Source organism: Hymenobacter aranciens (genome assembly GCF_030580865.1).
Lineage (GTDB): Bacteria > Bacteroidota > Bacteroidia > Cytophagales > Hymenobacteraceae > Hymenobacter > Hymenobacter aranciens.
Genome location: NZ_JAUQSY010000003.1, coordinates 227,590 through 458,275 on the forward strand (window position 1 = coordinate 227,590; position 230,686 = coordinate 458,275).

Below are 230,686 nucleotides of genomic sequence, written 5' to 3' on the forward strand. Positions count from 1 at the left end.
TTCCGTACATTTGGTAGATGCCGGCATTGATACCGGTGGCATTATTGCTCAGGCACTTATTGAGCCCGGCCCGGCCGACAACTTCACCACTTACCCGCTGCTGCAGCTTATTGCCGGGCTGCCGTTATTGAAAGATGCCGTGCGGGCGGCCCTGGCAGGCACCATCCAGCTACGGCCGGCGCCCGAGGGGCAGTCACGCCTGTGGTCGCACCCCACCTGGGCCGAGTACCGCGCCAACCGCCAGCGCAACGGTACCCGCTAAATCCACGCTAAGCGGCCTCCAAGGCTCGCTGGGTAGCCCTTTCGCGCTTGGCATTCCTGGCGCTTTCCTTCGTGATGTCGTCCAGAATGTATAGGGCGGATAAGTAGAACGGAATCAGTGGTATCTTATACCGTACCAGGGTGCCGAAGTTGGAGGTGGAAACGCCCACCGAGGCCGCAAAAATCAGCGAAAAGAGAAACGACAGCGAGAGCACCGGGGTGGTGGTAATAAATCGCAGCGTTTTGAAGAAGCCAACCCTGAAAAAGATACGCAGGGTAAATACCAGGAAGTACATGGCTTCCAGCGCCGAAAGCAGCATTACCGGGTTCTTGGCTTCCCACAGAAAAGGGCGGTACAAGGAGGTAATAATGGCCATCGGTGCCAGCTTGGCCATGCCCCCGATAGTGCCGTCAAGCTCGCCCAGCTTGTAGCCTGAGCCTTCCTGCTGCACACTCACGCTGTAGATGTAATCGGCGGTGATTTTGCTGCGTTCTCCAATTTTTTCCACGTCGTAGTGGTCGTCGCCTTTGGTGAGGGTAGTGGCGGCATAAAATGCTAGGGCCCCCCCCACCGCAAAAAACAAGGGCTTCGATACCCAGCGAATCACCGAGTTTTTGATGCGGCTACTGTTTTCATTAAATACCCACAGCAGCGCGGCCGGCAAGAAGCACAGCAGGATGTACACCTTAATCAGGAAGATGGCATAAGCGGCGAAAACCCCGATAATGGCCGACTGCAGCATTCTGCGCCGCTGAATGGCGCCCCGGTAGAATGCGTAGAATACCCATCCCAGAGCCCCGATGCAGAGCGAGTCTTTTCCCAGCCCGGAACCCCAGAAAAACAAAGACGGCACGAAGAACAAAGCTATTGCCAGCTGCTTATACATGCCCGGGCGGAGCTTCACGAACGTGATATAGAATGCCCAGATACCACTGAAGCTAACGCCCGCAAACATCAGGGCAATAACGGTATAAGTGTGGTAGTTGAAAAGCCCGAAAACGGCGGATATACGCGAAATAAGGTACTCCTGTGAGCCCTCCTGGTACCAGTACATCTGCTCGTAGTACGGCGCCAGCTTAGGGTCCATCAGGCCGCCGCTGGTCATTATCAGCTTTAAGCCAACACCAAAATCAGTAGTGAGGGCGTCATAAATAACCGATGAGTGATAGAAGTAATTGTAGGTATCGCCACCCCGGTAGTAAAACTGGTAGATAACCCCAACCGCAATGGCGCCGAGAAACTTCAGACTCAAGGCAGGGATAAAATATTTTCGGGTATAGGAGTTAGTGACCCCCGGCCGGACGGCGAAGGCAATGAGGTAAAATATGAGTAGAAATAGCGGGGTCAGAAATATATCTTTAACCTCCATATAGTACGGTTATTTCGGGTGTTTCTTCAGCCAGTCTTTGGCCTCCTTGTATTGCTCCGATTTGTGGTCGGCTTTGTCTTTCACTACCGTATAGTACCGTCGGCCAGCTGTATAGTCCTTGTCCCGGTCGGCCAGCCGCGCCAGGTTCACGTTTGAGAATAAGTAGAAGCCGCCGGCCGTGTCGCCGCTGCTTTCGGCAAACACGATGCAGCGCAGGTAATAATCCTTGGCCTTGGCAATGTCGCGGTAGCGATGCTGCATGAGGTAGCCCAAGAAATAGCTGGCATAGCGCCCACTGATGGCTTCGTAGCCCGGCATACCCAGGTTAATCTTTTCCAGAATATCCCGGCTTACCCGCTCGCATTCAGTGAACTCGCCCTGGTCGTAGGTGAGCAGAGCGTAGAAACGCTGGAAATAACCGTTGTCGGGGTAGGTGGTGGCCAGGTAGCGGGCCACCGGCATGGCTTCTTCGGCGTTGTTTTCCTCGTTTTTGAGGATGCGCATCAGGAATACGCGGGCCTCGGTGCCGGTGTAGAAACCGTTGTTGGCTACGCTGCGCAGCTGCTGCAAGCCCAGCTTGGCATCGCCTTTGGGGAAGAGCAGCAGCACGGGCTTGAGCAGCGGATAATTTTCCGGAATCCAGATGGCGTAATAATTAAACAGCGCCTGCCCGAAGAGAAATTCCGGGCTCAGGCCGTTGGCTTCCTGGCTTTTTTTGAGGGCGTTGAGGGCCCGCTTGCTGCTGACGGTAGCCTTACGCCAGTTGTGACGCTCGGCATTGAGGCGGGCATCGAAACCGTAGCCGGCCGAGAGGAAAAAGCTGGCCTCGTAGTTGTTGTTGTCTTTGTCGTACATCTTCTCCGCCAGCGTGATGGTGGTGTCCATGTAGGCAAAAAAGGTGCGGTCGTACTGCTTGGTCTGGATGTTGGTGGGCATAATCTTCCACCAAGTGCTCAAACCCAGCAGAAAATAAGGCATCGGATGGTTGGGATAGCGCCGCCGCAGCGAGCGGAATTGCTTCTCGGCCTTGTCGTACTTGAAATTGTACAGATTGCGCACCGCACCTTCCAGCTCCAGCTGAATGTCTTTGTCGAGCAGCAGCCAGCCTTTGGTATCCACGGCCGACGGCGCCACGCTCACCGTATCGAGCTGCACCGTGGGCATCACGGGCACGCGCACAGTATCAGTGGGCTGCGCCTGCCCGAGCAGTGGCATCGTCAGAGCCAGCAGAAAAAAGCAAAGTAGGGAACGGAGCATAGGGAGAAAGCCTGACGCAGCCAAAGGCCACCGCCCGGCCAGCCGCACAGCACGGCAAACGGGGCTACTAAAGTACGGACTTTGCCCTAGCTTTGGCTGAAAATCCCCGCTTTTATGCAATTGCTCCATACGCTCTGCCAACTCCCTGCGCCCGCCGGCAACGAGGCGGCCCTTTCCCGTTTCGTGCTCGACTACGTGCGCCAGCACCAGGCCGAATGGCAGCACCAACCCCAGATTATCGCCGACGAGCGGTTTCAGGATTGCATTCTGCTGGTATTCGGGCAGCCGCGCACGGCCGTGTTTGCCCACCTCGACAGCATTGGCTTCACGGTGCGCTATGGGCGGCAGCTGGTGCGCATCGGCGGGCCGCGGGCTGAAGCGGGCTACCGCCTGGTAGGCAAGGATTCGCAAGGGGAAATTGACTGTACGCTGACGGTGGATGAAGAAACCGGTGAGCTGGGCTACGCGTTCCACCGCGACATCGACCGGGGCACTGAGCTGACGTTTTACTGCGACTTCCGCGAAACCGAAACCACCGTCCAAAGCTGCTATATGGACAACCGCTTGGGCGTGTGGAACGCCCTGCGCCTCTGCGAGACGCTGGAGCACGGCATCATCGCCTTCAGCTGCTGGGAAGAGCACGGCGGCGGCTCGGTAGCCTATCTGGCCAGGTTTATCCACGAAACCTACGGCGTACGCCAGGCCCTGATTTCCGACATTACCTGGGTCACCGAAGGCGTACACGCGGGCCAAGGCTGCGCCATCTCGCTGCGCGACTCGCTCATTCCGCGCCGGGCTTATGTGGACCGTATTCGGGCCATTGCCGCCGCATCGGGCATCGCCCACCAGCTGGAAGTAGAAGGCAGCGGTGGTTCCGATGCCAAGGAGCTGCAGCACGCCGCCGCCCCCTGGGACTGGTGCTTCGTGGGTGCCCCCGAAGACCACGTGCACTCGCCCGACGAGCTGGTCGACAAGCGCGACATTGCCAGTATGCTGGCGTTGTATCAGGTGCTGCTGCGGGAGTTGTAAGGATGGGCTTATCTTTACGTGTTTTATCAGCATTATAACAAATGCCGGCTACCATTTCTACTAACGTTTCTACTGCTACCGACGCGCAGCCCGTCAGACTGCTAACTTATCAGGAACTCGACATCCTGCATTGCCTGCGCGGCTTCTGTGCCTTCTACGTGGTCGTGTATCACGCTAAGTTTATCCTGTGGGCCGGTGGGCGCGAATACCTGAACGTGTTTCCCCGGGCCAGCTGGAACATCGGGCAGTACTTGGCTTTTGCGCTGGACATGCTCAGCTCGGCGGGCTACGAGATGGTGATTTTCTTTTTTGTGCTGTCGGGCTTTTTCATTCGCTACGCCCAACTGCGCAAGCACCGCGCCCCCCTGGCTTTCTACCTGAACCGGATTGTGCGGATTTATCCGCCCTACCTGTTTTCGGTGCTGCTGGCGGTAGGGGTGTTGGCAGGGCTGGCGCATTTCGTGCCGCAGATGCTTACCATTGCCAATAGCCGCGAGCTAAACAGCGCCTTGCTCGAAGCCTGGAATGCCCTCCGCCACCTCGACCTGGTAGGAGCGGGCCGGGTACTGCTATTCATGCCCGTGCAGGGGCATATATTTTTGGGTTACAACGAAGTGTATTGGTCGCTGCTGCCCGAGGCAATGTTCTATGCGCTGGTACCGCTGGCCTTCTGGCGCATCCGGGCCTATTACGTTGTCTCGTTGCTACTCTACCTGTTGGGAGCAGTAGCCATCACCCAAAACTATCCCTTAAACGACTTCACCGGCTTTTTTGCGTCTTACAACGCCTATTTTGCCCTGGGAGCGGCGTTGCACGACGTAGTAGTGCGCACCAAGTGGCTGGAACGGTTCCGGCGCGTGCCCGGCTGGCTGCTGTGGAGCAGCATGCTGGGGCTGTTTGCGGGGCTTATCGGCTTGGCTATTCTCAAAATGCGCATTCTTTCCGGCGTCGACGCCAGCTTGCTGGCCGTGCTGGCGGTATCGGCGCTGCTGGCCGGGCGAGTGTCGCCGCGCAACTGGCTGCTGCGGATTTTTCATCCCATCGGTATCTTCAGCTTCTCGCTGTATCTGTACCACTTCCCGCTGTTGCTGTTGTGTGGCGGCCTGCTGGTAGCCCTCACCGGCGACCTGGTATTCTATACCCGATACTACTGGCTGGCTATTCCGGTCGTGACCCTGGCGTGCTACGCGCTGTACTGGTGCACCGAGCGGGTATCGATTAACTTTTTTCGGAAAGTATAGGCAGTACGAGCTTTATTTGCCAGCTTTGCCGTTACGTCCTGTGCCTGCGGGGCATCGGCTTTTTGTTGGTTCTAAACTCTTTTCTTACCTCACACCAATCCCACCTGATGACCCCATACCTCTACGCGGTGCCCGCTCTGGGCCTGTTTGCCTTGATTTACACCTGGCTACGCGCCGGCTGGGTGGCCAAGCAAGACGCTGGCGATGCGCGCATGACCACCATCGCCGGCTACATTGCCGATGGGGCCATCGCCTTCCTCAAAGCCGAATACAAAGTGCTGGCGCTGTTTGGCGTCATCGCTGGCTGCTTTTTGTTCTATCTGGGCTACACGGGTGAGAAATCCAGCCCGGTTATCGTCATTGCCTTCCTCATTGGTGCGGTGTTCTCGGCCCTGGCCGGCTACATCGGGATGAAAATCGCCACCAAGGCCAACGTGCGCACCGCCCAGGCCGCCAAAACCAGCCTCAGCAAGGCCCTGAACGTGTCGTTCTCGGGCGGCTCGGTGATGGGCATGGGTGTGGCCGGCTTGGCCGTGCTGGGCCTGGGCTCGCTGTTCATCGTGTTCTACCAGATTTTTGTGCTCAACGTGGGCGGCAACGCCGCCGGCATCGACATGGAGCGCGCCCTGGAGGTACTCACCGGCTTCTCGCTCGGCGCTGAAAGCATCGCCCTCTTCGCCCGCGTGGGCGGCGGCATCTACACCAAGGCGGCCGACGTAGGGGCCGACCTCGTGGGCAAGGTAGAAGCCGGCATCCCCGAAGACGACCCCCGCAACCCTGCCACCATCGCCGATAACGTGGGCGACAACGTGGGCGACGTAGCCGGCATGGGGGCCGACTTGTTCGGCTCCTACGTCGCTACTATTCTGGCTACTATGGTACTGGGCCGCGAAATGACTTCCATCGGCGCTCCGCTGATGCGCGACAACTTTAATGGCCTTTCGGCTATTTTCCTGCCGATGGCCATTGCCGGCATGGGCATCCTGGCTTCGCTCATCGGCATCCTGTGCGTGCGGGTGAAGGAAGGCGGTAACGTACAGGGCGCCCTCAACCTGGGCAACTACATTTCGGTGGCCGTATCGGCAGTTGGGGCTTACTTGCTCATTAAGTGGATTCTGCCTGCTGGCGACTTTGAAATCCGCGGCCAGATATTCGACGGCATGCACGTCTTCTACGCCGTAGTAGTTGGCCTCATTGTAGGCACATTGATGAGTATCATCACTGAGTATTATACTGCCATGGGTAAGGGCCCGGTAATGAGCATTGTGCAGCAAAGCAGCACCGGTCATGCCACCACCGTTATCGGCGGGCTGGCCGTGGGGATGCACAGCACCGTGCTGCCCATCCTCGTGTTGGCCGCCGGTATCGTCATGAGCTTCAAGTTTGCCGGCCTCTATGGCGTAGCCATTGCCGCTGCTGGCATGATGGCCACCACCGCCATGCAGCTGGCCATCGACGCCTTCGGCCCTATTGCCGACAACGCCGGCGGCATCGCCGAAATGAGTGAGCTGCCCAAGGAAGTGCGTGAGCGTACCGACATTCTTGACGCCGTGGGCAACACCACCGCCGCCACCGGCAAAGGCTTCGCCATTGCCTCGGCGGCGTTGACTTCGCTGGCTCTGTTCGCCGCTTTCATGGGCACGGCCCACATCACCAGCATCGACATTAGCGATGCTAACGTGCTGGCGGGATTGTTCGTGGGTGCCATGATTCCGTTTGTGTTCTCAGCGCTGGCGATTTCGGCTGTGGGCCGGGCCGCCATGGCCATGGTGCAGGAAGTGCGCCGCCAGTTCCGCGAAATTCCCGGCATCATGCAAGGCACGGGCCGGCCGGAATACGAGAAGTGCGTGGCTATTTCAACCCAGGCTGCCATCCGCGAGATGATTCTGCCGGGCGCCATTGCCATCATTACGCCCATCCTCGTGGGCTTCCTATTCGGCCCCCGCGTGCTGGGCGGCCTGCTGGCCGGCGTCACGGTGAGCGGTGTGCTGATGGCCATGTTCCAGAGCAACGCCGGTGGCGCCTGGGACAACGCCAAAAAGTCCTTTGAGAAAGGCGTGATGGTGAATGGCAAAATGGAGTTCAAAGGCTCCGACGCCCACAAGGCCTCGGTAACCGGCGACACCGTTGGCGACCCCTTCAAGGACACTTCCGGCCCCAGCATGAACATCCTCATCAAGCTGATGAGCATTGTATCGCTGGTAATTGCGCCCCACATTGCCGAGCACGGTGGTGAGCGCGGCGTGGCCCCGGTGCGCTCGGAAAAACTGCGTGTAGAGTTTGCCAACCACCCCAAGGTACGCTACGCTGTGAACGTGGCTCCGACGGCCGCGAAGTTCATCTATTCGGCCCTGCGGCAGGCGCGGTAAGCCCATTGAACTGTCTTCAGTGTAGAAAAGGAGAAAAGGCTGCCAGAGATGGCAGCCTTTTTTGTGCAGTAGAGACGCAATGCTTTGTGTATCATTGTTCGCGCTACCGAGCCGATTCTGTTCAAACGAAGGTCAGCGAAGCCAACGACGAGACGCAAAATATTGCGTTTCTATATCGCATTCGATTTTTACAAACTTCCAGACCGCGTCGATAGCAGACTAAAATGCGACGAATACAACCTGTTTAATTCCGGGCTTGCGGTCTAACCCTGACCCGCTATGCCGTACCTTTGCACCCCAATCCGCTACACCCTCACGCATGGGCTCGTCCCTTATTACGCTTCACGGCAAAGATTTTCAGCCGTATCTGTCTGCCTCGCAATTGGCAGAAGCTGTTGAAAATCTGGCTGCTCGCATCAATGCGGATTATGCCGGCCGGCAGCCGCTTTTCGTGGTGGTGCTCACGGGCGGCTTCATGTTTGCCTCCGATTTGCTGAAGTACATCACGCTGCCCTGCGAGGTGGTTTTCATCCGGGTATCGTCGTACGAAGGCACCGAAAGCAGCGGCATGGTGAAAGAAGTGCTGGGCTTGCGCGAGGAAGTGCAGGGCCGCGACCTCATCGTTGTCGAAGACATCGTGGATACCGGCACTACCATGCACCACCTCGTGCCTAAGTTGCAGTCGCAGGGCCCGGCGTCGGTGGTCATTGCCACGCTGTTTTTCAAGCCCGAAAGCCTGCGCCACGAGCTTACTCTCAACTACGTAGCTAAGGAAATTCCCAACGATTTCGTAGTGGGCTACGGCCTCGACTACGACGGCCTCGGCCGCAACCTGCCCGACGTGTACGTGGCCGTGTAACCCGGTTTTGCCGTAGCCTGCTTATCTTGCCTAACGCCGCTAAAAAACTCTCCCTATTTCATGCTGAACATCGTCCTCTTCGGCCCTCCCGGCGCCGGTAAAGGCACCCAGAGCCAGAAGCTGATTGCCCGTTACAACCTCGTTCACCTGAGCACCGGCGACCTGCTGCGCGCCCAGATTGCCCAGGGCACCGACCTTGGCATCCGGGCCAAAAAGCTCATGGACGAAGGCCTGCTTGTGCCCGATGAAGTGGTAATCGGCATGATTGACAATGCCCTGCAGGACAATCCCAACGCCGGTGGCTTTATCTTCGACGGCTTCCCGCGCACGGTGCCCCAGGCCCGGAGCCTCGACGAACTGTTGGCCAAGCACGACGAGAAAATCAACTGCATGATTGCCCTCGAAGTAGGGGAGGAGGAACTGGTGAAGCGCCTGCTGGAGCGCGGCAAAACCAGCGGCCGCCCCGACGACCAGGACGAAAGCAAAATCCGCCGCCGCGTGACGGTGTACAACACCGAAACCGCCCAAGTGGCTGGCTACTACGCTGAGCAGAAGAAGTTCCACGCCCTCAACGGCATCGGTGAGATTGAAAGCATCTTCGGCCAGATTTGTGGCCTGATTGACAAGCACAAACCGGCCGCGGCTGAAACGCCCGCTGAGGCGACGAAAGAAGTAAAAGCGTAGGCTTTTAGAGTTATGAGTTTTGAATTACGAGTTATGAGTTTCGGCGAACAGGCCGGAATTCATAACTCGCTTTTTTAAGGGCCATCCTGCCAACTCATAACTCGTAATTCAAAACTCATAACTCAAAAAATGGCCTCCAATAACTTCATCGACTACGTCAAGCTCACCTGCCGCTCGGGCAAGGGCGGGGCGGGCTCGCGCCACTATTTCCGGGCCAAGGGCCTGCCCAACGGCGGCCCCGACGGCGGCGACGGCGGCCGCGGCGGCCACATCATCCTCGAAGGCAACTCGCAGCTCTGGACGCTGCTGCACCTGCAATATCAGAAGCACGTGTTTGCTAAAGACGGTGAGGGCGGCGGCGAAAACAACCGCACCGGCGCGCAGGGCGAGGATATTATCCTGCAAGTGCCGCTGGGCACCATCGCCCGCGAAGTCGAATCGGGCGAGCAGCGCCTCGAAATCACCGAACACGGCCAGCGCATCATCATGGTGCCCGGCGGGCGCGGCGGCCTCGGCAACGACCACTTCAAGTCGGCCACCAACCAGGCCCCCGACTACGCCCAGCCCGGCGAGCCCGGCATCGAGGAGCAATTGATTCTGGAGCTGAAGCTGCTGGCCGACGTGGGCCTGGTGGGCTTCCCTAACGCGGGCAAGAGCACGCTGCTTTCGGTGGTGTCGGCCGCGAAGCCGAAAATTGCCGATTACGCCTTCACTACCCTCGTGCCCAACCTGGGCGTGGTGGCCTACCGCGACTACAAATCGTTCGTGATGGCCGACATTCCCGGCATCATCGAAGGCGCGGCCGAGGGCAAAGGCCTGGGCACCCGCTTCCTGCGCCATATCGAGCGCAACTCGATGCTGCTGTTCATGATAAGCTGCGACTCGCCCGACATCGCCGCCGAGTACGGCATCCTGCTAGGCGAGCTGCAACAGTTTAACCCCGAACTGCTGGACAAGAAGCGCCTGCTGGCCATCGCCAAAACCGACATGCTGGATGAGGAGCTGGAAGCCGAGATGCGCGCTTCATTACCAGCCGATATGCCGCCCACGATTTTCATTTCCAGCCTCACGAACAAGAACATCGTGCAGCTGAAAGACATGATTTGGAAGGCGTTGCATGAGTAGACTTATTGCTCAATTCTGGAAATAAATAGTTCTGTTGTAGAGCGGCTGTAATCGTCTTTGATGTGCCCAGCTTCCTGAATTATTTGGAATGCACTGTTTTTATGTAGTTGCAGGAACTGCAAACCTGCTTCGGTCAGCCAATACTCGCTGAATTGTGACGCTCCGTCATCGTTTGTGTCTAAGAGCTCAATTTGGACAAGGTATTTGACCGAATCAAAGCTGATGATACCAAATAACCTAGACAGCCAACGAACGAGCTGGTAGCTATTAGCGGGCTCGTAGTTGTTAGCGGATTCATTATAAACTGATTCCTGATGCACTATGAGCAATACACACAGTTTTTGGGCAAGACTGATATTTGTGGCCATCCGGTAAAACTAATGGGAAAACTGCTTGTGCCAACTTGTCACCCCCGCCGCCTTTGGCCCACTCCTTGCGCCCGCGCTTTTGATAACCGGTGAAACCCCGTGAAAAACCCCTTCCGACGACTATTTACCAACATGGCTGACGAACAAAACCTGCCCCAGGACGACAACCTGTCTGCTGACTCCGCCCACACGGCTGGCGAAATGGCCGACGCCGACGGCGAAAACACCGACCCCGGCGCGGCCGCCGATGCCAGCGCCTCGGCCCAGCCCGAAGCCGCCGGCACCCGCGCCGAAGCCGAGCTGGCCGACCTGAAAGACAAATACCTGCGCCTGGCCGCCGAATTTGAGAACTACAAGCGCCGCACCACCAAGGAGCGCATCGACCTCTTCAAAACCGCCAACCAGGAGTTGATGGTGGCTCTGCTGCCCGTGCTCGACGACTTTGACCGTGCCCGCAATGCCACCGCCACCACCACCGATGCCAACGCCGTGCGCGAAAGCATCGACATCATTCAAACCAAGCTGAACAAAACTCTGCAGCAAAAGGGTTTGACGGCCATGGAAGCCAAAGGTGGCGACTTCGATGCCGAGTTGCACGAAGCCATCACCCAGATTCCGGCTCCGAGCGACGACCTGAAAGGGAAAATCGTGGACGAGGTGGAGAAGGGCTACTACTTGGGTGATAAGGTGATTCGTCACGCGAAAGTGGTGCTGGGCCAGTAGCTGTCATGCTGAGGAACGAAGCATCTACTCACGGCGGCGTTTTGACTCAGGCAAATTCCTTTTAAAAGATTAAATCAAGCAGCGCGAGCGGGATAAGTTGTTTCGCTTCGCTCAACATGACAGTTAGTTATGGCAACCGTAAAGCGCGATTATTACGAAGTATTGGGTGTGGCGAAAAATGCGGAGGGCGACGTAATTAAGTCGGCTTACCGTAAGATGGCCATTAAATACCATCCCGATAAAAACCCCGACGACCCCACGGCTGAGGACAAATTCAAGGAAGCGGCCGAGGCCTATGAGGTGCTTAGCAATGCCGACAAGCGGGCGCGCTACGACCGGTTTGGCCACCAGGCCAGTGGCGGTGGCGGCGGCCAGCCCAACATGGAGGATATTTTCTCGCAGTTCGGCGACATTTTTGGCGGCGGGGGCTTCGGTGATTTCTTCGGGGGCGGCGGGCAGCGCGGCGGCCGGCGGCAGCGCAAGGGCTCGAACCTGCGCATCAAACTGAAGCTTGATTTAGAGGAAGTTGCCAACGGCGTTGAGAAGAAAATCAAGGTGAAGCGCTACGTGGCCTGCCAGCCCTGCAGCGGCACCGGCGCCAAAAACGGCACCGAGCTCAAAACCTGCGCCACCTGCCAGGGCAGCGGCCAGACCAAGCGCGTGGTAAATACCATGCTGGGCCAGATGGTGAGCGCCAGCACCTGCCCCACCTGCAACGGCGAAGGCCAGACCGTGACCGCCACCTGCGAAGTCTGCAAAGGCGACGGCCGCCAGTTGCATGAGGAAGTAATTCCCATCAACATTCCCGCCGGCGTGGCCAACGATATGCAGCTGAGCATGAACGGCAAAGGCAACTACCCCGAGCGCGGCGGCGTGCCCGGCGACCTGCTCATCCAGATTGAGGAGGAGCCGCACGAATTCCTGAAGCGCGACGGCAACAACGTGATGTTCGAGCAGTACATCTCGTTCGTGGATGCCGCCCTGGGCGCCAGCCTGGAGGTGCCGACTATCGAGGGCAAGGTAAAAATCAAGGTGGACCCCGGCACCCAGCCGGGCAAAATTCTGCGCCTGCGCGGCAAAGGCATCAAAGACCTGAACGGCTACGGCCGGGGCGACCAGCTCATCCACCTCAACGTGTGGACGCCCAAGAACGTGAGCAGCCAGGAGCGCGAGCTGCTGGAGAAGCTGCGCAATTCGGATAATTTCACGCCGCACCCCGGCAAGAATGAGAAAGGCTTCTTCGAGAAAGTGAAGGAGTATTTCCAGTAAGAACGACGTGGTAGCACGAATTCCGCGTAGCGGTTCGTACTACCACTCTGACGTCTGTGCAATAGTAACAACGACCAAGTGGTAGTACGAACCCCTACGGGGAATTCGTACTACCACTCCGACGAAAAGCCCGCTTCACGAAAGTTGAGCGGGCTTTTTGTTGCTTTGCGGAAAGTTTCTTCCTTTTACCCTACTCCTGTGATTCTCGAAGCCATTGACGTGCGCAAGGCCTACGCCGCCCACGTTGCCCTCGACGGCGTGAGCCTCGCCATTCCCGAGCAAAGCATTTTCGGTCTGCTCGGGCCCAATGGCGCGGGCAAAACCTCGCTCATTCGCATCATCACGCAGATTACGGGCGCTGACTCGGGCGAAATCCGCTTCCGCGGGCAGCGGCTGGCGCCGGAGCACGCCACTGAAGTGGGCTATTTGCCCGAGGAGCGCGGGCTGTATAAGAAGATGAAAGTGGGCGAGCAGCTCATCTACCTGGCCCGCCTGCGCGGCCTGAGCCGGGCCGATGCCATGCTGCGCATCAAGGACTGGCTGGAGCGCTTCGACATCAAGGCTTGGGCCGAGAAAAACGTGGAAGACCTCAGCAAGGGTATGCAGCAGAAGGTGCAATTCATTGCTACCGTGCTGCACGAGCCCAAGCTGATTATTCTGGACGAGCCCTTTTCGGGCTTCGACCCGATTAATGCCAACATGCTGAAAGACGAGATTTTACGGCTGAAGCAGGAGGGTGCCACCATCATTTTCTCCACGCACCGCATGGAGTCGGTGGAGGAATTGTGCGACCACATTGCCCTAATCAACCGCTCGCGCAAGGTGCTGGATGGGCCGGTGAAGCTGATTCGCAACCAGTTCCGCTCGAACACTTACGAATTGGAAGGCCGCAGCAATAATAAGTTCATCGTGATGCATCCCGACTTCGAGGTGCTGGAACACCTGGAGCTGGAGAACGGCCATTTCCGCGACCGCATCAAGCTGCACGACGGGGTGAATTCCAACGATTTGCTGCGCTATGCCATCGGACAGGCCGAAATCCACGCCTTCCGCGAAGTCATTCCCAGCATCAACGACATCTTCATCCGACGCGTGCGCGAAACGATGCCCGAAAGCCTGCTTGAAACCGCTAACGCCCTCTTGTAAACCGCTATGGCTTCCAAATTCTTCCTCGTTGCCCAGCGCGAATACCTGACGCGGGTGCGCAAAAAAGCCTTTATTGTGCTCACGCTGGCCGTGCCGCTGCTCATCGCGGCATTCGGGTTTTTCATGGTCAAAATCGTGCAGTCGGACGACGACAACACCGACGTGGTGGAGGTGCGCGACGAAAGCGGGCTTGGGCTGGCCGCCCGGTTGGTGAGCACGCCGCAGCTGCAATTTGTGCCCAGCAATGTGCCGCTGGCGCAGGGCAAAAAAGCCTTCCAAAAAGCCGAGCACGCCGGGCTGCTGTACCTGCCCGCCGGGCTCAACCCCGATGAACCGACCGGGGTGCAGTTTTTCGGCAAGGGCAACATCAGCCTGCGCAAGCAGGTTTCGGTGGAAAGTGCTTTAAATAAGGCTTTTTCGGAGTTGAAGATGCAGAAGTCCGGCCTGACGGAAGAGCAGCTCAACCGCCTGAAAGCGAAGGTTGACTTGCAGGCCGTGAGCCTGGACGAAACCGGCAAGGAGGAAGACAGCAACGCCTTGGTTACTTCGGGTTTGTCGTACGGTTTGGCCCTGCTTATCTACTTGTTTATCTTCATCTACGGCGTGCAAATTATGCGTGGAATCGGGGAGGAGAAATCCAGCCGCATCATGGAAGTGATGCTGTCGTCAGTGAAGCCATTTGACCTGATGATGGGCAAAATCATTGGTATTGCGGCGGTAGGGCTGACGCAGTTCCTGCTGTGGGGGATTTTATCAACCGGTGCCACTTCCGTCATTTCTTCGCTCGCCACCGATACCAACAACCCCAAGACTGAGATGGCCGCTACCGCTAGCCGCTCGACCGATGCAGCGGAGCAGAATGCAGGTGAGCGTTTTGATAAGCAAATAGATAAGGTGGGCGAGCAAGCTCCCGGTGGCGCCATCTCCAAAGCCTTCGCCTCGCTGGGCAAGCTGCCGATTGGCATCATCCTGTTCGGCTTTATCGTGTACTTCCTGGGCGGCTACCTGCTCTACGGGGCGCTGTTCGGCGCTATCGGCGCGGCCGTGGACGACCAGACCGATACCCAACAATTCATGTTTCCGGTGACGGCGCCGCTGGTGCTGAGCTACATCGTGAGTATCACGGTTATTCTGCGTAATCCCGACGGGCCGCTGGCGTTCTGGATGTCGATAATTCCCTTCACCTCGCCCATTGCGATGGTGGTGCGGCTGCCGTTTGGGGTACCACTGTGGCAGCTGGGCTTGTCGATTGCGTTGCTCATTGCCGGCTTTATCGGCACGGTGTGGCTGGCAGCGCGCATCTACCGCGTGGGCATTCTCATGTACGGCAAGAAGGTGACGTACCGCGAGATGAGCAAGTGGATGTTTTACAAAGGCTAGTATTTTTGCCGGATGAAAATGCTACATCGTTTGGCGTGGCTGCTGTTGCTGGCCCTGCCTCTGCTGAGTTTAAAATGCGATGACGACGACGTTATCAAGCCGCCGCAGTTTGAGGTGACTATCCGGGTGACTGGCACCGACCTTTATGGACTGGGGGCTGAGCTGACCGTCACTTCAACGCGTAATATATTGAATCCAAGCGCTGGCCCGGCGCTAACGGAGAGTTTTCCAACCAGCATCAGCCAGACCTATCCGCTGGGCACTTTCGGCCTGCAGGATAGGGTGGAGGCCAGCGTGGCCTTCCGCAACGTGACGTGCAACAGTACTCTGCGCCCCGCCAGCAACAGCAAGCTACTGGTAGAGGTATTGGCCAACGGCCTCGTCGTAGGCCGCGCTGAGCTGACGCCGACAAGCAGCGGCAGCAGCTTCGTGTGCAGCCCCTACTGGCTAAGTACCACCGTGGGCGAGGGCGACGACTGGGATTAGTCGCGCTCCAGGCGTTGCCAGCGGCGGTATCTTCGTCTTATGTTGATGCCCCGTCAGTTCCTGCTGCTGTTTGCCTGCTACGCCCTGCTGGCCTTCGTCCCTGTCGCCGACCGGCCGGCCTACCGCCTCTTCACCGCCGCCGGCAAACCGGCCGACTACGACCAGATGCTAGCCGAGCTGGCGCAGGCCGACGTGGTTTTCTTTGGCGAGCAACACAACGACGCCCTTGGCCACTGGCTGGAATTGCAGGTGCTCAAAGACCTGACGAAGCTCAAAAAGCCCGGCCAACTGGTGCTGGGCCTCGAAATGTTTGAGCGCGACGTGCAGCCGTTGGTGGCGCAGTATGCCGCCGGCACCCTGCCCGACACAGCTTTTGAGCGCCAGGCCCGCCCCTGGCCCAACTACGCCACCGACTACAAGCCGCTGCTGCAGTTTGCCCGTGAGCAGCATATCAACATTGTCGGTACCAATACGCCACGCCCTTATGCCCGGCAGGTGGCGCGCGGCAGCCTCACCGCACTAAACCAGCTGCCTGCCGCTGAAAAAGCGCTACTGGCCCCATTGCCGCTGCAAGTGAATACCGAATGGCCCGGCTACAAGAAGATGGCTGCTATGTTCGGCACCGATGCCAGCACCCACGGCAGCGGCGCGCAGCCCATCATCCAGGCCCAGGCGCTGAAGGATGCCACCATGGCGCATTTTATCCGCAACAGTGTAGCGTCCGGTCAGACGCTGCTCCATATCAATGGCTCCTATCATTCCGATAACCACGATGGTATTGTGGGGTATTTGCGGCAAAACGCCCCGGCTTTGCGCGTGCGGACCCTAAGTGTGGTATCGCAGGAAAGCCTGAAACAGCTGGCGAAAGACAATCAGAAGCTGGCCGATTTCGTAGTGGTGATTCCGGAGGATATGGCTAAAACGTACTGATAGTGATGTTCTACGCCTTTGAAACCCCGGAGTTCGGCCTTGATGAGAATGGCTTGCACCGCTTGCGCAGCCGGTTCGCATTCGAGACAATTCCTTATCCGCACCTGCAACAAGCGGTGGTTAAACGTGGAAAATCGGTGCAAAACTGGGTTTTGCTGCTCATTGTCGGCATCTGCTGCCTGACAATTGCGGTGTTCATTGCTTACCGGATACTCGACTTTCTGTTCGGCGATGCGCCTACTAATCTGCGAATTGAAATCCACGAGGTAGCCATCCCTGTTTTTCCCGCTTTTATTGGCGTGAGTGCTATCTGGCAAGCCTTAAAAGAGACGGATATCCTGGAAGTAAAGACGGGCAGACGGCGCATTGTGCTGCCCTTGGATAAGCTCCGGCCTGTGGGCCAGCTAAGAGAATTGCAACAATACCTGCTGGCCAGAACTGGCGCTGCTACAAGCAGCCGCGGATAAAAAAACACCCCGCCATTGCGGCTGGCGCGATGACGGGGTGAATTTACCGGGTGGCGTGATAACGCCAGTAAATAATTAGGCCGAGAACGACGAGCCGCAGCCGCAGGTGCTTTTGGCCTGGGGGTTGTTGAACACGAAGCCGCGGGCGTTGAGGCCATCCTGGAAGTCGACTTCCATGCCCAACACGTACATGGCGTGCTTCTTATCCATTACCAGGGTCAGGCCGTCGAGGTCGAAGGTTTCGTCCTGCTCCTTGGCTTTGTCGAAGCCTAACAGGTAGCTCATGCCCGAGCAGCCGCCGCCCTGCACACCAATGCGCAAGCCGTAATCAGTCGGAACATTTTTTTCAGCAATGATATTTTTGACCTCTACCACGGCGCGCGGGGTGAGGCTAATGGGAGCGATTTTGGTGGCCGTTGCCATAACAGCGGGAATAAGGTGAATAATGGGGTACTACAAAGATACGGCCGCCGTTGTTGTGCGGCGGTCCGGAACCTTGGGGGCTAAACAGCGCTTGGGGGCCGGCGGTTCACGGCGTAAGTTTGCGCCCCGTGCGGCAAGACTTCGCTGGCCGCACCACTTTTCTGTTCTCTAAACGGCTAGCGGAAGCTACCCTTACCATGGATTCGAACGCCTATATTTTCGACCTGCTTAAAATCGTGCTGCCTGCTCTCGTAGTGGCCGGCGCCATCTATCTGCTCTTCCAACGCTTTCTGGAACAGGAGCAGCAGCGCCGCCTGGTCGAGCTACGCCTCAAAAATGCCGACACCACGCTGCCCCTGCGCCTGCAGGCCTACGAGCGCATCGTGCTGCTGCTGGAGCGCATTTCGCCCAACAACATCCTGGTGCGCCTGAGCAGCGCGGGCCAGACGGCTCAGGAGTACCACCGCCTGCTGCAGCACGAAATCCGGGCCGAGTTTGAGCACAACATCTCGCAGCAGCTCTACGTATCGCCCGATGCCTGGGCGGCGGTGAAAGAAGCCAAGGAAACCGTGCTGACCATGATTAACCACGCCTACCACAACCTGCAAAACCCCACCCAAACCCGGGGTACCGAGCTGGCCAAGCGCGTGCTGGAAGGCATGATGACCGACGCCGCCGACCCCGTCGATAACGCCCTGCTGGTGGTGAAGCAGGAAGCCCTACGGCTGTTTTAATTATTCCATAATTCGGCCACAGTCAACTTCAGCTGTGAGTTGCTGGTTGTAGGGGCATGACGAATAAAAAAAGACTGGCGGTCGACATGGATGAGGTTATTGCCGATTCCATCGCCCGCTTTCAGGAGTGGTACGGCCGCGACTTTCAGCTGGAGTTGAGCCGCGAATCACTCCGCGGCCGCCCCGCGGCCGATGCCGTGGCGCCCGAACATCAGGCCGCCCTGCGCGAATACCCGAACGCCGAAGGCTTTTTCCGCGACCTACCCATCATCGCCGATAGCCAGGAAGTCCTGTTCGAGCTTTCCAAAAAGTACGAGCTGTTTATCGCCACCGCCGCTATGGAGTTTCCCAACTCATTTGTGGACAAGTATAACTGGCTGCAGCAGCACTTCCCCTTCATTCACTGGCGCAACTTCGTTTTCTGCGGCGACAAGAGCATCCTCAACGCCGACTTCCTCATCGACGACAACGCCTATAATTTTGACGGCTTTCACGGTGAAGGCTTGCTCTTCGATGCGCCGCATAATGCCCACGAAACGCGCTACCGTCGCGTACATAGCTGGCGGGAGGTAGGAGAAATACTGTTATAAGTGAGTTAAAAGTTGAGAGTTAAAAGTGAAAAACCCTGACGCTTGCTTAAGGTCAGGGTTTTTCACTTTTAACTCTCAACTTTTAACTCACTTTTCCTGCAAGCTGGTTGCTACTGCCTTTTGGTAGCACTCTTCGTACAGCGGCACAATCCGGTCCACGGCAAACTCCTCGGCCCGCGCCCGCGCCGCCTCCTTGAAGCGCGGCAGGTTTTCATCGCTAAGCACGAAAAGGGAGTTTTCTACCATGTCGGCCACGTCGCCGATGTCGCTCAGCATGCCGGTTACACCGTGCGTATTCAGCTCCGGGATACCGCCGGCGTTGGTGCTCACTACCGGCACTTCGCAGGCCATAGCTTCGAGCGCGGCCAGGCCGAAGCTTTCGTTCTCGGAGGGCATTAGGAATAAGTCGCTCACGCTTAGAACTTCTTCCACCGCTTCGAGCTTGCCCAGAAAGCGAATATCGCGCTGGCAGTCGAGGTCGCGGGCCAGCTTTTCCATGCGCGAGCGGTCGGGGCCGTCGCCCACGAGCAGCAGCTTGGCTGGGATTACTTTGCGCACTCCGCAAAAGATGCGCAGCACATCTTCGACTCGCTTCACCGTGCGGAAATTGCTGGTGTGGATGAGCAGCTTCTCGCCTTCGGGCGCAATGGCGGCGCGGAAATGGCTTTTGTCCTGCTTTTTAAAGCGCTTCAGGTCGATGAAGTTCGGGATGACCTGAATGTCTTTCTCGATGGCAAAATACTCGTAGGTTTCGCGCCGCAAATCGGCCGAAACAGTCGTCACCCCGTCGCTCTGGTTGATACTGAACGTAACCACCGGCTCATAGCTGGCATCCTTGCCCACGAGGGTAATATCGGTGCCGTGCAGGGTGGTAACAACCGGAATGTTGATGCCCCGCGAGCGCAGAATCTGCTTCGCCAGGAAAGCTGCCGAGGCGTGCGGAATGGCGTAGTGAACATGCAGCACATCAAGGTTTTCATTCTGTGCAATGTCCACCATTTTGCTGGCCAGCGCCGACTCGTAGGGCGGAAACTGGAAGAGCGGGTAGGTGGGCACGTACACCTCGTGGTAGAAGAGGTTTTCGTTGAAAAAGTCGAGCCGCACCGGCTGGCTGTAGGTGATGAAGTGGACGCGGTGACCACGCTGGGCCAGGGCCTTACCCAACTCGGTGGCTACCACGCCGGAGCCGCCAAAAGTAGGGTAACAAACGATGCCGATGTTCATAAATTGACTAACGCGAAAAGCAGCTTCGCGTTGGCCTAACCGGAAAGAGGGCGGGATGTTGCGCCGGCAACGGTTTTCTCGCAATCAGCCTTTGCTGGTCGCCATTGCCTTGTAAATAACCTCGTGAATACGGGTACGGATATTATACTGCCGCAGCTTGTTATTTCCCGCATCGGGATACACCCGGTTCGAGAGGAAAATGTAGAGGATGTTGTTCTCCGGGTCCATCCACACGCAGGTGCCGGTGAAACCGGTGTGTCCGAAGGTGCTGGCCGGCGAGAGGTTGCTGGTGGGACCTTCGGGCTTGCTGGGGTCGCCGTGGTCCCAGCCGAGGCCGCGGCGACCGGCTTGGGTGCGGGCGAATTCGCTCACTACCGGGGTTTTGAAAAAGGTATTGCCGCCGTACTGGCCGTTTTGCAGGTTCATCTGCATGAGCACGGCCAAGTCGTTGGCCGTAGCGAAAAGACCCGCGTGCCCACCTACGCCGCCGACCAGTGCCGCCGTCTGGTCATGCACCGACCCTTGCAGCAATTCGCGGCGGAAGTAAGTGTCTTTTTCGGTGGGCGCGATGCAGCTTTTGGGGAAGCGCTGCAAGGGGTTATAGGTCATGCTGCCTAACCCTAGTGGACGATAGAACGTGCGGGTCAGGAAGCCATCAATAGACTCATTGAGCAGCTTCTCACTCAGGCGCTTCATGATGATAAAGCTCAGGTCGGAGTATTCTACCGGGTACTTGCCCTTGATTTTGGGCATCAGGCTGGAGCGCATCGTCCAGGCCCAGACGGAGTCGTCGGCGGCTTTGGTGCTGTATTCGCCGGGCACTACTTCGTTGGGGAAGTCATCGGAGCGAATGCTGGCGTAGAAGGTGGGCTTCAGGCCGTTGCTGGTGATGGTGCGCTCCCAGGTGGGGATGCCGGGTTTGAGCCCGGCCTGGTGCAGCAGCACGTCGCGCACGGTCATTTCGCGCTTGTTGGTGCGGGCCAACTCAGGCAGGTAGGTGGCTACTTTCTCGTCGAGGCTGAGGCGCCCCTGGTCCTTGAGCCACATCACGGCCTGCAGAGTGCCGGCTACCTTCGTTACCGAGGCCAGGTCGTATAAGGTGCTGCTGGTCACGGGCTGCGATTGGTCGTAGGTGCAGTAGCCGTAACTCTGGTCGAACACGACGGTACCGTTTTTGGCCACCAGCACCTGGCAGCCGGGAGCGGCGGCGTAGGTCTGGCTTTCGAGAGCAATATTGTCAATCTGGGCTAGCGTGCGCGAGTCCAGCCCTTGGCTTTCAGGCGCGGCGTAACGCAGGCGGTTTAGCGAGGGTGTGGCGATGCCGGTGCCGACGGGTAGCATGGGCGACACCGTGACGGGCAGCTTGCCCCGCCCCGGCAGCGCTCCAAACAGCACCTGCGGCACCACAATCTGGGCCGCGTAATGGTCTTCATAGCCACATACCAAGGTGCGGGCGCTTTCCAGGTACTTGAGGGCGTAGGCGTTGCCCATCGCCACCACTACCGTTTTGTAGCTCTTGTTGGCCTGCAGCCGTTTTAGGAAGTTCAGCGCCCCTTCGCCCAGTCCGTATTCGTGAGCCGGCGTGTTGTTCATCTGGTGTAAACTTACTACCACCACATTAGCATTGCCGAGGCGGCCCAGGATGCGGGTGAACGTGCTGTCGTCGGCGTAGCGGTTAGCTACCGCAAACGCCTGGCCCGCTTGGTATTTGCCGAAAATCGTAGCATACGGCCCCTCAGCCTGCGTACCGACGGTGACCGTAGCAATGCGCAAAGTATCAAGCCGCTGGAAGGGGAGGAGCTTGTCGTCGTTCTTCACCACCGTCACGGCGTGCTCAAAAATGCGCTGGGCCAGCACTCGCGTATTAGGCCGGTTGAGGCTGTCGCGCAAGGTGGCCAGCACGGCCGGCTTTTGCTCCGCCAACCCTGCCCAATATTTAGCGCGCAGGATTTTCTTCACTCGCAGGTCCAAATCTTCCTGCTGCAGCTTGCCCGCCGTCACAGCCTCGCGAATGCGGGTCAGCGCCGAGGGCACATCTTCTGAGAAGAGCAGCACGTCGTTGCCGGCCGCCAGGGCCATGGCGTCGAGCTCGCCGTCCTTGTAGAGCTTGCTCACGCTCTTCATGTTGAGCGCATCAGTGAAAACCAGGCCTTTAAAGCCCATTTTCTCTTTTAGCAGGCCTGTTACCAGGTTGCGCGAGAGCGTGGTGGTCTGCGCGTGGGTTGTATCAAACAGCGGCATGTAGAGGTGAGCCACCATCACGCCCATCACGCCCGCTTCGAATGACTTTTCGAAAGGAAATAAGTCCACTTTCATCAGCCGGGCCAAGTCGGTATTAATGACTGGCAGGGCGACGTGCGAATCGGTGTCAGTATCGCCGTGGCCGGGGAAGTGCTTAGCCACGGCCATGATGCGGCCGTCCTGCAAGCCCTTGATATACTGCACGCCCAATTGGGCCACTCGCTCCTGGTTTTCGCCGAACGAACGGTTGCCGATAACCGGGTTGCCGGGGTTGGAATTGACATCGATAACCGGCGCGAAGCTGATGTGCACGCCCAGGGCGCGCATTTTCTGGGCAATCTGCTGGCCCATCTGGTACACCAGCTGCGGGTCGTCCATGGCGCCCAGGGTCATCTGCTTGGCAAAGTGGGCCGAGGAGTCGAGACGCATGTCGAGGCCCCACTCGGCATCCATGGCAATGAGCAGCGGCACTTTGGCGGCGGCTTGCAGCCGGTTGGTCATCAGGGCCTGGCGCTTGGGGCCGCCCTGCAGAAACATCACGCCGCCAATACCTTGGTTACGCACCAGCCGCTCGATGCGGTCGGCGTGGGCTTTCTCCTTATTCGAATACGCCGCTACCATAAACAGCTGGCCGAGACGCTGCTCGGGCGTCATGGAGTTGAACACGCTGTCGACCCAGGCCATTTCGATGGGGGCGTGCGGCAGCGGGTCGGCCGGGAGTTTGGTGGGCTTGGAAAATGCCAGCAACAGCCCTGCTACCCCCAACAGCACGGCCCCGAGGCCAAACCGAAAATACGTGCGAATCAGCCCAGTGGGGTTGCGGAGGGAATTCAAAGGAAGAACAGGGGCCGGCAGGCCGTACTTTTGTCGTGGGTAGCAACGGAACCGCCCCGGGGGTTTGCGGGTTCCGAAAGACGACCCGCTGCCGCGAACCAAACTGAAGCCAATGCCTCAAAATTCGCCTCAACGCGCCGTCCAATCAACTACAAAAATACGGAAAAAACCGCGCGGTGGGTTGAAAATGTTGTACCTACAACGGCTGCGCCCGCAGGTTTATTGCTCAGTCAGGCAGTAGTCTCAAGTTTGTCATTCTAAAATACTTTCGCGCCCCTGGTGGCGTTTGCCTGCGTCATGCCCGACATCATCCGACTTCTGCCCGAATACCTTGCCAACCAGATTGCGGCCGGCGAAGTGGTGCAGCGCCCTGCTTCGGCGGTGAAGGAATTACTGGAAAACGCCGTTGACGCCGGAGCCACACAGGTGCAGCTGATTGTGAAGGAGGCGGGTAAGCAATTGGTGCAGGTAGTGGACAACGGCCTGGGCATGTCGCCCACCGATGCCCGCATGAGCCTGGAGCGCCACGCCACCAGCAAAATAAGCTCCACTGAAGACCTGTTTCGCATCCGCACCCTGGGCTTCCGGGGCGAGGCCCTGGCCAGCATTGCGGCCGTGGCGCAGGTCGAAATTCGCACCAAGCAGCGTGAGCAGGAGACCGGCAGCCTGCTGCTGGTGGAGGGCTCGCAGATTACCAGTCAGCAGCCCACCGCCTGCCCCGACGGCACTAGTATCAGCGTTAAGAACCTGTTTTTTAACGTGCCTGCCCGACGGAATTTTCTGAAAAGCAATGCCGTGGAAATGCGCCATATTCTGGACGAGTTTCAGCACGTGGCCCTGGCTAATCCGCAAATTGCCTTTTCGCTCTATCAGAATGATTTGGAGGTTTTCAGCCTAGCTGCTGGCAAGCTCAGCCAGCGTATCGTGTCTCTGCTGGGCAATAATTACAAGGGGCAGCTGGCTAACTGTGAGGAAGTAACACCCTTTATCACCGTGAAGGGTTTTGTGGGCAAGCCTGAGTCGGCCAAGAAAAGCCGGGGCGACCAGTTTTTCTTCGTCAATAACCGCTTCATCCGCTCGGCCTACCTCAACCACGCCGTGCTGGCGGCTTACGAAGGGCTACTGCCCCGCGACACGCATCCGTTCTACGTGCTGTTTCTGGAGCTTGACCCCAAGGCCATTGACATCAATGTGCACCCGACGAAGACGGAAATCAAGTTCGAGGATGAAAAGACGGTGTACGCCGTAGTACGCGCTGCTGTTAAGCAAAGCCTTGGCTTGCATAATATTGCTCCTTCGCTGGACTTCGACGGCGACGTGAACTTCGCGCCTATTCGTCCCTTGCGCGGTGGCAAAGCCAAAGATGAATCGCTCCCGGAAATTGCCCCCGCCGCCCGGGCCACCGGCAGCCGCTCCGATTTCCGGCCCGACGCGCTGGCTGCTGCGGCAGCCGCCCGGTCCAACTCGCCGCACTCGGGCTTCAGCAATTTCCAGCCCGACACGCGCCGCGACGGTTTCGAGCGCGGCCCCAGTGATGAAGCGCGCCGCGAGCTCGAAGCCTTCTACCGTGAGCTGGGCCAGCCGGTGCGAAGCGAGGAGCTAGACGCCGAAGCCGAACTGCTGGTGCCCGACGAAACTGCGCCAGCAACTGTCGCGCCGCCCGCGTGGCTGGGACAGGATTTCGAGCCCGCACCCCAGCTGCCGCTGCCTGAAGTCACGTCTGCGTCGCTGGGTTTGCCAGCGCGCGAGAATGGGGGAGGAGGCCGCGCCGTGCAGGTGCAGCAGCGCTTTGTGCTGGTGCCGGTGAAGTCGGGCGTGTTGCTGCTCGACCAGGAGGCGGCCCGCGAACGGATTCTCTACGAGCAGTATAGCCAGGAATTGAGCCGCAGCGCGGGCAGCTCCCAGGCGCTGCTGTTTCCACGCACCGTTACCTTCACGCCCGCCGACTTTGCGGTGTTGCGCGAACTGCACGAGCCCCTGCACGCGCTGGGTTTCCGCTACGCCGACTTTGGGCCCAATACCATTGCCATTGAAGCCATTCCGGCGGGCATGGCGGCGCAGAACGAAAAGGAGTTGCTGGAGGGCCTCGTGGAGCAATTCCGCAATGCGCCCGGCCCTTTGCGCCTTGACCGGGCCGAGGGCGTGGCCCGGGCGCTAGCTCGGCGCGTGGCCCTGGCTACCAGCGCCCCGCGCCTGCCCGAAGCCGAGCTCACGGCGCTGGCCGACCGCCTGTTTGCCTGCCAGGTGCCGGGCTACACGCCCGACGGCCGCCGCACGCTGGTAGTGCTGGACGGGCAGCAACTGGCCGAATTTTTCCGTAAGTAGGCGGGCGCTGCTGGCCGGGTCGGCTAGCTTTGCGGTTTGAACGGCCGTTGGCCGGTCCGGCTGGCATTGCGGCTTTTTGCTGGCCGGCGCTATTATTCTCGCTATGTTCAATCTGACTCCTGTTGTCCGCAACATATTGTTCATCAATATTGCGGCGTATTTTCTGCAGGCGGCTTTCCTGCCGCAGCTCCAGCAGATTGGGGCGTTGTACCCCATCGGGTCGCCCTATTTTCAGCCCTGGCAGTTCGTCACGTATATGTTTCTGCACGGTGGCTTTGGGCACATCCTTTCCAACATGTTCGGGCTGATTTCCTTTGGCCCAATGCTGGAAATGAAGTGGGGGCCGCGCCGTTTTCTGATTTTCTGGATGGTGTGCGGCATCGGCGCCGGGGTGCTCTACGAGGGCGTGCGCTTTTACGAAGGCTACCGCATGGAACAGGCTCGCCGGGAATTTGTGGCCGAGCCGACGGGTGGCGACCTGGTGGCTTTCTTCGATAAGTACGCCTCCCAATACAGTGGCTACGAGGTGCTGGCCCAGGCCCTGCAGCGTAACCCGCAGAATCAGGAATACCGCGAATCGGCCATCCAAACGGTGAACGGCGTGGTGGACGAAATAAAAAACTCACGCTTTGGCGGCATGGTCGGTGCTTCGGGCGCCCTGTTTGGCATTCTCTTCGCCTTCGCCTACCTGTTCCCGAATACCGAGCTGATGCTCTTGTTCTTCCCTTTCCCCATCAAGGCCAAATACTTTGTCGGGCTGTATGCGCTGTATGAGCTCTATGCGGGTATTCACCGCACCCCGGGCGACAATGTGGCGCACTTCGCGCACTTGGGCGGATTGTTGATAGGCTTCATCATCCTAAAAATATGGGAACAGGGCCGCGAGCGGTTCTACTAAGCCCGCTGGGCTGATTTGCGCAACCATGAGTATTACCAACGACATCAAAAACGCTTTCATTCGCCGCGACAACGCGCTCAGCCAGCTCATTGTGCTGAACGTGACGGTGTTTGTGCTGTTGATTGTGTTGCAGACGGTGTTTCACCTCTCGGGCATCGATGCCAGCTACCCGAATCTGCTGCGGCAGGTCGAGCTGTCGTCGAGCCTGCCGGTATTTCTGCGCCACCCCTGGACGCTGCTTACCTATGCCTTCACCCACCTTATTTACTATAATGGCTTCCTGGGCGGGGTAACTCACCTGGCCTTCAACATGCTGAACATGTACTGGTTCGGCCGACTTATTCGGGAGTATCTCGGCGACCGGCGACTGGTGAGCCTGTATATTCTCGGGGCTTTGGCCGGGGCGGTGGTTTTTCTGCTGAGTTACCAGCTGGCGCCTGGTTTTCAGGCCCGTATTGGGGCTACTATGGTGGGCGCTTCGGGGGCGGTGCTGGCCATCATTGTGGCGGCTGCCACGCTGCTGCCCGACTACACGTTCATGCTGTTTCTGTTTGGGCAGGTCAAAATCAAATGGATTGCTTTTGTGCTGGTAATTGTGTCGATAGTGGGCGTGAATGGGGGTAATAGCGGCGGTAACCTGGCCCATCTGGGTGGGGCGCTGCTAGGCTACATTTTTATCAAGCAACTGCAGGCCGGGCGCGATTTGGGCCGCCCGGTGCAGGCCATCGGGCAATGGCTGGGCAAGGTGTTTCACCGCACGCCCACCATGCGCGCCAGCACCAACACCACCACCCGGCGTACGTCGGCCGATGGGATGGCGGCCCGCACCCGCAACCCCGAAGCCACTCCTCTTCAGGAAGAAGTGGACATTATTCTGGACAAGATTTCGCGCTCGGGCTACGAAAGCCTGACCAAGGAAGAAAAGCAGAAGCTGTTCAAAGCCAGTCAGGAATAGAATAAGTAAAACAAAGAAAAAGCCCCGCCGAAGTTGCTTCGGCAGGGCTTTTTAGCTTTAAGCTGACTTATGCTTATGCCTCGACGCTCATTTTGTCGAGGGCGTCCATCACCTCTTTCACGTGGCCGCGCGAGGTCTCCAGCAGGGCTTTCTCGTCATCGTTGAGCTGCAGCTCGATGATGCGCTCAATGCCGTTTTTGCCGAGGATAACCGGGGCACCGAGGTACACACCGTTGATGCCGTACTCGCCCTGCAGCTCTACGCACACGGGGAACACGCGGCGCTGGTCGCGCACGATGGCCTCAACCATTTGGGCAGCAGCGGCGCCGGGAGCGTACCAGGCCGAAGTGCCCATAAGTTTCACCAGCTCGCCGCCGCCGTTTTTGGTGCGGTCCACGATGGCATTGAGGGTGGCTTCGTCGATGAGCTCCGTGACGGGGATGCCGCCCACGGTGGTGTAGCGGGGCAGGGGCACCATGGTGTCGCCGTGGCCCCCCATCAGCACGGCTTGAATGTCTTTCGGGCTCACGTTCAGGGCCTCAGCCAGGAAGGCGCGGTAGCGGGCCGTGTCGAGAATGCCAGCCATGCCGAACACTTTCTCGCGGGGCAGCTTCGAGGTGAGGTGGGCCTGGTAGGTCATCACATCGAGGGGGTTGCTTACGATGATGATGATGGCATCGGGCGAGTGCTTCACCACTTGCTCGGTCACCGATTTCACGATGCCAGCGTTGGTAGCGATAAGGTCGTCGCGGCTCATGCCGGGCTTGCGGGGCAGGCCCGAGGTGATAACTACCACGTCGGACCCGGCGGTGCGGGCGTAGTCGTTGGTGACGCCCACGGTACGGGTGTCGTAGCCGATAATCGGGGCTTTCTGCCAGATGTCGAGGGCTTTGCCTTCGGCAAAACCTTCCTTGATGTCAACCAGAACTACTTCGTTGGCAATTTCACGGGTGGCGAGTACATCGGCGCAGGTTGCGCCCACGTTGCCAGCCCCGACGACGGTAACTTTCATGCGGGTAATGAATTGGGAGGTAAGGGAAACTTGTGGGCGCAAAAGTACCGCCAAACTCCCGACTGCCGCACGACCCGGCCGAATAAGTTTGCCGCTGCACCAGGGAAAATGTGTGGTTAGCCGACTAAGAGAAGCCACTGCCAGCAGCAATTGGCGATATGAGCGCGGCAGTTCCGATTTTCTAAATCAAACTCTGCCTCCGTACGCCCACCATCTACAGTACCGTCAACGTGTGTGCCTTCACCAAAACCTTGGGCGCCGAGCAGGCCCTGGTGCTGGTGAATGTGCGCAACTCCAACCAGCAGTTTGCCTTGACCGCCGCGCTGGCTAATGTCCGTTGGACTAATGCGCTGGACGGCAGTATTGTTATTGGTAGGCACGCAGGTTTCGCTGCCCGCCTATGGCTACCTCGTGCTGAATAGATAACAAGGCCTACCCGGCTGGCCGTCGCCGCCGGTCAATCCTGACAGCCGTTTTGGCTGCCGTCCCGGGCGGTGGCCGAAACGGCTGTATTTTTGACCAGCGGGCTGCCTTTTGGCCTTTTCACTTTTGCCGACCACGACTACTTCACGCCGTTTTTCGCCGCTGCTGCTGGCTATTCTGAGTCTGCTGCTGCTGCTGTTGCCCTTTGCCCTGTTGCGGCAGCACAGCTACTTCACCATCGACGATAGCCTCGACTCCGACGTCAGCGTGTATTATCTGCTGAATAAGTTTCGGGTGGCGCTGGATTTTCGGCCCGGAATCGTAGTGCCTCCGGTGATGAATGGCTTGCCGCGTAATGCCATGCGCACGGGTATTTGCCTGACCAACATTCCGTATGCCCTGCTGCCGACCTGGGCCGCTTACATCACCAACCAAGTGCTGGTGCGGCTGGCGGGTCTGCTAGGGATGTACGGCTTGCTGGTGGGTCCCTGGCAGTTGGGCCGGCAGCGTGGGCTGGCTGCGGCGCTGGCGCTGGCCTGGGCCACGCTGCCCGCTTACACCATTTTCGGCGCCACGGTGCTGGGCCAACCAGCACTTTTGCTGGCATTTCTGGAGTTGCGGCGCGGGGCGGCCCGTTGGTGGCACTGGCTGCTGATTGTGCTGTTTGCCGGCTGGAGTACGTTTGCTTTCATTGGGCCGTTTGCGCTGTTGGCCTTGGGCGGCCTGCTGCTATGGGACTGGTGGCGCACCCGGCAACTCAACTGGCGCTTGGCCGCGGGAATAGTGGTGCTGGTGCTGGCTTCGGTAGTGGCGGAGTGGCCTATTTTCTATTCCTTGCTCATTGCCAAGCAGTTTGTACCCCATCGGCTGGAATTTGATTTCAGCCGCCTGGCGCCGCTGGGCTGGAAGGCCGGGCTGCGCGGCGTGACGCAATACTTTCTGTTTGGGCAGTATCATGCTAGCCGCTTTCTGCGGGTCAGCGCTTTGCTGGCCGTGGCGGTGGCGGTGCTGCGCATGCCAGCCGGGCAGCGAATGGTCTCATTGCAGCGCTTCGCGCCGTGGCTGCTGGTGCTGGCCGCGTTGGCCCTGATAGGCGGCCTCTATCCGCAGGTAATGGCTTGGGTGAAGCTGCATTGGCCTTCCATCAGCGTATTCAATGCGGGGCGCTTCTACTTTTTAGGTCCGCTGTTTTTTTTCCTGCTGCTGGCTTTGGCCGTGCGCGATTTGCCGCGCCGCTGGCAGCTTGCGATAGTGGGTTTGCAGCTGTTTACTGGCTTGGCAATGAACACCGAATGGGTTAATAACCTCCGCATCCTGGCCGGGCGTGCCCGGCCGCACGACCCCAGCTACGAGGCCTATGAAGCCCCGGCACTGTTTCAGGAAATCCAGCAACATATCCGCCAGCAAACCGGCCTGGTACCCAGCCAATACCGGGTGGCCTGTCTGGGCATGGCGCCCGGCGTGGCCCAGCTCAACAATTTCTATACCCTCGATTCTTATCAGAATTATTACCCGCTGACCTACAAGCGACAATTCCGCCCCATCATTGCCGGGGAGCTGGCTAAAAGCCAGGAGTTGAGTAACTACTACGATGCCTGGGGCAGCCGCTGCTATCTTTTCTCGGCTGAGCTGGGCCGGGATTTTCAGGTGGGAGCCTACCAGCAGCGGGTGGTGCAGGATTTGGCGTTCGATATGCCCGCTTTCCGGGGAATGGGGGGGCAATACGTGCTGTCGGCCGTCCGGCTGGCTACGCCGCAACGGAGTGGCTTACGGTTGGTGCGGGTTTTTGCACGGTCCGGTGCCTATTGGCGTATCTGGCTGTATGAGCTTGATAGTCAAAAAAAGTAGCCGGCCTGGGAAAGGCGTCGGCCCGCAGCTTCGTGCCTCTGCCGCCAGCAAGTGGTGGCTGGTAGCCTGCGTGCCGCCGCTATCTTTGGCTGATGATGCCTGCTGACAACACTGCCACTCCGGCGCTTTTACTATCGGTCGTAGTGCCCGTCTTCAATGAAGAAGGACTCATTGACACGCTGGTAGCGCGTTGTCTGGCAGCGTTGAGCAGCATCACGGCCGACTTCGAGCTGATTTGCGTCGATGATGGGAGCCGCGACCGCACCCTCGACCAGCTACTGGCCTGGCGCCAGCGCGACAGCCGCCTGAAAGTGCTGGCCCTCTCGCGCAACTTCGGCCACCAGGCCGCCTACACGGCCGGCCTGCACGCCGCCCGTGGCCAGTACGTAGCCATGATGGACGGCGACCTGCAGGACCCGCCCGAGCTTTTGCCGCAGATGTATGAGCAACTACGCCACGACCAGCACGACATCGCCTATGGCCAGCGCACTGACCGCGCCGAAAGCTGGGGCCGCCGCTTGCTTATCGGCGCGTTTCATCGCATCTTCCGGGGCTTCTCCCGGCTAAAGGAGGTTGACAACGTGGGTAATTTCTCGATGCTCAACCGACGGGCCCTCAATGCTTTTTTGTCGTTGCAGGAGAAAAACCGCTACCTGCCCGGGCTGCGCTCCTTTATCGGCTACCGGCAGGTGGGTGTACCTTATGCCCGCCAGCCGCGCCACGATGGCACGCTACCCAAAATGTCGCACGGCCGCCTGCTGAAGCTGGCGCTGGATGCCTTGTTTTCGTTTTCCGATTTGCCCATCAAAATCTGCCTGTATAGCGGGCTGGTGGGCATGCTGGTGTTTTTGGCGGCCGGTATTTATGTAGTGGCCAGCAAGATGCTAGGTGTTGCGCCGTTCGGCTGGTCGTCGTTGGGCTTGAGTATCTATTTCGTAGGCTCCATTCAGCTGCTGTTTCTGGGCATTCTGGGCGAGTATGTGTTTCGCATCTACCGCGAAAACCAGAATCGGCCGCTGTATTTCGTGCAGCGGTATTATGATGAGCAGTAGGGCAGTTAGCAAGACGTGCTTTTTTGCTAGTTGTTGCCCTTTACATCCGCTGCACCGTCAGCACCCGCGCCGTTTCCTCGCTCACCCGGAACCGCTCGTCGGGCCGGAAGCCGATAACCCAGGCAATTTTACCATCGCCCGATACCAGCACCTGCACCTGGCTTTTGAGGTTGAGCGGCACCTTCTGGTCGATGAGAAAGTCGCTGAGCTTCTTCTTGCCTTTCAGGCCGATAGGCATAAACCAGTCGCCCTCCTGCCAAGGTCGCACCGTGAGCGGAAACTTCAGCTTGTCGGCATCGAGCGCCGCCACGGCCTTGCCGCGCGGAATTTCCAGCCCGGCCGCCTCGTGCAGATTCAGCCGCAGGTGCAGGCCGTCGATTTTCAGCACTTCCTGCCCGGCGCTGATTTGCACGGTGCCGAATTTCTGCAGGCTGCGCGGTGTAATAACCAGCTGCTCGCGGTCCTTCACCAGCCGGTGAGTGGGCGAGTCGAAGCGCCGGCCCGGCTCGGCCCCGAAGGCGGCCACAATGTCTTTCACCATGGGGTAGCTGAAGCCGAAGGGACGCAGTAACTCGTGCAATACCAGTGCGGTGGCGGCCGTGCGCTGTAGCACGCGAGTGTCGAGGTAAGTAATTTCGGACTCGTCGCGGCGGGCCTGGGCGGCGGTGTCGGCCACGTACTGGCGCACGATTTCCTCGGCGCCGCCCACGCGCTCGGCGGTCAGGGCCATGGTGTGGTCGAGGTTGGGGTTGATTTCGCGCAGCACGGGCAGCACCTCGTGGCGCAGCAGGTTGCGCTGGTACACCGGGCTGTCGTTGCTGTCGTCTTCGCGCCAGATGAGGCGGTTTTCGACCAGGTAGTCGTGCAAATCGTCGCGCCCAACGCCTAGTAGCGGGCGCACTACGTGGCCATTTTTGGCCCGAATGCCGTGTAAACCCGCCAGCCCGGTGCCGTGCGTGAGGTTGAGCAGCATGGTTTCGGCTGCATCGCGCTGGTGGTGGGCAGTGGCCACGTAGCGCAGGCCCTCGCGCTGCCGCACCTGCTCAAACCAGCGGTAGCGCAGCAGCCGCGCCGCCATCTGCGTCGAAATACCTTCCTGCTCAGCAAATTCCTTGGTCTGGAAGAACTCGGCGAAATACGGCACGTCGTACTGCTTGGCGAGCTTGCGCACGAACTGCTCGTCGGCATCGGCATCGTCGCCACGCAGGCCGAAATGGCAGTGCGCCACGGCCAGCTGCACGCCCAGGCGGTGCAGCACATGGAGCAGCACCACCGAGTCGAGCCCGCCACTGACGGCCACCAGAATGGAGTCGGATTCCAGGGAAAAAAGGTCGTGGTCCTGAATGAACCGGCGAATAACATCGAGCATGGCAGAAGGGGAGGCCCGTAGCGGGCCCTACGGTGCAAAGATGGCGCGCCGGGGCCCTATTGCCGGATGGCTGACCGTGCTGCTGCTGCCAGCCGCTCCCGGGCAACAGCTCTTCAGGCGTTGCCCCAATCATTAGTCGCACCGATAACGAAGCCTGTTTTACAAACTCAGCAATAAAGAATATTATCTCCTCCATTGAGAATTTTTTAGCACAGCCGTAAGCCGAAAATCAACTTGGCCGGTTAGCCAAGTAGCTGACTGTGTAGCGCGAATACGGCCAGCGGGCGCCAAGCCCGTCGGCCAGCCTCCGGAAAGGTGTAGCAACCATGAAGTGGTTCGAAAAATTGTGTGCTACTTGGGAGCAATAAGCCCTTGTATTTATTGCTTTACCTTATTCCCATTTACACTTTCTCTCACTGCTTCCCCCCTATGACTAATGCTGAAATTATTACCCAAAGAGTAGCCGAAATTGCCATCAACGCCGACCAGCAGCCGGGCGTCATTGTTGTTATCAACCTGCAGACCCGGAGCGTGGAATATATGTCGCCGAGGGGTCTGCATCTGCTGGAAACCACAATGGAAGAGCTGTTCGCAATGGGCCCGGCTTACCACGAGCGGTTTTTCTGCCCCAACGAAACCGACAACTACATGCCCAAGATATGGGATGTTATGGAGCGGCGGGACTTTCGAGCCATCGTATCGTTTTTCCAGCAGGTGCGCACCAATCAATCGATGGGGTGGAGCTGGTACTTTTCCTCGGCGCGGCTGCTGGCCTGCGACGAAGCCAATCAGCCGCTGCTTCTTCTCAACTTTTCCTGCCCCGTGGATGTCGATAGCAACATCACCGCCAAGGTGCAGCGCCTGCTCGACGAAAACAACTTCCTGCGTCAGCACAGCACCATCTACGCCCGCCTCACCCCCCGCGAGCGGCTGGTACTGAAGGGCCTGGCCCTGGGCGAAACCTCGGCCGAAACGGCACAGTACCTGTTTATTTCGATGCAGACCGTGGAGACGCACCGGCGCAACCTCCGGCAGAAGCTGGGTGTGACGTCGACGTTCGAGCTGGGCCAGTATGCCCGGGCCTTCGATTTGATTTGAGCGGAAATCCAGCTCAGGGCTGGCGGGTTGGCGGGTAGGGCATGAAAAAACGAGCATCCTCGTTGAGTGCCCTACCTTTGTCCTTTCAATGCCCTTGTTCCGCGTCTTAGTTTTCTTACAACTGCTGCTCCCGCTCACGGCGTGGGCACAACAGCCTGCCGCCCGACCCAAAACGGTCAGCGCGCCGGCTATTTTGCCGAAAAACACTCCAGCTGCTGCAGCGGGCCAGCCCGGCGGCCCACCCGTTGTCAAAGGTTCGCGCATCGAGCTGCTGCCCGGCACCCGAGAGCTCGTCGGCGGGGTGTTCAACGGGGTGAAAATCCGCAAGCTACTGGGCAACGTGAGCTTCCGGCAGGACGACGCTTTTCTGTACTGCGACTCGGCCTACCAGTACCTCGAACGCAATGAGGTAGAGGCTTTCAGCAATGTGCGCATGGTGCAAAACGACACCATGACCATCACCGGCGACCATGGTTTCTACGACGGCGACCGTCGCCTGGCCCGCATGACCGGCAACGTGGTGATGCGCGACCCGCGCATGACGCTGACCACCCCCACCCTCGATTACGACCTGACCAACAAAACCGCCACCTACAATTCCGGTGGCCATCTCACCGACCCCCAGAATACCCTCGACAGCCAGCAAGGCTTCTACGATACCAATTCCAAGGTATTCGTATTCAAGAAGAACGTGCATTTGGTGACACCCGACTCGGAGCTGAACAACGACACGCTACGCTACAACACCATCACCAAAATTGCCTATTTCAACGGCCCCACGCGCATCAAGGGCAAGCAGGGCAACCTTTATGCCGAAGTTGGTAATTACAATACAATTACGCGAGTTTCCGACTTTCAGAAAAACGCCAAAATCGACACCAAGGACTATCTGCTGGGCGGCGACAAGCTGGTGTATGACGAGTTGAAGCTCTATGGCCTTGCCACCGGCCACGTCAACCTGGTTTCCAAAAAAGATAACATCACCCTGCGCGGCGACGTGGGCCGCTACTGGCGCGGTCTGGGCCGCACCAAGCTCTACGGTGGCCGCCCCGTGGTGCGCAATATCACCGATAAAGACACGCTTTACCTGGCCGCCGACACCTTGCTGAGCGTAGAAGCCCGCCCGGCGCTCAAGAAAGCCGTGGCCCAGCGCGAAGTGCTTTATGCTTGGCCCAAGGTGCAGATTTTCAGGGGTAATTTGCAAGGTCGCTGCGACTCGCTGACCTACGACCGTCAGGACAGTATCATCTACCTCAACCGCGACCCGGTGCTGTGGCAGGCCAAAAACCAGCTCACCGCCGACTCGATGGAGCTGCGCCAGAAGCGTGGCAAAGTTGACCAGATGCGCCTCTACGCCAACTCGTTCATTGTGGGGCAGGATACACTGCTGAACTTCAACCAGGTGAAGGGGCGCAATATGGTGGCCTATTTCCGCGACAACCGCATTGCGCGCGTCGATGTACTGGGCAATGCCGAAAGCATCTACTACGCTCTCGACAACGATACTGCCACCACGGGCATGAACAAGGCCGTGTCGGCCAACATGGTGATGCGCTTCGCTGAAAACAAGCTCAAAACCATTTCTTTTCTCACGAATCCCGACGCCAGCTTTATCCCGCCGCACGAACTAAAAGCGCCCGACCAACGCCTGAAAGGTTACACCTGGCGCCCCACGGAACGCCCCACCCGGCGCACTGTGTTAGGCAAACAGTTCGACGACCGGCCCAAGCCAAAGGCTAAACCTAAAGCCAAGCCGAAACCGACGAAGAAAACTACCAAAAAGAAGCCGACGCCTGCCGTCAAAAAGCCCGTCAAAACCCCGCCGAAACCCGGCACACCGCTTGCCAAACCAGGCACTCCCGCCGTGAAAACGTCGCCGCCCGTCAAAATTCCTGTGCGCACCGGGCCAAAATAGTGGCTGCAACCATTAAGCCATATTCAACGCTCCTGCCTGGGACGAGGCCAACGGACTTCGCTAGATGCTTGCCTTCACCGGCTCAATTTGTTACCTTTGCACCCCTTATGCCGATTTCCCGCCTTACGGTTCTGTTCTTGCTTGTTGGTTCGTTGCTTTTGGGCGCGTGTAGCAATGGCTACCAGCGACTTCTGAAAAGCACTGACATTAACAAGAAGTACGAGGCCGCCATCAAGTATTACGACAAGGGCGACTATTTCCGCTCCGGCACCCTGCTTGAAGAACTGATTCCGCTGCTGAAAGGCCGTCCCGAGGCCGAAAAAGCCCAGTTCTACTTCGCCAATACCAATTACAAGCAGCACAACTATATTCTGAGTGCTCACTATTTCAAGCAGTTCATCGATACGTACCCGAACTCGCCCTTCGCCGAAGAAGCCGCTTTTCTACATGCCAAGTCGCTGTTCCGTGACTCGCCGGAAGCTGAACTGGACCAGACTAACACGATTTCGGCCCTCGAATCCATCCAGGATTTTCTGAACCGCTACCCCGCCAGCACCTTCCGCCAGGAAACGGAAAATATGTCGCAGGAGCTACAGAAAAAGCTGGAAAACAAAGCCTTCAGTAGCGCCCGTCTCTACTACCAGCTTCGCTATAACCAGGCTGCAGTAGTGGCTCTGGGTAATTTCGAACAGCAGTACCCTGCCTCGGCCTTTGGTGAAGAGGCTGACTATCTGCGCGTCGTAGCCCAACACGCCTGGGCCAAGGAAAGCGTGGAAGAAAAACAGCGCGAGCGTTACCTGGAGGTGGTGGCCTTGTATCAGCACTTCATCGACGCTTTCCCCAAAAGCAAAAACATTAAAGCTGCCGAAGCCCTTTACGACGACAGCCGCGCCCATCTGGAAAAACTGAAGCCTGCAGCCGTAGCTAACTAAATTGTTGCCTGTCAGCGGCTGATTGAAAAATCAGGCCGGTACCTAACATAGAAACTCTACTTTACGCATCCCATGAAAAATACTCCCACCGGGCCTTCGAGCTCCATCATCACACGCAACGTGGTTGACCTCGCCGGCGACAACGGCAACGTGTACGAGGCTATTTCGGTTATTTCGAAGCGCGCCAACCAGCTGTCGCTGAAGCTGAAAGAAGAGCTGAACGAGCGTCTGGCCGAGTTTGCTTCCACCGTCGACAACCTCGAAGAGGTGTTCGAAAACCGCGAGCAAATCGAGGTATCGAAGCAGTACGAGCGTATGCCCAAGCCCACCAGTCTCGCCATCGAGGAGTTTATTCAGGGCAAGGTATACTTCGAAACTCCTGAGCCGGAAATCGTTCCGATTCCCCGCGACCTGTTCTAGGGTTCCTGGTTTCTAGTTGCTGGTTTTAAGTTGAATCAGAGGTTTTTCGCTAAAGGATGACTGCTAACCAGCAACTAGAAACGAGCAACCGGCAACCGCTCCACGGCCGGCGCATCCTGCTGGGGGTGTGCGGCAGCATCGCCGCCTACAAAGCCGCCGCGCTCACGCGCCTGCTGGTGAAGGCCGGGGCTGAAGTACAAGTTATTCTGACCGAGGTCGCTGCCGCTTTCGTAACGCCGCTCACCCTCGGAACCCTCTCCAAAAAGCCCGTCCTGACGGGCTTTTTGCGTGATGCAGCGGCCGGCGAGTGGCACAACCATGTGGAACTGGGTTTGTGGGCCGATGCCCTGCTCATCGCGCCCGCCAGCGCCAACACCATCGGCCAGCTGGCCAATGGGCTGTGTCCGAATCTGTTGTGTGCCGTGTACTTATCGGCCCGCTGCCCTGTATTTCTGGCGCCGGCTATGGACCTGGATATGTACGCCCATCCGGCCGTGACGCAGAATCTGGCGCGGCTGCGCTCTTTTGGCAACCACGTATTTGAGTCGCCGGCTGGCGAATTGGCCAGCGGCCTGCAAGGCCCGGGCCGCATGCTGGAGCCCGAGGATATCGTGGCTGAGTTGGAAAAATTCTTCGCCCGGTAAGCCGAAGCTTACCACACCTTTATGCACGTCCTGCTCACCGCCGGCCCCACCTACGAGCCGCTCGACCCTGTTCGCTTTCTCGGCAACCGCTCGACGGGCAAGATGGGCTACGCGCTGGCCGAAGCCTTCGCCGCCATAGGCGCCACGGTGACGCTGGTGAGTGGGCCAGTACAGCTGCCCGCTCCAACCAACCCGCTGATACGCACCGTGCGCGTGGAAACGGCCGAACAGATGTACGCCGCCGCCGCGGAGGCCGCTCCAAGCGCCGATGTGTGGGTGTTCGCCGCCGCCGTGGCCGACTATCGGCCGGCCCACGTCGCCGCCGAGAAAATCAAAAAATCGGGCGACACGCTCACGCTGGAACTGGTGAAAAACGTGGACATCGCCGCCACGCTCGGCCACACAAAGCGGGCTGAACAATTTTCGGTCGGTTTTGCGTTGGAGACTACGAACGAGCTGGCCCACGCTCAGGACAAGCTGCGCCGTAAGGGTTTCGACCTGGTGGTGCTGAATTCGCTGCGGGATGCCGGGGCCGGTTTTGGCCACGACACCAATAAAGTGACGGTGCTGGCTGCCACGGGCCAAATCGTTAACTTTGAATTGCAGTCGAAGGCCGATTTGGCTCACGACTTAGTCGGCCTGATTATGGGCCGTTTGAAACTTGCCATATGATGCGTAAAATTCTGACTATTCTGCCGTTGCTCGCTCTGCTGGCGTTTCGCCCGGCTCTGGCGCAGGAGCTGCTGGCCGACGTGAAAGTGTCGACCCAGAACGTAACCGTGTCGGACCCGACGCTCATCAACCAGATGCAGAATGACATGCAAAGCATGCTCAATACCCGCGCCTGGACCGATGAAACCTACCGGCCGGAGGAGCGCATTAAGTTCAAGATGTTCGTGGGTATCACCGAGATACCGACTAACGGCACATACAAAGCCACCATGCGCCTGGTATCGACCCGGCCCATTTACGGCACCGGCTACGAAACCAACGTTGTGAGCTTCGTGGACCGCGACTTTGTGTTCAACTACTCGCCGCAGCAGCCGCTGGATTTCTCCCGTAACAGCTTTGTTTCCAATCTGTCTTCGTTGCTGGGTTTTTATGCCTATATCGTTATCGGCATAGACCACGACACGTATTCGCGCCTCGGCGGTAGCCCGTACTACGATTTGGCCCGCAACATCGTGAATTACTCGGCCAACCAGACGACGACCAACGAGCAGGACGCCGGCTGGAAAGACGCCGGCTCCCGCAACCGATACTGGATTCTCAACAACCTGACAGACCCGCAGTTGGAAGCATTCCGCACCGGCCTCTACGGCTATTACCGGCAGGGCATGGACATATTCATCGAAAAGCCCGATGATGCCCGCGCCGCCGTGATGACGGCCCTGACCGGCGTGCAAAAAGCTGCCATTACCCGGCCCGGTACGCTGTTCGCCCGCGCCTTTTTCGATGCTAAGGCCGAAGAAATATCCAATATCTTCCGCACCAGCACCGACCAGAGCCAGAAGCAGCAGTTGGTAAGTATGCTTACGGAAGTGGACCCAACGAACTCGGCGAAGTATCAGACGGTTTTAAAATAAATTTTCGTGTCATGCTGAGCAGCGCGAAGCATCTTATCACGCTGGAACGATTGATTAACTGCATCGTTTCAACTGGATAAGATACTCCGCGCTGCTCAGCATGATAGTTTTTGATAAGATATGCTAGTTGATTTACGCATCCAGAATTACGCGCTGATTGAGCAGCTGGAATTACGCCCCTCGCCGCTACTCAATATTATTACCGGCGAAACCGGCGCGGGCAAGTCTATTATGCTGGGCGCTATCGGCCTGCTGCTGGGCAACCGGGCCGATTCGCGGATGCTCTTCGATACCGAACGCAAATGCGTGATTGAGGGGCAGTTTAATATTGCCAATTACCAGCTGCAGGATATTTTCGAGGCCGAGGATTTGGACTATGATGCGCACTGCATTCTGCGGCGCGAGATTAATCCGTCGGGCAAGTCGCGGGCTTTCGTGAACGACACGCCGGTGACGCTGGACGCGCTGCGCAAAATCGGCGCGAACCTGATGGATATTCACTCCCAGCATGATACGCTGCTGCTGGGCGATGCCGTGTTTCAACTCAACCTGCTCGACCTCTATGCCGGGCTGGTGCCGCAGCGCACGCACTACAGCAACGCCTTCCGGCAGTATCGCAAGCTGGAGGCCGACCTGAAAACCCTGGAAGACCAAGCCGCGCAAGCCAGCAAGGAGCTGGATTATAATGCCTTTCTGCTGAATGAGCTGGAAGAAGCCCGGCTCGATAACGAGGACCAGGAGGCGCTGGAGCAGGAAATCAAGCAGCTTGAGCACGCCGAGGAAATCAAGTACAAGCTGGGCCAGGCCCTGCACGGCCTGCGCGACAGCGAATACTGCGCCACCGGCAGCATGAAGGATGCCGCCCAGTTGCTGGGTCAGGTGAGTGCCTACGCTGAGAATTTCCGGGAGCTGCGCCAGCGGCTGGATAGCGTATTGATTGAGCTGCACGACATTGCCGACGAGATAGAAACCGCCGAGCGCAACACCGAAGGCGACCCCGCCCGCGCCGAGGAACTGCAAAGCCGTCTCAATGTCATTTACACCCTGCAGCGCAAGCACCAGGCCCGCGACCTTCCCGCTCTCATCGCCCTGCGCGAGGAACTGCGCCAGAAAGTAGGCTCGGTGCTGAACCTGGACAAGGAAATTGCCCGTGTGCGGCGCGATGCCGAAGCCGCGCTGACCACGGTGACCAAGCAGGCCGGCAAGCTTTCCGAAAGCCGCCGCAAGTCGTTCCCGCACTTTGAGAAAGAGCTGAGTACCTTGCTGGCCGACTTGGGGATGCCGCACGCCCGCATCGTGGTGCAGCACACCGTGGGCGCGCCGATGGTGAGTGGGACCGACGTAGTGAGCATTCTTTTCACGGCCAACAAAGGGGCGCAGCCGCAGACCTTAAGCAAGGCGGCTTCGGGTGGTGAATTCTCTCGTCTGATGCTGTGTATCAAATATATGCTCGCCGATAAAACGGCTCTGCCAACTATCGTATTCGACGAAATCGACACCGGGATTTCGGGCGAAATTGCGGTGAAAGTAGGGCGTATGATGCAGCAGATGGCGCACAAGCACCAACTGGTGGCTATTTCGCACCTGCCGCAGATGGCGGCGGCGGGCGACGTGCACTATTTCGTGTACAAGGAAGACCGGGCCGACCGGACCGTGAGCCGCATCCGCGAACTCAGCCAGGAAGAGCGGGTGAAGGAAATTGCGCACATGATTTCGGGCGCCAAGCCCAGCGAAAGCGCCTTTGCCAGCGCCCGCGAGCTGCTAGCCATGCGTGGCGAAGTGGTGGGAGCGTAGGCTTGGGGTAAGAGGGCGCGGGGGTAGGAGGGTAAGAGGGAATAGTTAACTTGCATCGATTTTTACGGGCGAGAGTGCCCTCAGACCCTCTTAGCCCCGTACCCTCACACTCTATAAACAAATGTCTTCTAACCTCCTCGCCGGCAAAGTCGGCATCATCTCCGGCGCCCTCAACGACAAGTCCATTGCTTGGAAAGTGGCCCAGAAGGCTCACGAGCAAGGCGCCCGTATCGTGCTGACCAATGCGCCGTTGGCTATGCGGATGGGCGAAATCAAGAATCTGGCGGCCGAGATTGACGCGCCTATCATTCCGGCCGACGCTACGTCGGTGGAGGAACTGGAAAAGCTGTTTGGCGAAGCCCAAGGCCATTTCGGCGGTAAGATTGACTTCCTGCTACACTCCATTGGTATGAGTGCCAACATTCGCAAGGGCAAGCACTACGGCGAGCTGGACTACAAATTTTTCCAGCAAACGCTCGACGTGTCGGCGCTGTCGCTGCACAAAATGCTGCACGTAGCCGAGAAGCAGGATGCCTTCAACGAGTGGGGCTCGGTGGTAGCGCTGAGCTACATTGCGGCCCAGCGTGCCTTCCTGGATTACACTGACATGTCGCAGGCTAAAGCGGTGCTGGAGAGCATTGCCCGCAGCTATGGCCAGCGCCTCGGCAAGCTCAAGAAAGTGCGCGTGAACACGGTAAGCCAATCGCCGACCAAAACCACGGCCGGCACCGGCATCAGCGGTTTCGATGCGTTTTACGAATACGCCCAGAAGCTCTCGCCGCTGGGCAACGCCCCGGCCGAGGCCTGCGCCGACTACTGCGTGTCGCTGTTTTCGGACCTGACGCGCTACGTGACCATGCAAAATCTGATGCACGACGGCGGCTTCAGCACCACCGGCATTTCGGATGAGATGGTGGAAGTGCTGACGAAGGCGGCGGAATAATTACCGAAAACGGTAAGAATAAGAAAGCCCGGCCATTTGGCCGGGCTTTCTTCATTAATAGCCTCTTGAAATATCCACCAGATTCTCCAGTTCCTGGCCATTTTGCAGCCGGTGCAGGTTGCGCAGAAATTGCTCCACTTTGCCTTCGTCTTCACGGGGCTGGCCGCCGGCGGTGTGCTGGGTGAGCAACACGTTGGGCATTTGCCAGAAAGGGTGGTCCGGTGGCAGGGGCTCGGTGGCCGTCACGTCGAGCACGGCGCCAGCGAGGTGGCCGCTTTGCAGGGCGGCGAGCAAGGCAGGCTCGTCGGTGGTGTTGCCGCGGCCCACGTTGGCATACACGCTGCCGGGGCGCATGGCCTGGATAAGTTCGGCGGAGAAAAAGTTGTCGGCGCTACCGGGCAGGCAATTGATGACGAGGTCGGTTTCGGGGAGGGTGGCTTTTAGCTCCTCCTTGGAGTGAAGCTGGGCGGCAGGGTTGGTGCGGGCCAGCAGCTGCACAGGGCAGCCGAAGCCGCTGAGTTGCTGCCGCACGGCCAGGGCAATGGCGCCCGCGCCGAGGATGATGGTGCGCTGGTCGCGCAGCAGCAGTAATTGCTTGCGGATGGGCGCGCCCACCCAGCGCTGTTCGGCTTGCAGGCGGGCCAGCTCGGGCAGGTGGCGGTAGTGGGCGATGAGGCCGGCCACGATGGTTTCGGCGCAGGCCCAGGCGAAGTAGTCGCCCATGTTGGCCACGGGGCAGGGCAGGCGCAGGTCGGCGTAGCGCTCGAAACCGGCGGAGTCAATTTGCCAGAATTGGAGCTGAGGCTGGGTGGGAGTGAGCCACTCGGCGGGCGGGTTGCCGAGCAGGAAATCGGCTTGCTGGAAGGCGGCCTGCTGCTGGTTGGTGGGGAGGTCGCGGCGGAAAACAGGGGTAATGTTGGACGTGAGTTGCTGGCACAGTAGGTCGCGGGCGGGAGCGTCGTAGTCGGTATAAATGAAAAGCTGCATGGACGGGAAAGGAGGGACGAGCTAAGGAAAGGGCCGGTTGAGGCGAATTGTTACGTTGCGGTCGAATTGTTTCTTATCTGCAACTGAATAAAAAATGCGTTTGGAGCATGTGGTGCAAGGCTTGAATGGTTTTTTGCGGCGTGTTGGGTAAGCGTACAAGTACCGTTTTTGGGGATAGAAAATAGTGGCGGCTTTGGTGGTACTCAGTTATTTTAGGCTCAGATTTACGGATATTCTTCCTGACCGAGCGACTTTTTTGCTCACTTTTCCCACCCGCTGTGCCGCAATTCGTCCCGATTTCGATTACCAAAACTTTTCAACTCAGCCGTTGGGCCTTGCTGGGGCTGGCGCTGCTGGCGCACCCGGCCAGCGCCCAGACGCAATGCCAGCAACTGGTGTGGTCCGACGAGTTTACCACTACCGGCGACCTGAGCAAGTGGCGCGTGTATGAGGGCGACGGCTGCGAGATGAACCTCTGCAACTTCGGCAACAACGAGCTGCAGGTGTACCGCGCCGCCAACGCCACCGTGACCGGCGGCTACCTCAACATCACGGCCCGCGCCCAGAACTCGACGCAGGGCGGCCGCAGCTACAACTACACTTCGGCCAAGCTGCTGTCGAAAACGGCGACCAACGCGCTGCAAACCTTTCGCTACGGGCGCATGGAAGCCAGCATCAAGCTGCCCTCGGCGCAAGGCGTGTGGCCGGCCTTCTGGATGCTGGCCGACCCCAACAACTGGCCCAATACCGGCGAAATCGATATCATGGAGGCCAAGCACCGCAACCCGACTTCGGTGGCGGGCACGGTGCATTACAACGCCGGCGGGGCGCGCTACACCAGTCGCGAGTACAATGGCAATGTGAACTTGTCGGTGGGCTTTCACACCTATGCCGTGGAGTGGGGCCCGAACGTAGTGCGCTGGTACATCGATAATACGCTCTACCACACGGCCACGCCGCAGACGACGCAGGGCGGCAGCTGGCCCTTCAATACGGGCAATTTCTACCTGATGCTCAACGCCGCCGTGGGCGGGCCCAATACGCCCTTCACAGGCAACCAGCCGGCCACAGCCAGCGACTACCCCACTACGATGCAGGTCGATTACGTGCGGGTGTACAGCCAGCCGGCCAGCGTGAGCGTGCAGGGCAGCAACGCCGTCAATGCCAATGACCAGGGCATAGCCTATCAGGTGGCGGCCGTGACGGGCGCCACCTACGCCTGGACTGTGCCCAACGGCGCTACCATTGCCAGTGGCCAGGGCACCAATGCCGTGCAGGTGAACTGGGGCACCACCAGCGGCCTCGTGAGCGTGGTGGTGACCGCACCCAATTGCCCGCCAATTACTTATACGCTGGATGTGACGGTGGGCCCGCCGCTGCCCATCGGTCCCAACCTGGCCTTGCGCAAGCCGGTCGTGGCCTCGTCCATTGAAGACCCGTCGCTGCCGGCCGCGCTGGCTGTGGATGGCAGCAGCACCACCCGCTGGGCCAGCGCCTTCACCGACAATGAGTGGCTGTACGTGGATTTGCAAAACACCTACGACCTCACCAACGTGGTGCTGCGCTGGGAGGCCGCCCACGCCAGCAGCTACGCCGTGCAAACCTCGCCCGACGCCAGCATCTGGACCACCCGCTACAACACCTCCACCGGCGACGGCGGCACCGACATCCTCCCGCTGACCGGCCGCGCCCGCTACGTGCGCGTGCTGGGCCAGCGCCGGGCCACGGCCTACGGCTACTCGCTATTTGAGCTGGAAGTGTACGGCACGGCCGTGCTGAGCAACGCCCGCGCCGCTGAGGCGCTGGTGCAGGTGCATCCGAACCCGGTGACGGATGTACTGACGGTGGAAAATGCCGGCGCGGCCGCTTCGCTGACGCTGACCGACGTGCAGGGCCGGGTACTGCGCCAGCAACCGGTGAAGCCAAGCGCGGCCACGCTGGACCTGCACGACCTGCCCGCCGGCCTCTACCTGCTGACCGTGCGCAGTGAGATGGGCACCGTGGTGCGGAAAGTGCTGAAAAACTAGACCACCCAGTCGGCAGCCGGTATTTTTCACCCAGCCGTCGGTGAAAGACACCTAACGGCCACTGTTTTTCACCGACGGTTCGGTGTTTTCCACCCGAGTTCCGGCGATTTTTACCGAACGGCCACTGTTTTGCACCCAACCATCGGTGAAAAACAGTGGCCGTTCGGTGTTTTTCACCGGGCCGCCAATGAAAATCACTGAATGATGGGTGAAAAACACCGGCCTCCCGGTCTTCTAGAGTCATGCTCTGAAAGACCGGGGGGCCGGACTGCTTCTGGTCGATGCTGCTTATGCCGGGCTGGGCGCGGGCTGCGGCGCACCCGAGTGGTCGCCTTCGCCCGCACCTTCCTCTTTCGCGCCGCCGTGCTCCTCGTCGGGCTTGTAGTTGGCCTCCAGCTCTTCGAGCTTCTTTTTGCCGTAGGCAAAGCGGGTGATGAGCACGTAGAGCACTGGCACGATGAAGATGGCTAGGCCGGTGGCCGAGAGCATGCCGCCGAATACCGTCCAGCCCAGGGTCTGGCGGGCCTGGGCGCCGGCGCCCGAGGCGATGATGAGCGGCACGATGCCCAGGATGAAGGCCAGCGAGGTCATGATGATGGGGCGCAGGCGCAGGCGCACGGCTTCGAGCGTGGCGTCCACGAGCGGCATGCCCTTATCCACCCGCTCCTTGGCGAATTCGATAATAAGGATGGCGTTTTTGGCCGAGAGGCCGATGAGCGTAATCATCCCAATCTGGGCGTACACATTGTTGGTGAGCTTAGGCAGAAAAAACAGCACCAGGATGGCTCCGAAGATGCCCACCGGCACCGCCAGCAACACCGAAAACGGCACCGACCAGCTTTCGTACAGCGCGGCCAGGAATAAAAACACAAACAGAATCGACAGCCCGAAGATGTACACCGTCTGGCCGCTGGCGAGTAGTTCCTCGCGGCTCAGGGCCGAGAATTCGTAGCCGTAGCCCTGGGGCAGGCTCTTCCCGGCTTCTTCCTGCAGGGCCTTGATGGCGTCGCCGGAGGAGTAGCCTGCTGCCGGTTGGCCGTTGATTTCGGCCGAGCGGAACAGGTTGTAGTGCGAAATGAGCGGGGCCGACTCGGTGCGCTTGTAGCTCGTGACGCTGCTCAGGGGCACCATCTCGCCCTGGGTGTTGCGCACGTAGTATTGGCCGAGGTTGGCAATGTCGGTGCGGTAGGAGCTGTCGGCCTGGGCCAGCACGCGGAAGTTGCGGCCGTAGAGGGTAAAGTCGTTGATGTAGGCCGAGCCTAAGTAGGTGCGCAGGGCGGTGCTGATGTCGGCGATGCTCACGCCCAGCTTCTTGGCCTTCTCGCGGTCGATGTCGAGCTGGTAGCCCGGCGTGTTGGCGGTGAAGAACGAGAAGGCGCTGGCAATTTCGGGCCGCTTGCGGATGGCCCCGAGGAAGTTTTGCAGGTTGGCGTCAAAGACCTTTACGTCGCCCTGGTTTTCGCGCTCCTGAAAGATGAACGAGAAGCCACCGGTGTTGCCGAGGCCGGGGATGGGCGGCGGCGAAAGCACTACGGTGGTAGCTTCTTTGTACTGATTAAGGCGGCCCTGCACGTTGGCAATCAGCCCTTGCAGCTGCTGCTCCTTTTCCTTGCGGTTGGCCCAGGGCTCGAGCTGGCAGAAGATGGTGCCGCTACTCGATTTGGAGGAGAAGTTGACGGCGTTCAGGCCGCCCAGGCCGGCGTAATGCTTGATGCCCTTCACCTGCGACAGCTCCTTCATCATCTTTTGCAGCGTTTCCACGGTGCGGGCGGTGGAGGTGCCTTCGGGGAGGTTGAAGGTGATAATCAAACGGCCTTCATCCTCAGTGGGCAGGAAGCCGCCGGGCTTGCTGCGGAACAGAAACACTGTGCCGATAACGATAGCCAGCAGGATAGTTACCACGAAGCCGCTGTGCTTGATGCCCCGACCGACGCCGTTGCCGTACTTCTCGGTCACGCGGTCGAACCATCTGTTGAACTTGAAGAACAGCTTGTTCAAACCCTTCGATTTCTCATCCCGCTTGCTCGGTTTCAAGAGCAAAACGCACAGCGCCGGCGTCAGCGACAAGGCCACGAAGGCCGAAATCAGCACCGAAATGGCGATGGTGATGGCAAACTGCTGGTACAGCCGCCCCGTGATGCCGGGGATGAAGCCCACCGGCACGAACACCGCCGCCAGAATGAGCGCAATGGCGATAACCGGGGCCGAAATCTCGCGCATGGCCTGCAGCGTGGCATCGAGCGGACTCATGTCGCGCTCGTTCATGTTGTGCTCCACGGCCTCCACCACCACGATGGCATCATCCACCACAATCCCGATGGCCAGCACGAAGCCGAACAACGTGAGCGTGTTAATGGTGAAGTGCAGCGGGATGAAAAACGCGAACGTGCCCACGATAGACACCGGAATAGCCAGCACGGGAATCAGCGTCGAGCGCCAGTTCTGGAGGAAGATGAACACCACCACGACCACCAGCGCCAGGGCTTCCAGCAACGTGTGCACCACTTCGTCAATCGAAACTTCTACCACCGTAGCGGCCTCGAAGGGCACGACGTGCTTCAAATCGGCCGGGAACTGCTTGGCGAGCTGCTCCATGGTTTTGTTCACGTTCTCGTAGGTTTCGAGGGCGTTGGCGCCGGGGGCCTGGTACACCAGCAGGTAGGCGGCGCGCTTGCCGTCCACGTAGGAGTTGTTGGCGTAGTTAAACTTGCCGAGCTCCAGGCGGGCCACGTCCTTGAGGTACACGATGGAGTTGTCCTGCGGCATCGTTTTCACGATGATGTTGCCGAACTCCTCGATGTTGCGCAGGCGGCCTTGCACGTTCACGATGTACTCGAAGGTCTGCCCCATCTTCTGCGGCGGCGCCCCGATGGAGCCGGCGGCAATCTGCGCGTTCTGCTCCTGGATGGCGGCGGCCACGTCGCCGGCCGTGATGCCGAGCTGCGAGAGCTTGTCGGGCTTGAGCCAGAGGCGCATCGAGAAGTCGTCGGCGCGGGTCACGATGTCGCCCACGCCCTTGGTGCGCAGCAGCGCGTCCTTGATGTAAACGTTGGCGTAGTTGTCGAGGAAGGTGGCGTTGTGAGTGCCCTTGGGGGCGTACAAAGCCACCAGCATCAGGATGCTGGGGTTCCGCTTGCGCACCGTCAGGCCGAGGCGCTGCACTTCCTGCGGCACGGTGGGCAAGGCAATGCCCACGCGGTTTTGCACGTCGAGGGCGGCAATGTTGATGTCGGTGCCTACGTCGAAGTTCACCGTCATGCTCAGCTGGCCGTTGCTGGTGCTGTTGCTTTGCAGGTAGGTCATGCCGGGGGTGCCGTTCACCTGCACTTCCACGGGGGTGGCCACGGTTTGCTCCACGGTCTGGGCGTCGGCGCCGATGTAGGTGCCCGATACCGACACCGTGGGCGGCGTGATTTCGGGGTACTGCCCCACGGGCAGGTTCAGCATGGCCAGCACGCCCACCAGCAGTATCACCAGCGAGGCGACGATGGCCGTGACGGGGCGGCGGATAAAGGTTTCTGCAATCATTGTTTTCTAGCGGAAAGAGAACGTCCTAGAAGAACGTCATCCTGAGCGCAGCGAAAGGACCTCACCCGCGCCGGTTGCGGCAGTAATCAAAATCGTTCAGAAGTTGTCGTTCAACGAAGCGGGCGAGGTCCTTTCGCTGCGCTCAGGATGACGTTCTGTTTTATTCTACTTCGGCGGCGCTGCCTTCGGCACCTCCGTCGTAATCTTGGCGCCGTCGCGCAGCTTCTGCACGCCTTCGGTCACGATTTTCTCGCCGTCTTTCACGCCGTCGAGCAGTACAATCTGGTCCTTGAGGCGCGGGCCCAGCTTCACCTTGCGCTGCTGGGCGGTGCTGCTGTCGGTGGCGGCGTACACGAAATTCTCGCCCATCTGCTCGACGATGGCCTTGTAGGGCACCACGATGCGCTGGCCCGACTGGCGGTTGAGTACCTGCACGGTACCGGTCATGCCGTCTTTCAAAGCGCGCTCGGGGTTGGTGAATTCAACCCGCACCGTGATGGTACCGGTGCCGTTGTTCACGCCCCGGTCGATGGCCCGGATTTTACCGAACTGCTTGTAGATGCTGCCGTCGGCCAATTGCAGGCGGATGGTAGAGTCAGTAGCGCCCAGCTTCACCTTTTGCAACTGGGTGAAGCGCGGAATGTCCGTCTCCGTCACCACAAAATCGGCGCCGATGGGGTCTTCGGTGGAGATGGTGTTCAGCAGCGTAGTGCCGGCGCCCACCTGCGAGCCCAGGCGCACCTGCGAGATGCCGATGCGGCCCGTGAAGGGCGCGGTGATGTTGGAAAACTCCAGGTTGGTGCGGGCGATATTGACGCCGGCCTGGGCCTCGGCCACCTGGCTTTGGGCAGTGGCCAGGGCCGTGTTGGCGTTGTCGAGCACCTGCTTGGCGATGGCGTCCTGGGCGTCGAGGCGGCGGTAGCGCTCGGCGTTGACGCGGGCGTTTTCGGCGTTGGCCTGGGTGCTGCGCAGGGCGGCCAGAGCCTGCTGGTAGGCCGCCTGGTACTGGCGCTGGTCGATTTCGTAGAGCTTCTTGCCTTTGGGCACCACTTCGCCTTCCTTGAAGAAGATGCCGGTGACGAAGCCGGTGACCTGGGCGCGCAGCTCCACGCTGTTGAGGGCCACGACGGTGGCGGGGAAGGCGTCGTAGTACACGGCTTCGGTGGTGCGGGCGGCCACCAGCGTCACGGGGGTGGCGGGGGGCGGGGCATTCTTTTTGTCCTCTTCTTTTTTGCCGCAGGCGGTTAGGAGGGAGAGGGCGGCCAGGGCCAGGTATTGCTTGTTCATTTTTTTAGCTCTAATGCAGAACGTCATCCTGAGCGCAGCGAAAGGACCTCGCCCGCGCCTCGTGCAGCAGTAATTAGTTACCATCCCAACCGGCGCGGGCGAGGTCCTTTCGCTGCGCTCAGGATGACGTTCTGTTTTTCAGTTCTAGTAATCCGTCGGCAGCTGGCCGGTGGCGCGCAGCAAATCAACCTTGCTGCCCAGCACCTGGAACAGCGCCGTGTAGTAATTCAATTGCGAGGTGCGCAGGGTGGTTTGCGCCACAATCAGGTCGATATACGCCCGGATGCCCTCGCGGTATTGCAGGTTGATGACGTCGTACACTTCCTGGGAGGCTTCGAGGTTGCGCTTGCCCAGCAGGTACTCGGTGTAGTAGCCTTTGTAGGCGGCCAGGGCGGTGGCGTACTCGGTGTTGATGACGTTGCGGGTGTTGGTGATGTCTTCGTCGAGGCGCTGGTTTTGGAGGCGGGCGCGGCGCACGTTCCAGTTGCGGCGGAAACCGGTGAAGATGGGCAAGCCCAGCTGGATGCCGGCGTAGGAGTTGGGGAAGCGGGTGCGGTACTGCTCGCTTATCTCGTTGTTCTGGAAGACGGTGTTGTAGTTGGCGAAGGCCGAGAGTGAGGGCAGGAAGCCCAGGCGGTAGTAGTCGACGTTGATGTCCTGCAGGGACTTTTCAGTTTGCAGCTGCTGGATTTCGATGCGGTTGGCTACAGTCAGGCCCATCGTGGTGTCCACCACGGCGTCCTGCTCCAGCTTGAGGGTGTCGTATTGGAGGGCGAGCTGGCGCTCGGGGGCGAGGCCCATGAGCTGCTTGAGGTAGGCCAGCTTGGCATTCACGGCTTCGAGCGACTGCTTGCGGCCGGCCAGGGAGTTGTTGAGGGAGATTTCGGCCTGGAGGTACTCGGTTTTGTCGGCGATGCCGGCTTCGTAGCGGGCGCGGGCGTCGCGGTAGTTGCGCTGGAGGCGGGCGATGTCCTGGGCGAACACTTCGAGCTGGCGCTGGGAGAGCAGCACGTCGTAGAAGGCTTTGCTGACGCCGGTGACGGTGTTGATGCGCACTTCGACGGTGTTTTGCTCGGCGGCGCGGTTGTTGAAGCGCTTGCTGCGGGCGGCCAGCAGCACATCGTTATTGAAGATGGTCTGGGTGCCGCTCAGGCCGAGGGTGGTGACGTTGCGCACGCCCAGCTGGCGGGGGGTGGGCACGCCGGTAGTGGCATCGGGGAAGATGGTGAAGGGCAGCTGGAAATAGTGCTGGCCGGTGCCGGTGAAGCCCACCTGCGGCAGCCAGGCCGCGAGGGCTACCTGGTTGGAGGCCCTGGTAATTTCCTGGTCGATGCGGGCCTGGCGCAGCTGGGGCTGGTTCACTAGCGCCACATTGAGGCACTGATTCAGAGTTAATACGTCGGAGGCAGGCGGGGCTGGGGGAGAGGCCAGGGGTTGGGCGCCGCATAGCATCGGGCCCAAAAAACACGCGAAGCAGGCCAGCCAGCGGCCCACCGCGCGTGCGGAGATAGATTCAAAGCACATGGTTTACTTAACCGGGGAGTCGCAAAAAATGTTAGGCTGACCCTGGATGTCTGGATTAAGCCGGGGTTTTTATCGGCGGAGAATGGTAAAAGCCCGGTCGGGATACGGCCGGGCTTTGTACGGAAGTAGCGCGGACTTTGTAGTCCGCGAGTCAGAAATATTTAACGAAACAGACTCGCGGACTACGAAGTCCGCGCTACTGCGCTAGCGGGCGCTTTCGTCGCCGTCGACGGGGGCGCTCTGGCTGTGCACCTGGGCGGCCACGAGGCCGTCGGGCATTACTTTGCTCATGCCCACCTGCACGTTGTTCAGGAAGCCGGCAATGTGGCGGCTTTCGCCGTTCATGAGGGCTTTGTAGCCTTCTTTGGCTACGTCGGCGGCTTCCATGCCCTGGCCGCCGGCTACGTTTTTGGCGCGGGTCATGTCGGCTTTGTTGAAGAAGTCGGTTTTGGTGACGCCGGGGAGGAGGTTGGTGAGGGTGATGTTTTTCTCGTCCTTGTTTTCTTCCTGGATGGACTCGACGAAGGAGTTGACGAAGGCCTTAGTGCCGTGGTAGACGGCCTGGAGCGGGCCGGGGAGCTCGCCGGCTACGCTGCCCACGAAGAGGATTTTGCCTTCGCCGCGGGCTTTCATCTCCTGCAAGTAAAGCTTGGCGAGGACGACGTAAGCGCCGATGTTGAGCTGGATGATGTCGAGCTCGCGGTGGATGTCGGTGGTGGCGAAGGTGCCGTACTGGCCTTGGCCGGCATCATTCACCAGGATGTCGATTTTGAGGCCTTTGGCTTTTACTTCGTCGTAGAGCTCGAAGGGGGCTTCGCGGGGGAAAAGGTCTTTCTGGATGGTGGTGACCTGCACGCCGTGCTGCTGCTGGAGCTCCTGGGCAGTTTGGGCGAGGGTGGTGGCGTCGCGGCCGACGATGACGAGGTTATGCTTGTCCTGGGCGAAGCAGTTGGCCAGCTCGCGGCCGATGCCGCTGGTGGCGCCGGTGAGGAGGACGGTTTGGGTTGCCATGATGGTATTGGGAAAGGTGGAAAAGGAGTTCGACCTAACGCAGTCACCGGCTAAGGGGTTATGGATGGGTTTGCTGCGGGAGACGCCTCCCGCTTTAGCAAGAATACTATATTAGCTGCAGATAGTGGCGCGGCTTGGAAAACCCGAGGCGGGGCTTTGGAAAGCCGAGGCGCGGCTTTGGAAACCAGTGGCGGGGCTTGGAAAACTGGTGGCGCGGCTTTGGAGATGTGTGGCGCGACGTTGAAAAGCGGAGGCGCGGCTTGGAAAACGTGTGGCGTGGGTTGGGAGGATGGGGCGGGGCTTTGAAAACCGGTGGCGCGGCTTGAGCGAGTGGTGGTGCGGCGTTGGCAAAACAGCGCGGCAGCCAGAAAAAAGCAGCTGGTTTACGGCAGTTCCCAGCCACCTGTTGGTCCTAGCACAACTGCCACCTCATTGCCCGGCGCCACTGTCCGGGTGGCGCTACGGGCGCGGATGATGATTTCGGCTAGCTGAATTTCGACTTCATAGTAGCTGCCGAAGTAGCGGATGGCCCGCACGGTGCCGGGGGCGCCGGGGCTGCCGGCGGGGGCGATGGTAAGTTGCTCGGGGCGCAGCAGCAACGAGGCGCCTTGGCCGGAGGCGGAGGGACGCAGGGCTTCGCGGTCGGGGCCGCTTACCAGGTCGTAGTCGCCGAAAAGGCCGGCGACGTACTCGCTGGCGGGCTGTTGGTAAATGGTTTCGGGCGGGCCCTGCTGCACGATGCGGCCACGGTGGAGCACCAGGATTTCGTCGGCCCAGCTGAGGGTGTCGGCGGCGTCGTGCGACACGAGCAGGCAGGTGATGCCGAGGCGGGTGCCCACGTCGGCGATGATTAGCTGCATGATGCGCTTGTGGCCGCGGTCGAGGTTGGAGAAGGGTTCGTCGAGGAGCAGCAATCTGGGGGTGCCCAGGAGCAGGCGGGCGAGGGCCACGCGCTGCTGCTCGCCGCCGGAAAGCTGGTCGGTGCGACGCGCCATGAGGGGCACGATGCGGCAGAGCTCGTACACGGCCTGAGCCTCGGCGGCGGGGCGCTTGTTGGCGTAGCGCAGCACCTGCTCGACGCGCAGCGAGTGCGGCAGGTCGGACTTCTGGGAGAGGTAGGCCACGCCGGGGTGGCCGGGCACGAGGGTATGGGCGGGGCCGCGTACGCGGCGGCCGTTGGCGGTTATCTCGCCGCTGGTGGGCTGGATGAGGCCGGAGATTAGCTGGAGCAGGGTGCTTTTGCCGGTGCCGCTTTCGCCGGCTACTGCTAGCTTTTGGCCCTCGCGCTGGCTGAAGCTGAGGGGGTGGAGGATGGTAGCGCCGTGCTCGGTGTAGGTGAGGTCGGTGACGGTGAGAATTTCGGCGTTGGCTATACTCACTAGTAGGTAACGGTGTAGTTGGATGTGGTGCCCGCCGGGATAAAGAGGGAGTCAGTGCTGACAGTGCTGACGCCATTAACGGTACGGGAGTGCTGCACTAGAATGGGCTGGTCGCCGGCTATAGGTGTCGGGTATTTAATACTATTGGGTAGCTCATCCAAGGACATGAGATAATCCCAAAATAGAATTCCAATCGTCGGGGTAGACGCGCTATTAACGCCATAGCAGCTACTAAAACTCGAACCGAATTTCCCGTGCGTGGCCGTGAGCTGGTGGGGGTTGGTAATGGAGAGGCACACATGAGCCAGACGTGGTATCGTAAAGTCGGGCAGCTGCATCAGCGTGTCGCGTTTGGCATCATCGAGGGATGCGTAATTCTGATTTTCTATCGAATAATAAGCATCATCATCTACTATGTACTCCACGAAGAATTGGGCGTATTGCGTTTGTTCACTATCGGTGATGTAGAAAGAAATCCGATAGGTGCCACTGGCGTCGGTGCGACCCTTGGCTTTCACCCTAGCTTTAGCGCCAGCGGCAAGGCCCGCCGGGTTGATGCAACGCACCAGTACAGTAGCCCCGCCGATTGGTGCCTGACCGTTGGCTGTCAACAACCGGCCCGCCACCGTGGTGCAATCAGAGGAGCAGCTTTCCAGCCCCTTTTTCTTCTGGCAAGCGGTGGTGCAAAGAGCAAGGAACAGGGCAGTGAGGGCCGGGTAGGACGAATTTCTCATGAGAACCTTGAATGAGTGGGTAGAGCTCACGCAAGATAGACAACTGCAGCTTTGGCGGTAGCACCGGACTTACGCGAGTCGCCTATCAGCCTAAAGTTATCGACTTGCCAGGTAGTTCCTGTTGATAATCGGCGATAATCTGCCGCAGAATCTGCATGTCGTGCGGGCAGGCCTGGGCGAAGGCTTCCCAGTTGGTCAGCACCACGCAGTCCGGCATTTCGACTACGGCAATGATGGCATCCCAGAAGGCGTCCCAGCTGGGGCCATACCAGTCGGGGAAGTGGAGCTCGCGCTTCATTTTCAGGTGGAAGGCGGCTTTGGTATCGATGGTGGCGAGGTCGATGGTCACGAGATTAGCCTAAAATTATCTGTTTCTCCGGAAATTCCCGGTGGTACTCGGCTATGAGTTCGCGCAGAATCTGCATGTCTCGTGGACAAGCCTGAGCAAATTCTTCCCAGTGTTCCAGAATAAGGTAGTCGGGCATTTCTATCAGCGCTGTTACGGTATCCCAGAAAGCATCCCAGTTGGCCCCATACCAATCGGGGAAAGCCAAATGTTGCTTTAACAATTTGTGAAAAGCATCGTGCGTAGTAATGCCAGTTAAATCAATTGTCATAGCGGTGGTGAAAGTTTCGAAGCAAGGTAGCCAGCAGTGGGGATGTTATAGCGCCGTATCCAGCACCTCGTCCCCGTCATCGGCCATCGTCTTCGCTAGCCGCTCGATATTAAGGCTGCGGGCTGAGGCGTCGAATATCTCGCGGTAGGTGCCGCGGCGCTCGTAGAGCTCGTCGTGGGTGCCGCTTTCCACGAGGCGGCCTTTTTTCATGACGTGGATGCAGTCGGAGTCCACAATCTGGGCCAGCGAGTGCGAGATGATGACCACCGTGCGGCCCTGCTTGATGGCGTCGAGCGAGTTCTTGATTTGCTCGGTGGCGATGGCGTCGAGGCTGGCCGTGGGCTCGTCGAGGAAGATGACGGGCGGGTTTTTGAGGAACAGCCGGGCAATGGCGATGCGCTGCTGCTGGCCGCCGCTGAGCTGCTGGGCGTCGGACTGGTAGCCCTTGGGCAGGTCCAGAATCTGGTCGTGCAGGTAGGCCTGGCGGGCGGCTTGCTCAATCTGCTCCTGGGTGGCAGTAAAGTCGCCGTAGCGGATGTTTTCCTCGATTGTGCCCTTGAAAATGTGGTTTTTCTGGAGCACGAGGCCGATTTGGCGGCGCAGGGCGTGGGTGTCGTAGGCGGCCAGGGACTGACCGTCGAGGAGCAGGTCGCCCTGGTCGGGGGCGTAGAACTTGCAGAGCAGGTTGATGATGGTGCTTTTGCCGGCCCCGCTCAGGCCCACGAGGGCGGTGGTTTTGCCGGCCTCGATGGTCAGGCTCACGTCGTGCAGGGCGGCCGTGCCGCTGGGGTAGGTGAAATCGACGTGGCGCAGCTCGAAGCGGCCCTGTACGCGGGCGGGGCGCAGCGGGCCGGTGGTTTCGACGGCATCGGCGGCGTCGAGGATGGCGAAGAAGCCCTCGGAGTAGGTGAGGGCTTCGTTCATCTCGTCGTAGATGCGGTGGAGCTGGCGGATGGGCGCCGACACGTTATTGAACAGCAGGATGTGGAACATGATGGCCCCGATGGACATCTGCCCGCCCAGCACGAGGTAGGCCGTGAGGATGATGATGAGCACCATGCCAATCTGCTCGACGAAGGTTTTGAGGCCGTCGAAGCGGAAGTTGGTTTTGCGGGTCGTGAGCTGCGCGCCGGTGAGGCGGGCCTGGGTATCGGCCTGCTTGTCGGCCTCGTAGCCCTCGCGCACGAAGCTTTTGATGACCGTGATACTGTCGATGATGGAGATGAGGCCGTGGTTTTTCTCCTCGCGCAGGCGCTGCAGGCCGCGGCGCACGCCCTGGAGTTTTTCGGCCTGGGCGTAGCTGAGCCAGAAGTAGAGCGGCAGGATGGCCAGCGCCACCAGCCCCACCCATCGGTTGGCTACGAACATGGCCACCAGCGCCACCACGGCGTTGGCAAACAGCGGCAGGATGTCGATGAAGAAGTTCTGCACCAGCTTCATCAGGCTTTCCACGCCCCGGTCGATGCGGGTCTGGAGCTTGCCGGTCTGGTTGCCCTCGTCGGAGAAAAAGCCCAGGCGGTAGCCCAGGATTTTGCCCACGGCTTCCTGCGCCAGCGTGCTACTCACGCTGATGCGGATTTTCTCGCCGTAGTATTTCTGCCCGAACTGCACGAAGGTGTTCACGATTTCCTTGCCCAGCAGCGCCGCCGAAATGCCTAGCAGCAGCCGCCAGCCCTGGGCCAGCCCCTCGCCCCGGTTGAGCATGTTCTGCACCGTATCGACGGTGTAGCGCAGCACGTAGGGGTTGACCTGGGCGGCCAGCGAGCCCACCAGCGTGAGCAGCAGCGTGGCAATGACGAGGCGGCGGTAGGGCCGCACGTAGGGCAGCAGGCGCTGGATTATCTGCCAGAGGCTCATCTGAACGGGGCTAGCGGGGTGGAGCCGGTTAGACGGGCGGGGTGGGAATGGGGTTGTTGGTCTAGTAATTTCGTCTGGCAGATTGCACATTTGTGAAATATTCGCCAGTCCTCCTTCTATTTATCCAACTTCTACATGTCACCTGAAAGTGCTTTGCTTTGCGAGATAATTCAAGCTGTTCCTGATGAGTCCTCATGGTACATCACCAGCGACTCTTGGGATAAAATTCCTGCTCTATTTGGCTCACTCATTGAACTAAGGGAATGGGAAGTAAGAATAACAGATGGAACCAGGGAGAAGGTGAAAAACATAGTAGCAGAATACGATTTAGGGGAAAAGATTGTGCACATGGACATCGTATCTAAAAACGGTGTCGCGCTATTTGTTAGCTACGATAGAATGGTCATGATACAAATTAGCACTTCCCTTGAACTGGATACGACAATCGGAGAGAAGTACCCAACATTAGAAATATATTTTGCTGAGCTACCACCTTTATGAGATAACAAGTCGAAGCAAATGGCCCAAACTCGCGGCAGCCTGCGCTACGAACCTTACGCAACTCACCTACGTTGAACAATCACTCCTGCCGCTTATCTTTGAGGCAAGTAAAAAATAAGGGAGCCCGGCCCTGGGCCGAACTCCCCTAATAACTACCGGAGTAGCAGCGAAAGCAGTAGGGCCACGAGGGCCTTTCCGATTCCGCTGGCTGCTCCTAACAAGACGGCTTTACCAGCCGCTTGTAGTAGTTTCATCACGCGTTCCTTCTTCATTCTTGTTGAGGTGAAGGGTTGTCCAATAACCCCCAACTTCTGAGGCCCCAGCCGCTCCTACGGTTTGGGGCCTCGTCTTTTTCAAGAATCTCGGTAGGGCTGGGGGCATACCCCGGCGCGACGAGGCAAATATAATGGCGTGTGCTCTGCCGTTTTCGCTACTGCTCGGGAACGTTTGCGCAACTAGCGGCGGGAAATTCGGGGGATTGGTGCCAACTTCGCTTTTTAATTCCCCACCTAAGACCCCAACATGACCAAGATTAAAGTAGCCAACCCCGTCGTGGAGCTGGATGGCGATGAGATGACGCGCATCATCTGGAAGTTCATCAAGGACAAGCTGATTACGCCCTACCTGGAGCTGGATATCAAGTATTACGACCTCGGCATCGAGCACCGCGACGAGACGAATGACCAGGTGACCGTGGACGCGGCCAATGCCATCCGGCAGTACGGCGTGGGCATTAAGTGCGCCACCATCACGCCCGACGAGGAGCGGGTGAAGGAGTTTGGGCTGAAGCAGATGTGGAAGTCGCCGAACGGCACGATTCGCAATATTCTGGACGGGACGGTATTCCGCGAGCCCATCGTGATGAGCAACGTGCCGCGCCTGGTGCCTAACTGGACGGCGCCCATCTGCATCGGCCGCCACGCGTTTGGCGACCAGTACCGGGCCACCGATTTCGTGACCAAGGGCAAGGGCAAGCTCACCATCACCTTCGAGCCGGAGGATGGCGGGGAGGTGCAGTCGTTTGAGGTGTTCGACTTCAAGAGCGACGGCGTGGCGCTGGCCATGTACAACACCGACGAGAGCATCCGGGGCTTTGCCCACGCTTGCTTCAATCAGGCGCTGATGAAGGGCTGGCCGCTGTATCTGAGCACCAAGAACACCATCCTGAAGAAGTACGACGGGCGCTTCAAGGATATCTTCCAGGAGATTTACGAGCAGGACTACCTGGCCAAGTTCAAGGAGGCGGGCATCACCTACGAGCACCGGCTGATTGACGACATGGTGGCCTCGGCGCTGAAATGGAACGGTAACTTCGTGTGGGCCTGTAAGAACTACGACGGCGACGTGCAGAGCGACACCGTGGCCCAGGGCTTCGGCTCGCTGGGACTGATGACCTCGACGCTGGTGACGCCTGACGGGAAGACGATGGAGGCCGAGGCCGCCCACGGCACCGTGACGCGCCACTACCGCGACCACCAGGCCGGCAAACCCACCTCCACGAACCCCATCGCCAGCATCTTCGCCTGGACGCGGGGGCTGGAGTTCCGCGGCATCCTGGATGGCAACCAGGAGCTGATTGACTTCTGCAAGGCGCTGGAGGCCGTGTGCATCGAAACCGTGGAGAGCGGCAAGATGACCAAGGATTTGGCGGTGTGCATCAGCGGGAACAAGGTGGAGCACGGGCGCGATTACCTCTACACGGAGGAGTTCCTGGCGGCGCTGGATGAGAATTTGAAGAAGAAGCTGGCGAAGTAGTTTTTGAGGCTGGCTTGAGAACAAAAAAGACCCTGACGGTAGCGTCAGGGTCTTTTTTGTTCTGGCGTTCAACCCCACCCCCCGGCCCCCTCCCCTTCGGGAGAGGGGGAGCCGGTCATGCGCATTCTGGAATCGTTAGGCTCCCCCTCTCCCGAAGGGGAGGGGGCCGGGGGGTGGGGTGAACCCCTAGCGCCGCTCTTCCCGCAGCTGCCGGATTTCCTGCTCCAGCTCGAGGGTGCGGAAGATGACTTTAGTTTCGAGGTCTTCGTAGGCGGCGGTGATGCGCTCAATCATGCTTTTGTACTCCGTCACGTCGGTGATGGTGCCGATGAAGCGCAGGGCCTGGGTGCGGTCGTCGTTGAAGAAGGCGCGGCCGGTGGCGCGGGCCCAGCGGGTGGGGCCGTTTTCGCGCCAGCGGGTGCGGTATTCGATGTCGTAGGTGCCGGGGCCGGCGGGGTCGAGGGCTTGCTGGACGGCGGCGTCGGAGGGGGCGCGGTCGTCGGGGTGGAGGCCTTCGAGGAAGTCGGCGTAGGTGACTTCGGCGGTGGGAGGGAGGCCGAAAATGGCCTTGCAGTGGGCCGACCAGATGAGCTCGCCGGTGGGTACGTTGAGGTCCCAGGTGCCGACGCCGGCGGCATCGACGGCCAGCTGCAGGCGCTCGAAATCGGAGGTGGTGGTGTTCATGACGGCGGCAAAATTAGGGTTGGACCAGCGACAGCTCGAGGCCGGACTGGAAGTAGAGCACCAGGGCCTGGTACTGGCCGTCGAGGGAGCGGCGCAGGCGGGTGACCAGGGCGCGGATGGCCTGCCCGGCGAGGGTGATGACGAGGTAGGGACGGCTCAGGAGCGGGTCGCGCTCGATGCGCCACTCGCCGTGGTGGGCGGCGCCGGGGGCGTCGAGGTGGCAGGTGCGGTCTTGCAGGTGCAGGTGGGTGGCGTGGGCCAGCAGCGGGTCGGGCGAGCTGGTGCGGCTGTGGGAGCGGCTTTCGATGCGCCAGGAGCCGGTGAGGTAAGGGTCGGCGACTTGCTGCAGATTTAGGTCGAGAAGCGACATGGGGAGGGGATTAAGGAATCTGCTTACGGGGCACAAACATACTGTTTGAGCGCCGATAAGGTTGCGCTTGGGAGTAGAATAACAAAACGTCGTGCTGCGCTTGTCGAAGCATCTCTATCGGGTGAGTGCAATCAGCTGCGCTGGCTGCCTCAGTCGCGTTCCAGTTCCTGCCGAACCAGGTGTAGCCACTCGCGCTCATCGTGGGCCGTTAAATCGACGTCGGGGGCGATGCCGATACTTTCGAAGTCGGTGGCGGTTTCGAAGACCATTTTCTTGGTCGTCAGTGCCAGCCAGATGTGGAGCCCGGGTAGCTCGATGGGGCGCCAGTCGCCGTAGGAGACGGCGCCGGCGGAGGGCTCGCCGAAGGTGCGGACTTTGGCCGACTGCCGGCAGGTGAGGAGCAGGCCCTCGGTGGAGCTGGCGCTGTAGCGGTCGAACAGCAGGCCGACCCGGTGGGGGAAGCCGGCGGCCAGGGCGATGGTGTCGGGGAGTTTTTCGACGGGCGAGAACCGGCCGAGGTGGGGGCGCAGGGAGGCGACGTAGGCCAGTTCGGTGGTGCTGTCTTGCCGGGTGGGGGCGTAGTCGTATTTGGTGCGGTCGTAGTAGGCGAGGTTGTCGGGGCTCACCCACACCGAGCCGTAGTAGGGCTGGGCCATGACGGGCTTATCGAGCAGCAGGGGGAGCAGGGGCTTGAAGGCATCGAAGCCGCCGCCGCCGTTGCCGCGGACATCCAGGATGAGGTAGGGGCGGGCGGCGATGCCGGCGGCATTTTTTTTCAGCGCGCTGTCGATTTTGGCAGTGTAGGTGAGGTCGAACGAGGGGATGCGGAGGTAGGAGGTGGTGGCGGAGGGGTAGGTGACGGCCAGGGCCGGGGGGAGGGCCAGGCTGCCGGGGGGCGGGGTGCTAGGCTTGCGGCGGTAGAAGGTCAGGCGTCGGCCGATTTTCATGGTCGAATCGGTGAAGGTGACTTCGTGGACCTGGGGCACCCGATTTTGCCGCCAATAGATGCACTTCGGGGTATGGTGCTCATCTTCGAAAAACTCGATTTTGACCTGGCCTTTCGGCCATTTGCGGGTGTCGTCGTGGTGCATGACGGCTACCCGCTCGCCGTGGAGGGTGGGGGCGGGCATGACGGTGACGCTGAAGCTGCCATCCTGGAAGTACCAGCGGCCGTCGTGGGGTTGGGGGGGCGCGGGGCGGCGCGGGCGGGCTTTGGGGTTGGGCGGGGGCGCGTACTGCGGGGCGTAGGCGAGGAAGGCGTGCTCGTCGCGGAAGAAGCCCAGGTACACGGCAATCAGGCCGAGGCATTGTTGCGGGGTTTGGGCCCGGGCGGCTTGCTGGTTGAGGTGGTTTTTGAATTGGGTGTAGGCAGCCGTGCGGTTCATTTCGACCACCTGATGCTGGTAGGAGGCTTGGTTGGTTTCGACTTGCTGCTGGAGGTGGGTGAGGTTTTTTGGGCAGTCGCAGGTTTGGGCGAAGGCGGTGGGGGCGACTGCCAGCAGCAGCAGGGTCGTGATGATTTTCAGGCGGCTCATCGGGCGCATGGCGGCGGTTTGAGGAAGTAGAATAGCCCAAATATAGTAGCCCGCTTTAACTACTGTTGTGTTTGTTTTCCCGGCGTCGTGCTCCAGGATTTAAGCTGCTGCCTCCTGCTGCCCTCATCCGCATTAGCTGGTAGGGGCGGCAGCAGCCAGCAGCTCCGCCAGCGCGGCGGCTTCTGTTTCCAGGGCCTCAGCCTGCAGGCGCATGAGGTGGTGGCGGGCCGTGTCGGAGGGCCGGAACCGGCGGGGCAGGGTTTCGAGCCAGGGGCGGAGGGCGTCGGCCCACTCTTTTTCGGCGGGGTCGGTGAGGGCGGCGTGGTCGGCCAGCACGGCTGGCAGCACCTGCTGCCAGCGGCTGGCATACACGGCCCGGGCGGTCAGCGGAATCAATTCGAGGCGCAGGCCGGCAGCTTTGTGCAGGCACTCCCGGCGGCGAAAATCCAGCAGCTTGGCATCCGGGGGCGGGGCCGTCGCGGGCAGCGGCTCATCATCGGGCCGCCGGATGGTGGCGGCGGGCGGCAGGTGCCGCCGCAGGGGCCACAGCCGCGCCCGCAGGGCTAGGCTAAGGTCGCGGCGGCCCGATTCGATGTGGCAGATGAATGCTTTGCCCACATCCAGAAACATGGACAACTGCTGCTGGGTAAGGCCGAAATAAAGGCGCACGGCGCCAATGGGCGTATCGGTGGAGATGAAATGGCGCATCGGAAAAGCGAGTATACTTTTTCAGGCAATTTAGGAATAAGTTTACGCACCTGGTATACTTATTCCTAAATTGCCCGAAAAAGTATACCAGTCTCTCGTTTATTTCTCGGTTCAAAGCCGTGAGCAAGGTGGTGCGGCGCGGCGGGAAGGGGCGACTATCCCTCAAAAACAGTAGAATTGCAGCAGAGACGCTATTCTACTGTTTTTGCCCTATGAGCTTCCCGCGCAGAGTAAAATGTGGACATCAGCTCGCTATAGTCCCGACCTTCTTCCCATAAGAGACCTATAAGTGCATAGCCTGAAGGCAGCCATTCCCACGGATTTGGCTCTTTGTTCCAATAGAGCCGACGGGTGGAGCCCTGTACCGCGTAGTCCAGTGTAGGACCATCTCCACCGTGAACCTCTACTTTGTCCCCATCATGCAAGGTGATTGGTGATAGGTCATGCCGGACGGGGCCACCATCGTAGCCTTTATTGCCAGGTATGTCCTTGTCTAAGCCCACGAATAGTAGCCAATTGCCCAGCTTTTCTGTTCCTTCTGTCGTTATAATGAAATGTCCACCATTAGCGAACGAAGGTATAAAATTAACGGTCAGAGACATAAGCGGTTTAGGTGTTAATGAAGCCGGACTTGCGAGGTAAATACGGAAAACTCGCCAAGATGCTAAGATTCCTGACAGTAGAGGAGAAGCAACAACATGTTGATGCTCTTTCCCCCAGCCAAAGGCAATGGCTGGACCAAATAACAAAGGAGTGGGGCGAAATCAAGTCACGCTTCGAAGCCGAAGTGGCTGCTCTTGTTGCGTGTCACGGTGGACCCGAATGTGTGAAGGTGCGGGTGCAACTCGCAGATGGCAGTTTGCACGAGCAGTGGGAGCTAGTGCCACTTCTACATCCGAATCTTGTGCCTGTGCGCTATTTAGAGCACAACGCCGGTCTTATCTAATAAGTCCTCAATGTGGCCCATACTGACCTTGCCAAATCCTTTGGCTCTCATCAGGTCCATATACTCCACACCTGCCAGGTCACCCAGAGTCAAAATTCCAATACTCTCCATTGCATTACAGGCTCTGGCAGGAAGTCCTAACTCCGATAGTTTACTGGCATAAGGGAAGCCAGCTGGCGAAACTGCTGGTGGGTCGATATTGATTTGCCTCTCGCAATCGGCAATTACGTTGTCCAGCAATTCTCCCAATGGCTGAACACTCTCTCGTAGTTTCTGGGCACGTTCCAAAATAGTTTGAATCGTTCGTCTTCTGTTGACCTCTTTGGTCGATTTCAGAGTGCGAAAACCAAACTTTAAAGCATCGACTAGTTTGCCGATGTCTTTCAAGGAAGTAGTGACTGACTCGTAGTACATAATCAACGTTGACGGCGCGAGTAAAATAAGTTTACTAAAGGTAACATAAGCAGCTAAGACTCATCTCGCATGGGTCGGGGCTTTTTTGTGTAAGCCCTGTAAACCAGTTCTCTTGTGCGACATACATCGGCTGTCGTATCTTTGTAGCTGTCCCATCAAACCCGCCTCGCCTATCGTCCGAAGCCCCCTCTAATTCTGCATTTCGTACTCAGTTGAGTCGCTGCCTGTCCGTAGTTTCCTGAACCGACCAAGTTAACAAACTAACCTCGAACAGCACAGACCAGCGCTCACGCCCAAAGAGGCGTGGGGCTGCCCTGTCGCGTGGTTACCGTTCTTGGTCGGACGGAGGAACCGGTGGGGTATGCAACGCGCCTCGACTCGTTTACGGCCGTCTCAAACCACCAATTCCTCCGTCCGACCAACATGACGCTCTTTACGCCCCTACCTGCTCCGTACTCCGGGGTGGGCCACCTCCACCGCCTTCCGGGTTTTGCCCCCTCCTGTGCTTCCGCATCTGGACGGGCTCCCTACTGCCTCCCCTCCCTTCGAGAGCCTAGGCGGTAGTCCTCCGTGTCCTTCCTGACCAGGGCCGCGCTCCGGCGTGGCCTGGGTGGTCCCCGCGCCCCCTAATCGGGCCCGGGCTGCCCTCTCGCGCCCCTTCCGGTTTGGCGTCGGACGCCGTACGTCCACGTCCGAAGGTATAGCACCTTCGATTTTTTTGAATTTTCAACTCCGATTTCTCCCGTACGACCTATGCGTACTTCTTTAACTTTCTTCTCGCTTCTTACCCTCGGCCTTCTTACGATAGGCTGTTCCTCCACCCAGACGCCGCAGGACATGTGCGACTGCCTCAATAAGAGCGCCGACGCCTACACGGCGAAGCACCCCGACCTGACCAAAGCCGAACTCGAAAGCAACGGCAACGAGGTCATGACCGAACTCATTGCGCCCTGCAAGGAAATGGGCGAGGCCATCGAGAAACGGCTCAAGGAATCTGACCCCACGGCCTACACCAAAGTGCAGGGCGAAATGCAAACCTGTCTCAACACCCTCGCCGAGAAAATGAAGGCCGGGGCGAAGGATGAGTCGCTGAGCCAAGCCGATAAGGAAGCCCAACAAGAGGCCGACGAAGACGCGGCCCAGGACGCCGCCGAGGCGAGAGCCGACGCGGCCGACGTGGATAACGACGCGGCGGGCACCAGTGACGAGGACTGGAACCAACTCATCACAACCTACGAGCAATACGCCACGCAGTACGCTGGCCTCATGGCGAAGGCCAATAAGGGCGACCTATCAGCCGGCGCTCAGGCGTCCGAACTCTACGTCAAGGTAGAGGAACTAGGCGGGCAGTTCGAGGAAGCAGAAGGCAAACTCACGCCCGCGCAGGCAGCTCGCTTTGCGAAGGTGCAGGCCCGGGTGATGCAAGCCATGATGAAAACCCAGAATTAGTGGTCTAACCACTAATCGAGCAATCGATATTTACAAATCAAGGACGCCGGAGGAAGAAATTTCTTCGGCGTCCTTTTATTTTATATCTGACAGTAAGGCTTTTATCGATTGGTGACCTACCCCCTTGGGTTCCCCCTCTATGTCTAATGACTAGAGGATACACCATCGAACACCTACTCATTCGCTATCCAGATGACGACGCTGTGCTGGAAGCCATCATGCAGAATACGGCTGATACGGACGGTCGGATGCAATGCCCGACCTGCCAAGCGCCCCGGGAATTCCGCCGCATTCATACCCGGAAGTGCTATCAGTGTACCAAGTGTGGGCACCAGCACTACCCGCTGGCGGGCACTATCATGGCCCGGACCAAACTGCCATTGACGAAATGGCTGCGAGCCGTACACTTGTTCTACACCCATCGGAGCGGGGTGAGCGCCCAGATACTACAACGCGAGATAGAGGTCACCTATAAGGTAGCCTGGCGGATGGGTCATCAAATCCGGAGCCTCATGGCCGACCCTAATCCCGACCCACTGCGGAAGATTGTGGAGGTGGATGAGACCTACGTCGGTGGCCGTAAGCGGGCGGGCAGTAAGAAGCCGATACCCAAGAAGACGGCGGTGTTCGGCACCCTCGAACGCGGTGGCCGGGTTCGCACGACCGCTGTGCAGCAGGTCAACAAGGCCACGCTCTTCACCCTTATTCAGGAGAACGTCGAACTGGGGACGACTATCTACAGTGACGAGCATTCGCTTTACACCAAACTCCCGAAGGCGGGCTACCCCCACGATAGCGTTCTGCACAAGGCACACGAATGGCGACGGGGCAACGTCACGACGAATGCGATGGAAGGCCACTGGTCGCGAGTTAAGCGCACTATCCGGGGAGCCTACGTTTGGGTAAGCCCGCAATGGCTACAATCCTACTTGGACGAATGCAGCTTCCTGCATAATCGCCGGCATTGTCCAGCGCTGGTGGTCGAAGACCTGCTCGCTCGGATGCTGCGCCCTCTCTCCAGTGGAGTGCGGAAAGGGCCGCCGGGCTTACGACAAACGCCGAGCCGGAGCCGGGCCAAATAAGGCCCGTAACCCCCGATTGGCGCGCTCTTCCCACTCTTCTTCGGGGTGTAGGAGGCCCTTGGCCTGTTGCGCCTTTATGAACTGCTCGTAGCGCTCCGGACGGGCCTTCTCAGGGGTAGGAGAAGCCTTCACGGCCTTTCGACGGGTGCTGGGGTGGGGCGACATGACAAGATTAAGGGAAGGGATGACAAATGCGTTATGCTTCGAGCGCTCATAAGGTTTTACGACTCAATTTGTATTCTCTTGTGCGACATTTTTCCGGCGTTTTTCTTTGTAAGAAAGCGCTTTATGGCAGATAATACCCAGAAATTTACCGTCTTCGACTTCTTCCGCCTCTACCCGGATGACGACACCTGCCTAGAGGCCATCTTCCAACTCCGCTACGGGCACCTGACCACCTGCCCCAACTGTGGGCGGGCCCGGAAGCGCTTCCACCGCATCAAGGCCCGGAAGTGTTACGAGTGTCGGGCCTGTCATCACCAGCTTTATCCGCTGGCCGGCACGCCCCTAGCTGGCTCCACGACTAAACTCACCGTTTGGTTCTTTGCCATTTATCTGTTTGCCACCTCTCGCAATGGAGTATCGGCGAAGGAGCTACAACGCCAGCTCGGCGTGACCTATAAGACGGCCTGGCGCATGGGCCAGCAAATCCGCGAGTTAATGGTCGCGCAGGAAGCCACCGACCTGCAGGGCGTCGTGGAGGTCGATGAGGCTCTGCTGGGCGGGGTGGCTCGAGGTGGTAAGCGGGGCTGGGGTGCGGCCAATAAGACCTGCCTACTCGGCATGATTGAGCGGGGTGGGCAGGTCTTAGTCATCCCGGTGGAGAAGCGTAACGGGGCCACGATTCTACCGCTGGTGCAGGAGCACGTCCAGCCGGGGACGGTGGTCAATACGGACGAATTCCAGATTTACGACAAGCTACCAAGCATGGGCTACGGGCACCAGACCGTCGTGCATTCCAAATACCAGTGGGCGCAGGGCGAGGCGCACACAAATTCTATCGAAGGGTATTGGTCGAACCTCAAGAAGAGCATACGGGGGACGCACACTTTTGTCAGCCCGAAGCACCTGCCGAGGTATCTGGCTGAATTCAGCTTCCGACATAATCACCGGCAGCAACCAGCGCAGATGTTTGAGAAATTACTTGAGGGATGCAGTCGGTGCCATTAAGAGTTAGCACCAGATGATTTCGCCATTTCTTAGAAAGAAGTGGCTTCGGCATCCAACAGAACGCCATACGGAGGGGGAAAAAGTCACCTTGTCTCCGGAACGCTTCTCCAAACGCCAGCATGGATGCTTAGCGGGGGAGAGCACTAATTCAATCCGCTCCTTACAACCACAGGGGCAGCTAAACCCGGCCAGCCATTCCCGGCCGGGTTTGCCTAGCAGATATACAGTGTATGATTCCCAATCCTCAGGGAAATCACGTACATGATGGTAAGTGTACACGCGTGTATGTATCCCAAACAGGGATGATACACGTTGCCACCAGCGATGCAAGTACCGCTTCATTGCGCAGCCTGCTCCTGTAAAACAATGAGTCGGGGAGAGCGTAGCGGAGGGAATATTTCTCCTAAGCCCACCAGTGAAGACAACTCCTTATCGGGTTCACCATCAGACGACTTAATGAGAAGCACTCCACTGATTGAGAACTCAATGGACGCTAGCCTCGCGTTACTATATGAGCGGAAAGGGTGCAGCCGAGCCAGTAACTCGTTCACGGCCTGACTAGCATAGAACATGTTGATGCTGATAACAGCCGGGCTATCAACCTGTGCGCCCTTTACGTAGCCCTCCTTTAGTTGGCGCTCATATTCCTGCGGGTCAGTTCTAGCAAGCCCAGCATCCGCTAGTTGCTTTGGCGTGAACCGACCGCGAGAAAGCAGGGATGAACCGCCAGGTTGTAAGTAGTCAACGCGTCCATCAACCCCATCAATACCCCCTGCACCATCCGCATTCAGGCGCACTCCCATATCGAAGTAGGCTGAGACAAAGAAGGTAGCAATACGGTTGAGTAGATAGCGCCCGTCCACAGAATCCATGCAACCGAAGACAACATCACATCCGGCAATTGCATGATAGGCTTTGAAGGAGTGTAAATCTTCATCCAAGACTTCTACTTCCACCCCGGTTCCCATGGCCTCTATCGCGGCTTTCAGCACGCGGACCTTGGGACGCTTTTCATCCGCATCTTGCAAAGTGGAATTCAAAATCCGGTTTAGGTTTTTCAGTTCTACTTTGTCTGGGTCTACCAAGACAAGCTGACCAACCCCTAACCGACCCAGTAACTCTGCAGTAATACTGCCCGTTCCAGAACAACCGACCACGCCGACTCGCAACTTACGCAATATGTTGGTAGTGCCTTCTCCAAAGGCTTGTCGAGTGCGGAGTTGAACCTCAGGGTCTGCCGACGACTCAGTACCGCGTGGCCGGCCACTGGCATCAAACGGACGGAAGAGGTACAAATCATCGCCAACGACTAGTGTATAGTCTATGTCTGTGAATTGACCACCCTCTCCAACTGCTCGGCCGAACACATGACCATCAGCGAGCATAATAGCACTTAACAAAGGCTCCTGCCGCCCTGTCCAGCCAGTCAAGGTTTCGGCCAGCTGCCAGTCTGACTCATCGTCTACTTCGGAAAACCAGGGCCAATGACCAGGATGACAGTGCACTTTTAGTAAGAACAAGCGCTCATGCCGACACCGCTCGAAAAGCGGCACCAAATCAGGTGGCGACCACATTACCCGGTCGGGACGGCGAATTAAGCACTTTTCGTGAGGGTACAGCTCCACATGATGGACACTGTAGATTTCTTCCTCGCCCTGCTGATAGCGCCCACAGAGTGCAAACGCAATAGCCTCGTTGCCATCACCTGGGAACAGGTGCTCCCGCAATTGAGCGTAATGACGCCCGTTAATTCGGAGTTTGTAGGTTTTCATCGGTTTAATTACTTACCAAGCTCCGATTTTAACCAACCAGCTACAGCCAGCATGTGCGTAATGAGGCTATCCTCGCCGGGGTGCCAATCTCCAGGATTACGATGGCGAGACCAACGTTGGAAATTCTTCCCATCGAGTGGGTGGGGGGAAAGAGCATTGATAGTACGACCGTCCACCCGGCTTAGCTCCGGATAGAAGTACATCATGTCAATTTCGGTCGTTGGGTAAGTAGGCGGAATCAGGAAGGCTACAGTAGCTTCCTTGACGTTGTAACCGCTTGGGATGACAAAGTTGTGAATGAGTACCCAGCCGCTCATTCCTTCGCTGAGAGTCTCCCAGCGATAACCCTGTTTATCGAGGTAGGCAGCGTCTGCAGGTAACAACTCGAAAGCGCGGCGCAGGGGCGGAACAATTGGGGCCGCCTCGCTGGCGGCCCCAATTCCTTCATTCGCATGTTTCGCCACCGATTGGAAGCGTTCGATACCAGGTGTCCGAAAGTCCACCTCGTCGTTGGCCTCAATCTCCACCTGACCGTGCCCTAACTGATGTAGGCGGTGTTTCTCGGGTGTTTTGCCGACCAATTGCAGCAATTCACGCCCGGTCATGGAGTGCTGCTTCACGTCGAAGGTCTTACCGTCTACCTTAATGCGGTAGTAGATGACTTCGCCGGGGTCATGCTCCGGATGGTCACATTTGCGGTTGAACAGGTCTTCGAGGTCGATGATGATTTCGCCATTAGGCGTTCTGATAATCACTTCCGGATGGTTGTGTGCAGCTCCGGTGGGCTGTATGTCGTGATTTTTTGACATTTTTGTGGTGCGTTACCGCGTATTGATGGTGAATTGGTGGTTGTTAGGTCACTTGCTGTCATTCGTAACTAACGCAGAGCTAGTCGTCTAAATGAACGAACTGCTCCTTGCTTCTGTGCCTGCCAGCTTTTACCCATTGCTACACGTGTTGGGCTGGTAGGCGCAGTTGTTTAACTGGTAATTGGTTTTCGAGAGAATGATTTTGACTGTTCGTTTAGACACCTCCTTCCACTTGACAAGTCAAAGGTACGGGGTCATTCGTAAAAAAGTGAAGAATTTTTCCGAAATGCTTCGGATTTCAATGAATTACTCTGTACCTTTGGCACTTAAATTTTATGCATCTGCAGTTCGCGGAGACCATCATGCACCACATGTACTACGATGACGGCACAATTCTTTCATTGACGTGCAGTAAAGCAACCCACAAGGAATTTTCTCACATAGTCAAGATGTTAAGGGATATGCCAAGCATCCTCTGTCTACTCAAGTGCCGCTCTTTGGACCCTATAATGGATGAGGAGAACAACTTATTATCCTTAAGGGTGGACCGTAACCATCGGCTAGAGGCTGAGTATAGCCCCGATGATGATACCCTCACTTTGACTTGTCTTTCTAAAAACTCAATGGCTTTCTCACACCTAACGCACCGTGCCGGTAATGAACAATAACTCCGAGTACGCGCCGCGAATAGCGACACATCCGGGAATAGTTCTACAGCGCGAATTGGATGCGCGTGAAATCAAACAAAGCGACTTGGCTAAGGAGCTTGGTATGTCAGCGTCTCAACTCAACGAGATTGTAAAGGGGAAGCGTCCAATCAGCCCGGAACTTGCCATCCTGCTAGAAGCTGCTCTTGAAATCGATGCTCCATTCTGGAATAATGCTCAGGCTAGCTATAATCTCGATGTCGCTCGGCAACAATCGAATGTAAGACAGCAAGCCGACATAATTACACAGTGGAGAATTATCAAGGATTTAGTACCACTGAAATTCTTTAAGAAGCAGGGTGTCGTGACTGGCTTAATCGCTGATGATGTTAGGAAAATTTTTGATATCTTCTCTATCGATTCTATAGAAGAATTGCAGCAGAGATTATCATTTGGTGGTAGCAGTAGTATTTTTTATAAGAAATCAGGCAAGCTTAAAACTCATATTGAGTATGTGAAAGCATGGGTGGCTTATATAAAATACTTATCTCAAGATGTAAAAGTAAACACCTTTGAATTCGACAGTCAAGAGGCTATCATAGCGAGCTTGCGCAAAGTATTCTTAGGTAGAAACGTCCTTGAAAACCTGAGCAAGACTCTTGCTGCTAATGGTATAAAGTTGATTATTAAGGATAAACCAGACCATGCTCCGATAGATGGCGCGGCGCTTTGGAGCAACGATAATCGCCCTATTATTGGCCTCACGCTGCGTTACAACCGAATTGACAACTTAGCTTTCACTGTCTATCACGAATTGGCTCACATATTCCTTCACTTAAGAAACAACACCAAGGTTTCTTATGTGGACAATACTGTCGAAGACGCTACGGGTATAAATTCTGACGTAGAAGAACAAGCAAACAAATTCGCGGGTGATATCTTGATTCCCAGCAAAGAGTGGCGCAGCTTCATCGATTCGAGTAGTGCTTTTGATGATGCGTCCATCAAAAAATTCGCGGCAAGAATTGGCTCTCCCGCAGCAAGCGTAAGAGGACGGTTGTGTCACGAGGGTTTACTTTCTTACGCACGGCCTACAGAGATAAATTACCACGTACTGTAATTTAATAGAGCTCACTTATTTACATTCTTCCAGTAGGTAAGCCTGCTCCGCTTCGTCTAGTTCTCGACCCAATTTCTGGGCTGTGACCCTACAAGCCCAGTCGTATAGATGCTGAGCGGCTTGTACCGCGCTGTCTGGGTGCAAGCTGTCCGCGTGAAGCCGGGAAGCTTTCATTTCGAGGTTCACCTCGTGCAGGGCAGCCTTTATTGCTTTAAGGTTTGGCGGAGTTCCTTCGGCCTTCTCGACTACGAAGCTTTCAAAAGTGGGTAACGGGGCGGGGCGAAAGGGAGCAAGCATAAGGTAAGGCTTTGAATGGAGCGCTATGTATCACCTGCTGGTCGTTACTTTGGCATCTGGGCGGCTCAAGACTTTCGATGGAGCGCGTTTAAGCCTCTAATTGCATTCCACTGTTTTTGAGGGATAGTCGCCTAAATCTTTCAGGAAGAAATATTCAGCAAACTGTTCTTTGAATTTACTCATGCCTTCAGATTTCATAAAGGCTAAAGCTTTGTTGTCTTTGGTTTTTGCCATGATAGGTGTGTGGTAACTAGTTTTTGAGATGCTATTAGCTTCTAATGCGAATGCTGCATTTGAAGTCAGACTTCGAAAGATAATACACACTATATAATAAACACCCATCAAAATCAGCCCTACACCAACTTATCCGGCGTAATCGGCAGCTCCCGCACCCGTTTCCCGGTGGCGTTGAACACGGCGTTGGCGATGGCGGGGGCCACGCCGATGGTAGCGATTTCGCCGATGCCTTTCGTGCCGAGCTGGTTGACGTGGTAATCGGGCTGGTTGACGAAGAAGACCTCGACGGCGGGGGCATCGGCCTGCACGGGCACGTGGTAGTCGGCGAAGTCCTTGGTAACGTAGCGGCCGTAGCGGTCGTCGATGACGGCGTGCTCCATCAGGGCCATGCCGATGCCGCCCACGGCGCCGCCCTTCATCTGGTTGGCGGCGGTTTTGAGGTTGATGATGGTGCCCGCGTCGGCGCAGCTCACCAGCTTGCGCACCCGCACCTCGCCGGTGAGGGCATGCACGGCCACCTCGGCGAAGTGGACCGAGAAGGAGTACATCGAGAACTTGTCTTTGTCGGCGCCGTTGGCTTTGGATTCGACGTTGACCAGGGCCGCGTCGGGCTGCTGGAGCAGGGTGGCGAAGGGCACGCGGGCGGCGTTGCCGGGGAGGGTGAGGTGGCCGTCGGTGAGGGCGACGTCTTCCTTTTTGGCGGTGGCGAAGGCGGGGGTGCCGGGGGCGGCCAGCTCGCGCAGCCGGTCTTTCAGGGCCAGGCAGGCATCCTGCACGGCCTGGCCCACGGTGTTGACGGTGGAGGAGCCGCCCTGCGAGCCCGCCTGCGGGAAGCCCGACTGGCCCAGCTCGAAGCGGATGCGCTCGGGCGGCAGGCCGAGGGTGTCGGCGGCAATCTGGGTCATGGCGGTGCCGGTGCCGGGGCCGATGTCGGTGGTGGCGCATTGCAGCAGCACGGTGCCGTCGGGCTGCAGGCGGGCGCTGACGTGAGCCGCGCCGCGGTTGGCCCCGAAGGTGCCCACGCCCATGCCGTAGCCCAGCAGCCAGTCGCCTTCGCGCAGGGTGCCGGGTTGCAGCTGGCGCTTGTTCCAGCCCACCAGCTCGGCGCCTTTGGCATAGCACTCCCTGAGGAACTTGGTGCTCCAGGGGCGGTTTTTCTCGGGGTCCTGCTCGGTGTAGTTGCGCAGGCGGAATTCCATCGGGTCGAGCTTCAGCAGGTGGGCCATTTCGTCCATCGCCGATTCGAGGGCGAAGGAGCCGGTGGCTTCGCCGGGGCCGCGCATCCAGATGGGGGTGCTCACGTCGAGGGCGGCGAGGCGGTAGCGCGTCGTCAGGTTCGGCGACTGGTACATCATGCGCGTCTGCTGCAGGGTGGATTCGGTGAACTCCTGGTAGCTGGAAGTCTGGCCGATGCTCTCGTGCGTGATGGCGGTGATACGGCCGTCGGCGGTGGCGCTCATGCCGATTTTCTGCCAGGTGTAGGGCCGGTAGCCCACCATCGTAAACATCTGCTCGCGGGTGAGCATCAGCTTCACCGGGCGGCCCGTGACCTTGGCCCCGATGATGGCGGCCGACTCGTGGGGCCAGCTGTGCAGGGCGTTGCCGAAGGCCCCGCCCACGTAGGTGGCAATGACTTTCACGTGGTCCTCGGGCAGGTTCCACTCCTTGGCGAAGTCGCGCCGGGTGCCGATGGTGCCCTGGGTTTTGTCGTAGAGCGTGAGGCGGTCGGGCGCTTCCCAGTGCGCCGTGATGGACTGCATTTCCATCGGGTGGTGGTGCTCGGTGGGGATGACGTACTCCTGCTCGATTTTCAGCGCCGCCGTTTGGTAGGCGTCGGGCTGGCCGCGCTGGTAGTCGGCCATCGGCGACTTCGGGTTTTTCTTAGCCGAGGAGGGCAGGAAGGCGTCTTTGGCCCCGGCTACCATGTTGGTCTGGTGGGTTTCGCGGGCGTACTGCGCCTGCACCAGCCGGGCTGCGTGGCGGGCGCGCTGCAGCGTATCGGCCACTACCAGGGCAATGGGCTGGTCGTTGAAGCGGATTTTATCGTCGAAAAACACCTTCAGCGGCTCGCCGCCGGTCTGAGGCTGCGAGGGCTCCTTGCCGGTGGGTTGGAAACCGGGTACTTTGGGCGAGTTGAGGTGGCTGATGACGGCCAGCACGCCGGGGGCATTCTGGGCGGCTTTGGTGTCGAGGCTGGTGATACGGCCCTTGGCGATGGTGCTGCCTACCAGCACGCCGTAGGTTAGGTTGGGTAGCTCGTACTCGGCCGAGTACTTGGCCGCGCCGGTTACTTTCAGGCGGCCGTCGACGCGGTTGAGGGAGGAGCCGATTTGTTTATCGTTGGGTTTCATATAGAAGCTGGATACTTGCACGCGTCAACCTCACCCCCTGACCCCCTCTCCAAAAGAGAGGGGGCACCGGTCTTGCGCAGTTTGAAAATCGTCAGGCTCCCCTCTCTTTTGGAGAGGGGCCGGGGGTGAGGTTCCCCGGCGGGTGGCTAAGCCGCCGCCGCTGTCTTCAGGGCCTGAATGAGGGCATTCGGCGCCAGCCGTAGCTTGTATTCATTGTGCTTAAACGCCTTTGCCCCCTGCATCGCCACCGCCGCCACCCGGCGGAAGGTTTCCTCCGTGGCGGGCTGACCCACTAGTACCTGCTCGGCGGCGGTGAGGCGCCAGGGCTTGTGGGCCACGCCGCCCAGGGCCAGGCGGGCGGCTTTGATGATGCCGTTTTCAATATCCAAGGCCACGGCGGCCGATACCAGGGCGAAGGCGTAGCTGGCCCGTTCGCGCACCTTTTGGTAGTGGACGTGCTTCGTGAAGGGGCTGTCGGGGACGTCCACGGCGGTTATCAGTTCGCCGGGCTCCAGGTTGGTGTCGCGCTCGGGGGTGGTGCCGGGCAGGCGGTGCAGGTCGGCGAAGGGGATGCTGCGGCTGCCGCGCGGGCCGCTCACCTGCACGGTGGCGTCGAGGGCGACCAGGGCCACGCTCATGTCGGAGGGATGCACGGCGATGCACTGCTCTGAGTGGCCGAAAATGGCGTGCATGCGGTTGATGCCTTCGAGGGCGCCGCATCCTGTCCCGGGCTGGCGCTTGTTGCAGGGCATCGAGAGGTCGTAGAAGTAGGTGCAGCGGGTGCGCTGGAGCATGTTGCCGCCCACGGTGGCCATGTTGCGCAGCTGCGGCGAGGCGCCGGCGTTGAGGGCCAGGGCCAGCAGCGGGTGGCGCTCGCGCACCTGGGTATCGTTGGCTACTACCGAGTTCAGGGCCAGCGCGCCGAGGCGCAGGCTGCTGCCCTGGTGCTCGATTTGCTTTAGCGGGAGGCGGTTGATGTCGACCAGCTTTTGCGGGGCGGTGATGCCGCGCTTCATTAAGTCGACGAGGTTGGTGCCGCCGGCAATGAACCGGGCGTTCGGGTCTTTGGCGACAGCCTCGATGGCCGCCTGGGCCTTGGTGGGCCGTACGTACTGGAACTGGTTCATACTTTCTTGCCTCCCGATTTAACGTCCTGAATGGCGGCCACGATGTTGGCGTAGGCCCCGCAGCGGCAGATGTTGCCGCTCATGTACTCCCGGATTTCGGCCTCGGAGCCGGCGTGGCCTTCGCGCACGCAGGCCACGGCGCTCATTATCTGGCCGGGGGTGCAGTAGCCGCACTGGAAGCCGTCGTGCTTCACGAAGGCTTCCTGCATGGGGTGCAGGTCGTCGCCGCTGGCGAGGCCTTCGATGGTAGTGATTTCCTGGCCGTCGTGCATCACCGCGAAGCTTAGGCAGCTGTTCACCCGCAGGCCATCGACGTGCACGGTGCAGGCGCCGCACTGGCCGTAGTCGCAGCCTTTTTTGGTGCCGGTGAGGTGCAGGTCTTCGCGCAGCAAATCGAGTAGGGTGGTGCGGGGCTCGACTTTCAGCTTGTGCTTCTTGCCGTTGATTTTCAGGCTCAGCGGGATTTTCTCGATGGCTTCGGCCACGCGCTCGTCCAGCTTAGATTCGGCCGCTTCTACTACCGCGCTGGGTACCAGGGCCAGCGCCGTGAGCAGCGACGACTGCTTGAGGAAGTTGCGGCGGTGTTCGTCGTGGGGGGCCGGCAGGTCCGGGTCGTGGTTGGTTGCCATAGGTCAGGAATGAGGTAGGGTTTTCCTCTTACGTAAAAGCGGCGGGTTGTTATTTGTTCTGAAACTAATAAACCCAGATTATGAGTAGCCGCGAAGCGGCGACACGTTGGTAGTTGAACTCGAAAGACGATGAGAGCAGAGCCGCAAAGCGGCGGCACTAATAACGCCAGGTGCCGCCGCTTTGCGGCTCTGGTTTACTGTTTTGTTACTACAATCTACCAACGTGTCGCCGCTTTGCGGCTGGTTTTCTGGTAGCTCTACACCGGCTCCCGCATGGCCGCCAGCACCTTGTCGGGCGTCATGGGCAGGGAACGCAGGCGGCGGCCGGTAGCGTGGAATACGGCGTTGGCCACGGCGGCGCTGGTGCCCACGATGGAGATTTCGCCGATGCCCTTCACGCCCATCGCATTCACGTAGGGGTCGTGCTCGTCAATGAATTCCACGGTCATGTCGGGAATGTCGGCATTCACGGGGATGTGGTAGCCAGCCAGGTCGGCGTTGGTGTAGCGGGCTAGGTGGGGGTCGCGCTCGGTGGTTTCCATCAGCGCCGCGCCGATGCCGAAGATGCTGCCGCCCATCACCTGCGAGCGGGCGGTTTTGGGGTTGAGAATGCGGCCGCCGGCAATCACGCTCACCCATTTGGTGACGCGCACGGTGCCCAATTCAGGGTCAACGTGCACCTCGCAGAAGTGGGCCCCGAAGGCGTGCATGGAGTGCTCGCTGGCGTGGTCCTTTTTGTTGGGGTCGGCGTTGGCAGCGGCTCGGGGGGCCTCGTAGCTACTGCCGTAGCGGCCTAGTGCGCTGCCCTCGATGTCGCTCATACCGGCGCGTTTCATCACTTCGCCGAAGGCCTCGCCTGTGTCAGGGTCGGTCCTAAACAGGAGTTGCCCTTTGACGACCATTACATCCTCAATTTTGGCCCGGTAAAGCGGCGACTTATTATCCTGCACCGCCACCTTGATGAGCCGCTGCCACACATCCTGCGCCGCCAGATAAACCGACGACGACACCCGGCCCGCCGCCGTGGAGCCGCCCGACCACTGCGTGCTCGGCAAATCCGTGTCGCCCAGCTCGAAGCGGATGTTTTCGGGCGGCAAACCCAGTGAGTCGGCGGCCACCTGCGTCATCACGGTGTAGGTGCCCGTGCCGAGGTCGGTAGCCCCGGCCTGCACCACGGCGTGGCCGTCGGCGTAGAGGCGCACGCGGGCGTTGCCCTGCGAGTTGTGTACCGGGTAGCTGGCCGTGGCCATGCCCCAGCCCACCAGGGTTTTACCGGCGCGGGTCTGGCCGTTTTTGGGGTTGCGCTGGTTCCAGCCGAACAACTCGGCGCCACGCTGGTAGCACTGCTTCAGGCTTTTGCTGCTCCAGGGGTGGCCGTTACTGGGGTCTTTGTCGGCGTAGTTCAGCAGCCGGATTTGGATGGGGTCGAGGCCCAGCTGGTAGGCCAAATCATCCATCGAACTCTCTAGGGCGAAGGCACCGGGCATGTCGCCGGGGGCGCGGGTCGCGGTCGAAGTCATCACGTTGGCGTGGGCCAGGTGGTAGGTGCCTTCGAACGCCGGCAGGGCGTAGAGCATGTTGGTAATGCGCGTGTTGGTCTCGGCGTAGTCGTCCCAGGGCGAGGTCGTGGACGATTTGTCGTGGATAAGCGCCAGCAGCTTGCCCTCCCGCGTGGCCCCGAGGCGCAGCGTCTGGGCCTGCTCTTCGCGGTGGCCCATGCTGGTAAACTGCTGCGGGCGCGTGAGCACCAGCTTCACCGGCCGGCCCACGGCCTTGGCTACCAGCGCCGCCAGGGTCGTATGCGGCCACACCCAGGCCTTGCAGCCGAAGCCGCCGCCAATGAATTTGCAGACCACCCGCACCTGCTCGGTGGCCAGCCCCAGCATGGCCGCCAGCGTCTTCTGGGTTTCCGAAACGCCCTGCGTGGAGTCGTACACCGTGAGGCGGTTGGGGCCTTCCCAGTGGGCCGTGGTGGCGCCCGGCTCCATCGGATTGTGGTGGATGGTGGCGTGCGTGTAGGTGGCCGTGAGCTGCACCGGGGCGCCGGCGAAGGCCTCTTGCGCGTCGCCGCGCTTGGTTACGCCGGGCATACCCTTCACAGTTTTGGGGGTGTAAAGCTGGGCCTTCGGGTCGAGATAGGAGGAGATGGTGGCCTCCGGTACAATGCTCACTTTCAGCAGGCTGGCTGCGTACTGGGCGCGCTCCAGCGTGTCGGCCACCACCACGGCCACCGGCTGGCCGGCGTAAAAAATCTGGTCCGATTCCATCGGGAAAAAGCCCATCGGCGAGGAGACGAAGGCCTTCCGGTCGTCGGGCGAGTTGGGCGTTTTGGCCAGTTTCGGCAGGTTCTGATGCGTGAAAATGGCCAGCACGCCCGGCGCCCGCTGCGCGGCGCTGACGTCGATACTCTGCACGCGGCCGTGCGCCACGTCGCTGGTTTTGAGCACCGCATGCACCAGACCAGGCAGGCCGCTGTACTCGGCCGAGTAGGTGGCGCGGCCCGTCACCTTGGCCCAGCCATCGACGCGGCTCATGGGCTGGCCGACCACGCCGGCGGTGGGGTTGGTTTTGGAGAAGGTTGGTTCGATATCCATAAGCTGGTTCACCCCACCCCCAGCCCCTCCCCTTCGGGAGAGGGGTGCGTTCTGGTGGTTGGCTAGTTTTAATTGTTAAAAAACGAATGACAAGGCCGCAAGCTGATGGAAGCGCAGGGCATGGAAGCCGTTTTAATTGTTAAAAAACGAATGGCACGTTACATCTGGCACCCCTCTCCCGAAGGGGAGGGGCCGGGGGTGGGGTTACGCTACTTGCTGCAAGGCCCGCACCAGCGTATTCTGCGCCAGCTCCACCTTGAAGCGGTTGTGTTCCAGCGGCTGCGCGCCCTGCAGCGCGGCAGCAGCGGCCGCCAGAAACGTAGCCTCCGTGGCCGGGGCACCAGTCAGCACTTTCTCGGCTTCGCGGGAGCGCCAGGGCTGGGCGCCCACGCCGCCCAGCGCCACCCGCGCCGTTCGGATAGTGCCGTTTTGCACGTCCAGCCCTACGGCGGCCGAGGCCAGCGCGTAGGCGTAGCTGCTGCGCTCGCGCACCTTCAGGTAGGTCGAGCGCCGGGCGTGGGCGGCGCCGGGAATGGTCACGGCCACAATCAGTTCGCCGGACTCAAGCACGTTTTCGCGCTGGGGCGTTTTGCCCGGCAGCAGGTAAAACTCCGTGATGGGCACGCGGCGCTGCTTGCCCTTCTGGTTTTCCAGGGTCAGCACGGCGTCGAAAGCGGCTAGGGCCACCGAGAGGTCGCCGGGGTAGGCGGTGGCAATGCAGCTGTCGCTCACGCCCAGGATGGCCAGGTTGTGGTGGTCGCCCGCAATGGCCGGACAGCCGGAGCCGGGCACGCGCTTGTTGCACGGAAACGCCGCGTCGCGGAAGTAGCCGCAGCGGGTGCGCTGCAGAATGTTGCCGCCGATGCTGGCCATATTGCGCAGCTGCGGCGAGGCCGCCAGCAGCAGCGCCTGCGACACCGCCGGAAATTGCTGCACCACCAGCGGGTGCTCGCCCACGGTGCTCATGCGCTCTATCGCGCCGATGCGCAGGCCGTCGGAGGTTTGCTCAATGCCTTTGAAAGGCAGTTGATTGAGGTCCACTAGCTGGGGCGGTTCCAGCAGGTTGGCCTTCATCATATCCAGCAAGGTGGTGCCGCCGGCAATGTAGGCGGCCTGGGGCTTCTCTTTTATAATGCCGGTGGCTTCTTTGGCCGAAGCGGCCTGGGTATAGCTGAAGTCGTTCACTTGTTATAAGTTATGAATTGAGAGTTATGAATTATGAGTTGAGCTTAATGAACCAGTTGTTGCCGGGTGGCAACTCATAATTCATAACTCTTAATTCATAATTCAACCCTTACTCGCCACTTCGCGCACGGCGGCCAGAATGTTGGCGTATGCCCCGCAGCGGCAGAGGTTGCCGCTCATCCACTCGCGGCATTGGTCGTCGGTTTTGGCGTGGCCTTCGCTGACGCAGGCCACGCCGCTCATTATCTGGCCGGGCGTGCAGTAGCCGCACTGGAAGCCATCGTGCTTCAGGAAAGCGGCTTGCATGGGGTGCAGCTCGTCGCCCTGGGCCAGGCCCTCGATGGTAGTGATTTCCTTGCCCTGAACCATCACGGCCAGCGTGAGGCAGGAGTTGACGCGCTGACCGTCAATGAGCACGGTGCAGGCGCCGCACTGGCCGTGGTCGCAGCCTTTTTTGGTGCCCGTCAGGTCGAGGCGCTCGCGCAGGGCGTCGAGCAGGGTCACGCGGGGCTCGGCGCGCACGGTGCGGGTCTGGCCGTTGATGCGGAGCGTAAGGTCGGTAGCGCCCTCGATGGTGCGGGAGTAGGCTGTCAGGCGTTCGGCCTGCGCCACCAGCGGCGGCGCCAGCGCCAGGCCCAGAATGCCGCCGGCCTGCTTCATAAAGGAGCGGCGCGCGTTGCTGTCGGGCTGCGGCTCACTGGTATTTTCAGGAGTTGGGAAAAGGTCGGACACCATAGAGAACAAGCAGGTTTACAAAGAGAAAAGCCGAGAGCTGCCGCCAGCATCCGGAAAATAAGCCGCCGACGGAATGCGGCCACCTGGCATTCGGTCCGGGCCGGTGAGTCCGGGCCACGACAGCTTAGGTCTTAAACGGCTGCCGTAGCCAAAGGTCTGATTTTGTACGCGCTGCTTTTTATAGTTTTCAAACAGATTCTACCACTAATCAAACAGCCTCCCGAAAAGCCGGCCGCCGGTGGCGGTGCTTCTCGGGAGGCTATTGCTGACGGGCGAACCTGTGCCCCCGCTGCGGGGCCGCAACCGGCTAGGCCTGCTTCATTATCGCCCGTTCCTGGGCGGCATGGTTGGCAGCGAACTGCGCCTGCTGCTCCGGCGTGCGTGCGGTGCCCAGGCTGGCCAGGTGCTCCCGCAGCTTGTCGGCCGGCATATCGGCCCCGTAGGACGGCGTGCCGGGCTGCTGCCGCCACGACTCGTGCAGGCTACCGTCGTCCACGGCGTCAAAGCCCAGCTCATCTACTAGCTTCATTACCGCCTGCTTGGCGGCGGCATCGTCGCCGGCCACCGGGAGAGAAATGCGGCCGGGGGTGCCAGCGGGCTGGCCGGATTTTTCGAGGTGCGAGGCGTAAATGTTGTTGAACACCTTCACCACGGGGCGGCCCAGGTGCTGCTGCACCCATTCGCTTTCGGTGAGGTCGCCGGATTCCAGCTCGGGGATTTGGCCGTCGCGCAGCAGGGGGTAGTAATTGCTCGTGTCGACGACCGGTACGCTGGCGGGCACGCCCTCGAACAAATCTTTGGGCAGGTTGGGGATGTTTTTCAGCGGGATGGTTACCACGATGAGCTCGCCGTGGCGGGCCGCGTCGCGGGCGGTGGCGGGCGTGGCGCCGGTTTTTTGGGCTACGTTCTGCAGCGTTTCGGGGCCGCGGGAGTTGGCAATAAGCACCGAGTGGCCGAGGCTGACGAGCCGCACGGCCAGGGCGCTGCCGATGTGGCCGGCGCCGATGATTCCAATGTTCATCTTAACAGAATGTTGAAGGATGGAGGCTGCCGCTACGTGCGGCTGCACAAGGCTAAACAGCGGCGGCGACGAATTGCTTTTTGCAGCCGCTGACTTGGCGGGCGCCCCGCGCTATGCTTCCTCCGCCGTCTTTAGCTGCTTTTCGCGTAGCTTGTATTCCTCCAAATCCAGAATCGTGAGGTACTTGCGGATGACTTCTTCGTTGAATTCCATCTTGTGGTTCATTTGATGCAGCAGGGTGCGCTGCTGTTCGAGTAGCGCCAGGTAGTGCCGGTGAAAGTCGTGCAGCGTGGTATTGGGTGGGCTGGCCGGGCCTTCCAGCTCGTGGGCAAAAAACGTAGTATCGAGCTGCAGGCGCGCCCGCAGGTTTTGCAGGTAGCCGTTCGGCGTCTCGCCGGGGGCCGACTGCTCATCCACGTAGCGCAACGCCTGCAATGCCAGTTTTTTCTGCAGAATCAGCTCCTGCTTTTCGTCCGAAATAGTCTGATGCCGCTCCTCGGGGTTTACCAGGCGAATCAGCCAGGGCAGCGTGAGGCCCTGAACCACCAGCGTTACCAGGATGACGATGAAGGTAACGAACAGAATCAGGTTGCGATAAGGAAATGGCTGCCCCTGCGGCGTGAGCAGCGGAATGGACAGCGCCGCCGCCAGCGACACCACCCCGCGCATGCCCGCCCAGCCCAGCAAAAACGGCCCGCGCCAGCCCGGGTTGGCATCGGCCACGGTAATGAAGCGGCTGGCCACCTTCGTAAATACCACGGCGCCAAACGAGCACAGCAGCCGCGCCACCACCAGCGTGAGCGAGACGAGCAGCCCGTAACCAATGGCCCGGCCCAGGCTGACATCGCCCAGCTCCTGCGTGATGGTGGGCAGCTCCAGCCCGATGAGCAGGAATACCAGCCCATTGAGCACGAAGCTCAGTACCGACCACACGTCAATGCTTTCGATGCGACTGCGGTAGGTGAGCATGGCGTGGCGCTTACTGGACAGCAATAGGCCCCCGCTCACCACCGCCAGCACGCCCGAATAGTGGAAATGCTCCGCCGCGTAGTACAGGCAGTAGGGCGTGAGCAGCGTGAGCACCGTGTCGATGCTGGGCGTGGTGGGCAGCCAGCGGTGAATGGCATAGAACACCATGCCCAGCCCCAGCCCGATGGCCGTGCCCAGCACAATCACCAGGAAAAAGCTGCCCGTGGCCTGCCCAAAGGAGAACTGCCCGGTGAGCACCGCCGCCAGTGCAAACCGGAAGACAATCAGCGATGAAGCGTCGTTGAGCAAACTCTCGCCCTCGATGATGCTGACCATCACGCGGGGCACTTTTACCTGCTGCATGATAGTGGTAGCCGAAATGGCATCGGGCGGCGACACGATGCCGCCCAGCAGAAAGCCCAGCGCCAGCGTGAAGCCCGGAATGAGCGCGTGCGACACCACCGCCACGATGCACGACGTGATGATGACGATGGGAAAGGCGAAGCTGGCAATCACCCGCCGCCAGCGCCAGAATTCCTTCCACGACACCTGCCAGGCGGCCTCGTAGAGCAGCGGTGGCAGAAACACCAGAAACACAATCTCCGGGTCAATCTTGATGTTGGCAAACAGCTTGGTGAAGCTGAGCGCCAGGCCGCCCAGCACCAGCACGATGGGGTAGGCTACCCGCAGCCGCTGGGCCAGCATCACCAGCGCCAGGATAATCAGAACCAGGAAGACGAACTCGAAGAACAGGTTTTGCATAGGGCCGGATATGAAAAAGCGCAAGCCCATAGCTGGGCTTGCGCAAGGTAATTCAGGACTGACGGGTTTGGGCTACCGATGCCCGACTGTGGCCGCCCCAAACACGCGGCAGAAGTTGCCACCGCCGAATTTGCCGATTTCCTCCGGCGTGAAGCCGGTTTTCAGCAGTGCATCCACTACGGCGTAGTAGAAGCCAGCCTGCTGGCCCTGCCACACCAGGTTGGTGCGCTCGCCCATGCGCTCATGTTGCGGGCCGGTGCTGCCGGGGCGGTAGGCGGGCGTCAGCTTGGTGTCGGTGCCGATGCAGACGTGGTCGATGCCGACGACTTCGACCAGCGCCCGCACATTCTGCGCATACTCCAGGGCCGAGTCGGCCAGGTGCGTCCATACGCCGATTACGCCGCCCGTATCGGCGACAATTTTCGCCTGCTCCCGGCTGAGGAGCCGGGGCTTCATCATGCGGGCGAAATTGGGGTTGTTGCCCAACTGCGTATCGAGACCGGTGTGTGAGATGAGCACGGGCTTGGTCGTTACTTTCAGCGCGGCGGCCACCGCTTCGGCATTGGCGTGTGATAAATCGACGAGGATGCCCAGCCGGTTGCACTCGCGGATGACGCTGGCGCCGAAGCTGGTGAGGCCGCCCCACTGCGCCGGGTTGGTGAACACGTCGCCGAGGGGCACGGCGGCGTCGTGGTCGTGCAGCAGGCCAAGGTGGCGCAGGCCCCGGTCGTAGGCTACTTGCAGCCGCTCCAGCTTGCCTTCCAGAAAGTGGCCGCCTTCTACCGACTGGATGACGCTGGGCTGGCGCTTTTGGTGGGCCGCCTGCAAATCAGCCAGGTTCAGGGCGCGCTTCAGCTTATTGCTTTTCAGCTGCTGGTCCAGCGCCGTCAGCCCGTTCAGGAAACGTTCGTAGGCATCGCCGGGATTTTTCAGTTCCTGATAGTCGACGGCAAACGTCATACAAATAGCTGCCAGCCCCGATTTTTTCAGCTCGCCGCGCAGGTCGAGCGCTGGCCCCGGCAACTCGGCTTTGGCGAGGGGCACATCGACGTGGTTGTGCGTATCGACGCCCATCGTGGAGGCCACGAGCGCGGCCACGCGCGGGTCCACCTCATCGATGGCCCAGGCTGAAAACGGATTAAGCAGCAGCGCGGCACTCGCGCCGGTGGCGGTGAGAAAATCCCGACGGGACCAGGTGGCAGAGGATTTCATCGATAAATAAGAAGATGGCTGACCGGAGCTGCCAAAGGAAAGGCTCAGCCCGCCACCAAGGCAAGCTGAGCCTCCATACGCCGGTATTTTATCGACTATTAGCGGTTAATCATCTTCTGCGCCGCTTCGGAGTAGCGCTCGCCCTGCACCGCAATCTGCGCGGCGGCAGCCTCAATTTCGGCCAGCGTATCAGCCGACAGCTCTAGGTCCACGGCGGCCAGGTTTTCCTCCAGGCGGTGCAGCTTGGTGGTGCCGGGGATGGGCGCAATCCAGGGCTTTTGGGCCAGCAGCCAGGCTAGGGCAATCTGGGCCGGGGTGGCGTTTTGCTCCTGTGCAATGCGGCCCAGCAAGTCCACCAGTGCTTGGTTGGCCTGGCGGTTTTCGGGGTCGAAGCGCGGCACGGTGTTGCGGAAATCTGACTTGTCGAACTCGGTGTTCTGGTCGATTTTGCCGGTCAGGAAGCCTTTGCCCAGCGGGCTGAAGGGCACGAAGCCAATACCCAATTCCTCCAGCACCGGCAGGATTTCCTGCTCCGGCTCGCGCCACCACAGCGAATACTCGCTCTGCAAGGCCGTGACGGGCTGCACCGCGTGGGCCCGGCGGATGACTTCCACGCCCGCTTCGGAAAGGCCGAAGTGCTTCACTTTGCCCTCAGCAATGAGGTCCTTCACCGCGCCCGCCACGTCCTCGATGGGCACGTTAGGGTCCACGCGGTGCTGGTAGAGCAGGTCGATGCGGTCGGTGCGCAGGCGCTTGAGCGAGCCTTCCACCACCTGCTTGATGTGGGCGGGGCGGCTGTTGAGCCCGCCCAGGTTCTGCCCGGTGGCTTGGTCGATGTCGAAGCCGAACTTGGTGGCGATGACCACCTGCTCGCGCAGGGGCGCCAGCGCCTCGCCCACTAGGTTCTCGTTGGTGAAGGGGCCGTAGACTTCAGCAGTGTCGAAGAAGGTGACGCCGCGCTCCACGGCGGCGCGTATCAGGCGTATCATTTCCTGCGGGTCGGCGGCCGGGCCCAGGCCGAAGCTCATGCCCATGCAGCCCAGCCCGAGAGCCGATACGTCGAGGCCGCTGTGGCCTAAGGTGCGCTTTTTCATAGATGTTGGTATTGGGGTGGAAAGGTTAACTAACAGAATGTCATGCAAGGCATAGCATGACGTTCTGTTAGTCGTTATTTGCGCTGCTTACGGCTTATTTGCGCTGCTTACGGCTTATTTGCGCTGCTTACGGCCCAGCTCGCCCAGCCACTTCACGATTTTCGGGTCACGATGGTCGAAGAACACGCTGGCCCCGGTATCCAGGGTCTGGACGGCGGCCATATCCTCAGTGCTCAGCTCGAAGTCGAACACCTGGAAATTCTCGGCGATGCGCTCCGGTCGCACCGATTTCGGAATCACCACCACGCCGCGCTGCGTCAGCCAGCGCAGGATAATCTGGGCCACGGTGCGCTGGTACTTGCCGGCCAGTGCCGCCAGCAACTCATTGTTGAACATGTTATTCCGACCTTCGGCAAATGGTCCCCACGACTCAATCTGTACCTTGTTCTCGGCCAGGAACTGCTGCGTCTCCACTTGCTGGTGAAAGGGATGGGTTTCAATCTGATTCACCGCCGGTGCCACCTCGTGGTGCACGATGAAGTCCATCACCCGGTCGGGCGGGAAGTTGCTGACGCCGACGGCCTTCACGCGGCCTTCGCGGTAAAGCTCTTCCATCGCCCGCCAGGCCCCGTACACGTCGCCGAAAGGCTGATGAATGAGGTACAAGTCCAGGTAGTCGAGCTGCAGCTTCTGGAGTGACAACTCAAAAGCGGGTTTGGCGTCCTCGTAGCTGGCATCTGAAACCCATAGTTTGGTGGTGATAAACAGCTCCTCGCGCGGCACGCCGCTTTTCTTAATTGCGTTGCCTACGGCCTCCTCGTTGCCATAGACAGCGGCCGTGTCAATCAGCCGGTAGCCGGCGCGCAGGGCGGCCAGCACGCTGGCTTCGCACTCGGCGGCGTCCGGAATCTGGTACACGCCGAAGCCCAGTAGGGGCATTTCGACGCCGTTGTTTAAGATGACGGTTTGCATGATGGTTTTCTGGATTGATGAATAAGCAAGGGTTGCGTTTTTAGGCGGCTGCACTTGCGGTAAGTGCTGCGGCTGCTATGCCTAGCCGTCAGCCGTTACGCGGCCGGGCGCCGGGGAGGTTCTACGCTACAAAGGTCCCCCAGTCCGAACCGCCCGGAAACAACGATTCAAACCGATACTTATAAAATTCAAACAGCTACCCGGCTGCCAGCAACGGCTGCTGGCCCCGGCGCGTACCGAAAATCCGCAGTTCAGAACTTATCCCTACTTCTATGAAGCCCCACATCATCTGCCACATGGTAACCTCGCTCGACGGCCGCATCATCACCAGCCGCTGGGGCCCGAAACCCAATACCAAAGCCTACGAAACTACTGCCGCTACCTTCGATTCACAGGCCTGGCTTTGCGGCCGGGTGACGTTCGAAAAAGACTTCACTAATGGTCTGGCGCCCGACCTGCAGCCCGGCGCCACCGTGCCCGACCGCCACGATTTCGTGGCCGATAAAGCCGCCACCTCCTTCGCCATTGCCATCGACGCGCACGGCAAGCTGGGCTGGGAGTCGGCTTACATCGACGACGACCACATCATCAGTGTGCTCTCTGAGCAAGTTGGCGACGAGTACCTGGCCTACCTGCGCCGCGTGGGCGTGTCGTATATTTTCGGAGGAATCAAGGAGCTGGATTTTAAGCTGGTGCTCGACAAGCTGGGCCGGCTGTTTCCCATCAAAACCATTCTGCTCGAAGGCGGTGGCCACGTCAATGGCTCCTTGCTCAAGGCCGGCTTAGTTGATGAATTGAGTCTGCTGCAATACCCCGTCATCGACGGAGCGGCCAGCTCGGCGGCAGTGTTTGAGCAGGGCGAGCAGCCCGGCCCGCCGGCCGCGCTCCTGTTGAAGCACGTGGAGCAGTTGCCCGACGGCCTCGTGTGGCTGCGCTACGATGTGGTGAAGTAAGACGCAAGATATTGCGTCTCTACCCCGCCTGCCGGAACGCCAGCGGCGCCAGGCCGGTGTGCTTCTTGAAGAAGCTGTTGAAGTACGTGGCGTACTCGAAGCCCAGGCTGTCGGCGATGTCGCCCACGCTCCAGTCGGTGTGGTGCAGCAGCACCTTGGCCTCGCTAATGAGCCGCTCAGCGATGTGCGTGGTAGTAGTTTTGCCGGTCACGTCCTTCACCGAGCGGTTGAGGTGATTGACGTGCACGGCCAGACGGTCGGCGTAGTCCTGGGCGTTTTTCAGGATGGGCTCGTGCAGCTGCTGCGTTATCGGAAACTGCACTTCCAGCAGCCGCAAAAACAGGTTGGTGATGCGCTCGGCCGCGTTGGTGGGCACGGCCGGCAGGGCACTGACGGGCGTCATGCGCGTGGCCTCGTGGATGATGATGGACAGCTGATTGCGCAGCAAGTCGTACTTGTGCGGGTAGTCGGTGCCGAGGTCGCGCCGCATGCGGGCAAAGCCTTCAGCGAAGTAGTTCAGCTGCTCCTCATTGAGGTAATACACCGGGTTGCCATCTACCTTATACAGCACCGAATCCTTGAGGCTGACGCCACGCATGGCCGAGTGCAGAAACGGCTCGGTGAAGCCGCAGATGTAGCCCTGCTGCTCGCCGGTGCCCTCCACGGCCTCCCAGGAGTAGGGCACCAGGCGGTTGGTAAACACCAGCGCGGGCCGGTCGATGGCGTAGCTGCGGGTGGCGTAGTGCAGCTCGTTGGCGCCCTCCACCACCAGCATCACCTTGAAATGGTCGCGTCGGTCGAATCTGGCCATGCCGCAGCGGGCTTCCTCCATCGTCACCACGTTGATTTCTTGGTGCAGAACGGGAGTAAACGGCGGAGTGGCGTTGCGCTGGAGGGTTGGGATGTTTTCGGCCATTGGGGTGTGCAGGGCCTGCAATGGCAGGCGCTTACAAGCATAACCCCTAACGGCCCGGAGCGTTCGAAAGTTAACTGATTTTATAGGCAGACGGCCCATAAACAGGAGTGGTTTTCTGCCATCCATTTTATGGAAGCAGCCTATTTATAGCTTCGGTATTCCTGGTCGGTTACGGCCCGGCCCCAGTTCACAATGCCTTTGTCGGTGTTCACATTCAGGGCAATGTGCGTCATGGCTTGCTGGGGTGAGGCGCCGTGCCAGTGCTCCACGCCCGGCTGGCATTTCACCACCTCGCCCTGGCGTAGCAGCCGCACGGGCTGGCCCTTTTCCTGGTAGTAGCCCAAGCCCTCGGTAACCAGCAGAATCTGGCCGGCGGGGTGGCGGTGCCAGTGCGAGCGGGCGCCCGGCTCAAACGTGACGCTGCCGCCAGTGCAATTGAAGGCCGGCTCGTCTTTTATCAACGGGTACAAATACACAGTGCCGGTGAAATTGGCGGCCGGGGCGCGCTCGCCCTTGGGAAAAGGGTTTTGGGTAGGTTTTGCCGGTGCTTTCGGGGCGGTCTGGGCGTAGGTAGTGAGGCCGAAGAGAATGGTAGCGACGAGGACGAAGGTTTTCATAAGGGCTAGAGAATTTTTGACAGAACAGGCTGACAGAACCATGAATAAACAGTCATGCCTTACAGCTTTTTCACCACCCGGGCCGGCACGCCCGCCACGATGCAGTTGTCGGGTACGTCTTTCGTGACCACGGCCCCGGCTGCCACCACGGCGTTTTCGCCGATGGTTACGCCCGGCATCACCGTGGCATTGGCCCCGAGCCAGGCGTGCCGTTTGATGACGATGGGCCGGGAGTAAGTGCTGCGCCGCTCGGCGGGGTCCAGCGGGTGGTTGGTGGTGATGAGGTTGACTTTGGGGCCAATCAGGGCGTTGTCTTCCAGGGTGATGCCGCCCCGGTCCATAAACGTGCAGGCGTGATTCACGAACACGTTGCGGCCCAGTTGAATGTTGTGGCCGAAATCGGTGTAAAAGGGCGGTATCAGGAAAAACGTGTCGTCCACCGGTTTGTTAATCAGCTCGCTGAATAGCTGGTTGACCTGCGCATTGTCATCCACCCGCATGGCATTCAGCTCCGAGGTGAGGCGGATGGCCTTGCGGATAATGGCGTAAATCTGCGGGTACTCGGGGTCGTCGAGTGAAATGTTTTCGCCAGCTAGTTCCCGCTCGAAAATGGTTTTGGTGGGGGCTTGCATACCTTATTTGTTTCTGGTTTCTAATGCCTTGTTCAGTGCCGCCCGGCCAGCCTCGGCTTCCTGGCGGCCGATGGCGGTTTCCTCCAGCGCCAGCAGCTGGCGCAATTGCGGCTCGGTGAGGCCGATATGCAGCCCGATGCCGAGGTGCGACTGCAGCATCGGCTCGACGCCGCCCAGGCTCACCAGGGCCGCGATGGTGGCTAGCTCACGCTCCTGGTACGTGAGCACGTCGCGCTCAAAGATGTCGGCGAAGAGGTGTTCTTTGAGGAAACGGTCGATTTCGGGGCTGAAGGCGTTGGCGCCGGTTTTGGGGTTGGGGTCGGGCCGGCCGGTGAGGGTTTCGAGGATGCGCTGGCCGCGCTCGTACTTTGGGGCGGTGCTGACGATGGGGGAGGCCTCGCGGCCCGGCACGTCTTTTTTGCCCTGGGCCCGGCGCTCGTCGCGCACTTTCAGCAGGGTGTTGAGGCCGTTGAGGCTGCGCGGGAAGCCGCAGTAGGCGTAGAGTTGCACCAGCACTTCTTTGGCCTCGTTCACGGTCAGGCCGGCGTCGAGGCCGGTGGCCAGCGCCTGCTGCAGGTGGGGCAAATCGCCCTTGGCGGTGAGGGCGGCAATGGTGACGATGGACTGCTGCCGCGGCGTGAGCGGCTGGACGGATTGGGCGGGCATGGGCGTTGAAAAGAAAAGGAGCACGGCCACCCGCGCGGCGGTGCCGAAGAGGAAGAATTTCATAGCGAAGAAGGGAACCTGCGCAGGAGCTTCAGCCCCCGCAGATACTACCATGCAAAGGTGATGCGCTCGGAAGCTGGTGGAAAACAGGAATCAAACGGCTTTTTATGAAATTCAAACAGGCGACCCGGCCCGCGGCAGCTAAATGGTAAAGTAGGAGAAGCAGCCCATTACCAGAAAATTAAAATGGGACTGCCTGAGTAAATTGCAGCATGAACGGTCCTCCTACCTCGCCCGCCGCTAGCCTGATTGAGTTGCAGCGCGGCGACGGCAGCACCTACCTCACCGTGGAGCGCAACCGCGCCGAAAACTGGATTCACGCCCGCTGGTAAGGCCCTCAGACCCTGGAATCCATCATGGACGGCGGCCTGACCTACGTGGATATGCTGCGCACCGAGCCCTGCCCCAAGCTGCTCAACGACCACCGCGAGCTCACCGGTGGTTTCACCGAGGCCAACTCTTGGATTGAGCAGGTCTGGACGCCGCTTATTCTGGACGCCGGCCTGCGTCACTTCGCGCAGGTGATGTCACCGGATATTTTCGGGCAGCTGGCCATCGGAAACCTGCAGATGCGCATCGGCGAAGTGTTTGAGATGCGTATGTTTGACCGGCTGGAGACGGCGCAGGAGTGGCTGCGCGGTCAGCCGTAGAAAGCGCGGCTTAAACGCACGCATTTGCCCTTCCGTAGAGCCGACGCTTGCCCATCCCGTCGCTTTATGAACCAACAAATTCCGCCGTCGGCCCACATCGGCCAGCCCCTGCGCCGCGTCGATGGCCACCTGAAAGTAACCGGGCAGGCCCGCTACGCCGCCGAGCATCCAGTGCCCGACTGCGCGCACGGCATATTGGTAACCAGCACCGTGGCCCGGGGCCGCATCCGGCGGCTCGATACGGCGGCAGCCGAGCGGGCGCCGGGCGTGCTGGCCATTGTGTCACATTTGAACGCGCCGAAAGTGCCGGGCTATCAAAGCGCCGAAACCAGTAAAAATCCGCGCGTGGAAGGGCAGGAGTTTCGGGTTTTCTACGACGACCAGATACATTTCAGCAACCAGCCGGTGGCCCTGGCCATTGCCGAAACGCTGGCGCAGGCTCAGCACGCGGCCAGCCTGGTACGGGTGGAATACGAGGCTGCCACCCCTCGAACCGACCTCGCCCAACACGTCACCACCGGCCGCGAACCGGCCAAAGAAAAGGACTACCACCGCGGCCAGCCGCAGGCCTGGCGTACGGCCCCGGTGCGGGTGGAGCAGGAATACCACACGCCCATCCACGTGCATAATCCGATGGAAATGCACGCCGCCATTGCCCTCTGGGAGGGCGATGCGCTGACGGTGTACAACAAAACCCAGGGCCCCAAGCTGGCCCAGGAAGATTTGATGCGCATGTGGCAGCTGCCGGCCGAGAAAGTGCGGGTGCATTCGCCTTTCGTAGGCGGGGCGTTTGGGGGCGCCTCGCGCATCTGGCCGCCGGAAATGGCGGCCATCATAGGCGCCAAAAAAGTGGGCCGGCCGGTGAAGGTGATGGCCCGCCGCGAGCAGGAATTCAACATGGTGGGCTACCGGCCGCAGTCGATTCAGAAAGTGGCCCTCGGCGCCACGGCCGACGGCACCCTGGTGGGCATTACGCACGAAGCGCACGGGCTCACTTCGCAGCACGAGCAGTTTGTGGAGCGCATCCTGCACCCCACCAAAACTTCCTACGCCGTGCCCAACCTCGACGCCACCTACCGCACCGTGGCCCTCGACCTGAGCACGCCCTGCTGGACCCGCGGCCCCGGCGAAACCACCGGCTCCTTCGCCCTCGAATCGGCGATGGACGAGCTGGCCGCGGCCCTCAAAATGGACCCGCTGGCCCTACGCCTGAAGAATTACGCCGACCGTGACCCCGAGAAAAACCAGCCCTGGAGCAGCAAGCACCTGCGCCGCTGCTACGAGCGCGGGGCCGAGCTATTCGGCTGGAAAAGCCGCCCCTTGGCACCCAATACCCTCAAAAACGGCGATTGGCAGGTAGGCTGGGGCATGGCCACCGGCATCTACAAATCGGAGCGCAACCCGGCCACCGCCCGCGCCGTGCTGCGCCCCGATGGCACCCTGCTAGTGCAAAGCGGCACCGCCGACGCCGGCCCCGGCACTGCCACCATCATGACGCAGATTGCGGCCGATGCCAGCGGCCTTGCGCCGGCCGCCATCCGCTTCGAGCTAGGCGATGCCAGCCTGCCACCGGCCCCGCTGCAGGCCGGTTCGCACACTACTACATCGGTAGGCTCGGCGGTGCACGAGGTGTGCACGGCGCTGAAAACGGAGCTGGAAAAGCTGCGCCAGGCCTTGCCTAACGCGACTGATTTGCCAGCGGGCGAAGTGCTGCAGCGCCACCACTTGCCCCAGCTGGAACTGACCCGCGAAGCCAAGCCCGGCCCCGAAGCCAAAGCCTTTTCCGGCAAATCGTTCTGTGCCAACTTCGTGGAAGTGCAGGTGCACACCCTCACCGGCGAGGTGCGCGTGAGCCGCGTGGTGGCCGTGGTGGACGCCGGCCGCGTAATGAACCAGCAAACTGCTCGCAGCCAGGTGCTGGGCTCGGTGGCCTGGGGCATCGGCATGGCCCTGATGGAAGATGCCCGCCTCGACCACCGCTACGGCCGCTTCGTGACTCGCGACTTGGCCGACTACCACCTGCCCGTCAACGCCGACCTGCCGCCCGTCGAAGTCGAGTTCATCAACGAGCCCGACTATATCATCGACCCCATCGGCGCGAAAGGCTTGGGCGAAATCGGCCTCATCGGCTTTGCCGCCGCCGTAGCCAATGCGGTATATCATGCCACCGGCCGGCGCATTCGCGAGCTGCCCATCACGCCCGATAAGCTGGTGTAGCTGTATAACTGGCGCGAGTTCAGCGACGAAGGACCGTAACTCGTGCCGGCTATCATGGGAGGCTGTGTCTCCCCCGTTAGTGCCAATGGAGCGTTCTATTGCGAGGCGCAGCCTCGCCCGAATAAAAGGCACGAGTTACGCTGCGCTAAACTCGCGCCAGTTCTAGCCAGCTCTACCTAGTTCTGCTCTTCCCGGTGCACCGTGGCCGGGCTGAATGCCGGCACGCACACCGACCAGTATTCGCACTCCTCGGCAAACGGGTTGGAATACCGCACCCGCGCGCCGCCCTTAATCAGCAGCGCCTGCCCGGCTGCCAGCTCCACCACCTCGCCGTCAATCTCGAAGCGCTTGCGCCCGCGCACCACGATGGTAAACTCGTCGAACTCCGGCGTTTGGTGCGGCTCGCTCCACTGCGGCGGGGCCACCATGTGCGCCAGGCTGTATTGCGCGTTGCCGGTGCTGGCCAGTCCCACGTGCTCTTCAATGAGCTTGTTGTCGGTCGTGGGCACCACAAAGGGCGCGGGGTTCAGGAAGTAGCGTTTGTCGGCCATCAGGTTTAGGATTTTAGCTTTTCCAGCAGTTGGAACAGCTGGGAATTATATTTCGAAACAAAGAAATAAGGCGTCTGCACCGCCCCAAACCGAGTGCGCATGCGCTCGACCCCCGGCAACATGCTGCCCTCAAAATCAAAGCAATCGAGCCCCAGCACCTCGCTGGCATAGCGAATGCACTCCCACACCAGCAGCAGCCCCGCCCCGCTGCTGCGCAGGGCCGGGTTGTCGCCCGCCAGGTGGTAATAAGCGGCCTGCTTGTCCCAGATTAAATACGCCACTGAATGCACCCGCTGCTCCGCATCCACGGCAAAAAACAACTGCCGGGCCCCGTGCGCCGCCAGCGCCGCATCGTGCCGCTGGAATTGCTCCCAACTATAAGGAATGGCCAGCTTCTGCCGCTCAAAGCTCAGCTTGTTCACCGCATAAAACTGCTCGGCTCCCATGTCGTGCACCACGCGCACCTGCCGCCGTGCTTGCCGGATATCGCGCAGCACATTGGCGCTGATGCCCGCCTCCACTTTTGCCAAATGCTGGATACCGTGCAGGCGGTAGGTGTAGTAAGTGGTCTGCTGGTAGCCCTGCCAGTAAAAAGCCAGCCAGTTGGTCAGCGTCGGGTAAAAATTCTGCTTGAAGGCCGCCAGCCGGGGCAGCCGCTCAATCAAATCGGCCAGAATAATGTGTTCCTGCCGCAAGTCGCCGCGCCACTGCGGCCCAATGTATGGCCCCAGCCACTTCACGAAGGGCGGCATGGTGGCAAAGCGAAACGGGCCTCTTTTTTTGACGAAAAACGGCATTGCCCCACGCACGTCGCCATTCTCACGGCTCAGCACGGCGCTCCACTCCAGGCCCGGGGCGGTGCAGGCGTCGAGGTACCAGGGCTGGGCAAACACCGGAATATCAGGCGTGGCCAGGCAGAAGCTGCGGTAGCCGGGATTGCTGAGCGAGGGGGGCGAAACCACGGTTGGGCTTTATTTGCCGCCGGTGCAGGGGCCGGTGGTGTAGTGCTTCACGCCAGCCCTGCCAGCTGCGCAGGGGTTGCTGTAGGTCATGCCGTCGCAGCCGCACACGGGGTTGTATTCCATAGTGCACATGGCGTCGGGATTTATTTTACTCGGGTCGATGCAATCGGCCGCCGTGTCGGCCGCCGGGCGCTGGCAGCCGGCCAGCAGGCCCGTCGTGAGCAGGAAGAGGCAGAACATTTTCATTGGAGAGGGCTGAAATGAGGAAACGAAACTACGCCCAGCTACGCAAAAATTGCCCACCTTGCCGCCCCGCGTATTTTTTTCGGCCAAGCTCAACCCCGGCCGCCGCCCCCCGTATAGCCTGCCAGACTCAGCGGTCGAATGCCCACAAAATGCGGCATTCCGATTTTGCTGACGTAAACTCGCACATCTTTCTTACCCCTTTCTCTTAAAACACCATGTCGTACAACGAAGACAGCAACGCCGGTAAAATCCTCATCGCTGCCCTGGCTGGTGCCGGCGCAGGCATCATCGCCGGCATCCTGCTGGCCCCGGACAAAGGCTCGGCCACCCGCGAAAACTGGAAGGGCGTTGCCTCCAAATACAGCGGCCAGCTCGGCGAGCAGGCTTCCAAGCTGGGCGCCGACCTTGAATCAAAATTCAAAGGCTACGTTGAGAAGCTCGAAGACCTCGGCGTAACTCTGCCCGGTAGCAGCCTCAACATCAAAGGCAACTGGGACGAAATCAAAGGCAAGCTGAAAGCCCAGTACGCCCAGCTCACCGACGAAGACCTGACCTACGCCGAAGGCAAAGGCGACGAGCTCGTGGGCAAGCTGCAGGAGAAGCTTGGCAAAGGCAAAGCCGAAATTGTGAAACTGATTAACAGCATTTAGGCTGTTAGTGCAGTATAAACGAAGCTCCGCGCCGCAAGGTGTGGGGCTTTTTTGTGCTCAACGCTTTCCGCTGCGCCTACGTACCTGCACATTCACCCTTTCATGCGCAAACCCATGCAAGACAATAAAGGCAAAGTAATTCTGTCGGTGCTGGCCGGGGCCACCGCCGGCATCGTGGCCGGCCTGCTGCTGGCCCCCGAAACCGGCGAGGAAGCCCGCGCCGGCCTGCGCCGCTCGGCCAGCAAGTGGAGCGACGGCCTCGGCAAGCTCTTCAAAACCGGCGGCCATACCAATCCCGACGCCGCCGTGAGCGAAGACAAAGCCGCCGCCGACCGCCTGCTCGAGAACTTCGGCTCCGGCGTGGCCGGCGACCCCACCGAGGTCGGTTCCGACTATGAGGGCAGTGCTACCGATGGCCGACACCGGCCTGTAGCGTAGGTCTTTATTAAAATGCCTGAAAAATAATCAAACTTTTTTCAGGCAAAGTGTAACCCCACTTCGGTGTTCCCGTTAAAGACCATACAACCGGCTTGAAAGAAGACCGAAAGTAAAGTTGACAGCAAAATTGCCCATCGTAGGAGCTTCTGCTGAGGTTTTGGTAAAACAATAATCGCAGCAGCAAAATCAGACGAAACTGGTGTAAGCTTCTGGCAATATCCTCGGTTTGAAGGGTAAGAAGGTTGTAAAAAAGGCCCCGCACGACATTTCGTGTGGGGCCTTTTGAATTTAACGGCAGTTGGTAAGTGCGTTTAGACGCCCGTAAACTTGACCGTGACGATGGGTTGGGTTTCATCGCAGCGAAGTAAATGGGGCTGGGTAGCCAGCAGCGCCGCCGAGTCTTTGTAGGCAAAGTCGAATTCCTGCAGGATGCTGCTGTCGAAGTCGTCCTGCCGGTTGAGCAGCTCCGAAAAGCGTTGCCGGTACTCATCCTTATCCGCTTTTTTGAGCGAATGCCAGAACTTGAGCGTATCGGTGCGGCTATACTGGCGGCCAGCGCCGTGGGCGCAGCTCCAGAGGGCTTTTTCGAGGGCCGTATGCCAGCGGTTAGGCTTCACAATCAGCGAACCGCGACTCATGGAAAGTGGAATGACCACTTCATTGTCGGGCAGTAGCTGCGTGCTGCCCTTGCGGTGGATTACACCGGAGTCTGTAAATTCCAACAGGTTGTGGCAGCTATCGGCGAAAGCGGGCGTGCCGGCCACCACGTAGTGGTTGCGGAGCAGGAAGTCGTAGGTTTTGCGCACAAATTCCTGACGTCGGCTGGCGGCGTAGGCCAGCACGCGGGCATACGCCCGGCGGTAGGCAGGCGTGGCCAACTCCACCGGCAGCCACTCCTGCCCCGGGTTGTGTTGCTGCAGTAGGCGGCAGTTTTCCTGATACATATACACTCCCAGGTTGCGGCTTCCGGTGTGGACGATGATGTACAGGTACTGGTCCGACAGCTCCAGCGACAGGAAGTGGTTGCCGCCGCCCAGCCCCTCGTCGGTCATGCGGTGCACCTCCCGCTCCAGGGCGCGGAAGTGCCGGGCTTTGTCGAAAGGGCGAAGAGCCTCGGACCGGGGAATGCGCAGGTAAGCTACCCCGCAGCCCATGTCTTTGCCAGTTACCAATGGGTAGAATACTTCCGTGGTCTGGAAGGCAACGCCTACGGGAATAGCGCGTTCGGAGCAGTAATGAATATCGGGAAACACGGCAATCCGGCCGATATTCTCTTTTTCCTCGAAAGTGAGAAGGGACTGTAGCGCGTGCTGCTCCACGGCGCTACTATCCGTAAAATAGACTGTTTTCACGGAGTCTTATTTACGAAGTGAAATAAACAGGGCGCGCACCGGGGAGCAGCCGCAGGTAGTGCGCAGTGGTGGGGCCTCAGCAATAGGCCGCTACAAAAGTAAGAAAGAAATGTCGCCGCGTCTGGTATTGCTGCCAGAGGGCAATGCCGCCCCGCCATTTTTTTTAGGGGGCAATTTTGAAAACAGGTGTTTTTACGGGTATCAATCAGGCGGCGGCATTGTTCCTTTGTGTCCTGTTCCAACCTTCTTACTTTTTTCACATGAACAACCAAACCACCAAAGACCTGAATTGGACGCCCTACTCCATTACGCTGGAGGAAGCCCAGCAGCGCGTAACCAATTGGATTGAGCCCGGCCCCGTCACCGTGGACCCCACCAATATGCGGGCCTTCGTGGTGCACCGCGAAGACTTCGTTGAGCTCCTGAATCAGCACGACACCGCTTTTATCCGCATGTACATCGGTATCAAGCCTAAAGAAGGCAGCGATGAAACGGAAGCCTGCCTGTCGCTGGTGTCGGCCGCGCGCCAATCGGAAATTGTTCCCGATGGCGACCCCGAAATCATCGTGGACCTGATTGGCGAAGTCGACGTTATGGGCGAGGTGTTCAACTACGAAATCTACGATTTCTCGCACCCCTGCCCGCCCATGTGCGACATTAGCAGCCCCTTGTTCATTGGCGAGGCCGATGAGCGGTGTGCTTAGGGTTACGTAGCACCACTTTATTCCTAAACGACTGCTTTAAGGCTTGTAAACAGGCTATAAAGCAGTCGTTTATATAACATAGTATATGAGCTGGTTTCTAAAATGGATGGCTAGTAACGGCTCCGTATTTTTACTGGTGTCGAGCGGAATGCTGCTGCTGCGCTGGCGCTATTTGACCAGCTGCCTGCGCTTTGCGGCTCTTTTTATTGGGCTGGCCATTTTAGGCGAAATAGTGTCTTACATCACGGGGCACCTGCTCCATGTGCATAATCTGTACATTCTGCATGGCTACACTATCGTGGAATTTCTGCTCATTGCCCTGTTCTACCGCAGCTTTTTCAACGGGTTTTATCCCCGCTGGCTGGTACCGGCGCTGATAGCCGGCTTTTTATTAATAGCTGCGCTAAGCACAATTTTTTTGCAACAATTAAGTGACAGCAACGCCTACGTACGCGGCCTCGAAAGCCTGCTGGTGATTGGGCTGGCACTGTTGTGCTTCTATAAAATACTGACCGAGTTACTGACCAAACGGCTGGAAAAAGACCCTGTATTCTGGATAAATACCGGCTTCCTGCTCTATTTCGCAGGCAATCTGTTTTTGTTTCTCCTAAGCAATGCCCTGCTGAAACAGCCTCACCAACAGCTTAGCTTTATGGCCTGGGGCCTGCATGCGCTGCTCATGGCCCTAATGCACGTCTTCATTGGCATTGGCTTATGGTTCAGTCCGAATCTGCGTTAGATTTATACGTTTTAATATTTGGTGGAGCGCTGGCTTTGTCATTATTGGTAACGGGGGTAGTGGGTTTTTTGCTGCTCTACCAGCGGCGCGTATCTGAACAGGAACTAGTAGTGAAAAAGCTGGAGCTCAAGATGCAACAGGAGGTGGTGTACCGAACCCTCGATGCCGTAGAGGACGAGCGCAAGCGTGTGGCCCGCGACCTGCACGACGAAATTGGGGCCTCGCTGTCGGCCATGCGGCTGCTGGTAGCACAGCTGCAAAATGCCGTGCCGCCCAGCGAAGAAGTAGCAAGCCTGACAACCCGGTTTAAAAGTGTGATTGACGATACAATCGATAACATTCGCCGGATTTCCAATGACTTGCTGCCGCAGGGCTTGGCCGAACTGGGCCTCACCTACGCCTTGGAAGGCCTCTGCGAAAGCGCAATGGCCCTGGCCGATATCGACGTGACCCTGCGCGCCGACGAAGAGCCCCGGCTGCCCATGCGCACCAGCCTGATAGTGTACCGGCTGGTGCAGGAACTGCTCAATAATGCCATCAAACACGCCGAAGCTACCGAGATTGGGCTGGAGCTGCGCTATACGGCTACCGGGCTGCAGCTGCGCTACGCCGACAATGGGAAGGGCTTTGACTTTGACCAAGCCTACCGGCAACGCAGCTTTGGCCTCAAAAACATTGAGACCCGGGCACGTATGCTACAAGGGCAGGTAGAATTTTACACCAAGCCACAACAAGGCTTGCAAGTAGCTGTTCACATTCCATTAACTACCAATGCTTGAATACCATGGACTTAATTCGCGTAGCTATTGCCGATGACCAAGTGCTGTTTCGCAAGGGCATGGCTGCCATTGTGGATAGCTTCGAAGGCATCCAGACCGTTATTGAGGTTGATAATGGGCTGGAGTTGATAGAGGCATTGGGCGCAGCCGAAGAGAAGCCCCATGTGGCCTTGCTCGACCTGTCGATGCCGGAAATGAACGGCGTGGAAACGACCAAGGTTATTCGCAAGTATTTTCCTGATTTGAAGGTGGTTATTCTGTCAGTGTACGCCGAAGACCGGTTTGTGATACACCTGATGGAGTTGGGCGTGAATGCCTATTTGTTTAAAAATGTGGAACCAGCGGAAGTAGAAAAAGCCATTCGGACGGTGGTGACGAATGAATTCTACTTCAATAATTCGTTCCGGGAAGCCATGAACAACCGAATGCAGGTGAAACGGCCCCGCCGTTTGGCTACCGAAGATTTGTGGTCTGACCTGTCGGCGCGCGAGCGGGACGTGCTGGAACTCATCTGCAAGCAGCGCACCGGGCAGGAAATTGCTGATGAACTGGGAGTAAGTGTCCGTACAGTGGACGGTCACCGGTCAAGTATCCTCGAAAAAACCGGCGCCCGCAATACGGCTGGCCTAGTGCTGTTTGCTATCAAGCACGGGCTGCTCGACCCTTCACAAACGCTATAAGTCGTCGCCGACCCGCCGCAATGCCGCTACCGTAGCCGCGTCGGTTTCCCAGCGCACGGCCGCAAACTCGGCCAGACGGGTGTGGGGCGACGGTGGCAACTGCTGCCGGGCACTGGCATGAAACTCCTGCACTCCGGTGTGCGCCGCCAGTGCTGTCAGATTGGCGGGGCTGATGCCCGCGCCGGGCATGATGTGCAGGCGGCCGGCGGCCTGCTGCACCAGCGCCGCAAGTGCCGCCTGACCCGCCTCGGCGCTGGCCTGCCCGCCAGATGTGAGCAGGCGCTGGCAGCCGGTGGCAATTACATCTTCCAGGGCCTGAGCGAGGTCGGCGCAATCGTCGAAGGCACGATGGAAGGTGACGGGCAGAGAGTGAGCCAGCGCGACCAACTCGCGGCAGCGCGGCACGTCGATGCGGCCGGCAGGCGTGAGGGCGCCCAGCACCACGCCGTCGCAGCCCAGCTCGCGGCAGGCGACGATGTCGGCCTGCATAATAGCCAGCTCATGAGCATCGTACACAAAGTCGCCGGGGCGGGGGCGAATGAGCACGAAAACGGGAATCTGCAGCAGCGCCCGCACCTGCCGGATGAGGCCGTAGGACGGCGTGATGCCGCCCTGCTCCAGGCTCTGGCACAGCTCGATGCGATGAGCACCGCCCGCCTGCGCCGCCAGAGCCGACTGCACCGAATTGGCGCAGATTTCCAGCGTGAAACTCATTTGCGGAGGAAGGCGCTGTCGATGAGGCGGGGCGTGGGGCCGGTGCTCACGGCGTAGTTGAAGCCGGTTTGCAAAGCGTAAGCGCCGGTTTCGCCCTTGGTATTGAGGGCAATGAATGCCACCTGGATGTCGCGCCCCTGGGTGCTTTTGATGGCGTCGAGGCGGCGCATGGTGGCCTCGCAGGCAGCCTGCGGCGAGAGGCCCTGGCGCATGAGCTCCACGATGGTGTGGGCCCCGGCAATGCGAATGACTTCCTCGCCCTGCCCAGTGGCGGCGGCGGCGCCCACGGCCGGGTCGACGAACAGGCCGGAGCCGATGAGCGGCGAGTCGCCCACCCGGCCGTGCATCTTGAAGCGCATGCCGCTGGTGGTGCAGCTGCCGCAGATGCGGCCCTGCGCATCGAGGGCCAGCATGGCAATGGTGTCGTGGTTCTGGCGGCTGGCACCGCCCACGGGGCCGGTTTTGCGGCCCGAGTTTTCGATGTTGGGAATGGGCTTGTACTGGCTGGTTTTCAGCCACTCTTTATAAGCAGCCGTGGCGTCGGAGCTAAGCTTCCGGGGCTCCAGCGGGAAGCCCTGGGCCAGGGCAAACTGCTGGGCGCCCTCGCCCACCAGCAGCACGTGGGGCGTGCGCTCCATCACGCGGCGGGCCACGCTGATGGGGTGCTTGATGCGTTGCAGCGCCGCCACGCCGCCGCAGTTAAACTGCTCGTCCATAATGCAGGCGTCGAGGGTCACGATGCCGTCGCGGTCGGGGTAGCCGTTGAGGCCGACGCAGCAGGTCTGCTCGGTTTCGGTCACCATCACGCCGGCTTCCACGGCGTCGAGGGCGTAGCCACCGCTACCCAGGATGCGCCAGGCGCCGGGGTTGGCCGTGAGGCCGGCGTCCCAAGTGGAAATGACCAGCGGTTGACCTGCCAATGGGGCGGCGGGCAGGGCTACCCCGGTCAGCGGGGCGGCGGCAAGGCCCGCCAGGCCAGCGGCCGAGGCGGTCAGAAATGTGCGGCGGGAAGGCATAGGAAGGCGAAATGGCAGGCAATGGGTGGCCTAAAGGTAGTGTTGAGCTGTAATGTGGGCTCCGGGCCAATTGAACCCAGCGCAAGCCTTACCTTACCAAACACTGCTGGTAGCCCGGCAGGCCGGTAGCCAAGAAGGTTCATAACAAGCACATTGAACTATGTCGCGTGAGCTTAGTCTACCACCGCCTGCTTGCTGGCCGAGCGGCCAAACTGCGTGGGGAAATATACCAGCTCGGCCTTGGCGGGGTTGAGGGTGTAGCGGCCGTGGTAGCGCGGCTGCAGCGCGATGCGGAACGTGTGGCGGCCCACCGGCAGGTGGTCGAGAAAAATGCTGGTCTGGTGGCGCAGGTACTCGCGGTGCACTTCGAGGTAATGCGGCGCGGCGGGCTCGCCGTAGGAGCAGCCGGCGGGAATGGGCACTTCCAGCAGCACGTAGTGGGCGGCGGCTTTCACGTCCACCGTCACCAGCAGCTCAGTGGGTTGGCCGGCGCGCAGGCGCACCTGGGTGCCGCCCTGGCCGGCTAGCGTGGTGCGCACCGTGAAGGCTTTGCTGACGGACGGCGGCGCGGGGTCCCAGTAGCTTTGGTAGGCCGTGGCGTAGAGGGGCAGGCTGCCTTCCTTGCGCAGGGTGAGTGGGCCAGCGGTGGCCGGCAACTGGGTGGTGAAGGGGAATTTCGTCACCGTCTGGCTGAGGCTGCCGCTAAGCTCGGCCCGGGCGAAGGCGGCGGGCTGGCCGGCCGTCACCAGGTCGGGACCGATGGTTTCCAGAATCTGGGCGGCCTCGTAGGTGCTAGTCCAGTAGCTGCCATCCTGGCGCAGCTGGAGCAGGCCGGCGCGCAGCCGGGCCAGCTCGGCGGTGTGGCCGCCCTGGGTGCGCAACAGCCGGTAAGCCAGTAGGGTGACGCCCACCTGTTGCCGCAGCAGGTAGCTGTAGTAGGAGCCCGGGCGTAGGGTGTCGTCGTAGAAAACGCCGCCGAGCTGGGTGCGCAGCCGGTAGCGGCGCAGGGTGTCGAGCTGGTAGGGCAGGCCGAGCTGCTGGCGCAACCCCATCAGGGCTAGGTAGCGGTCGAGGGGCTGGCGGCCGGCCTGCAGCCGCTCGTAGCGGGCCACGTAGGTGGCGTAGTCGGCGGGCGTGCCCAGCTGGTGCAGCAAACTGAGCAGGCGCAGCAGGTCGTCGGCCGGGCGCGAGCGGCCGGGCAGCGGGTGGCCTTTCAGCGCCGCTTCCACGGCCGGGGCGCTGAGCGACTCATCGAGCTGGCGCAACAACTCGGTTTGGATGGGGCCGCGGTTCAGGGCCACTGGATAGCCGGCCTTTTCGGCTTCCATTAGCGCTTCGAGCACGTGCAGGGTGGCCCAGGCACTCACCGGCGAGGTGCGCCAGGTGCCCCAGAAATACTCCAGCGGCTGACGGCCGTCCAGCAGTTTTTTAATCAGGAAATGAACATCCTTCTCGCCGCGAAACGGCAGCTGCTGGGCAGCCCGGATGCGCTTCTCCAGCAGCAGTGCCTTGAGCTTGGAGGCGGCCTGCTCGTTGCAGAGGTAAGGGTACTGCTGCAGGTGCTCGATTTCGCGCAGCAGTGCGGGCAGCGGGTCGCTTTCGAGGCGCACGGTGAGGGGCCCCAGCGCCGGATTGATGGGCAGCACCAGCGTGGTATCGCCGCCCACGAGGGGCGCGAAGGTGCCCACCCGCTCCAGGCTGCCGGCCGGCAGCAGCGGCAGGCGCTGCTGCTCGCCGTCCTGGTAGCCATTGTCGCGGGCCAGGGCAAAGCTGAGCTGCACCGAATCGGGCACCAGGGCGGCGGGCGCGGTGATGGTGAGCGTGTCCAGCGCCACCGGATGCACTGGGTGCGCCTGCGTGCGCAAGGCCTGCTGGCCCAGGCGGAACGTAGTCGTCACCCGCGCCGTATCGAAGCCATAGTTCAGGCTTTTGCCCACCAGCTGGGGCCGGTCGCCGGCGATGAGGAAGCGCGGCGCCGCTAGCTCGGCCCGCAGCTGCTTGAAGGAGCGCAGGTGGCCGCTGGCGTAGCCCACGCGGCCGTGGTCGTCGGAGGCCAGCACGAAGCTGGTCCAGCTCGTCACGTCGTCGGGCAGCACCACTTCGGTGCTGGCGCGGCCCTGGGCGTCGGTGAGCAGCAGCGGGCGCCACCAGGCGTAGTCGCGGAAGTGGCGGCGCATGGCCAGGCGCGGGTCGCGGCCGGGGTCGTCGGCGGTTTTGGCGGTGCCATCAGCCGCCTGGGAGCCGTACAGGCTGGCGGCCTGGGTGCCTTTAATGAAATTTTTCGCGCCGGGTTTGGTGGTGATGACGATGACGCCGCCCGCCGCCTGCGAGCCGTACAGACTGGCAGCAGCTTCGCCTTTGATGACGTTGATGCTGGCAATGGCGTCCGGGTCGATGTCATCTTTTTCCCCGTCAAACGGCAGGCCGTCAAGCATAATGAGGGGCTTGTTAGAGCCGAGCAGGGAGGAATTACCGCGGATGGTGATGCGCGAGGAGCTGCCGGGCATTCCATTAATGGCCACGCCGGGCACTTTGCCAGCTATTCCACGCATCAGGGGGGCGGAGCGTACCTCGCTGACGGAATAGCCCAGTGAGCGGCTTTCGCGAGGCACGCCCAGGGCCGTTACCACTACTTCGTTCAGCTGCTTGCTATCGGTCTGCAAAACAATGTCAACGGTCCTTTTCCAGCCGATGGCCACCTCCGTCGAAGTATAGCCCAGGTAGCGCACCTGAATAATGCTCCGGTCGTCGGGCGGAATCTGGAGCGAGAAGCCGCCATCGGCATTGGTTGCCGTGCCCCAGGTGGTGCCTTTCAGCTGGATGGTGGCGCCGGGCAGGCCCTCATTGGCCTCAAAATCAATAACCCGGCCGCGCAGGGTGCGCCAGCCCGGCTGCGGCTTCTGCGGCCGCTCTATCCGGATTTCGCGGCGCTCGGCCTTATCAGCCAGCGTGATGCGGGGCGTGCGGGCCCACAGCAGGCGGTTGATGCGGCGGCTGAGGGGGCCGTTGGGCCGGCGGTCGGTTAGTTGCAATTGAAAGTAGGTCTGGCCGTTGGGCTGCACTATGGCCAGCTCCTTGGGGGCCAGGCAGGTGCTGTCGGTCAGCAGCACCACCACGCGGTAGCGGCCGGGCGGCAGGTCCTGCAGGAGGCTGTTGGCCCAACTCAAGCGGGTGAATTTGGGCTGGTCGGGGCGGGTGAGCAGCACCACGTGCATGGCCGGCAACTCCGGCGTGGTGGGCGCGGCGTTGGCGGGGCGCCGGGGGGCGCGCAGCTGCAGGCGGCCGTGGCCGGGCGCGGTGCCGTAGGCCTCATCCAGCGTGGGGTTGAAGTACACCGGCGTCGTGCCCTGCAGCCGGTAGGCCGGGCGCTTGAAGTCAGCCTCAGTGTAGGCGAAGCCCTGCAAGGGCAGCGGAGAAAAGTTGTAGTAGTAGCTGTTAGTCAATAAATTAAGCTCGTTGCCATTGAAGCACTGCATCTTCACCACGCCGCTCCCGAGCGAATACCGGAACCCCGGCTCAAACAGAAAGCGGCGGCGGAAGCCGTAGTCGTCGCGCAGCAGCACCGAGTCGGGCCGGAAGGGGCCGCTGGCCCGGCCGCCGGCGTACTGGTAGCCGCCCGGCACCACCGGCCGCAGCACCCGGCCCTGGCGCAGGGTGGGGTTCACCAGCTCGGGGTTGGTTATCACTACGATGCTGCGCTGCAAAGCCAGCAGCTCGTTGCCATCGAGGCCGGGCTCGCGTTTGCTTACGCTCAATTCGGCGCAGGGCTGGTTTACATCCACGCTGAACGTGAGCTTGTGCAGGTGCCGCAGGTACACGCCGTGCAGCGTGACGAGGCGCGTAGCGGTGCGAATGCTGATGGTGTGGAAGCCGCTGTCGGCCACCACCGTATACGGGTCGGCGTGGTTGAGGGCGCGGATGTAGCCCGGCTGCCCATCGATGTAAACCGCCACCGGCGGCTGCACCCGGCCCGAATCGACCACGAAGGGCGCCACCTGCGTGAGCCCGCCTGGGGCCGGCTGGTACTCGTAGAAAGCGCCGGTTTCGGGATACAGAAACTGGTAGAACCGCAGCGAATCGAGCCCCAGCACCGCCCGCCAGCGCGCCCAGGGCAGCTGCTGCTGCCCCCGCGCCTCGAAGTCCGCCAGCTGGAAGCGCCGCCGCGACAGCCGCCCCTGCACCGGCCGCGCCGTGCGGATGACGGGCAGCGTCGGCACCGGCGCCGGGCCAAACTTGCTGGTGTAGGCGTAGCTGGTGAGGTCGGCGTTGGGCACGGGGCGGCCGCGCTCGTCGGTCACGGCAAAGCGCAGGCGGATGCGCTGGCCGGGGTAGGCTACGCTGGGCTGCTGCGCCTCCACCAGCAATTGGGGCGCGGGCAGGGCCATGGTGTACTCGGCCGAGCGCAGCTCGCCGGCCCACTGGTAGTGCAGCGAGGCAAACCAAGGCTCCTTACCGGCGCGGGGCTGCGCCAGCTGCAGCGCGGGCCCGTAGCCTCGGTAGCGCAGCTTGTTACCTTCGTAGATGTAGTACCAAAAGGGTAGCTGGTGTGGGTTGTCGACCACCACCAGCAGCGAGTCGTTGGCGCGGGCCGATTGCAGCACCAGCGCCGCATCGTTGGCCGTGAGGCGCAGCTCAGCCTGCCGCCCGGCGGCATCGCTGAGGGTGTAGTAACTAACCTGAGCATCAACGCGCAGCGCCCAGGGCAGCTGCACCGGGCCCCGGAATAAGTCGCCCCGCAGCGCGGTGGCCGAATGGATGCGCAGCGTGGCCGCGTGCGGCTGGAGCTGACCCCGGTGGTAATATTCGAAATGCACCGAGTCGCCACGTAGCTCGGCCCGCAGCTCGCCGGGCTCGCGCCGGAACTCGACGTGGGCGCTTTCGCTGCGGCGCTCGTTGTCGGAGGTCAGGAAGGTGCCTTGCACGTAGTAGCTCAGGTCGACGTTGGGCAGCTTGGCGGCGGGCAGCTCCACCCGGGTTTCGCCTTGGGCATTGAGCGGCTGGCGGGTGGTCCAGAGCGTATCGGGCACGAATACCTGGCGGCCGGGCAGCTGGCCGGGCTCGCCGCTGGGCGTCACCAGCAGCTGCAGCCGCGCATCGAGCAGGTTGAGGTCGTTGACGTCGGTGCCGCGCATAAATACGGCCTGGGGCTGGCCCTGGCGGTGGATTTTTTCGGCCATCCGCAGGGTGTAGTGCGTGTTTTTCAGCTCGTAGTCTTCGAGCTGAAAGGCGCCGCTGGCGTAGGTGTGGTCGTGCGCATCGGTGAGGCGGAAGCCGACGTAGGTATTGGGGCGCAAACCCAGCGTATCGCTCAGGGGCAGGGTATAGATGTAGCTGCCGGGCGCGCTGGGGCGCAGCACGGCAATGCGCTTGGCGGGCACGTTGTAGCTGCCGCCCAGCCACAGCGTGAGGGGCTGGCGGCAGGGGCGGCCGTCGCGGCGGCGCAGCACGCGGGCCTTCAGGTGCAGGGTGTCGCCGGAGGGGCGGTAGCGCGGCTGGCTGGTGGCTACATAGCTGGTCCAGAGCAGGCTTTCGTCGGGCTGGCGGCGCTGCTCGCGGCGGCCTCGGCGCTCCTCGCGCACGTCTTCGTTGAAAACCGAGCGCGCCAGCCCCACCGGCCCGGTAGTGGTGTACGACGCATGGCGCAGCGAATAGCCCAGCTGCCAGACCGGCCGCGTGAGGTAGCCCAGCGGTGAGCCATACAGCACCCGCCGCCCGGCCCGCACCAGCCACGCGCCCACCCGCGCCCGCGCCTGCCCATCGGCAAACGGCTGTGCCAGCGGGTGAAATGTGGTGCGCCCGGCCTGCGTCACGGCCACCAGCCCGGCCCGGCCGCCCCGCACCTGCCGGTAGCTCTGCGTAATTGCGTCGAAGGGCAGGGGCTGGCCCGCCACAGCCACCTGCGCATCGGTCAGCGGCCGGCCCAGTGAGTCGCGCACCACGAGGCTCAAATCCACTTGATTATCCACCACTACCACTTCGCGGTCGGTTTCGGCGCGCAGGCGGTACACCAGCTGCGGGCCTTCGGCGTGGGCCACCAGGTAGTAGCCCACGGGCAGCGGGCGGGGCCGCAGCGAGTCGGTCGGAAAAGAATCGACCGGCTGGGTGAAAAACTCCGGCCGGGCATGGTTGATGCCGTGCTCGTAGAGGTGGCGGGTCTGGGCCTCGGTCAGCCGGAATACCTTGGTGAGGTAGCTGCGCTGGCGCGCCTGGGCCAGCCGCTGCTGGGCCGTAGCAGGCAGGGTGAAAATAACGGCGAGGGCGGCGAAAAGTAGCAGTAGGCGCATGGCAGGCGGTAGGGGAGGGGTTTACCCTTCGATGCCGGTCAGTTTGCGATTGCACAGGGTAGAACGACAACTCCCCTCCTTGGAAAGGAGGGGATGTGAGCTGCGCTGAGCAGCGAACGGGGGTGGTTGGCCCGTCCGCGCCGTCTGAACGAAAGCAGTAAATAACCCGCCTTGCGGTGCGAAAGCCCAGGCGGCGCGACCGGGCGAACCACCCCCGTTTTGCCTGCGGCAAAACATCCCCTCCTTTCCAAGGAGGGGAGTTGCGTTCTACCCCATTCCTGCCGCCGACAACGACCAGGCCTGCTTTGCCGTTGGAGCGCCATGCCCCGTTACGTACTTCTGCTGCTCTTGCTGCTGGCCGCCGGGCCCGCCTCGGCCTACGCCGTGCTCACCCACCAGGCCAACATCGACTCGACCTGGGAGCGCTGCCTAGTGCCGGCGCTGCAGGCCCGCTACCCCGGCGCCACCCCGCAGGAGCTCGACGACGCCAAGGCCTACGCGTACGGCGGCGCCATTGTGCAGGATATGGGCTACTACCCGCTGGGCAATGTGTTGTTTACCAACTTAACGCATTACGTGCGCTCCGGCGACTTCGTGCATAATATGCTGGCCCAGGCCGGCAACCGCAACGAGTACGCCTTTGCGCTGGGCTCGCTGGCGCACTACGTGGCCGACGTGTATGGCCACGCCGAGGGCACCAACCGCGCCATGGCCAGCGTGTACCCCGATTTGCAGCAGAAATTCGGCCCCGTCATCACCTACGAGGAGGCGCCCAAGCAGCACTCGCAGCTGGAGTTTGCCTTCGACGTGGTGCAGCTGGCCAACGGCAAGTACCGCGACCAGGAATATCACAAAGCCATTGGCTTTCAGGTGAGCAAGCCGGTGCTGGAGCGGGCTTTCAAGGAAACCTACGGGCTGGAGCTGGGGCAGGTGGTAGCCAATGTAGACCTGAGCATTGCCTCGTTTCGCTTTTCGGTCAACCAGTTTATTCCGGTGGCGGCGCGGGCGGCCTGGCACTACAAGCGTAAGGAAATCCGGAAAACGAATCCGCGGGCCCGGCGGCGCGAATACCTCTTCAAGCACAACCGCCGGGAGTACGAAAAGGAGTTTGGCCGGGACTACAACAAGCCCGGCTTCGGGGCGCGCATCTTCTCGTATTTCATTCGGGTGCTGCCCAAAATCGGCCCGCTCAAGCCCTTCGCCTTCAAGCTGCCCACGCCCGAGGCGCAGAAGCTGTTCCGCACCAGCTTCCAGACCGTGATGGGGCAGTACTGCACCCGCATCCGGCAGCAGCCCGCCGACACGGCCAAAACCCCGCCCCGGCTGCCCAACAACGATTTCGACACCGGCCACCCCACCAAGGCCGGCGAGTACGCCCTGGCCGACGAAACCTACGGCGAGTGGCTGCGCAAGCTCGCCGACAAGGATTTTGAGCACCTCACGCCCTCCATGAAGCAAAATATTCTGACCTTTTTCGGCAGCATGCCGCCCGTGCCCGCCTCCGAAAAAGAGCGGGAAAAGGACGAGCGCCAGGAAACCCGGAAAGCCCTGGAACAGCTGCGTGGCAAAGGACTGTAATAGGCTGTTTTGGAGTTGGGTTGGGTGATTTAGCAGGAGGGTAACAATTCAGTAATTGTGATAAGTGACATACTACTGGCAGAAGTGTAACTTTGTGCCAGATTGCAAGGCTTTCTTTTTCCTCACACCCAACCCCCATCCCATTTTATGCGAATACCTTTTACACTGCGGCAGCCGGCCCTTGGGACGCGGCTGCTAAGCCTGTTGGTCCTGCTGCTGCCCCTGGCGGGCTGGGCGCAGGTGTCGCCGACGCCCTTTAGCATCACTGGGGCCACGCCTAATACCTACAATTTCGATAATATCATCTCTACCGGCTCCTCCAACACCGGGGTTCCGGCCGGGTCGGGGTTCGGGTTTTACGAATCGCCGGGCAACACTACCTATACTGCCGGCACCGGCAGCAGCGCAACCGGCGATACCTACAGCTTTGGCGCTACGAATGCCACTGACCGCGCCCTGGGCTCGGTGCAAAGCGGTTCGACAGTGACAACCATCGGGGCTGCCTACACTAACAATACCAACGGTGTGATTTCGCAGTTGGCTATTTCCTACACCGGCGAACAATGGCGCTTAGGTTATATCGCTGCTAGCCGGGTGGCAGACCGATTGGACTTTCAATACAGCACCAATGCTACCAGCCTGAGTACAGGAACTTATGTCGACTTCAACGACCTGGATTTTACCGGCCCGGTTACTACGGGCACAGTAGGCGCCCTAAATGGTAACTCGGCTGCTAACCGGACGGCCCTATCGGCTACTATCGGAGGGCTGTCGATTGCCCCCGGGGCCACATTTTACATCCGTTGGAACAGCTTCGATGTTCCGGGTGGTGCCGACGACGGCCTGGCCGTGGATGAATTCTCGATAACTGCCACGGTTATCAACCCCACGCTGGCCGTAACTCAGGGCTTCCCGCCCACGGCTTACGCTAACAACGGCACTACGTACAGCTTCGGCTCGCGAACGCAGGGCACAGCCAGTGGCGCAGTAGCGTTTACGCTCCGCAATAACAGCCCCGACCCGCTCCGGGTTAGCTCCATCACCACTACCGGCGACTTTGCTGTCAGCAGCACGGTGCCGGCCACGCTGCCCTTCACGGTAGCCGCCGGCGATACGGCCGTGGTCAACGTCACCTTCACGCCCACGGCCACCGGTGCCCGCACCGGCACGCTCGTTATCAACAGCAACGCCGTGAACACGGCTGTTGCTACGCCGCCGTCGCTCGGCCCCTACACCGTGAACCTGGGTGGCACCGGCACCGCCGCCACCGCCAACCCTGAAATCAACGTGCAGCAGCCGGCGGGTACCGACTACCTCACCGGTAGCACCTTCAGCGGCTTTGCCAGTACGCCCCAGGGCAGCACCAGCCCGGCTGTGGCCTTCACTATTCAGAACACCAGCAGCACCGATGTGCTGACCATCAATAGCATCAGCACCACCGGCGACTTTGCCGTGAGCGGCACGGCGCCTACTTCGGTAGCCACCAATAGCTCGGCTACCGTGAGCGTTACGTTTTCGCCCACGGCGACCGGCCCTCGTACGGGCACTCTGGTTATCAACAGCAACGACCAGAACGAAGCCATCTACACCATTAACCTGAGCGCCACCGGCATGCTGGCCGTGCCCACCATTGCCACGCTCACCCCCAATGCCGTGTACGGCGGTGCTACCTACAGCACCACCATCACTGGCACCGACTTCGGCACCGCGCCCACGGTCAATTTCAACGGGGCGTCGCTGACGCCGAGCTTTGTGAACGGCGCCGGTACTTCGCTGACGGTGGCCCTGCCCGTACCTGCTGCCGGTACCACGTATCCCGTCACGGTGACTACGGCCAGTGGCACTTCCAATGCCCTGACGCTGACTGTGACGGCCCCGCCAGCTGGCTTCTTCGAGCCCTTCGAGGCCGATTCGAAAACCAGCTACACCACCGGCACCGTTACGCTGGCTACCGGGCAATACAATTTCGTGGATGCGCTGCTGGGTACCAGCACCGACGACCGTAAAAACAACACCCGTAGCGCCCGCCTTCAGGCTGGTTCGGTAACGATGAGCTTCGACAAAGCCAACGGCGCCGGCACTATCACGCTGCAGGCGGCCAACTTCGGCACCGACACCGGCGGCCGCCTGGTAGTGAGCGTATCGACCGATGGTGGCGCGACCTTCACCGCCTACGCCAGCGCCCAAACTACGCTCACCAGTACGCTGGCTACTTATACCTTCACGGCTAACGTGCCGGGCAGCATCCGGGTGCGTCTGAGCAACCCCACGGGCTCAGGTTCTACGCGCATCAACATCGACGACCTGCAAATCACGGACTACAGCGGCCCGGCCTGCGTGGCCCCGACCAGCGTAGCCGCCAACAGCATCACCGGAACTTCGGCCAGCGTGAGCTTCACCGGCGACGCCTCGGCGACCAGCTACACCGCCACGGCCACGCCCACCACGGGCTCGCCCGTGACGGCTACCGGCACCACTTCGCCCATCAGCCTCACCGGCCTGACGGCCGGCACCACCTACAGCCTCACCGTGACCAGCACCTGCTCGGGCGGCGGCTCGGCCACCTCGACCCCGGCCGTGAGCTTCAGCACCCCGGCTGCCCCGGTTAATCCGCAGATTGCCATCAGCCAGGGCGGCACCGGCTACGCCAGCGGCAACGCCTATGGCTTTACGAGCACGGTGGCAGTGGGCAGCAGCAGCACCCCGGTGCAGTTCACCATCACCAATGCCGGCCCCGATGCGCTTACCATCGGCAGCTTCGTGGCTTCGGGCTCCGAGTTTGTGACCAGCGGCACCAACCCCACCACGGTGGCCGCCAATGGCGGCACGGCTACCTTCAACGTGGTGTTTACGCCTTCGGCCACGGGTAGCCGCTCGGGCTCCATCACCATCAACAACAACAGTTCGGCCACGCCGGCTTTTGTGCTGATTTTCAACGGCACGGCTACGGCAACCCCGGCAGCAGCCTTCGCCACCGGCAACCTCGTGGTGGCCCGCGTGGGCACTGGCACCGGCTCGCTGGGCTCGGCTGCGATGGCCGTATTCTTGGACGAATACACCACCACCACCAGCAATACCGCTCCGGTGCGCTCGGTGGCTCTGCCTACCGCCGACGCCAGCGGCAACCAGACCCTGACGCTGCCCGGCTCGGGCACCTCGGTAGGTGCCCTGCTGCGTTCGCCCGACGGTCAGTACCTGACTATCGGTGGATTTGATGCCGCTACGGGCACGAATGCAGTGGCAAATACGACGGCTGCTACGGTAAACCGCACGGTGGCCCGCATTGACAAGAGCTTGGTCATCAACGTAACCACCGCTCTGACGGATGCTTATTCTACCGACAACATTCGCTCGGCCGTAACCAGTAACGGAACCAACATCTGGACCTCGGGCAACCAAGCCACCGCCACGCCCGGTACGGGGGGCATTCGCTATACCACGCTGGGCACTACTACTTCCACCCTGGTATCGGGCACTGTTACCAACACCCGCGTAACGGACATCTTCGGCGGACAGCTTTACTACAGCACCGGCTCAGGCACGCAGGGCGTCTACCGCTTGGGCACTAACCGGCCCACTACGGCCGGCGCTGCTGCTACACTTATTGCCGCTGTCAACAGCCCCTACGGCTTTGTAATGCTGGAGCGCGACAACCTCGAAACCGGCCTCGATGTGCTGTACGTGGTCGACGACGGCTCGGGGTCAGCCAATAGTCCGGGCATCTATAAGTTTTCGAAAAGTGGCACCACTTGGACAGCACGAGGCCGGGTTACTATTTCGTCTGGGTACCGGGGCCTCACTGGCCGCTTAAACGGCAACACCGTGGAGCTTTACCTGACCAGCGGCACTACGCTGTCGGCTTTCATCGATGCTACCAGCAAAGATGTTAGCCTGACCGGCGCCGCTACCCTGGTTACGCTGGCTACGGCTGCCAACAACACCGCCTTCCGCGGCATATCGTTTGCGCCCGAGCCGGTAGACCTGATTGTGGACGCCAGCACCGGCCCGCTGAACGTGGACGGTGGCGCCTACCGCGACATTTATGTGGACGACATCCTAGTGTCGACCTCGGCGCTGTCGGCTACCGGCACCGTGGTGCTGGACGACGACGGGTCATTTGACCCCAGCAACTCGCCCCTGACCGGCACGGCTTCCTTCTCGATGCCCGTTAACTCCATCGACCAGACGGGTCTGCTGGTGATTCGCCACCCGCAGGGCCTGAGCCTGACCGGGGCCACCGGCCAGATTCAGGTAACCGGCACGCGCAGCTACGGCGGCAGCTACGGCAACTTCAGCTTCAGCAACACCACGGGCACGCCCCAGGTAACCGGCCCCGGCTTCCCGGACATCGTGAGCAACATCACCAACTTCGCCACCAGCGACGTAACCCTGAGCCGTCCGCTCAGCGTGCGCCGCCTCGTGCAGATTGGCACCAACAACATCCAGCTGAACGGCCAGGCCCTGACCCTGCTTTCGACCGCTAACCCGGGCCTGGGTGGCGGTTCGGGCCAAGCGCAGGTGACCCTCAGCGGCGCCACCACGGCCAACGTGATTGGCACCACGGCTACCGTGCAGCGGGCCATCCGCAACACGACGCCCATTGCCTACCGCCACTACTCGTCGCCGGTGCAAAGCGAAACACTGGGCACCCTGGCCACGGCCGGCTTCTCGCCCGTGTTCAACCAGGCCTACAATACCTCGGCCGACCCCAGCATGGTGGCCCCGTTCCCCACCGTGTTTGGCTACGACGAAACGCGCCTGCGCCCGGCCGCCAACGGCGGTAGCCCGGCCACTACCTTCGCCAATGCCTTCGACAAAGGCTGGGTAGTGCCGGCCGCTACGACTCCCTGGACGCCCGGCACGGGCTACACCGTCAACATCAGCCGCACGGCCCTGGTCGACTTCACGGGCCAGGTAAACACCGGCCTCATCGAGCGCACCGGCCTCGGCCGCACCAACGCCGACGGCGGCTGGCACCTGCTGGGTAACCCCTACCCGCAAGCCATCGACATGAGCTCGGCCACGCAGAATGCCGACCCCACCAGCACGGCCACCCTGGCCGGCATGGACGCCGCCATCTATGTGTATGAAGCCAGCAGCCAGTACGGCGGCTCGTACCGCGCCTTCGTTAACGGCGTAGGTATTGGCCAGGTGGCCGTTGCGCAAGGTTTCTTCGTGCGCACCAGCGCCGTCGGCACTTCGGGCACCGTGCGCTTCACCAACAGCCTGCGGAGCGGCAACGAGTCCGGCGCGCCTTTCCGCCAGGTTGATGCCCGGCCGCTGCTGCGCCTGGCCGTGGCCGATGCCGCCGCCACCCTCACCGACAACGCCACGGTGTACTTCGACGCCACCGCCACGGCTACCTTTGATGCCAAGGCCGATGCCTACAAGCTCACCAACCCCTCGGGCCTCACCCTGGGCACGGTGCTGACGAACGGCGAAAGCCTAAGCATCGATGGCCGCCCCAGCCTGGCTACCCAGACGCAAATCATCCCCTTGACGCTGAGCGTGCCGCAAGCTGGCACCTACACCTTCAGCGTGGAAAGCTTTGCTAACCTGGGTGGCGCCACCGTGGTGCTGCGCGATGCCCTCACCGGCACCCGCACCGTGCTCGCGGCCGGCAGCAGCTACCGCGCTTCGCTGGCTGGCACCTCGGCCACAGGCCGCTTCGCGCTGGAATTCCAGCCGGCCGCCGCGCCGCTGGCTACCAACGCCCAGGCCCTGGCCGCCCAGGTGCAGCTCTACCCGAACCCCACGGCCAGCCGCTTCCACCTGAGCCTGCCGCTGGGTGCCACGGTCAAGCCGGTAGCCGCCACGCTCACCAACGCCCTCGGCCAGACGGTGCTTAGCCGCACCCTCACTACCGCCGAAGCCGACTTCGACGTGCGCGGCCTGGCCGCCGGCGTGTACATGCTGCGCCTCAACCTGGAAGGCACGCAGGTAGTGCGCCGCGTGGTAGTGCAATAAGGACGGCAAACGAGCCCTGGCGGCTCGTTTGCGCCGAATTATTTTAGAATAAAAGAGGCCCCGGTGCAATTGCGCCGGGGCCTCTTTTATTATTTAAAATCAAGCAACAAGCTGCGCAGTAAACGGCCGGAAAATGGGTTTTGGTCGGTGAAAGTTACGTGTTGGGCGATGCGCTCGGCCAAGCTCAACAACGCCGCGCAAGCCCTTGCGTATGAAAGCACAAGTGCACGCACTGCACGCTTTTTATTTCCAATTCTATTACCCTTTTCAACCATGAAACCGCTTCTTACTTTTCGCACGCGGTTGCTGATGGCCGCCCTGAGTTTGTTCCCTTTGCTGGGCCGGGCTCAAGTTCAAGACCTCGTCGTAAGCACCACCCAGTCGATGCCGGGAGGCACCTATAATAACGTCACCATCACCGGCACCGGCATTCTGGGCCTCACCAGCGCCCTCACCGTCAACGGTACGCTCACCATTGAGGCGGGCGGGCGCCTGAGCCCCAACTGCAACGACATTCTGGGCCCCGGCAACTTCGACCTCCAGGGCAACGGCGCCCTCGACATCTGCAGCGTGGACGGCATCTCGCAAACCGGCCCCACCGGGTCGGTGCTGGTTACCGGCACCCGCTCGTACTCCGACGACGCCAACTACATCTACACCGGCACCACCCCCGGGCAGGTAACCGGCAACGGCATGCCCGCCACCGTGCGCAGCCTGCAGAACTTCAACACCGACGGCCTGGCCGTGACCACCGACCTCAACCTGGCCACCAACGTGAACGTGCGCCAGCTGGTGCGCGTGGTGAGCGGCACCCTCAATATGAACGGCCGCACCCTGCGCCTGATGAGCGGCAACGGCGGCACCGCCCTGATTGTGAACACCAGCGGCGGCACTATCCTCGGCAACGTAACCGTGGAGCGGGCCATCACCGCCGGCCCCAACACCGGCGCGGGCTACCGCCACTACGCCGCCCCCGTGGGCGGCCAGACGCTGGATAATATGGCCACCACCGGCTTCGCGCCGGTGTACAACGCCGCTTACAACACTTCGGCCACGCCGCAGCAGGTGCTGCCTTTCCCCACGGTGTATTCCTACAACCAGGCCCGCGTGGGTACGCCCGGCGTCACGCCCTCGGGCTTCGACCAGGGCTGGGTATCCGGTGCCAGCGGCGAGGCCATGACGGCCGGCAAAGGCTTCACGGTGCACATCGCCCCCGGCTCGAAAGTGGAGTGGACCGGCGTACCCAACAACGGCAACTACGACGTGACCGGCCTGATGATGGGCGCCAACGCCGAAAGCGGCTGGCAATTCCTGGGCAACCCCTACCCGGCGCCCCTCAACTGGGGCACGCTGGCGTCGCGCAACGGCGCGCTGGTGAACGTGGGCGACGCGATGTACGTGTACGAAACGACGGGCAATTACGTGGGCAACTACCGCTCCTACGTCAATGGCGTGGGCAATCCGACCATCGCGCTGGGCCAGGGCTTTTTCGTGCGCAGCACGGGCAGCAATGGCTCGGTGGGCTTCACCAACGTCGACCGCGTACAACTCTTCGACCCAGTGGACGGCGCCTTCCAGCGCCCCGCCGCCGAAACCCGCCCCCTGGTGCGCCTGACGCTGGCCGAAACCGCTGGCTTTATGAAGGATGACATCGTCGTGTACGAGCAGGCGGGCGCCCCCGCCGGTTTCGGCCCCAAATTCGACGCCCTGAAGCGCCGCAACCCCGACAACCTGAACGTGCAGTGGCAGCTGGGGGCTGACAGCTACAGCATTAAAGGCCTGTCGGCCTTTGGCTCACCTACTACCACGCAGGTGCTGCCGATGGCCATCACGCTGCCCGCGGCCGGCTCCTACGTGTTGCGCGTGGCCGAGCTGCTGAACCTGCCCGCTGGCCTTACCGCTTATCTCTACGACGCGCAGTCGAATACCCGCACGGCCCTCACGGCTACGTCTGCCTACCCCTTCGCCAGCGCCAGCACCACCGTCAACGGCCGCTTCTCGCTGGAACTGAACCCCGCCGGCGCTCCGCTGGCTAATGCTACCGCCCAGCAGGCGGCTCTGCTGCAGGTATACCCCAACCCGGCCCGCGGCAGCTTCCACCTCACCCTGCCGGTGAGCGCCAAAGCCAGCCAGCTACAGCTGCTCAACACCATGGGCCAACCAGTAATGAGCCGCGCCCTGGTAGCCACCGACTCCGACGTGGACGTGCAGAGCCTGGCCGCTGGCGTGTACACCCTGCGCCTGAATATGGACGGCGCCACGGTATCGCGCAAGGTGGTGCTGCAATAGCAGGTATTACCGTAATAGAAGAGCCCGGCCGACTACTCGGCCGGGCTTTTTGCAATATGGCCTGGCAACTAGCGCCCAGCTTTCCGCGTTTGCCGCCCGTGAACCTGCTTCGACTTTGCGGCGTGCTGGCCCTGCTGCTGGCCGCTGCCCCGGCGGCCTCCGCGTATTCCGTGCTCACCCACCAGGCCATCGTCGATTCGACCTGGGACGAGCACCTGCGCCCGCTGCTCGAAAAACGCTACCCCGGCGCCAGCCCCGACGAGCTCAACGATGCTAAAAGCTACGCCTACGGCGGCGCCATCATCCAGGACATGGGCTACTACCCGCTGGGCACCGAGCTGCTGACCAATATGATGCATTACGCCCGCGCCGGCGACTTCGTGCGCAACCTCCTCACTCTGGCCCGCGACCGCAACGAGTACGCCTTCGCCCTCGGCGCCCTCTCGCACTACGTAGCCGACAATATCGGCCACCCGCAAAGCACCAACCAGCTGCTGGCCACAGTGTACACCGATTTGAAAAAGGACTTTGGCCCTGTCGTTACCTACGAGCAGGCGCCCATCCGCCACACCGAGCTGGAGTTTTCCTTCGACGTGGTGCAGGTGGCCGCCGGCCGCTACCGCACCCAAGACTATCACAAAGCCATCGGTTTCCGGGTGAGCAAGCCGCTGCTGGAGCGCGCCATCCAAACCACTTACGGGCTGGAGCTGGGCCACGTCACGCTCAACGTCGATTTGAGCGTGGCCACGTTTCGCTTCGCCGTCAATCAGCTGATGCCCTCGGTGGCGCGGGCGGCCTGGCACAGCCAGCGCCAGGAAATCCGCAAGGTGAGCCCCCGCGCCCGCCGCCGCGACTACGTGTACCGCACCAGCCGCCGCGAGTACGAAAAGGAGTTCGGCAAAGACTACGAGCGTCCCGGTTTCGGAGCCCGCATGATGGCTCGAGTTATCAACGTCTTACCCAAAATCGGCCCGCTACGCAAGTTCACCTTCACCCTGCCCAGCCGCGAGGGCGAAGCCCAGTTCCGCCGCAGTTTTGCCGCCGTGCTTACGGACTACAAAGCCCGCATCCGACAGGAGCCGACCGATACCGCCGCCCGCATTCCGGCCCTGCCCAATACCAACCTCGACACCGGCCTGCCCACCAAAGCCGGTGAATATGCCCTGGCCGATGAAACCTACGGCGAGTGGCTGATAGAGTGGTACAAACACGATTTTGAGCACCTCACGCCCGACATTCAAAAGCAGTTGCTGGTTTACTTCGAGAGGGTAATTAAAGTAGGGCCAGCGGAGCCTTCGGCCGCGGCGGAAGGCCCCACCAAAAAGGATGTGAAGAAGGTGGTGGAGGCGTTGGAAGCGTTGAGAAACAAGAAATAGGTGTTGGGTTTTTGGTGTTCGGTATTCGGATTCCGTACGCCACCTAACACCTAACACCTAACACCTAACACCTAACACCTAACACCTAACACCTAACACCTAACACCTAACACCTAACACCTCTTACGTCTCCCGCACCAAATCCCCGCTCAACCTTCTCAGCGTCGTCTCAGCCTGCTTGGTAAAGTATCGAATATCCAGGAGCCGCACCGCCGCATCGAGCTGCACGCGCTGCGCCGTGCGTAAATCCAGCGGCGTCAGCAAGCCCAGGCGGTAGCGCTCCAGCGCAATGGCCACGTTTTGGTCGGCCAGCTTGATATTGTCTTCCTCCAAATCAAGCAGCTGCAAGTAGTTCTGGTATTGCGCGTAAGCATCGGCCGCATCAGCATCAAGCTGCAGGGTGGTTTGCCCCACCGCCAGCTTGCTCTGCTCTTCCGCAATGCGGGCATTCTGCTCCAGCCGGTTGCGGTTGAAGCCGTCGAAGATGGGCACCGACGCCACTACGCCGTAGTTGAGTCCGTACGTTTGCCCCGTATTAGTTACCAGCTGATTACCAAAGAAAGCGGCGCCGTTGATGTTGCGGTTGAAGCCGTATCCTGTGGTCAGCCCCACCTGCGGAAAGCGTGAGGCGCGTATCAGCCGGCGGTCGTAGGTGGCTACGTCCACGCCCAGGCGGGCCTGGGCCAGGCGCGGGTTGCGGGCCAGCATGGCGGCGCGCAGGCTGTCGGCATTCAGGCCGCGGGTGACTACAAGCGAGTCGCTGGGCTGAAAATCGGTGCGCGGCGCCCGGCCGATGAGGTTATTGAGCTGTACCTTAGCCGACACCAGCGCCTGCTGCTGCTGGAGCAGCAGACTGCGGTCGGCGTTGTAATCGACGCGGGCGGTGAGCACTTCCACCTTGGCCGCCAGCCCCACGTCTACCCGCGCCTGGGTGAAGTCGATGCGGGCCTGCCCGATTTTCAGCGCCTCTTCCAGCGAGCGGATTTTGCCGCCCTCGCGCACCACGGCGTAGTAGGCGTTGGTGATTTGCTCCACGGTTTCCTCCACCGTGGCTTTGGTAATCACCTGCTGCTGGGTACGCAGGCTTTTCAGCCGGCCGTAGGCAATGAACATGCCCAGGCCATCGAAGATGGTCCAGGTCGCGGCAATATTAGTATTGAAGAGGTTGGACTTCGCGCTATTGGCCGTGCTGGCCTCGGGCCGGGCCGACGACTCCTGCCGGACGTTGTTGATATTGAAGGTGCGGGTGAAGTTGCCATTCACTACCGGCAGCTGGCCGGCGTTGCCGCGGGTCACGTTGTTTTCGGCAATCTGCTGGTCCTTGCGGCTCAGCAGGATGCCGTAGTTATACTCCAGTCCGGCCGCTACGGCCTGCTGCAGCGACAAATCTGGGGCCGGAGCTACCGTGGTGGGCTTCGCCAGCTGCGGCTGCTGCGCCAGCAGGGGGAAGGGGAGGAGCAGGAGGAAAAAAAGGAAAGGACGCATGCAGCGGGATAGACGATAAACTCCCCTCCTCAGAAGAGGAGGGGATGTTGCGGCGCAGCCGCAACGGGGGTGGTTGAAGTCGGCAGGGCTTTCGCGCCGATAAGGATAATTACTGCTTTCGTTCTGTCGGCGCGACCGGGCGAACCACCCCCGTTCGCGCCTCTTCGGCGCTCACATCCCCTCCTTTCCAAGGAGGGGAGTTGTCGTTTTACGCCGCCACGGGCTCTTTCGGCTTCGCCTTCTTCGCCGTGGCAAAATACGAATACATCACCGGCACCACGTACAGCGTCAGTCCGGTAGCGAAAAGCAGCCCGCCCACCACGCCAATGCCCATCGCGCGCCGGCTTAGCGCCCCCGCGCCCGTAGCAATGGCAATGGGCAAAATACCCAGAATAGCGCACAGCGAAGTCATCAGAATGGGCCGGAAGCGGGCCGTGGCGCCTTCCATGAGTCCTGTCGCCCAGTCGGCCCCGTGCTCCACGCGCTGGTTGGCAAACTCCACGATGAGAATGCCGTTTTTCGTCACCAGACCCACCAGCATGATAATGCCGATTTGCGAGAATAGATTGAGCGTCTGATTGAAATACCACAGGCTGAACAAGGCGCCCGACAGCGCCAGCGGCACCGTGAACATAATCACCACCGGGTCGCGGAAGCTCTCGAACTGCGCCGCCAGAATCAGGTAAATCAGCACCAGCGCCAAGCCGAAGGCGAAGAGCAGCGACGACGAGCTTTCGGCGAAGTCGCGCGAGGCGCCGGCCAGGGCGGTGCTGTAGGTTTCGTCCAATTGCTTGTCGGCCAGGGCCTGCATGGCGGCGATGCCGTCGCCCAGGGTTTTGCCCGGGGCCAGCGAGGCCGAGAACGTGGCCGCGTCGTAGCGGTTGAAGCGGTAGAGCTGGGGCGGCGTGCTGTTCTCGGTGAGGCGAATCACGTTGTCGAGCTGCACGAGCTGGCCGCTGCTGCTTTTCACGCTCAGCGTGCGCACATCGAGCGGCTGGCTGCGGTCTTCGCGGGCCACCTGGCCGATAATCTGGTACTGCTTGCCGTTCTTCAGAAAGTAGCCGTAGCGGCTGCCGCTCAGGCCGGCCTGCAGGGTCTGGCTGATGTCCTGCACGCTCACGCCCAGGCTGCGGGCCTTGTCGCGGTCGATGATGACGCGCAATTCGGGCTTGTTGAATTTCAGGTTGACATCCACGAAGGCAAACGTCGGGTCGGCCTGCGCCGCCGCCAGAAACTTCGGCACCACCGTGCGCAGCTTCTCAAAATCCTGGGTTTGAATGACGAACTGCACCGGCAGGCCGCCACCGCCCGAGCCGATGCTCTGGTCCTGCGTGACGGAGGCGCGGGCGGCCGTCAGGCGCTTCACGCCCTTGCTCATGGCGTCGGCAATCTGCTGCTGGGTGCGGGTGCGTTCCTCGGCATCCACCAGCTGAATGCGGGCGTTGCCGCCGTTGGCCACCTGCTGCGCGCCCGACACCGTGAGCACGCTGCTCAGGTCTTCATTCACGGTGTCTTTCACCAGGCCGATGACCTGCCGCATATACGCATCGGTAAACTCAAACGACGCGCCTTCCGGCCCGGTTACGTTCACGTTCACGCGGTTGCGGTCTTCCAGCGGGGCCAGCTCCGAGGGCAACGTGGTACCGAAGAAGTAGATGCCCACCCCGGTGATGGCCGTGAGCACCCAGGCCTGCCAGCGGCGGTTCAAAAAGGTTTGCAGACTGCGCTGGTAGCCATTCGTCAGCCACTCAAAAAACGGCTCCGTCTTGCGGTAAAACCAGTTGTGCGTTTCGCTGAGCTTGAGCAGGCGCGAGCACATCATGGGCGTGAGGGTGAGCGACACGAAGGCCGAAATCAGCACCGAACCCGCCACCACAATGCCGAATTCGCGGAACAGGCGCCCGGTGATACCCGTGAGAAACAGCACCGGCAAAAACACCGCCGCCAGCACAATCGTGGTGCTGACCACGGCGGCAATGATTTCCTCCGAGCCCTTCATGGCCGCTTCCATCGGCGACTCGCCCTGCTCCACGCGGGAGTAGATGTTTTCCAGCACCACGATGGCATCGTCCACCACCAGCCCGATGGCCAGCACCACGCCCAGCAAGGTCAGCACGTTCACGCTGAAGTTCAGCAGGTACATCACGAAGAATATCCCCACCAGCGACACCGGAATGGCCACCACCGGAATAAGCGTCGAGCGCCAGTCGCGCAAAAACAAAAAGATGATGACCACCACCAGCCCAAAGGCCTCAAAAATGGTATCGCGCACCTCCCGGATACTGGCCCGGATAAACACCGTATTGTCGTAGCCCGAGCTCAGTTTCAGGTCTTTCGGCAGGTCGGTTTCGTACTGTGCGAGTCGTTTGTTAAACTCCGTCGCAATGTCAATCTGATTCGCGCCCGGCTGCGGCACCACGGCCACACCCACCAGCGGCACGCCGTTGCGACGCAGTAGGCTCTGGTCGTTTTCGGGGTAGAGCTCGGCGTAGCCCACGTCCGACAGCCGCACCAGCGACAGCGAGTCGTCGCGCAGAATCAGGTTGTTGTATTCGGCCACGGTGCTCAGGCGACCCATCGTGCGCAGGGTAAGCTGGGTGTTCTGGCCCTGCACGGTGCCGCCGGGCAGCTCCACGTTTTCGCGGCCCACGGCGGCCTGCACATCCACCGGCGAGATGCGCAGGGCGGCCAGCTTCACCGGGTCGAGCCAGAGGCGCATGGAGTAGCGCCGCTCGCCAAAAATGCGGATTTCCGACACGCCGGGGATGGTTTGCAGCCGCTCCTGCAGGGCGTTCACGGCGTAGTCGGTCAGCTCCAGCAAACTCCGTTTATTCGACGATAAGTACACCAGCGCAATGGGTTGCGAGTCGGCGTTGGCCTTGGTCACGATGGGCGGGTCCACGTCGCGGGGCAGGCGGCCGCCGGCGGCGCTCACCTTGTCGCGCACGTCGTTGGCGGCGTTGTCGAGGTCGGTTTCCAGCTCAAACTCCACCGTAATCTGCGAGCGGCCGTCGCGGCTCACGCTCGTCAGATTCTTGATGCCCGCAATGCCGTTGATGCTTACTTCCAGCGGCTCCGTTATCTGGCTTTGGATAACGTCGGCGCTGGCCCCCACGTAGCTCGTGGCTACCGTAATAATAGGAGGGTCCACGCTCGGGTACTCGCGCACCGACAGCGCCCGGTAGCCAATCACCCCGAAGATGACGATGAGCAGGCTGAGCACAATGCTCAAAACCGGGCGGTTAATACTAAGGGAGGATAAACTCATTTTTTATCTGTCATGCTGAACGTAGTGAAGCATCTTATCACGGGCGAACGAGCAGTAATTTACTTCATATAGTGCGTCGTGCTGCCATGATAAGATGCTTCACTGCGTTCAGCATGACAGACGATTTGGGTACTGCTTACTGCGCCTTCACCGCGTCGCCCGCCTTCACCTGCAGCACTCCGGTCCGCACCACCGAGTCGCCCACGGCCAGCCCGCCCACAATCTGAATAAGCGCATCCGAGCGCGCGCCGATTTTCACATCCTTCGCCACCACTTTGCCCTTCTCCACCACGAACACCTGGTAGCCGCTGGCCACCGGCACCACCGCCTCCGTCGGAATCTGCAGCGCGTCGGCCGTCTGGCCCAGCTGCAGCTGCACCTTCACGAACGCGCCCGGCTGCAGCTCATCGTGCGTGTTGGCGAAGCGGGCGCGGGCCTGCAAGGTCCGGCTCACCGGGTCGAGCTGCGGGTTGATGGCGTACACGCGGGCCGCGTATTGCTTGGCGCTGGCTTCGTCGGTCACGCGCACCGTGTCGCCCACCTTCACCTGGGCGGCGAAGCGGCCGGGCACCCCGAAGTCGATTTTCACCGGCCGCGTCTGGGCCAGGGTCACGATGGGCGTATTGGGGCTCACGTAGGTGCCCACGGTGGTGGTGCTCAGCCCGAGCTGGCCCGCGAAGGGCGCCCGCACGTTCGATTTCAGCAGCGTGGCCTGCAGGGCCTGCAGGTCGGCGCGGGCCGTAAGGAGCTGGTTGTTGGCGTTTTCATACTCCTGCTTGCTGATGTACTCCTTTTCCAGCAGCGTGCGCTCGCGCTTTTCCAAATCCTGGTACAGCTTGAGGTTGTACTGCTGCTTTTGCAGCGCGGCCTTGGTTTCGTCGGCGTTGATGGTAAACAGCAGCTGGCCCTTACTCACCCGCTGGCCTTCCTTGAAATTGAGACTCGTAATGCGCCCCGCAATTTCGGTGCGAATGGTCACCGCCTCCTCCGCCAGCACCGAGCCGGTGCTCGTCACCTCGTCGCTCAGCCGCGTGGCCTTCACCACAAACACGCCCACCGGCGTTTTGGCCCCTTTGCCGCCGCCACCGGGAGCACCCTTGCCGCCCGCGGCCGCACCACCCTTGCCACCACCTTTAGGAGCCGTGCTGGGGAAAAACTGGAACTTGGCCCATACCAGCCCGCCGATAACCAGCGCCGCCAGCAACCAGCCCAGCCAGCCGCGCCCGCTGTTGCGCGGCGGCTCGTCGGTGGGCGTGGGCGCCGGGGGCGGCGCAGCAGTAGGAGCGGGGGTAGCAGTAGTATCCCAGGCGGGCGCGGGGACCGAGGTGGCGGCCGGCGGCGGGGTTGTTTTCAAAGCGGAAGCAGACAGATAATTGAAATTGCATCAACGCCCAAAGACCGCGCCGGGTTCGCCGGGTTGCAGAACTAGCGCTGGCGCAATCCGGCCCTGGGCCGGATTACCGCCCCGCTCAGCGCTTCCGTAGCTGCTCCAGCGCATCCACGTCGGCCGCACCCAGGCGCGGCGGCATCCACTCCCAGCAAGCCTTAGAGTGGGTGGTTAGCTTGAGGTAATTAGCCGACTTTGCATCGGGCACCACCAGCAGCGTGGGCCCATCGGGCTGGCTGAGGCTAAACCGCACGGCGCGCCCCAGGTACCGGCACGGCACTTCCAGAAAGTCGCCGGGGCGCAGCCAGCCCACCTCCTGGTTATTAACCAGCAGGCGCTGGGCAGCGGCCGGGCCGCCCGGCGGCCGGTACACATACACGAAGGCCGTATCGATGGGCGGGGCCTGCCCCGGCAGCGGGAAAGGCCCCGCCTGACCGGTGCGCACGTCCAGGGCATACACGACGGGCCGGCCGGTTATATCGTCGCCGTCGCTGGTCAGCAGACCACCCACCGCTCCGTACATTATGATGTTCGTGCTGCGGCGCTTGGCTACCTGCACATCCACCGGCGCCCCACTCACAAAGGTGTAAAAGTCACCCTGCCGCACCAGCGGCCGAAACGCACTCCCGTGGCGAATGTAGGCCTGGCGCCCATCCGAAAACCCCCACAGCTCGCGTGGCGACACGCGGCTGCCCTGCGGCGTGCGCGCCGAGGGCCGCAGCCGCGCGGTGCCCTCCCAGCCCGGCGTCTGCAGATACAAGGTGTCGAGGCCCAGGCTGAGCGTCGTATCCGGCTCATTGGCCAGAAACTGCGCCGGCCTGTGGTAAATCCCCCGGGCCGGCACGGCCGCCCGTAGCACCGGGGGCAGAGCCAGGGCCACCGGCTTATCGGCCACCAGCTGCTCCAGCCGCAGGGCCGGCTGCTGGGCCGCCTGCTGCCAGGGCATGGCGGCCAGCAGCTGCAGGCACTTCTGCAGCACCCGCGCCACGTTGGTGGCATGCGTAAGAGTCATGTCCAGGCCAGCCTGCTCGTCGTGGCCGCTGAGGCGGCGCACAAAATGGTAGCCATCGGGCAGGTGGGCATACACATCGAACGCCAGCTCGGCCTTAGCCTTCTCCCCAAACCCGCCTATCACCTCGCTCACCCGCAGCTGGCGCACGCACAGCACCACGGGCTGGTCGCCGGCCAGGGCCGGCAGCCGCTGCTGCAGCCACTCCGTCAGCTCCGGCGCTAGGCCGCGCCGAAATTCCACCGTGGCCGGCCGGTTGTTCAGTCCCTGATACACCAAGCCCAGCGAGGGGCTGCCCGCCGGCCGGCCATCCAGCACCTGCTCCACGTGCATCGTGCGCACGGGCAACGAAATCGGCTGGGCACTCAGGTCGAGGTAAAATACCTGCGCCCGCGCCGGCCGGGCCAGCCCCAGCCCGCCCAGCAGCGCCAGCAGCAACAGTCTAAATCGCATCATTAGTCAAGCTAAAATAAAGCCGCCGTAGAGCCTAGCCCGCCGGCGCTGGCGCCAGTACGCTCAGCAACAGTGCCTCGCCCTCCGGCGTCAGCTCATAGTAAGCACTCCGGCCCTGCGCCGGCCGCTGCAGCACGTCGGCCTCCAGCAGTATGTCCAGCGTGCGGTTGGTGCTCACGCGGTGCCCGCCCACGAGCGTGGTCAGGGCTTGCGACGTCCAGCGCCCCTGCCCCAGAAAAGCGTAGCAAATGCGCGCCGCCCGCGCCAGCCGCTTGGTCAGCGAGCCGGGCAGCAGCGGGCGCAAAGCCTCCACTAGCCGCTGCTGCACACTGGCCGCATCGTTGCGCAGCGGCGGCGGGTTGTCGCGCTCCCACAAGCGCCGCCGGAAGGCGTCAATAACTTCTGCGCTAGTTGTTTCAGTAGGCATGTCGTCAGATGAAAAGTTCGCCATAAGCAAGATGCTATCTTCGTAGCAACCAATCGGGTCGCCGTCAGCCCTCGCAAGATAGGCCCTCATCTACCACTTCTGCACAAAGTTAAGTCTGAACGATGCACTCGCCAGTTCATTGTATGCAACCCGATACTTATTCTATGCAATCTGATGCTCGTCGTATGCAACCCGACACTCGTAGTATGCAACCCGACACTCGTCATATGCAACCCGATACTCGTGCTATGCAACCCGATACTCGTACCATGCAACCCGATACTCGTACTATGCAATCTGATGCTTAATTTATGCAACTAGACTCCTAAGCTGTGCATAGTTTCTTCTGGTAACGATGATTGACTCCCCATTTCATTCCTGCTAATGCCCTCCCCACCCGCCGACAAGCCCAATTTCTTCGCCGACGTCCACGCCGTTGTGCGCCTCATTCCGCCGGGCCGCGTCACCAGCTACGGCGCCATTGCCCACTACCTCGGCTCGCGGCGCGGCGCCCGCCTGGTGGGCTGGGCCATGATGGCCGCCCACACCGCCGAGCAGTTCGTGCCCGCCCACCGGGTGCTCAACCGCCTCGGCCAGCTCAGCGGCCGCCTGCACTTCGCCACCCCCACCGCCATGCAGGAGGCCCTCGAAGCCGAAGGCCTGCGCGTCGTCGACGACCAGCTGATAGGGCTGGATAAGGTGTTCTGGGACCCCGCCACCGAGCTCTTGTAGGCCGCCATTCCGCCATTCTTAACCCCAACTTTACCTACGCTTTGCCAGGTCTGCAGCCGGCGGCTATTATCTTTGTAGTCCCCTAATTGTACCGGGTGCATTTTTTGGCAATATGAAGCATTTTTTAAGCCTTGTGCTGGTTTGTCTGCTCGCGCTGCCCGCGCTGGCCCAAACCACTTATTCCGTGCGTGGTCGGGTTGTCGATGCCGTATCGGGCGAAACCCTGCCCGGCGCTACCGTGCAGCTCACCGGCAACGGCCAGAACACCGGCGCCGGCGCCGACTCCGACGGCAACTACAAGATTGCCAACCTGCCGGCCGGTACCTACACCATCCTGGGTAGCTTCATCGGCTACAAGCCCGTCACCCAGACGGTCAAAATCACCACCCAGAACGTGGTGGCCACCTTCCGCCTGCCCACCGACAACGCCAGCCTCGACGAAGTAACCGTGGTGGCCTCGCAGGCCCAGGAGCGCTCCACCCCCGTGGCCTTCGCCGCCGTCAACGAGGTCAAGCTGCGCGAAACCCTCTCCAACCGCGACCTGCCCATGATTCTCAACGAGACGCCCGGCGTGTACGCTACCCAGGGCGGCGGCGGCACCGGCGACTCGCGCATCAACGTGCGCGGCTTCGACCAGCGCAACGTGGCCGTGCTCGTGAACGGTGTGCCGGTGAATGACATGGAAAACGGCTCCGTCTTCTGGTCCAACTGGGACCTCGGCGACGTCACCAAGTCCCTCCAGGTACAGCGCGGCCTCTCGGCTTCCAAAATCGCCGTGCCCTCCGTGGGCGGCACCATCAACGTGCTCACCAAGGGCTTCGACGACAAGCGCAGCATCCTGGCCCGTGTCGAAACCGGCTCCAACAACTACCGCAAGTCGTCGCTCATGCTCAGCAGCGGCACCCTGCCCGGCGACTGGGCCTTCACCTTCTACGGCTCGCGCCGCACCTCCGACGGCTGGGTGCAGCAGGCCTACGACGACGCCTGGACCTACTTCGGCAACATCAGCAAGCGCCTCGGCCCCCACCGCCTCTCGCTCACCGCCATGGGTTCGCCCCAAAGCCACGGCCAGCGCAGCTTCACCCAGCGCATCAACGCATTCTCTAACGAGAAAGCCAACGAGGTAGGCGCCCGCTCCGGCACCGAGTACGGCTTCGACTACAACCCTTACTGGGGCAAGCTCAACCGCCGCTACCGCGACAGCAGCGGTGCCATCGTCAACGGCCCCACCGAAACCCTCAACGAGCGCGCCAACTACTACCACAAGCCCCAGATTAACCTCAACGACTTCTGGCAGGTCAACGACAAGCTCTTTATCTCGACCGTGCTCTACGCCTCGTACGGCAACGGCGGCGGCATTACCGGCCTCACCAGCCCGGGCAACTCTACCTCCCTGCCCGCCAAAAACGGCCAGACCGACTTCCAGACCATCTACGACAACAACGCTAACCTGGGCACCATCACTAACCCCGACAAAAAGGCCACGGGTATGCTCATCAACAGCGTCAACAGCCACCGCTGGTACGGCTTCGTGGTGGGCGCCGACTACGCCCTGAACGAACAGCTGACCCTCTCGGCCGGCGTCGATGGCCGCACGTACTACGGCCTGCACTACCGTGAAATCCGCGACCTGCTCGGCGCCAACTACGCCGCCATCCCCTCGGGTACCGACCGCAACAGCGACCCCGCCACCCGCCTGGGCGTGGGCGACAAGCTGGGCTACAACTACGACGGCAAAACCCAGTGGCTGGGCGCCTACACCCAGCTCGAATACAAAACGCCCGTACTGTCGGCCGTGGTGAGCGCCACCGTTTCGCAGATTAACTACAAGCGTATCGACTACTTCCAGGCCAAGCAGCTGACCGTGGGCGACTCGACCTATTCGCTGGGCTTTGGCCAGAGTGTCACCATCCCATCCGATACGCCCGGCCAGCCCGGTACCACCTACACCGCCGCCGACGCCCAAAACGTCGAAACTCCCTGGGTGGACTTCACCGGCTACAGCTTCAAAGGCGGCGTCAACTACAACCTCACCGAGCACGACAACCTGTTTTTCAACGCCGGCTACATCAGCCGCGTGCCGTTCTTCAACCAAGTGTACACCACCAACGGCGTGCGCTACCCCAACGTGCGCCCCGAAGGCATCACCAGCTTCGAACTGGGCTACGGCATCAGCTACCCCAACCTAAAGGCCACCCTGAATGCCTACTACACGCTGTGGACCAATAAATCGACGAACTCCTACAATTCCACCGACCTCGTCTACACCAGCGTGCGCAACGTCGATGCCCGCCACATGGGCGTCGAGCTGAGCGTGGCCCAGGAAATCAGCCGCCGCGTGCAGCTCAACGCCGCCATCTCCATCGGCGACTGGCGCTGGATTGGCCAGGGCCTGGCCACCTACTCCGACGAAGCCGGCATCCTCATTGCCGACCGCGCGCAGAACGTGCCCGTGTACCTCGACAACGTGCACGTGGGCGACGCCGCCCAGAACCAGTTCCAGCTCGGCCTGCGCGTCGAGCCCATCCGCGGGGCCTACATCCGCCCGTCGTTCCTGCTCTTCACCAAGTACTACGCCGCCTTCAACCCCGACAACATCCTCAACCCCGACACCCGCACCGACTCGTACCGCCTGCCCACCAGCCGCCAGTTCGACATGCACTTCGGCTACGACCTCAAGCCTTTCTTCAATGACCAGGTGCGCATCGGCTTCAAAGCCTCGGTGCTGAACGTGCTCAACGAGTTCTACTTCACCGACGTGAATAACTCGTCCAGCACCAACGTAGTCGACCCCAACAACCTGAACGTATTCTTCAACCGCGGCCGCACCTTCACCATCGGCATGTCGGTAGCGCTGTAAGTAATGGTTCAGAGTTTATTGTGAGCACAAACAAAAAGCCCCGCAGATGCGGGGCTTTTTGTTTAGGAGCCTTTCAATAGCTTATTCTTGGTTAACCGTTAGCTCCGTCCTGCCGCCGCCATAATGGCGCTGCGCATTTCCTCGGGCGAGGTGTTTTTGAGCAGGTAGCTGTGGGCGCCGTCGGCCAGCACGGTGCTGACGAGCGACGCATCGTCGTGCATGGAAATGATAACCACCCGCACCCACGGAAACTGTGAGCGCAGCAGGCGGGTGGTTTGCAAGCCGTCGAGGACGGGCATTTGCATGTCCATCAGGGCCACGTCGGGGCGCACGCCCTGGTCAAGGCATTCGAGCAGCTCCTGGCCGTTGCCGGCTTCGCACACCACTTCAATGCCCTGGTAGCCACCAAGCAGTGCCATCAGGCCTTTGCGAAACAGAATATGGTCGTCGACAATAGCGAGGCGCACCGGCGGGAGCGTGGAAGCAGCAGGGTTCATGAGGCAAGGGGGTAAGAGGGGGAAACCGGCGCCGGGGCCAGGCGCGTCACGGGCAATATTGCTTCGACCTGGGTACCCCCGCCCGGGGTAGAGTGGTAGCGCAGCTGGCCGCCCAGTACCGCCACGCGGCTCCGCAAGTTAATGAGTCCCATGCCCACGGGCGGGCCGAGGGGCGCCGGGGCGGGCAGTTCTTCCAGGATGGCCAGGTTGAAGCCCTGGCCATCGTCGGTATAAATCAGCGTGAGGAGCCTGGGCTCGGCCTTGAGCCGCAGGCAGATGTGGCGGGCCTGGGCGTGGCGCAGGCCATTGGCCAGCAGCTCCTGCGCAATGCGATACACCATCAGCTCGTGGGCCGGAATGTAGCGCTCCAGCGGCGGCTGGTCGTGCTCCAGGCGCACATCGAGGCCCTGGTCGGTGGGGATGGCCTGCACCAGCGCCCGCAGGGCCTGCGTCAGGCCCAGCTGCTGCAGCGTGGCCGGCTGCAGGTTGCGCGAGATGCGGCGCACCTCGGCCACCGCCTGGTCGATGAGGTGGCTGGCCTCGGGGGCCGGCACCGTGCCGGGGGCGTAGAGGTGCAGCTTGGCCAGCGCCAGAATAGTGCCCACGCCATCGTGCAGCTCGCCGGCAATGCGCTGCCGCTCATCTTCCTGCGCCACCAGCGCGGCGGTCAGGGCTTGCTGCTGGGCGGTTTCGAGCACCTGCGCCAGCTCGCGCTGCTGCCGCAGCCGGCTGGTCTGGTAGCGCATCAGAAAGCCCACCAGTGCCAGCACCAGCAGCAGCAGCGTAGGCGTGGCCAGCAGCACAGGTAGCAGCATTGAGTCCATGAGCAGGGACGGCGGAGAGGCGAAGAGAGGGCCGATTTGTAATCCCAAAAGCAGCAGCAATGTCTGAAAAAGCCCGCCGGTTTTAGCTGCCGGTGACCGGACGCTGGGTTTCGGGGCCATCGGGGCGGGCTCGTAAGAAGGCCATCGTCAGCAGAGTGTTGAAAATCAAGCCTGAAATTGCCACTACCCCAAAGTAGATTTTATTCTGCGCCACCGACGCCCTGGTGAAGTCGAGGCTGAAAAATACAACGGTACCGGCCGAATATATCAGCTGCCCCACGCTCAGCAGAAACATAGGGTTGCTGCGGAGCCGCTCGCGTGGAGGCTCGCGCGACAGTTGCTCAAGGTAGGCCAGCGCCAGCGCGGCCAGCAAGCCGCACTGCAGGGTGCGGAAATAGGTCATCATCAGGCCCATTTCCTGGCGCAAGCCCACGTATACCCCGGCCAGCAGGCCCACCGTGGCCAGCCCCACAAACAGCCAGCGCAACCAGCGCAGCTGCAATACCTGAAAGTACACGGCCGTGAACAGTATTATCTTGCCGGCGTTGAACGCCATCAGGTACAGCAGGTTGCTGTGGTGCGTCCACTCGGCCCAGCGGGCAGCCACCACGCTCAGGGCCGACAGGTACACGTAGGAGCTCAGCAGCCGCATAAGCGGTGACAGCTGCGACCAACGCCGCCAGCTGACCACCATCGGCACGATAATGCTGACCTGCATGAGCAGGCTCAGGGCCTCGGAGGCGATGACCAGCTGAGTAGTGCTAACGAGAAGCATCGTGGCGCAAGGCCTAGCTGTTGAGTAGGTTGGAGCTGCTGCTGTAGGGCGGGCAGCAGCTCGATTCGTCGGCTACGATGTTATCGTTTTCCAGCAAATCGTTTTGCTCGGCATCGGCGGCCACGGCCAGCAGCTGCCGGTCGCCGTTATCATCGAGGCCGTAGTAGAAGCGAATGCCCACGGCGCCTTCCTCGGCCAGCAGCTGCTCCAGAATTTCACGCCCAAAAAAATGGGCGTTGTTACCCGAAGTCGAATTGTCGCGGAAGTTGCGCGTCCAGTCGCCGGCAGTGTTTGGGTCGATGGAGGTGCCTTCAGAGCCGTCAAATGCCATGATTGATGCAGATTGAAATGGTGAGAAAAAATATTTTGGCCGAAAGATAGATTAAATAGGAATGATAATCCAATCTTTTATCAGAAATTCTTTTTCCCTGAAAATACAATTGCTTAAAAACGCCAGCTGGTTTGCGTCGGCCGGCCGGGGCCGCCGGGCTGCTCGGGTTCGTCGTCAAGTTCATCGTCTTCGTCATCAAGCTCTTCATCGTCTCCTTCCTCCGGCAGTTCCTCATCGTCCTCATCGAGCGAGTCGAACACGCGGTCCAGGGAGGCTTCGGCGTGGCGCAGCTTGTGGCGGCAGAGGCGAATAAGCTCGGCCGAGCGCTCGACGCGGGTCGTAAGGTCGTCCACGTCGATAGCGTCGGTTTCGAGGGCGCGCAGAATGGTTTCCAGCTCGGCAATGGCTTCGCGGTAGGTCATTAGTGGTGAAATGGTGAGGTGGTGAAATAGTGAGTAACAGAGGCGGAATTCAATTGCCGCTTTCGGGGTGTAGCGCTGCCGCCACGGCCAGCCGCAGCTCGGCGCGGTGCAGGCTGCGCTCCACCGCCAGTTGCAACAGAAAGCGCTGGCGTAATACTTCCTCGCGGCGGCGCTGGTGGTGGCGGCCGAAGCGTCGGAGCAGCGCCCGGCCGCGTTGCCGCAGCTTACGCTGCTCGCGGGCAGTGAATTGCCGGGCTGCCCGGGGTAGCGCGTGGCGCAGGCGTTCCACTTGGGAAGCCTGCTGCCGCAGTTGCTCGCGGGGCGCCTGGGCTGCCTGCCGAATGCGCTGCTGCAGGTCGGTGCGCGCTGCCAGCAGGTGCTGGCGTGCCGCCTGATGGTGGCGCCGGGCCACCGCATCGAGCTGCTGGTGGTGGTGGGCCAGGCGGCGGCGGGCCAGGGCCACCACCTGCTCGCCATAGCCCAGAAAGGCCGCTTCGAGCCGGGCCAGCCGCTCGACCAGGAAGGCGGCCACGGCGGTGGGTGTTTTGAGGGCGCGGTGGGCGGTGAGGTCCACCACGGCCTCGTCGCGCTCGTGGCCGATGCCCGTGAGCACCGGCAGCGGAAACGCGCCGATGGCCGCCGCCAGTCCGTAATCGTCGAAGGCCAGCAAATCCGTTTTGCTGCCGCCCCCGCGAATGAGCACGACCACCTGAAAATCCGCCCGCCGTGCCTGGATGCCCGCCAGCGCCGCCCGGATGCTGGCGGGCGCCTCTTCGCCCTGCATGGTGGCCGGGAAGAGCGTCAGCGAAAAGTCGTAAGGCGCCTCGCGCAGCTGCTGCACAAAGTCCTGAAAACCGGCAGCAGTGGGGGAGGAGATGACGGCCACGTGCTGCGGCGCCAGCGCCAGCGGCCGCCGCTTCTGCATCTCCAGCAGGCCTTTGTCGGCCAGTTTGGCCAGCGTGAGCTGGCGCTGGCGGGCCAGCTCGCCCACGGTGTAGCTGGGGTCGATGGCCTGCACGTCGAGGCTGAGGCCGTACTGCTCATGAAAGCGCACCTGCACCCGCAGCAGCAGCCGGAGGCCGGGCCGCAGCAGCTGGCCGGTGGCCTGCTCGAAGGCGGGCGCTACCTGCTGGTAGCGCTGGCTCCAGAGCGTGGCCCGCGCCTGGGCCTTGAGCGGCAGGCCGCGGTTATCGGTCGTATTCTCAATGAGGGTGAGGTAGCAATGGCTGCCGGCGAAGCGCGGCACGGTCAGCTCGGCCACCTCGGCTACCACCCAATAAGCCTCGGCAAACTGGCGGTGCAACGTGTGCTTCACCTCGGCCAGCAGGGCGGCCAGGCCCAGCGGCGGGGGCGGTGGCGGGGCCAGAAATTCGGGACGGCGGTTGTAGAGCGGCATTGCTGCTAAGTTACGCGGCGGGAACATCTCGCGGCCGTGCAACCGTTGGGCGCGCGCGTGGTCCTTGCCGCCAACTGTTACCCCCAAGTTATGGGCAGGCCGCTGGCCGGACGTATCTTGCGGCCGAATTCCCCAATTTTCACCCTCATTTCCATTTGCATGACTTCTTCCTCGCGTTTGCGCCGTCTGGCGGCCACGGTGGTGGGTACGGGTTTCGCTGCCAGCACGCTGGTGGCGGGCGCCACGCCGCCGCCGCCGCCCCAGCAGGGCACCGGTATCACCGTGGCTAACATTGATGCTACGGTTAGCCCTTGCGACAATTTCTTCCAGTATGCCTCGGGCAACTGGCTTAAAAACAACCCGATTCCGGCGGCTGAAACGCGCTGGGGCGCTTTCAACGAGCTGGCTGACCGCAACAACGCCACCTTGCGCGCCATTCTGAACGAATCTGCCAAAAATGCCGCCAAGGCTCCCAAAGGCTCGAACGCGCAGAAAGTAGGCGACTACTATGCTGCGGCCATGGACACGGTAGCCATCGAAGCTGCCGGCACCAAGTACCTCAAGCCCTACCTCGACCGCATCGCCAGCATCAAAACCCTGGCCGAAATGCAGAAGTTTATGGCTGACCCCAAGGCCCATGCGGGCAATGCCTGGTTTGGCGCCGGCGTAGGGCAGGACGATAAAATCAGCACCCAGTACGCGGTGTTCGTGAACCAGGGCGGCCTCTCGCTGCCCGACCGCGACTACTACCTCAAAGACGACGCCCGCTCGAAGGGCATCCGCGCGGCCTACGAGACGTATCTGGTAAATACCTTCAAGCTGCTCGGCGACAGCGAAGCCACGGCGAAAGCCAACGCCGCTACGGTGCTGCGCATCGAAACGCGCCTTGCCAAGGCCAGCAAGGGCCGCGTGGAGCTGCGCGACCCCTACGCCAACTACAACAAGATGCCGGTGAGCAAAGTCGCCGCCGACTACCCCAACATCAACTTCCCGCTGATGCTGAAGGACAGCGGCCTCGGCGCGGCGAAAGAGGTGATTATCGGCCAGCCCGCCTTCCTTACCGAGGTGAACACCATGTGGAAGGAGGAGCCCATTGCCGACCAGAAAACCTACATGCGCTGGCACCTCGTGAGCAGCTCGGTACCCGCCCTGCCCAAAGCATTCGGCGACGAGAGCTTCAAGTTTGCCCAGGTGCTGACCGGCGCCAAAAAGCAGCAGCCCCGCTGGAAGCGCATGCTGCAGTCGACCGACCGCGCCCTGGGCGAGGCCTTTGGCCAGCTCTACGTGGATAAGGCTTTCAGCCCCGCCGCCAAGCAGCGCGCTAAGGACATGATTGAAAACCTGCGCGTGGCCTACGCCGAGCGCATTCAGGCCACCGACTGGATGAGCGCCGCCACCAAGGCCCAGGCCATCAAGAAGCTGAATGCCTTCACGGTGAAAATCGGCTACCCCGACAAGTGGAAGGACTACTCCAAGCTCAACGTGAACCGCGAGAGCTACCTCCAAAACATGATGGCCGCCAATGAGTGGGCCAACCAATACCAACTGGCGCACTTCGGCAAGTCGGTGGACCGCAACGAGTGGGGCATGACCCCGCCCACCGTGAATGCTTACTACAACCCGAGCATGAACGAAATCGTGTTCCCGGCCGGCATTCTGCAGTCGCCCTTCTACGACCCCAAGGCCGACGACGCGGTGAACTACGGCGGCATCGGCGCCGTGATTGGCCACGAAATGACCCACGGCTTCGACGACCAGGGCCGGCAGTACGACGCCGACGGCAACCTGAAAGACTGGTGGACCAAGGAGGACGCCGAGAAATTCAACACCAAAGCTGCCGTGGTGGGCAAGCAGTTCTCGAAGTTCTCGCCCCTCGACTCGGTGTATGTGAACGGCGACCTGACGATGGGCGAAAACCTCGCCGACCTCGGTGGCCTCACCATCGCCCACCAGGCGTTTATGAAGACGCCGCAGTACAAGGCCGGCAAAACCATCGACGGTTTCACGCCCGACCAGCGCTTCTTCCTGGCCTACGCCCAAATCTGGCGCACCAATGCCCGCCCCGAGTTCCTGCGCCAGCAGGTGCAGGTCGACCCGCACTCGCCCGCCCAGTTCCGTACCAACGGCCCGCTCATGAACATGCCCGAATTCCACGCCGCCTTCGGCTGCAAAGACGGCAGCAAGATGGTGGCCCCCGCCGCCGACCGCGCCAAGGTGTGGTAAGCTGCGCTATTGCTTTATAAAAAAGGCCTTCCCGGTAGCGGGAAGGCCTTTTTTATGCGCGCCGTTCAACCTCACCCCCGGCCCCTCTCCAAAAGAGAGGGGAGCCTGACGATTCCAGAACAAGTATGACCGCGCATGACCGGCTCCCCTCTCTTTTGGAGAGGGGCCGGGGGTGAGGTCGGCGCGGGTGAGATGCGCCTACTTATCCACCCCCGCCCCAAACAGCGCGAAGTCATATTTCACCGGGTCGGTCGGGTCGAGCAGGCGCAGGTTGGCCGTGAGTTCCTCGGCGGCTTCCCAGTCCACGAGCTGGCGCGAGAGCAAACCCAGCGGCCGGGCCTGCCGCTCCACGTGCACATCGATGGGCATGATGAGCTCGGCCGGGGAGAGGCGGCGCCAGAGGCCGAAGTCTACGCCGCGGTCGTCGTGGCGCACCAGCCAGCGCAGGTACATATTGATGCGTTTGCAGGCCGATTTGCGGGCCGGCGTGGCCACGTGCTTGCGGGTGCGCGGCGGCGCATCGGGCAGGCTGAAAAAGCGCTGGTGAAAGTTCATCAGCCGCTCGCGCTGCGAGTGCCCCACCAGAAACGCCGTTTCCAGCGTGTCGTGCTGCTGGTACCAGGTGCGCAGAAACTCCACGAAATACAGCAAGTCGGTATCGCAGAACGTGCGGTGACAGAAGCCCAGCAGCTTCTTGAGGTCCTCGTCCTGGTGCTGCGTCACGAACTGGTGCGGGGCATCGTCCATGCGGTGCAGCAGCTCGTTGCACTTCTTAATAATGGTGGGCCGCTGCCCCCAGGCCAGCAGCGCCGCAAACAGGGCGCTGATTTCCACGTCCTGCTTCAGCGTGAAGCGGTGCGGAATCTGAATGGGGTCGTTTTTGATGAATTCGGGCCGGTTGTAGCGGTCGTACTGCGCGTCGAGCTGGCGGCGCAGGGTAGCGAGGTCTTTCATATAAAGCAGTAATGCGTCGTAGCGCAGGCTACAAAGGTCGCGCTGCGACGCGGGACATGCCACGCCGCAAAACGCCCGCCCGGCACAAGGCCAGGCGGGCGCGGGAGGGCAATGAAGCAGGAGCAAAGTGGTGTCGGACCACTCGGGAGTGGTCCGGCACCACTCCCGAGTGGTCCGACACCACTACAGGGTGGTCCGACACCACTCCAGGGTGGTCCGGCACCACTCCCGAGTGGTCCGGAACCACCCTAGGGTGGTTTGCTACCACTCCCGGGTGGTGCCGGACCACTTGGGGGCGCTAGGCGCCGGCTTTGGCGGCCTTGTCTTTCGCGGTGCGCTGGGCGTAGCGCTTCTTCATTATCTGACGCGGGCCCTGCACGGCGGCGGTTTCACCATTGTCTTTGTTCATGTCCTCGTACACATCGTCGGCCTGCACCATCATGTCGGCCCCGGCTACCTGGGTCGTTTGGTTTACCTTCTGCCACAGAATTGCCAGGCGGGCGCGCACCTGGCTCAGCTGGCCGTACAGGGTCACGTCTTTCTCAAACTCTTCCAGGTCGAAGCCCCGGCGGGTGAAGTTGATATCGGCCCGCACGGCATCGAGGGCGGCCTGGGCAAAGGGCAGCCCATCGAAGCCCAGGTTGCGCAGGCCCCGGCTTTCGTCGGGCGCGAGGGTGAGCAGCCAGGGCATCTTGCTTTCGATGACACTGATGGCGTCGAGCACGGCTTTCAGGTCAGCATCCTTGAATTCTTCGGAAATGCGGTTACCGTTTTTCATGTGTACTAAAGTGGGAATTGGGAGTGGAAAAAAAGAAAAAAATCGGGGGCTTTGGCTGGTAGGCCCCGCGCCCCGGGTAGGCGGGTAAAGGGTTTGAATCTATTTGTTTAGTCTAGTAATTGCGCAGGCTGATGATGGTGCCGCGGGGCACGCCCCCGGCCGGGGCGGTGTAGGTACAGATGCCCTCGGTGAGGCGGAAGCCGCCGCCGGGTTGCCAGCCGTTGTCGGTGAACTTGAGCTGCGTGCCCGCTTCCAGATTGACGAGCGGGGTGAAGGCAAAATCATCGGGGTCGGTGGCGTTGTAGCCCAGCAGGGCCACGTCGCCGGGGTGCAGGGTGGTCTGGGCCTGTGCCGTGGGCGGGCGCAAGCCGCAGGCCAGCAGCCAGAGGAGAAGGAAGGAAAGGTGTTTCATGCGTGAAAAAAATGAAGGGTGAACGGGTTAGAGTTTTTTATCGAAGCGGCCGTCGGTGACGCGAATGGTATCGCAGCCGGGCTTGGCGATGGTGAAGTCGAAGGTGCCAGAGATAATACCGGCTTGCTCGTCTAATCGGGTCAGGGTTAATTGGCCGGTTAGATAGCTAGCGTAGTAAGATAGAATGCTGTTGCACTGGTCGCTCTTTGTTTCATCGTAATAGCTAACTGACCCTTCAGCATTAGAGGCCGGCAAAGTGAAACGGAATGTGCGGTTTTGAAAAATGGGCCCAGCAAATAATTTAACTGTCTGGTTGACGCCATTGGCAGGATAGCGGGACGCACTAATATTGAGAATGCCGCCTTGGGTTCGGCTAGGCTCATAAAGGACGACAAAGCCATCATAAGCCGTAGGCGATGCTACCCACACCTGGCCATTGACGCGGCAGCCGAAGGTGTTCTTGCCTTCCTGGGTGGCGGGCGGGAGTTGGGCGTTGGAGCTGGGGCCATCTTTGCAGCTGCTACACTGCGTGAGCGTGAGCAGGGCCAGGTAGGGGGAGTTTCGAGGTCATGCGGAGAAGGAAAATAGTGGAAAAATCAATGCGTTTGCTTACTATAATTCAGGTGTGCGGTGTAGGTGCAGATGCCCTCGGTGAGGCGGAAGCCGCCGGTAGGTTGCCAGCCGTTGTCAGTGAATTTGAGCTGGGTGCCAGCTTCTAAATTAACTAAAGGGGTAAAAGCAAAGTCGTCGGGGTCCTGGGCATTGTAGCCCAGCAGCAGCACGTCGCCGGCTTGCAGGTAGGTTTGGGCTGATGCCGTGGGCGGCCGCAGCCCGCAGGCCAGCAACAGCAGAAGAAGGAGGGAAAGGTGTTTCATGCGTGAAAAAATGAAGGGTGAGTGGGTTAGAGTTTCTTATCGAAGCGCCCGTTGGTGACGCGAATGCTGTCGCAGCCGGGCTTGTATAGCGTGAACCAGAACGTGCCCGACACGATGCCGGCTTGCATATCCAAGCGCGTGATGGTTAGTTGACCTTTCCTGAAATAAGGGTCGTTACCAGGAAACTGACATGTCCCTGTTCTATCCAGAAATATTCCTTCGTGATGGTCAGGAATAGCGAGAGAGTAAGTGCCAGTACTGGGAATGCTATCCGCATAGAATCCTACCATTTGGTAATCATCAGCGCCCTTGCCAATATAGCGGTAGGTGCCAACGTTAAGCGTCCCTTTTCTATAGGTTCGGTCGTATGAGACGGTGTAATTTAGGGTGCCATTGTACCCTTTCGGTGTCCAAAGCTGGCCATTGACGAGACAGCCGATGGTGTTGGCGCCGGTGCGGGTTTCGAGGGGCAGTTGGGCTTGGGGGTCGTCGTCTTTGGCGCAGGCGCTGAGCAGCAGGGCGGCCAGCAGGCTGGTGGGGAGCAGGGAGGGTTTCATAGGCTGGGGGGAAGGGTAGTTTCTTTCCGTTGGAAGTAGGTAGGGCAAACGTAGATGGGGCAAGTGGCGCTTGTCAACTCAAAATGCGCTCGGATTAGACTTTATAAATGGCTACATTGGGCACGACCAGTGAGCAAAAAGGGCGTTTGCGGGCTTTCCAGGTCAGTAACAGCCACCGAAAAAATGATATTACAGCGTCCGTAAAAGCAGGGAAAAACGGGGAAATCGAACCCAGCCAGCGGCCAGAGTTTCACCATCGCCACAAACGGGCGACGGACCGGGGAGCGCACACGACAGCCACGGCCAGGGCCCGGCAAAGGGCGCTTAGCGCGTGTATCTCACGAACCAGCCGGGGCGGCAATACCGCCAGGCTGGTTAGGTTCCCGGCCGCCGGGGGGCGGTAGGGAAGGGACAAGGGAGAGGAACTGTCCGGGTGGGGCCCCGGGGAAAGAGTGCTAGCGCCCGATAAATAACATAGTGGGAGCGGCTAGCGGCGGTAAGTATACAACAGATTAGGTAAATAGCGCAGCCGCCGGGCAGCGGTGCCACCCGGGACAGGGGTAGCACCGCCGCCCGGCGGCTGCGGTGGGGTACGCTATAGGGGCAGCACTACGGCACGTAGCTCGTCTCCACCCGAAACTTGCTATCGGCCGTGCCCAGCTTCTGCATCGCGCGCGGCGACAGCCGCACCAGGATGCTGTTGTTCTCGCCCGTATCCGGCAGTTTGCCGATGACGCGCACGTACACCGACTGACCGTTGCCGGCGTTTTTCACCTGCATGATGGTGCCCACGGGGGCGGTTTTGTGCAGGGCCAGGTACTTGTCGGTTACGCTTTTGTCGATGGGGGCGCCCATGCCATTTTCCGTCACGCGGGTCACGACCTCGCTGGCCCGGGTGGGGCTGCGGTCTTCCTCTTTCTCGGCTTCTTTTTCCGCGGCTTTCTCGGCGGGCGTGGCCGGGGTCACGGTGGCAATCTGGGCCGGTTTGGCGGGGTCGGGGGCCGGGGCTTTGGGCTCGGGGGTGGCTTTCGGCTGGTAGGTGACGGCGGGCGTCGGGGTGTTGTCGCCCGCGTCGTCGCCGCTCACCACGAGCTTCTGCCCCAGGCGCACCCCCGCGTCGGTCGAGAGGCTGTTGAGCTTGGCCAACTCGGCCGGCGACATATTGTAGCGGCGGGCAATGGAAAACAAGGTTTCACCCTTCACCACGGTATGCGTACCGCTGGCGGTCGGCGCAGTAGTTTTAGCAGCGGTAGTCGGCGTTTTCGCGGCCGGGGCGGCGGGCGCTTTGCCCGCCGCCGGGCGCGGCACGGCTACTACCTGCCCCACAGCCAACCCATTTTTCAGCTGCGGGTTGGCGGCCGTGAGCTGGTCTACGGTCACCTTGTAGCGGCGGGCCAGGCCAAACAGCGTTTCGCCGGCCGCCACGCGGTGCTTCAGAAAGCGTTGGGAGCCGCGCATTTCCTGGCCAACGGAATCGGGCGGGGCCACGGCGGACCGGGCAGACATGGGCGCCGGACCCGACAGGGCCAGCAAGGTCAACAACGAAGCAAATACAGTCATACGAGTCAGCAAAGCAAAAGCGGGCCCAATTTGGAGCCAGCCCGGGGCGGCCCAACAGGCCAGACGGGGCAAAATAACGAAGAATGCCGTCGTCAATTATCCAGCGGCCCAATTTCCCGCCGCCAAACGGCCCGAAATCCCGTTCTTTGGCCCACTATTTCCCGCAGTTTTTCCTCGCTTCGCATGATTCTTGGCCTCATTCCCGCCCGCTACGCCTCCACCCGCCTGCCCGGCAAACCCCTGGTTGACCTCGGCGGCCAAAGCATGATTGAGCGCGTGGTGCGCCAGGCGCAGCAGGCCAATCTGAGCCGCGTAGTCGTGGCTACCGACGACGAGCGCATCCTGCGCCACGTCCACGGGTTTGGCGGCGAGGCCGTGCTCACCCGCCCCGACCACCCCAGCGGCACCGACCGCCTCTGGGAGGCCTTTCAGCAGCTCGGCACCCCCGCCGAAGTGCATTGCATCGTCAACATCCAGGGCGACGAGCCCTTCATCCACCCCGCCCAAATCAACGCCCTGGCCGATTTATTCCAGGACCCGGCCACCGCGCCCGCCATCGCCACGCTGGTGAAGCCGGTCGTGTCGGAAGAAGAGTTATTCAGCCCGCACCTGCCCAAAGTAGTGCTCAACCAGCGCCAGCAGGCCCTATACTTCAGCCGCCACCCGCTGCCCTACCAGCGTCAGCACGCCCCGGCCGACTGGCTGCAACACCACCGCTACCTGCGCCACCTGGGCCTCTACGCCTACCAGCCCGCCGTGCTGGCGCAGCTCACCCAGCTGCCCGTGTCGCCGCTCGAAGCGGCCGAAAGCCTGGAGCAGTTGCGCTGGCTGGAGGCGGGCTTCACCATCCAGTGCGCCGAAACGGAGCTGGATGCCTTTGGCATCGATACGCCGGAGGATGTGGAGAAGGCGCTGCTGCGGCTGGGAATTAAGCCGATGTAGGCATTACCCCCCGATTTTCTTCGCCTTGTAGCCTTCCTTCACCAGCACTTCCAGCACTTTCTCGCGGAAGTCGCCCTGCACCACAATTTCACCATCCTTGGCGCTGCCCCCCACGCCGCACTTGGTTTTGAGGAGCTTACCCAGCGTTTGCAAGTCCGCCTCAGTGCCCACAAAGCCGGTCACCAGCGTCACCTGCTTGCCGCCGCGCTGCTTTTTGTCGAGCTGCACGCGTAGCTGCTGCTGTTGCGGCGGCAGCGTGGTAGCTTCGGCCGCCGCGTCGCTTTGGTACTCAAAATCGGGGTTGGTGGAATACACCACACCGGTGAAGTTCTTTTTCATAGCTCAAGGTATTTAAACGGCTACCGCCAGCGCCAGGGGCAATAGCTCAACATCAAATTCGGTGGCGTGGCCCATATAGTCGCCATCGACGTGAAAGCCCAGCGGCTCTGGGGCTACTACCCGCGCCTGGGCCGTGTGAAAATATTCGGCGGCTTTGGACTGGGGTAAATTGCCCATTGCCAGGCCTATCGATACTTTAAGCGCCCGCCACACCGGCAGGTCGTCGATAAGGCACACGTCGAGCAGACCATCGCGCAAATCGGCCAGCGGGGCGATGTAGGCGTTGTTGCCGTACTGCGAGGCGTTGGCAAAAGCCAGCACGTAGCAGCTGGTTTCCAGTAGCTCCTGCCCGTTCATCTCAATGCGCACCGGCACCGCCCGAAAGCGGCGGTATTCGCGTAGCGTCACCTTCACGTAGGTACTCAGACCGCGCGTGCCGGCCTGGGCAAAATGCTGACTCACATGCGCATCAAATCCCAGCCCGGCGGTGCAAAAAAACGGGTGGCCGTTGATGCGCCCCACGTCCATGCGGCTGAAATCGGGCTTGGCCAGCCGGCGCAGGGCCGCTGCCAAATCCAGCGGCACCTTGAGGTGGCGGGCCAGGCCATTGCCCGAACCCTGGGGCACGATGCCCAGCGCGGCGTTGGTGCCCAGCAGGCCGCGGCCTACTTCGTTCACCGTGCCGTCGCCGCCCACGGCTACTACTACTTCATATCCCTGGGCGGCGGCGGCGGCGGCCAGCTCCACGGCGTGGCCGGCGCGCTCGGTGAGGCTCACTACGTAATCGGCCTCCAGCGCGCCAAAGTGCTGTGCAATCAGCGCGGGCGTGTCGCGGCGGCGGTTCGGCCCGGCCGTCGGGTTGAGAATAAAGCAGGTTTTGGGCATAATCAGCTACAAAGAAAAACCGCCCGCTCCACAACTGCGGAGCGGGCGGTTTTTTGGTGGGGTAGTGGGGTGGTGAATTGGTGGGCTGCGGTCTGAATTATCCAGCTGCTACTTCACCTGGTTCTCCAGTCCGCCAGTTAGCCGTTCATTTTCTCGCCAAGTTTCTGGATGAGGTCGGCGGTGCGGGTCGAATAGCCGGTTTCGTTGTCGTACCAGCCAATTACTTTCACCAGCGTACCGTTGGCCGAAGTCAGCTCCGAGTCGAAAATGCAGCTGTGCTCGTTGCCCACGATGTCGATGCTCACAATCGGGTCGGTGGTGTATTCGATGATGCCTTTCATGGGGCCTTCAGCGGCCGCTTTCAGGGCCGCGTTAATTTCGGCCTTCGTGGCTTCTTTTTTCAGAATCACGGTCAGGTCGGTCATCGAGCCATCCGGCACGGGCACGCGCATGGCCAGGCCATCGAGCTTGCCTTTCAGCGTGGGCAGCACCAGGCCTACGGCTTTGGCGGCGCCGGTGCTGGTGGGGATGATGCTGTAGGCGGCAGCGCGGGCGCGGCGCAGGTCTTTGTGGGGAGCGTCCTGCAGGTTCTGGTCCGAAGTGTAGGCGTGCACCGTGGTGATGTAGCCTTTCTCGATGCCGAACACGTCGTCGAGGACTTTGGCCATCGGAGCCAGGCAGTTAGTAGTACAGCTGGCGTTCGAGATGATGGTTTCGTCGCCGGTCAGGGTGTCTTCGTTCACGCCCAGCACTACCGTCGGGATGTTGCCGGTGGCGGGAGCCGAGATAACTACTTTCTTGGCCCCGGCCGTGATGTGCTGACCAGCGCCCGCCTCGTCCACGAAGCGGCCCGTTGATTCGAGCACTACGTCCACGCCCATGTCTTTCCAGGGCAGCAGTTTGGGGTCGCGCTCGGCCAGAGCAGCAATGTGCTTGCCGTTTACGGTCAGGCTGTTGTCGTCGTAGCTCACGGTGCCGTTGAAGCGACCGTGTACGGAGTCATACTTCAGCAGGTGGGCCAGCGTCTTGTTGTCGGTCAGGTCATTGATGGCGACAACTTCCACGTTGTCGCGCTGCAGCAGTGCCTTGAAAGTGAGGCGGCCAATGCGGCCGAAGCCGTTGATGGCGACTTTAATTTTTGCCATTGTGGGAATGGGGAAAAATGAATGACGGGCCGCCGCCGTGGCAGCCAGTTGAAACGCGGGGCGAAGATAGCAGGTGTAGCGCGGCTACGCTCTATCCGCTGCGTATAAACCATCGGGAACCGGTTTGGGTTAAGTAGTCCGTAGGGGAATCGAACCCCGGCAAAAATTTCAGCCTGAAAAACAGGCTCGTTTTCGCGCTTCCCAGCTTTTTTTTGGACTACGCTTGCAAATTCAAAACCGCTTGCCGTACCTTTGCACCACCAAAACGAAAAACGGTCCGTTCGTCTAGGGGTTAGGACAGTAGATTTTCATTCTACCAACAGGGGTTCGATTCCCCTACGGACTACATTAAGTCAGAAATAGTACAATTTCTGACACGATTAAGCCCTTCTGAATCAGTCAGAAGGGCTTTTTTGTTGCTCGGAAAGTGCAAAGGTAGTCTGGTCTGTACCGTCGGAGGTGTGAAACTTGTACCGCTTTCTGTACCGCTGATAGCGCTGTGACAAAGCGTCATACACCATTTAGAGGGAAATTCACAGGGGCTAAGCCAGCTTGGGCAAGCGCCTGGTCGTAGACCTTCGCCGCTTCGAGCTCGTCTTTGAAGGTGCCAAGCCCTTTGTTCTTCCCGTCGAGCCGAATCTGCGCTGCCCAGCGCTGCTCTCGCTTCTTCCAACTCACCCCGACGTATTTGCTACTGGAACTGCCGTTCTTGTTGCCGAGCAAGTTCTGGCAGTTCTGCCGCTTGGTTACCCATCGTACGTTGGTGTAATGGTTGTTGCCGGGGTCGTTGTCGATATGGTCAACGATGTTCAGGGTTTGCGGGTCGGGGTTGGCCACGTAGCAGAGTGCCACGAGCCGGTGGACGTGCACGTAGCATTGTTTATCTTCGGCGTTGAAGTAGCAAACCGCCGTGTGGCCGCTTGGCTGCGGTTTCGGCGTTAGCCAGGAGCCACGCGCACCGATGACGCGGCCGTCGTCGGAAACGAGAAACATTGGGTACTGTGTGGGGCGGCGGAGACGTACGCCGTCGTGGCTCATTTCTTCAAGGAAGGGTAGGGTTTGCATCCTATTATATCCCCTACGGTCAGCCCGGTTTGGTAATGCGAAGAATTATTATAACCTTAGCGAAGATTCCAACACCAACTCAGCCAAATCCAATGACTCTTGAACACTACGCGGTATCACCAAGTGAAGCGATTAGTTATTCGGTCCCTGAATACACTTCAATAGACACTAAGCTTGAGGTCGTCAAGAGATTTTTGGACCTCTACGGTAACAAAACCACTGATTTCTCAACGGACCATCAATCTGATGAACACTCGTTCGCAATCACAAGCGACATTGATGGTCAGCCAGCCAAGATGACCGTCGCTATGATGCCAATGGAAGCCGGTGATGAAGCGCAGGTTTTAACTGGAGCATTTTTCAATTGGGCTCGCAAGCGGTAGTCATCTCAATTTATCAATAACAACCACTCAATAGAACAATGGCAGGCATCAAAATCAGGGATTTCTTCAACGGCAGGTTCTTTGAAATTCCGAAATACCAACGCGGGTATGCGTGGGAAAAGAACAACGTTCGGGATTTGTTCAACGACGTTACCGAAGCGGTTGAAACCAATTCTAACCACTATATCGGCACCATAGTCTTGTCGCGGGATGACGATGACGACGAGAAGTTTCACGTCGTTGACGGCCAGCAACGCATCACCACCATTACGCTGATGATGGCGGAACTGGTGAAGCACTTAGAAGAACGCGACTCTCATTTCTACGAGCGGATATACATCAGCGAGAGCGACAGGCATCGGCTGTTGCCTCTAAGTCGCGACCAGAAGTATTTCGTGGACCTGTTAGGCGGGACTGTGGGTGAGCCACAGAACAAAAGCCAGCGCTTTCTCAGCGGGGCTTTTGAAGAGATTGAGGCCAAGGTGGCAGCGATTCCTGATAAGCTCAAATTTCTCAAGTCAATAGAGAAGCTTGAGATTATGGAGTTCGTGGAGAACTCCGAAGGCGATGCCATTCGGATATTCCAGACGGTAAACGACAGGGGCAAGCCGTTGTCCAACATCGAAAAGGCAAAAAGCCTACTCATCTACTTTTCCAATAGGTACCTAGGCAAGCGTCTTGATAACTCAATCAACGACATCTTCAGCGACATCTTTGAGATTTACGATGACATCAAGCACATTGGTGAGTCGCTGAATATCACACTAATTGCAAACAAAGATTTCAATGAGGACAATATAATGCGCTACCACTTCGTGAGCTTCTCCGATGAGGATTATGACCCTTCGGCTAGTCAGGTGCTCAACTTCCTGAAAAGGAGGCTCACCAAGATGAGGAGCGACGCAGGTGATGGGGACTTCAGTGAAATGGAGGCGTTTATCAAGGAGTACGCAAGCAGCCTTCACGACTTCTTTTTCGCCTGTCGCCAAGTAGTTCAGAAAGCGGAAACCAACGAAAAGTATTACAGGCTGTTCGTGATTCTGAACCTGTCTGCTACACTGTACCCGTTAGTGACCAAGATGGAGGCACTTGGGCTCATTGATAAGCCTTTGCCCAAGCGCAGTCATTACACCTTCTTCGACCTGATTGAGTTGATTGATGTGCGCGTCTACAAAACGCGAGGAACTGACCCGAAGTCGCACATTGCGAACTTCACCCACTCGTTGGCGAACCGCAATGAAGGCGATGTTGAGAACTGGCTGATATGGTTCAACGGGCACTGGATGCCGAAAGAGCTATTTCAATCTTACCTGTGGGGCAACATCTATGGTAACCGAGCCCTAAACCACATCTTCCTCACCTACTCCGAACACCTATCCGGGAAGCTCAACAACGTTGACCAACTGAAAGCCTTTGTCGGACGTGTGCCCACCATTGAGCACGTGCTTTCGCAAACGCCTAAGTTCGCACCCAAAGGACTCGGCTTTAAGAACACAGAAGACTTCTTGAGCTTCGAGGATTCACTGGGCAACCTGACGCCGTTGGAGAAGAGCCTAAATTCTGCTGCGCGGAACAAGGGGGCTACGGACAAAATCGAGTTCTACAACCGAAGCAAGTACAAGATGACGCGTCTGCTGGGCTCCGCCATTGATACAGCCAATGGCTTCAACAAGAAGCAGATTGAAGACCGCACCACTGAAGTAGGCACGTACTGCCTTGAGCGCTGGTGGTGCTAGTCTCGTATTTGTATGGCCTTTCTACCCAGAGAATCAAAAGAAGGCGGGTAAGCAACTATGTTCATAATGTGAGACAGGCGTTGCTTGTTTTAAGATAATTCCTTACTTTGCACGTTCTTATTCAAGTTCCAAAACAAACATTCAAAATGGAAAACAAACCACGTATCTGCTCTTGCATTGAAAAGTCTATTCCGCTAGATGAGCATTCGCTTTTCGACATCGTGACAGCATACAGAGAAAGACCTAAGAATCTATTGCTTGATGGCTTAAGTACAAAGACTAAAAATAGATTAGACGAAGCAGCGAGAACCGGAAATATGCTGCTCATTAGCTTTTCCCCTGAAGATAGGGAGCAGCTATTTGAGCTGAAATTATCTAAAAATGAGAAATGGAGTAACGGGAAAACCCTTAGAGTAAGGTTTATAAATGGCTCTGAATTCTTGCAAAATAAAGTCAAAGAATTCGCTCCTATCTGGGCTCGCTACGCCAATTTAGACTTTAAGTTTGTTGAATCAGGCGAAACGGAAATTCGTGTTTCGTTTAATCCTGACGGCCGTTCTTGGTCGTATATCGGTACTGATTGTGACACGATAAACCAGAATGAGCCTACAATGAATTTTGGTTGGTTTGATGAAACAACGTCCGACTTTGAATTCAAACGGACTATTTTACACGAGTTTGGGCACGCTATAGGTTGCACTCACGAACATCAAGGGGCAGGTATCCCTTGGAATAAAGAGGCTGTTTACAAATATTACCAAGAGTCCCAGAATTGGACACAGCAGCAGGTTGATGACAATATTATCAACAAGTATTCAAGGCCGTTAACTAACAGTGTTTACGATAGCCAGTCAATAATGCACTACCCTATTGATGCAGCTTTGCTAGATGATGCTTCGTATGCTGTAGGGCTCAATGCAGACCTTTCGGAAGAAGATAAGGAGTTCATAGCTTCCATATACCCCGGACGTCCTCCGTACGATTTGTTTGTGGAGCGCATCGAAAATCTAAAATGATAGATTTGCCAGCCATAAAAAAACCAGAACACGTGTTCTGGTTTTTTTATGGCTGTTGCTAGGGAAAGAAGTTTTGTTTCCATACTTTAGTACCCCCTTTGTTAACATACAAGGGGATTCATTGTATGGAACCGTTTAATGTCAGCAAACACACATTTCAGTCTGGGTCAATTAGGGAGTTGCTACTTGAGGCAGCTGATTACTTTGACTCATCACCAGTTTATGAACTCCCACCTAGCAAAGCAATGCGCTTCAAAGGCGGCGGAGTTTACGCCATCTATTACAAAGGAGCGTTTTCATACTATGCCCCTCTAGCTACAAGAAACGCTCAGGGATTTTTAACGCCGCTGTATGTTGGCAAAGCAGTGGCTCCTGGCGCACGGATGGGATTGGTAGAGCACGATGGTAATCATACCTCCCTTTATTCGCGGCTCAGGCAGCACGCGGGTAGCATTCAGAAAGCGCACGACTATGGCGTTAAGAATGGGGTAGAGGACACTATAAAGCTGAGCGATTTCTATTGCCGGTTTATGGTTATTCCTGAGGAGTTTGCTGGACTAACTGGCCCCGTTGAATCTGCTATTATCCGGCGTCATAAGCCTCTGTGGAATGCTGGGTTAGATGGTTTCGGTAATCACACTCCGGGCAAAAGACGTTTCGACCAGTCTAAGTCTCCTTGGGATGTATTGCATCCTGGTAGGGAATGGGCTGATAAGTGCCGAGGACCGGTTCCGGAAAAAACAGGTATTCTATCGTTCATTGAGTCCCATTTAGCTAAGACCATTAGTTCGTAGCTTTTGGACCAATGTAATGCTCCTCTAAGCTAAATTTTCTGGTATTGGGTGAGCCGAACGGGTCGATTTGCTGCTATCTTCGTTGAAATCGTAGTGCTGCTCTGGTGCAGCAAAGACAGGTAACGAATGAGGTCCGTAGAGATGTTTTCGGGTGCCGGTGGCTTAGCTATCGGAATGGGCAATGCTGGCTTTCAGCACGAAGCCTTGCTTGAGTGGAATAAGCACGCTTGCAATACATTGCGCGAAAACAAGTCGCGCGAGTTTCATCACGCAACGCACTGGCGCGTGGTTGAAGGTGACGTAAGAGCTTTTGATTTTGCCAAGGAAGTCACTGGTCACATTAACATTGTGGCTGGTGGGCCACCCTGTCAGCCGTTTTCAATGGGTGGCAAGGCGCAGGGCCATATGGATGCGCGGGATATGTTCCCCAGCGCCATTCACGCGGTATCAGAGCTGCGGCCGGAAGCGTTCATTTTCGAGAATGTGAAGGGCCTGCTACGCGCGGGCTTCGCGTCGTATTTGGAGTACGTGATACTCCGTCTGTCTTACCCCGAGTTGGTGAAGGAGGAGGACGAAACGGTTGAAGACCATCTAAGCCGTTTGGAGCGGGCACACACTGGCAATACCTACGAGGGGTTAGCCTATCGCCCCGTTTTCCGTCTGCTTAATGCTGCTGATTACGGCGTACCGCAGAAGCGCGAACGGGTGTTCATCATTGGGTTCCGCTCGGATTTGCACGAGGAATGGTCTTTCCCAAAACCCACGCACTCCCAAGACGCTCTACTGTGGGCGAAGTGGGTGACCGGCGAGTATTGGGATGAGCACAAAATGGCCAGAGCAGACCGCCCGCAGTTGGACACGAAAATGAAACGTCGGATTGATAAGCTCAAAGACCGTTATGGCCTGCTTATTGGTCCCGATACGCTTCGCTGGCGCACCATCCGTGACGCATTGGTAGGTCTTCCGTCTCCTGTTGAAGGAGAAGACTACTGGGCGTCGCACCAGATTATGAACCACGAGTTCCGTGGTGGGGCAATTGCTTATCCTGGTCACACCGGCAGCGAAATCGATGAGCCTTCAAAAACCATCAAGGCTGGCGACCACGGCGTACCGGGCGGTGAGAATATGATTCGCTTTTACGACGGCAGCGTTCGCTACTTAACCGTCCGAGAGTCGGCCCGTATTCAGACTTTCCCCGACGATTACTTCATCACCGGCTCGTGGGGTGAGGCAATGCGGCAACTGGGTAACGCCGTGCCCGTGTTGCTAGCTCAGACAGTCGCGGAGAGTGTGCGACAGCAACTAGAGCGGGGGCATTTTAGAATGAAAGTAGCATAGTATGGCCACCACCCAGGATGCAGCGCACCGCAACAAAATGATGCGGGCAGTTAAATCGAAGAACTCTAAGATTGAAACTGCATTGGCAAAAGCACTCTGGAGCAAGGGCTACCGTTACCGTAAGAACTACACTGGTATTATTGGCAAGCCGGACATCGTGTTTACACGTCTCCGGCTTGCCATTTTTATTGACAGCGAGTTCTGGCACGGCAAGAATTGGGAAACCGAGAAAGCCAAAATCAAAAACGACCTCTCGTTCTGGCAGCGAAAGATTGAGACAAATGTTGCCCGCGACGTCCGTGTGAACGCGGAGCTAGCAACCGCAGGCTGGCACGTGCTTCGGTTTTGGGGCAACGACGTCAAAAAGCGACTCGATGAATGCGTAGAGACAATCGAGACGACAATCAAGCAGCTAACTCAACAGGTCGGCTAGGCTAATGTATGCGGCGTAGTCCTCCAAGCACCTCGTGGCGGTGAAGGTGCGGGTGCGCTCAATCGACTCGTAACGCTGGTTGTAGTACACCTCACAAAAAAAAGTGCCGAGGTGGTACAGGTTCACCGCGTCCTCCTCCTCGTACCGCCGGGCCAAGTACGTGCCCTCGACCAGCACGATGGCGAGCTGCTCGGCTAGATTCAGGGCGCGGAACTGGTGATGACCGAGTGGCATAGTGGTGAATGCGGATAGGCGCTATCTTCTTACAAAGCACGAAAGATGGCGAAAAGTAACGTAATTACCGGCGAGGTCACCTACCCGAAAGTCTTTGCTGAGCTGGTTTGCCCGGTGGATGGCGTGACGACTCAGCACAGCCAGCGTCGAGTCATCGCGCACTGGCTCGGCCAACGGGGGAAGGAGTGGCAAATTCTGGTGCAATGCGCAAAATGCAGGCTGGAATACATCTGGCGCACTAACCAGGTGCCGGAAGGCCTAAAGCCATTCCACGTCCACATTCAGGCGCACGGCGGCCACATCGCGGAGCTAGGCGTAACGGTGCCTGACTTATCGGAGCAGTTCACGGTTTTAGCTGTGGACCGTCAGGGCGCGTTACGACAGGCTATGTTCTCTTCCACGATGCTAACGAGTGGTCAATTGGTGGAAACGTTCATCGACGGCATCGAAGAGCGCGACGAGCGGTATTAAACAAAAAAAGCCTTGGCAGTGCCAAGGCTTTTGCGTTCGTTCTGCAATTAGAGAGTCGGCTTAATAGCCGAGCATATCTAGGGCTTCGTCCCTGCTAATTAACCGCCGAGAGGGCTTAGGCAAGTCAAAAAGGGCTTCAACTGCCGCTTGTTGTATCTCGGTTTCCGTGGCACCGTTACGGTAGAGCTCAAGCAGCCGCAAGGTGACCTCAAGTTGGTCAGCCTTCAGCCGCAACGTGTAACACTCGGCATCGTCCCACGTTTTTCGCACGTCGTCGTCGTAGCTTTCGTTGTGTAGCTTTTCGATGTCAAAGGACAAGTTTACAACCCGTTGCTGGTAATAATTTAGCCCGTTAATCAGGTCGAACTGATGTTGTTTATCAGCTCCCATTGCCTTTGTGAGTTCAGCGTTAGATTGAAAGTCACGCTTAACGGCCCACTGCACGAGGTTAAAAAAAGTGTCTTCGTAAGCCTCGTCGGTTTCACCTTGCCGGTGCTTGATGGCTTCCAGCGCGAAATATAGGAGCTGGCGTTGGTGTATGGTAAGTGTAGCGTAATCGCGGCGGAATTGTCGCTCGACTTTATCGGTAGCATCTACTACTTTAATAGATTTAGCGCGTTTTCGTTGTGCGGCGTACCGCGCCTTGGATGAGCTACGAGTAGCTCTGTTTTTGATTTTCATTGAAATCAGGTGCAAAAGCCGAGATAGTACAATTTTACTAAATCGACAGTAAACTCTTTGAGTAGGCATAATGGGGTTGTCAGCCCCAAAAACGAGGTCAATGTTTGACGTTAGCGAAGGACAAAGCGCGGCCAGGGCAGCATTTTGGTGCTGCTGTGGGAATGCTATGAAAGGTGGATGCTAGAGGGCCTGACGAGGGCCGGCTAGCACAGGCACAACAGAAGTATTGTGAGGTGGTGGATGGTTACACCTGCTTCTGGTTGGTGCTTCGAGATAATGTTACCATCGCTAGTTATTGGCGCGAGTGGCAGTCATTAAATCTCGTTCTGAATTGTTTTGCAAAAATACGACGACTATGCCTCTGATGTCAAGTGCCTTGAAAAGAACGTGGTACTCTTAACCTTTTGTGTGAAAAGCGAATTATTAGTAAAGTGCAAAAATAAAAGCCCTGTACAACTGCCAATTGCGGCAGTCATACGGGGCTTTTGATACAGTCCGAGCCTAAATTCTGCCCAGAAAAGTGCGTTTCCAGTTAACGTAGGTAAGAAATAGGAATTATACTTTTTACCAGCTAAAATACAGCGCGTTGCTTATTAGGGTAGCAGCCGGGCTATTTCTTGCGCGAGCAGCGAAGCGAAGAAAATAGGTAGGGCGTGGCGCTTGGCGATGGCGATGAAGTCTTGCACGGCACTAAACAAGCGGGATTGCGTGGTGGGCGACGGCGGCGAGAACGACATCAAGGGTTTCTTTGATGGACGTGCTGCGCTGCCGGCGGTCGCTGAGCTGCTGCGCGAGGGCGCGGAGTTGTTGGTAGGCGGGGCGCGAGCAGGTGACGCTGGTGGTGTCGTACTGCTGGCGGTACGGTTGGGGTGTTGGGGTATCGGACATTGAGTGTGCTGCCGATTTTGGCCGACCAAGTTGGCCGGTGAACACAGTATATACTGCGAACGAGAAGCGTGTTTCGGTTAGCGCCCGACTTCAGCTAGGAGCGTGATGCAATCCACGTCGTGCAGCGAACGCAGCCGGTGCCGCTGTAGGAATCCGTTGAGGTGGGTGGTGGGCACGTCGATTGTCAGTTCCACGTCGTCCGAGGCCGACAGCAGGTAATGCAGGTGGTACTGCCCGTCGGTTAACCGGATGGTGACGCCGTGGGGATTGGTGGTAATGGGACTAGAATAGCTCATACTGCTGGTCGTGGATGCGTAGGGCCTGGGCGGTGTAGGGCTCCAGCGTCATCTTGATTTTGATGTCGAGGGCGGCGAAGGCACTCGTGAACCACTGTAGCACGTTGCGGCCCCAAGCCGCAGGCACTACTACCGAGTCGTGGATGGTCAGCACGGGCAGCATCCAGGTTTTGGCCTGCTTACCGAATCGGTTGATGACCATCTCACTTTCGCGCTGCTGCATTCCGATGGCAAAGTGCTTGTAGTCATCCTTTTTAATTTCCAGGATGAAGCGCATCACATTGGGGAAGTGCTTGGCGATGGCAACGCTTTCGGGGTATGCGTTCGGCCCTTCGTTTAAGAAGCGCTGGCAGTAGTACACGCGCTGAAAGAAGCGACCTTTGAACTCCTTGCGTTCGGCTGGGTCAGCAATCGCGCGGCTGTAGATGATTTCGTGTAGCTGCTCGTAAGCCTGGCCGGAGGTCGCCAGTTCCACCCAGCGGGCCACGTCGCGGGGTATGCCGTGCTCGATGGTCAGGTAGTGCTCAATGAGCGGGATGCAGGCGAACACCAGTTGCGAGGCTGGTATGTCTGTATTGAGTAGGTCGGTGTGCCCGTCAAGCACCAGGAACTGCCGCAGGTCGGTGGGCAGGTTGGTGATGTTGGTGTGGGCGCGGCGGCCTTTGTTGTCCACGAAGAAGAAGAACTGGCGCGTGTGCAGCTTGAAGATGGACACGAAGCGCACCATAAGCTGGTTGCGGTCGGGGTGCTCGTTGATGTGGGCCGATACAGCTTCGAAGTGTGCGTTAATTTCGTCGGCATCGTTCACGTCAAATTGTAACCACATAAGAGGCATAGGAGAGGAGGCAGCCAGGATGTGGGTGATGGCCTCGCCGTAGCGTACCGTGACGGTCTGGAGCTGCTGCTGTAGGTAGCGCTGCTGCTCATTGAGCTCGTTGCGGTGGGCCAGCTTATCCGCAAACTTGCTGCTCTGGTTGAACACGCAGAAGGCGGGCGCGGCTTGGTGTTCCTCGGCGAGTTGGTAGCTCTTCGCGAAGCTGCCGACCTGGTAGCTGTCGGCGGCCAGGATGATGCCGTTCTCGGTAAGCATCCGCTGGATGAGCAGCCAGTACCGTTTGCCCATCAGGGCTGCGAGGGTGGCTGAGCAAAGTTGCTTCGGCTGGCCGCGCTTGGCGCTGCGGTCGTAGATGTGGTTGTTCCAAAGAAGGTCGAGCAGGTAGCAGACCTTATCCCAATGCGTGGGCTTGGTGAGTATGCTGTACTCGGGGTGGTGGGTGAGCTGGGCGCGCAGGGTGGCCAGTGTTGTCGGGATGTTAAAAATCCGCTGCATTGTTACTCTCAGTACCCTCAGTTTTTAATCGACTGGGCGGTGGGGAGGCTGGCCGGCCTCACCCACGCTTCACCGCGCTGAGAGTGCCACGGTGGTCGTTGCCCGTATTGTTACAGTATATACTGGCTTTATATGCCCCCCTTTGGCATTTGTTTGGTTGACTGCTTCTACGCTCTAGGCCAGCTATTAAAACCGCGACTGTTATCTCCCATCAATTCGTACTCGGCGAAGTCTAGAATCCATTGGTATTTCTCCGCAACGCGGGCGTCTAAACCAGCTTTTTGCTTGCCTTCGTAAATTCCCTTTACAGTCTCTAGCTGCCGTCGTTTTTCGTTTGTGTCTAGCTCAAGAAACGACGTGGATATGACACCATTAGGCCCTAACAGTTGTTCTAGCTCATTGTCTAAGTAATCAGAGTGCAGCATATTGTAGTTGAAGTGGTTAATAAAAACCTGACTATCGCCATCTTCTACAAACATAATTCTGTTTAAGTGGGCATAAAGTTGCTGCTCAGCTAATACAGCCTCTCTTAGTCGCTCACTGAGTATAACACGTGGAAACTTTGCCACTTTGCTTTCTAGCTGATATGCTTCAACTAAGCCCCCAGAGAAAATCATATTTTCATCAGAGTAGTAAGACCCAATAGTGATGCCTCCTCTTGTCAAATAGCCTTGTTCCATTAGCATTGACTGATAAGAAGACAAGTACATATAAAGCATTCTCAATTGTTCGTGGAACGAGTACCCTTTGTATGTCATTGGGACTGCTACGCACAGGCAGTCAGAGAAGAGTTTAGCCGTTAAACATTCCTTCCAATCATAAAAAGGGTTATCACCAGGAAACTTAAATCCATTAGGCTTTATGAGTGAAACAGCGGGGTCTAGAGCATTTTTGAGTTCTTCTAGAATAGCCGGAGTTTCACCTTTATCAAACTCTTGAATGATTTGCGAGAAGCCAAGTATATCAACAAAAGCCACTAAGTGGAGAGGTGCGTCAATCATATTATCAGTTGAGGTTGGTTGAAATGTTTGAAAACTTGCCTGAAAGTAAAGAATAAACAATCAGAGTTGTACAAGAGGCTTCATAAAGGCCTAAGGTACGTAAGTTGAAAAATGGTCTAACCGCTACTGCGATATAGATTAGGCACAAGCCTACGTGCTAACCGACAAAGCCAGGTTATTGCGTTACGATAAATTTTATCATACATTTGCGAAACAAAAAAGGAGTTGCGCAAAAGCACAACTCCTTTATACCAATGCTTTAAGCATTGTTCCGATGTTCTAACCAAGTTCAAGCAACAGGCTTTTCCTTGGCAAAGTCGTGGCTTAGCGTTTCTTCAACCGGTCAACCGGTATCCGAAACACGCCGCCGCCTTTTTTGTACACCCGTTTGCCCTTCTTTGTGATGTAGGGCGTATAGATATACTCTTGGCTGTCATCTGGCTGTCTCACCGCTCTGATGTAGTCTAGGGTGACCGGACCGTTCCCCACACGCGCCTTGCGTGAAGGACTGTCCAGAAAGCTCCGTCGAGGTGCGAACTCGGCGGGGCAATTTTATGGGATGGGTCGGTTTTGGAAGCCAACCCCTCTCTTCAACGAACGCCCACCGACAGGTTTGGAATCTGCTGGTGTTTCCTCGGATTCGTTTTGGGAGAGTCCCTTGATTAGGCCCTCGCGCAAGCGCGAGGGCCTTTTTTATGCTACTTCTTCGTGTTCGGGCTTTAAAACATCGCCGTCGAACCACTCAGGCAAGCCATAGTGGCTAGTGTTTGCTTTATCGTTACGCACACGGTGGAATACTCCATCTTTCACCAACTGAGCCAACGCACCGGAAACACTAGAAGCAGGGAAGTCCTTGCCTTTCGCTTCTCGAACAGTTGCGAGAATGTCTTTCGTTTGAACGATTGCGTTGCCTTTTTTTACGAGTTCAACCAAGTACTCACGAACGTTGAATTTTCGGGGCTTTTTGACAGGCGGTTTTTTGCGTACACCAGTCGTGGAATGGCTATTTCCGGTATTAGCGCTGGGAGTGATATCATTACCATCTTGACTTGTTGTTCCATTAGGCTCCAAGTCAAGTTCTTTAGTCAGGTTATCGATAAGCGTAGTGAGCGTTTTGTACCGTTCCTGAGCAGTGCGGTATGCTTCCTTCGCTTCAACAAGAATCGCATTCGCCTTTTCGCGACTTTCCTGAAAAGCTTGAAGAGCTATCCTCTTTTCTAGGGTGGTTCCGTACGTAAGCATAAGCGGTTTCTTTAGACTTCAAAACAAATGTACGAACGCGAACGGAATAACAACGAACGGAAGAAAAAAATTATGGTTCGCGAACGGACGACTTATGAATGCCCGTTTTTGCGTTTTATTGCGTTTGCGAATACGTTCATTACTGAAAAATAAATCGCCCTAAGTGCGAGGGGAGCTATAGCCCGGCTATAGATAGTGTGCCAGAACGTCAGCGCAAATGCTGCCGCCTGGGTACACTAAATGCAACGCAATGCAAATTCCCAACAACACCAAGACGAAGTAGCCCAAGCCGAGAGCCGTGAACGGCGCAAGGCCGACGAGCTGGTGAGCCGTTTGAACTCGACCGGCTACAACGTCGTCGGCAACTGGTCGGCCACTGGCTCTTACGCCAGGATAGACGGCACCCTCACGTTCGGCAACGGCAAGGTTTACCAGACCGAGCTGAAGGTCCGCAACGGCCTGAGCACCCAGTACGACACCGGGATGCTTGAAGTGAGTAAGCTTAACGCGATGCGTCGGTTGATTGCGCAAGGCCAGGAGGTGGCCTATGTGTTCATCTTCGACGACCAAGCGCTGTTCTGGCCGGTACACGCGCTGCTAAAGCACATCGATAGCGGTCGCATCGAAACGACCAGCTTCAACAACCTGCCCAACACGAGCTACGGCCGCAACCGCGACCGCGTGGCGAAGCAGGTGGTGCTGCTCCCGACCTCGATGGCGAAAAAAGTGGCGATGCGCTAGGACTTTGGCTATAGCGAGGCCATATATAGGCTATGAAGAACGCTAACACCAAGCTGGTTGCTGTACACGTCGAAGACCACGCCCGGCTCTCCGCGATTGTACGCCGCCTCAACGAGGTCAGCGGCCGACAGACTCACACGCTGCAATCGGTGGTAAAGCTGCTGCTGGATGTGTACCAGGGCAAGCACCAAAATACCACCGCCGTGTAACGTGTCCACCACCCACGACGACGTACTTAACAACAACGAGCCCACGCCTCCCGAAGGTGGTGGGCTCGTTCCCGTGCGGCCCAAGCGTGGCCGGCAGACGGAGGCGATGACCGAGGCCCGGCGGCTGAAGCTGCTGGAGATGCGGCTCGCCTGCCGGCCGAGGTCGGAGCAGCTGGCCTACTACGTGAACGAGCTGGGCCTCTCCGAATCGTCATTCGACCAGGACGTGGCCTACATCCGGAAACACTTTCTGAATCCCAACGCAACGGCCTACACGGCGCAGGAGCGGGTAGAGAGTCAGGTGCGCCACTACGAGCGGCTGGCCGAGAAAGCCGAGGCAGCGCGGGACTACCGTGGAGCTGCTGACATCCGGCACAAGATTGACAAGCTCTTTAAGCTCGTCGGCCCCAGCGTCGCCGTGCAGGTGAACAACATCACCCAGCAGGCGCCGGACCTGACCAGCCTACCAGTACACGACCTCGAAGCGATGGAGGCGATACTGGCCAAAGCGATGCCCACCGACGTCACCTGGACCGAAACCAATTCCCCGACCTAACGCAGGTACGCCAGGCGCTATACCAGAAGAGTTACTACCGCTTCTTCCAAGATGCCTTCAAGGCGCTGCATCACGGCAAGCAGGCCGACATCAACTGGCACCACAAGTACCTCTGCGACGAGTTGCAAGCGGAGGCCGAGCGTGTATTCGCTGGCGAGGCCAGGACGCACGACCTGCTACTGTGTACCCCACCACGCGCCAGCAAGTCGCTGCTCGTATCAGTATGCTTTCCGCTCTGGTGCTGGCTGAACTGGCCGACGGCCAAGTTCATCTGCGTATCGGCCAACCAGCAGCTTGCCAACCAACTCGCCCTGCAAGGGCGGGACCTCATCAACTCGCCCTGGTTTCAGGAGCACTTCGGAACTAAAGTAACTTTACGAAAGGACGTAGATGCGAAGAGCAACTACCAGACGACGCAGGGCGGCACACGCTTGGCGTTCGGTCGTGGGGCCAACGTAACGGGGTTCGGTGCCGACATCATCCTAGTCGATGACATCAACTCGGCCAACGAGCGGGGCAAGCCAGCAGCAATCCAGGAGGCCAGTAGTTACTACGACGGTGCGCTCAGCTCACGCCTGAACAACGCCCTGGTGGGTGGGCGCATCATCCTACAGCAGCGCATTGCCGAGGACGACCTCATCGGCCACCTGCTGGCGCGGGACGCGCAGCACCAGGACGCGGCGCAGGTGGTGAAGCTGATTTCAATTCCTGCTGAGCTGGCGGGGAATACTACTGTATCACCGCAGGAGCTGCGCGAGCACTACGACGCGGACGGTCTGTTCTGGCCTTCGCTGTTTCCACGGCGGCGGCTGGACCAGCACCGGGCAGAGTTGGGAAGCCGGGACTACGCCAGCCAGTACCTACAGCGGCCAGTACCCGAGGGCGGCAACCTGTTCCGAGAGGAAGAGCTTACCATCATCGACAGCACGGCCTTCGCGGCCGAGACTGCTGACGCAGTCTGGCACGCTTGGCTCGACACCGCATACACCGCCGACGCGAAGAACGACGCCAGCGCGCTGCTCATCGGCGCGGTGGTGGGCGGGTACCTGTACGTGGCCGAGGTGCACGAGCTGCGACTGGAGTTTCCCCAACTGCTGCAGAAGCTTCCGCAGCTGTTCGAGAAGTACCTGACGACCCGCTCGAAGGTGTACGTCGAGGGCAAGGCGTCGGGGAAGTCGGTGGTGCAACAGCTCAGGGCATCGTCACGCTTCAACGTGGTGGAGGTTAGCCCAGGCCGGGACAGCAAGTACACGCGGGCCGTGGCCGCGTCGCCCTTCGTGGAAGGGCGGCGGGTGAAGCTGCAAGCGGCGCGGTGGAACAGGGGTTTCATCGACCAGCTCACCAGCTTCCCCAATGCGGCACACGACGATATGGTGGATGTGCTGCTGTATGCCATTGCCACCGCACAGAAGCCGGTGAGTTCGTTCAGCACGTTCGTCATCGGCCGATAAAAAGAAACCCCTGCATCACCAGGGGCAGGGGTTTCAGGGGTTTCTCTGGTGCCCCAAAAACACAGACACACAGAATGAAGACGTTCAAGTTAGACGGTAAAGAGTACCGCTACCCCGAGCACTGGAGCGAGGTAACGTACTGGCAGTTCGTGGCCTACTCGGCCATCAAGGCCGACACCGACCTGAGCCCGCTGCGGAAAGCGGGCGACGCAGTCGCCCTGCTGACGGGCCTGGAGCAGGCAATCATAAACGCGGCAGAACCTCGCCTGGTCGTGTCCGTGCTCGAACAGATGGCGTTTCTCAACGAGGAACCTTCGGAGCCCGTGGTGGCGAAGTTTGACGCGTCCGGCGAGACCTATTACGTGCAGGAGATGGACAGGAAAACGTTCGGCCAGTTCGCCGCATACGAGGACATCGCCCACCGCCACCGCAAGGAGCCGCTACAGGCGCTGCCCCAGCAACTGGTGATGCTGTGCCGCAAGGCAGGGGAGACGGCCGACGACCTCACCGCCGACGAGACGGCGCGGCGTACCGAGCTGTTCTTCGAACTGCCCGTCACCACCGTGCTCGGGGTCGCTGCTTTTTTTACCGCTGCCGCTCGCAGTATCCACAGCGCTACCGTCTCGTCTTCGGCGGTCCTAGCGGTGCGGGCGGCCCTGCTACAAAGGCTCGACGCGATTATCAAGAACGCTGGGGATGGTTCGGTGCCGCAGTTACCCTGGCAACGGAGACTCTACGCCAGGCTCATACGGTGGTGCTTGCGATGAACGTCTGCGACGTGCTCACGCTCATCGAGCATCAGTGCCACCTAGCAGACGTGCGGGAGGCTGAGGAGAAGCAACAGCAGCACTAGATTTTGTAACCACATAAGAGGCGTATAGCAAGACCGTCCCCACCTTCTAGTCTCTTATAGTTTTCGAATAAGAACCTTTCTTGCGTAGATTTGTAATGAAAAAAGGAGCCTTGGCGAAACGAATCGCCTTGGCTCCTTTAATAGGGATTGCACGCTTCCCTAAGCGAATTACCAATCATCTGGAACCGGCGAGGTGGGAAAATATCCGCCTGGCTTATGAGGCCATTAGATTTTTCTATCCTCATTTGGTGAAGGGTCACCCTCACCAGTTTCAGAGTTGACATCAATTCCTGCTGTAACAGGAAGTGATATTTGCGCGGTCAGTGATTTAGAATCTCTAAATTGCTGACCGCGTCTTTGTATTCAGGCTTGATTCTGCCATCCTCAAACCAGTCGGGGCTTAGGTAATGGATTGTGCCTTTAGAGCCCTTTTCATTCATCTTAATAACTTCCTTGTTGTCCTTGGCCATACGCGAAAGGGTTGGCCCAATTCGTTTCATAACTGCTTCTTCACCTTCGCGCTGGAGTTCAGGTTCCTCCTGCATAATAGCTCTTGTGACGCCCTTGATGCCAGATATGGTTTTCCCGTGGCCATAATGTTGCGGGTTGCGCAAAACGAAAAGAATCTTCTTAGCCTGAGGCCACTCGCTATCATAGAAATACTCCCTGTACTCACAGGAATTGAATAGCCGTAATGGCTTCAACTTAGCTGGAATCTTGAATCTATAGATTTCATTGTGAGACGTGCACTCATACCCTACGCCAAGTGAGCAGTTTTCAGGAATGTCTTTGAGAAACAACTCGTAGCCTTCTATCCTAGACTCAACCTCTGCCAAGTAGAGGCGTATCGTTTCAATGAGTTTCTTGTCTTCGGCCATCTTCTTTCTAACGATGGCAACAACGTCGCTTTGGACGTCTTCTGGCAGCTTAGAGAATGGGGGGTTGGCAAAAAACATTGTGGATTTGTGCTGGAATACTGAACAAAGGTAAGACAGTGTTTTGCGTTATCGCAAGTAAACGCAAAACAAATTTGCAATTTGAGGCAAATGAACGCAAATGTATGGTCGTTTATTAGGTGTTATGGTCTATTAGAAAGACGATTAGTGTTAAAAATAAATTTCAAGGTTAGGTTTGAGTTTGCTCACGATATACATACAACAGCCACCCGCTGGCCCAATACCGTGCCCGATTATGAATGGCGACCACATCCCGCCCACTACCGAAAGACCAGCCCAAGGACATACGCGGCCTGTACGACGCCCTGAAACAGATAGCCGCGCAGCACGTCGCCTTCGCTGACTTCGGCTGTGGGGAGTCCGTAAACTACACCAGCAGCACCCGCAACTACCCGCTGCTATATCTGGAACTGCCGTTCTCCATCAGCGTCGCTGGCGACCAGGGCAAGGGCTACCTTGAGACGTACGACGTGACCGTCGCGGTGGCCGACCGCACCCCCAGCGATACCACTGAACTGGACCTCATCAACGCGCTGAGCCGCGTGAAGCAACTGCTGGTACACGTGCATACGCTGCTGGATGCCCAGGTCAAATGCTCGCCCCTGAGCATCCTCACCTACCAGGAAGCGGGCAGCGACAGGATGGTGGTGGCCCGCGGCCAGTTCACGGCCACGATGTACCGCGCTGACGCACCCCAGGACGCGGCCAAAAGCGCAACGCTCGCCTAACCGATGGACGCGAAGACCGCCGTGCAGCGCCTAGCTTCCGCCAGCAGCGCCACCACGCCCGACCAGATGAAGCAGCGGGCCCAGGAAATGCTGGCCGGGCTGGGCGACTTGGTGAAGCAGTACGTATACGGCCGCCTGCATCCTGGCGCTTCGAGCGCGAATGTCAGGCCCAACAGCTTCGCGGGGCACATCGAAGTGGAGGCGACCACTGAAACGCTGGCCGTTTCGATGCCCGGCTACGCCGAGAGCATCGACCGGGGCCGCAAGGAAGGAGGCCGTAAGGTGCCGATTGCGGCGCTGCTCAAGTGGCTGGCGGCTCGCGGGGTCACCCCAAGGCGCAACCAGACGCTCAACAGCATCGCCTTCGCGGTGCAAAACGCCATCTACCTGCACGGCATAAAGGCCCGGCCGTTCTTGGTGGGTACCGAAGAGTACCTAAGCCAGCTGGTGGATGCCCTCATTGATGACGTGCTCCTGCCTGAACTGGTGGGAATGCTCGACGATAAATTCCCTGACTAAGCGCATTGGCTAACGACCACACCCCACCCCAAAACCCGAGTATCGTCAGCCTCACGGTGCAGCCTACGCAGCTCCAGGCCGCATTCAATCCCGTCCTGGTCACCCTGCACGACGAATGGCCGACCACCGGCACCAGCTACTTCGTGCGCGTCTACGTCATCAACACCCGCGACGTGGTGCCCACGCCCAGCAAGACGGGCCGACTGGTGGCAACGCTCATTCGCCCAGCTATCGGCCACGAAGCGGCCTTTGACTTGGCTGGTGTGCTACAGGGTGAACTGGACCCGCCGCAGCCCGTCGCAGCCGCTGGCCGTGACGCTGCCGCCTACGTCGGTTACTACTACCAGTACGGCACCGTTACCTACGACGTGGCGGGTGTGCAAGTGCTAACGCTGGTTTCCGAGAGTGCCGTTTGCTGGGCGTTGCGGGCTGCGCTGCCGCTGAGCGGTACGGGCGACCTTACCAACAGCTTCGGCCGCGCTTATGATGAGGCAACACCAGAAACAGCGGGTGCCCTGCCGCTGACCAACCGCCCCACTGTCGCGGAAATCGACCGGGCTTCGAATGTGTTACTGCCGGTGTTCTTCTGCCGCGAGGGTACGCAGGGGCTCACGCAGAAGCTTTACGTCAGCGCCACGCTAACATATGCCGACGGCTCGACCGAAGATGTGACCGGCGCAAAGATTAGCGCGAATGCTGGCGGCGTGTACCTGCTCGATGCCTCGCCCGCGACGCTGGTATTCGATACGGTATTTCGCAATGCGCTGCTACGCATCGATGCGCAGGTGTACGCCAGCTTTGAAGCGCTCGGAGAGGGCTACCCGCTGACGGTGGCCCGCACGTTCTTGATGCGTACGGCCCCGCTCCGGCAGCCGCTGGAAGTGCGGTTTGTGAACCGGCGCGGCGGCTGGGATGCCCTCAGCTTCACCCGCAGCCGCGAAGGCCAACTCAAGACGAAGCCGGTGCTGTATAACTCCCTGCGTGGTGAGCGCGTCCTGCGCTTCGACGCGGATAGTGAGGAAACGCTGTTCACTCCCTGGCTTCCTGCCTCGCACGAGCCGTGGCTGCGTGACCTGCTGCTCTCGCCCTACGTGACCGTCGATGGCGCCTACGTGAAGCTCAAAGCCCACACGCTGAACCGCAACAACGACGACGACCTAGTTTCCCTGACCCTGACGTACCAGCCCGAGTACGACGAAAATGTGCTGACGATGTAAGTGCCCGACGTTAAGCTTTACCTGAACGAACAGCTGGCCGACACCAGCGGTGCCGTGAAGATTGCGCTGGCTAAGGTGGTGGCCGACTTTCGCAACCCCACCAAGAAGACCGGCGCGTACTCGTACACCATCAAGCTGCCGAAGTCGGCCGTGAACCGGCGCATCTTCGCCCACGAGGACGACGCGGCGATGCTGGGCAAGTTCCGCCAGACCTACGCCGCCCGCCTCGAAGTGGGCGGGGTTACGCTCATCGCTGGCACGTTCAACCACAATAGCAACGAGCCCGCCGCTTTCGTGGGTAACATCACTGGCGACCACCTCCGCCGCAAGCTCGGCGACGTGCTCGGCGACAAGAAGCTGCGCGAGCTAACCACGTTCGAGAAGCTGGACTTCAACGGTGACCCGTCTATCCTGGCTTCGCTCACGAAGCCCGCGCTGTATTGGGCACCAGGCGGCAGGCCGAGCGGTGACGGTAACTGGTCGGAAGTCTGCTTTCCCTACGTGTATGACAGCTTCGCCCGGTTGCGAAACCTGCACGGTGTGCCGCTGAACTACGAGCGCTTCGGCGTGTCGCACTTCGCGGGCAGCGTGGTGGAGAACATCGCGGCCGATAGTGAGTATACGTTGGCTGGTACCATCCTGGACAAACCTGAGTGGCGCAAGCTCACGCTGCTTTATTCCAACGAAGACGGCCAAGACCCGCCGTACAACTACGGTAAGCTGGCCGTTGGCAGCGCTGATATGGCGTTCACCAACACCGCCGAGGACGAGGATGGTGGAGATTACTGGATTGTGGTTTGTAACCCCGGCTCGATGGACACACTAACCACCGTCAGCGGCGACCAAGCGCAGCAGTTCGGCGCTGACGGGGTGCTCTCGCCAAAGTTCTCCGGTGATTACGACATCCGTTTCACCTGGCAGGCCCGCGTAGTTGATACCAAACAGACCGGCTACCCAGCGCAGGCACACAAAGCAATTGCGGTTTTCCGTGACCTGTCGGATGGCGACACGATTGACCGGCCGTGGGGTGCCATTGCCTACGCCGACTTCAACGCAGAAAATGTGTTGGACTCGTCGTGCCTCATTTCTAACGTCACCTCCAGCGTGGCGGGTAGTGGTTCAGCTGGTGATTCTGGCTACGATAGTAGCGGCAACCTGAAAGCGAACATCATCCGGCTAGAAGCAGGTCACCAGTATCGCCTACAGATTTACTTGGCCGTGCCAAAGGGTAACCGCACGGAGTTTAGCGGGATGAACGCCAGTTCGGTTTATGGAAACGTCGTTTACGTGGCGGCTTGCAACGGGCCGCTGCTGCTCGACCCGGCGCGTTTCCTGCCGGATATGACGCAGGCGGCTTTCCTGTCCGGCATATTCCGGTTGTTCAACTTGTTCTACGACTTGGACGAGGCGACCAAGGTGCTGACGCTTTACACGGCCGACGAATACTACGCCGCCAACGCTGCTAACGTGATTGACCTTTCAGGTCATTGCGACCCGCGCACGTTCAACGAATCGCCGTTCACGGAGGCAGAGTTGGGCCAGATGTTCAGCAAGTTTGCGGAAGACGGCGACTTTATGAGCCTGCGTACCGACCTGCTGGCGTACGCTAACAAGGATGCGGAAGCCGCCGCGACAGAGCTGCCGTTCGCGGCGCTGGGATTCGTGGAGGTGCCAGTCCGGCGCTACGAGATGGACGCGCAGTATACCGTGAGCAAAGTAGCCGACGGTATCGACTTGGTGCCGTGCATCCTGCCGGATGCTGACGTAGCAAATAGCGCGTTGCTGAGCGACTACGCGGCGGAAGCCAACTTCGCCCACAAGCCGCGGCTTGCCCTCTATGAGCAGAGCGCAATCAATGGGCCGCTGTGGCAGTCCTCTTACGGTAACGTCAACGTCACCCCGCCCGACCCGCTCAACCACGAGGGGCTTTACCTGAAGCGGGCCGTGCTCACTGGTGACTTCTTCCAGGCGCACCCCATCCCCCGCCCACGCCTGACGTTCTTCGGCCCCGGCCAGCCTGTCCGGTACAAGATAGTTGAGGACGTTCCCCGCCGCCTCGTGTCGCTGGTTCGCAGCACCGACCCCAACATATACACGCTGAGTGACCCCGATTTCCTGGTGCTGTCGGTTACCAGCACTAACGTCAGCTTGGCTATTGACGTGGATGCTGCCAATGCGTTCTACGGCGAGGTGTACCGCAGTAATCGCCTGCTCGCTCGCCACTCTCACACCGTGGACGGCGTGAGTAAGATGGATGCTTCGCTTTACGCCCGCCTCGATGGGCGGGGAATCGTCCGCATCGGCTCCGGCTACTATGTGCTGAGTGGCATTTCCGGCTACGAGGTCGGTGGTGACAGCGCGAAGATTGAGCTGTACGTGCAGGTGATTTAATGTGTGCTGAACCAGCATACATAGAAAAATGCGCACCCAATACGCGTGGCTAACACCAAACAGTTTTCCCTCACCATTAATGGTATAGAGGGTGCTATAACAAACGTCAATGACCTGGAGCACGGCATTGAGCGCCTGGAGAATGCCTGGAAATCAACTGATGATGCTTTCCAGCGCGCCCAGATTGCCCAAGAGCTTGTAAAGGCCAAGACGAAGATGGAGGAGCTCGAACAGAGCGTCGAGTTCCTCACCTCGGAGAAGAAGCTAGAAACCATCGGCAAGCTGGGTGAATCGCTCAGCGGTGCCTTTGGCATTGCCACCGTCGCCGCTGGCGCGTTTGGCGAGTCGCTGGGCTTCACGAAGGAAGAGGCGGAAAAGTACAGCAAGGTCGCCGACCAGGTAACGGCCGGGCTGATGTCCTACCGTGCGCTGATGGAGGGGCTGACAGGTGAGAACCTGAAGAACCTTCAGTCGATGCTGGGTATGAAGCAGGCGCTGCTTGGCAACGCTGCCGCCCAGGATGCCACCGCTGTGGCCACTGGTCGGGCCACGCTGGCCTCGAAGCTCTTCGGCACCACTACCCGCGCCGCCATCACAGCCACCGGCATCGGTGCGCTGCTGGTGCTGCTGGGGCTTGTCATCGCCAACTGGGACCGCATCACCGCCGCCGTCGAGAAGAACCGGGACACTATCGTTTCGGCGCTCAAATACATCGCCCCGCCCATTTACCTTGTCATCAAGGCGCTGGACGAAATCAAGGGCCGCTTCGGTGGCCTGGGTCAGTTCTTTTCTGGCATCGTTAGCGGCATATCCGAGGGCTTCGTTGGACTAGGCAGCGTGCTCAAGCAGTTCTTCCGGGGCAACTTCTCCGGTGCTGCTGCTGAGGCAAAGCAGCTCGGCGCGACCATCAGCAAGGGCTTCAATGACGGCGTAAAGGAGAAGCAGAAGGAGTACGACCAGGAAGCCAACGACGCAGCCAAACGGGCGCAGATGGACCTGCGCGATACCCGCATCAAGGTGCTGGAATCCGAGGGCAAGGATGCCTACGCCCTCAAACGTCGGCAGCTTCAGGACGAGCTGAGCCTCGTTAATGGTGACGGTGAAGACCAGAAAAAGGAGCGCAAGCGTCTGAACGATGACCTGCTTGTCCTGGACGCGCAGCACCACAAAAAGGTGACTGATGAGGCTGTAAAAGCTGCCGAGAAAGCCAAGAAGGAGCGGGAGAAGCGCGAGGCGGAAGAGCTGAAAGCCCACCAAAAGCACCTCGTTGAGATGCTGGGCGGCGAAGATGCGAAGCCGATGGAGGCAGTGACGCCGAAGGTTGACGCTACGCAGGCTGAGAAAGAACTGAAAGCACTCGGTGAAATCAAGGTTTCGCCGGTGGTGATGCCCCGCGTCGATACCGAACGTGCCAAAGACGAGCTTGATACTTTCTTCGGCAAGGCCAACGCTTACGCTACGGCCGCGCTGGAGGAGGGGGATAGCCGAGGATTGCTGTTCAATATCCTGTTCGGTCCCGAAGGCAGCGACATCGAAGCGGAGTACGGCCAAGCGCTGAATGACATCGTGGGGCTGAGCGAACAGATTTTCGCCAACCTGCAAGCCCGACGCATCGAAGCGCTCGAAAGTGAGGCCAGCTACATCGATGAAGTTCTCGATGAGGCAAATGCTAAGCTAGACACGCTCAACGAGCAATTCGCCGACTCCGAAGCGAAGACCCAAGAGCTGGAGCAGAAGTTTCTTACTGCGAAGGGTACCGAGCGCGACCTAATTCTCAAGCAGCTGGAAGACGAACGCAAGAAGCGGGCGTTGGTGGCGGCTGAACGGAAGAAGGAGGACGAGCGCGTTAAGCGGGCCGAGGCTGACAAGCTGCGGGTGCAGCAGCAAATCACCGCCGAGCAGGAGAAGCAGAACAAAGTGCGCCAGGTTGCCAACGCGCTGCTGGCGGTGCAGTCAGCAATCGAGAAGACGATTATGGCCATCAAGAGCATTCAAGCTATCGCGGCGGCGGGTGAGGGCGGCAAGTTCGGCTTCGACAACGTCGCCTACATCATCGCCGCTACCGCTGCCATCGCTGCCGCTGCCATTTCGGTCAGCAGCATCAAGTTTGCGGACGGTGGGTATGTGCCCGGCCCCAGCCACGAGCAGGGCGGCATTCAGCTCTGGCACCGGAACGGCGCCCACCTCGGCGAGATGGAGGGTGGCGAGCACATCACCAACAAGCGTGCAACGACCCGCAACGCCTCGGTGCTGGACCAGATTAACCGCGATGGTGACCGCTACAGCTACGTCGTCACGCGCAAGTACGCCGATGGCGGTACGCTGCCGGACTTCGGTAGGCTGAATCAGCAGGTGTCGGCGGCAGCCCAACCCGCTCAGCCTGACCCGGCGCTAATGCAGGTTATGGCGCTGGTTGCGAAGCAGCAAAGCCAGCTGGACATAATTGCCAGCCAACCCGTCAATGTCAGCGTGGAGGAATATGAGGCGACCAAAGGCCGCGTCACCAAATACCAAGAAGAGGCTCTGAAATAATGCAGAAAGACCTGCCCATTTACAACTACGTGATGCTTGATGACAAAACCGGCATCGACGTTATCTCTTTCGTGTCCGAGGCCGCGATGGAGGAAACCTTTGTTGCGCTATCGGCTGAAACGCCCATCGTACAGCTGGCAAAGGACAAGACGCGGTACGAACTGACCGCGCCCGTCATCGTGCCCGAGCGGCTCATTCGCCGGAACAACATCAAGGGCGGTCCAGGCTACGCGAAGTTCTCGGCCGCAGAGACTGACCGCGTCCGGTCACAGTTTATGCGGACGGGCCGGATTGACTTAGCCAACACCGAGCACGACGATGCCCGCCCTGTGGACGCGCAGCTAGTGGAACTGTGGGCCATTGAAGACCCGCAGCGTGATAAGTCGGCCGCACTTGGTTTCAAGAACCTGCCAAAGGGTACGCTTATGGCCACTTATCGCGTGAATGACCCGCAGTATTGGGCCGACTATGTGGAGACCAGCAAGGTAACCGGCTTCTCCCTGCAAGGCAACTTCGGCGTTGTGCCCGTCACCCTAGCTGCGGAAGTACCCGACCCGCTGGATGTGCTCATCAAAGCCATCATAGATGAGCTGCTGCCGACAGAAAAAAGCGGCAAAAAGAGCCTGTAAACTGCCCATATATAAGGCACAGGAACAAAAAAGCCCTTTACCTAAATGGCCTTGAAAGAAAAGATGCTGGCGTTTGCCGACCAAATCCGGGTGATGTTCAGTGCTGAGGAAACAGAATCGGCACTGGAAGCCACTGTAGCGGAGGAATCGGCTGAAACAGCTACTGAACTGGCCGATGAGCCAGAAGCCGAGGCTGCACCCGCAGCCGATAAGCCCGACGAAGCCAATAGCGAAACGAAGGCCGTCGAGGAAGTGAGTGCCCGCGTGGATGAACTGGCTGCCCAAGTGCAGTCGCTGACCGAGGCGCTTGCCGCGATGCAGACCGAACGCGACCAGGCCCAAGGTGAGCGCGACAGCGCCCAGGCCACCGCTACGGCCCTCCGCGTTGAGCTGTCGAAAGTGCAGGCCGAGCCTGCCGACAGCAAAGTCAACTTGTCGGCTGACAAGCCTGCTGCAAAAACGCTGGCGCAGCAACGTGCCGCTGCCGCCATAGCCAGCAAAAACAGCCGCTAACACCTGCGGGGAATACCCGCCCTAAGCCCGCAATGGCTCAAAACAACGCCCCCAATACGCGTTGCAGTACACTCCAAGCACCTATAGCGGAACGCGCTATACCGAAGTTCTTTCTGAACTCATCCACGCCAACGATACGATTGGCAAAAACTTCGTGCGTGTCATCGACGGCATCAAGTACAAGACCTCTATCCCCTCGATTAGCGGTGGCATTACGCTACAGCCCTACGCAGAGGTGATGCCGCAAGGTGTGTCGGTTAACGACACTATCAAGCTCAGCGACGCCGTCCTGATGCCGGAAAAGTTTACCGCTTACACCACGTTCACGATGAACGCGCTGCGGGAAACCTACTTCTCGGAGTCGATGGCCAAAGGTGCCGCGCAGATGGATTCTGACCCTTTTCTGAATCTGGTAATCACGCAGTCGCAAGGCAAAGTTGGTGAAGAGGTCGAGAAAAAGATTTGGGAGGGATTCAGCACCGTGCTGACTGCCGCTACCGACGTGAAGAAGACCACTGGTCCCGTGCTTACCGCCGCCAATCTCAAGGCCGAGTTCATTAAGCTCTACGGCGACATCGACAAGAACGTCATTCGCTCTAAAGAGGCAGTCATTTACGCTGACCTTGAAATCTATCAGCTGTTGCAGCTTGCTAACGTGAACGAGCAGTTCCGTGACACCTTCACTGTGGACCAAGAGGGTACCGCTCGCTTCCTGAATACCGTCATCAACTTCGTGCCGATGCCTGTCGCCGGTACCGTGATGGCTGGTCGTCGCAGCGACTTCATCGTCGGCACTGACCTTACGGACGACTTCAAGGGTATCGAAGTAGGCAAGGTGTACAACAACTCTGACCTGCTCTTCCTGAAGGCGGTGATGACGCTGGCAACCGGTGTAGCTGCTACGAAGCAGAAGGTGCTGCGCAAGGTAGCCCCCTAACCACATAACCTAGCGGGCGCTGGTACATAAACCAGCGCCCGTGATGGCTACCAAAAGAAGCACAGATGTAAGAATGTCTTACCTAAACACGGTCATTGGCGGCACTGCTAATGAAGATTATAGCGTTTCGGGCATACAGCGTATTGCTCTCGCCCCGCGCAGCAGCATCGCTACCATTACCAAAAGCACCAGCGGCGGTAGTATCACGGACCTCACGATGGTTGATACAGCCAAGTTTTACGAGGTGACGTTCATTCCTGATACAGCAAAGCTTGGTGACGTATACACCGTTCAGGGCACTAACCGGTATATGGCCCAATCCCTGTCCTTTACCATTTTCGGTAACGATGACGCGACCATTGCGGCAGGCAAGAAGATTCACCTTGGCCGTTTCTACTCGGCGCTTTTCCAGCGTGCGGATGGCAAATGGTATCTGCTCGGCGATTCTATGGGCCTGAACTGCTCGGTAGGTACGGCCAACGACGATGGCGACGACTCGAATCGGCCGTTTACTCTCTCCGGCAAGAACCTTGGGCACGCTCTTCCTGTGACTGACCCCACAGTAGTTGACCTTATCGAAACAGGCAGCTAAAGCCCAACTAGCTATTGAAGAGGGCCGACTCATTTTGGGTCGGCCTTCTTTTTTTGCCTTGCCCCACGAAGTATATAAGGCAACAAACGCCCACGCCACGTGCTGACTCTTAGCCCCGATACACCTAATAAATTCCTGCTATTCGCCAACCTGTTGCCGGGTAGCGTGGACGAGTTGCAGTTCGGATTTGAATACTACGACCACCACGAACCAACTTCTGTTGCAGCAACCGTAGTCGAGCAATTCGGCGGGGTTCTATGTGTGGAGATGGACGCGCTTGCTGCCCCACAATCCGGTCAAGCCGTGCTAGTGGTAAAGCGCGGTGCCGATGTATTGTACCGCGACGAAATACGCTTCTCCGCACCCAGCGACGATGCCCAATAATACTGCCCACGATGTTACTTGAGCACTCTTGACCTCACAATTAACCACAGTGTTCGTGATGCTGACGCTTACGTTATCTCAGGTGGCCGTTACGTGTTGCTTGCGCAATCAGCGGCTGTTACCCGCGTATCAACCGTAGCCGCGAGTAATGGCCTAGCAAAAGCTGTCCCGAACGGGCCAGTTGATGATATTTTTATCGGCGACCTGAACTACGGCCAGCTCGTCGGTACGCCGCTCCAGACGGTTAAGCTGACTGGCGCTAGGTGGAGCGTGTTTGACACGCCAAATGAACTCGGATTCAAGGCGAAGCGCGTCGATGATAAAGCTGGTGCGCTCTATGAGGTAGAGTTGTCGGTACAAATCAGTGGCCTCACGGCCCAGCGCACCGACCAGCTTTATCGCCTCTCGGAAAACAGCCTCACAGCCATCCTTGCCGATAATAATGGCCGTTACTGGCTGCTCGGGTATCCGCAACCGCTCCGCGTAAAGACGCACCAGCTCGGCACCAACGATAACGGCTACGACCTGACACTGACTGGTCGCCAGACTGTGCCGCCGCTTGAGGTGAGCCAGGACGTGGTAAACGCCGCGCTCACCTATCCATTCACGGAAGGCGATACGTTCGCTGGTGGGCCGCAGGTCAACTACAACCCGCCTACCGGCGGCGGCTCATCTGGCCCCAACTACGGCCCGCTGACGGTGGTAACGCCCCTCGACGGGCACTTGGTCGGCCCTGACGAACACGTGCTCATTCTGTCGCCGGGCTACTTCCTGTTCCTGAATGAAACGCCTACCGCTGGCGAGTTCCACATCATCAAGGCGAAGCCAGGAGCGGAAGAAAACCCCATTACGCTGGACGGAGGCCCATACCACATCGACGGGCAAACCGAGTTCCGCATCAACAGCGGTAAAGGTTCCGTGACGCTGATTTTCAGCGGTAGCGAGTGGGTAGTGACGGCATTTGCCGACGAATAAAAGTTGCCTCTATGAACGAATGGCTAACCAACGTAACCGGAAGCGTCTTGAAACGCCGTCGGTCACCAAGAACACGCCGCACATTGCCCGTGTCGAACTGGCATCGGTAAAACTGCCCACCGTTTCCACCAGCCGCGTACAAAGCCAGTCGCAGCAGTGGGTGAAATACGGCGAGAAGAATGACTTCCCGCAGTACCTGATTGACGCGGAGGGCAAATGCGCTCCCCACGCTGCCTTCCTTGGCCTGCGCCGCAACCTGATTGCTGGTGAAGGCCTGGCTTTCTCCGACAATATCCAAGCTGCGCTTGAAGCCATTAACGACGAGGGCACAGCTGATGACCTGCTGGAAGATGTGGCCGGCGACCTGTCCGTGTTCGAGACATTCGCTTGCCAGGTGGTATACACCAGGAATAAAAGCGCCATCGTGAACGTGTACCACGTTCCCAGCGCTAACGTCCGCCCACACAAACAGCTTGATGACCGCGGTAACCCAATCGGGTACTGGGTTTCGGCCGACTGGAGCAACACCACTAATTGCCAGCCCAAGTTTTACGAGCGCTTCGACCCCCTCAACATCGGCACCCACGTCAAGCAGGTAGATGCTAGCCAAGCAGCTCCAGCCGGTTCGCAGCTTTACTTCTACCACAAGCGTGCGCTCGACCAGCCTTACCTGCCCCAGGTATCGTACCGGGCCGCTTTGACATACGTTGAGCTGGCGCGGGAGATGGGTGTTTTCTCGCTCTCCTCCATCGTCAACGGCTTCTCGTCGCCGGGTATAATGAATGTGGCCTCAACGATGGACGATGAGGCGAAGCGTGACCTCGTTTACAAGTTTAACCAGACAATGACTGGCGCTGAAAACGCCTCGAAGGTGTTGCTCACGGTCAGCGACATTGACACAATAACGTGGACGGGCACCGGCACGGAAGACATCACGCCCCGCATCGAAGCCTACAACCGCATCATCGTGGAGCAGGTCAGCTCGGCCCACCGTGGCAACCCGATGCTGGCCGGTATTCAGTCGGAAGGCGCTTCGCTCGGCGGCGATGCCAACACCTACGCCACCTCGCTCGACGTGTACCACAATACCGTCATCAACCCGTTGCAACGGCCGTTCCTTCGGTTCCTCAACCGTGTGCTCACCTTCAACGGTGCGACAGAGTTTGAACTGGACATTGCCCGGCTGGGCCTCGTGAACGCCGCGATGTCGGACGATATGAAGTTCAAGCTGCTTAAGCCTGAAGTCATTGCAAGTGAATTTGGCTACAAGCCCGAAGACCTTGTAGCAGCACCTATCGTCGCGGAAGCAATACCCGCACCCGCTGCGCCAGTAGTCTAGCACACTGCCACTTGTTGCCTGCTCACACGGCATACATAAGAAAATCCCGCCTGCTTCGTGTGGAACTAATCGACACCAAATACCTCAGCACATATACTAGCGTCAACGCCCAAATGGATGCTAAGAATGCTAACGCTGCAATCCAGCAGGCGGGACAGTTTGAAGTTGAGCCGCTAATCGGCACCGAACGAAAGGCCACACTGGAAAGCTACCTGAAAACAGGTGATGAAATGCCTACGGCGTGGGCGCGACTGCTTGCGCTGGTGAAGCCTTACCACGCGCTGGCCGCACATTACGCACTGCTGCTCGACCAATTGGTCGAGGTGGCGGCAAAAGGCAATTTGCAGCCCGATGGTACCGCGCCGATTGAGGTCATCAAGCTCCGCCGCGAGGACATCCAAAGCAAGTTGGCGATGCAGCGCGACCGCATTCTAACCCACCTCGCCGCCAACCCTGACGAGTTCGGCGCACCGGATTGCCAGACCGCGCCCACGCAGCACAGTCCGCTGATTCTCGTGTTCACACCGCCCATCTACTTCGGCGGCTAATCAAAAGTGCTACCCCACTTTAATGAAATCGAATATGCTAAAGGCCTGGCGCTCGACCATCCTGGCCCTGCTAGCGTTTGGTGCCGTCTGCCTTGGTGTACACTCAGGGAAGCTGAGCGAAACCGCGTTGCTCGGCATCGTGCCGATACTGGCGCCGCTGGTATTCGGCGACGTGCTCAACGAGCGCGATAAAGAGGACGAGGAGGGACAAGATGAACCAAACTAAGCGGCTCCCGCAGTTCCCACCGTTCAGCCAGACCGACCACCCATACAAGGAGGGGGAGGGATTTCACTACACTTTCCCTAACGGCGATACGAGGCTTTTTCTGGTTTGGAATGCTGTAACCAACGGCCCGAATCCGCTGCCGTTTGGCGTCAAGCATCAGCCCAACTACGTGATGCTGGCTGACCCGCTGACGCCCTGGGTAACCAATTTCGTGGAGGAGGATAACATCTACTCCGTTGGCGAAGCGTTTTACTACACCTTCCCCGAAACTGGTGAAACGTCGCTCTTTATGGTGAGGGTGGCGCAAACGGGGCAGTACAACGCGCTGCCGACGGGCTTGCCTGATGACCCATATTACTTGTGCCTTTCCAGCTCTGCGAGCGGCCCCGAAGTGGTGCAGGCATCCGGTCAGTCAACCGCTGCCGTGATGAGCCAGAAGGCGACAACCGACGCCATCAACGGGGTGCAGGCATACGCTACGAGCACTCAGACGCAGCTGGCGAACCTGCCTGCGCCGACGTTGTACTCGGCAACGGGGCAGAACACGAACGGCGCGATGACGCAGAAGGCGACAACCGACGCGCTCGACTTGAAAGCCGACCGGGTCAACGGACGGGTGCCGTTTACTCAACTACCAGCTGGCTTGAACTTCCCGTTCCACATTGAGGGCACGTTAAACTGCGCTACTGGCTACCTCTATAGCTACTATAACAGCAGCCTGAATGACGTGCCCGTTACGTCATCGATGAACGCCGACGCTTCTATGCGCGGGATGGTTTTCGTCGTCACGGTCGCTGGTAGCAACCCCATCGCAAGCGCTGCTGTAGGCGACGTGCTCGTGCACGACGGTACGCGCGGTTGGTCTAAATGGGCGGTGGCAGCTAACGGCCCGGCCGTCGTACAGGCCACGGGTACCTCGGCCACGTCGGTGATGAGCCAGAATGCCATCACGCAGGCCATACAAGCCGTTAACCCGATGCCCGCGCCGCTGACGGGCTACAGCATCGCTACTACGCAATCGGCACTACAGACCACCGATACGCTCGTGGCGGCGCTCGGAAAGCTGGAAAAGAAAGCCAACGACGCAGTACAGAGCACTGTCGCGTACACGCAACGTGCCGCGCCAGATACTGCGTCAAACAAGATTCGCTTTGACAAAAACGCCCATTACGCACGCACTACCAGTGCCATCACGGCGGCGCACTACGACCTGACTGGCGGCGTGGCTGGTGTAACCGTGCGGGTGCAGTATTACGGCACAACTGCGCCGGTCATTCCCTACGGCTCGTTCATCATCAGCGGCGCATTCATCAGCGGGCGGGAAAACGTCATCTACATCACCTATATCCCAGCGCTACTCAATACCAACAATGCGGCCACCAACCCCGGTTTGGAGTTCACAATCTCGCAGTATTAACAATGGCATTCAACGCAACGACAGCTCGGCCGATGAATAAGCTGCTACGGGTGTATTTCAGTGACGGCGCTACCACAACAGCTCCCCTCAGCGGTAACCTTGGCGTTAGCACCGTCGCCCCAACGCAGGCCCGCAGTTTTCGCAACGTGTACAGCGACGGGGAGGAAGTGTGGGGCTGGGCGGGCAACACTGGAAAAGTAGTAGCGGCAGGCACTGGCCGGTACGTGGATATGTACGCTGCTGGCGTACCAGCACACATCACAACCCTCACGAGCCTAGGCACAGGCATCGTCAGCATCAACTCGCCGGAATACGGTGTGCTTGACTTCACTGGAATGACAAGTCTGACGGGGATGACGCTCTACTACGTGCCGCTGAAGAAGGTAATCGGCAACTTCAATAACACGGCGCCCTTCCTGCGCTTCAGCGGGTACGCTGGTACGCTGGACCTGTCTGAGTGCCTGGGGCTGTCGGCCATCTATATGCCGAGCAACAGCGCCACCGACATCATATGGCCGCCTGTAGTAGGGAACAGCATCACGTTCATCTCACTTTCTGGGCAGGCGTTGGTTAACAAAGACGTGGCCGTTCCGGCATACCCTGCTGTCAATAACGTGGACCTCAGCTCCTATAACCAGCGGGCGCTAGTCAATCAGATTAACGTTAGCAACGTGCCCACGGTCACCACGCTACAACTCAACGGTGCTGGCGTCAAATCGCTAGTGTATGCGTCGGGATGGGTGAGCGTGGTCAAGTCGCTGAACCTTGGCTACTGTCGCTTCTCGTACAGCACTTACAGCGGCGATTTCTACGGAAACGGAGTAGATACCGGGCTGCTGCCGCTACTGACAAATGCACTCAACCTAACGGCGCTTGACCTCACGTACAACGGCTTCTCCGGCACCGAGCTTAGTGCTGTCATCAACACCATCCACGCCAACCGTGCCAGCCGCATCGTTGGTGCAAAGACGCTGAAGCTGGAGATACAGGACATCGGTTATGCGTACCCGGCTACAGGTCAAGTGTCTGGCATACGTTTCTCTAACGATGCCATCGTAGATGTCGCCACTCGCAGCAAGATTGCTGACCTAACGACCACAGGCTGGACAGTGACCTACAACCGGCCGGTGATGACGGCTAGCTACGTGCCCGCGCTCGGCCCCACGTCGCTGCGCCTGACGTTCTACGGCGACAAGAACATTGACATCTGGGCGGCCAACGACACCGTCAGCATCACGAGCAGCCAGTACACGGCGATGCTGCCCAACGGCAACTACCAGATTGCGCAGACTTCCCCAGGTGGCAAGGTGTGGGACATCGTGGCCCTGCCCGGCAACACGCCGCTGAATGTCGCCAGCAACACGACCAACTTCAAGTGCATCGCCGATAAGGTGTAGCTCTAAAAACACGCCTACCACGATTCTTGGCTACCAACAAAGAAAACAACTCGTCAACCAGCCCCTACTTCAAGCTCATCGCGGCCGTTATCACGGCCTTAATGACGATGCTTACGCTGGACATCCGCGACATCAAGACAGACATCAAAAACGTGCTGGTGAAGCAGGAGCAGGTAGAAACGCGCCTCACGGCTGTAGAGGCCCACGCTGAGCGCAACACCTATCGACTCGACCAGCACGACGAGAAATTTCAGGAGCAGGCTAACCGGGTGAGGAAGTTCTACGAGACATACGAACTCAAGCGGCGACGCTAACGGGTAGGAGAGGGGGAGGGCGGCATTACCTGCTTACACCTGGTACGGTCCCTCTCTATGCCTCTTATGTGGTTACAAAACCCACCCACCAGAGGGCCCTTCTATACGCCTCTTATGTGGTTACAAAATGCGTGGCTGTTACTCATCAACAGCCGTTGCTTTCAGCTTGTGGTACTCCGCCTCAGAAATGTCACGCAGGCTTTCTTTGAGTAGGCTCCAGTCAGTGCCTTTCGCCTCCTTGTGAAACAGCACCAAGGCGTGGTGTGGCTCGGAAGTAGTGACCGCCACCTCGCGTGTGTTGCTCTTCTGCTTCTTGTGCTGCAACGTGGCCGCGAAGTAGGCAATTCGGGTTTTAGCCTCGCACAGTTCAGCTGAGCGGGTAGTGTCCCAGATGGCTGCAGAATCGTCGATGCCATCGTAGAACGCCTTGGCCTTGTCGTAGTGCGTGAACCGCTTCTCTCGTTCCCGCCGACCCCACAGCTTCGTGTTCAGGTAATACTTGACGGTGAACTCGCCCTCGTTGTAGTCAGGTGCGCCTTGCCCACCGTAATAATCAGTTGCCATATTGAAGCTGTTGATAGACCGAAGATAAGCGCAAGAAACGACCCGAAAAAACTTTCTGAATTTTTAGAAAAAAAGTGCTAAAACGCCGCAGCCGGGAATTCGGTACCTGCTATCTTCGGTCATACCAAACGACAAGAAGCAATGAGCATCCCAGCACTGACCAACCCCCACCTGCTAAAGTACGTCGATACGCTCGAAAGCCGCTTTCCGACAGCTGAATACTACAAAGAAGAGGCACCAGACAGCGGCCGGGGTGAGGGTGAGAAAATCCTAATTTCGGTGTGTGAAGACGGTGGCATCCTTGAGGAAGAAGAGTTTCTTTACAACAGCCACGACGACTTAGAAACCGACTTAGCAAACCTAGACAGTTACTTACACTTCTCTTAAAAGAGAAAGCCCCTGCATCGAGCAGGGGCTTTTTTATTGCATCGGCTATGCGCTACACCTTGGCTGCCTCCCACACCTCATCAATGAGTTTAAACGCGGCCAACGGCTCGTCGCTATAGATGGCCAGCGCCACCATACCGCCGTACACCTCGGCGCAGAAGATGTCCACTAGGCGGTTGTTCACGAGCAGCGGCAGCAGGCAGAACGGCCCTGCGATGCGTCGAGCTGGGTTTCTCGGGTCGAAGAACCGCACGTCAGCCCTTTCCAAGCGCGAAAGCGTTTTGAGTGCCTTGGCATCGGCAATTAGGGAAAGCTCAGCGTGTAGTGAGTGGCCTTTGACGCTGAAGCTACGGCCAACTTTCGGCGTGGTGGGTATGTCGCCAGCCTTGGCGGTAGCAACGAAAGAATCGAAGAAGTCGGTTTTAACTATCATAAAAGTCAAAAAGTGAGCCCCGCCGTTTCTGACGGGGCTCTTTTTGGTTACTTACTCAGCTGCTTCCGTAGCTTCTGCTTCTGGTTTTGCTTCCGTTTCAGTAGCATCATCAGCCAAGGCAAGCTTTGCTTTCAGTGCTTCGAAAGCTTTCAAGTCCTTCTGCCGTTGCTTGGTGTTAGCGTCTGCAACGAGCTTCTTCAAGAAGGGCTCCATATTCTCAGCCAAGCAATCGAGCGCAGCAGATAAGATGGTTTGGTTGCTAACGTTCAGGTTTCGCGTGGTTTTGATGTTTTCCTTGAAAGCATTCAGCCGCTCTAAGTCAGCTTTGTCGATGGCCGTTTGCGAGTAATTCCGTTCGCGTTTGGCCTTCTCAGTAGTGGCCTCTTCAGTGGTTTCTTCGGTGGTGGTTTCGGCAGCAGCGTCAACTACTTGCTCGGTGGTGGTGTCGTTGGCAACTTCCGTTGCTTCAACCTGGGCGGCGGCGATTTTCTTAGCCATCGTGATTGGGGGTTAAAACGCTAATCCTTCGTGGATTACGTTGTAAAGATGCGCCATCAATTCCGCTCGTACACCGTTCTCCCTCAGCTTTTTCTGTGCGAAATTTCGTCCTTTTCACCACTTCCGAGAATGCCACATTTTAGGGCTTCTCTTGCCGCCAACTTGCTCACTCACCCTAGCCATTTGCTGCGTTCCCTCGCTGTTTTTACAGAAAAAAAAATTGCCCCCAAAGAGCATTTTTTTTCAGAAGCAGTGAATGCTCAACTAGCCAGCCCAGCTCGAAAAAGAGCTTAAAAAAGCTCCACCACCAAGCCCGGACTATTCAGCAAGCGATTAGGCTTACAGAGAGGTTCGGGCTCGGTGGTGGAGCCAAAAGGGCTAGAAAAAGACTGTTCTAGCTCCCGAATGCCTTGCCCATTTCGCTTGCTGCATTGCGAGTTGCGTCGGCATATTCAAGGAGTTGCTCTAGGTTGGCGTGGCCGACCCAACCGCGAAGCACCGCAACGCTGACGCCCGATTCCAAGGACACGTTGATGAACGTCCGCCGGGCAGTGTGAGAAGTGACCAACTCCCACTTCTGCACCACCTCCGACCGTCGTTCAGCACCTGACCAACGCACCCGCTCGACTGGCTCACGCATCGACGGCAACAGTTGCAGCAGCGTCTTCAGGTGCTCGTTGTACTTCTGGATGGACACCTTGCGAATCCGCCGGTGATACTTCGTCAGAATCGCCGCCGAAATCGGGTTGAGCGGGATGGTGACTTCCTCGCCCGTCTTCTGGGTTTCGATGTGGATTTCGTTGTTGCGGACGTGGGACGGGCCCAGGCGGGTGAGGTCCGAGTAGCGCAGGCCGGTCGAACAGCCCAGCACGAACAGGTCGCGGACGTAGCCAACGCCTGGCTTGTTATCGACATCCATCGCCCAAAGCGCGTGCAACTCCTGTTTCGACAGTGCTATCACCGTGCGGGCTGTTACCTTCTTCTTGTCCGACAGGATGAAGCGCTTGTACTTGGTGTGCGGCATCAGGTCGTCGTCGGCGAGTTGGTTGAGCACTCGTTTCAGGCTCTTGATGGCCTTGCAAACCGAAGCGTTGAGGTAGTTCTTCTGCCCAATCAGAAACGCCTGAAAGCGCGTGAGCAATGCCTTGTCGAAGTCCTCCAGCATCAACGTGCGGCGCTCGTGCTTCTGAAACTCTTCGATGTTGACGTACAGCCCGTAGAAGGTCTTCATCGTGTTGTAAGCGAACACGCCGCCGGTGGGTGGGATTTTCGCCGTGCGGTCTTCCTTGCGGAGCTTCTTGGAGCGGGCACGTATCTGCGCGTAGGTGTAGCCGCCGTTTTTGCTCTGGATGAACTTGTCCAGGTAGTACAGGAACGATAGCGCGATAATCGGTTCCGGTTCAGCCTCCGCTGGTGCCGCTGTTTCCTCCGCCACCTGCTGACTTTTGCTGACCTTATAGGCCTCACGTACTGCCGCCACGGTGGGGTCGATTCCCTGTTTCGTAAGCCCGGCGGCGATGGTTTGCAGCTCAGACGAGACGCGGGCGATGGCGGCGTTGATGTCAGCGGCTTCTTTGCAGTTGGCGCCGGCTTGGCCAGTATCTGCGTTCCAGAGGTTCGGTTCTATAGAGCATCCGGTTGTCACCCCAAACCACTCGCGGCGGTGGCTGTACTTCACCCCGACGGGCTGCGTGGTTTTCTTAGCGTTGACGACGCGGACGTATGCACTGGTTGTTGCCATATCAGTCAGTTGATTAGGGAGTTAAATGAATTACTCCGCAGTATGGCTGGTGATACTTTCCCGTGAAATAGCCCCGACAAATTGTCTCTTTTTCAGCTACTTTTGAGGGCGGTACAGACTATTTGGGTCTGTACCGTCAGGGCTTATTTTAGCTCAAACGCTATTTCAAAAATAGCTGGTAATTAGGTAAATAGGAAGCTAGAAGGCGTTCTGCCAACAGGGGTTCGATTCCCCTACGGACTACCAACTATGGCCTTCCTGATATCAGGAAGGCCATTTTGGTTTTCCGGGGGACCCTGGAGGGGACCCTCGGGTCCGATTTAAGGTTCGGAAGGGTGTTTGAAGTAGTCCTTCTTGATAGGACGTTGACAGCTCCGTGATATCACGGACGAGTCGTGGGAGCCAGCTACTGTGCCTCCATTGACCTTAGCCAAGTAGGCAGGAGATTGGTGAGAATCGGCGATAAGTCCACTGAGGGTAATCCATCCTTTGAAAGTTAGCCAGCCTAAACGGAGTAGCTTTTGCTGAACAATGTCGCGTTTTCGCGCTGTAATGAGGCGTGCTATCCCATAAGCCGTTGCGAGTCGGCCTAGTGGTTCGTTAGTAGCCTAAGCTGTTTACGTGGAGTTGCTTGTCTTGATAGTCTTGAAGGTGACTCCAGCACCAATGACGCGGGGCCATTTTTATATAAGCACTGGAAGCGAGTGCGTAGGCAATAAAGACCCCGTAGCTCCGAACGCCCAAAACGACCTCCCTGCTTATGCGAAATTGCGCTATTAGCTTTGCTTTGGGTACTGGCATTCGCTCATATATCATTGCCTAATTTGCTTTCTAGCTTTTCATCTCAATCTCACACAAGTTGCGCGGCACTGGCAAAGAAATTTCTAAGGCAGCTAATTTTCTTTAATGGAAAAAGCTTATCATTGTGCTCTCACAAAATAAGTATAACATGGACCCAAGACTTTTCATTGGCTCATCTAAGGAAGGGATGAAATACGCAGACCATATTGAGTCAATGCTCATGGGAATTGCGCGATGTGTCAAATGGTACGATGACAACGTATTCAAGCCTAATCGGGGCACACTGGATACTTTGGTCAAGCAAGCTAAACTCTCTGATTTTGCGTTGCTGATAGCTACCAAAGACGACGTAACCACTAATGCCGAACGTGGTACTGAAAGGAATGTACCGAGAGACAACGTCATTTTTGAGTTCGGTCTGTTCTTAGGAGCCACCAGCATTGATAGGGCATTTCTATTTGCACAAAAAGGTGCCAATTTGCCGTCTGATTTCAATGGCGTATCTGTCCTGACATTCGATGATGCTGCAGCACCGGGTGCTCATGAACACATCGATAGCGTAGTAGGGCGTCTTATCGGTTCAATTCACGCCGCACAAAGCCAAAGTGAATTAGGTTTTGTGCCATCCACAGCGCTTGCTATGGGCTATTTCACAAACTTCATCAAGCCTGTTTGCGAGAAGCTTGGCAAGAATAAGCTTCTTTCCTATAACGGGGATAAAGTTGAGGTGAAAACTTATCAAATGACTGTAGTGCTTCCTGAAAACATTGATGATGACGGCGTTGGAGCATTCACAGATGCTTACAATCAGCAATATTCTTTAGAACGTGCAGAAACCGCAGTTCTAGATGTTGCTGGTGGTCGTGGGTACCCGTTTCATTTTAAGATAGACCCTCCACATGAAGGGCCAGGAATGTCTCTTGACGCGCACGTCTTCGACATTCCCACCACTCTCAACACAATACTAGAGGCCATAAAACTTTTTATGCCTTCAGGAACCGTTGGCGTAGACTTAGACAAAGAAAATCTCGAAAGACGAGAACTGAAGAATTTTGCCAATGTGCTGCGTTACTACATTGGTCGCAATACTTGGACTAAAGGTCACGTAACTATTTTGGAAGACGTCAGTTTGTAAGTCAAAAGAAAAGGCGAAGCATAAACTGCTTCGCCTTTTCTTTTGACTTACAAGCCAAATTACAATCTAGCTCCGGAAGCTAACAAATCAGTATAAACACTGGATAACTCAGCAAATACTAGTCTAAGCTGAGCTAATTTTGTAGGGTTGTCCCTGAAAATGTGTTCCCGACCATCGACTGACGTCAGTCTGTTTGAGTGTGACGAGTTAAAGCAGATGCTTTGTATTTGGTCGTGTAGGACAGGAACTAGTTGAAGAAACGTGCTCGTCCGGTAGTTTGCAGCAGGAATATCATAGCAGATTGCGTTGAAGTCAAAGCTGCTAAGAGTGATATCATGGCCCGACTTCGCTTTCATGTTCTTCAAAAAACGAATCATGCGTTTTATGCGGTCTACCGTTTGTATGCCTCGTTCGTTAATTCGGTCAATACTCAAAAACGGGTAATCTGCCGACCCTTTAGCGTTGGTGTCCTTGTTATAAACCTGAATACCTCTGTAACGCCCCTTGCTGTTTATCACAGAAGTGATATCGTCGTAGTAGTTGGCAATCACAACATCAACATCGCGTCCGATGCCCTGATTTCTGATTTTGATTGCTTTAGCATGCGTTTTATCGCACGTAACATATTTTCTGCCGAGAATCCCTTCAGAATCAAGACGTAATTGTCTTAACGTTTCGGTAGCGCTTCCGCTATACCTAGGCCCCTCTACCGTTTCTTTAAGTAGTTGAACCTGTCGAGGAAAATAAGACGATTGATAGTTGGTATTGTTCGCAACCAGAGACATGCCAGCGTGGTCATACGAAAAAAAGTCGTTCGATATGGTCAGAAGGTCAATATCACTATGTGCTCTAATGTGGGTGTTAGTCATCACAGAGCCCTGGTACTCAAAGTTTACGTTCGTCAATTCGTTCCTTAGATGAGTTTTTGCATTCTCACCCGCTTGGAAGCTTCTGTTGGTGTATTCTGCACCAACACCCTTCATCGCAAGGCGAATGTATTTCACCACATCGCTGTAGTTCAAGGTCGACAGCTCAATTTCAAAGTCTGTAGAGAATGCTTTCTGTAGACTTAAATGGTCTGGATTAATCCTCTCCTGAATACTCTCTGTGAGCATTCGATAATTTTCAGCCATAACTTGATTGTTTATGCACGGATAATATTGTCCGTTCGTAAATATAGTATGAAGCTTACTTAACTTCACAAGCTGCATTGTACCAATAAAAACGTTTTGCAGAAAAACCATCTCCCGACCCATTTCGGAGGCGGTTTTTCTTTCTTTGTGTCAATAAAAATACTTGTTTTTATTGACATGGATATTTTTTACTAGAACTTTGATAGGTAATCGACGTCAATACCTGTCTAGTGTGGGCTTTCGAGCGAAATTATAGGTTGTGGAACAGGCTCTAAGCTCAATCGACGAGTACATTATTAGCCAACAGGAGTTCGGCTAAATCATTGCTTTCTTCCTCAATCCACTCATTAGCAGCAATCAGACTGCTGATGAGTCGTTGCTGTGGCAATGTAAACAGACTATCTTCTGAGTCATCGCCTTGCAAATGCGTTTTCCAGTGGGCCTTGTCCCATTTGCTATTATGGTTAAGCGAACCAACTTTTTTCCGCTTTTCTTTGGTTACGGCTACGGGGGTTAGTAATTGCAAACGGTAGCCCCGCATTTCATACATTTTCCGTAGACGGGCATATATTAGTAAACCATGATGGTCCCAATCACAGGAGTAGTAGAAGGCTAAGTCAGGGTCAGGCGAGTGCTGCAACTTCGCGATATTGTTACCGCCTGCATACCATAAGGCCGTGCGTAAGGCTTCTGCTTTATCGGGTTGGCGTAAATAAGCATCGTTCTCGCAGAGCACAATACGACGACCGCGCGGGCAACCACTTATCATTAGGGCACGGTCAAGGATATTATCCAGCTGCGGATATTTTTCCAGACTGAGAATTCGCAAAACTACCCGGTCCAGCGCTTCGCTGTGTTTGAGCAGTTTAGAACTACCCAAAAAAGTGCTGCTGATGTACCCGCGTGAACGCTCTTCTTTAACTAGAATGTCACACTGCGTATAAATACGCTGTAAGCCCATAATTTCGGCCAAGGTAAAGCGCGCCTGCGCTTTATCAAGGTCATAGGCATCCAGAAACTGCTTTGCCTCCTGGTACAAGAGACCAATTTTCAGGTCATATTCCTGATTGAATCGCTGCTCATCGGCACGCCAGGTACGGTCGGCACTTGGTCGCTTACGGTCAAGTAATCCCTTGCTTACCAAATGTTGGCAATACGGGCTATCGTGAATCTTGATATAAGTTTCGCCGATGGTGCGCAACTGATGTAACGCCCGCAAATGCTGCCATGGCACTTCCTGGTAAAGCTTATAGAGTGGTAACTGGTCTATCAGGTTCATCGTTAAACAAAGTAGTTGGGAAATCTAGCTCTGCCACTAACGCCTTATCCACCATTATCGGCGGTGCATTCAACCTGGCGTTAGGGGCAGGATTTTCGAACAAAAAGTACTGTTTATGTTGCGGAGCAGCATCGTTCAGCAACGGCTCTACCGATAGAGAAATCAACTGGTACTTCTCCGTGCCTGTGCGGGCCAAGCGTAACAGAGTGGTGAGGTTGCTACCCAGACCGTGCGCTTCATCAATGGCCATAAAGCGAATGCCCGGCTGGTCGCGGCCGATGATAGACAGCCGCGCTATATTGAGTAGCGCCGCAAACATAAAAGTCTGGCCGGTACTTCCCTTATCAGGCTCACCATTGGGAAAGGCCATATAAAATCTCAATTCGAGGTAAGATTTAGGGTTGAGCAGTTCCAGTACAGTTGGCGCACTGCTTTGCTGGGTGTAGGCTTGAAATGCTCCACGCATCAGGTCATCCATTCCGGATAAACCACCTAAATTTTGGAATTCCTGCGTGTTGCCATCCTCACGGCTTCGCAACACTTTTCGAAAAAAGCGAAGCCATTCCAACGGGAATTTTTCGGAAAATTTCTTTTTCAGTACCGGCCGCAATCCACCCGTAATGGGTGTTTTACCCCGCTGGAAATACCGGCTGATTTTTCCAATCTCATTCTGGTAATCTTCTACCGCCTGCTCTACTTCCTCGAAGACTTCCCCCAGCAGTTTCATTTTACGCTCTGCTATCCGGGCGCTTTGCTCATTAATGGCCCGCAGTTGGTACTCTGCCTGGTCAAGTAGAGTATCAGAATCGGCGTGTACCAACGCTTCCAACGTATCCGAAAGTGCTGCTTCTATCAGTGGCCCTAGGTCAGTATCTGGTTGATAACGTAGAGCCGTAGCTTCCCCCACGTAGCTGGCAGCTAGTACTGCAAAGCGCTGTTGGTATGCGTCATGGCATTTGTTCCAATCCTCGGACGATGGTTTGTTTAACAGTTGTACCGTGTCCAATGCCTCAGGGTATGGTTCGCGCACAACTTTCTCGTATTCTTCCTCAGCTACATGGCACTCGTGTTGCGCCTGGTGCCAGATAGTAGATTTCTCTTGAGCAAGCTCTTGTGCTAATGGCAGGCTACTTTCTGCTTTATCCAACCACTGGGCTAAGATTTCCTCCGAAACCACACTCAGCGACTGGTCCCCGACCAGCGGTTTGTGCTGAAAATAAGCACTCAATGCCTCTTCGTCGGAAACTAGCCACAATTCCCTTCGCTGTATTTGGGCTTGCTGTTGCTGGCGGGCTAGGTTGAAGCGTTGTTCACGGCTTGGCAGGTCGTCGCGCAGCAAATCTGATACTTCCTGCTGCTTGGTTTCCAGCGTCGTTTTTTCCTTAATCAATCCCCGAACTACTTCTAAGTAACCCAAGTTGCGGAGTAGTTTGGTCATAAAAAAAGTCTGTTCGACGTGAACAGGCTAGGTTTGGGGTCTCTGACCTCCCCATCCCGCTCTGACCATGCGCGAACAGACCGTTGCAATGTACTGCTTTCTGGACGATTTGCTGACCCTGACCCGCCCCGTGCGGCCGCTGCCAGCCGACGCTCGTCGGCGTCTGAGCGACGCGCAGGTGCTGACCACGGCGCTGGTGGCCGCCCGCTTTTTCGGGGGCAACCTCACGCTGGGCCGTCACTACATGGAACAACACTGGGGCCAAAACCGCTTGGAAAAGAGTGGCTTCACCCGTCGCTTGCACGCGCTGACGGACACGCTGCTGGCCTTATTCGCCACGTGCGGCCAGGTGCTCAAAGAGCTGCACACCGACGCCCGCTACGTCATCGACTCGTTTCCCGTGGCCGTCTGCCAAAACATCCGCATTCCGCGCTGCAAACTCTTGACGGGCAACGCTTATCGTGGGCGCTCGGCCAGCAAACGACAGTGGTTCTATGGCTTCAAGGTTCAGGTTATCACCACCAGCGATGGCGTGCCGGTCGAGTTTTATGTGCATGCCGGCAGCGAAGCCGACATCACCGGCTTGCGGGCTATGCCTGCGGACTTACCCGCTGGCAGCGTCCTGTATGCCGATGCCGCCTACACCGACTACGCCCTGGAAGACGTGTTCGCCGAAGCCACCGGCGGACACCAGTACACCGCCCGTCGAAAAAATAGCAAACGCCCGCACTCGCCCGCACAAGCCTTTTTGCTCCAGCATTTTCGCAAAGGTGTCGAAACCGCGTTCAGTCAGCTCACCGCCCGCTTCCCTAAGCATATTCATGCCGTCACCGCCGCTGGATTTGTCCTCAAGCTCGCCCTGTTCATCTTTGTCCACACCCTCGACCAAGCCGGATGCTAGTCCGCAACTTGGGTTAATTAGCTTGCTAGGCGCTACTCGCCTTTTGCCTTACCTGTTTTCGTTAAGCTCCGCCATGATTTCCCCAAACAGCCGGGTGGATTTGAGCCGGTCTTCCAGAGCATACATGCTGGAAGCGGTAATGAGCTCATCGGCCTGCGGTTCGTCCAGAAAGGCTTGCAACTGCTGCTTCACGGTTTGCTTGCTGCCGACAAACGAGTACTTGAGCATTTGGTAGACGGCCGGGTGCTGCCACATGTCTTGCAGGTCTTCGGTCATGGCAGTCGGCGGCTGCATGGGCTCTCTGGTTCTTCCGGTTAGTATGCCGACAAACATCCAGATGACGCTCGTGAACTGTCGTTGGGCTTCTTCGTCGGTATCAGCCACGTAAGCGTTGATGGCGACGATGGTATACGGGTGGCTCAACGTCGCCGAAGGCTGAAACTCTTCGCGGTAGATGCGCAGCGCCTGGTGTAAGTACGTGGAGGCAAAATGGCTGGCAAATGCATAGGGCAGTCCCATCTTGGCCGCCAGGTGGGCGCTGTCGGTGCTGGAACCCAGGATGTACAAGGGCACCTCGACGCCCTCAGCAATCGGGGCCCGCACGGCGGCCTGCTTGTTGGCCGGCGAGAAGTACGTCTGAATTTTGCTGATTTCCTGCGGGAAGGCCTGGGCCGCCTGCCTAAAATCCGACCGGATGGCTTGCGCGGTCGGCGAATCGGTACCCGCCGCCCGGCCCACCCCCAGGTCGATGCGGCCCGGGTAGAGTTGTGCCAGCGTGCCAAACTGCTCGGCCACAATCAACGGCGAGTGATTGGGCAGCATGATGCCGCCGGAGCCCACCCGGATGGTGGTCGTATTTTCCGCTACGTACCCGATGAGCAAAGAGGGCGAGTTGCTGCCGATATTATCGGAGTTGTGATGTTCGGCCAGCCAGTAGCGGGTGTAGTGGGCTGCTTCAGCGGCCTGCGCCAGCGCCAACGACTTGTTCAGGGTCTGCTTCACCGTGTCGCCTTGCGAGACGATGGCCAGGTCTAAGATAGAATAGGCGACCGGTGGCTTTTCCGGGCGATTGGACTCGTTGATGGGCGTAGGCATAATTTCTTTCGGTAAGTGGCCGCTCGTAACTGTAGGCCAAGGGATTGAATAGCAGTAACAGTTGGGGTGCTGGTTAAACGGTTCGGAACGCAGGTTTTGGCAGGCCGAGATTGCCCCGCAGGGTTTCGGCCTCGTACTCCGTGTGGAAGAGGCCATGCTCCTGCAGGATGGGTACCACCAGCTCGATGAAGTCCCGGAGCCCGTGGGGATGGTCCTGCCGAACCATGAACATATCGATGGCCCCGGCCTCGTACCACCGCTGTATTTCCGTGGCGACTCGCTCGGCCGAGCCCATGAACAAGGGGACGGGGGTGTGCGAGTATGGCCCCAGTGCTAGGATTTCCCGGTACTTCTGGTAGGCCTCGGCATCGGTGCGGCCCACGATGGGGTTTTGCGAAATGGCCCCCACAAAGTGTTCCGGCAACCGGCCTTTTTCAAGCAGCTTCGTTTTCAGCGCATTCGCCAGCAATACCGTTTCCTCGAAGGTGCTGCCCGCCATGAAGACGCCGTCGGTGTAGGACGTGGCCAGGTCCACGAAGGTGGGCGAGCTACCGGCCATGTACAAAACCGGCCGGCCCTGCACCGAGCGGCTCAGGTTCAGCGGGCCATCCACCGAAAAGTACTGGCCCCGGAAATTGATGGGGTGCATCTTGCGCGGGTTCAGGAACACGCCGCTTTCCTTATCCCGGGGAAAGGCGTCGTCCTCGTACGTGTCCCACAACCCCAGCAGGATTTCGAGAAACTCTTCGTGCATGGGGTACTGGTCGGCTTTGCCCAGGTGGCCACGGCTGAAGTTCACCATCCCGCCCGGGTTGGAGGTAATGGCGTTCAGCGAGGCCCGGCCCTTGCTGAGCTTGTCCAGCGACAGGACCTGCCGGGCCAGGTTGTAGGGGTCGGTGTAGGAGGTGGAAGCCGTCAGGGAAAGGCCGATGCGCTCCGTCTTCATGGCCAGGGCCGACATGAGCGTCCCCCCTTCGAACATGCTCAGGTAGTACGGGATGTTGCCGGGACCGACGTGGCTGACGTCGTACAAAAACAGGGTTTCGAACTTGGCCTGCTCCGCCAGCTGCGCCTGTTGAATGAAGAAATCGATGTTTTCGCCGGCGTCGGCGGGCATGGCGGGGTGGCGCCAGGAGGAAAAATTCCACCCCGGCCCATCGATGACCGCGGCCAGCTTTAACGTTTTTCTATTGTTCATCACATGGAGTATAAATGCGTGCTTTTGCCCCGGCAGAACCTTCCCGGCAGGCGTAGGCCTAGCCGATGATTTCCAGCACCGGCCTGTCCTTTATATCGACCCCGCTGACGCCACAATCGCCGCTTTATGCTCCTCCAGAAATTCCCGGAGGGTCTTAGCAGGTCTCCCGAGAACGTAGGGGATATCGTTTTGCACCATGGACATGTAGGACATTCGGCCGTCGAGCATCTGCGTCACAAAGTCAATGTTGGCCTTGGCATACCAGCTCTCCGCCCCATTCGCCAGCAGCGTTTCAATCAGCTCTTTAAAGCCTTCCAGGCCTTTGTTTTCGTGCTTGATTTCCAGACCGGTCACTTCGCTTAACAGCGCCGCAATTTCTTGGCCGTTGAAGGTTTCGACGCTTAGCCAGTAATGCTGGCCGCCGTGGCGTTCTGGCCCGTCGACGAGGGCTTTGGCGGCCACCGCCGCAATGTCACTGGAAGCAATGTAGCCGACCCGCCGGTCGTCCCAGTAGCTGGTGTAGGTTAGATTCTTCGGGATGTACAGCCCCGTGAACACCTCCATAAACATGTTCGGATGAAGGTGGGTCCAGGCGATGCCGCTGGCCTCGATGTACTTTTCAATCAGCTGGTGCCAGGCAAAGTGCGCGTCGGTCGTATCCCACTCCGCGAACACGCCCACGTGCACGATATGACGGACGCCGGCTTTCTTGGCCGCGTCCACCAGGGTCTTGCTTTGCGTGAGCATGGCCACCGTGTAGCCGGTTAGCAGAAACACCCGGTCCACCCCGGCCAGCGCCAGCGCAAAGGTTCTCGGGTCATCCAGGTCCAGGTAGTGGCCGTCTTTTCCTTCGCGGCGAAGCTGTTCTACCGTCTCCTGATTGCGCGACGTGATGCGTACGTTGACGGCTTGCCCTTCCAGGTCTTTGACCACTTGACGGCCAATGGTGCCGCTGGCGCCCAAAACAAGGACGGTCGGGGGTTGCTGGTTTTCCATGTGAGTTTGTACTGAAGTTGTATTCGGTTGGAGGGCCTGGACTGGCTACGCATTACCTAGCTGCCGGGCACGATTGCCGGCCACCACTTCTTCGCGGGTGGGCCAGGCTTTGCGTTGCAGCAGTTCCGAGATAATTTCATCACGGATGGCGGGAGCCTTGCCGGGCACGGCGTTGGCCAGGGCCTGGGTCAGCTCCGGGGCCGTGAGCTCGGTGCAGTAGGCTGGTGTGCCCGGCTGCTGCCGCCACGAGTCAGCCAGACAGCCCCCGTCCACCACGTCAAAGCCGAAGTCGTTGCAGAGGTCGGATAGGATTTGCTTGGCGCGCTCGTCGTTGCCCGCAATGGAAAGGGCAATGCGGCCGGGCGTGCCGGGTGCAGTGCCGCCGCTGGCAATCGTCTCGGCCAGCAGGTTGTTGAAGGCTTTCAGGATGGGGCGGCCCAGCTGCTCGGCCGCCAGCACGCTTTCTGGCGTGCCCTGCTCCAGCGCCTCGATTTTCTCGTCCCGGAAGGGGTAGTAGTTGCCGGTATCCACCACAATTACCTCGGGGGGCAACGACCGGAACAGGTCCTTGGGAAGCTCGGCAAGTACCTTGAAAGGCACGGCGATAAAAACGAGGTCCACGTCCTGCACCACGTCTTGCAGGGTGGCGGGGCTAGCCCCCAATTCCTGGGCTTTGCGGGCCAGTTCGGCCGGCTGGCGGGTGTTGGTCACTTTCACCTGGTGGCCGAGGGCGGCCAGGTTTCTGGCGAGGAAGCCGCCGACGGGGCCGGTACCAATGATTCCGATTTTCATGGGATGGGGGTTGAGTGGTTGCTTGTTTTCCCGACGAGACCTTGCTTCGGCACGTCTTGACAACGCATTGTTAAGCAGTGACTTGCAACATAAGCGCTAGCACATCTTCAGCAACTGCAGAAAGCTTTCCAACTCCTGCAGCTTTTCTGTGTTGATGGTCAAGTACATGTTGCGGCCCTCCTTGCACGAGTGGACCAGCCCGGCATCTACCAGGGCCTTCACGTGCTGCGACATGGAGGGCTGGCTGATGGGCACAAACTCATACAGATTGGCGCATCCCAGCCGCTGCGCGCGCGCAATCTCCTGCAGCATGCGCAGGCGGTTGGGGTCGCTCAGCGACTTGGCTAGCTTGACGAGGGACTTGGTATCCATAGCAGTAGGGTGGGAATAGGAGGATGTTGCCGGGCATCCGCTGGTCGAAGTAGGGAGGGCGAGTAGGATGTATAAATGCTTATTACTGCCAGCCGCCGCCCACGGCCCGGTACAATTCCACGTTGGCTTCCAGCTGGCTGCGCTTCAAGGAGGCCAGCTCCAGCTCGCTTTGCAGGGCGTTGCTTTGGGCGGTGATGACTTCGAGGTAGCTGGCCAGGCCGCTGCGGAAGAGCTGGCCGGCGTTGTTGGTGGCCAGGCGCAGCGCCCGTACGCGGTCGGTGGCAATTGTTTGCTGGGTTTGGGTGCGGGTGACTTGCCCCAGGGCATCGGAAACCTCGCCCACGGCTACCAGCACCTGCTGCCGAAACTGAATCACGGTGCGCTCGCGGTCAAGCTGGGCCAGCTCGTACTGGGTGCGCAGGGCCCGGCGCTGCAGCAGCGGCTGCGTGAGCCCCCCAGCGGCCAGGCCAAACAACGACGCCGGCACGCTGAACCAGTTGCTGGCCTGGAAGGCGTTGAGGCCGCCCTGGGCCGTGATGGAGAGCGTGGGGTAGAGCGCGGCTTTAGTGTAGCCTACGGCGGCGTTGGCCCGGTCGAGGGCCAGTTCGGCGGTGCGCACGTCGGGCCGCCGGGCCAGCAGGGCCGCCGGCACACCGGCCGCCGCCACCACGGGTACCTGCAACGCCAGCAGGTTGCCGCTGCGGCGGATGCCGCCCGGCAGGCGCCCGGCCAGGATGCTCAGGGCGTTTTCCTGCACCGTGATGCCCTGCTCAAACTGCGGGATGAGGCCGGCCGCCAGCAGGCGCTGTGCCTCCACCTGCTGCACGGCCAGCGCCGTGACCTGGCCGGCCGTGAACTGCAGGCGGGTAAAGCGCAAGGTGCTGTCGGTGAGCGCCACGTTGCGCCGGGCCACGGCCAGCTGGGTGTCCAGCAGCAGGAGGTTGTAGTAGCCCTGGGCCACCTGGGCCACCACCTGGGTTTGCACGGCCTTGCGGGCTTCCTGGCTCTGCAGGTAGGCGGCCCGGGCCTCGGCCGTGCGGTTGCGGATTTTGCCCCAGATGTCGGCCTCCCAGCTTACGGCCGCCGCCAGGTTGTAGTCCTCGATGTGCTTGGTGCCCAGAAACTGGCTGAGGGAAATGCCGTTCAGGCTGTTGCCCGACGGCCGGTTGGTGGTCACGCCGGCCTGTAGGCTCACGGCGGGGATATTGCCCCAGCGGGCCTGCCTGAGAGTGGCCTCGGCTGAGGCGATGTTGCGCAGGGCCAGCTGCAGGTCGTTGTTGCGCACGGTGGCGCTGTCGAGCAGCTGCTGCAAGGCCGGCTCGGTGAAGAAGCTGCGCCACGGCAGGCCCGCGATGGAGGCCGTATCGGCGGTGGGGGCCGTGCGGTAGGTGGCGGGCAGCGGCAGCGTGGGCAGCGGAATGTTCTTGGCCACGTTGCACGAGGCGGCGATAACCAGCAGGGTGGCCAGCTCCAGCGCCAGGCGGCGCCGGGGGGTATTCTGAAGAGTAGTCATGGAGGTTAGCTAACCGTGGCGTGGGCCGGCACCCGGGCCGGCTTGGCCGGGGCGGGGTGAGGCGTGCCACTGAGGCGCTCGTTCAAGCGTTGAAAAATCACGAACAGCAGCGGGATGAGGAAGAGGCCCAGCACCACGCCCGTGAGCATGCCGCCCGCCGCCGCGATGCTGATGGAATGGTTGCCCAGGGCCGAGGGGCCCTGCGCCCCCATCATGGGCAGCATGCCGGCCACGAAGGCCAGCGAGGTCATGAGAATGGGGCGCAGGCGCGAGGCGGAGGCGTTGAGGGCGGCCCGCACCAGCGGTTCGCCCGCGTGGCGGCGCTGCAAGGCAAACTCCACGATGAGGATGGCGTTTTTGGCCAGCAGGCCGATGAGCATAATCAGGGCCACCTGCACGTAGATGTTATTGGTGATGCCCGCCAGGCCAATGGCCGCGAACACCCCCACCATGCCCGCCGGCAGCGACAGCAGCACGGCGAAGGGCAGAATGTAGCTCTCGTACTGGGCCGCCAGCAGAAAATACACGAACACGATACACATCAGGAACACGACCGTGGACTGGCTGCCCGACGAGATTTCCTCCCGCGTCAGGCCCGAATACTCGTAGGTGAAGCCCGAGGGCAGGTGTTTCTCCGCCACCGCCTCCACGGCCTTGATGGCGTCGCCGGAGCTGTAGCCCGGCTTGGGCGTGGCGTTGATGGTGAGCGAGTTGAAGAGGTTGAAGCGCGAGGCCGTCTCCGGCCCGAACACCCGCTTGAGGCGCACCAGCGTGCGCAGGGGCACCATCTCGCCCCGGTCGTTTTTCACGAAGGCCCCGTTGAGGGCCGTGGGGTCGGCGCGGTTGGCCTGGTCGGCCTGCACAATGACGCGGTAGTACTTGCCGAAGCGGTTGAAGTCCGAGGCCTGGGCGCTGCCGAAGTAGGCCTGCATGGTTTGCAGCACCGCTTTTACGCTCACACCCAGCTGCGCCGCTTTCACTTCGTCTACTTCGGCTTCCAGCTGCGGGTAGTCGGCCCGGAACGAGGTGAAGGCCACCCCGATGGCGGGCTGCTTCATCAGCTCGCCGATAAACTCCTGGCCCACCTGCCCAAGCTTGGGCAGCGAGCCGCCGGTGCGGTCCTGCAACACCACTTCCAGCCCCTCCACGTTGCCGAAGCCCGGCACCGTGGGCGTGGTAAACACGAAGGTATCGGCCCCTTTGATGGTGGCCGCCTTCTCGCGCATGGTCGCCATGATGGCGTTGATGTCCTGCACCGCCCCCCGCTCCTTGGTGGGCTTCAGGATGACGAACAGGGTGAGGGCCGAGGAGCTGCTGGAGGAAGTCAGAATGTTGAAGCCGCTGAGCAGGTTGATTTTGTCAACGGCCGGCATGGCTTGCAGCTGCTGCTCAATTTCCTGGGCAATATGGTTGGAGCGGTCCAGCGACGAGCCCGCCGGCAGCGCCATCGAAATGGCGATAAAGCCCTGGTCCTCGGACGGGATAAAGCCCGTGGGTGTGCGCTTAACCAGCCAGCCGGTGAGCACCACCACCAGGACCAGGCTGCTCAGCCCCACCCATTTGTGGCGCACCAGAAACCGGATGCTGCCCACGTAGCGGGCGGTCAGCCGCTCGAAGCTGCGGTTGAAGCCCGCAAAAAAGCGGGTCTTAAACGTGCTGGGCGCGGGGTGCTCCCCGTCGTGGTCGTGCGGGGTGTGCTTAAGGAACAGCGCCGCCAGCGCCGGGCTCAGGGTCAGCGCGTTCACGGCCGAGATGACGATGGCAATGGCCATCGTGAAAGCAAACTGCCGGTAGAACACCCCGGTCGAGCCTTCCAGAAAGCCCACCGGCAGAAACACGGCGGCCATGACCAGGGTAATCGAAATAATGGCCCCCGTAATCTCGCTCATGGCGCTGGTGGTGGCCTCCTTCACCGAGTGGGTGCCCTCTTCCAGCTTGCTGTGCACGGCCTCGACGACCACAATGGCGTCGTCGACCACGATGCCAATAGCCAGCACCAGGGCAAAGAGGGTGAGCAAATTGATGGTAAAGCCCATCAGCTGCATAAAAAAGAACGTGCCCACGATGGCCACCGGCACGGCAATGGCCGGAATCAGCGTGGAGCGGAAGTCCTGCAGGAAAATGAACACCACCAAAAACACCAAGATGAAGGCCTCGACCAGCGTGTGTTCAACCTGCTCGATGGACAAGTCCAGCGCCACCTTGGTGCTGTACATCGTTTGCTGCTTCACGCCGGCGGGCAGGTTTTTCTCCAGCTTTTTCATCACCTTGCCCACGGCAATCTGCAGCTCGTTGGCGTTGGAGCCGGCCGCCTGAAACACGCCGATGTTGATGCCCGGCTTGCCCGAAATGCGGACGTTGCTGTTGTAGGAGGCCGAGCCCAGCTCGACCCGTGCCACGTCCTTGAGGCGCAGCATCGAGCCGTCGGCATTGGCCCGGATAATCATGTTTTCGTAGTCCAGGGGCTGGTTGCGCTTGCCCTTGTACTTGATGACGTACTCAAAGGCTTCCTGGCTGCTTTCGCCCAGGCGGCCGGGGGCGGCCTCCAGGTTCTTGTCCTGAATGGCGGCCATCACCTCGCCCGGGGTGAGGTGGTAGCTGGCCAGCTGGGCCGGCTTCAGCCAGATGCGCATGGAGTAGGCGCGGTTGCCCCCAAACAGCACCGTCGACCCCACGCCCGAAATGCGCTTGATTTCGGGCACCAGGTTGATTTGGGCGTAGTTGTCCAGGAATGTCTGGTCGTATTGCTTCGGGTCGTCCGAGTAGAGGTTCAGCAGCATCACGAAGCTGTTCTGCTGCTTAGCCACGGTCACGCCCTGCTGCACCACCTCGGCCGGCAGCTGGCTGGTGGCCTGTGCCACGCGGTTTTGCACGTTCACGGCCGCCTGGTCGGGGTCGGTGCCCAGCTGGAAGTTTACGCTGATAACCAGCGAGCCGTCGTTGCTGGCCGTGGAGCTCATGTACACCATGTGCTCCACGCCGTTGATGGCTTCTTCCAGCGAGGGCGCCACCGAGCGCAGCAGGGTTTCGGCGTTGGCGCCGGGATAAAGCGCCGTGACCTGCACAGCCGGGGGCGCAATGTCAGGAAACTGCTGAATCGGGAGCTTCCACAAAGCCAGCGCCCCCACTATCACCAGCAAAATGGAGATGACGGTTGAGAGGACGGGCCGCTCAATAAATATCTTAAACATGAGGTGAGTAGCTGATTACAAAGTGGAGGAAGCCGCGGCCTTGCCCGTGGTGAGGCTGACGCTGGCTGGCGCCGGCGCGGTGGGCTTGATGATTTGGCCTTCCTGCAAGTGGTCCACGCCTTGCAGCACAATCCGGTCGCCGTTTTTCACGCCTTCGCTCACGAGGTAGTTGGCGCCATTCTTGCCCTGGATGGTAATGGCCCGGCGACGGACGCGGTTGCTGTCGCCCACGGCATACACAAATACCTTGTCCTGCATCTCAATGGTGGCCGCGGCCGGCACCAGCAGCACGTTCGGGTGCGGCAGGGCCAGCCGGATGGTGCCCGTGTTGCCCGAGCGCAGCAGGCCGTCGGCGTTGGGGAACGTGGCCCGCAGCGTGACCGAGCCCGTCGTGCGGTCAAATTGCCCGGCTACCACATCCACCTTGCCCCGCGTCGGATAGGTGCTTTGGTCGGAAAGCACCAACGCCACGGGGGGTAGGTGCTGGAGCTTTTCCTGCAGGGTGCGGCCCGCGTACTGGTTGCGGAAGGTGATGAAGTCGTCCTCGCCCAGCGCGAAGTAGGTGTGCACCTCGTGTACGTCGGAGAGCTGTGTCAGCGCCTGGGCGTCGGTGGGGCCCACCAGGCTGCCCTGCTTGGTTTGCAGCCGCCCCAAGAAGCCGCTCACCGGCGCCGTAATGGTGGTGTAGCCCAAATTGATTCGGGCGCTGCTGACGGCGGCCCTGGCCCGCTGCAGGTTGGCCTGGGCCACGGTGAGGGCCGCCTGGGCCGTTTTAAGCTGCACCTCCGACACGACCTTGTTTTGCACCAGCGGCGCGTACCGGTCCACTTCTACCTGGGCGCTGGTAACGGCCCCAGCGGCCGCCTGCTGGGCGGCTACGGCATTGTTGAGTTGCTCGCGGTAGGGCGCGTCGTTGATTTTAAACAGCGGCTGACCTTTGCGCACCGCCGCGCCCTCATCCACCAGGATGCGGTCGAGCACCCCCGCTACCTGCGGGCGAATCTCCACGTTGACGACGCCCTCAATGGAAGCCGGGTAATCCTGGTAGGTGGTTTCGGTGCCGGTGTGCATTGCCGCGACGGGCAGAGCCGGCGGGGCTAGAGCCTGTTGCGGGGCTTGCTGCTCCGCGCAGCCCGCCAGCAGCACGCTGCCGGCTAAAAGAGAAGATAGTTTCATGGAAAAAAGCGGCCCAGACGAGGGCAATGAGTGAAATGCGAGGTGCATTGGAATGGCACGACTTAGCGCTAACGCATCATCAGATAAGCATGCGATTATGCAATGAGGCAAAAAAAAGCCCCAGCAGAAGCATGGGCTGGTGGCGGGTACCCTGCTTGCGAAGTCTCAGCAAAGGTAGCACCCATAAATGCATAAGCAATCAATAATGTTTTAAATGAGCAAAAACCGCTGACGATAACGCCAGCGGTTCACGCGATTCGCTAGGCTTTAACAGCAGCCGGTTTGAGCAGTTGCAGGAAGTCCTCCAACTCCTTAAGCTTTTCCGCATTGATGGACATGCACATATTACGCCCTTCTTTATGCGACTCAATCAAACCCGCCTCGGAGAGGGCCTTGAGGTGCTGCGACATTGAGGGCTGGCTGATGGGCACGTGTTGAAACAAGTCGGCGCACACCGTGATATCCCCTTTGGCAATTTCCTGCAACAGGCGCAGTCGGGTGGGGTCGCTCAGTGATTTGGCTAACTTGACGAGGGACTTAGTATCCATAGGATGCAAAGGTAAGCCATGTTCTTAACTCATGCGCATGAGTTAATGTTTTGTAGGAGGAAGTTAGGTTAAGAAATAGACAATGCAATGGGGTAATTTAGTCGAGCTAGTCGGTTGAAATAGAGCTCGAAATAGCCGCCGCACCACTGCCAGCACCGCCAGCCCGCAAAAACCAGCGGCCAGCATCATTTGCAAATGCCACCCCGGAAGCTCTTCCTCGTCGGCGGGTTGCCAGGTTGTCCAGCCTACTCGCGCTGGGCCATTTGCCCGCTGGCCTTGGTCAGCAGCGGAGCTAGCTGGGCCGGCACTTCGTGGTCCACGCCCGTTAGTAGCAGCTATTCGGCGCCGGTAATGCGCTGGCGGACCAAATATCTAGTGTTCAGTAAGCCTACGGGTAGCTGGAAATTCCCGCCCCAATAGTCAAGGCTTTCGGTGTCAGGAGGCTTGACTTCCACTATCGGTGGTAGCTCGGCTATCGTATAAGGACCTTATGAATGCTAATACTCTGGGCACTTGACGCCGTCGAAGTCTACGCACTTGAACTGCTCGTCGACGTAGAAGAATTTGCCGGCCGCCGTGGTCGTGACCTTGGCCAGGCGCCGGTTGGGCTCGCCGTACTCGAATTTGCCAATCTCGTAGAAATTGACCGGCAGCAGCAGCTTGCCCGCCATGTCCACCACGCCGTAGGCCGGGCCTTTCTGCACGATGATGTAGTGGTCGCCCCAGTTGCCGAACTCGTAACCGGCCGAGGCGGGGATGATGACTTTGCCGGTTTTGTCAATCAGGGCCGAGGCGTAGCGGTAGCGTTGCCCGACCTTGAAGGTGTACTGCTGCCCTTTCATCGTCGTGCCGCCCTCCGGCGTGGCGATGCGGCGCACGGCGTAGCCGTTTTCGAGGTTGGGGCTCTCGTAGCCGTAGTTGTTGAGCGGGCAGATTTCCCGGCCGTTGGCGTCGATAAAGCCCCAGTAGTGGCTGTGCTCGGCCCCGTCGCGGCTATCATTCTTCAGACAAACCCGGGCGATGCCGCCCTTCATGGCTTCCATGCCCTGGTACTTGAAGGGCGTGAGTAGGGTGCCCTTGGTATTGAGGAGCGCCAGTTTCTGGCCCTGCACCGCCACGGCCCGGCGCTCACTGAAGTCGCTGACGCCCGCGAAGGTCGGCGCAATGACGAAGGTGCCGGTGCGGTCCACGAAGCCGTATTTCTGCCCGTCGAGGCTGGCGGCGGCCAGGCCGTCGTGGAAGTAGCTCAGGGCGCGGAACTTCAGCGGCAGCACTTCCCGCCCGGTGGAGTCCACCATGCCGTACTTCGTCCCGATGCGAACGGTGGCCAGGCCGTGTTCGAAAGCGTTGGCCTCGTCGAATCGTGGCTTGATGACCACCGCGCCCGAAGTATTCTTATAGCCGATTTTCTCGCCGGCCATCGTTTCGAGAGCCACGGGTAGCAGGGTTTGGGCCGCACCGACGCGGGCAAATAATAAGCTGGCCAGCAGGCTGGCGGGTAGGAGGTGGTAACGGTGGCGCATGGGCAAGTAGGAAGAAGGGAAGAAACAGTTGGAGATGATGCGGCAAAATTAAGCGGTGTGAGGGAGATTTTTTAACATATGCTATAAAATAAAAGTGGCGGCGGGTTTCCAGCTTGCTGCCGTGAAAAATCCAGCTGCCGTTCGGGCTTTCGGGGCCCATTTGCGCCGCCTGCGCCTGGCGCGTGGCTGGAGCCTGGAGGAATTGGCCCTGGCGGCTATGCTGTCATTGGTGACCGTGCACCGGGTGGAAACGGCCAAGTCGGTTGCCACGCTGGATGTGCTGCTTTCGCTGGCTCGCGCCCTGGGCGTGACGGTCAAAGAGTTGGTCGACTGCGCCGAGATGGAGCAGGCCAACCAGGTTGGGCCGGCGTAGCGGGGGTGGTCTTCCCCGCTCAAGGTGCGCAGCCCGGGGACGGGAACCGCGCAAACCGTTTATTACTAGGCGCGAAGCGCCGCCTTCGCACGATAATGTAATTCCGCGCTTGGGGTGCGTGTGGGCGAGCCGCGTTTGCCTTATCGGTGGAGTTGGCCTGTTGCCTTGTTTGGGTGGTGTGAAACTGTGGGGTTGTGGTGGGGCTAGTGGTGGGGCGCCCTTGGCTGGTTTCCTGTTTGGGGGGGCTGGTCGTTTGTTCGGGCGGTTGCTTGCCTTTCTATTGTTTCTTCGTGCCTCGTCGCCCGACTCCTCCCTTACCGCCCGTGCGCCGGTTGTTGCCCCCCGGTCTCGACCTCGACGCGCACCTCGTCGCGTACCCGCCGGCCTTCCGGCCCTTTCGGCGTGACGCCCTGGTGCACCTGTTGCACCTGCTGCTCGCCATCCCCGCCGCCAACCGCAAGCTCGCCGCCGAGCTCGACGCCCGTCACGGGTTTGTGCCGCTGGGCTCGGTTCGCCTGCAAAGTTGGCTGCACAACTACGCCGCCTACCTGGCCTACTGCCTGGCAACCGGCCTGCTCGAAACCGACCATCACCATGCCAAGGGCCTGAAGTGCAGTGGCTTTCGCTTCGCCGCCCAGTATAGGTTGGCGCCGCGGGTCGGTTCTCCCGGCGCGGTGGTCGAGTTGCGCGACCCGGTGCTGTTGCGCTCCCTGGCCCGGCAGCGTCGCCAGGCGCTGGACGTCACTCCCGCCCAGCGCGAGCGCTTCGCCTACCTGCTGCGCTGGCTCGACCCGGCGACTTGTCCGCTACGTATCGACGCCGAGGCAGCCCTGGCCGGCCTAGCCCGCCGCTACGAGCAGCGGTGCCAAGCGCCGGACCGGAAGCCCGCGCCGCTGGGGGCGGTCGAGTCGCCGCCGCGGTACAAGAATGCGCTCCGCCAGTACCAGAGTGCCGTGGCGTCGCTGTTTCGCCTCGCCGAACGCGATATGCACCCGGGCTTCGATGCCCAGGGGCGCCTGTACTCGGCCCTGGCCAACGCCGGCAAGGACCTGCGGCCCTACCTGACGATGCCGGCCTACGGGCCATTGGTCTGCCTGGATTTGAGCAGCAGTCAACCTTATTTGCTGAACCTGCTGTTGCAGCCGGCCTGCTACAGCTCGCCCGCCGAGGTGGCGGCGGGCCAGGTGACGTTGGCCGGGCAGGGCGGGGCGCCTTACCGGCGGCTGCTCCGGCTGGACCCGACCGTGCTGGCGCTGGTGCGGGGCCTGCTGCCAGCGGCGGGGGCGCTGCCGCCCGACGTGGTGCACTTCCGCGAGTGGACCAGCGCGGGTATCTTCTACCAGCACCTGCGGCAGGCCTTCGCGCTGGCGGTGCCCGAGCGCCCACTGCCGCCGGACGAGTCGGGGCTCAAGCGCCTGGTGCTGGCCTTGCTGTACTCCCCAGCGGGGCCCGGCCGACCGGGCTCGTGGCGGGCGCCCTACAAGGCGGCCTTCGCCGCCCTCTTGCCGACCGTGTACGCGGTGACGGAAGCCTTCAAGCGGCGGGACCTGGCCCTGCTACCTTGCCTCATGCAGGCCTTCGAGGCGCATCTGATGCTCGACGTTATCGCCCGGCGTATCGGGGAGGAGCTACCCCAGGCCCCGCTCTTTAGCATCCACGACGCGTTGGTGACCAGCGCGGAACATGCCGAGGCGGTGGAGGCCATCATGCGCCAGGAGTTGCACCGCGCCACGGGTCTGGAGCCGAGCATCAAGCTTAAAAGCTGGTAGGCGCCGGCCCGGTAAGCCTCATGGGCCGCTGGGGAGTCGGGGCGCGCCGGGCCGAAACTAGGCTCCTTTCGCGGAGAGCGGCGGCCCTTCCGGTGGACCCCGGTGAATAGCTGCGCGCGTTCGTCGGCCGGAGCGCGAGAGAAGGCTTGCCAGTCAATTGCTCGACCAGTGGAGCAGGTACAAAGCTTCTAAGTTAAAGTAAAAAAAGTCTCTTCCTACCCCCTTGATTAGTTGAGGGGTCGGACTAATCTAAATTCGTCGAAGGAACGATGATGCCCGAGAGTATCAAAAAGTTCGTGGAGTGGCTTAGTCAGCCAGAAAAAGAAAACAGCCCCATGGTTCGAAAGAGCTATGAATCATGGAATCAATGGATGGAGACGGACTGACTAACAAGGTGAGCCACTTGTAGAATCGCTGATTGAGGGACTCTGACGAGCAACTCCCAACGTCCGGCAAGCAACTGCTCCACGGGCAATCATCGGGGCTGGTCAGGCTTTAGGAGTTCTGCCGACCCTCAGCGCTTTGAGCTCACTAGAATCAAGCCTTGGCCTGCGGTGATTGGCCGCGCTTTCGTGGTCCTTCGCGGCCTGTGGGACTATTCCGGGAGCCCTTCCGCGTCCGGAATCCGGACCACGATAGGCTTTAGGCCCCGCCGCCGGGTTTGGCGCAAGGCATGCCGGGTGCCGCGGCTCAGGCCATCGTGGAAAGCTACCAGGGCTTCGGCGGCGTCGACAATGAGCTGGTTACGGACCAGCGGCGCCCGGCGGCCGTAGCGGGCGTAGTCGGGCGTGAACTCTACGAGGGGCAGGCCCCGCTCCCGGGCGTAGCGCGCGGCCAGCGCGTCGGCCCCCCGGGCCCCGCCCGAGACGATGGTGCTGATGACGGGAAGCAGGCCGGCGACCTGCAGGCCGTCCAGGGTGGCGGCGAGGAAAGCGTAGTCGGCGAAGTGGCGCGAGCCGATGACGGCGAGGTGCATAAGGAACAAGAAAGGGGTAAGGAAAAAGTGCGGTATCGGCGAAGAAGCGCCTCGCGACCCCGTCGGTGGCCTTGGGTCCGGCCGCATGGCTCCGAGGCGCTCCTCCGTTACTGGGGTAGGGCGGGCCGGCGGCGCGGGGTGGTGCGGCGGCCGTCGAGCTTGGGGGGCTGCTGCACGGCGGCCAATAAATCCTCGGGGGTGAACAAGGTGCGGCTGCCGAGCTTGCGATAGGGCAGTAGGCCCCGGCGCTTCCAGGCGTGGATGCTGGCCACGCAGACGTCCAGAAAGGCGGCGGCCTCTTTGACGCTCAGCAGCGCGGCTACCGCGGGCCGGCTGGTCGTGGCGGACGTGGTCGGGGCGGCGGCCTGGGCGGCGAGTTCTTCGCGCAGGACCTGGCGCAACTCTTCGCGCAGGATGGCGCGCAAATCGGCGCGGTACTCTTCCTGCGAGAACAGCAACAGAAACGGGGGGGCGGTGGGAGAGGAGGAGGTAGGGAGCATGAGGAACGCTGAAGGTGAATGATGCCCTCGGTATGCTGCTCATTTCCGGTCGGTTTCCGTCGATGCGGGCGGTTTGCCCCCGCTGCCTTTCTCCTTCTTGCTACCGCCTCGCCCCCGCGCCGCCGTAGACGGCCCCGAACTCGTGCTCGATGGTGCGGTCCGAAATGTTGACGTAGCGCTTGAAGGTATTCCAGCTCTTGTGGCCGGTCACTTTCATCACCGTCTCGGGCCGGATGCCCTGCTCCAGGGCCAGGGTGACGAAGGTGCGCCGGGCCGTGTGGCAGGTTAAGAGTTCGAACTTGCGCAGGCGCTCGGCCCGGCGTTGCCCGCCGGCGTAGCGCACGCGCTCGACCCAGTTGAACAAGCCCGCCTTGCGGCCGATGCTCTTCAGGTGGCCGTTGAGCTTCTGGTTGCTCACCAGTTCCAGCTCGCCGGCGAACAGGCGTTCGAGTAGCGCCTGCGCGCCGGGCCGCAGGGGCACGGTGACGGTCTCGCGGGTTTTCTGCGCGCGCAGGCGCAGCAGCGAGCCCTGCCAGTGCTCGGGGCGCAGGGCCGCCAGGTCGGAGTAGCGCAGGCCGGTGTAGCAGGCCAGCAGGAACAGGTCGCGGGCGTTGCGCTGCCCGGGCTGGTCGACGAAGTCCACGCGTTCGAGGCGGGCGAGTTCCTCCAGCGTCAGGGTGACGATGCCGGGCTCGCGGCGCTTCCAGTTCAAAAACCGGAATTCCTGCGGCGGCACCAGGCCGAGCAATTGGGCGTCGCGCAAAAAGGCCTTGAGGCGGGTGAGGACCTTGGCCACGGAGTTGTCGGTCAGCTTGGGCGTGGCCAGCAGGTAGGCCGTGAAGCGCGTGGCGAAGACGGGCGTGAGGTGCTCGAAGTCGACGGGGTAGCCGGTGGCGGCGTGGAAGGCGCGCAGGTGCCCCAGGGTGGTGGCGTTGCTTTGCCGCGTGCGCGGGCTCAGGCGGTCGGCCTGGGCCCGGTCCCAGGTTTCGTAGGCTGTAAGCAGCCCCGGTACGACGAGCTCGACGCGGAAAGCTGCCTCGGCTTCCGCGTCCTCGTCCGATGCCATTGTAGCTGCCGCCAGCAGGGGGAGCACCGCTTCGGCAGGACCTGGTTCCAACCCGCCGGAGGGCGGGGCTGGTTCGACGGCAGTACTGGCCAGGACGGGCACGGCGACGGTTTCGGGTTCCAGCACCTGACGGAGTTGCTCGGGCGTGGGCACCAGGCCGGCGGCGAGGGCGTCGAGCAGGTAGGCTTCGAGGCGGGCGCGCTGGGCCGTGAGCGTGGCGTTAAGGGTGCCGGCCTGGGCGTTGCCGCGGGTCTGCACCAGCTGGGCGGCCTGAATCCACTTGCGCGGCTCGATGAGCAGGCCGGTGTAGACTTTGACCTTGCGGCCGGCCACCGAGACGCGGGCGATGATGGGCGTGGGGGCTGCCTGCTTCGGGGCCTTGAGGAAGAATGTAATGCTTGCCATGATTTATTTGCGATTATTTTTCTGATTATCAGTAATTTATAACACAAAATAAATTATTGTGAGTTCCACGGACAAGTTTCCGCAACGCGCGGATTTTCTCGTGTTTTTTGGATAGTATCCGTTGAGTTCTCCAAGCCGCCCTCCCCCGAGTGGAGGGGCTTGATGAGCGCCGCACTACCCACTTTAGGCCGCTCTTTCTGGTCAGCGGTAGACCCTGCCGACTACGGCCGGTGGTGGCTTGTCAATCAAGGTATTGTACGGGCGATTGTGCTGTATTTTCTTTGTAGCCCAGGCTGAGTAATGGCTTGTCAGATTGATGATTAACTCGAAAAAGACAGGTGGTCGCGGACCACCTACAGGCGGAGTGCCGCGCCCGTTTTCATCACCGTTTATCCTCCCCTTACCTCATGCGTACTTCTTCAATTTTCTTTTCGCTCCTGACCCTCGGCCTGCTCGCCGGGGGCTGCTCTTCCCACCCGGCGCCGGAGGACCTGTGCGACTGTCTCAGCCAAAGTGCCGAGGCCTACCAGGCCCAGCACCCCGACCTGACCAAAGCCGAGCTGGCCCGTAACGGCAACGAGGTCATGACCGCCCTGCTTACGCCCTGCAAGGCAATGGGCGAAGCCATCGAAAAACAACTTAAGGAATCGGACCCGGCCGCCTACGCCAAGGTCCAGGGCGACATGCAGATTTGCCTCAATACCCTGGCCGAAAAAATGAAGGCCGCGGCCAAGGACGACGCGCCCAGCGCCGCCGAGGCCGCGGAGCAGGAAGCCGACGCCGCCCTGGACGCGGCCGAGGCGCGGGCCGATGCCGCTGGGGGCGACGAGACGGCCAGTAGCGGCGACGGCGTTGACCCGGCGGAGTGGCGGCAACTGCTCCGCGACTACGAGCGCGTGATGACGCAATATGCCCGGGCCATGAAGAAAGCCGGCACGGGCGACGTGGCAGCCGGAGCCGAGGCCTCGGACCTGCTGGCGCAGGGCCAGGAATTAGGCGAGCAGCTACAAGCATTGGAGGACGAGCTGACGCCGCCGCAGGCGGCCGAGCTCGCGAAGCTCCAGGCTCGGATGACGGCCAATTCGCTGCGGTAACGGCGAACCATTTCGTACGGCCACTAGTCGGACTCCTGGGATGCGTGCGTGGCACCCAGGAGCCCTTGTCGTAGCTGGCTAAATTTACCCTTTGCGGCTTGACCAGGCCTTGACTCCTTCTTGACTGGCACCTCCGACCACCAAAGTAATTGAGCAGGACGGGAGCCTTCGAAGACCCTTGAAGCTGTCCTAGGCTTTCGGACTGTTGCCCGCCGTCTCGCCAGCCGCGTTGATGGGTTTTAGCGCAGCGTGAGGTGGCTGGTCAGTAGGGGAGGGGGAGCATAATCCTGTGGGAAGGCACACCCGGCATTCGGTCAAGTAAAGGACTAGCCACCGTCCACTGGTGAAACGCTAGCAGCAGCTTAGTTCTCTTGGGTCAGCTATCGTCAGTAACTGAGGTGTCCTAAAGGTGGCTGTAAAATAAAATGCTAGCCTGGCGAAGCTATGCGGGCAACTCTACGCTGGCTATGTGCCAGGTAGAGCCACCACTCTCGTGGGGGCTTGCCGCTGCTGTAAGACTCGTATCCCCATTCGGAGTAGGTAGGCCATGCAGCGTTAACCTAATCGAAGAACTGCGGTCAAGCTAGACCTTGCCGTGTTCGAAGTAGGATGCTGTTCTTGGTCAGTAAACCCGGTAAGCAAATTACAGGTTGACCCCTTAGGTGCCGAGTGGAAACGCTACGCCGGTGAGGCGGGCGCATTCGGCCAGCAGTTGCTCCTGCACGGCCACGTCGGCGGCCTGCGGGTGGGCAGCGCTTGGGCGCTGATGGTGCAGGTACTGGCCCGTGAGGTGCGCGGCGGGGTCGGTGCCGGCGGCCAGCCAGGCCTGCGTGCGGGCACCTTCCACGAGGCTGTCGGGCGCGCCGACCCCGCCCATTTTGGTGGGAACCCAGCCGGGGTCGACAGCATTGACCAGCACCTCGGGCCAATGGCGAGCCACGGCGTTGGACAGTAGTAAATCGTGCAGTTTCGAATCGCAGTAGGCCTGCATCGTGTTCCAGGGGCGCTGCTGCCAGAGCAGGTCTTGCAGACTGGCATCGCCTTGCCGGTGCATACCCGAGCTCAGATACACCAACCGGGTGGGACGCTCCATGAGGCAGGTCAGCACGTACGGCGCGAGGGTGTTGATGGCCAGCGGGGCGGGCCAGCCGTCGGCGGTGCGCACAAGCTGGGGCACCTGGTACACGCCCGCATTGTGAATGACGGCATCGAAGTGCCCCAGCGCATTGGCCTGCTCGGCCACCTGACGCATGCCGGCCAGCGTCGAGAGGTCACCCATGACGACGGACTCGGCTTCTGGCACAGCCGCCTGGGCGTCGGCGGCCCGCGCGGGGCTGCGGGCGTGCAGTACTACTTGGTGTTGTTGTCGCACAAGCTGACGGGCGGCCAGCTGGCCCAGGCCATTGGCCGAACCAGTGATGAAAATGCGGGCCACGGACAAGCGAGGAGCTGAGTTGAAAAAGGGCAGACGTGCAAAGGCAGACAAGTCGGTACGAAGCGAGGCAGGCTCCTGAAGGCGCTCAGTCAGTGCAGCACTCGTTTGGGCGTCCGGTTTGCTGCTACCGGTTCAGGTGGCGGCTACTGGTGAATCCACAGTCGGAAAGTGCGAACGTGCCTGAGAAGTTTAGCTCGATTTAACCGTCCCGTAGGGGGTGCTCCTCATGTTGACTAAAGAAGGGTGCCCACTGCCGTCTGCGCGCCTCTCTGGGTTTTTGTAGGGCATGGACAAGACGAGGTGCCTTTCCAAGCCATTGGCAGGCGTTCCACGAAGTGCCACAACCTAACGCCGTCCGTGGGTGCTGCGCCCCCTTGCACTACAATATGGGAAGCTGCGGCAAGCATTCTGCCTCGAAACCGGAGAAGCACTTTCCAGCGGGGACATCTGCCGGCATTCTACCGCGAGTTTTTCGGGTTTGCTGGTCGGGGGCATAGTTGGCTTTCTCTCCCGTGCCAAAAAGGTAAAAATGGGCCCGCCGCAAACGCTTCGCCCTCTTTCCACAACTCCTGACAGCTGAGAAAAGAGGGCGAAGCGGACGGGATGAGTGCTATTTGCCGGGCCGGTGCTTGTGGGGCTTCAGCTCCGGGTGTTTCGGCTGGTTTTCCGGGGTCACCCTTCTTCTGCGGTCAGGGGTGCCGTCTTCCTTGGTTGGCTTGGGGCCGGGTTTGATGGCCATCGCGAATAGAAGTTAGCGTGCACGCAGAGAATATGCTCTGCTAGAAGTAAAGAGAAAGAATTTAGCAGTTAATCCCTGTTCTGGCTAAACGGTAAAGCTGAAAAGTTTATGAGAAGAGGCAAGTGATTGACCTGACAACAAATGTCCCCCTTTGGTTCCGTGTAACGTTCGTCAAGCACAATGCAGTAGGGACCGTAACGCCGCTTAGGCGTGAATGCAAAAGCCGAAGCGGGCAAACTGCGCGCCGGTCCATCACGCGGCCCCCGTACTGAAAGTTTTGTCCCCCGGCCTGGCTCATGAGCGGGGTCGTGCCGCGCGCGTCCTACCGCGTGGCCTGGTGCGTGACCGTTTCGGGCACCACGGCGCAGATGTGGCCGGGCGTGTTCGGGTCTTTGCGCTGGGCGCAGATAATGCAGACTAGACCGACATTGGCCGCATTTTGCACCTCCGTCAAATCCACCGAGCGACGCCAGCCAAAGTCTAGTCCAAATCTATTCAGCCACTGGTAGAGGCTATCGGCATTCGACAGGGCCGCGAAGGCCTTGCGCGTCCACTACACGCGGGGCACGTAAGTGCCAGCTGGGTGTTACCGCCGCCGTCATGCCCGCGCTAACGAGGGTGTTGGCTAGGCCCAGGCGGCGTTAGGGCCTAGCGCTGGAAATGCGTGTAGGTCATGTACCAGTTGCCCCATATAGCGGGCAAGGCGCGCCAGGTGTTGCGCGTCAGTCGAAACATGGCTTCGACAAGATGATGGTTGTCCTGCTCATAGCCACTCTTGCCTATGCGGCCAGATGGCAGCGGCGCAGTCTGCGCCCGCTACACGTTCGTTACCGAATGCTACATCCCCAGACACACTACTTGTTGTTAATACCTGCTGGCTACCAATGATATTCGGGCGGCCTGATTTAATCGCACCAGAGCGCGTATTTATACTGCACAATCCGGCCGTCTCGTACGACGAAGGCGAGGCGGTCAGCCTCAAAGTCAGAGCCAGGCTCTTCCAGCAGAAAGAGTGCTTCTTCACCGTGCGTATGCCCGCGATTTCCGAATTCTTTGGAACTGCGGGGAAACCAACGTCGCAAATCAGCTAGTGCTGTGCGATTGTCAATCCGGTGCGCGCCTACCTGCACGCTGAAAACGGAATCGGGGGGCCAGGTCTGCATAAATACCAGCCTGGGGCCGTCGCGTAAGTAGAGTGTTCTATTATAAACCTCAAAGGCCGCCAGTGAATCAATACTGGGCAAACACGAGGCGATGTCGTCGTGGTACTCGACGAATGCCGTGTCGGCCAGCCCGTAAGTGCGCCGTAGCTCGCGGCGACTGGTTGTCAGCGGCTCGCCGTTGACCCAAATCCTGGCGAGGGAGATGGTATCGTAGTAAGGAGTTTCCGTAGGCTGCGCCGGTGCCAGTGTAACCGCCACTGGCGTAGCAGCAGCAGCTTGCTGCGGAGGTGGCCCGGGTTCACAGCTGTTGCCCGCCAGCAAGGCTGCAAAAGGCAGCAACTTTTTTACTTTCATCAGCGACGAATTTTCTTATTTGGGTGAGTTGGGCGGCTCAACCAGCGCAGCGCCGCCTGCACGGTCGGGTCGGCCCTTAGGTTGGGGTAGTTGTCGGCGCTCTTCACGTACACGTCGGGCGTCAGCGCCTGCGACAAGACGGGCCGCTTCGAGGCCGGGGCCATGTTATCGGTAGTCAGTAGCAAGTAGCCGCTTTGCTGCCCGAAGAAGAAACCCGCCGTCGAGGACAGATAGCCGGATGTCGGCTCGCCAATCAGCGGCGTGCGGGGCCGGTCGCGCAGGGCCAGGGCCAGGATTTCACCCGAACTGCCCGTGCCGGGGCCCACCAGCACCACCACGGGGAGCCCGGGCGGCACAGCGCAAGCAGGCAGGGGCGTCAGCACGGGCGCGCCGCGCTCGTCCACCACCATGCCCCCCACCAACTGCATGCGGCCGGACACCTGTCCGTTGCGGTCGATGGTGTAGGTTTTCACGCCATCGCCCAGCAGCGGACCCAGACCACTCAACATCGGGGCCGAGTTGCCGCCCCCGTTCATGCGCAAATCAATTACCAGGGCGCGGGGCCGGCGGGCCAGCAGGCGGCACAACGAGTCGCGCAGGGCGGCGGCGCGGCCATCGGCCCAGGCGCGGGCGGTGCCAATCATCTGCGGAATTTTCAGGTAGCCCACCCCCGGGGCCAGTTGGGCCGTCACCAGGCGGGGGCCTTTCAGGTACTCCTGCCGGATGCCGGGGCTCAGGCGCTGGCCGGGGTCCACCCCAGGCTCCGCGTAACGGTACTGCTGCGACTCGACGGCCAGCATGCCGTGTTTATCGCGGAGCTGGTCGAAGGCGTAACGCAGGGCGGGAAAGGCTTCCTCCAGCGTCCGGGCCCGGCCGGCCTTCTGGTACACCGAATCGCGCACCACGGGCCAGTTGACGCGCTGAGCGTAGAGCGAGTGCGTTTGCATCAGGTAGAGGGCGCTGTCGAGCCCGGTTCTGACGGCTGGAGTTAGTTGGGCCGGGGCGGAAATGGGGAGCAGCAACCCGATGGAGAGGGCTAAAAAGCGCATCGGTAGCTTTGATAAAATACGCTGGTGGCACCACGGTTGGCCGCCACGGAGCGGCGGGCACTCAGCAGGTTTTTCGTGGTTGAGAGATGGCATCAGGACGGACCAGTAGCAAATAAAAATCAGGCAGTTATTCTACCGCCACCCAGCGCGTGACCGGGAGTTGCCCCGCCACCTGCACGGTCAGCAGATAGGTGCCGACAGCCACCTGCGGGATGGGCAATTCGGCCTGCCGCCCGCCGAAGTTGGTGTGCGCGACTACCTGCCCCAGCACGTTGCGCAGCGTGGCCGTGGCGGAGGAAGCCGTGGTGGACAGGGCCAGGTGTAATGACCGGCCGTGCTCGGCCGGATTGGGCCATACTTCCAGGGCCGGGACCGCCGCCGGGCCGGTAGTGGCCGTGGGCTGGCAGGTTGCCAGCAGGCGGAAATTGCCGGTCAGGTTGGCAAAGCCCGATACGAACACGAGGTACTCCTGCCCGGCAACGGAATTGAACGTGAGGGCAGAAGCCGGGGCGCAGCCGGCGGCATCGTTGTTGCCGACCACGCAGGTGTAGGGGCCGCCGCACGCACCCCGAAAGACGAAGAGCTTCGTGTCGAAGTCAGTGGCCGGGTCGCAGGTACTCAGCGCGATGGGGCTGCCGTTGCCCGTAAGGGTATAGAATACCCCACCCTGGTCGATGGTCGCGCGGCAGAATATTGTGGGGTCGTCGGTGGCGGTGGCGCCGTTGGTGGTGCCCGGCACCGGCACGCCGCAGGTCAGCGGCAGGGCATCGGAGCAGCGGTCGTTCACCGGCGGCAGATAGCGGGTCTGGAACACCGCCGTGGTGGGCACCGACGCCTGGCCCCCCGCACAAGTGCTTTCTACCAGCACCTGGTAGCGGGTGCCGGGCAGCAGTCCCGACAGGGGCGTCGGGCTGCCCGTCACCGTTTGCGTGCTGCTGGCCGGCAGGGTGCGCACGGTGTAGCTGCCGGCCGCCAGCGTACCCACGAACTCTACCGTGGCCGTCGTCGTCGTGACATTGCGCACGGTCAGCTCCGAGGGTGGGGCGCACAGCGGCGGCGCAGGCGTTGTGAAATCAGCCGTGGCGGCGACCGACCGGTCCGCGCCGCAATCCGTGCTGATGGAGACGGTATAGCTGGTGCCGGGTACCAGCTGCATGAGTGGTACCGGCGAAGTACTCACCACCTGCGCCAGGGTAGCCGGCACGGTCGTGACCAGGTACTGCGTAGCCCCAGCCGCAGGCATAAAATTCAACAGCGCCGCCGTGCCGGTGATATTACTCACGGCAAGGGCCGTGGGCGGCGGGCACACCTGCGGGGTGCTGATGGTGAAGTTCTGGTCGGAGATGTCGAAGAAGTAGCTCGTGGCCGCCTCCACCATCATTCGGGCCTGGGTGGTCTGCACGGCGGGCAGCGTCACCGCGGCCGTGCCGGAATTGGGCGCGCCGGCCAGCAGCAGCGTGGGATAGGTGTAGCCGCCATCGGTGCTCAGGCGGATGTTTACCGTGGGGCAGTCGACACCGTTGGCGGTGGTGCCGGCTACGTCCCAGGTCACGGTCTGGGTGCTGCCGCCGGCCCAGGTCAGGGCCGTGTTGGGGGCCGTTAGGCGGAAGGGGCCGGCGGCGCTGGTCACGCGCAGCCGCAGCGAGTCGCTGGTGCTCACGCCGCCGATGATGCCGGCCGGGCCCCGGTGCTGGTCGCGCACGGTGCAGCGAAACGTCAGCTGCCGGGCCACGGTGGGCAGCCGCTCACCCACGCTGGCCGTGTTGCTGACCAAGTCGGCGAGTTGCGGAAAGTAGCGCGTGGCCGGGCGCTGGGGTGGGAAAGAGCGAAACAACGGTACGTTGTCACCGGCCACTTGAGCAGTTGTAAGACCTCCGGCACTGCCCCGGTCGATTTGCTCCCAACAGTACGTGAGCGTGTCGGCCTCGGCGTCGGCCCCGTGAGCCGTCAGGCGGAAGGACGTGCGCGCGGGCAGCACTACGTCGTTGGCCGGCAACTCCACTACCGGGGGCGTGTTGGCCGTCGGGGTCAGCATGGCGCAGGCCGTGGCCTCGATAAAGGGGCGCATCTCCTCGTAGCTGCCGGCGTGGAAATAAGCATCGGAGTGGGGCTGCACATCCTGCGGCGCACAGATGCCGGCGTAACCCATAATGGTGCTGCCCGAGCCGGGCTCCCAGGCGTGGTCGGCGCTGCGGTTGTTGGTGCAGCTGCCGGTGGTGCCGTTGAACGAGTGGCTGGCCCCGAACTGGTGGCCCATCTCGTGGCACACGTAGTCGATGTCGAAGGCGTCGCCCACCGGGGCCGGCGGCCCGGTCATCCCCCGGGCCTTACGCGGAGTACATACGCTGGCGTAGTCGGCAATCCCCCCGATATTCAAGCCGAAGACGTGGCCGATGTCGTAATTGGCCGTCCCAATCACGGCGTCCACGTTGGCCTGGTTCTCATTGAGCATGATGCCGCTACGCTGGTTGGTGTAAGGGTCGGTGGTCGGGTCGAGGTAGATGAGCTGGTCGTTGTTGGGTACCAGCACCAGGCGCACGGCCAATTCCTTCTCGTACACGCCCACCACGCGGTTAAGGGTCGTCACGAGGGCGGCCAGGGCTAGGAGCCGCGTGCCGCCGTGGAAGGCCGCGTATTCGCCCGTGGCGGCCAGGGCCAGCCGGTAGGTGCGCAGCAGGCTGCCGCTCCGGCGGGCCAACGGCGCGGTAGCAGAGGCGGCCGGGCGGCGGCTGGTCGGAGGTGCTTCGGTGGCGGGCTCCACGGCGCAGGTCATGCGCTCGATGGGTGCCGTCCGCATGTCGCGCCGGAAAAAGCTCCGGTAGTGCTGCGTATCGCCGCGCCGGGCGGGGTCGATGTACACCGTGCCGGTGGTGGCCGACAGCAGCTGAGCGTGAAAGCCGGCCGGCGTCACATCGAGGCGCACGGTGGCGGTGGCGTCGTCGAGGCCGTAGCCAGTGTAGGTATGAATCAGGGGGTAGCGGGCGGCCAGGGCGGGGGCCATTACGCTGGTTTCCCACACTGCCACGCGGGCCGTGCGGCCATCGGGCAGCGGCAGCGCCAGCACCAGCGGCGCGGCGCCGGGCTGGTCCTCGGGCGGGGCCGTCGCCAGCACGACGCGGGCCGCCGCCAGGTCGAGTCGCAGGGGGCGGGCCTGCGCCAGGGCTGGGGGCCGGCCGACGGCCTCAGTGGGGTCGTCGAGCAGTAGGGTAGTGGGTTGAGCCACGGCCGATAAGACCAGCAGCAATATTAGGCTCAGGCCGCTGCAGAAGCGGCCGATAGCGGATACGTAAAAAATTGACATGCGAAGAAAAGGGAAAAGCAACGTGGGACCAGTCGGCAGTACACTGACGCTGGCCAAACTCGCTGGCGTTGTCCAGAGGATAGCAGCGAAATGAAACCAGGACGAAGGGTATGGTCCCTGGGAGTTGAAACGTGCGGCCGGTCCGGCAGAAAAGGGCCCCGAGCGTAGCCGTATTTACTGGGGTACGGCTAGGCTTTTGCTGCCTATCCTTTGCCGCGCAGGCGGTCTACTAGTAAGTAATTTTTACCAGGCATTTTACGCCTGGTGACTGCCGGCCGGGATTGCAGCCAGTGGAGCCAGTCGGCGGCTACTTTGTCCCAATTGAAAACGGCATAGTCGGGCTGGCCACTGGGAAGGAGCGGAAAGTAATTGTGTTCGGCGCCGATGTAGGGAATGAACATCAGGTTCCGCCGTCCGAGCCGGGCACACTCGACGCGCAGCAAATCGACGTAAGGCGCGCCCCAGTCTTTCGTACCGTAAGTAACCAGTACCGGGATGGCAAGCCGCTGCAGCACGGGAGACGCGGGCTGTGAAAACGAGTAGGTTGCCTTGGGAGTATCACCCAATTTGGTGGTATCACTGCCTGGATTATTTACAACCTGTTGCCAATAATCCAGCGTATTCTCGCCCGTCCGGGTGCTATCCGTTTCAGTGGCGCGGCCCTGGGCCACCATCGACAGGATGCGGCCGCTCGGGTTGCCCCCGGAGTAGATAAGCCGCGTTACCCGGCGGTACTGCCGGGCCAGGTGGGCGGCGATGGTGCTACCCTCGGAATGCCCGGCCACCACCAGCTGCTGCCGGCTGGCCCAGGGCTGGCGCCGCAGGTAGCGCAACACGGCCCGGTTGCGGCGCACATAGTAGGTCAGGTGGTTATTGACGGCATAGCGGGCCGTCGGTGTCCGGCAGGTGAAATTCGACGCCAGGTCGGCCACGTTTTGCTGCAGGGGCACGCCCGGCTTGCCCACAATCGCTAGGTGGTAAGCGACGCACAGCTTATCCGGCGAGAAGGGAAACACATCGTAGGGTGCGCCGCCCTCCAGCTTTAGCAGCGGCTGCGGCAGGCTGCCCTGGCAAAACAGCAGTAAGGGCTTGCGCACGTGCTCGTCGCCGGGGCGGGATTTTACGAGCACCTCCACGGTATCATGCTGGAACAGCAGCTGATAATGGCGGAATCCGTAGACGTCGGCCCGTTGAACCTGCGCGTGCAGGGCGAGGGGCAGCCAGTAAAATACCCCGCCGAGAAGCCACCGAAAAAGGCGTTGCATAAGAGTCGGATGTCTGAATGATAAATGGGCTGTAACTCCGCTACCGTACCACAACCTGACACCAGATAACCCGGTACCGGCCCCTGCGTGGGGTGGACTGCGACGGGCGCGACGGGGCCGGTGCCATCGTCGTGGCAGGGTCCGGCGAATACGGTTGCTCGCGCTGGAAAAGCCCGGGCGGCACCGGCGCTCCGGCTGGGACGTGACCGAGCCGCGAATGGCTGACCACCGCCTTGGCCGGCCGCCCCGCTCCCACGGCTCCTGCGTGGGACCAGCCCGCGGCCACTGGCCCGAGCAACAACAAAAGCAGGTAGCCGAAGCGCTTCATAAGACAGAGTTTTTAGCCGGTGAGGTCACGCTGACCAGAGGCTGCGTTGCTTGCTGAGAGCTGCAGCATCTGCCTGATTGGGGTGCTATTAGAATGACAGCACAAAAGTAGAAGGCCCCTGAGCGGCCGACTTTCGCCAAACGGAGCATCTCCTTTGCGTAGCGGATTTTATGCAGGGAATAGCCTCTGTCACCGGATAATCCGGCACAGAAAGAAGATGCTCCGTTTGGCGAAAGTCGGCCAGAAAAGGCCCCGGTAATTTTGTCATCCGATAGCCGCTCAATCGGGGCGACTACCTAAACACGCTAATTTTCAAACACCATTTGACCACCTTTTTTTCTGCACTAAAAATGACTGCTGTTTCCAGAATGTGGGCGGCTGGCCTGCTGCTGACAGGCCTGTCGGCCTGCCAGGCCGAAGGACCCGCGCCCCAGGCCTCGTCGAACTTTATCAAAGTCAATTTCGACGGCCAGACCAAAACCTATACCAACGCCTCGCTGGGCGAAGGCCGCCTGTGTTCCCTTTCCTCCTACAGCATCAGCGGCGGCAACGCAGCGGGTGACGACTTGAGTATTACCATTTTCGCTACCAAAGCCGGCACTTACCCTTACCGGCAGGATGTGAATGTCTACCATGATGGCAGCCAGGTAGAATACAAAACCGGGGGCGAGGTCTTTAACAACTACAAAGCGCTGGTGTGCCCCACTTCGGCGGGCTATTATTCGACCGTCGGCCAGGTAGTGGTGACGGAGTACGTGCCCGGCCAGCGGGTGCGGGGCACCTTCGCCGGGGCCCTGCTCAACCCGAACGACCCCAACGAGTGCAGCAAGCAGGGCAAGCTGTTCAGTGGGGAATTTTACTGGGTAAAGCACTGATAGCGCGATGAGTGCAGCGCTACCCCTCGTCGCCAAGCGGCCCGCTACGGGCGAGGAAGGCGAATACGCAGGTCCGCCGACTACTGTGGATACGCGGCTGACGATGGGCCACTACTACTTCTTTGCGGCGCTGGGTGCCAGCCGGGGTATCATCCACGATGCCACCCTGATTACGGGCCAGGCGCGGTGGCAGTCGGAGGAGCTACAGCTTTGCTTCGAGGCCCCGCCCGACCGGGTGTGGTTCGCCCTGCGCCTGGCGCCGGAACTGGGCCAGGAGCTGCCGGCCAACTCCTACGCCTTGCGCAGCGCCGCACAGCCACAGGCGCCAGTCGCCGTGGCCTACTACTACGCCCGGCAGCTGGCGGCCAGCAGCCAGGCGCACGCGCAGCTGGCTCAGCAACTACCGTTTCAGCAGCTGACTGGCCACCTGACCATCTCTGTCTACCACGCACAGCAGCAGCTCCTGAGCGGCTACTACGAAGTGCGCTTCACCCGACCGCCCGACCCGGCCACTGGCCTTACAGGCCTAGGCTGTACGCTGCTGCTGGCCGGCGAATTTGAGCATCTGGCCGTCACGCGGGCCACTTGAGCGGCGCTATTACAAGCTTAGCAAACTCTTCCAAAATGAACAGTCTAAAGACGTGTTGCCGCTTGTCGGCCGGGGTCCTGTTGCTGGTGGCCTGCGCGCCCGATTCGGCAACGACGACCGCTGACCGGCAGCAGCCCGATTCGACGGCGGCCGTGCCGCTACCGCCGGCACGGGAATCCATCGTCTCCACGGGGCCCGTGATAGCCGACGACACCGTGCTGCCGGCCAGTATCCGCGTGGGCGGCCTGCCGCTTGTCGTGGACCGGCAGGAATTGCAGCGGCACTTCGGCCCACCCGATAGTACCTATGTCGCCCGAACTGTCGATGCCGAATCCTGCTTCGAGCCTGACGACGACACGACGGCCCGGTTCGAAGTGTACCAGAACCAAGTGTACCTGTGCGACGGCGAGCAGCGGACGTTCCTGCAAAGCCAGCGCCGCGCCCCGCACCTGCTCGTGCAACTCGGCACCCGGCGCCTCACCGAGCGCACGACGCCCGACGACCTGCAAATCATGTTTCCGACCAGCTACCAGCATTCGCAGCGCGAAGCCGACGGCCGTCAGTATTTCTACTGGTACCCGCCGGCACTACTCGCCCCCGACGAATGGTACGTGCTGATAATCGAAAACGGGCGGGCCCGCCAGTTCAAACACCAAGTAAACTGCGTGTATGATTAATTTCCTGTCCTTTGCCATGGGGCGGTATAGCGTGCTGCTGCTGGCCAGCCTTGGGGCCTGTCAGTCGGCTAGTGAGTCGCGGCCAGCTCTGCCGCCTGCTACGGTCCCGGCGGCTGCACCCACCCAAAGGCCCAGCCTGTCTCCCGAGCAAACGGCCGTGAGCTTCTTCACCTATTACAAGCGGCACCGGGCGGCGCTGAACGCCCTGAATCTGGTGGCGAACCTGGCGGATGAAGACACGACCCGCGCCTACGCCATTGACTTCGACCAGACGGCGCAGTTTGTAAATACGTTGCAAGCCAGCGGCTGCGTTTCGCCTACGTATCTGGAGCAGTGGGACCACTACTTTCACCGCTGGGCCGATTCGCTGCAGCGGCATCCGATGAGTCAGGGCGATGTTGACGGCTTTGCTTACGAGCTGGTGCTGGCCTCGCAGGACGGCGACGAATATGTAGATAAGATTGGCCGCGTACCCAAGCAGGTGCGCTACCCAGCCCCCGACCGGGCCCTGGTAACGGCTGATTTTTCCACCAATCCCCAACTATCCAACAAGAAGCTCTTTCATTTGCGTCACTACGCCAAGGGCTGGCTGATTGACTCGATTACCAGCGAATAACCTGACTAGATACTGGTTGGCGGTGGCCCGAGGTGTGGGCAGTCCTCACAGTCCGCCGCACGCCAGCATCGCGCAAGGCAACCGTTGGCGGCTGGCGGGCGTCACGCAGGTACGTCCTGGTGGGCGTGGTTGGTTTATATTTGATTGCCTAACCTCTAACACGTTACTGATGGAGCCGTTTTTTCAGTTCCGCACCGCCGAGTTTACCGATAATTGCCAGACGACCTTGGACGAGCAGGCGGGGCTGCTGCACGCCACCACCACCTGGCAGCAGGCGGGCAGCGGCATGCAGTTCTCGGATTATTTTCTGGAGGGCTTTCAGTTCACCACCTTAACGGGCCACCTCGCCCAGCCCCTGCGCCTGGAGTTGGCCGTGCAGAAGCCCTGGCTGGCCATGCTCTATCAGCTCGACGGCCAAATCGACTCGCGGGCATGCGCGCTCCGGCCCCTCATCTTCGGGCAGGGCCACCAGAACATGATGGCCGACGAGGCGCCCAGCAATTTTTATACGTTTCAGGGCCAGCAACACACCTGCTTCTCGGTGCATTTCACCCGCGAGCTGTTCAGCCAGCTCGTAGCCAGCAACGAGGAGTGGCTGGGCCTGCACCAGCGGCAATTACAGCAGCCCGAGCCGTTTGTGCTGCTGCCGCCGGGCTCGGTCATTACGCCGGCCCAGCGCGCCATTATCCAGCAGATTGTGAGCTGCCCCTACGGCGGCGTGCTCAAAAAAATGTTCCTTGAAGCCCGTTTTCTCGATTTGTTTATCGAGCAGCAGGCGCAACTGGCCCGGCTGCTGGTGCGGCCTGCCTCCCGCGACCGGGACATGCTGCACGCCGTGCGCGACTTTCTGGATGCCCACTACGCCGAGCCGCCGGGACTGCTGCAGCTGGCCCGCCAGTTCGGCACCAATGACTTCAAGCTTAAAAAGGGCTTCAAGGAGCTGTTTGGCACCACCGTCTTCGGCTACGTGGCCGAGCGCCGGCTCACCGTGGCGCACCAGCTGCTGAGCCTCACCAGCCAGCCGGTGCAGGAGGTGGCCGACGCCGTGGGCTTTACCAACCCGGCGCACTTTGCCACGGCCTTTCGCCGCAAGTTTGGTCTGCGCCCCACGCAGGTGCGGCGCCCGTCACAGCCCGTGGTTGCTGAAGCGTTGGTAGCGTCGCTGGCCGCCTGAAAACAGGATACGCTGGCCGCGGCTGGCTGAAAAGCTATTTCACCGAAACGGCACCGCTCGGCATGCCGCGTAGCCGCGCCCGGTTTCCGGCCAGATGCGTCACGAGTGCCTCTTTGTTACTGCTTTCCAGGTTCGAAGCTGGTAGCAGACTTTCTTCTGTAAAAAAACATTTCAGTAATATTATGCGCAAATTTCGGTTCTTCTTTGTCGGCATTGCTGCTTGGTGCGGTAGTATGACGAGCCAGGCCCAGGGGCTTGCCGGCCCCACGGCCGTCACGCACTCGCCGTACTACCACGCGTATCAGCCGAAAGCCATTCCGGGCGCAACGGCCCGCATTGGGGTGCTGCCTGCCCGGCTCCAGCACCCGGCCGCCAGCCGGATTCTGAGCCAGACCCGCGCCCCGGAATTGCTCGATTCGCTCACCCGTTACCTGGGCCGGCAACCCGGGCTGACGCCGGTGGCCCTACCTGCGGATACCAAGCTCAATCACTTGCCCGACGTGTACTTCGGTAGCCCCGACCAGGACCCGCCCAGCGAATTACCTGACTACGTACGCAACCTGCAAAACCCCAACCCCGGCAAGGGCGTGGTGCAACTGGCGGGCTGGAACGGTCAGGGCAAAACGCGCCAGGCCCTGGTGGCCCTGATGGCGGCCCAGCACCTGGACTACCTGCTCGTACCCATCGTGCGCGAAGCCAATCTGTATTTCTCGATGAAAATCAAGTCGGCGGGCCCCTTGTCAACTGGTCAGGCTACGGGCACCGATTACTACCTGGATGAAGGCTCCGACCACATCGTGCATTTTTCCCGGCTCGAAGACCTGAACAGCTACGCCACCGTGCTGGTGCTAACCGGAGCCTTGCTCAACGCCCGGGGCGAGCTGGTGCTGGTAGGGGCCGAAGGGCTGAAAGATACCGGCGTCGGCTTCCAGCCCAAGCGCCTGGTTACGCTGACACCGTACGCGTTTCTGGCCAGCGATTACAACGAGCTGTTACGCCCCACTCCGGCTGGCATGCCAGCCACTTGGCAAGGGCCCGTCAATCAATGGATGCAGCGCCTGACGGGGCGCCGCCCTTATCGCGAAGATTCCCCGTACCGGTTTCTGCTGGTTGACCAGCCCAACCAGCAGCATTAGCCTGCTCATTGATTTGTAGGGTACGCTACCCTCAATCTGTGCCCTGGGCAGGGCCGACCCCGCATTCGTCATCCTCATTGTAAGTCTGCCGCTGGTCGTGCTTATGGCTACAGCTCAATTATGACAGGATGCTTGCTTTCAAACTGTTTGCTGCTCATTCTTATGCCTTAGCCGTCGGCTGGGCTATTTGTCATGAAATTTCTGTCGACCTGCGGCTTACTCGGCCTGCTGCTTAGTACCGCTGCTTTCGGCCCAGATGCCCCCAAGCCCCGCGCCCGCGACCTGGGCGTGCCTTTCGAGGGCAAAACCGGCCCCAGCAACGCCATTACCGACGTGCCCGGCGTATTGGTAGGCTACAAAACGCTCATCAAAGGGAAAGGAGCACTTAAAGCCGGCGACGGGCCGGTGCGGACCGGCGTGACGGTGATTCTGCCGAAGGGTCGGACCTCCCAGGCCGTGCCTGCCGCCTACTTCACGCTCAACGGCGATGGGGAAATGACGGGCCTGCCCTACATCGAGGACTACGGCACCCTTGCCGGCCCCATTGGCATCACCAATACCAACAGCGTGGGTGTGGTGCGCGATGCCATCGGCGAGTGGAACATCCGGCAGTTCAGCGGCCAGCAGTCCGGCATGGCTGACTTCTCGTTTGGCCTGCCGGTGGTGGCCGAGACCTTCGACGGCCTGCTCAACGATATCAACGGCCTGCACGTGACCAAAAAGCACGTTTGGGAAGCCCTCGACGCCGCCCATGCTGGCCCCATTGCCGAGGGCAACGTGGGTGGCGGTACCGGCATGTCGATGTTCCTGTTCAAAGGCGGCAGCGGCACGTCCTCGCGGGTGGTAAAGGTTGACCGCACCGATACCACGCAGTACACGGTAGGCGTATTCGTGCAGGGGAATTTTGGCGGCCGCCAGGACCTGCTGGTCGCGGGCGTCCCCGTTGGGCGTGAAGTCACCGACCTGAAGCCCATCATCCGCACCAAGGAAAAAGATGGCTCCATTATCGTAGTGGTAGCTACCAATGCCCCGTTGCTGCCGTCGCAACTCAAGCAGCTAGCCCGGCGAGTGTCCATTGGTGTGGCGCGCACCGGTGGACTGGGGCGCAACAGCTCCGGCGACATCTTTCTGGCTTTCAGTACCCGTGGTGCTCAGGAAAACGCCGCCGGGACTTTGGAAACGTGGCAATCAGTCCCCAAGGAGCGGCTCGATGGCCTCTACCAAGCCACGGCCCAGGCCACCGAGGAAGCCATTATCAATGCATTGGTAGCAGCCGAAACGATGGAAGGCATCAACGCCAACACCATCTATGCCCTGCCTGCTGACCGATTACAAACCGCGCTGCGCAAATACAATCGGTTGGTAGAGACAAAGCCGTAAAAGCTACGCTGCTAGTGCTGGCAATGGCGTTTCTTAGGTGTTGGGAACCTCTATACCCTGGCGGCACGGAGCCGCTTACCCCTAACCCGGCCAGCGGCCCCACGCAATGACAGCGCACACATACGGCTCCAATACAAGACCTTATTGGTTACACGCTCAGCTGAAAACACGGCTGGGTAGCGCCAGTAGCTGTGCAATGCTTTCTTTGATTGCGGGTAAATGCGAGCAGCCTCTACCCGCTCCCAGGTTTCTATAATTGGAATAAAAAACGCCCCGCAGCCGGAGGGTTGCGGGGCGTTGATAGTTGGGGCCTTGGTCTGCTTTATGTCGAAAAAAGCAGCGAGAATGCGGGACCCCGGAATAGGTCATTCGCGGGCCGAAGTCGCTGCTTTCCGGCGAATGAGGTCGAGGGTGAACTCCATTTCCCGGTCGGTGCCGCGCAGCACGTCGGCGGCCGTGGGCTCCACCACGTAATCGGGCACGATGCCCCGCTCGGGATGGGCGGTATCGGGTACGGCCATGTAGTAGCTCCACACCGGCAGCCCCAGCGTGATGCCGCTATTCGGTAAGTGCACGAAGGCAAAAAAGCCGCTGTTGTTGCCGCCATACGCCCCGCCGGTTTCCTGCCCGATAAAGGTGGCGCGGCTTTCCCGACGGGCTACGGCGGCAAATTCGGCCGTCACCGAGTAGCTCCACCCGTTGGTGAGGATGTACACGTCGCCGCCGAAAGCCTCCGGCTGTGGCTGCTGCAGCTTCAGGCCCTTACGCCCCCGAAACTCGTAGATGCCGTCGGTGGCGCGGCGGATGAAAACGCGGCGATACAACCCGTAAAACCACTCGCTATGCACTTGGCGCTGAATGCTGGTGCGGCGGGCGTGGGTGCCGATACGCTGGTAGTAACGGAAAGGCTTGCTGGCCAGATAGGAATACAGCAGCGTGCCGTACGAGTCATTGCCGCCCTCGTTGTTGCGCAAATCCAGAATCAGGGACTTGGTGCCCCGGGCGCGCAGCTGCCGAAACGCTTCCCGCAGAAATTGGGCGTAGGGCTGCTGCTTGCCTTCCACCCAAAAGTGGTCGATGGTGAGCACGGCCGCCCCGTCGGGGCGAAAGTCCAGTTGCAGGGGGTAGCGCGCGGCGGGCGCGCGCTGCTTTTCCACGGCTTTAATGGTAGTGAGCGTAGTAGCTGGCACCTCGGTTTGCGCCACCTGTCCATCGGGTCGGCGGTATTCCACCGTGTAGCGGTCAGCGGCCTGGGCAAAAGCGGCGTAGTACCCGGCAAAGAAAGCCTGCAGTTCCAGCCATTTCGCCGTAGTCGTGGCTCCGTCGGCGAAAGACACGTAGGGCAGCAGGCCCGTAAGAATGTCGTCTACGGGACGTCCGTCGATGCGCAGCAGCTCGGCACCGGCGGGGATGGCAGTGCTGCCATCATAGTTGTAGAGCACGTAGGCCCGGCCGCCGAGCAGGTGCAGACGCAGCGGAAACAGCTGACTGGTGTGGTACGGGTATTTGTCGTCGCGGTCGGCCGGAATAAATTTGGTGTGGCCGCAACGCAGCTGCACTACCAGCGATGTGAGAGCGGCGTAGTACGCCTGCTCGCTCTGGGGCTGGGTGAGGCGCGCGGCCACGCTGTCGAATCGGGCATCGAAGACGGCCTTCGGGGTATAGCGGTACACCCCGGGGTGCACTTCTTGCAGGGCCTTGCGAAACAGTTGAAAGTCGGCTTGCTGCTGGGCGGGCGTCAGTTGCCGCTGAACTGGCTCACCCTGGCAAAGTGCTATTCGTGCGGGAGCACATAGCAGTACGAATAGGCAAAACCACAAAGGCGTTTTCATGGAACGGAGAAGGGATAGTTGAGGCTGCAAACCTAGGCCGCTGCCTAATGCCCGTCGTCCAATCCGACAAATTCAGACCACTGTTTCAATTTGTTTGGTGTATTCGGTTGGCGTCAAGCCAGTTATTTTCTTGAAGACGGCATTAAACGTCGCTTTGGAGTTGAAGCCAGCCTCTTCGGCAATGGCGAGGGTGGTATAGTGCCCGAAGCGGGGGTTGCGTAGCAGCTGCTTCACTTCGACCACCCGGTACTCATTCACAAAGTCATAAAAGCTCTTGCCCAGCTGTTCGTTGAGCAATTGGCTCAGCCGATGCTTGGGGAGGCCCACCAGCTGTGCGAGTTCCTGCAAGGTGAGGGTATTCTGCCGATAGGGCTTGGCTTCTTCCATATAAGCCAGTAGCTTCTGCTGGTAAAGGGCCGATTGCTCCGGGGTTAACGTTGATTTCTGGTACTTGAGCGGTGCCTCATGAGCAGGAATTGATTCGGGCTGGGTAGCCGGAATAGTCGGCGGCCCGGTCGGGGTAGCCGCTACCGGAAGCGTAGGTAGCGGCTGGGCTGCTGGCGATGAAGGGAGTCCAAACAGCGCCGGTTGGCCCAGCGCTTTGTAGCCAATCCAGTAGATGAGGGCAATGGCACCCAGGTAGTGCAGGTGGTAATCGTAGAGCGTTGTCAGGGCGCCCAAGCCCCATTTGCGGGCATAGAAGGCCCCGATACCAAAGACCATAATAACCAATATAAACCCTAAAAACTGCTTCAGCCAGCGCACCCGCACCCGAGAAAGGTCCGAGTAGCAGTTGCGCATTCGCCGCTCGTGCCGGTGCAGCACCCGTAAGGCCAAGAGCACAAAGACCAGGTGCTCCCCGTTGATGAGCTGGTTTAACCAGCTAAAATCGTCCTGCGATGCGTGGGCAAAATCATCGAGGTAGGCCACCTTCTTGGCCGCCGACTGCAGGTAATAAGGCAGCAAATAGAGCAGACACGCCCCGAAAGGTAGGAGAAACCAGGTATCGCGCCTGCGCAGGCGAGGACGCTTGCGGGTGAGCTTGTCCGTAAACAGGTAAATCAGCGGCCCGAACAGCGTGGGCAGCAACCAGGAAATCTTGCTCAGGTGCGGGTTCGCCACGAAAAACGCGCGCGTGTCGAAGGCCACCAGCACGGATTGCGCCGCGATGAGCACGAGCAGCACCGCCAACAACCAATTCGCTACTTGATTGACTCGGCGTGTCGACAGCAGCAGGGCCACGCACAGGCCCTGCACGGCGCCGGCTACCAACAGAATTTGGGGAATAAAAAGAGACACTTGCTCCTATTAATTGCTGTTCAGTACCTGCCTTGATTGCCGGTAAATGCTAGCGGCGTCTGCCCGCTCCCAAATATCCATAATTGGAACAAAAACGCCCCGCGACCGGAAGGTTGCGGAGCGTTACCAGTTGGGTTTTTGTTCTGCTCTATTCTATAACGATGCGCTTCGTAACAGGCTGACCATTGAGTGTGAAGCGCAGAGCATAAACGCCGGCGGCCAGACCGTGCAGCTCTACCGTAGTTTCGGCCGCCGGCAGCGCGAGGTGGCGCACGCATTGGCCAAGACTGTTGAGCAGCTCGGCGGCGGCTACCTGGCCAGCCGGGCGCAGCACGGTGAGGTGGTCATGGGCGGGGCTGGGGTAGGCCAATACCTGCGCATCGAGCGGGGCTGCTGTGGCCAGCGGGGCCGTGGCCGGCTTCAGGTTCAGCCAGAAGCGCCCGGGGGCCGTGTAGCTGCTCAGCGTGAAGGTATAGCTGGCGCCAGCCGTGAGCAGGGTGCGGGTGCCAGTGAACTGGTCAACTAACTCGACGCGCACGCCTACCAGATTGGCCAGATGAGCGGCGGTCAAGGTATAGCGGCCGAGGGCCGGCACACCTACAAATAGCGGAATGCTGGTAGTGCTGGTGAAGGACGGGCGGCCGTCGATAGCCAGTTGCTCGCCGGTGGCAGCTAGGCTGGCGAGGTTGAGGCCGGTAGTGTTGGGCAGTTTCACAGCGTCGGCCTGGGGGTCAAGGCCCGTAGTAGCCGTTGCGTTAGAATACACCAGTAGCTCATCGGTGAGGCCGTTGGCACCGGTCAGGGTGAGGCCGACGCTGGGCAGGCTGGTGCTGCTGCTACGGTGCATCTTGACCTGGGTGCCGTAGGTGGTCAGGCGCTGGCTGTTGCGGAAGATTAGGTTGCCGCCGGTCCGACCCGGGCTGACGCGCACGAAGAAGCCCTGGCTGCTGGCCACCAGCGGCGACACCGAGGCTGGGTCGGACGCGCCGGGCAGGAAAGTGCGGTACTGGCCGGCATACGGCCCGGTGCTTTCGAAGACGTACAGAGCCGCGTCGAGGCCGGGGCGGTCGGCGGGCGCTACCAGGGACCAGTCCAGAGGAGCAGGGTAGGGGTTGCCTACCAGCGCCCAGCCGGCCTCGGCCGCCGTGGTGCCAGCGTTGCGAGCCAGGCTCAGCGAGTAGTCGCCCGAGCGCAGGCGGCCGGTGAAATCGACCTTCGCCGTGGCTGGCAGGTGCACGGTGTAGCCGGTGCCGGCGGGCAGGCTGTCGGTAGCCGAGGGCGAGAACCAACCTTTGTCGAACATGCTCAGGTTGTTGGTGGCCGAGGCCAGACGCGCTTGGTTGTAGCCAAA

The 230,686-nt window shown here is 59.8% G+C and carries 207 protein-coding genes, 1 tRNA gene and 1 pseudogene (2 of these 209 running past the window's edge); 98 read left to right on the plus strand and 111 right to left on the minus strand.

The features are described 5' to 3' along the window. On the plus strand, positions 1–262 hold the 3' portion of the coding sequence (locus Q5H93_RS05470; RefSeq protein WP_305005491.1) for a formyl transferase. 530 nt of this gene lie to the left of the window's left edge; the window shows 262 of its 792 coding nt (coding positions 531–792); its start codon lies off the left edge, out of view; it ends in the stop codon at positions 260–262. Between the two features lie 7 nt (positions 263–269). On the opposite strand, the gene Q5H93_RS05475 is transcribed toward Q5H93_RS05470, so the two are convergent. Then, positions 270–1,514: a hypothetical protein gene (locus Q5H93_RS05475; protein ID WP_305005492.1), complete on the minus strand. Its 1,245-nt coding sequence runs from the start codon at positions 1,512–1,514 to the stop codon at positions 270–272. 126 nt (positions 1,515–1,640) lie between these two features. Next, complete coding sequence (locus Q5H93_RS05480) at positions 1,641–2,888, minus strand: tol-pal system protein YbgF (RefSeq protein ID WP_305005493.1); 1,248 nt, start codon at positions 2,886–2,888, stop codon at positions 1,641–1,643. 114 nt (positions 2,889–3,002) lie between these two features. Here Q5H93_RS05480 and Q5H93_RS05485 point away from each other — a divergent pair, with 114 nt between their 5' ends. The 6 genes from Q5H93_RS05485 (at position 3,003) to obgE (ending at position 10,195) form a co-directional block, all read left to right on the plus strand. Beyond that, positions 3,003–3,917 carry a M20/M25/M40 family metallo-hydrolase gene (locus Q5H93_RS05485; RefSeq protein ID WP_305005494.1) on the plus strand — a complete coding sequence of 305 codons (915 nt, stop codon included), beginning with the start codon at positions 3,003–3,005 and terminating at the stop codon, positions 3,915–3,917. Positions 3,918–3,958: 41 nt separating this feature from the next. Next, complete coding sequence (locus Q5H93_RS05490; protein ID WP_305005495.1) at positions 3,959–5,158, plus strand: acyltransferase family protein; 1,200 nt, start codon at positions 3,959–3,961, stop codon at positions 5,156–5,158. Between the two features lie 107 nt (positions 5,159–5,265). Beyond that, positions 5,266–7,527: a sodium-translocating pyrophosphatase gene (locus Q5H93_RS05495; RefSeq protein ID WP_305005496.1), complete on the plus strand. Its 2,262-nt coding sequence runs from the start codon at positions 5,266–5,268 to the stop codon at positions 7,525–7,527. 319 nt (positions 7,528–7,846) lie between these two features. Next, on the plus strand, positions 7,847–8,386 hold the full coding sequence (hpt, locus tag Q5H93_RS05500; protein WP_305005497.1) for a hypoxanthine phosphoribosyltransferase: 540 nt from the start codon (positions 7,847–7,849) through the stop codon (positions 8,384–8,386). A gap of 60 nt (positions 8,387–8,446) precedes the next feature. After that, on the plus strand, positions 8,447–9,070 hold the full coding sequence (locus tag Q5H93_RS05505; protein ID WP_305005498.1) for an adenylate kinase: 624 nt from the start codon (positions 8,447–8,449) through the stop codon (positions 9,068–9,070). 129 nt (positions 9,071–9,199) lie between these two features. Continuing rightward, on the plus strand, positions 9,200–10,195 hold the full coding sequence (gene obgE, locus Q5H93_RS05510; protein ID WP_305005499.1) for a GTPase ObgE: 996 nt from the start codon (positions 9,200–9,202) through the stop codon (positions 10,193–10,195). A gap of 2 nt (positions 10,196–10,197) precedes the next feature. On the opposite strand, the gene Q5H93_RS05515 is transcribed toward obgE, so the two are convergent. After that, entirely contained in the window at positions 10,198–10,563 is a 366-nt protein-coding gene (locus Q5H93_RS05515; protein WP_305005500.1) for a hypothetical protein, read from the minus strand. Positions 10,564–10,695: 132 nt separating this feature from the next. Between Q5H93_RS05515 and Q5H93_RS05520 the strand changes: the two genes are divergently transcribed. The 7 genes from Q5H93_RS05520 to Q5H93_RS05550 all read left to right on the plus strand — a co-directional run bounded on the left by Q5H93_RS05520 (position 10,696) and on the right by Q5H93_RS05550 (position 16,964). Beyond that, positions 10,696–11,286, plus strand: a complete 591-nt coding sequence (locus tag Q5H93_RS05520; RefSeq protein WP_305005501.1) for a nucleotide exchange factor GrpE — start codon at positions 10,696–10,698, stop codon at positions 11,284–11,286. 129 nt (positions 11,287–11,415) lie between these two features. After that, on the plus strand, positions 11,416–12,555 hold the full coding sequence (dnaJ, locus tag Q5H93_RS05525; RefSeq protein WP_305005502.1) for a molecular chaperone DnaJ: 1,140 nt from the start codon (positions 11,416–11,418) through the stop codon (positions 12,553–12,555). A gap of 198 nt (positions 12,556–12,753) precedes the next feature. Continuing rightward, positions 12,754–13,701 (plus strand): ABC transporter ATP-binding protein, encoded by a 948-nt coding sequence (locus Q5H93_RS05530; RefSeq protein WP_305005503.1) that lies wholly within the window; start codon positions 12,754–12,756, stop codon positions 13,699–13,701. Between the two features lie 6 nt (positions 13,702–13,707). Then, positions 13,708–15,081 carry an ABC transporter permease gene (locus Q5H93_RS05535; protein ID WP_305005504.1) on the plus strand — a complete coding sequence of 458 codons (1,374 nt, stop codon included), beginning with the start codon at positions 13,708–13,710 and terminating at the stop codon, positions 15,079–15,081. A gap of 18 nt (positions 15,082–15,099) precedes the next feature. Further along, the gene (locus tag Q5H93_RS05540) at positions 15,100–15,567 is read left to right on the plus strand and encodes a hypothetical protein (RefSeq protein WP_305005505.1); all 468 of its coding nucleotides are present in this window, start codon (positions 15,100–15,102) and stop codon (positions 15,565–15,567) included. 45 nt (positions 15,568–15,612) lie between these two features. After that, positions 15,613–16,497 (plus strand): ChaN family lipoprotein, encoded by an 885-nt coding sequence (locus Q5H93_RS05545; RefSeq protein WP_305005506.1) that lies wholly within the window; start codon positions 15,613–15,615, stop codon positions 16,495–16,497. Between the two features lie 5 nt (positions 16,498–16,502). After that, the gene (locus Q5H93_RS05550) at positions 16,503–16,964 is read left to right on the plus strand and encodes a hypothetical protein (protein WP_305005507.1); all 462 of its coding nucleotides are present in this window, start codon (positions 16,503–16,505) and stop codon (positions 16,962–16,964) included. A gap of 75 nt (positions 16,965–17,039) precedes the next feature. Here Q5H93_RS05550 and Q5H93_RS05555 read toward each other — a convergent pair whose 3' ends face one another. Continuing rightward, a complete protein-coding gene (locus Q5H93_RS05555) occupies positions 17,040–17,387 on the minus strand; it encodes a HesB/IscA family protein (RefSeq protein WP_305005508.1) in 348 nt (115 codons plus the stop codon). 197 nt (positions 17,388–17,584) lie between these two features. Here Q5H93_RS05555 and Q5H93_RS05560 point away from each other — a divergent pair, with 197 nt between their 5' ends. After that, positions 17,585–18,121, plus strand: coding sequence for a DUF7935 family protein (locus tag Q5H93_RS05560; protein ID WP_305005509.1), 537 nt, complete (start codon positions 17,585–17,587; stop codon positions 18,119–18,121). A gap of 56 nt (positions 18,122–18,177) precedes the next feature. Next, the gene (locus tag Q5H93_RS05565; RefSeq protein ID WP_305005510.1) at positions 18,178–18,711 is read left to right on the plus strand and encodes a 5' nucleotidase, NT5C type; all 534 of its coding nucleotides are present in this window, start codon (positions 18,178–18,180) and stop codon (positions 18,709–18,711) included. 87 nt (positions 18,712–18,798) lie between these two features. Here Q5H93_RS05565 and bshA read toward each other — a convergent pair whose 3' ends face one another. After that, a complete protein-coding gene (gene bshA, locus Q5H93_RS05570; protein ID WP_305005511.1) occupies positions 18,799–19,935 on the minus strand; it encodes an N-acetyl-alpha-D-glucosaminyl L-malate synthase BshA in 1,137 nt (378 codons plus the stop codon). An 84-nt stretch (positions 19,936–20,019) separates the two neighbouring features. Continuing rightward, on the minus strand, positions 20,020–23,010 hold the full coding sequence (locus tag Q5H93_RS05575) for a serine hydrolase domain-containing protein (RefSeq protein WP_305005512.1): 2,991 nt from the start codon (positions 23,008–23,010) through the stop codon (positions 20,020–20,022). Positions 23,011–23,307: 297 nt separating this feature from the next. On the opposite strand from Q5H93_RS05575, the gene mutL reads away from it, so the two are divergent. The 3 genes from mutL (at position 23,308) to Q5H93_RS05590 (ending at position 27,188) form a co-directional block, all read left to right on the plus strand. Next, positions 23,308–25,335 (plus strand): DNA mismatch repair endonuclease MutL, encoded by a 2,028-nt coding sequence (gene mutL, locus Q5H93_RS05580; RefSeq protein ID WP_305005513.1) that lies wholly within the window; start codon positions 23,308–23,310, stop codon positions 25,333–25,335. Between the two features lie 103 nt (positions 25,336–25,438). Then, positions 25,439–26,233: a rhomboid family intramembrane serine protease gene (locus Q5H93_RS05585; protein WP_305005514.1), complete on the plus strand. Its 795-nt coding sequence runs from the start codon at positions 25,439–25,441 to the stop codon at positions 26,231–26,233. A gap of 25 nt (positions 26,234–26,258) precedes the next feature. Beyond that, positions 26,259–27,188, plus strand: coding sequence for a rhomboid family intramembrane serine protease (locus Q5H93_RS05590; RefSeq protein ID WP_305005515.1), 930 nt, complete (start codon positions 26,259–26,261; stop codon positions 27,186–27,188). A gap of 73 nt (positions 27,189–27,261) precedes the next feature. On the opposite strand, the gene mdh is transcribed toward Q5H93_RS05590, so the two are convergent. Next, complete coding sequence (gene mdh, locus Q5H93_RS05595; RefSeq protein ID WP_305005516.1) at positions 27,262–28,200, minus strand: malate dehydrogenase; 939 nt, start codon at positions 28,198–28,200, stop codon at positions 27,262–27,264. 549 nt (positions 28,201–28,749) lie between these two features. Here mdh and Q5H93_RS05600 point away from each other — a divergent pair. Both Q5H93_RS05600 and Q5H93_RS05605 read left to right on the plus strand, forming a co-directional pair. Further along, on the plus strand, positions 28,750–30,471 hold the full coding sequence (locus tag Q5H93_RS05600; RefSeq protein WP_305005517.1) for a DUF6044 family protein: 1,722 nt from the start codon (positions 28,750–28,752) through the stop codon (positions 30,469–30,471). Positions 30,472–30,563: 92 nt separating this feature from the next. After that, the gene (locus Q5H93_RS05605) at positions 30,564–31,523 is read left to right on the plus strand and encodes a glycosyltransferase family 2 protein (RefSeq protein WP_305005518.1); all 960 of its coding nucleotides are present in this window, start codon (positions 30,564–30,566) and stop codon (positions 31,521–31,523) included. A 40-nt stretch (positions 31,524–31,563) separates the two neighbouring features. Here Q5H93_RS05605 and tilS read toward each other — a convergent pair whose 3' ends face one another. After that, positions 31,564–32,892 (minus strand): tRNA lysidine(34) synthetase TilS, encoded by a 1,329-nt coding sequence (gene tilS / locus Q5H93_RS05610; protein WP_305005519.1) that lies wholly within the window; start codon positions 32,890–32,892, stop codon positions 31,564–31,566. A 429-nt stretch (positions 32,893–33,321) separates the two neighbouring features. Here tilS and Q5H93_RS05615 point away from each other — a divergent pair, with 429 nt between their 5' ends. The 9 genes from Q5H93_RS05615 to Q5H93_RS05650 all read left to right on the plus strand — a co-directional run bounded on the left by Q5H93_RS05615 (position 33,322) and on the right by Q5H93_RS05650 (position 42,224). Then, complete coding sequence (locus tag Q5H93_RS05615) at positions 33,322–33,990, plus strand: helix-turn-helix domain-containing protein (protein ID WP_305005520.1); 669 nt, start codon at positions 33,322–33,324, stop codon at positions 33,988–33,990. A gap of 88 nt (positions 33,991–34,078) precedes the next feature. After that, entirely contained in the window at positions 34,079–35,905 is a 1,827-nt protein-coding gene (locus tag Q5H93_RS05620) for an OstA-like protein (RefSeq protein ID WP_305005521.1), read from the plus strand. A 107-nt stretch (positions 35,906–36,012) separates the two neighbouring features. After that, entirely contained in the window at positions 36,013–36,837 is an 825-nt protein-coding gene (locus Q5H93_RS05625; protein WP_305005737.1) for an outer membrane protein assembly factor BamD, read from the plus strand. Positions 36,838–36,909: 72 nt separating this feature from the next. Then, positions 36,910–37,257 (plus strand): DNA-directed RNA polymerase subunit omega, encoded by a 348-nt coding sequence (locus Q5H93_RS05630; RefSeq protein WP_305005522.1) that lies wholly within the window; start codon positions 36,910–36,912, stop codon positions 37,255–37,257. 56 nt (positions 37,258–37,313) lie between these two features. Continuing rightward, positions 37,314–37,901, plus strand: a complete 588-nt coding sequence (locus tag Q5H93_RS24140) for a flavoprotein (protein WP_369810984.1) — start codon at positions 37,314–37,316, stop codon at positions 37,899–37,901. Positions 37,902–37,922: 21 nt separating this feature from the next. Beyond that, positions 37,923–38,573, plus strand: a complete 651-nt coding sequence (locus Q5H93_RS24145) for a phosphopantothenoylcysteine decarboxylase domain-containing protein (RefSeq protein WP_369810985.1) — start codon at positions 37,923–37,925, stop codon at positions 38,571–38,573. After that, positions 38,570–39,487, plus strand: coding sequence for a type IX secretion system protein PorD (gene porD / locus Q5H93_RS05640; protein WP_305005523.1), 918 nt, complete (start codon positions 38,570–38,572; stop codon positions 39,485–39,487). The genes Q5H93_RS24145 and porD overlap by 4 nt, the downstream gene beginning before the upstream one ends. 120 nt (positions 39,488–39,607) lie before the next feature. Next, complete coding sequence (recN, locus tag Q5H93_RS05645; RefSeq protein ID WP_305005524.1) at positions 39,608–41,281, plus strand: DNA repair protein RecN; 1,674 nt, start codon at positions 39,608–39,610, stop codon at positions 41,279–41,281. Positions 41,282–41,402: 121 nt separating this feature from the next. Continuing rightward, positions 41,403–42,224 (plus strand): enoyl-ACP reductase FabI, encoded by an 822-nt coding sequence (locus Q5H93_RS05650; RefSeq protein ID WP_305005525.1) that lies wholly within the window; start codon positions 41,403–41,405, stop codon positions 42,222–42,224. Between the two features lie 54 nt (positions 42,225–42,278). On the opposite strand, the gene Q5H93_RS05655 is transcribed toward Q5H93_RS05650, so the two are convergent. Further along, a complete protein-coding gene (locus tag Q5H93_RS05655; protein WP_305005526.1) occupies positions 42,279–43,211 on the minus strand; it encodes a D-2-hydroxyacid dehydrogenase in 933 nt (310 codons plus the stop codon). Between the two features lie 278 nt (positions 43,212–43,489). On the opposite strand from Q5H93_RS05655, the gene Q5H93_RS05660 reads away from it, so the two are divergent. After that, entirely contained in the window at positions 43,490–45,238 is a 1,749-nt protein-coding gene (locus Q5H93_RS05660; RefSeq protein ID WP_305005527.1) for a family 16 glycosylhydrolase, read from the plus strand. Between the two features lie 51 nt (positions 45,239–45,289). On the opposite strand, the gene Q5H93_RS05665 is transcribed toward Q5H93_RS05660, so the two are convergent. The 10 genes from Q5H93_RS05665 to Q5H93_RS05710 all read right to left on the minus strand — a co-directional run bounded on the left by Q5H93_RS05665 (position 45,290) and on the right by Q5H93_RS05710 (position 57,175). After that, positions 45,290–45,436, minus strand: a complete 147-nt coding sequence (locus Q5H93_RS05665; protein ID WP_305005528.1) for a hypothetical protein — start codon at positions 45,434–45,436, stop codon at positions 45,290–45,292. Positions 45,437–45,526: 90 nt separating this feature from the next. Continuing rightward, positions 45,527–48,766 (minus strand): efflux RND transporter permease subunit, encoded by a 3,240-nt coding sequence (locus Q5H93_RS05670; RefSeq protein WP_305005529.1) that lies wholly within the window; start codon positions 48,764–48,766, stop codon positions 45,527–45,529. 165 nt (positions 48,767–48,931) lie between these two features. Then, a complete protein-coding gene (locus Q5H93_RS05675) occupies positions 48,932–50,053 on the minus strand; it encodes an efflux RND transporter periplasmic adaptor subunit (protein WP_305005530.1) in 1,122 nt (373 codons plus the stop codon). Positions 50,054–50,197: 144 nt separating this feature from the next. Further along, the gene (locus tag Q5H93_RS05680; protein ID WP_501991638.1) at positions 50,198–51,415 is read right to left on the minus strand and encodes a TolC family protein; all 1,218 of its coding nucleotides are present in this window, start codon (positions 51,413–51,415) and stop codon (positions 50,198–50,200) included. A gap of 366 nt (positions 51,416–51,781) precedes the next feature. After that, positions 51,782–52,588: an SDR family NAD(P)-dependent oxidoreductase gene (locus Q5H93_RS05685; RefSeq protein ID WP_305005532.1), complete on the minus strand. Its 807-nt coding sequence runs from the start codon at positions 52,586–52,588 to the stop codon at positions 51,782–51,784. 383 nt (positions 52,589–52,971) lie between these two features. Continuing rightward, on the minus strand, positions 52,972–53,967 hold the full coding sequence (locus Q5H93_RS05690; protein ID WP_305005533.1) for an ABC transporter ATP-binding protein: 996 nt from the start codon (positions 53,965–53,967) through the stop codon (positions 52,972–52,974). Further along, positions 53,967–54,701: a hypothetical protein gene (locus Q5H93_RS05695; protein WP_305005534.1), complete on the minus strand. Its 735-nt coding sequence runs from the start codon at positions 54,699–54,701 to the stop codon at positions 53,967–53,969. The genes Q5H93_RS05690 and Q5H93_RS05695 overlap by 1 nt, the downstream gene beginning before the upstream one ends. A gap of 85 nt (positions 54,702–54,786) precedes the next feature. Then, positions 54,787–55,050 (minus strand): barstar family protein, encoded by a 264-nt coding sequence (locus Q5H93_RS05700; RefSeq protein ID WP_305005535.1) that lies wholly within the window; start codon positions 55,048–55,050, stop codon positions 54,787–54,789. A 4-nt stretch (positions 55,051–55,054) separates the two neighbouring features. After that, positions 55,055–55,318, minus strand: a complete 264-nt coding sequence (locus tag Q5H93_RS05705) for a barstar family protein (RefSeq protein ID WP_305005536.1) — start codon at positions 55,316–55,318, stop codon at positions 55,055–55,057. 45 nt (positions 55,319–55,363) lie between these two features. After that, a complete protein-coding gene (locus tag Q5H93_RS05710; protein ID WP_305005537.1) occupies positions 55,364–57,175 on the minus strand; it encodes an ABC transporter ATP-binding protein in 1,812 nt (603 codons plus the stop codon). A 135-nt stretch (positions 57,176–57,310) separates the two neighbouring features. Here Q5H93_RS05710 and Q5H93_RS05715 point away from each other — a divergent pair, with 135 nt between their 5' ends. Continuing rightward, positions 57,311–57,676 (plus strand): hypothetical protein, encoded by a 366-nt coding sequence (locus tag Q5H93_RS05715; RefSeq protein ID WP_305005538.1) that lies wholly within the window; start codon positions 57,311–57,313, stop codon positions 57,674–57,676. Positions 57,677–58,198: 522 nt separating this feature from the next. Next, entirely contained in the window at positions 58,199–59,431 is a 1,233-nt protein-coding gene (locus tag Q5H93_RS05720) for an NADP-dependent isocitrate dehydrogenase (RefSeq protein WP_305005539.1), read from the plus strand. Positions 59,432–59,617: 186 nt separating this feature from the next. Here the strand turns inward: Q5H93_RS05720 and Q5H93_RS05725 are convergent, their stop codons facing one another. The 6 genes from Q5H93_RS05725 to Q5H93_RS05750 all read right to left on the minus strand — a co-directional run bounded on the left by Q5H93_RS05725 (position 59,618) and on the right by Q5H93_RS05750 (position 64,061). Further along, positions 59,618–60,115, minus strand: a complete 498-nt coding sequence (locus Q5H93_RS05725) for a PAS domain-containing protein (RefSeq protein WP_305005540.1) — start codon at positions 60,113–60,115, stop codon at positions 59,618–59,620. Positions 60,116–60,128: 13 nt separating this feature from the next. Further along, positions 60,129–60,485, minus strand: coding sequence for a hypothetical protein (locus Q5H93_RS05730; protein WP_305005541.1), 357 nt, complete (start codon positions 60,483–60,485; stop codon positions 60,129–60,131). Positions 60,486–60,634: 149 nt separating this feature from the next. Beyond that, entirely contained in the window at positions 60,635–62,020 is a 1,386-nt protein-coding gene (locus tag Q5H93_RS05735; protein WP_305005542.1) for a S41 family peptidase, read from the minus strand. Between the two features lie 132 nt (positions 62,021–62,152). Continuing rightward, complete coding sequence (locus Q5H93_RS05740; RefSeq protein ID WP_305005543.1) at positions 62,153–62,728, minus strand: helix-turn-helix domain-containing protein; 576 nt, start codon at positions 62,726–62,728, stop codon at positions 62,153–62,155. Between the two features lie 191 nt (positions 62,729–62,919). Then, the gene (locus tag Q5H93_RS05745) at positions 62,920–63,330 is read right to left on the minus strand and encodes a hypothetical protein (protein WP_305005544.1); all 411 of its coding nucleotides are present in this window, start codon (positions 63,328–63,330) and stop codon (positions 62,920–62,922) included. Between the two features lie 317 nt (positions 63,331–63,647). After that, complete coding sequence (locus Q5H93_RS05750; RefSeq protein WP_305005545.1) at positions 63,648–64,061, minus strand: DNA-directed RNA polymerase subunit alpha C-terminal domain-containing protein; 414 nt, start codon at positions 64,059–64,061, stop codon at positions 63,648–63,650. Between the two features lie 780 nt (positions 64,062–64,841). On the opposite strand from Q5H93_RS05750, the gene Q5H93_RS05755 reads away from it, so the two are divergent. The 3 genes from Q5H93_RS05755 to Q5H93_RS05765 all read left to right on the plus strand — a co-directional run bounded on the left by Q5H93_RS05755 (position 64,842) and on the right by Q5H93_RS05765 (position 67,789). Beyond that, a complete protein-coding gene (locus Q5H93_RS05755) occupies positions 64,842–65,537 on the plus strand; it encodes a hypothetical protein (protein WP_305005546.1) in 696 nt (231 codons plus the stop codon). 359 nt (positions 65,538–65,896) lie between these two features. Further along, positions 65,897–66,619 (plus strand): IS1595 family transposase, encoded by a 723-nt coding sequence (locus tag Q5H93_RS05760; protein ID WP_305005547.1) that lies wholly within the window; start codon positions 65,897–65,899, stop codon positions 66,617–66,619. Positions 66,620–66,862: 243 nt separating this feature from the next. Next, positions 66,863–67,789, plus strand: a complete 927-nt coding sequence (locus Q5H93_RS05765) for an IS1595 family transposase (protein ID WP_305005548.1) — start codon at positions 66,863–66,865, stop codon at positions 67,787–67,789. A 3-nt stretch (positions 67,790–67,792) separates the two neighbouring features. On the opposite strand, the gene Q5H93_RS24150 is transcribed toward Q5H93_RS05765, so the two are convergent. From Q5H93_RS24150 to Q5H93_RS05775, 3 genes are read right to left on the minus strand one after another with little or no spacing between them, the layout of a single operon-like run. Beyond that, on the minus strand, positions 67,793–68,131 hold the full coding sequence (locus Q5H93_RS24150) for a ubiquitination-like system serine protease family protein (RefSeq protein WP_369810988.1): 339 nt from the start codon (positions 68,129–68,131) through the stop codon (positions 67,793–67,795). Next, positions 68,128–69,561, minus strand: coding sequence for a ThiF family adenylyltransferase (locus Q5H93_RS05770; protein WP_305005549.1), 1,434 nt, complete (start codon positions 69,559–69,561; stop codon positions 68,128–68,130). The genes Q5H93_RS24150 and Q5H93_RS05770 overlap by 4 nt, the downstream gene beginning before the upstream one ends. 8 nt (positions 69,562–69,569) lie before the next feature. Continuing rightward, positions 69,570–70,370 (minus strand): multiubiquitin domain-containing protein, encoded by an 801-nt coding sequence (locus tag Q5H93_RS05775; protein ID WP_305005550.1) that lies wholly within the window; start codon positions 70,368–70,370, stop codon positions 69,570–69,572. Positions 70,371–71,027: 657 nt separating this feature from the next. Between Q5H93_RS05775 and Q5H93_RS05780 the strand changes: the two genes are divergently transcribed. Beyond that, the gene (locus tag Q5H93_RS05780) at positions 71,028–72,137 is read left to right on the plus strand and encodes a HigA family addiction module antitoxin (RefSeq protein ID WP_305005551.1); all 1,110 of its coding nucleotides are present in this window, start codon (positions 71,028–71,030) and stop codon (positions 72,135–72,137) included. A gap of 393 nt (positions 72,138–72,530) precedes the next feature. Here Q5H93_RS05780 and Q5H93_RS05785 read toward each other — a convergent pair whose 3' ends face one another. The 12 genes from Q5H93_RS05785 to Q5H93_RS05840 all read right to left on the minus strand — a co-directional run bounded on the left by Q5H93_RS05785 (position 72,531) and on the right by Q5H93_RS05840 (position 87,322). Continuing rightward, positions 72,531–72,668: a hypothetical protein gene (locus Q5H93_RS05785; RefSeq protein ID WP_305005552.1), complete on the minus strand. Its 138-nt coding sequence runs from the start codon at positions 72,666–72,668 to the stop codon at positions 72,531–72,533. Between the two features lie 119 nt (positions 72,669–72,787). Further along, positions 72,788–75,022, minus strand: coding sequence for a xanthine dehydrogenase family protein molybdopterin-binding subunit (locus Q5H93_RS05790; protein ID WP_305005553.1), 2,235 nt, complete (start codon positions 75,020–75,022; stop codon positions 72,788–72,790). Positions 75,023–75,168: 146 nt separating this feature from the next. After that, positions 75,169–76,149 carry an FAD binding domain-containing protein gene (locus Q5H93_RS05795; protein ID WP_305005554.1) on the minus strand — a complete coding sequence of 327 codons (981 nt, stop codon included), beginning with the start codon at positions 76,147–76,149 and terminating at the stop codon, positions 75,169–75,171. Continuing rightward, positions 76,146–76,778, minus strand: coding sequence for a (2Fe-2S)-binding protein (locus Q5H93_RS05800; protein WP_305005555.1), 633 nt, complete (start codon positions 76,776–76,778; stop codon positions 76,146–76,148). Before Q5H93_RS05800 ends, Q5H93_RS05795 begins: the two co-directional genes overlap by 4 nt. A 257-nt stretch (positions 76,779–77,035) precedes the next feature. After that, positions 77,036–79,372: a xanthine dehydrogenase family protein molybdopterin-binding subunit gene (locus Q5H93_RS05805; RefSeq protein WP_305005556.1), complete on the minus strand. Its 2,337-nt coding sequence runs from the start codon at positions 79,370–79,372 to the stop codon at positions 77,036–77,038. Positions 79,373–79,576: 204 nt separating this feature from the next. Beyond that, positions 79,577–80,557 (minus strand): FAD binding domain-containing protein, encoded by a 981-nt coding sequence (locus Q5H93_RS05810; protein ID WP_305005557.1) that lies wholly within the window; start codon positions 80,555–80,557, stop codon positions 79,577–79,579. 102 nt (positions 80,558–80,659) lie between these two features. Next, positions 80,660–81,292 carry a (2Fe-2S)-binding protein gene (locus tag Q5H93_RS05815; protein WP_305005558.1) on the minus strand — a complete coding sequence of 211 codons (633 nt, stop codon included), beginning with the start codon at positions 81,290–81,292 and terminating at the stop codon, positions 80,660–80,662. A 307-nt stretch (positions 81,293–81,599) separates the two neighbouring features. After that, positions 81,600–82,313 (minus strand): NADPH-dependent F420 reductase, encoded by a 714-nt coding sequence (locus tag Q5H93_RS05820; protein ID WP_305005559.1) that lies wholly within the window; start codon positions 82,311–82,313, stop codon positions 81,600–81,602. A 111-nt stretch (positions 82,314–82,424) separates the two neighbouring features. Then, entirely contained in the window at positions 82,425–84,044 is a 1,620-nt protein-coding gene (locus Q5H93_RS05825; protein ID WP_305005560.1) for a Na+/H+ antiporter, read from the minus strand. A 72-nt stretch (positions 84,045–84,116) separates the two neighbouring features. Next, positions 84,117–85,256, minus strand: coding sequence for a dipeptidase (locus tag Q5H93_RS05830; RefSeq protein WP_305005561.1), 1,140 nt, complete (start codon positions 85,254–85,256; stop codon positions 84,117–84,119). Positions 85,257–85,354: 98 nt separating this feature from the next. Further along, complete coding sequence (locus Q5H93_RS05835; protein WP_305005562.1) at positions 85,355–86,350, minus strand: aldo/keto reductase; 996 nt, start codon at positions 86,348–86,350, stop codon at positions 85,355–85,357. Positions 86,351–86,464: 114 nt separating this feature from the next. Continuing rightward, positions 86,465–87,322 carry an aldo/keto reductase gene (locus Q5H93_RS05840; protein WP_305005563.1) on the minus strand — a complete coding sequence of 286 codons (858 nt, stop codon included), beginning with the start codon at positions 87,320–87,322 and terminating at the stop codon, positions 86,465–86,467. Positions 87,323–87,594: 272 nt separating this feature from the next. Here Q5H93_RS05840 and Q5H93_RS05845 point away from each other — a divergent pair, with 272 nt between their 5' ends. Continuing rightward, a complete protein-coding gene (locus tag Q5H93_RS05845; protein ID WP_305005564.1) occupies positions 87,595–88,275 on the plus strand; it encodes a RibD family protein in 681 nt (226 codons plus the stop codon). A 19-nt stretch (positions 88,276–88,294) separates the two neighbouring features. On the opposite strand, the gene Q5H93_RS05850 is transcribed toward Q5H93_RS05845, so the two are convergent. From Q5H93_RS05850 to Q5H93_RS05865, 4 genes are all read right to left on the minus strand, one after another. Continuing rightward, complete coding sequence (locus Q5H93_RS05850) at positions 88,295–89,191, minus strand: helix-turn-helix domain-containing protein (protein ID WP_305005565.1); 897 nt, start codon at positions 89,189–89,191, stop codon at positions 88,295–88,297. A gap of 140 nt (positions 89,192–89,331) precedes the next feature. After that, on the minus strand, positions 89,332–89,808 hold the full coding sequence (locus Q5H93_RS05855) for a (R)-mandelonitrile lyase (RefSeq protein ID WP_305005566.1): 477 nt from the start codon (positions 89,806–89,808) through the stop codon (positions 89,332–89,334). Positions 89,809–89,867: 59 nt separating this feature from the next. Beyond that, positions 89,868–90,440: a sugar O-acetyltransferase gene (locus Q5H93_RS05860; protein ID WP_305005567.1), complete on the minus strand. Its 573-nt coding sequence runs from the start codon at positions 90,438–90,440 to the stop codon at positions 89,868–89,870. A gap of 3 nt (positions 90,441–90,443) precedes the next feature. Further along, the gene (locus tag Q5H93_RS05865; protein ID WP_305005568.1) at positions 90,444–91,169 is read right to left on the minus strand and encodes a carboxymuconolactone decarboxylase family protein; all 726 of its coding nucleotides are present in this window, start codon (positions 91,167–91,169) and stop codon (positions 90,444–90,446) included. 353 nt (positions 91,170–91,522) lie between these two features. Here Q5H93_RS05865 and Q5H93_RS05870 point away from each other — a divergent pair, with 353 nt between their 5' ends. Together Q5H93_RS05870 and Q5H93_RS05875 are read left to right on the plus strand one after the other, a co-directional pair. Next, entirely contained in the window at positions 91,523–91,816 is a 294-nt protein-coding gene (locus Q5H93_RS05870; protein ID WP_305005569.1) for a hypothetical protein, read from the plus strand. Between the two features lie 66 nt (positions 91,817–91,882). Continuing rightward, positions 91,883–94,033: a xanthine dehydrogenase family protein molybdopterin-binding subunit gene (locus Q5H93_RS05875; RefSeq protein ID WP_305005570.1), complete on the plus strand. Its 2,151-nt coding sequence runs from the start codon at positions 91,883–91,885 to the stop codon at positions 94,031–94,033. A 176-nt stretch (positions 94,034–94,209) separates the two neighbouring features. Here the strand turns inward: Q5H93_RS05875 and Q5H93_RS05880 are convergent, their stop codons facing one another. From Q5H93_RS05880 to Q5H93_RS05890, 3 genes are read right to left on the minus strand one after another with little or no spacing between them, the layout of a single operon-like run. Further along, a complete protein-coding gene (locus Q5H93_RS05880; protein WP_305005571.1) occupies positions 94,210–94,584 on the minus strand; it encodes a cupin domain-containing protein in 375 nt (124 codons plus the stop codon). A 5-nt stretch (positions 94,585–94,589) separates the two neighbouring features. Further along, positions 94,590–95,546: a GNAT family N-acetyltransferase gene (locus Q5H93_RS05885; RefSeq protein ID WP_305005572.1), complete on the minus strand. Its 957-nt coding sequence runs from the start codon at positions 95,544–95,546 to the stop codon at positions 94,590–94,592. Between the two features lie 9 nt (positions 95,547–95,555). Further along, entirely contained in the window at positions 95,556–95,792 is a 237-nt protein-coding gene (locus tag Q5H93_RS05890; protein WP_305005573.1) for a Kazal-type serine protease inhibitor family protein, read from the minus strand. 215 nt (positions 95,793–96,007) lie between these two features. Here Q5H93_RS05890 and Q5H93_RS24155 point away from each other — a divergent pair, with 215 nt between their 5' ends. Together Q5H93_RS24155 and Q5H93_RS05905 are read left to right on the plus strand one after the other, a co-directional pair. After that, positions 96,008–96,442 (plus strand): CsbD family protein, encoded by a 435-nt coding sequence (locus Q5H93_RS24155; RefSeq protein WP_369810989.1) that lies wholly within the window; start codon positions 96,008–96,010, stop codon positions 96,440–96,442. A 114-nt stretch (positions 96,443–96,556) separates the two neighbouring features. Then, positions 96,557–96,880, plus strand: a complete 324-nt coding sequence (locus tag Q5H93_RS05905; RefSeq protein WP_305005574.1) for a YtxH domain-containing protein — start codon at positions 96,557–96,559, stop codon at positions 96,878–96,880. A gap of 311 nt (positions 96,881–97,191) precedes the next feature. Here the strand turns inward: Q5H93_RS05905 and Q5H93_RS05910 are convergent, their stop codons facing one another. Beyond that, positions 97,192–98,232: an RtcB family protein gene (locus Q5H93_RS05910; protein ID WP_305005575.1), complete on the minus strand. Its 1,041-nt coding sequence runs from the start codon at positions 98,230–98,232 to the stop codon at positions 97,192–97,194. A gap of 260 nt (positions 98,233–98,492) precedes the next feature. Here Q5H93_RS05910 and Q5H93_RS05915 point away from each other — a divergent pair, with 260 nt between their 5' ends. The 4 genes from Q5H93_RS05915 (at position 98,493) to Q5H93_RS05930 (ending at position 101,134) form a co-directional block, all read left to right on the plus strand. Next, positions 98,493–98,936 (plus strand): hypothetical protein, encoded by a 444-nt coding sequence (locus Q5H93_RS05915; protein WP_305005576.1) that lies wholly within the window; start codon positions 98,493–98,495, stop codon positions 98,934–98,936. Positions 98,937–99,021: 85 nt separating this feature from the next. Then, positions 99,022–99,675 (plus strand): hypothetical protein, encoded by a 654-nt coding sequence (locus Q5H93_RS05920; RefSeq protein WP_305005577.1) that lies wholly within the window; start codon positions 99,022–99,024, stop codon positions 99,673–99,675. 59 nt (positions 99,676–99,734) lie between these two features. Next, positions 99,735–100,454: a sensor histidine kinase gene (locus tag Q5H93_RS05925; protein ID WP_305005578.1), complete on the plus strand. Its 720-nt coding sequence runs from the start codon at positions 99,735–99,737 to the stop codon at positions 100,452–100,454. Between the two features lie 5 nt (positions 100,455–100,459). Beyond that, positions 100,460–101,134, plus strand: coding sequence for a response regulator transcription factor (locus Q5H93_RS05930; protein ID WP_305005579.1), 675 nt, complete (start codon positions 100,460–100,462; stop codon positions 101,132–101,134). On the opposite strand, the gene Q5H93_RS05935 is transcribed toward Q5H93_RS05930, so the two are convergent. The 3 genes from Q5H93_RS05935 to Q5H93_RS05945 form a co-directional block, all read right to left on the minus strand. Further along, positions 101,129–101,848 (minus strand): copper homeostasis protein CutC, encoded by a 720-nt coding sequence (locus Q5H93_RS05935; protein WP_305005580.1) that lies wholly within the window; start codon positions 101,846–101,848, stop codon positions 101,129–101,131. The two genes, Q5H93_RS05930 and Q5H93_RS05935, sit on opposite strands and share 6 nt — an antisense overlap. Then, a complete protein-coding gene (locus tag Q5H93_RS05940) occupies positions 101,845–102,864 on the minus strand; it encodes a glycosylasparaginase (protein ID WP_305005581.1) in 1,020 nt (339 codons plus the stop codon). Before Q5H93_RS05940 ends, Q5H93_RS05935 begins: the two co-directional genes overlap by 4 nt. Positions 102,865–103,037: 173 nt before the next feature. Continuing rightward, on the minus strand, positions 103,038–109,148 hold the full coding sequence (locus Q5H93_RS05945) for a carboxypeptidase-like regulatory domain-containing protein (RefSeq protein ID WP_305005582.1): 6,111 nt from the start codon (positions 109,146–109,148) through the stop codon (positions 103,038–103,040). A gap of 321 nt (positions 109,149–109,469) precedes the next feature. On the opposite strand from Q5H93_RS05945, the gene Q5H93_RS05950 reads away from it, so the two are divergent. The 4 genes from Q5H93_RS05950 (at position 109,470) to Q5H93_RS05965 (ending at position 120,358) form a co-directional block, all read left to right on the plus strand. Next, a complete protein-coding gene (locus Q5H93_RS05950) occupies positions 109,470–110,726 on the plus strand; it encodes a zinc dependent phospholipase C family protein (protein WP_305005583.1) in 1,257 nt (418 codons plus the stop codon). Between the two features lie 147 nt (positions 110,727–110,873). Continuing rightward, positions 110,874–116,693 carry a choice-of-anchor D domain-containing protein gene (locus Q5H93_RS05955; RefSeq protein WP_305005584.1) on the plus strand — a complete coding sequence of 1,940 codons (5,820 nt, stop codon included), beginning with the start codon at positions 110,874–110,876 and terminating at the stop codon, positions 116,691–116,693. Between the two features lie 273 nt (positions 116,694–116,966). After that, a complete protein-coding gene (locus Q5H93_RS05960) occupies positions 116,967–118,982 on the plus strand; it encodes a T9SS type A sorting domain-containing protein (protein ID WP_305005585.1) in 2,016 nt (671 codons plus the stop codon). 56 nt (positions 118,983–119,038) lie between these two features. Next, a complete protein-coding gene (locus Q5H93_RS05965) occupies positions 119,039–120,358 on the plus strand; it encodes a zinc dependent phospholipase C family protein (RefSeq protein ID WP_305005586.1) in 1,320 nt (439 codons plus the stop codon). A gap of 123 nt (positions 120,359–120,481) precedes the next feature. Here Q5H93_RS05965 and Q5H93_RS05970 read toward each other — a convergent pair whose 3' ends face one another. The 5 genes from Q5H93_RS05970 to Q5H93_RS05990 all read right to left on the minus strand — a co-directional run bounded on the left by Q5H93_RS05970 (position 120,482) and on the right by Q5H93_RS05990 (position 128,387). Beyond that, positions 120,482–121,843, minus strand: coding sequence for a TolC family protein (locus Q5H93_RS05970; RefSeq protein ID WP_305005587.1), 1,362 nt, complete (start codon positions 121,841–121,843; stop codon positions 120,482–120,484). 208 nt (positions 121,844–122,051) lie between these two features. After that, positions 122,052–125,111 carry an efflux RND transporter permease subunit gene (locus Q5H93_RS05975; protein ID WP_305005588.1) on the minus strand — a complete coding sequence of 1,020 codons (3,060 nt, stop codon included), beginning with the start codon at positions 125,109–125,111 and terminating at the stop codon, positions 122,052–122,054. Positions 125,112–125,247: 136 nt separating this feature from the next. Then, entirely contained in the window at positions 125,248–126,465 is a 1,218-nt protein-coding gene (locus Q5H93_RS05980) for an efflux RND transporter periplasmic adaptor subunit (RefSeq protein WP_305005589.1), read from the minus strand. A gap of 115 nt (positions 126,466–126,580) precedes the next feature. Continuing rightward, positions 126,581–127,963, minus strand: a complete 1,383-nt coding sequence (locus tag Q5H93_RS05985; protein WP_305005590.1) for a hypothetical protein — start codon at positions 127,961–127,963, stop codon at positions 126,581–126,583. Positions 127,964–127,994: 31 nt separating this feature from the next. Further along, a complete protein-coding gene (locus Q5H93_RS05990) occupies positions 127,995–128,387 on the minus strand; it encodes a hypothetical protein (protein WP_305005591.1) in 393 nt (130 codons plus the stop codon). Between the two features lie 384 nt (positions 128,388–128,771). Between Q5H93_RS05990 and Q5H93_RS05995 the strand changes: the two genes are divergently transcribed. Beyond that, the gene (locus tag Q5H93_RS05995; protein WP_305005592.1) at positions 128,772–129,119 is read left to right on the plus strand and encodes an MGMT family protein; all 348 of its coding nucleotides are present in this window, start codon (positions 128,772–128,774) and stop codon (positions 129,117–129,119) included. Positions 129,120–129,231: 112 nt separating this feature from the next. Beyond that, positions 129,232–131,979 (plus strand): TonB-dependent receptor, encoded by a 2,748-nt coding sequence (locus Q5H93_RS06000; RefSeq protein WP_305005593.1) that lies wholly within the window; start codon positions 129,232–129,234, stop codon positions 131,977–131,979. A gap of 98 nt (positions 131,980–132,077) precedes the next feature. Here Q5H93_RS06000 and Q5H93_RS06005 read toward each other — a convergent pair whose 3' ends face one another. The 6 genes from Q5H93_RS06005 to xseA form a co-directional block, all read right to left on the minus strand. Next, positions 132,078–132,476, minus strand: a complete 399-nt coding sequence (locus Q5H93_RS06005) for a response regulator (RefSeq protein ID WP_305005594.1) — start codon at positions 132,474–132,476, stop codon at positions 132,078–132,080. Next, the gene (locus tag Q5H93_RS06010) at positions 132,473–133,300 is read right to left on the minus strand and encodes a sensor histidine kinase (RefSeq protein ID WP_305005595.1); all 828 of its coding nucleotides are present in this window, start codon (positions 133,298–133,300) and stop codon (positions 132,473–132,475) included. Before Q5H93_RS06010 ends, Q5H93_RS06005 begins: the two co-directional genes overlap by 4 nt. Positions 133,301–133,382: 82 nt before the next feature. Next, complete coding sequence (locus Q5H93_RS06015; RefSeq protein ID WP_305005596.1) at positions 133,383–134,075, minus strand: hypothetical protein; 693 nt, start codon at positions 134,073–134,075, stop codon at positions 133,383–133,385. A 13-nt stretch (positions 134,076–134,088) separates the two neighbouring features. Further along, positions 134,089–134,406, minus strand: coding sequence for a hypothetical protein (locus tag Q5H93_RS06020; protein ID WP_305005597.1), 318 nt, complete (start codon positions 134,404–134,406; stop codon positions 134,089–134,091). A 113-nt stretch (positions 134,407–134,519) separates the two neighbouring features. Next, positions 134,520–134,828: an exodeoxyribonuclease VII small subunit gene (gene xseB / locus Q5H93_RS06025; RefSeq protein WP_305005598.1), complete on the minus strand. Its 309-nt coding sequence runs from the start codon at positions 134,826–134,828 to the stop codon at positions 134,520–134,522. 49 nt (positions 134,829–134,877) lie between these two features. Continuing rightward, positions 134,878–136,224: an exodeoxyribonuclease VII large subunit gene (gene xseA / locus Q5H93_RS06030; protein ID WP_305005599.1), complete on the minus strand. Its 1,347-nt coding sequence runs from the start codon at positions 136,222–136,224 to the stop codon at positions 134,878–134,880. Between the two features lie 159 nt (positions 136,225–136,383). Between xseA and Q5H93_RS06035 the strand changes: the two genes are divergently transcribed. Further along, the gene (locus tag Q5H93_RS06035; RefSeq protein WP_305005600.1) at positions 136,384–138,447 is read left to right on the plus strand and encodes a M13 family metallopeptidase; all 2,064 of its coding nucleotides are present in this window, start codon (positions 136,384–136,386) and stop codon (positions 138,445–138,447) included. A gap of 198 nt (positions 138,448–138,645) precedes the next feature. Here Q5H93_RS06035 and Q5H93_RS06040 read toward each other — a convergent pair whose 3' ends face one another. From Q5H93_RS06040 to Q5H93_RS06070, 7 genes are all read right to left on the minus strand, one after another. Continuing rightward, on the minus strand, positions 138,646–139,401 hold the full coding sequence (locus Q5H93_RS06040) for a TIGR02757 family protein (protein WP_305005601.1): 756 nt from the start codon (positions 139,399–139,401) through the stop codon (positions 138,646–138,648). Between the two features lie 298 nt (positions 139,402–139,699). Next, positions 139,700–140,179, minus strand: coding sequence for a hypothetical protein (locus tag Q5H93_RS06045; protein ID WP_305005602.1), 480 nt, complete (start codon positions 140,177–140,179; stop codon positions 139,700–139,702). 112 nt (positions 140,180–140,291) lie between these two features. Next, a complete protein-coding gene (locus Q5H93_RS06050; RefSeq protein WP_305005603.1) occupies positions 140,292–140,591 on the minus strand; it encodes a hypothetical protein in 300 nt (99 codons plus the stop codon). Between the two features lie 27 nt (positions 140,592–140,618). Then, complete coding sequence (locus tag Q5H93_RS06055) at positions 140,619–141,140, minus strand: Riean_0653 family protein (protein WP_501991639.1); 522 nt, start codon at positions 141,138–141,140, stop codon at positions 140,619–140,621. A gap of 47 nt (positions 141,141–141,187) precedes the next feature. Further along, positions 141,188–141,466 (minus strand): hypothetical protein, encoded by a 279-nt coding sequence (locus tag Q5H93_RS06060; RefSeq protein WP_305005605.1) that lies wholly within the window; start codon positions 141,464–141,466, stop codon positions 141,188–141,190. Positions 141,467–141,492: 26 nt separating this feature from the next. Continuing rightward, positions 141,493–142,023: a Riean_0653 family protein gene (locus Q5H93_RS06065; protein ID WP_305005606.1), complete on the minus strand. Its 531-nt coding sequence runs from the start codon at positions 142,021–142,023 to the stop codon at positions 141,493–141,495. A gap of 609 nt (positions 142,024–142,632) precedes the next feature. After that, positions 142,633–143,583 (minus strand): DPBB and LysM peptidoglycan-binding domain-containing protein, encoded by a 951-nt coding sequence (locus Q5H93_RS06070; RefSeq protein WP_305005607.1) that lies wholly within the window; start codon positions 143,581–143,583, stop codon positions 142,633–142,635. 183 nt (positions 143,584–143,766) lie between these two features. Between Q5H93_RS06070 and kdsB the strand changes: the two genes are divergently transcribed. Beyond that, on the plus strand, positions 143,767–144,525 hold the full coding sequence (gene kdsB / locus Q5H93_RS06075) for a 3-deoxy-manno-octulosonate cytidylyltransferase (RefSeq protein WP_305005608.1): 759 nt from the start codon (positions 143,767–143,769) through the stop codon (positions 144,523–144,525). A 3-nt stretch (positions 144,526–144,528) separates the two neighbouring features. Here kdsB and Q5H93_RS06080 read toward each other — a convergent pair whose 3' ends face one another. The 3 genes from Q5H93_RS06080 to gap all read right to left on the minus strand — a co-directional run bounded on the left by Q5H93_RS06080 (position 144,529) and on the right by gap (position 146,894). Beyond that, the gene (locus Q5H93_RS06080) at positions 144,529–144,864 is read right to left on the minus strand and encodes a translation initiation factor (protein WP_305005609.1); all 336 of its coding nucleotides are present in this window, start codon (positions 144,862–144,864) and stop codon (positions 144,529–144,531) included. A gap of 12 nt (positions 144,865–144,876) precedes the next feature. Continuing rightward, a complete protein-coding gene (locus Q5H93_RS06085) occupies positions 144,877–145,749 on the minus strand; it encodes a diacylglycerol/lipid kinase family protein (protein ID WP_305005610.1) in 873 nt (290 codons plus the stop codon). A gap of 137 nt (positions 145,750–145,886) precedes the next feature. Beyond that, positions 145,887–146,894, minus strand: coding sequence for a type I glyceraldehyde-3-phosphate dehydrogenase (gene gap / locus Q5H93_RS06090; RefSeq protein ID WP_305005611.1), 1,008 nt, complete (start codon positions 146,892–146,894; stop codon positions 145,887–145,889). A gap of 274 nt (positions 146,895–147,168) precedes the next feature. Here gap and Q5H93_RS06095 point away from each other — a divergent pair. Further along, positions 147,169–147,240, plus strand: a tRNA-Glu gene (locus tag Q5H93_RS06095). Between the two features lie 164 nt (positions 147,241–147,404). On the opposite strand, the gene Q5H93_RS06100 is transcribed toward Q5H93_RS06095, so the two are convergent. Continuing rightward, positions 147,405–147,887, minus strand: a complete 483-nt coding sequence (locus Q5H93_RS06100; protein ID WP_305005612.1) for an HNH endonuclease — start codon at positions 147,885–147,887, stop codon at positions 147,405–147,407. A gap of 164 nt (positions 147,888–148,051) precedes the next feature. On the opposite strand from Q5H93_RS06100, the gene Q5H93_RS06105 reads away from it, so the two are divergent. The 6 genes from Q5H93_RS06105 to Q5H93_RS06130 all read left to right on the plus strand — a co-directional run bounded on the left by Q5H93_RS06105 (position 148,052) and on the right by Q5H93_RS06130 (position 153,659). Then, the gene (locus Q5H93_RS06105) at positions 148,052–148,342 is read left to right on the plus strand and encodes a hypothetical protein (protein WP_305005613.1); all 291 of its coding nucleotides are present in this window, start codon (positions 148,052–148,054) and stop codon (positions 148,340–148,342) included. Between the two features lie 38 nt (positions 148,343–148,380). Continuing rightward, positions 148,381–150,078, plus strand: a complete 1,698-nt coding sequence (locus Q5H93_RS06110) for a DUF262 domain-containing protein (RefSeq protein WP_305005614.1) — start codon at positions 148,381–148,383, stop codon at positions 150,076–150,078. Between the two features lie 107 nt (positions 150,079–150,185). Further along, positions 150,186–151,094, plus strand: coding sequence for a M12 family metallopeptidase (locus tag Q5H93_RS06115; protein ID WP_305005615.1), 909 nt, complete (start codon positions 150,186–150,188; stop codon positions 151,092–151,094). A gap of 125 nt (positions 151,095–151,219) precedes the next feature. Continuing rightward, the gene (locus tag Q5H93_RS06120) at positions 151,220–151,888 is read left to right on the plus strand and encodes an Eco29kI family restriction endonuclease (protein ID WP_305005616.1); all 669 of its coding nucleotides are present in this window, start codon (positions 151,220–151,222) and stop codon (positions 151,886–151,888) included. Between the two features lie 126 nt (positions 151,889–152,014). After that, the gene (locus tag Q5H93_RS06125; RefSeq protein WP_305005617.1) at positions 152,015–153,226 is read left to right on the plus strand and encodes a DNA cytosine methyltransferase; all 1,212 of its coding nucleotides are present in this window, start codon (positions 152,015–152,017) and stop codon (positions 153,224–153,226) included. Between the two features lies 1 nt (position 153,227). Next, positions 153,228–153,659: a very short patch repair endonuclease gene (locus Q5H93_RS06130; protein ID WP_305005618.1), complete on the plus strand. Its 432-nt coding sequence runs from the start codon at positions 153,228–153,230 to the stop codon at positions 153,657–153,659. Here the strand turns inward: Q5H93_RS06130 and Q5H93_RS06135 are convergent. Further along, a complete protein-coding gene (locus tag Q5H93_RS06135) occupies positions 153,639–153,893 on the minus strand; it encodes a hypothetical protein (RefSeq protein ID WP_305005619.1) in 255 nt (84 codons plus the stop codon). The genes Q5H93_RS06130 and Q5H93_RS06135 overlap by 21 nt on opposite strands. A gap of 45 nt (positions 153,894–153,938) precedes the next feature. On the opposite strand from Q5H93_RS06135, the gene Q5H93_RS06140 reads away from it, so the two are divergent. After that, positions 153,939–154,364 (plus strand): hypothetical protein, encoded by a 426-nt coding sequence (locus Q5H93_RS06140; protein WP_305005620.1) that lies wholly within the window; start codon positions 153,939–153,941, stop codon positions 154,362–154,364. A gap of 60 nt (positions 154,365–154,424) precedes the next feature. Here Q5H93_RS06140 and Q5H93_RS06145 read toward each other — a convergent pair whose 3' ends face one another. The 6 genes from Q5H93_RS06145 to Q5H93_RS06170 all read right to left on the minus strand — a co-directional run bounded on the left by Q5H93_RS06145 (position 154,425) and on the right by Q5H93_RS06170 (position 159,802). Further along, positions 154,425–155,045 (minus strand): hypothetical protein, encoded by a 621-nt coding sequence (locus Q5H93_RS06145; protein WP_305005621.1) that lies wholly within the window; start codon positions 155,043–155,045, stop codon positions 154,425–154,427. A 690-nt stretch (positions 155,046–155,735) separates the two neighbouring features. After that, complete coding sequence (locus Q5H93_RS06150) at positions 155,736–155,933, minus strand: hypothetical protein (protein WP_305005622.1); 198 nt, start codon at positions 155,931–155,933, stop codon at positions 155,736–155,738. A 77-nt stretch (positions 155,934–156,010) separates the two neighbouring features. Beyond that, a complete protein-coding gene (locus Q5H93_RS06155) occupies positions 156,011–156,229 on the minus strand; it encodes a hypothetical protein (RefSeq protein WP_305005623.1) in 219 nt (72 codons plus the stop codon). After that, the gene (locus tag Q5H93_RS06160; RefSeq protein ID WP_305005624.1) at positions 156,216–157,559 is read right to left on the minus strand and encodes a hypothetical protein; all 1,344 of its coding nucleotides are present in this window, start codon (positions 157,557–157,559) and stop codon (positions 156,216–156,218) included. The genes Q5H93_RS06155 and Q5H93_RS06160 overlap by 14 nt, the downstream gene beginning before the upstream one ends. 167 nt (positions 157,560–157,726) lie before the next feature. Beyond that, positions 157,727–158,620, minus strand: coding sequence for a hypothetical protein (locus tag Q5H93_RS06165; RefSeq protein ID WP_305005625.1), 894 nt, complete (start codon positions 158,618–158,620; stop codon positions 157,727–157,729). Between the two features lie 633 nt (positions 158,621–159,253). Further along, entirely contained in the window at positions 159,254–159,802 is a 549-nt protein-coding gene (locus tag Q5H93_RS06170; RefSeq protein WP_305005626.1) for a hypothetical protein, read from the minus strand. Positions 159,803–160,042: 240 nt separating this feature from the next. Between Q5H93_RS06170 and Q5H93_RS06175 the strand changes: the two genes are divergently transcribed. The 5 genes from Q5H93_RS06175 (at position 160,043) to Q5H93_RS06195 (ending at position 163,526) form a co-directional block, all read left to right on the plus strand. Further along, complete coding sequence (locus Q5H93_RS06175) at positions 160,043–160,543, plus strand: hypothetical protein (protein WP_305005627.1); 501 nt, start codon at positions 160,043–160,045, stop codon at positions 160,541–160,543. Positions 160,544–160,575: 32 nt separating this feature from the next. Continuing rightward, a complete protein-coding gene (locus Q5H93_RS06180) occupies positions 160,576–160,752 on the plus strand; it encodes a hypothetical protein (protein ID WP_305005628.1) in 177 nt (58 codons plus the stop codon). A gap of 1 nt (position 160,753) precedes the next feature. Then, the gene (locus Q5H93_RS06185; RefSeq protein WP_305005629.1) at positions 160,754–161,308 is read left to right on the plus strand and encodes a hypothetical protein; all 555 of its coding nucleotides are present in this window, start codon (positions 160,754–160,756) and stop codon (positions 161,306–161,308) included. A gap of 122 nt (positions 161,309–161,430) precedes the next feature. Further along, a complete protein-coding gene (gene terL, locus Q5H93_RS06190) occupies positions 161,431–162,759 on the plus strand; it encodes a phage terminase large subunit (protein ID WP_305005630.1) in 1,329 nt (442 codons plus the stop codon). 74 nt (positions 162,760–162,833) lie between these two features. Continuing rightward, a complete protein-coding gene (locus Q5H93_RS06195; protein WP_305005631.1) occupies positions 162,834–163,526 on the plus strand; it encodes a hypothetical protein in 693 nt (230 codons plus the stop codon). 406 nt (positions 163,527–163,932) lie between these two features. Here Q5H93_RS06195 and Q5H93_RS06200 read toward each other — a convergent pair whose 3' ends face one another. Beyond that, positions 163,933–164,568, minus strand: a complete 636-nt coding sequence (locus Q5H93_RS06200; protein WP_305005632.1) for a hypothetical protein — start codon at positions 164,566–164,568, stop codon at positions 163,933–163,935. Positions 164,569–164,807: 239 nt separating this feature from the next. Here Q5H93_RS06200 and Q5H93_RS06205 point away from each other — a divergent pair, with 239 nt between their 5' ends. The 17 genes from Q5H93_RS06205 to Q5H93_RS06285 all read left to right on the plus strand — a co-directional run bounded on the left by Q5H93_RS06205 (position 164,808) and on the right by Q5H93_RS06285 (position 181,226). Next, positions 164,808–165,296, plus strand: a complete 489-nt coding sequence (locus Q5H93_RS06205; protein WP_305005633.1) for a hypothetical protein — start codon at positions 164,808–164,810, stop codon at positions 165,294–165,296. Between the two features lie 3 nt (positions 165,297–165,299). Next, positions 165,300–165,815, plus strand: a complete 516-nt coding sequence (locus tag Q5H93_RS06210; protein WP_305005634.1) for a hypothetical protein — start codon at positions 165,300–165,302, stop codon at positions 165,813–165,815. A gap of 5 nt (positions 165,816–165,820) precedes the next feature. Continuing rightward, complete coding sequence (locus tag Q5H93_RS06215) at positions 165,821–167,032, plus strand: hypothetical protein (protein ID WP_305005635.1); 1,212 nt, start codon at positions 165,821–165,823, stop codon at positions 167,030–167,032. Further along, positions 167,033–169,423, plus strand: a complete 2,391-nt coding sequence (locus Q5H93_RS06220) for a hypothetical protein (RefSeq protein ID WP_305005636.1) — start codon at positions 167,033–167,035, stop codon at positions 169,421–169,423. It begins immediately after the preceding gene. 45 nt (positions 169,424–169,468) lie between these two features. Beyond that, positions 169,469–171,955 carry a hypothetical protein gene (locus tag Q5H93_RS06225; RefSeq protein WP_305005637.1) on the plus strand — a complete coding sequence of 829 codons (2,487 nt, stop codon included), beginning with the start codon at positions 169,469–169,471 and terminating at the stop codon, positions 171,953–171,955. Further along, positions 171,955–172,584: an XkdF-like putative serine protease domain-containing protein gene (locus Q5H93_RS06230; RefSeq protein WP_305005638.1), complete on the plus strand. Its 630-nt coding sequence runs from the start codon at positions 171,955–171,957 to the stop codon at positions 172,582–172,584. Before Q5H93_RS06225 ends, Q5H93_RS06230 begins: the two co-directional genes overlap by 1 nt. Positions 172,585–172,629: 45 nt before the next feature. Continuing rightward, on the plus strand, positions 172,630–173,097 hold the full coding sequence (locus tag Q5H93_RS06235; RefSeq protein WP_305005639.1) for a hypothetical protein: 468 nt from the start codon (positions 172,630–172,632) through the stop codon (positions 173,095–173,097). Positions 173,098–173,158: 61 nt separating this feature from the next. Next, positions 173,159–174,034: a hypothetical protein gene (locus Q5H93_RS06240; RefSeq protein ID WP_305005640.1), complete on the plus strand. Its 876-nt coding sequence runs from the start codon at positions 173,159–173,161 to the stop codon at positions 174,032–174,034. A gap of 40 nt (positions 174,035–174,074) precedes the next feature. Continuing rightward, positions 174,075–174,626 (plus strand): hypothetical protein, encoded by a 552-nt coding sequence (locus Q5H93_RS06245; RefSeq protein WP_305005641.1) that lies wholly within the window; start codon positions 174,075–174,077, stop codon positions 174,624–174,626. A gap of 99 nt (positions 174,627–174,725) precedes the next feature. Then, entirely contained in the window at positions 174,726–175,010 is a 285-nt protein-coding gene (locus tag Q5H93_RS06250; RefSeq protein WP_305005642.1) for a hypothetical protein, read from the plus strand. An 18-nt stretch (positions 175,011–175,028) separates the two neighbouring features. After that, positions 175,029–175,985, plus strand: a complete 957-nt coding sequence (locus Q5H93_RS06255; RefSeq protein WP_305005643.1) for a hypothetical protein — start codon at positions 175,029–175,031, stop codon at positions 175,983–175,985. A gap of 19 nt (positions 175,986–176,004) precedes the next feature. Continuing rightward, positions 176,005–177,324, plus strand: coding sequence for a phage portal protein (locus Q5H93_RS06260; protein WP_305005644.1), 1,320 nt, complete (start codon positions 176,005–176,007; stop codon positions 177,322–177,324). 59 nt (positions 177,325–177,383) lie between these two features. Next, positions 177,384–177,872 (plus strand): hypothetical protein, encoded by a 489-nt coding sequence (locus tag Q5H93_RS06265; RefSeq protein ID WP_305005645.1) that lies wholly within the window; start codon positions 177,384–177,386, stop codon positions 177,870–177,872. A 22-nt stretch (positions 177,873–177,894) separates the two neighbouring features. Beyond that, complete coding sequence (locus Q5H93_RS06270; RefSeq protein WP_305005646.1) at positions 177,895–178,098, plus strand: hypothetical protein; 204 nt, start codon at positions 177,895–177,897, stop codon at positions 178,096–178,098. Beyond that, positions 178,085–179,515: a hypothetical protein gene (locus tag Q5H93_RS06275; RefSeq protein ID WP_305005647.1), complete on the plus strand. Its 1,431-nt coding sequence runs from the start codon at positions 178,085–178,087 to the stop codon at positions 179,513–179,515. The genes Q5H93_RS06270 and Q5H93_RS06275 overlap by 14 nt, the downstream gene beginning before the upstream one ends. A gap of 32 nt (positions 179,516–179,547) precedes the next feature. Then, on the plus strand, positions 179,548–180,912 hold the full coding sequence (locus Q5H93_RS06280) for a hypothetical protein (protein WP_305005648.1): 1,365 nt from the start codon (positions 179,548–179,550) through the stop codon (positions 180,910–180,912). Positions 180,913–180,938: 26 nt separating this feature from the next. Next, the gene (locus Q5H93_RS06285; protein ID WP_305005649.1) at positions 180,939–181,226 is read left to right on the plus strand and encodes a hypothetical protein; all 288 of its coding nucleotides are present in this window, start codon (positions 180,939–180,941) and stop codon (positions 181,224–181,226) included. A 138-nt stretch (positions 181,227–181,364) separates the two neighbouring features. Here the strand turns inward: Q5H93_RS06285 and Q5H93_RS06290 are convergent, their stop codons facing one another. Beyond that, positions 181,365–181,790 (minus strand): hypothetical protein, encoded by a 426-nt coding sequence (locus Q5H93_RS06290; protein WP_305005650.1) that lies wholly within the window; start codon positions 181,788–181,790, stop codon positions 181,365–181,367. A gap of 141 nt (positions 181,791–181,931) precedes the next feature. Here Q5H93_RS06290 and Q5H93_RS06295 point away from each other — a divergent pair, with 141 nt between their 5' ends. Further along, positions 181,932–182,177: a hypothetical protein gene (locus tag Q5H93_RS06295; protein WP_305005651.1), complete on the plus strand. Its 246-nt coding sequence runs from the start codon at positions 181,932–181,934 to the stop codon at positions 182,175–182,177. A 52-nt stretch (positions 182,178–182,229) separates the two neighbouring features. On the opposite strand, the gene Q5H93_RS06300 is transcribed toward Q5H93_RS06295, so the two are convergent. From Q5H93_RS06300 to Q5H93_RS06310, 3 genes are all read right to left on the minus strand, one after another. Beyond that, positions 182,230–182,610 (minus strand): hypothetical protein, encoded by a 381-nt coding sequence (locus tag Q5H93_RS06300; protein ID WP_305005652.1) that lies wholly within the window; start codon positions 182,608–182,610, stop codon positions 182,230–182,232. Positions 182,611–182,661: 51 nt separating this feature from the next. Further along, positions 182,662–183,108 (minus strand): hypothetical protein, encoded by a 447-nt coding sequence (locus Q5H93_RS06305; RefSeq protein ID WP_305005653.1) that lies wholly within the window; start codon positions 183,106–183,108, stop codon positions 182,662–182,664. A gap of 394 nt (positions 183,109–183,502) precedes the next feature. After that, positions 183,503–184,849: a tyrosine-type recombinase/integrase gene (locus Q5H93_RS06310; protein WP_305005654.1), complete on the minus strand. Its 1,347-nt coding sequence runs from the start codon at positions 184,847–184,849 to the stop codon at positions 183,503–183,505. A gap of 143 nt (positions 184,850–184,992) precedes the next feature. On the opposite strand from Q5H93_RS06310, the pseudogene Q5H93_RS06315 reads away from it, so the two are divergent. Then, a pseudogene (locus Q5H93_RS06315) lies at positions 184,993–185,095 on the plus strand. A gap of 703 nt (positions 185,096–185,798) precedes the next feature. Then, a complete protein-coding gene (locus tag Q5H93_RS06320) occupies positions 185,799–186,785 on the plus strand; it encodes an STING domain-containing protein (protein WP_305005655.1) in 987 nt (328 codons plus the stop codon). Positions 186,786–186,844: 59 nt separating this feature from the next. On the opposite strand, the gene Q5H93_RS06325 is transcribed toward Q5H93_RS06320, so the two are convergent. The 3 genes from Q5H93_RS06325 to Q5H93_RS06335 all read right to left on the minus strand — a co-directional run bounded on the left by Q5H93_RS06325 (position 186,845) and on the right by Q5H93_RS06335 (position 190,635). Further along, positions 186,845–187,918, minus strand: coding sequence for a nucleotidyltransferase-like protein (locus Q5H93_RS06325; RefSeq protein ID WP_305005656.1), 1,074 nt, complete (start codon positions 187,916–187,918; stop codon positions 186,845–186,847). A 277-nt stretch (positions 187,919–188,195) separates the two neighbouring features. Further along, on the minus strand, positions 188,196–189,197 hold the full coding sequence (locus tag Q5H93_RS06330; protein ID WP_305005657.1) for a hypothetical protein: 1,002 nt from the start codon (positions 189,195–189,197) through the stop codon (positions 188,196–188,198). Further along, complete coding sequence (locus Q5H93_RS06335) at positions 189,166–190,635, minus strand: hypothetical protein (protein ID WP_305005658.1); 1,470 nt, start codon at positions 190,633–190,635, stop codon at positions 189,166–189,168. Before Q5H93_RS06335 ends, Q5H93_RS06330 begins: the two co-directional genes overlap by 32 nt. 67 nt (positions 190,636–190,702) lie before the next feature. Here Q5H93_RS06335 and Q5H93_RS06340 point away from each other — a divergent pair, with 67 nt between their 5' ends. Beyond that, positions 190,703–191,536, plus strand: coding sequence for an IS982 family transposase (locus Q5H93_RS06340; RefSeq protein ID WP_305005659.1), 834 nt, complete (start codon positions 190,703–190,705; stop codon positions 191,534–191,536). Between the two features lie 48 nt (positions 191,537–191,584). Here the strand turns inward: Q5H93_RS06340 and Q5H93_RS06345 are convergent, their stop codons facing one another. The 10 genes from Q5H93_RS06345 to Q5H93_RS06390 form a co-directional block, all read right to left on the minus strand. Next, on the minus strand, positions 191,585–192,631 hold the full coding sequence (locus tag Q5H93_RS06345) for an LLM class flavin-dependent oxidoreductase (RefSeq protein WP_305005660.1): 1,047 nt from the start codon (positions 192,629–192,631) through the stop codon (positions 191,585–191,587). A gap of 73 nt (positions 192,632–192,704) precedes the next feature. Next, positions 192,705–193,829, minus strand: coding sequence for an LLM class flavin-dependent oxidoreductase (locus Q5H93_RS06350; RefSeq protein WP_305005661.1), 1,125 nt, complete (start codon positions 193,827–193,829; stop codon positions 192,705–192,707). A 90-nt stretch (positions 193,830–193,919) separates the two neighbouring features. Continuing rightward, complete coding sequence (locus tag Q5H93_RS06355) at positions 193,920–194,825, minus strand: NmrA family NAD(P)-binding protein (RefSeq protein ID WP_305005662.1); 906 nt, start codon at positions 194,823–194,825, stop codon at positions 193,920–193,922. A 45-nt stretch (positions 194,826–194,870) separates the two neighbouring features. Continuing rightward, positions 194,871–195,680, minus strand: coding sequence for an NADPH-dependent F420 reductase (locus Q5H93_RS06360; protein WP_305005663.1), 810 nt, complete (start codon positions 195,678–195,680; stop codon positions 194,871–194,873). Between the two features lie 33 nt (positions 195,681–195,713). Next, on the minus strand, positions 195,714–195,989 hold the full coding sequence (locus Q5H93_RS06365; protein ID WP_305005664.1) for an ArsR/SmtB family transcription factor: 276 nt from the start codon (positions 195,987–195,989) through the stop codon (positions 195,714–195,716). A gap of 82 nt (positions 195,990–196,071) precedes the next feature. Beyond that, positions 196,072–197,502: a TolC family protein gene (locus Q5H93_RS06370; protein ID WP_305005665.1), complete on the minus strand. Its 1,431-nt coding sequence runs from the start codon at positions 197,500–197,502 to the stop codon at positions 196,072–196,074. Between the two features lie 5 nt (positions 197,503–197,507). After that, positions 197,508–200,693, minus strand: a complete 3,186-nt coding sequence (locus Q5H93_RS06375; protein ID WP_305005666.1) for an efflux RND transporter permease subunit — start codon at positions 200,691–200,693, stop codon at positions 197,508–197,510. 15 nt (positions 200,694–200,708) lie between these two features. Beyond that, complete coding sequence (locus Q5H93_RS06380) at positions 200,709–201,869, minus strand: efflux RND transporter periplasmic adaptor subunit (RefSeq protein ID WP_305005667.1); 1,161 nt, start codon at positions 201,867–201,869, stop codon at positions 200,709–200,711. 260 nt (positions 201,870–202,129) lie between these two features. Beyond that, on the minus strand, positions 202,130–202,417 hold the full coding sequence (locus Q5H93_RS06385) for an ArsR/SmtB family transcription factor (RefSeq protein WP_305005668.1): 288 nt from the start codon (positions 202,415–202,417) through the stop codon (positions 202,130–202,132). A gap of 497 nt (positions 202,418–202,914) precedes the next feature. After that, complete coding sequence (locus tag Q5H93_RS06390) at positions 202,915–203,940, minus strand: WG repeat-containing protein (RefSeq protein ID WP_305005669.1); 1,026 nt, start codon at positions 203,938–203,940, stop codon at positions 202,915–202,917. 121 nt (positions 203,941–204,061) lie between these two features. On the opposite strand from Q5H93_RS06390, the gene Q5H93_RS06395 reads away from it, so the two are divergent. Together Q5H93_RS06395 and Q5H93_RS06400 are read left to right on the plus strand one after the other, a co-directional pair. Beyond that, complete coding sequence (locus Q5H93_RS06395) at positions 204,062–204,313, plus strand: helix-turn-helix domain-containing protein (protein ID WP_305005670.1); 252 nt, start codon at positions 204,062–204,064, stop codon at positions 204,311–204,313. Between the two features lie 323 nt (positions 204,314–204,636). After that, positions 204,637–206,082: a hypothetical protein gene (locus Q5H93_RS06400; RefSeq protein ID WP_305005671.1), complete on the plus strand. Its 1,446-nt coding sequence runs from the start codon at positions 204,637–204,639 to the stop codon at positions 206,080–206,082. 595 nt (positions 206,083–206,677) lie between these two features. Here the strand turns inward: Q5H93_RS06400 and Q5H93_RS06405 are convergent. From Q5H93_RS06405 to Q5H93_RS06415, 3 genes are all read right to left on the minus strand, one after another. Continuing rightward, complete coding sequence (locus tag Q5H93_RS06405; protein ID WP_305005672.1) at positions 206,678–207,058, minus strand: DUF2493 domain-containing protein; 381 nt, start codon at positions 207,056–207,058, stop codon at positions 206,678–206,680. A gap of 107 nt (positions 207,059–207,165) precedes the next feature. Next, positions 207,166–207,558, minus strand: coding sequence for a helix-turn-helix domain-containing protein (locus Q5H93_RS06410; RefSeq protein ID WP_305005673.1), 393 nt, complete (start codon positions 207,556–207,558; stop codon positions 207,166–207,168). A gap of 100 nt (positions 207,559–207,658) precedes the next feature. Further along, positions 207,659–209,029: a site-specific integrase gene (locus Q5H93_RS06415; protein ID WP_305005674.1), complete on the minus strand. Its 1,371-nt coding sequence runs from the start codon at positions 209,027–209,029 to the stop codon at positions 207,659–207,661. Between the two features lie 407 nt (positions 209,030–209,436). Here Q5H93_RS06415 and Q5H93_RS06420 point away from each other — a divergent pair, with 407 nt between their 5' ends. Next, on the plus strand, positions 209,437–210,123 hold the full coding sequence (locus tag Q5H93_RS06420) for a hypothetical protein (protein ID WP_305005675.1): 687 nt from the start codon (positions 209,437–209,439) through the stop codon (positions 210,121–210,123). A gap of 658 nt (positions 210,124–210,781) precedes the next feature. Here the strand turns inward: Q5H93_RS06420 and Q5H93_RS06425 are convergent. The 7 genes from Q5H93_RS06425 to Q5H93_RS06455 all read right to left on the minus strand — a co-directional run bounded on the left by Q5H93_RS06425 (position 210,782) and on the right by Q5H93_RS06455 (position 219,429). Beyond that, on the minus strand, positions 210,782–211,558 hold the full coding sequence (locus tag Q5H93_RS06425) for an SDR family NAD(P)-dependent oxidoreductase (RefSeq protein ID WP_305005676.1): 777 nt from the start codon (positions 211,556–211,558) through the stop codon (positions 210,782–210,784). A gap of 610 nt (positions 211,559–212,168) precedes the next feature. Continuing rightward, positions 212,169–212,297, minus strand: a complete 129-nt coding sequence (locus tag Q5H93_RS06430) for a hypothetical protein (protein WP_305005677.1) — start codon at positions 212,295–212,297, stop codon at positions 212,169–212,171. Positions 212,298–212,619: 322 nt separating this feature from the next. Beyond that, positions 212,620–212,751 carry a hypothetical protein gene (locus tag Q5H93_RS06435; protein ID WP_305005678.1) on the minus strand — a complete coding sequence of 44 codons (132 nt, stop codon included), beginning with the start codon at positions 212,749–212,751 and terminating at the stop codon, positions 212,620–212,622. 451 nt (positions 212,752–213,202) lie between these two features. Continuing rightward, positions 213,203–213,814, minus strand: a complete 612-nt coding sequence (locus Q5H93_RS06440; RefSeq protein WP_305005679.1) for a hypothetical protein — start codon at positions 213,812–213,814, stop codon at positions 213,203–213,205. Then, complete coding sequence (locus Q5H93_RS06445; RefSeq protein WP_305005680.1) at positions 213,814–214,863, minus strand: S41 family peptidase; 1,050 nt, start codon at positions 214,861–214,863, stop codon at positions 213,814–213,816. The genes Q5H93_RS06440 and Q5H93_RS06445 overlap by 1 nt, the downstream gene beginning before the upstream one ends. Before the next feature lie 127 nt (positions 214,864–214,990). Next, a complete protein-coding gene (locus tag Q5H93_RS06450; protein WP_305005681.1) occupies positions 214,991–218,164 on the minus strand; it encodes a reprolysin-like metallopeptidase in 3,174 nt (1,057 codons plus the stop codon). A gap of 203 nt (positions 218,165–218,367) precedes the next feature. Further along, complete coding sequence (locus tag Q5H93_RS06455) at positions 218,368–219,429, minus strand: hypothetical protein (RefSeq protein ID WP_305005682.1); 1,062 nt, start codon at positions 219,427–219,429, stop codon at positions 218,368–218,370. Positions 219,430–220,107: 678 nt separating this feature from the next. On the opposite strand from Q5H93_RS06455, the gene Q5H93_RS06460 reads away from it, so the two are divergent. The 7 genes from Q5H93_RS06460 (at position 220,108) to Q5H93_RS06490 (ending at position 226,204) form a co-directional block, all read left to right on the plus strand. Beyond that, complete coding sequence (locus tag Q5H93_RS06460) at positions 220,108–220,632, plus strand: hypothetical protein (RefSeq protein ID WP_305005683.1); 525 nt, start codon at positions 220,108–220,110, stop codon at positions 220,630–220,632. A 7-nt stretch (positions 220,633–220,639) separates the two neighbouring features. After that, positions 220,640–221,221: a hypothetical protein gene (locus Q5H93_RS06465; protein WP_305005684.1), complete on the plus strand. Its 582-nt coding sequence runs from the start codon at positions 220,640–220,642 to the stop codon at positions 221,219–221,221. Positions 221,222–221,283: 62 nt separating this feature from the next. After that, positions 221,284–221,898 carry a hypothetical protein gene (locus tag Q5H93_RS06470; protein WP_305005685.1) on the plus strand — a complete coding sequence of 205 codons (615 nt, stop codon included), beginning with the start codon at positions 221,284–221,286 and terminating at the stop codon, positions 221,896–221,898. Beyond that, positions 221,891–222,514: a hypothetical protein gene (locus Q5H93_RS06475; RefSeq protein ID WP_305005686.1), complete on the plus strand. Its 624-nt coding sequence runs from the start codon at positions 221,891–221,893 to the stop codon at positions 222,512–222,514. Before Q5H93_RS06470 ends, Q5H93_RS06475 begins: the two co-directional genes overlap by 8 nt. A gap of 169 nt (positions 222,515–222,683) precedes the next feature. Further along, positions 222,684–223,688, plus strand: a complete 1,005-nt coding sequence (locus Q5H93_RS06480; protein ID WP_305005687.1) for an AraC family transcriptional regulator — start codon at positions 222,684–222,686, stop codon at positions 223,686–223,688. Between the two features lie 233 nt (positions 223,689–223,921). Further along, positions 223,922–224,824, plus strand: coding sequence for a hypothetical protein (locus Q5H93_RS06485; RefSeq protein WP_305005688.1), 903 nt, complete (start codon positions 223,922–223,924; stop codon positions 224,822–224,824). 192 nt (positions 224,825–225,016) lie between these two features. Then, entirely contained in the window at positions 225,017–226,204 is a 1,188-nt protein-coding gene (locus tag Q5H93_RS06490; RefSeq protein ID WP_305005689.1) for a DmpA family aminopeptidase, read from the plus strand. Positions 226,205–226,569: 365 nt separating this feature from the next. Here Q5H93_RS06490 and Q5H93_RS06495 read toward each other — a convergent pair whose 3' ends face one another. From Q5H93_RS06495 to Q5H93_RS06505, 3 genes are all read right to left on the minus strand, one after another. Next, complete coding sequence (locus Q5H93_RS06495; RefSeq protein ID WP_305005690.1) at positions 226,570–228,036, minus strand: S41 family peptidase; 1,467 nt, start codon at positions 228,034–228,036, stop codon at positions 226,570–226,572. Between the two features lie 72 nt (positions 228,037–228,108). Beyond that, positions 228,109–229,278 carry a helix-turn-helix domain-containing protein gene (locus tag Q5H93_RS06500; protein ID WP_305005691.1) on the minus strand — a complete coding sequence of 390 codons (1,170 nt, stop codon included), beginning with the start codon at positions 229,276–229,278 and terminating at the stop codon, positions 228,109–228,111. 205 nt (positions 229,279–229,483) lie between these two features. Then, positions 229,484–230,686 carry the 3' portion of a T9SS-dependent choice-of-anchor J family protein gene (locus Q5H93_RS06505; RefSeq protein ID WP_305005692.1) on the minus strand. Its footprint extends 2,586 nt past the window's final position, so the window shows 1,203 of its 3,789 coding nt (coding positions 2,587–3,789); its start codon lies off the right edge, out of view — the gene reads right to left on this strand; its stop codon occupies positions 229,484–229,486.

Coding starts and splice junctions, on each gene's coding strand:
- Q5H93_RS06235 (WP_305005639.1), top strand. CDS start 172,630: ATGGCCTTGAAAGAAAAGATGCTGGCGTTTGCCGACCAAATCCGGGTG.
- Q5H93_RS05845 (WP_305005564.1), top strand. CDS start 87,595: ATGAAGCCCCACATCATCTGCCACATGGTAACCTCGCTCGACGGCCGC.
- Q5H93_RS06260 (WP_305005644.1), top strand. CDS start 176,005: ATGGCTAACCAACGTAACCGGAAGCGTCTTGAAACGCCGTCGGTCACC.
- Q5H93_RS06375 (WP_305005666.1), bottom strand. CDS start 200,693: ATGTTTAAGATATTTATTGAGCGGCCCGTCCTCTCAACCGTCATCTCC.
- tilS (WP_305005519.1), bottom strand. CDS start 32,892: ATGCTCGATGTTATTCGCCGGTTCATTCAGGACCACGACCTTTTTTCC.
- Q5H93_RS05495 (WP_305005496.1), top strand. CDS start 5,266: ATGACCCCATACCTCTACGCGGTGCCCGCTCTGGGCCTGTTTGCCTTG.
- Q5H93_RS05555 (WP_305005508.1), bottom strand. CDS start 17,387: ATGGCAACGGCCACCAAAATCGCTCCCATTAGCCTCACCCCGCGCGCC.
- Q5H93_RS05670 (WP_305005529.1), bottom strand. CDS start 48,766: ATGATTGCAGAAACCTTTATCCGCCGCCCCGTCACGGCCATCGTCGCC.
- Q5H93_RS05710 (WP_305005537.1), bottom strand. CDS start 57,175: ATGAGCCTCTGGCAGATAATCCAGCGCCTGCTGCCCTACGTGCGGCCC.
- Q5H93_RS05515 (WP_305005500.1), bottom strand. CDS start 10,563: ATGGCCACAAATATCAGTCTTGCCCAAAAACTGTGTGTATTGCTCATA.
- xseA (WP_305005599.1), bottom strand. CDS start 136,224: ATGCCGCTCTACAACCGCCGTCCCGAATTTCTGGCCCCGCCACCGCCC.
- Q5H93_RS05695 (WP_305005534.1), bottom strand. CDS start 54,701: ATGAGAAATTCGTCCTACCCGGCCCTCACTGCCCTGTTCCTTGCTCTT.
- Q5H93_RS05840 (WP_305005563.1), bottom strand. CDS start 87,322: ATGCAAACCGTCATCTTAAACAACGGCGTCGAAATGCCCCTACTGGGC.
- Q5H93_RS06345 (WP_305005660.1), bottom strand. CDS start 192,631: ATGCCTACGCCCATCAACGAGTCCAATCGCCCGGAAAAGCCACCGGTC.
- Q5H93_RS06100 (WP_305005612.1), bottom strand. CDS start 147,887: ATGTTTCTCGTTTCCGACGACGGCCGCGTCATCGGTGCGCGTGGCTCC.
- Q5H93_RS06490 (WP_305005689.1), top strand. CDS start 225,017: ATGAAATTTCTGTCGACCTGCGGCTTACTCGGCCTGCTGCTTAGTACC.
- Q5H93_RS05505 (WP_305005498.1), top strand. CDS start 8,447: ATGCTGAACATCGTCCTCTTCGGCCCTCCCGGCGCCGGTAAAGGCACC.
- Q5H93_RS05790 (WP_305005553.1), bottom strand. CDS start 75,022: ATGAAACCCAACGATAAACAAATCGGCTCCTCCCTCAACCGCGTCGAC.
- Q5H93_RS05540 (WP_305005505.1), top strand. CDS start 15,100: ATGCTACATCGTTTGGCGTGGCTGCTGTTGCTGGCCCTGCCTCTGCTG.
- Q5H93_RS05715 (WP_305005538.1), top strand. CDS start 57,311: ATGTCACCTGAAAGTGCTTTGCTTTGCGAGATAATTCAAGCTGTTCCT.
- Q5H93_RS05735 (WP_305005542.1), bottom strand. CDS start 62,020: ATGAGCCGCCTGAAAATCATCACGACCCTGCTGCTGCTGGCAGTCGCC.
- Q5H93_RS05835 (WP_305005562.1), bottom strand. CDS start 86,350: ATGAAAAAGCGCACCTTAGGCCACAGCGGCCTCGACGTATCGGCTCTC.
- Q5H93_RS06450 (WP_305005681.1), bottom strand. CDS start 218,164: ATGTCAATTTTTTACGTATCCGCTATCGGCCGCTTCTGCAGCGGCCTG.
- Q5H93_RS06205 (WP_305005633.1), top strand. CDS start 164,808: ATGGCGACCACATCCCGCCCACTACCGAAAGACCAGCCCAAGGACATA.
- Q5H93_RS05950 (WP_305005583.1), top strand. CDS start 109,470: ATGCCCCGTTACGTACTTCTGCTGCTCTTGCTGCTGGCCGCCGGGCCC.
- Q5H93_RS06130 (WP_305005618.1), top strand. CDS start 153,228: ATGGCCACCACCCAGGATGCAGCGCACCGCAACAAAATGATGCGGGCA.
- Q5H93_RS06160 (WP_305005624.1), bottom strand. CDS start 157,559: ATGCAGCGGATTTTTAACATCCCGACAACACTGGCCACCCTGCGCGCC.
- Q5H93_RS05945 (WP_305005582.1), bottom strand. CDS start 109,148: ATGCGCCTACTGCTACTTTTCGCCGCCCTCGCCGTTATTTTCACCCTG.
- Q5H93_RS05865 (WP_305005568.1), bottom strand. CDS start 91,169: ATGAAATTCTTCCTCTTCGGCACCGCCGCGCGGGTGGCCGTGCTCCTT.
- kdsB (WP_305005608.1), top strand. CDS start 143,767: ATGATTCTTGGCCTCATTCCCGCCCGCTACGCCTCCACCCGCCTGCCC.
- Q5H93_RS06385 (WP_305005668.1), bottom strand. CDS start 202,417: ATGGATACTAAGTCCCTCGTCAAGTTAGCCAAATCACTGAGCGACCCC.
- Q5H93_RS06325 (WP_305005656.1), bottom strand. CDS start 187,918: ATGGCTGAAAATTATCGAATGCTCACAGAGAGTATTCAGGAGAGGATT.
- Q5H93_RS06290 (WP_305005650.1), bottom strand. CDS start 181,790: ATGGCAACTGATTATTACGGTGGGCAAGGCGCACCTGACTACAACGAG.
- Q5H93_RS06305 (WP_305005653.1), bottom strand. CDS start 183,108: ATGGCTAAGAAAATCGCCGCCGCCCAGGTTGAAGCAACGGAAGTTGCC.
- Q5H93_RS05940 (WP_305005581.1), bottom strand. CDS start 102,864: ATGCCTTCCCGCCGCACATTTCTGACCGCCTCGGCCGCTGGCCTGGCG.
- Q5H93_RS05720 (WP_305005539.1), top strand. CDS start 58,199: ATGACCAAGATTAAAGTAGCCAACCCCGTCGTGGAGCTGGATGGCGAT.
- porD (WP_305005523.1), top strand. CDS start 38,570: ATGATGCGTAAAATTCTGACTATTCTGCCGTTGCTCGCTCTGCTGGCG.
- Q5H93_RS06175 (WP_305005627.1), top strand. CDS start 160,043: ATGCAACGCAATGCAAATTCCCAACAACACCAAGACGAAGTAGCCCAA.
- Q5H93_RS06355 (WP_305005662.1), bottom strand. CDS start 194,825: ATGGAAAACCAGCAACCCCCGACCGTCCTTGTTTTGGGCGCCAGCGGC.
- Q5H93_RS05655 (WP_305005526.1), bottom strand. CDS start 43,211: ATGCAGCTTTTCATTTATACCGACTACGACGCTCCCGCCCGCGACCTA.
- Q5H93_RS05755 (WP_305005546.1), top strand. CDS start 64,842: ATGCGTACTTCTTTAACTTTCTTCTCGCTTCTTACCCTCGGCCTTCTT.
- Q5H93_RS05650 (WP_305005525.1), top strand. CDS start 41,403: ATGTCTTCTAACCTCCTCGCCGGCAAAGTCGGCATCATCTCCGGCGCC.
- Q5H93_RS06480 (WP_305005687.1), top strand. CDS start 222,684: ATGGAGCCGTTTTTTCAGTTCCGCACCGCCGAGTTTACCGATAATTGC.
- recN (WP_305005524.1), top strand. CDS start 39,608: ATGCTAGTTGATTTACGCATCCAGAATTACGCGCTGATTGAGCAGCTG.
- Q5H93_RS05890 (WP_305005573.1), bottom strand. CDS start 95,792: ATGAAAATGTTCTGCCTCTTCCTGCTCACGACGGGCCTGCTGGCCGGC.
- Q5H93_RS06135 (WP_305005619.1), bottom strand. CDS start 153,893: ATGCCACTCGGTCATCACCAGTTCCGCGCCCTGAATCTAGCCGAGCAG.
- Q5H93_RS05725 (WP_305005540.1), bottom strand. CDS start 60,115: ATGAACACCACCACCTCCGATTTCGAGCGCCTGCAGCTGGCCGTCGAT.
- Q5H93_RS06200 (WP_305005632.1), bottom strand. CDS start 164,568: ATGTTTTTTGCCAACCCCCCATTCTCTAAGCTGCCAGAAGACGTCCAA.
- Q5H93_RS05560 (WP_305005509.1), top strand. CDS start 17,585: ATGGATTCGAACGCCTATATTTTCGACCTGCTTAAAATCGTGCTGCCT.
- Q5H93_RS05745 (WP_305005544.1), bottom strand. CDS start 63,330: ATGTCTCTGACCGTTAATTTTATACCTTCGTTCGCTAATGGTGGACAT.
- Q5H93_RS06140 (WP_305005620.1), top strand. CDS start 153,939: ATGGCGAAAAGTAACGTAATTACCGGCGAGGTCACCTACCCGAAAGTC.
- Q5H93_RS24150 (WP_369810988.1), bottom strand. CDS start 68,131: ATGAAGCGGTACTTGCATCGCTGGTGGCAACGTGTATCATCCCTGTTT.
- Q5H93_RS06350 (WP_305005661.1), bottom strand. CDS start 193,829: ATGAACAATAGAAAAACGTTAAAGCTGGCCGCGGTCATCGATGGGCCG.
- mdh (WP_305005516.1), bottom strand. CDS start 28,200: ATGAAAGTTACCGTCGTCGGGGCTGGCAACGTGGGCGCAACCTGCGCC.
- Q5H93_RS05770 (WP_305005549.1), bottom strand. CDS start 69,561: ATGAAAACCTACAAACTCCGAATTAACGGGCGTCATTACGCTCAATTG.
- hpt (WP_305005497.1), top strand. CDS start 7,847: ATGGGCTCGTCCCTTATTACGCTTCACGGCAAAGATTTTCAGCCGTAT.
- Q5H93_RS06015 (WP_305005596.1), bottom strand. CDS start 134,075: ATGCTTCTCGTTAGCACTACTCAGCTGGTCATCGCCTCCGAGGCCCTG.
- Q5H93_RS05615 (WP_305005520.1), top strand. CDS start 33,322: ATGACTAATGCTGAAATTATTACCCAAAGAGTAGCCGAAATTGCCATC.
- Q5H93_RS06440 (WP_305005679.1), bottom strand. CDS start 213,814: ATGAAAGTAAAAAAGTTGCTGCCTTTTGCAGCCTTGCTGGCGGGCAAC.
- Q5H93_RS05605 (WP_305005518.1), top strand. CDS start 30,564: ATGATGCCTGCTGACAACACTGCCACTCCGGCGCTTTTACTATCGGTC.
- Q5H93_RS06080 (WP_305005609.1), bottom strand. CDS start 144,864: ATGAAAAAGAACTTCACCGGTGTGGTGTATTCCACCAACCCCGATTTT.
- bshA (WP_305005511.1), bottom strand. CDS start 19,935: ATGAACATCGGCATCGTTTGTTACCCTACTTTTGGCGGCTCCGGCGTG.
- Q5H93_RS05625 (WP_305005737.1), top strand. CDS start 36,013: ATGCCGATTTCCCGCCTTACGGTTCTGTTCTTGCTTGTTGGTTCGTTG.
- Q5H93_RS05870 (WP_305005569.1), top strand. CDS start 91,523: ATGGACGGCGGCCTGACCTACGTGGATATGCTGCGCACCGAGCCCTGC.
- Q5H93_RS05970 (WP_305005587.1), bottom strand. CDS start 121,843: ATGCGTCCTTTCCTTTTTTTCCTCCTGCTCCTCCCCTTCCCCCTGCTG.
- Q5H93_RS05795 (WP_305005554.1), bottom strand. CDS start 76,149: ATGAACCAGTTCCAGTACGTACGGCCCACCAAGGCCCAGGCGGCCATC.
- Q5H93_RS06465 (WP_305005684.1), top strand. CDS start 220,640: ATGAGTGCAGCGCTACCCCTCGTCGCCAAGCGGCCCGCTACGGGCGAG.
- Q5H93_RS05915 (WP_305005576.1), top strand. CDS start 98,493: ATGAACAACCAAACCACCAAAGACCTGAATTGGACGCCCTACTCCATT.
- Q5H93_RS06035 (WP_305005600.1), top strand. CDS start 136,384: ATGACTTCTTCCTCGCGTTTGCGCCGTCTGGCGGCCACGGTGGTGGGT.
- Q5H93_RS05935 (WP_305005580.1), bottom strand. CDS start 101,848: ATGAGTTTCACGCTGGAAATCTGCGCCAATTCGGTGCAGTCGGCTCTG.
- Q5H93_RS06340 (WP_305005659.1), top strand. CDS start 190,703: ATGCGCGAACAGACCGTTGCAATGTACTGCTTTCTGGACGATTTGCTG.
- Q5H93_RS05780 (WP_305005551.1), top strand. CDS start 71,028: ATGAACAATAACTCCGAGTACGCGCCGCGAATAGCGACACATCCGGGA.
- Q5H93_RS06280 (WP_305005648.1), top strand. CDS start 179,548: ATGAATAAGCTGCTACGGGTGTATTTCAGTGACGGCGCTACCACAACA.
- Q5H93_RS06330 (WP_305005657.1), bottom strand. CDS start 189,197: ATGAACCTGATAGACCAGTTACCACTCTATAAGCTTTACCAGGAAGTG.
- Q5H93_RS05805 (WP_305005556.1), bottom strand. CDS start 79,372: ATGGATATCGAACCAACCTTCTCCAAAACCAACCCCACCGCCGGCGTG.
- Q5H93_RS06380 (WP_305005667.1), bottom strand. CDS start 201,869: ATGAAACTATCTTCTCTTTTAGCCGGCAGCGTGCTGCTGGCGGGCTGC.
- Q5H93_RS05585 (WP_305005514.1), top strand. CDS start 25,439: ATGTTCAATCTGACTCCTGTTGTCCGCAACATATTGTTCATCAATATT.
- Q5H93_RS05985 (WP_305005590.1), bottom strand. CDS start 127,963: ATGATGCGATTTAGACTGTTGCTGCTGGCGCTGCTGGGCGGGCTGGGG.
- xseB (WP_305005598.1), bottom strand. CDS start 134,828: ATGACCTACCGCGAAGCCATTGCCGAGCTGGAAACCATTCTGCGCGCC.
- Q5H93_RS06455 (WP_305005682.1), bottom strand. CDS start 219,429: ATGCAACGCCTTTTTCGGTGGCTTCTCGGCGGGGTATTTTACTGGCTG.
- Q5H93_RS05730 (WP_305005541.1), bottom strand. CDS start 60,485: ATGTCGCTTCTCGACCTAAATCTGCAGCAAGTCGCCGACCCTTACCTC.
- Q5H93_RS05675 (WP_305005530.1), bottom strand. CDS start 50,053: ATGAACAAGCAATACCTGGCCCTGGCCGCCCTCTCCCTCCTAACCGCC.
- Q5H93_RS05740 (WP_305005543.1), bottom strand. CDS start 62,728: ATGCGCCATTTCATCTCCACCGATACGCCCATTGGCGCCGTGCGCCTT.
- Q5H93_RS05760 (WP_305005547.1), top strand. CDS start 65,897: ATGGCCCGGACCAAACTGCCATTGACGAAATGGCTGCGAGCCGTACAC.
- Q5H93_RS06050 (WP_305005603.1), bottom strand. CDS start 140,591: ATGAAACACCTTTCCTTCCTTCTCCTCTGGCTGCTGGCCTGCGGCTTG.
- Q5H93_RS06320 (WP_305005655.1), top strand. CDS start 185,799: ATGGACCCAAGACTTTTCATTGGCTCATCTAAGGAAGGGATGAAATAC.
- Q5H93_RS06365 (WP_305005664.1), bottom strand. CDS start 195,989: ATGGATACCAAGTCCCTCGTCAAGCTAGCCAAGTCGCTGAGCGACCCC.
- Q5H93_RS05565 (WP_305005510.1), top strand. CDS start 18,178: ATGACGAATAAAAAAAGACTGGCGGTCGACATGGATGAGGTTATTGCC.
- Q5H93_RS06170 (WP_305005626.1), bottom strand. CDS start 159,802: ATGCTTACGTACGGAACCACCCTAGAAAAGAGGATAGCTCTTCAAGCT.
- Q5H93_RS06180 (WP_305005628.1), top strand. CDS start 160,576: ATGAAGAACGCTAACACCAAGCTGGTTGCTGTACACGTCGAAGACCAC.
- Q5H93_RS06105 (WP_305005613.1), top strand. CDS start 148,052: ATGACTCTTGAACACTACGCGGTATCACCAAGTGAAGCGATTAGTTAT.
- Q5H93_RS06045 (WP_305005602.1), bottom strand. CDS start 140,179: ATGAAAAACGGTAACCGCATTTCCGAAGAATTCAAGGATGCTGACCTG.
- Q5H93_RS06210 (WP_305005634.1), top strand. CDS start 165,300: ATGGACGCGAAGACCGCCGTGCAGCGCCTAGCTTCCGCCAGCAGCGCC.
- Q5H93_RS05550 (WP_305005507.1), top strand. CDS start 16,503: ATGTTCTACGCCTTTGAAACCCCGGAGTTCGGCCTTGATGAGAATGGC.
- Q5H93_RS06335 (WP_305005658.1), bottom strand. CDS start 190,635: ATGACCAAACTACTCCGCAACTTGGGTTACTTAGAAGTAGTTCGGGGA.
- Q5H93_RS05990 (WP_305005591.1), bottom strand. CDS start 128,387: ATGCCTACTGAAACAACTAGCGCAGAAGTTATTGACGCCTTCCGGCGG.
- obgE (WP_305005499.1), top strand. CDS start 9,200: ATGGCCTCCAATAACTTCATCGACTACGTCAAGCTCACCTGCCGCTCG.
- Q5H93_RS05975 (WP_305005588.1), bottom strand. CDS start 125,111: ATGAGTTTATCCTCCCTTAGTATTAACCGCCCGGTTTTGAGCATTGTG.
- Q5H93_RS05820 (WP_305005559.1), bottom strand. CDS start 82,313: ATGAACATTGGAATCATCGGCGCCGGCCACATCGGCAGCGCCCTGGCC.
- Q5H93_RS06410 (WP_305005673.1), bottom strand. CDS start 207,558: ATGCTCCCTACCTCCTCCTCTCCCACCGCCCCCCCGTTTCTGTTGCTG.
- Q5H93_RS06070 (WP_305005607.1), bottom strand. CDS start 143,583: ATGACTGTATTTGCTTCGTTGTTGACCTTGCTGGCCCTGTCGGGTCCG.
- Q5H93_RS05930 (WP_305005579.1), top strand. CDS start 100,460: ATGGACTTAATTCGCGTAGCTATTGCCGATGACCAAGTGCTGTTTCGC.
- Q5H93_RS06010 (WP_305005595.1), bottom strand. CDS start 133,300: ATGGACTCAATGCTGCTACCTGTGCTGCTGGCCACGCCTACGCTGCTG.
- Q5H93_RS05620 (WP_305005521.1), top strand. CDS start 34,079: ATGCCCTTGTTCCGCGTCTTAGTTTTCTTACAACTGCTGCTCCCGCTC.
- Q5H93_RS06445 (WP_305005680.1), bottom strand. CDS start 214,863: ATGCGCTTTTTAGCCCTCTCCATCGGGTTGCTGCTCCCCATTTCCGCC.
- Q5H93_RS05960 (WP_305005585.1), top strand. CDS start 116,967: ATGAAACCGCTTCTTACTTTTCGCACGCGGTTGCTGATGGCCGCCCTG.
- Q5H93_RS06040 (WP_305005601.1), bottom strand. CDS start 139,401: ATGAAAGACCTCGCTACCCTGCGCCGCCAGCTCGACGCGCAGTACGAC.
- Q5H93_RS05785 (WP_305005552.1), bottom strand. CDS start 72,668: ATGGCAAAAACCAAAGACAACAAAGCTTTAGCCTTTATGAAATCTGAA.
- Q5H93_RS06000 (WP_305005593.1), top strand. CDS start 129,232: ATGAAGCATTTTTTAAGCCTTGTGCTGGTTTGTCTGCTCGCGCTGCCC.
- Q5H93_RS05485 (WP_305005494.1), top strand. CDS start 3,003: ATGCAATTGCTCCATACGCTCTGCCAACTCCCTGCGCCCGCCGGCAAC.
- Q5H93_RS05825 (WP_305005560.1), bottom strand. CDS start 84,044: ATGCAAAACCTGTTCTTCGAGTTCGTCTTCCTGGTTCTGATTATCCTG.
- Q5H93_RS06420 (WP_305005675.1), top strand. CDS start 209,437: ATGCGTACTTCTTCAATTTTCTTTTCGCTCCTGACCCTCGGCCTGCTC.
- Q5H93_RS05590 (WP_305005515.1), top strand. CDS start 26,259: ATGAGTATTACCAACGACATCAAAAACGCTTTCATTCGCCGCGACAAC.
- Q5H93_RS05480 (WP_305005493.1), bottom strand. CDS start 2,888: ATGCTCCGTTCCCTACTTTGCTTTTTTCTGCTGGCTCTGACGATGCCA.
- Q5H93_RS06370 (WP_305005665.1), bottom strand. CDS start 197,502: ATGACTACTCTTCAGAATACCCCCCGGCGCCGCCTGGCGCTGGAGCTG.
- Q5H93_RS06020 (WP_305005597.1), bottom strand. CDS start 134,406: ATGGCATTTGACGGCTCTGAAGGCACCTCCATCGACCCAAACACTGCC.
- Q5H93_RS05995 (WP_305005592.1), top strand. CDS start 128,772: ATGCCCTCCCCACCCGCCGACAAGCCCAATTTCTTCGCCGACGTCCAC.
- Q5H93_RS24155 (WP_369810989.1), top strand. CDS start 96,008: ATGTCGTACAACGAAGACAGCAACGCCGGTAAAATCCTCATCGCTGCC.
- Q5H93_RS06485 (WP_305005688.1), top strand. CDS start 223,922: ATGACGAGCCAGGCCCAGGGGCTTGCCGGCCCCACGGCCGTCACGCAC.
- Q5H93_RS06155 (WP_305005623.1), bottom strand. CDS start 156,229: ATGAGCTATTCTAGTCCCATTACCACCAATCCCCACGGCGTCACCATC.
- Q5H93_RS06120 (WP_305005616.1), top strand. CDS start 151,220: ATGGAACCGTTTAATGTCAGCAAACACACATTTCAGTCTGGGTCAATT.
- Q5H93_RS06150 (WP_305005622.1), bottom strand. CDS start 155,933: ATGTCCGATACCCCAACACCCCAACCGTACCGCCAGCAGTACGACACC.
- Q5H93_RS05685 (WP_305005532.1), bottom strand. CDS start 52,588: ATGGCAACCCAAACCGTCCTCCTCACCGGCGCCACCAGCGGCATCGGC.
- Q5H93_RS06460 (WP_305005683.1), top strand. CDS start 220,108: ATGACTGCTGTTTCCAGAATGTGGGCGGCTGGCCTGCTGCTGACAGGC.
- Q5H93_RS06415 (WP_305005674.1), bottom strand. CDS start 209,029: ATGGCAAGCATTACATTCTTCCTCAAGGCCCCGAAGCAGGCAGCCCCC.
- Q5H93_RS05830 (WP_305005561.1), bottom strand. CDS start 85,256: ATGAAATCCTCTGCCACCTGGTCCCGTCGGGATTTTCTCACCGCCACC.
- Q5H93_RS05850 (WP_305005565.1), bottom strand. CDS start 89,191: ATGGCCGAAAACATCCCAACCCTCCAGCGCAACGCCACTCCGCCGTTT.
- Q5H93_RS05955 (WP_305005584.1), top strand. CDS start 110,874: ATGCGAATACCTTTTACACTGCGGCAGCCGGCCCTTGGGACGCGGCTG.
- Q5H93_RS06295 (WP_305005651.1), top strand. CDS start 181,932: ATGAGCATCCCAGCACTGACCAACCCCCACCTGCTAAAGTACGTCGAT.
- dnaJ (WP_305005502.1), top strand. CDS start 11,416: ATGGCAACCGTAAAGCGCGATTATTACGAAGTATTGGGTGTGGCGAAA.
- Q5H93_RS06405 (WP_305005672.1), bottom strand. CDS start 207,058: ATGCACCTCGCCGTCATCGGCTCGCGCCACTTCGCCGACTACGCTTTC.
- Q5H93_RS05535 (WP_305005504.1), top strand. CDS start 13,708: ATGGCTTCCAAATTCTTCCTCGTTGCCCAGCGCGAATACCTGACGCGG.
- Q5H93_RS05875 (WP_305005570.1), top strand. CDS start 91,883: ATGAACCAACAAATTCCGCCGTCGGCCCACATCGGCCAGCCCCTGCGC.
- Q5H93_RS05965 (WP_305005586.1), top strand. CDS start 119,039: ATGGCCTGGCAACTAGCGCCCAGCTTTCCGCGTTTGCCGCCCGTGAAC.
- Q5H93_RS05490 (WP_305005495.1), top strand. CDS start 3,959: ATGCCGGCTACCATTTCTACTAACGTTTCTACTGCTACCGACGCGCAG.
- Q5H93_RS06390 (WP_305005669.1), bottom strand. CDS start 203,940: ATGCGCCACCGTTACCACCTCCTACCCGCCAGCCTGCTGGCCAGCTTA.
- Q5H93_RS05815 (WP_305005558.1), bottom strand. CDS start 81,292: ATGGTGTCCGACCTTTTCCCAACTCCTGAAAATACCAGTGAGCCGCAG.
- Q5H93_RS05855 (WP_305005566.1), bottom strand. CDS start 89,808: ATGAAAACCTTCGTCCTCGTCGCTACCATTCTCTTCGGCCTCACTACC.
- Q5H93_RS05905 (WP_305005574.1), top strand. CDS start 96,557: ATGCAAGACAATAAAGGCAAAGTAATTCTGTCGGTGCTGGCCGGGGCC.
- Q5H93_RS06430 (WP_305005677.1), bottom strand. CDS start 212,297: ATGGCCATCAAACCCGGCCCCAAGCCAACCAAGGAAGACGGCACCCCT.
- Q5H93_RS06085 (WP_305005610.1), bottom strand. CDS start 145,749: ATGCCCAAAACCTGCTTTATTCTCAACCCGACGGCCGGGCCGAACCGC.
- Q5H93_RS06475 (WP_305005686.1), top strand. CDS start 221,891: ATGATTAATTTCCTGTCCTTTGCCATGGGGCGGTATAGCGTGCTGCTG.
- Q5H93_RS06275 (WP_305005647.1), top strand. CDS start 178,085: ATGAACCAAACTAAGCGGCTCCCGCAGTTCCCACCGTTCAGCCAGACC.
- Q5H93_RS05800 (WP_305005555.1), bottom strand. CDS start 76,778: ATGGCAACCAACCACGACCCGGACCTGCCGGCCCCCCACGACGAACAC.
- Q5H93_RS05920 (WP_305005577.1), top strand. CDS start 99,022: ATGAGCTGGTTTCTAAAATGGATGGCTAGTAACGGCTCCGTATTTTTA.
- Q5H93_RS06300 (WP_305005652.1), bottom strand. CDS start 182,610: ATGATAGTTAAAACCGACTTCTTCGATTCTTTCGTTGCTACCGCCAAG.
- Q5H93_RS06310 (WP_305005654.1), bottom strand. CDS start 184,849: ATGGCAACAACCAGTGCATACGTCCGCGTCGTCAACGCTAAGAAAACC.
- Q5H93_RS06270 (WP_305005646.1), top strand. CDS start 177,895: ATGAAATCGAATATGCTAAAGGCCTGGCGCTCGACCATCCTGGCCCTG.
- Q5H93_RS05520 (WP_305005501.1), top strand. CDS start 10,696: ATGGCTGACGAACAAAACCTGCCCCAGGACGACAACCTGTCTGCTGAC.
- Q5H93_RS05705 (WP_305005536.1), bottom strand. CDS start 55,318: ATGACAATTGATTTAACTGGCATTACTACGCACGATGCTTTTCACAAA.
- gap (WP_305005611.1), bottom strand. CDS start 146,894: ATGGCAAAAATTAAAGTCGCCATCAACGGCTTCGGCCGCATTGGCCGC.
- Q5H93_RS06195 (WP_305005631.1), top strand. CDS start 162,834: ATGAAGACGTTCAAGTTAGACGGTAAAGAGTACCGCTACCCCGAGCAC.
- Q5H93_RS05860 (WP_305005567.1), bottom strand. CDS start 90,440: ATGCAAGCCCCCACCAAAACCATTTTCGAGCGGGAACTAGCTGGCGAA.
- mutL (WP_305005513.1), top strand. CDS start 23,308: ATGCCCGACATCATCCGACTTCTGCCCGAATACCTTGCCAACCAGATT.
- Q5H93_RS05545 (WP_305005506.1), top strand. CDS start 15,613: ATGCCCCGTCAGTTCCTGCTGCTGTTTGCCTGCTACGCCCTGCTGGCC.
- Q5H93_RS05880 (WP_305005571.1), bottom strand. CDS start 94,584: ATGGCCGACAAACGCTACTTCCTGAACCCCGCGCCCTTTGTGGTGCCC.
- Q5H93_RS06495 (WP_305005690.1), bottom strand. CDS start 228,036: ATGAAAACGCCTTTGTGGTTTTGCCTATTCGTACTGCTATGTGCTCCC.
- Q5H93_RS05775 (WP_305005550.1), bottom strand. CDS start 70,370: ATGTCAAAAAATCACGACATACAGCCCACCGGAGCTGCACACAACCAT.
- Q5H93_RS05630 (WP_305005522.1), top strand. CDS start 36,910: ATGAAAAATACTCCCACCGGGCCTTCGAGCTCCATCATCACACGCAAC.
- Q5H93_RS06060 (WP_305005605.1), bottom strand. CDS start 141,466: ATGAAACACCTTTCCCTCCTTCTTCTGCTGTTGCTGGCCTGCGGGCTG.
- Q5H93_RS24145 (WP_369810985.1), top strand. CDS start 37,923: ATGCACGTCCTGCTCACCGCCGGCCCCACCTACGAGCCGCTCGACCCT.
- Q5H93_RS06125 (WP_305005617.1), top strand. CDS start 152,015: ATGAGGTCCGTAGAGATGTTTTCGGGTGCCGGTGGCTTAGCTATCGGA.
- Q5H93_RS06110 (WP_305005614.1), top strand. CDS start 148,381: ATGGCAGGCATCAAAATCAGGGATTTCTTCAACGGCAGGTTCTTTGAA.
- Q5H93_RS24140 (WP_369810984.1), top strand. CDS start 37,314: ATGACTGCTAACCAGCAACTAGAAACGAGCAACCGGCAACCGCTCCAC.
- Q5H93_RS06230 (WP_305005638.1), top strand. CDS start 171,955: ATGCAGAAAGACCTGCCCATTTACAACTACGTGATGCTTGATGACAAA.
- Q5H93_RS06005 (WP_305005594.1), bottom strand. CDS start 132,476: ATGAACCCTGCTGCTTCCACGCTCCCGCCGGTGCGCCTCGCTATTGTC.
- Q5H93_RS06145 (WP_305005621.1), bottom strand. CDS start 155,045: ATGAAAATCAAAAACAGAGCTACTCGTAGCTCATCCAAGGCGCGGTAC.
- Q5H93_RS06065 (WP_305005606.1), bottom strand. CDS start 142,023: ATGAAACCCTCCCTGCTCCCCACCAGCCTGCTGGCCGCCCTGCTGCTC.